202 protein-coding genes, 6 tRNA genes, 7 pseudogenes and 1 riboswitch (1 of these 216 only partly in view) are annotated in these 230,686 nt (G+C 49.4%); of the genes and pseudogenes, 50 read left to right on the forward strand and 165 right to left on the reverse strand.

Going from position 1 to position 230,686, the window contains the following annotated elements; genetic code table 11:
• The 6 genes and pseudogenes from N4599_RS04460 to N4599_RS04485 all read left to right on the forward strand — a co-directional run.
• A protein-coding gene (locus N4599_RS04460) for a hypothetical protein (RefSeq protein WP_062812466.1) crosses the window boundary here: on the forward strand, window positions 1-866 show its end. The gene continues 895 nt to the left of window position 1, outside the view; 866 of the gene's 1,761 nt are visible here — the last part of the coding sequence; its start codon lies off the left edge, out of view; it ends in the stop codon at window positions 864-866.
• A 141-nt stretch (window positions 867-1,007) separates the two neighbouring features.
• Window positions 1,008-1,799 (forward strand): annotated as a pseudogene (locus N4599_RS04465) (IS30 family transposase); the annotation flags it as partial.
• An 88-nt stretch (window positions 1,800-1,887) separates the two neighbouring features.
• Window positions 1,888-2,595, forward strand: coding sequence for an NUDIX hydrolase (locus N4599_RS04470; RefSeq protein ID WP_191363194.1), 708 nt, complete (start codon window positions 1,888-1,890; stop codon window positions 2,593-2,595).
• Window positions 2,596-2,712: 117 nt separating this feature from the next.
• Complete coding sequence (locus N4599_RS04475) at window positions 2,713-4,155, forward strand: nicotinate phosphoribosyltransferase (protein WP_062813014.1); 1,443 nt, start codon at window positions 2,713-2,715, stop codon at window positions 4,153-4,155.
• 1 nt (window position 4,156) lies between these two features.
• Window positions 4,157-4,705 (forward strand): cysteine hydrolase family protein, encoded by a 549-nt coding sequence (locus tag N4599_RS04480; protein ID WP_003674828.1) that lies wholly within the window; start codon window positions 4,157-4,159, stop codon window positions 4,703-4,705.
• A gap of 21 nt (window positions 4,706-4,726) precedes the next feature.
• Complete coding sequence (locus tag N4599_RS04485; protein ID WP_062813012.1) at window positions 4,727-5,557, forward strand: alpha/beta fold hydrolase; 831 nt, start codon at window positions 4,727-4,729, stop codon at window positions 5,555-5,557.
• Window positions 5,558-6,078: 521 nt separating this feature from the next.
• Here N4599_RS04485 and N4599_RS04490 read toward each other — a convergent pair.
• Genes N4599_RS04490 through N4599_RS04505 form a run of 4 tightly spaced genes read right to left on the reverse strand, consistent with a single transcriptional unit; the run spans window position 6,079 to window position 9,436 of the window.
• Complete coding sequence (locus N4599_RS04490) at window positions 6,079-6,714, reverse strand: Crp/Fnr family transcriptional regulator (protein WP_062813011.1); 636 nt, start codon at window positions 6,712-6,714, stop codon at window positions 6,079-6,081.
• Between the two features lie 19 nt (window positions 6,715-6,733).
• Window positions 6,734-7,279: a hypothetical protein gene (locus N4599_RS04495; RefSeq protein ID WP_062813010.1), complete on the reverse strand. Its 546-nt coding sequence runs from the start codon at window positions 7,277-7,279 to the stop codon at window positions 6,734-6,736.
• Window positions 7,279-7,509 carry a heavy-metal-associated domain-containing protein gene (locus N4599_RS04500; protein WP_062813009.1) on the reverse strand — a complete coding sequence of 77 codons (231 nt, stop codon included), beginning with the start codon at window positions 7,507-7,509 and terminating at the stop codon, window positions 7,279-7,281. The genes N4599_RS04495 and N4599_RS04500 overlap by 1 nt, the downstream gene beginning before the upstream one ends.
• A gap of 49 nt (window positions 7,510-7,558) precedes the next feature.
• Window positions 7,559-9,436, reverse strand: a complete 1,878-nt coding sequence (locus N4599_RS04505) for a heavy metal translocating P-type ATPase (protein ID WP_062813008.1) — start codon at window positions 9,434-9,436, stop codon at window positions 7,559-7,561.
• Between the two features lie 196 nt (window positions 9,437-9,632).
• On the opposite strand from N4599_RS04505, the gene N4599_RS04510 reads away from it, so the two are divergent.
• From N4599_RS04510 to N4599_RS04520, 3 genes are all read left to right on the forward strand, one after another.
• The gene (locus N4599_RS04510; protein ID WP_062813007.1) at window positions 9,633-10,556 is read left to right on the forward strand and encodes an IS30 family transposase; all 924 of its coding nucleotides are present in this window, start codon (window positions 9,633-9,635) and stop codon (window positions 10,554-10,556) included.
• 253 nt (window positions 10,557-10,809) lie between these two features.
• Window positions 10,810-12,036 carry a DUF389 domain-containing protein gene (locus N4599_RS04515; RefSeq protein ID WP_062813006.1) on the forward strand — a complete coding sequence of 409 codons (1,227 nt, stop codon included), beginning with the start codon at window positions 10,810-10,812 and terminating at the stop codon, window positions 12,034-12,036.
• A gap of 348 nt (window positions 12,037-12,384) precedes the next feature.
• Window positions 12,385-13,119: a recombinase zinc ribbon domain-containing protein gene (locus tag N4599_RS04520; RefSeq protein WP_260902263.1), complete on the forward strand. Its 735-nt coding sequence runs from the start codon at window positions 12,385-12,387 to the stop codon at window positions 13,117-13,119.
• Between the two features lie 22 nt (window positions 13,120-13,141).
• Here N4599_RS04520 and N4599_RS04525 read toward each other — a convergent pair whose 3' ends face one another.
• The 21 genes from N4599_RS04525 to N4599_RS04625 form a co-directional block, all read right to left on the reverse strand.
• Window positions 13,142-13,552 (reverse strand): hypothetical protein, encoded by a 411-nt coding sequence (locus tag N4599_RS04525; protein WP_062813005.1) that lies wholly within the window; start codon window positions 13,550-13,552, stop codon window positions 13,142-13,144.
• A gap of 16 nt (window positions 13,553-13,568) precedes the next feature.
• Window positions 13,569-14,456, reverse strand: a complete 888-nt coding sequence (locus N4599_RS04530) for a restriction endonuclease (protein WP_062813004.1) — start codon at window positions 14,454-14,456, stop codon at window positions 13,569-13,571.
• A 364-nt stretch (window positions 14,457-14,820) separates the two neighbouring features.
• Window positions 14,821-16,197 carry a 23S rRNA (uracil(1939)-C(5))-methyltransferase RlmD gene (gene rlmD / locus N4599_RS04535; protein WP_260902267.1) on the reverse strand — a complete coding sequence of 459 codons (1,377 nt, stop codon included), beginning with the start codon at window positions 16,195-16,197 and terminating at the stop codon, window positions 14,821-14,823.
• A 271-nt stretch (window positions 16,198-16,468) separates the two neighbouring features.
• Window positions 16,469-17,473: a diacylglycerol kinase gene (locus N4599_RS04540; protein WP_062813002.1), complete on the reverse strand. Its 1,005-nt coding sequence runs from the start codon at window positions 17,471-17,473 to the stop codon at window positions 16,469-16,471.
• Between the two features lie 10 nt (window positions 17,474-17,483).
• Window positions 17,484-18,908 (reverse strand): Asp-tRNA(Asn)/Glu-tRNA(Gln) amidotransferase subunit GatB, encoded by a 1,425-nt coding sequence (gatB, locus tag N4599_RS04545; protein ID WP_062813001.1) that lies wholly within the window; start codon window positions 18,906-18,908, stop codon window positions 17,484-17,486.
• Between the two features lies 1 nt (window position 18,909).
• Window positions 18,910-20,382: an Asp-tRNA(Asn)/Glu-tRNA(Gln) amidotransferase subunit GatA gene (gene gatA, locus N4599_RS04550; RefSeq protein WP_062813000.1), complete on the reverse strand. Its 1,473-nt coding sequence runs from the start codon at window positions 20,380-20,382 to the stop codon at window positions 18,910-18,912.
• Window positions 20,382-20,699 carry an Asp-tRNA(Asn)/Glu-tRNA(Gln) amidotransferase subunit GatC gene (gene gatC, locus N4599_RS04555; RefSeq protein WP_056983893.1) on the reverse strand — a complete coding sequence of 106 codons (318 nt, stop codon included), beginning with the start codon at window positions 20,697-20,699 and terminating at the stop codon, window positions 20,382-20,384. The genes gatA and gatC overlap by 1 nt, the downstream gene beginning before the upstream one ends.
• Window positions 20,700-20,920: 221 nt before the next feature.
• A complete protein-coding gene (locus N4599_RS04560; protein WP_260902270.1) occupies window positions 20,921-21,784 on the reverse strand; it encodes an IS3 family transposase in 864 nt (287 codons plus the stop codon).
• A 17-nt stretch (window positions 21,785-21,801) separates the two neighbouring features.
• Window positions 21,802-22,497, reverse strand: a complete 696-nt coding sequence (locus N4599_RS04565) for a helix-turn-helix domain-containing protein (RefSeq protein ID WP_062812850.1) — start codon at window positions 22,495-22,497, stop codon at window positions 21,802-21,804.
• Window positions 22,498-22,594: 97 nt separating this feature from the next.
• The gene (locus tag N4599_RS04570) at window positions 22,595-23,704 is read right to left on the reverse strand and encodes a CamS family sex pheromone protein (RefSeq protein ID WP_003714498.1); all 1,110 of its coding nucleotides are present in this window, start codon (window positions 23,702-23,704) and stop codon (window positions 22,595-22,597) included.
• A gap of 3 nt (window positions 23,705-23,707) precedes the next feature.
• A complete protein-coding gene (gene ligA / locus N4599_RS04575; protein WP_062812999.1) occupies window positions 23,708-25,747 on the reverse strand; it encodes an NAD-dependent DNA ligase LigA in 2,040 nt (679 codons plus the stop codon).
• A gap of 22 nt (window positions 25,748-25,769) precedes the next feature.
• Window positions 25,770-28,058 (reverse strand): DNA helicase PcrA, encoded by a 2,289-nt coding sequence (gene pcrA / locus N4599_RS04580; RefSeq protein WP_062812998.1) that lies wholly within the window; start codon window positions 28,056-28,058, stop codon window positions 25,770-25,772.
• 122 nt (window positions 28,059-28,180) lie between these two features.
• Window positions 28,181-29,359: an ATP-grasp domain-containing protein gene (locus N4599_RS04585; RefSeq protein WP_062812997.1), complete on the reverse strand. Its 1,179-nt coding sequence runs from the start codon at window positions 29,357-29,359 to the stop codon at window positions 28,181-28,183.
• Window positions 29,360-29,371: 12 nt separating this feature from the next.
• Window positions 29,372-29,947 carry a xanthine phosphoribosyltransferase gene (locus N4599_RS04590; RefSeq protein ID WP_062812996.1) on the reverse strand — a complete coding sequence of 192 codons (576 nt, stop codon included), beginning with the start codon at window positions 29,945-29,947 and terminating at the stop codon, window positions 29,372-29,374.
• Window positions 29,948-29,968: 21 nt separating this feature from the next.
• Window positions 29,969-30,601 (reverse strand): glycoside hydrolase family 73 protein, encoded by a 633-nt coding sequence (locus tag N4599_RS04595; protein WP_003714467.1) that lies wholly within the window; start codon window positions 30,599-30,601, stop codon window positions 29,969-29,971.
• Between the two features lie 280 nt (window positions 30,602-30,881).
• A complete protein-coding gene (gene rpsI, locus N4599_RS04600; protein WP_003714520.1) occupies window positions 30,882-31,283 on the reverse strand; it encodes a 30S ribosomal protein S9 in 402 nt (133 codons plus the stop codon).
• 7 nt (window positions 31,284-31,290) lie between these two features.
• Entirely contained in the window at window positions 31,291-31,734 is a 444-nt protein-coding gene (gene rplM, locus N4599_RS04605) for a 50S ribosomal protein L13 (protein WP_003714513.1), read from the reverse strand.
• A gap of 104 nt (window positions 31,735-31,838) precedes the next feature.
• Window positions 31,839-32,609, reverse strand: coding sequence for a tRNA pseudouridine(38-40) synthase TruA (gene truA / locus N4599_RS04610; RefSeq protein ID WP_260902276.1), 771 nt, complete (start codon window positions 32,607-32,609; stop codon window positions 31,839-31,841).
• A 20-nt stretch (window positions 32,610-32,629) separates the two neighbouring features.
• A complete protein-coding gene (locus tag N4599_RS04615; protein WP_260902278.1) occupies window positions 32,630-33,433 on the reverse strand; it encodes an energy-coupling factor transporter transmembrane component T family protein in 804 nt (267 codons plus the stop codon).
• Window positions 33,433-34,284 carry an energy-coupling factor transporter ATPase gene (locus tag N4599_RS04620; RefSeq protein ID WP_062812994.1) on the reverse strand — a complete coding sequence of 284 codons (852 nt, stop codon included), beginning with the start codon at window positions 34,282-34,284 and terminating at the stop codon, window positions 33,433-33,435. Before N4599_RS04620 ends, N4599_RS04615 begins: the two co-directional genes overlap by 1 nt.
• A complete protein-coding gene (locus N4599_RS04625) occupies window positions 34,266-35,093 on the reverse strand; it encodes an energy-coupling factor transporter ATPase (RefSeq protein ID WP_191363991.1) in 828 nt (275 codons plus the stop codon). Before N4599_RS04625 ends, N4599_RS04620 begins: the two co-directional genes overlap by 19 nt.
• 414 nt (window positions 35,094-35,507) lie before the next feature.
• Here N4599_RS04625 and gadC point away from each other — a divergent pair.
• A pseudogene (gene gadC / locus N4599_RS04630) lies at window positions 35,508-37,073 on the forward strand (glutamate/gamma-aminobutyrate antiporter).
• Between the two features lie 14 nt (window positions 37,074-37,087).
• Window positions 37,088-38,492: pseudogene (gad, locus tag N4599_RS04635) on the forward strand (glutamate decarboxylase).
• A 388-nt stretch (window positions 38,493-38,880) separates the two neighbouring features.
• Here the strand turns inward: gad and rplQ are convergent.
• The 35 genes from rplQ to rpsL all read right to left on the reverse strand — a co-directional run bounded on the left by rplQ (window position 38,881) and on the right by rpsL (window position 60,360).
• Complete coding sequence (gene rplQ, locus N4599_RS04640; RefSeq protein WP_003714475.1) at window positions 38,881-39,264, reverse strand: 50S ribosomal protein L17; 384 nt, start codon at window positions 39,262-39,264, stop codon at window positions 38,881-38,883.
• A gap of 32 nt (window positions 39,265-39,296) precedes the next feature.
• Window positions 39,297-40,241, reverse strand: a complete 945-nt coding sequence (locus N4599_RS04645; RefSeq protein ID WP_062812455.1) for a DNA-directed RNA polymerase subunit alpha — start codon at window positions 40,239-40,241, stop codon at window positions 39,297-39,299.
• 84 nt (window positions 40,242-40,325) lie between these two features.
• Complete coding sequence (gene rpsK / locus N4599_RS04650; RefSeq protein ID WP_003664532.1) at window positions 40,326-40,715, reverse strand: 30S ribosomal protein S11; 390 nt, start codon at window positions 40,713-40,715, stop codon at window positions 40,326-40,328.
• A gap of 34 nt (window positions 40,716-40,749) precedes the next feature.
• Complete coding sequence (gene rpsM / locus N4599_RS04655; RefSeq protein ID WP_003714460.1) at window positions 40,750-41,115, reverse strand: 30S ribosomal protein S13; 366 nt, start codon at window positions 41,113-41,115, stop codon at window positions 40,750-40,752.
• A gap of 30 nt (window positions 41,116-41,145) precedes the next feature.
• The gene (rpmJ, locus tag N4599_RS04660) at window positions 41,146-41,265 is read right to left on the reverse strand and encodes a 50S ribosomal protein L36 (protein ID WP_191363990.1); all 120 of its coding nucleotides are present in this window, start codon (window positions 41,263-41,265) and stop codon (window positions 41,146-41,148) included.
• Between the two features lie 39 nt (window positions 41,266-41,304).
• Entirely contained in the window at window positions 41,305-41,523 is a 219-nt protein-coding gene (gene infA, locus N4599_RS04665; protein WP_003664537.1) for a translation initiation factor IF-1, read from the reverse strand.
• Between the two features lie 132 nt (window positions 41,524-41,655).
• The gene (locus N4599_RS04670; protein WP_003716083.1) at window positions 41,656-42,312 is read right to left on the reverse strand and encodes an adenylate kinase; all 657 of its coding nucleotides are present in this window, start codon (window positions 42,310-42,312) and stop codon (window positions 41,656-41,658) included.
• Window positions 42,309-43,628: a preprotein translocase subunit SecY gene (gene secY, locus N4599_RS04675; RefSeq protein WP_191363989.1), complete on the reverse strand. Its 1,320-nt coding sequence runs from the start codon at window positions 43,626-43,628 to the stop codon at window positions 42,309-42,311. Before secY ends, N4599_RS04670 begins: the two co-directional genes overlap by 4 nt.
• A 1-nt stretch (window position 43,629) precedes the next feature.
• Window positions 43,630-44,064: a 50S ribosomal protein L15 gene (gene rplO, locus N4599_RS04680; protein ID WP_003714516.1), complete on the reverse strand. Its 435-nt coding sequence runs from the start codon at window positions 44,062-44,064 to the stop codon at window positions 43,630-43,632.
• 32 nt (window positions 44,065-44,096) lie between these two features.
• Window positions 44,097-44,279, reverse strand: a complete 183-nt coding sequence (rpmD, locus tag N4599_RS04685) for a 50S ribosomal protein L30 (protein WP_003714480.1) — start codon at window positions 44,277-44,279, stop codon at window positions 44,097-44,099.
• Between the two features lie 14 nt (window positions 44,280-44,293).
• Window positions 44,294-44,797 (reverse strand): 30S ribosomal protein S5, encoded by a 504-nt coding sequence (rpsE, locus tag N4599_RS04690; RefSeq protein WP_003714463.1) that lies wholly within the window; start codon window positions 44,795-44,797, stop codon window positions 44,294-44,296.
• A gap of 22 nt (window positions 44,798-44,819) precedes the next feature.
• Window positions 44,820-45,176, reverse strand: a complete 357-nt coding sequence (rplR, locus tag N4599_RS04695) for a 50S ribosomal protein L18 (RefSeq protein WP_003714504.1) — start codon at window positions 45,174-45,176, stop codon at window positions 44,820-44,822.
• Between the two features lie 62 nt (window positions 45,177-45,238).
• Entirely contained in the window at window positions 45,239-45,775 is a 537-nt protein-coding gene (gene rplF / locus N4599_RS04700; protein WP_003714509.1) for a 50S ribosomal protein L6, read from the reverse strand.
• A 29-nt stretch (window positions 45,776-45,804) separates the two neighbouring features.
• Window positions 45,805-46,203, reverse strand: coding sequence for a 30S ribosomal protein S8 (rpsH, locus tag N4599_RS04705; protein WP_191363988.1), 399 nt, complete (start codon window positions 46,201-46,203; stop codon window positions 45,805-45,807).
• A gap of 31 nt (window positions 46,204-46,234) precedes the next feature.
• Complete coding sequence (locus tag N4599_RS04710) at window positions 46,235-46,420, reverse strand: type Z 30S ribosomal protein S14 (protein WP_003664547.1); 186 nt, start codon at window positions 46,418-46,420, stop codon at window positions 46,235-46,237.
• A 14-nt stretch (window positions 46,421-46,434) separates the two neighbouring features.
• On the reverse strand, window positions 46,435-46,977 hold the full coding sequence (rplE, locus tag N4599_RS04715) for a 50S ribosomal protein L5 (protein ID WP_191363987.1): 543 nt from the start codon (window positions 46,975-46,977) through the stop codon (window positions 46,435-46,437).
• A 25-nt stretch (window positions 46,978-47,002) separates the two neighbouring features.
• The gene (gene rplX / locus N4599_RS04720) at window positions 47,003-47,311 is read right to left on the reverse strand and encodes a 50S ribosomal protein L24 (protein WP_003714494.1); all 309 of its coding nucleotides are present in this window, start codon (window positions 47,309-47,311) and stop codon (window positions 47,003-47,005) included.
• 33 nt (window positions 47,312-47,344) lie between these two features.
• Window positions 47,345-47,713, reverse strand: coding sequence for a 50S ribosomal protein L14 (gene rplN, locus N4599_RS04725; protein WP_003714461.1), 369 nt, complete (start codon window positions 47,711-47,713; stop codon window positions 47,345-47,347).
• A 64-nt stretch (window positions 47,714-47,777) separates the two neighbouring features.
• Window positions 47,778-48,044 (reverse strand): 30S ribosomal protein S17, encoded by a 267-nt coding sequence (rpsQ, locus tag N4599_RS04730; protein ID WP_003714501.1) that lies wholly within the window; start codon window positions 48,042-48,044, stop codon window positions 47,778-47,780.
• Window positions 48,045-48,068: 24 nt separating this feature from the next.
• On the reverse strand, window positions 48,069-48,275 hold the full coding sequence (gene rpmC / locus N4599_RS04735) for a 50S ribosomal protein L29 (protein ID WP_003714473.1): 207 nt from the start codon (window positions 48,273-48,275) through the stop codon (window positions 48,069-48,071).
• The gene (rplP, locus tag N4599_RS04740) at window positions 48,265-48,699 is read right to left on the reverse strand and encodes a 50S ribosomal protein L16 (RefSeq protein WP_003664555.1); all 435 of its coding nucleotides are present in this window, start codon (window positions 48,697-48,699) and stop codon (window positions 48,265-48,267) included. Before rplP ends, rpmC begins: the two co-directional genes overlap by 11 nt.
• Window positions 48,700-48,702: 3 nt before the next feature.
• On the reverse strand, window positions 48,703-49,368 hold the full coding sequence (gene rpsC / locus N4599_RS04745; RefSeq protein WP_003714496.1) for a 30S ribosomal protein S3: 666 nt from the start codon (window positions 49,366-49,368) through the stop codon (window positions 48,703-48,705).
• Window positions 49,369-49,380: 12 nt separating this feature from the next.
• The gene (gene rplV / locus N4599_RS04750; RefSeq protein ID WP_003714490.1) at window positions 49,381-49,728 is read right to left on the reverse strand and encodes a 50S ribosomal protein L22; all 348 of its coding nucleotides are present in this window, start codon (window positions 49,726-49,728) and stop codon (window positions 49,381-49,383) included.
• Window positions 49,729-49,746: 18 nt separating this feature from the next.
• The gene (gene rpsS / locus N4599_RS04755) at window positions 49,747-50,025 is read right to left on the reverse strand and encodes a 30S ribosomal protein S19 (RefSeq protein WP_191363986.1); all 279 of its coding nucleotides are present in this window, start codon (window positions 50,023-50,025) and stop codon (window positions 49,747-49,749) included.
• 36 nt (window positions 50,026-50,061) lie between these two features.
• Entirely contained in the window at window positions 50,062-50,907 is an 846-nt protein-coding gene (rplB, locus tag N4599_RS04760; protein ID WP_003714468.1) for a 50S ribosomal protein L2, read from the reverse strand.
• 25 nt (window positions 50,908-50,932) lie between these two features.
• Window positions 50,933-51,229 (reverse strand): 50S ribosomal protein L23, encoded by a 297-nt coding sequence (gene rplW / locus N4599_RS04765; RefSeq protein WP_003714478.1) that lies wholly within the window; start codon window positions 51,227-51,229, stop codon window positions 50,933-50,935.
• Window positions 51,229-51,852 carry a 50S ribosomal protein L4 gene (gene rplD, locus N4599_RS04770; RefSeq protein WP_191363985.1) on the reverse strand — a complete coding sequence of 208 codons (624 nt, stop codon included), beginning with the start codon at window positions 51,850-51,852 and terminating at the stop codon, window positions 51,229-51,231. Before rplD ends, rplW begins: the two co-directional genes overlap by 1 nt.
• Window positions 51,853-51,873: 21 nt before the next feature.
• Window positions 51,874-52,536: a 50S ribosomal protein L3 gene (rplC, locus tag N4599_RS04775; protein ID WP_003714508.1), complete on the reverse strand. Its 663-nt coding sequence runs from the start codon at window positions 52,534-52,536 to the stop codon at window positions 51,874-51,876.
• 45 nt (window positions 52,537-52,581) lie between these two features.
• Window positions 52,582-52,890 carry a 30S ribosomal protein S10 gene (gene rpsJ / locus N4599_RS04780; protein ID WP_003714487.1) on the reverse strand — a complete coding sequence of 103 codons (309 nt, stop codon included), beginning with the start codon at window positions 52,888-52,890 and terminating at the stop codon, window positions 52,582-52,584.
• A 323-nt stretch (window positions 52,891-53,213) separates the two neighbouring features.
• Window positions 53,214-53,924 (reverse strand): class A beta-lactamase-related serine hydrolase, encoded by a 711-nt coding sequence (locus N4599_RS04785; protein ID WP_260902326.1) that lies wholly within the window; start codon window positions 53,922-53,924, stop codon window positions 53,214-53,216.
• Between the two features lie 32 nt (window positions 53,925-53,956).
• A complete protein-coding gene (locus N4599_RS04790) occupies window positions 53,957-55,456 on the reverse strand; it encodes a peptide MFS transporter (RefSeq protein WP_260902329.1) in 1,500 nt (499 codons plus the stop codon).
• A gap of 285 nt (window positions 55,457-55,741) precedes the next feature.
• Window positions 55,742-57,067, reverse strand: a complete 1,326-nt coding sequence (locus N4599_RS04795) for a uracil-xanthine permease family protein (protein ID WP_191363983.1) — start codon at window positions 57,065-57,067, stop codon at window positions 55,742-55,744.
• A 163-nt stretch (window positions 57,068-57,230) separates the two neighbouring features.
• Window positions 57,231-59,315, reverse strand: coding sequence for an elongation factor G (gene fusA / locus N4599_RS04800; protein WP_191363982.1), 2,085 nt, complete (start codon window positions 59,313-59,315; stop codon window positions 57,231-57,233).
• Between the two features lie 137 nt (window positions 59,316-59,452).
• Window positions 59,453-59,923: a 30S ribosomal protein S7 gene (gene rpsG, locus N4599_RS04805; RefSeq protein WP_003711602.1), complete on the reverse strand. Its 471-nt coding sequence runs from the start codon at window positions 59,921-59,923 to the stop codon at window positions 59,453-59,455.
• A 20-nt stretch (window positions 59,924-59,943) separates the two neighbouring features.
• Window positions 59,944-60,360: a 30S ribosomal protein S12 gene (rpsL, locus tag N4599_RS04810; RefSeq protein WP_003711584.1), complete on the reverse strand. Its 417-nt coding sequence runs from the start codon at window positions 60,358-60,360 to the stop codon at window positions 59,944-59,946.
• A 238-nt stretch (window positions 60,361-60,598) separates the two neighbouring features.
• Here rpsL and N4599_RS09940 point away from each other — a divergent pair.
• Together N4599_RS09940 and N4599_RS04815 are read left to right on the forward strand one after the other, a co-directional pair.
• A pseudogene (locus tag N4599_RS09940) lies at window positions 60,599-60,805 on the forward strand (prepilin peptidase); the annotation flags it as partial.
• Window positions 60,806-61,285, forward strand: coding sequence for a prepilin peptidase (locus N4599_RS04815; protein WP_336604907.1), 480 nt, complete (start codon window positions 60,806-60,808; stop codon window positions 61,283-61,285). It begins immediately after the preceding pseudogene.
• Between the two features lie 45 nt (window positions 61,286-61,330).
• Here N4599_RS04815 and N4599_RS04820 read toward each other — a convergent pair whose 3' ends face one another.
• From N4599_RS04820 to N4599_RS04885, 14 genes are all read right to left on the reverse strand, one after another.
• Entirely contained in the window at window positions 61,331-62,512 is a 1,182-nt protein-coding gene (locus N4599_RS04820) for a DUF998 domain-containing protein (protein WP_260902340.1), read from the reverse strand.
• 183 nt (window positions 62,513-62,695) lie between these two features.
• The gene (gene rpoC / locus N4599_RS04825; RefSeq protein ID WP_191363979.1) at window positions 62,696-66,331 is read right to left on the reverse strand and encodes a DNA-directed RNA polymerase subunit beta'; all 3,636 of its coding nucleotides are present in this window, start codon (window positions 66,329-66,331) and stop codon (window positions 62,696-62,698) included.
• 53 nt (window positions 66,332-66,384) lie between these two features.
• Entirely contained in the window at window positions 66,385-69,978 is a 3,594-nt protein-coding gene (rpoB, locus tag N4599_RS04830) for a DNA-directed RNA polymerase subunit beta (RefSeq protein ID WP_062812948.1), read from the reverse strand.
• A gap of 219 nt (window positions 69,979-70,197) precedes the next feature.
• The gene (locus N4599_RS04835) at window positions 70,198-70,794 is read right to left on the reverse strand and encodes a TetR/AcrR family transcriptional regulator (RefSeq protein ID WP_062812947.1); all 597 of its coding nucleotides are present in this window, start codon (window positions 70,792-70,794) and stop codon (window positions 70,198-70,200) included.
• Between the two features lie 132 nt (window positions 70,795-70,926).
• Complete coding sequence (locus tag N4599_RS04840; RefSeq protein WP_191363978.1) at window positions 70,927-73,410, reverse strand: ATP-dependent Clp protease ATP-binding subunit; 2,484 nt, start codon at window positions 73,408-73,410, stop codon at window positions 70,927-70,929.
• Window positions 73,411-73,425: 15 nt separating this feature from the next.
• Window positions 73,426-73,893, reverse strand: coding sequence for a CtsR family transcriptional regulator (locus N4599_RS04845; protein WP_034537907.1), 468 nt, complete (start codon window positions 73,891-73,893; stop codon window positions 73,426-73,428).
• A 142-nt stretch (window positions 73,894-74,035) separates the two neighbouring features.
• A complete protein-coding gene (gene adhP / locus N4599_RS04850) occupies window positions 74,036-75,058 on the reverse strand; it encodes an alcohol dehydrogenase AdhP (protein WP_003711599.1) in 1,023 nt (340 codons plus the stop codon).
• 294 nt (window positions 75,059-75,352) lie between these two features.
• On the reverse strand, window positions 75,353-76,051 hold the full coding sequence (locus tag N4599_RS04855; protein ID WP_260902351.1) for a matrixin family metalloprotease: 699 nt from the start codon (window positions 76,049-76,051) through the stop codon (window positions 75,353-75,355).
• A 510-nt stretch (window positions 76,052-76,561) separates the two neighbouring features.
• Window positions 76,562-77,317, reverse strand: coding sequence for a lipocalin/fatty acid-binding family protein (locus N4599_RS04860; protein WP_191363976.1), 756 nt, complete (start codon window positions 77,315-77,317; stop codon window positions 76,562-76,564).
• A gap of 15 nt (window positions 77,318-77,332) precedes the next feature.
• Complete coding sequence (locus tag N4599_RS04865; protein ID WP_260902354.1) at window positions 77,333-80,290, reverse strand: KxYKxGKxW signal peptide domain-containing protein; 2,958 nt, start codon at window positions 80,288-80,290, stop codon at window positions 77,333-77,335.
• A gap of 142 nt (window positions 80,291-80,432) precedes the next feature.
• Complete coding sequence (locus N4599_RS04870) at window positions 80,433-81,185, reverse strand: hypothetical protein (RefSeq protein WP_260902357.1); 753 nt, start codon at window positions 81,183-81,185, stop codon at window positions 80,433-80,435.
• 38 nt (window positions 81,186-81,223) lie between these two features.
• Window positions 81,224-81,631, reverse strand: coding sequence for a hypothetical protein (locus N4599_RS04875; RefSeq protein WP_260902360.1), 408 nt, complete (start codon window positions 81,629-81,631; stop codon window positions 81,224-81,226).
• 21 nt (window positions 81,632-81,652) lie between these two features.
• The gene (locus tag N4599_RS04880; RefSeq protein ID WP_260902363.1) at window positions 81,653-82,510 is read right to left on the reverse strand and encodes a hypothetical protein; all 858 of its coding nucleotides are present in this window, start codon (window positions 82,508-82,510) and stop codon (window positions 81,653-81,655) included.
• Between the two features lie 50 nt (window positions 82,511-82,560).
• Window positions 82,561-83,304: a hypothetical protein gene (locus tag N4599_RS04885; protein WP_260902365.1), complete on the reverse strand. Its 744-nt coding sequence runs from the start codon at window positions 83,302-83,304 to the stop codon at window positions 82,561-82,563.
• Window positions 83,305-83,554: 250 nt separating this feature from the next.
• Between N4599_RS04885 and N4599_RS04890 the strand changes: the two genes are divergently transcribed.
• Window positions 83,555-84,295 (forward strand): response regulator transcription factor, encoded by a 741-nt coding sequence (locus N4599_RS04890; protein WP_191363970.1) that lies wholly within the window; start codon window positions 83,555-83,557, stop codon window positions 84,293-84,295.
• A gap of 13 nt (window positions 84,296-84,308) precedes the next feature.
• On the opposite strand, the gene N4599_RS04895 is transcribed toward N4599_RS04890, so the two are convergent.
• Entirely contained in the window at window positions 84,309-84,788 is a 480-nt protein-coding gene (locus N4599_RS04895; protein WP_260902366.1) for a hypothetical protein, read from the reverse strand.
• 121 nt (window positions 84,789-84,909) lie between these two features.
• Here N4599_RS04895 and N4599_RS04900 point away from each other — a divergent pair, with 121 nt between their 5' ends.
• Window positions 84,910-86,283 (forward strand): GHKL domain-containing protein, encoded by a 1,374-nt coding sequence (locus tag N4599_RS04900; RefSeq protein ID WP_191363968.1) that lies wholly within the window; start codon window positions 84,910-84,912, stop codon window positions 86,281-86,283.
• 422 nt (window positions 86,284-86,705) lie between these two features.
• On the opposite strand, the gene N4599_RS04905 is transcribed toward N4599_RS04900, so the two are convergent.
• The 13 genes from N4599_RS04905 to N4599_RS04965 all read right to left on the reverse strand — a co-directional run bounded on the left by N4599_RS04905 (window position 86,706) and on the right by N4599_RS04965 (window position 97,022).
• Window positions 86,706-87,461 (reverse strand): biotin--[acetyl-CoA-carboxylase] ligase, encoded by a 756-nt coding sequence (locus tag N4599_RS04905; protein ID WP_260902367.1) that lies wholly within the window; start codon window positions 87,459-87,461, stop codon window positions 86,706-86,708.
• A 9-nt stretch (window positions 87,462-87,470) separates the two neighbouring features.
• Window positions 87,471-90,902 (reverse strand): pyruvate carboxylase, encoded by a 3,432-nt coding sequence (locus tag N4599_RS04910; protein WP_260902368.1) that lies wholly within the window; start codon window positions 90,900-90,902, stop codon window positions 87,471-87,473.
• A gap of 707 nt (window positions 90,903-91,609) precedes the next feature.
• A tRNA-Pro gene (locus tag N4599_RS04915) sits at window positions 91,610-91,683 on the reverse strand.
• A gap of 50 nt (window positions 91,684-91,733) precedes the next feature.
• Window positions 91,734-91,807, reverse strand: a tRNA-Arg gene (locus tag N4599_RS04920).
• 6 nt (window positions 91,808-91,813) lie between these two features.
• A tRNA-Gly gene (locus tag N4599_RS04925) sits at window positions 91,814-91,885 on the reverse strand.
• Between the two features lie 89 nt (window positions 91,886-91,974).
• A tRNA-Leu gene (locus N4599_RS04930) sits at window positions 91,975-92,057 on the reverse strand.
• A 3-nt stretch (window positions 92,058-92,060) separates the two neighbouring features.
• Window positions 92,061-92,133: transfer RNA gene (locus N4599_RS04935), tRNA-Val, on the reverse strand.
• A gap of 65 nt (window positions 92,134-92,198) precedes the next feature.
• Window positions 92,199-92,840, reverse strand: coding sequence for a deoxynucleoside kinase (locus N4599_RS04940; RefSeq protein ID WP_191364167.1), 642 nt, complete (start codon window positions 92,838-92,840; stop codon window positions 92,199-92,201).
• 102 nt (window positions 92,841-92,942) lie between these two features.
• The gene (locus N4599_RS04945) at window positions 92,943-94,415 is read right to left on the reverse strand and encodes an amino acid permease (RefSeq protein ID WP_062812859.1); all 1,473 of its coding nucleotides are present in this window, start codon (window positions 94,413-94,415) and stop codon (window positions 92,943-92,945) included.
• A 100-nt stretch (window positions 94,416-94,515) separates the two neighbouring features.
• Window positions 94,516-94,688: riboswitch (Lysine riboswitch) on the reverse strand.
• A gap of 16 nt (window positions 94,689-94,704) precedes the next feature.
• The gene (locus N4599_RS04950; RefSeq protein ID WP_260902369.1) at window positions 94,705-95,154 is read right to left on the reverse strand and encodes a GNAT family N-acetyltransferase; all 450 of its coding nucleotides are present in this window, start codon (window positions 95,152-95,154) and stop codon (window positions 94,705-94,707) included.
• Window positions 95,155-95,227: 73 nt separating this feature from the next.
• Window positions 95,228-95,902, reverse strand: a complete 675-nt coding sequence (locus N4599_RS04955) for a phosphatase PAP2 family protein (protein ID WP_260902370.1) — start codon at window positions 95,900-95,902, stop codon at window positions 95,228-95,230.
• Between the two features lie 128 nt (window positions 95,903-96,030).
• Window positions 96,031-96,231 (reverse strand): cold-shock protein, encoded by a 201-nt coding sequence (locus tag N4599_RS04960; RefSeq protein ID WP_003714608.1) that lies wholly within the window; start codon window positions 96,229-96,231, stop codon window positions 96,031-96,033.
• 143 nt (window positions 96,232-96,374) lie between these two features.
• Window positions 96,375-97,022: a metal-dependent transcriptional regulator gene (locus N4599_RS04965; protein WP_003714610.1), complete on the reverse strand. Its 648-nt coding sequence runs from the start codon at window positions 97,020-97,022 to the stop codon at window positions 96,375-96,377.
• Window positions 97,023-97,208: 186 nt separating this feature from the next.
• Between N4599_RS04965 and N4599_RS04970 the strand changes: the two genes are divergently transcribed.
• Entirely contained in the window at window positions 97,209-98,129 is a 921-nt protein-coding gene (locus tag N4599_RS04970) for a cation diffusion facilitator family transporter (protein ID WP_191364168.1), read from the forward strand.
• A 67-nt stretch (window positions 98,130-98,196) separates the two neighbouring features.
• On the opposite strand, the gene N4599_RS04975 is transcribed toward N4599_RS04970, so the two are convergent.
• From N4599_RS04975 to N4599_RS04985, 3 genes are all read right to left on the reverse strand, one after another.
• The gene (locus N4599_RS04975; RefSeq protein WP_260902484.1) at window positions 98,197-98,853 is read right to left on the reverse strand and encodes a VIT1/CCC1 transporter family protein; all 657 of its coding nucleotides are present in this window, start codon (window positions 98,851-98,853) and stop codon (window positions 98,197-98,199) included.
• A gap of 42 nt (window positions 98,854-98,895) precedes the next feature.
• Entirely contained in the window at window positions 98,896-99,579 is a 684-nt protein-coding gene (locus N4599_RS04980; protein WP_003714736.1) for a VIT1/CCC1 transporter family protein, read from the reverse strand.
• Between the two features lie 180 nt (window positions 99,580-99,759).
• Window positions 99,760-100,236, reverse strand: a complete 477-nt coding sequence (locus N4599_RS04985; RefSeq protein WP_003714739.1) for a universal stress protein — start codon at window positions 100,234-100,236, stop codon at window positions 99,760-99,762.
• A gap of 248 nt (window positions 100,237-100,484) precedes the next feature.
• Here N4599_RS04985 and N4599_RS04990 point away from each other — a divergent pair, with 248 nt between their 5' ends.
• Window positions 100,485-101,936 carry a C69 family dipeptidase gene (locus tag N4599_RS04990; RefSeq protein ID WP_191364170.1) on the forward strand — a complete coding sequence of 484 codons (1,452 nt, stop codon included), beginning with the start codon at window positions 100,485-100,487 and terminating at the stop codon, window positions 101,934-101,936.
• Window positions 101,937-102,120: 184 nt separating this feature from the next.
• Here the strand turns inward: N4599_RS04990 and N4599_RS04995 are convergent, their stop codons facing one another.
• The 8 genes from N4599_RS04995 to N4599_RS05030 all read right to left on the reverse strand — a co-directional run bounded on the left by N4599_RS04995 (window position 102,121) and on the right by N4599_RS05030 (window position 110,044).
• The gene (locus N4599_RS04995; protein WP_191364171.1) at window positions 102,121-103,002 is read right to left on the reverse strand and encodes a sulfite exporter TauE/SafE family protein; all 882 of its coding nucleotides are present in this window, start codon (window positions 103,000-103,002) and stop codon (window positions 102,121-102,123) included.
• 11 nt (window positions 103,003-103,013) lie between these two features.
• A complete protein-coding gene (gene pepI, locus N4599_RS05000; protein WP_191364172.1) occupies window positions 103,014-103,919 on the reverse strand; it encodes a proline iminopeptidase in 906 nt (301 codons plus the stop codon).
• Between the two features lie 12 nt (window positions 103,920-103,931).
• Window positions 103,932-105,122, reverse strand: a complete 1,191-nt coding sequence (locus N4599_RS05005) for a CPBP family intramembrane glutamic endopeptidase (protein ID WP_062812852.1) — start codon at window positions 105,120-105,122, stop codon at window positions 103,932-103,934.
• A gap of 156 nt (window positions 105,123-105,278) precedes the next feature.
• Window positions 105,279-107,114, reverse strand: a complete 1,836-nt coding sequence (gene rnjA / locus N4599_RS05010) for a ribonuclease J1 (protein ID WP_062812851.1) — start codon at window positions 107,112-107,114, stop codon at window positions 105,279-105,281.
• A 309-nt stretch (window positions 107,115-107,423) separates the two neighbouring features.
• Window positions 107,424-108,287, reverse strand: coding sequence for an IS3 family transposase (locus tag N4599_RS05015; protein WP_260902233.1), 864 nt, complete (start codon window positions 108,285-108,287; stop codon window positions 107,424-107,426).
• A 46-nt stretch (window positions 108,288-108,333) separates the two neighbouring features.
• On the reverse strand, window positions 108,334-108,999 hold the full coding sequence (locus tag N4599_RS05020; protein WP_260902375.1) for a helix-turn-helix domain-containing protein: 666 nt from the start codon (window positions 108,997-108,999) through the stop codon (window positions 108,334-108,336).
• Window positions 109,000-109,191: 192 nt separating this feature from the next.
• Window positions 109,192-109,539: a hypothetical protein gene (locus tag N4599_RS05025; protein ID WP_062812849.1), complete on the reverse strand. Its 348-nt coding sequence runs from the start codon at window positions 109,537-109,539 to the stop codon at window positions 109,192-109,194.
• Between the two features lie 58 nt (window positions 109,540-109,597).
• A complete protein-coding gene (locus N4599_RS05030) occupies window positions 109,598-110,044 on the reverse strand; it encodes a MerR family transcriptional regulator (RefSeq protein ID WP_062812848.1) in 447 nt (148 codons plus the stop codon).
• Between the two features lie 198 nt (window positions 110,045-110,242).
• Here N4599_RS05030 and N4599_RS05035 point away from each other — a divergent pair, with 198 nt between their 5' ends.
• Complete coding sequence (locus N4599_RS05035; protein WP_260902486.1) at window positions 110,243-111,685, forward strand: MDR family MFS transporter; 1,443 nt, start codon at window positions 110,243-110,245, stop codon at window positions 111,683-111,685.
• A complete protein-coding gene (locus N4599_RS05040) occupies window positions 111,682-112,410 on the forward strand; it encodes a DUF4811 domain-containing protein (protein ID WP_260902378.1) in 729 nt (242 codons plus the stop codon). The genes N4599_RS05035 and N4599_RS05040 overlap by 4 nt, the downstream gene beginning before the upstream one ends.
• Before the next feature lie 68 nt (window positions 112,411-112,478).
• Here N4599_RS05040 and N4599_RS05045 read toward each other — a convergent pair whose 3' ends face one another.
• Both N4599_RS05045 and N4599_RS05050 read right to left on the reverse strand, forming a co-directional pair.
• Window positions 112,479-113,348, reverse strand: coding sequence for an RluA family pseudouridine synthase (locus tag N4599_RS05045; protein WP_260902381.1), 870 nt, complete (start codon window positions 113,346-113,348; stop codon window positions 112,479-112,481).
• Between the two features lie 64 nt (window positions 113,349-113,412).
• A tRNA-Asp gene (locus N4599_RS05050) sits at window positions 113,413-113,487 on the reverse strand.
• 134 nt (window positions 113,488-113,621) lie between these two features.
• Here N4599_RS05050 and mprF point away from each other — a divergent pair.
• A complete protein-coding gene (gene mprF, locus N4599_RS05055) occupies window positions 113,622-116,204 on the forward strand; it encodes a bifunctional lysylphosphatidylglycerol flippase/synthetase MprF (protein ID WP_062812844.1) in 2,583 nt (860 codons plus the stop codon).
• A 207-nt stretch (window positions 116,205-116,411) separates the two neighbouring features.
• Here mprF and N4599_RS05060 read toward each other — a convergent pair whose 3' ends face one another.
• The 3 genes from N4599_RS05060 to N4599_RS05070 all read right to left on the reverse strand — a co-directional run bounded on the left by N4599_RS05060 (window position 116,412) and on the right by N4599_RS05070 (window position 119,106).
• On the reverse strand, window positions 116,412-117,389 hold the full coding sequence (locus N4599_RS05060; protein ID WP_062812843.1) for a linear amide C-N hydrolase: 978 nt from the start codon (window positions 117,387-117,389) through the stop codon (window positions 116,412-116,414).
• Between the two features lie 139 nt (window positions 117,390-117,528).
• Window positions 117,529-118,101, reverse strand: coding sequence for a DJ-1 family glyoxalase III (locus N4599_RS05065; RefSeq protein ID WP_062812842.1), 573 nt, complete (start codon window positions 118,099-118,101; stop codon window positions 117,529-117,531).
• A gap of 18 nt (window positions 118,102-118,119) precedes the next feature.
• Window positions 118,120-119,106, reverse strand: a complete 987-nt coding sequence (locus tag N4599_RS05070; RefSeq protein WP_191363939.1) for an alpha/beta hydrolase fold domain-containing protein — start codon at window positions 119,104-119,106, stop codon at window positions 118,120-118,122.
• 105 nt (window positions 119,107-119,211) lie between these two features.
• Here N4599_RS05070 and N4599_RS05075 point away from each other — a divergent pair, with 105 nt between their 5' ends.
• A complete protein-coding gene (locus N4599_RS05075) occupies window positions 119,212-120,540 on the forward strand; it encodes a replication-associated recombination protein A (RefSeq protein ID WP_260902386.1) in 1,329 nt (442 codons plus the stop codon).
• A gap of 215 nt (window positions 120,541-120,755) precedes the next feature.
• On the opposite strand, the gene N4599_RS05080 is transcribed toward N4599_RS05075, so the two are convergent.
• The 4 genes from N4599_RS05080 to N4599_RS05095 all read right to left on the reverse strand — a co-directional run bounded on the left by N4599_RS05080 (window position 120,756) and on the right by N4599_RS05095 (window position 125,317).
• Window positions 120,756-122,174 carry an MFS transporter gene (locus N4599_RS05080; protein WP_419719952.1) on the reverse strand — a complete coding sequence of 473 codons (1,419 nt, stop codon included), beginning with the start codon at window positions 122,172-122,174 and terminating at the stop codon, window positions 120,756-120,758.
• A 128-nt stretch (window positions 122,175-122,302) separates the two neighbouring features.
• Window positions 122,303-122,962, reverse strand: coding sequence for a uracil-DNA glycosylase (locus tag N4599_RS05085; protein ID WP_191363937.1), 660 nt, complete (start codon window positions 122,960-122,962; stop codon window positions 122,303-122,305).
• 24 nt (window positions 122,963-122,986) lie between these two features.
• Complete coding sequence (locus tag N4599_RS05090) at window positions 122,987-124,354, reverse strand: threonine/serine exporter family protein (RefSeq protein ID WP_003713691.1); 1,368 nt, start codon at window positions 124,352-124,354, stop codon at window positions 122,987-122,989.
• 84 nt (window positions 124,355-124,438) lie between these two features.
• The gene (locus N4599_RS05095; RefSeq protein WP_056984488.1) at window positions 124,439-125,317 is read right to left on the reverse strand and encodes a LysR family transcriptional regulator; all 879 of its coding nucleotides are present in this window, start codon (window positions 125,315-125,317) and stop codon (window positions 124,439-124,441) included.
• A 123-nt stretch (window positions 125,318-125,440) separates the two neighbouring features.
• Here N4599_RS05095 and N4599_RS05100 point away from each other — a divergent pair, with 123 nt between their 5' ends.
• From N4599_RS05100 to ttdB, 3 genes are all read left to right on the forward strand, one after another.
• Window positions 125,441-126,439, forward strand: a complete 999-nt coding sequence (locus N4599_RS05100) for a helix-turn-helix transcriptional regulator (RefSeq protein WP_260902390.1) — start codon at window positions 125,441-125,443, stop codon at window positions 126,437-126,439.
• Window positions 126,440-126,664: 225 nt separating this feature from the next.
• Entirely contained in the window at window positions 126,665-127,585 is a 921-nt protein-coding gene (gene ttdA / locus N4599_RS05105) for a L(+)-tartrate dehydratase subunit alpha (protein WP_194176049.1), read from the forward strand.
• A gap of 1 nt (window position 127,586) precedes the next feature.
• Window positions 127,587-128,198 carry a L(+)-tartrate dehydratase subunit beta gene (ttdB, locus tag N4599_RS05110; RefSeq protein ID WP_260902392.1) on the forward strand — a complete coding sequence of 204 codons (612 nt, stop codon included), beginning with the start codon at window positions 127,587-127,589 and terminating at the stop codon, window positions 128,196-128,198.
• A gap of 69 nt (window positions 128,199-128,267) precedes the next feature.
• On the opposite strand, the gene N4599_RS05115 is transcribed toward ttdB, so the two are convergent.
• The 7 genes from N4599_RS05115 to N4599_RS05145 form a co-directional block, all read right to left on the reverse strand.
• Window positions 128,268-129,056: an alpha/beta fold hydrolase gene (locus N4599_RS05115; protein ID WP_191363934.1), complete on the reverse strand. Its 789-nt coding sequence runs from the start codon at window positions 129,054-129,056 to the stop codon at window positions 128,268-128,270.
• The gene (gene citG, locus N4599_RS05120) at window positions 129,037-130,464 is read right to left on the reverse strand and encodes a triphosphoribosyl-dephospho-CoA synthase CitG (RefSeq protein ID WP_260902395.1); all 1,428 of its coding nucleotides are present in this window, start codon (window positions 130,462-130,464) and stop codon (window positions 129,037-129,039) included. The genes N4599_RS05115 and citG overlap by 20 nt, the downstream gene beginning before the upstream one ends.
• 93 nt (window positions 130,465-130,557) lie before the next feature.
• Entirely contained in the window at window positions 130,558-132,096 is a 1,539-nt protein-coding gene (citF, locus tag N4599_RS05125; RefSeq protein WP_191363932.1) for a citrate lyase subunit alpha, read from the reverse strand.
• Window positions 132,086-132,991, reverse strand: coding sequence for a citrate (pro-3S)-lyase subunit beta (gene citE, locus N4599_RS05130; protein ID WP_003713714.1), 906 nt, complete (start codon window positions 132,989-132,991; stop codon window positions 132,086-132,088). Before citE ends, citF begins: the two co-directional genes overlap by 11 nt.
• Window positions 132,992-132,993: 2 nt before the next feature.
• The gene (gene citD, locus N4599_RS05135) at window positions 132,994-133,287 is read right to left on the reverse strand and encodes a citrate lyase acyl carrier protein (RefSeq protein WP_003713681.1); all 294 of its coding nucleotides are present in this window, start codon (window positions 133,285-133,287) and stop codon (window positions 132,994-132,996) included.
• Complete coding sequence (gene citC / locus N4599_RS05140; RefSeq protein ID WP_191363931.1) at window positions 133,287-134,330, reverse strand: [citrate (pro-3S)-lyase] ligase; 1,044 nt, start codon at window positions 134,328-134,330, stop codon at window positions 133,287-133,289. The genes citD and citC overlap by 1 nt, the downstream gene beginning before the upstream one ends.
• 17 nt (window positions 134,331-134,347) lie before the next feature.
• Window positions 134,348-135,499 carry an NAD(P)-dependent malic enzyme gene (locus tag N4599_RS05145; RefSeq protein WP_191363942.1) on the reverse strand — a complete coding sequence of 384 codons (1,152 nt, stop codon included), beginning with the start codon at window positions 135,497-135,499 and terminating at the stop codon, window positions 134,348-134,350.
• A gap of 154 nt (window positions 135,500-135,653) precedes the next feature.
• Here N4599_RS05145 and N4599_RS05150 point away from each other — a divergent pair, with 154 nt between their 5' ends.
• The gene (locus N4599_RS05150) at window positions 135,654-136,601 is read left to right on the forward strand and encodes a sugar-binding transcriptional regulator (protein ID WP_003713672.1); all 948 of its coding nucleotides are present in this window, start codon (window positions 135,654-135,656) and stop codon (window positions 136,599-136,601) included.
• 122 nt (window positions 136,602-136,723) lie between these two features.
• Here the strand turns inward: N4599_RS05150 and N4599_RS05155 are convergent, their stop codons facing one another.
• From N4599_RS05155 to N4599_RS05175, 5 genes are all read right to left on the reverse strand, one after another.
• Window positions 136,724-138,145 carry a DASS family sodium-coupled anion symporter gene (locus N4599_RS05155; protein WP_191363930.1) on the reverse strand — a complete coding sequence of 474 codons (1,422 nt, stop codon included), beginning with the start codon at window positions 138,143-138,145 and terminating at the stop codon, window positions 136,724-136,726.
• Window positions 138,146-138,187: 42 nt separating this feature from the next.
• Window positions 138,188-139,123 carry an L-lactate dehydrogenase gene (locus N4599_RS05160; RefSeq protein WP_191363929.1) on the reverse strand — a complete coding sequence of 312 codons (936 nt, stop codon included), beginning with the start codon at window positions 139,121-139,123 and terminating at the stop codon, window positions 138,188-138,190.
• An 80-nt stretch (window positions 139,124-139,203) separates the two neighbouring features.
• The gene (locus N4599_RS05165) at window positions 139,204-140,601 is read right to left on the reverse strand and encodes a flavocytochrome c (RefSeq protein WP_260902421.1); all 1,398 of its coding nucleotides are present in this window, start codon (window positions 140,599-140,601) and stop codon (window positions 139,204-139,206) included.
• Window positions 140,602-140,623: 22 nt separating this feature from the next.
• Entirely contained in the window at window positions 140,624-142,012 is a 1,389-nt protein-coding gene (locus N4599_RS05170; protein ID WP_003713717.1) for a class II fumarate hydratase, read from the reverse strand.
• A gap of 323 nt (window positions 142,013-142,335) precedes the next feature.
• Complete coding sequence (locus N4599_RS05175; protein ID WP_260902424.1) at window positions 142,336-143,964, reverse strand: malolactic enzyme; 1,629 nt, start codon at window positions 143,962-143,964, stop codon at window positions 142,336-142,338.
• Between the two features lie 147 nt (window positions 143,965-144,111).
• Between N4599_RS05175 and N4599_RS05180 the strand changes: the two genes are divergently transcribed.
• Window positions 144,112-144,993, forward strand: a complete 882-nt coding sequence (locus N4599_RS05180; protein WP_191363926.1) for a LysR substrate-binding domain-containing protein — start codon at window positions 144,112-144,114, stop codon at window positions 144,991-144,993.
• Window positions 144,994-145,294: 301 nt separating this feature from the next.
• On the opposite strand, the gene N4599_RS05185 is transcribed toward N4599_RS05180, so the two are convergent.
• From N4599_RS05185 to N4599_RS05195, 3 genes are all read right to left on the reverse strand, one after another.
• Window positions 145,295-145,882: a peptidylprolyl isomerase gene (locus N4599_RS05185; protein WP_191363925.1), complete on the reverse strand. Its 588-nt coding sequence runs from the start codon at window positions 145,880-145,882 to the stop codon at window positions 145,295-145,297.
• Between the two features lie 49 nt (window positions 145,883-145,931).
• Window positions 145,932-146,978 carry a zinc-dependent alcohol dehydrogenase family protein gene (locus N4599_RS05190; protein ID WP_260898252.1) on the reverse strand — a complete coding sequence of 349 codons (1,047 nt, stop codon included), beginning with the start codon at window positions 146,976-146,978 and terminating at the stop codon, window positions 145,932-145,934.
• Window positions 146,979-147,050: 72 nt separating this feature from the next.
• Window positions 147,051-148,604, reverse strand: coding sequence for a plasmid pRiA4b ORF-3 family protein (locus N4599_RS05195; protein WP_260898255.1), 1,554 nt, complete (start codon window positions 148,602-148,604; stop codon window positions 147,051-147,053).
• Between the two features lie 135 nt (window positions 148,605-148,739).
• On the opposite strand from N4599_RS05195, the gene N4599_RS05200 reads away from it, so the two are divergent.
• The gene (locus tag N4599_RS05200; RefSeq protein WP_260898258.1) at window positions 148,740-150,137 is read left to right on the forward strand and encodes a DUF2252 domain-containing protein; all 1,398 of its coding nucleotides are present in this window, start codon (window positions 148,740-148,742) and stop codon (window positions 150,135-150,137) included.
• Window positions 150,138-150,481: 344 nt separating this feature from the next.
• Here N4599_RS05200 and N4599_RS05205 read toward each other — a convergent pair whose 3' ends face one another.
• The gene (locus N4599_RS05205; protein WP_191363921.1) at window positions 150,482-150,658 is read right to left on the reverse strand and encodes a hypothetical protein; all 177 of its coding nucleotides are present in this window, start codon (window positions 150,656-150,658) and stop codon (window positions 150,482-150,484) included.
• 110 nt (window positions 150,659-150,768) lie between these two features.
• Between N4599_RS05205 and N4599_RS05210 the strand changes: the two genes are divergently transcribed.
• Window positions 150,769-151,806 carry an aldose epimerase family protein gene (locus N4599_RS05210; protein WP_260898260.1) on the forward strand — a complete coding sequence of 346 codons (1,038 nt, stop codon included), beginning with the start codon at window positions 150,769-150,771 and terminating at the stop codon, window positions 151,804-151,806.
• Between the two features lie 66 nt (window positions 151,807-151,872).
• On the opposite strand, the gene N4599_RS05215 is transcribed toward N4599_RS05210, so the two are convergent.
• Entirely contained in the window at window positions 151,873-153,111 is a 1,239-nt protein-coding gene (locus tag N4599_RS05215) for a D-alanyl-D-alanine carboxypeptidase family protein (protein ID WP_260898262.1), read from the reverse strand.
• A 186-nt stretch (window positions 153,112-153,297) separates the two neighbouring features.
• On the opposite strand from N4599_RS05215, the gene N4599_RS05220 reads away from it, so the two are divergent.
• The 4 genes from N4599_RS05220 to gtfA all read left to right on the forward strand — a co-directional run bounded on the left by N4599_RS05220 (window position 153,298) and on the right by gtfA (window position 158,008).
• Entirely contained in the window at window positions 153,298-154,086 is a 789-nt protein-coding gene (locus N4599_RS05220) for a serine hydrolase (RefSeq protein WP_191363918.1), read from the forward strand.
• 92 nt (window positions 154,087-154,178) lie between these two features.
• Window positions 154,179-155,021: an aldo/keto reductase gene (locus tag N4599_RS05225; RefSeq protein WP_260898266.1), complete on the forward strand. Its 843-nt coding sequence runs from the start codon at window positions 154,179-154,181 to the stop codon at window positions 155,019-155,021.
• Window positions 155,022-155,308: 287 nt separating this feature from the next.
• Window positions 155,309-156,532 (forward strand): MFS transporter, encoded by a 1,224-nt coding sequence (locus tag N4599_RS05230; RefSeq protein WP_062812609.1) that lies wholly within the window; start codon window positions 155,309-155,311, stop codon window positions 156,530-156,532.
• A gap of 18 nt (window positions 156,533-156,550) precedes the next feature.
• The gene (gene gtfA, locus N4599_RS05235) at window positions 156,551-158,008 is read left to right on the forward strand and encodes a sucrose phosphorylase (protein WP_194176029.1); all 1,458 of its coding nucleotides are present in this window, start codon (window positions 156,551-156,553) and stop codon (window positions 158,006-158,008) included.
• A 77-nt stretch (window positions 158,009-158,085) separates the two neighbouring features.
• On the opposite strand, the gene N4599_RS05240 is transcribed toward gtfA, so the two are convergent.
• Window positions 158,086-158,745 carry a putative quinol monooxygenase gene (locus N4599_RS05240; RefSeq protein WP_062812611.1) on the reverse strand — a complete coding sequence of 220 codons (660 nt, stop codon included), beginning with the start codon at window positions 158,743-158,745 and terminating at the stop codon, window positions 158,086-158,088.
• Window positions 158,746-158,909: 164 nt separating this feature from the next.
• Between N4599_RS05240 and N4599_RS05245 the strand changes: the two genes are divergently transcribed.
• Window positions 158,910-159,857 (forward strand): Dyp-type peroxidase, encoded by a 948-nt coding sequence (locus N4599_RS05245; RefSeq protein ID WP_062812612.1) that lies wholly within the window; start codon window positions 158,910-158,912, stop codon window positions 159,855-159,857.
• A gap of 257 nt (window positions 159,858-160,114) precedes the next feature.
• Window positions 160,115-161,599, forward strand: coding sequence for a ribosomal protection-like ABC-F family protein (abc-f, locus tag N4599_RS05250; protein WP_260898274.1), 1,485 nt, complete (start codon window positions 160,115-160,117; stop codon window positions 161,597-161,599).
• Window positions 161,600-161,765: 166 nt separating this feature from the next.
• Here abc-f and N4599_RS05255 read toward each other — a convergent pair whose 3' ends face one another.
• The gene (locus N4599_RS05255; protein WP_419719941.1) at window positions 161,766-162,410 is read right to left on the reverse strand and encodes an alpha/beta hydrolase; all 645 of its coding nucleotides are present in this window, start codon (window positions 162,408-162,410) and stop codon (window positions 161,766-161,768) included.
• 250 nt (window positions 162,411-162,660) lie between these two features.
• Here N4599_RS05255 and N4599_RS05260 point away from each other — a divergent pair, with 250 nt between their 5' ends.
• Window positions 162,661-163,689, forward strand: a complete 1,029-nt coding sequence (locus tag N4599_RS05260; protein WP_062812615.1) for a YeiH family protein — start codon at window positions 162,661-162,663, stop codon at window positions 163,687-163,689.
• Between the two features lie 80 nt (window positions 163,690-163,769).
• Here N4599_RS05260 and recQ read toward each other — a convergent pair whose 3' ends face one another.
• From recQ to N4599_RS05285, 5 genes are all read right to left on the reverse strand, one after another.
• Window positions 163,770-165,563 (reverse strand): DNA helicase RecQ, encoded by a 1,794-nt coding sequence (gene recQ / locus N4599_RS05265; protein ID WP_191363917.1) that lies wholly within the window; start codon window positions 165,561-165,563, stop codon window positions 163,770-163,772.
• A 27-nt stretch (window positions 165,564-165,590) separates the two neighbouring features.
• Window positions 165,591-166,271 (reverse strand): class I SAM-dependent methyltransferase, encoded by a 681-nt coding sequence (locus N4599_RS05270; RefSeq protein WP_260898277.1) that lies wholly within the window; start codon window positions 166,269-166,271, stop codon window positions 165,591-165,593.
• A 13-nt stretch (window positions 166,272-166,284) separates the two neighbouring features.
• Window positions 166,285-166,962, reverse strand: a complete 678-nt coding sequence (locus N4599_RS05275; protein WP_003712203.1) for a potassium channel family protein — start codon at window positions 166,960-166,962, stop codon at window positions 166,285-166,287.
• The gene (locus tag N4599_RS05280) at window positions 166,955-168,298 is read right to left on the reverse strand and encodes a TrkH family potassium uptake protein (protein WP_260898280.1); all 1,344 of its coding nucleotides are present in this window, start codon (window positions 168,296-168,298) and stop codon (window positions 166,955-166,957) included. Before N4599_RS05280 ends, N4599_RS05275 begins: the two co-directional genes overlap by 8 nt.
• Before the next feature lie 489 nt (window positions 168,299-168,787).
• Window positions 168,788-169,945 (reverse strand): ATP-binding protein, encoded by a 1,158-nt coding sequence (locus N4599_RS05285; RefSeq protein WP_260898282.1) that lies wholly within the window; start codon window positions 169,943-169,945, stop codon window positions 168,788-168,790.
• Window positions 169,946-170,078: 133 nt separating this feature from the next.
• Between N4599_RS05285 and N4599_RS05290 the strand changes: the two genes are divergently transcribed.
• Complete coding sequence (locus N4599_RS05290; RefSeq protein ID WP_260898283.1) at window positions 170,079-170,609, forward strand: GNAT family N-acetyltransferase; 531 nt, start codon at window positions 170,079-170,081, stop codon at window positions 170,607-170,609.
• Window positions 170,610-171,011: 402 nt separating this feature from the next.
• Window positions 171,012-172,517 carry an ABC transporter substrate-binding protein/permease gene (locus tag N4599_RS05295; RefSeq protein ID WP_062812618.1) on the forward strand — a complete coding sequence of 502 codons (1,506 nt, stop codon included), beginning with the start codon at window positions 171,012-171,014 and terminating at the stop codon, window positions 172,515-172,517.
• Window positions 172,518-175,422: 2,905 nt separating this feature from the next.
• On the opposite strand, the gene N4599_RS05300 is transcribed toward N4599_RS05295, so the two are convergent.
• The 6 genes from N4599_RS05300 to N4599_RS05325 form a co-directional block, all read right to left on the reverse strand.
• Window positions 175,423-176,484, reverse strand: a complete 1,062-nt coding sequence (locus tag N4599_RS05300) for a hypothetical protein (protein WP_191363913.1) — start codon at window positions 176,482-176,484, stop codon at window positions 175,423-175,425.
• A gap of 153 nt (window positions 176,485-176,637) precedes the next feature.
• Window positions 176,638-177,195 (reverse strand): elongation factor P, encoded by a 558-nt coding sequence (gene efp, locus N4599_RS05305; protein WP_003712238.1) that lies wholly within the window; start codon window positions 177,193-177,195, stop codon window positions 176,638-176,640.
• Window positions 177,196-177,372: 177 nt separating this feature from the next.
• On the reverse strand, window positions 177,373-177,696 hold the full coding sequence (locus tag N4599_RS05310) for a DUF3278 domain-containing protein (protein WP_224758007.1): 324 nt from the start codon (window positions 177,694-177,696) through the stop codon (window positions 177,373-177,375).
• A gap of 60 nt (window positions 177,697-177,756) precedes the next feature.
• Window positions 177,757-177,951: a helix-turn-helix transcriptional regulator gene (locus tag N4599_RS05315; protein WP_062812620.1), complete on the reverse strand. Its 195-nt coding sequence runs from the start codon at window positions 177,949-177,951 to the stop codon at window positions 177,757-177,759.
• 114 nt (window positions 177,952-178,065) lie between these two features.
• Window positions 178,066-179,106 (reverse strand): alcohol dehydrogenase catalytic domain-containing protein, encoded by a 1,041-nt coding sequence (locus N4599_RS05320; RefSeq protein ID WP_062812621.1) that lies wholly within the window; start codon window positions 179,104-179,106, stop codon window positions 178,066-178,068.
• A 96-nt stretch (window positions 179,107-179,202) separates the two neighbouring features.
• The gene (locus tag N4599_RS05325) at window positions 179,203-180,288 is read right to left on the reverse strand and encodes an Ldh family oxidoreductase (protein ID WP_062812622.1); all 1,086 of its coding nucleotides are present in this window, start codon (window positions 180,286-180,288) and stop codon (window positions 179,203-179,205) included.
• Window positions 180,289-180,772: 484 nt separating this feature from the next.
• Between N4599_RS05325 and N4599_RS05330 the strand changes: the two genes are divergently transcribed.
• Entirely contained in the window at window positions 180,773-182,188 is a 1,416-nt protein-coding gene (locus tag N4599_RS05330; protein ID WP_062812623.1) for a glycoside-pentoside-hexuronide (GPH):cation symporter, read from the forward strand.
• 65 nt (window positions 182,189-182,253) lie between these two features.
• On the opposite strand, the gene N4599_RS05335 is transcribed toward N4599_RS05330, so the two are convergent.
• A complete protein-coding gene (locus N4599_RS05335; protein ID WP_260898289.1) occupies window positions 182,254-183,372 on the reverse strand; it encodes an ROK family transcriptional regulator in 1,119 nt (372 codons plus the stop codon).
• 214 nt (window positions 183,373-183,586) lie between these two features.
• Between N4599_RS05335 and N4599_RS05340 the strand changes: the two genes are divergently transcribed.
• Window positions 183,587-184,363, forward strand: coding sequence for an SDR family oxidoreductase (locus N4599_RS05340; protein WP_062812625.1), 777 nt, complete (start codon window positions 183,587-183,589; stop codon window positions 184,361-184,363).
• 32 nt (window positions 184,364-184,395) lie between these two features.
• The gene (locus tag N4599_RS05345; protein WP_062812626.1) at window positions 184,396-185,931 is read left to right on the forward strand and encodes an FGGY-family carbohydrate kinase; all 1,536 of its coding nucleotides are present in this window, start codon (window positions 184,396-184,398) and stop codon (window positions 185,929-185,931) included.
• A 149-nt stretch (window positions 185,932-186,080) separates the two neighbouring features.
• Here N4599_RS05345 and N4599_RS05350 read toward each other — a convergent pair whose 3' ends face one another.
• The gene (locus N4599_RS05350) at window positions 186,081-186,932 is read right to left on the reverse strand and encodes a GRP family sugar transporter (RefSeq protein WP_224758006.1); all 852 of its coding nucleotides are present in this window, start codon (window positions 186,930-186,932) and stop codon (window positions 186,081-186,083) included.
• A gap of 566 nt (window positions 186,933-187,498) precedes the next feature.
• Between N4599_RS05350 and N4599_RS05355 the strand changes: the two are divergent.
• Window positions 187,499-187,732: pseudogene (locus tag N4599_RS05355) on the forward strand (transposase); the annotation flags it as partial.
• Window positions 187,733-187,777: 45 nt separating this feature from the next.
• Here the strand turns inward: N4599_RS05355 and N4599_RS05360 are convergent.
• From N4599_RS05360 to N4599_RS05380, 6 genes are all read right to left on the reverse strand, one after another.
• Entirely contained in the window at window positions 187,778-191,170 is a 3,393-nt protein-coding gene (locus tag N4599_RS05360) for an SEC10/PgrA surface exclusion domain-containing protein (protein WP_260898293.1), read from the reverse strand.
• Window positions 191,171-191,199: 29 nt separating this feature from the next.
• On the reverse strand, window positions 191,200-194,553 hold the full coding sequence (locus N4599_RS05365) for an SEC10/PgrA surface exclusion domain-containing protein (RefSeq protein WP_260898296.1): 3,354 nt from the start codon (window positions 194,551-194,553) through the stop codon (window positions 191,200-191,202).
• Between the two features lie 257 nt (window positions 194,554-194,810).
• Window positions 194,811-197,813: a Rib/alpha-like domain-containing protein gene (locus N4599_RS05370; RefSeq protein WP_260898299.1), complete on the reverse strand. Its 3,003-nt coding sequence runs from the start codon at window positions 197,811-197,813 to the stop codon at window positions 194,811-194,813.
• Window positions 197,814-197,902: 89 nt separating this feature from the next.
• Window positions 197,903-198,220 carry a hypothetical protein gene (locus N4599_RS05375; RefSeq protein WP_260898300.1) on the reverse strand — a complete coding sequence of 106 codons (318 nt, stop codon included), beginning with the start codon at window positions 198,218-198,220 and terminating at the stop codon, window positions 197,903-197,905.
• 29 nt (window positions 198,221-198,249) lie between these two features.
• Window positions 198,250-198,588, reverse strand: coding sequence for an LPXTG cell wall anchor domain-containing protein (locus N4599_RS09960; RefSeq protein WP_419719953.1), 339 nt, complete (start codon window positions 198,586-198,588; stop codon window positions 198,250-198,252).
• A complete protein-coding gene (locus N4599_RS05380) occupies window positions 198,536-198,946 on the reverse strand; it encodes a hypothetical protein (protein ID WP_260898302.1) in 411 nt (136 codons plus the stop codon). Before N4599_RS05380 ends, N4599_RS09960 begins: the two co-directional genes overlap by 53 nt.
• Before the next feature lie 263 nt (window positions 198,947-199,209).
• Here N4599_RS05380 and N4599_RS05385 point away from each other — a divergent pair, with 263 nt between their 5' ends.
• On the forward strand, window positions 199,210-199,581 hold the full coding sequence (locus N4599_RS05385) for a helix-turn-helix domain-containing protein (protein WP_224758038.1): 372 nt from the start codon (window positions 199,210-199,212) through the stop codon (window positions 199,579-199,581).
• 257 nt (window positions 199,582-199,838) lie between these two features.
• On the opposite strand, the gene N4599_RS05390 is transcribed toward N4599_RS05385, so the two are convergent.
• The 4 genes from N4599_RS05390 to N4599_RS05405 all read right to left on the reverse strand — a co-directional run bounded on the left by N4599_RS05390 (window position 199,839) and on the right by N4599_RS05405 (window position 202,951).
• Entirely contained in the window at window positions 199,839-200,459 is a 621-nt protein-coding gene (locus N4599_RS05390) for an IS66 family transposase zinc-finger binding domain-containing protein (protein WP_260898305.1), read from the reverse strand.
• A gap of 71 nt (window positions 200,460-200,530) precedes the next feature.
• Window positions 200,531-200,887: an IS66 family insertion sequence element accessory protein TnpB gene (tnpB, locus tag N4599_RS05395; protein ID WP_260898307.1), complete on the reverse strand. Its 357-nt coding sequence runs from the start codon at window positions 200,885-200,887 to the stop codon at window positions 200,531-200,533.
• The gene (locus tag N4599_RS05400) at window positions 200,877-201,065 is read right to left on the reverse strand and encodes a hypothetical protein (RefSeq protein ID WP_035161508.1); all 189 of its coding nucleotides are present in this window, start codon (window positions 201,063-201,065) and stop codon (window positions 200,877-200,879) included. The genes tnpB and N4599_RS05400 overlap by 11 nt, the downstream gene beginning before the upstream one ends.
• Before the next feature lie 347 nt (window positions 201,066-201,412).
• The gene (locus tag N4599_RS05405) at window positions 201,413-202,951 is read right to left on the reverse strand and encodes a multicopper oxidase family protein (protein ID WP_260898316.1); all 1,539 of its coding nucleotides are present in this window, start codon (window positions 202,949-202,951) and stop codon (window positions 201,413-201,415) included.
• Window positions 202,952-203,430: 479 nt separating this feature from the next.
• On the opposite strand from N4599_RS05405, the pseudogene N4599_RS05410 reads away from it, so the two are divergent.
• Window positions 203,431-204,567 (forward strand): annotated as a pseudogene (locus N4599_RS05410) (IS30 family transposase).
• A gap of 253 nt (window positions 204,568-204,820) precedes the next feature.
• On the opposite strand, the gene guaA reads toward N4599_RS05410, so the two are convergent.
• From guaA to fsa, 4 genes are all read right to left on the reverse strand, one after another.
• A complete protein-coding gene (gene guaA, locus N4599_RS05415) occupies window positions 204,821-206,374 on the reverse strand; it encodes a glutamine-hydrolyzing GMP synthase (protein ID WP_062814063.1) in 1,554 nt (517 codons plus the stop codon).
• A gap of 292 nt (window positions 206,375-206,666) precedes the next feature.
• Window positions 206,667-208,685, reverse strand: a complete 2,019-nt coding sequence (gene tkt / locus N4599_RS05420) for a transketolase (protein ID WP_260898320.1) — start codon at window positions 208,683-208,685, stop codon at window positions 206,667-206,669.
• A 12-nt stretch (window positions 208,686-208,697) separates the two neighbouring features.
• Window positions 208,698-209,222, reverse strand: coding sequence for a triose-phosphate isomerase (locus N4599_RS05425; RefSeq protein ID WP_062814065.1), 525 nt, complete (start codon window positions 209,220-209,222; stop codon window positions 208,698-208,700).
• A gap of 15 nt (window positions 209,223-209,237) precedes the next feature.
• On the reverse strand, window positions 209,238-209,894 hold the full coding sequence (gene fsa, locus N4599_RS05430; protein WP_003715054.1) for a fructose-6-phosphate aldolase: 657 nt from the start codon (window positions 209,892-209,894) through the stop codon (window positions 209,238-209,240).
• Window positions 209,895-210,171: 277 nt separating this feature from the next.
• Here fsa and N4599_RS05435 point away from each other — a divergent pair, with 277 nt between their 5' ends.
• On the forward strand, window positions 210,172-211,350 hold the full coding sequence (locus N4599_RS05435) for an ATP-binding protein (RefSeq protein WP_260898323.1): 1,179 nt from the start codon (window positions 210,172-210,174) through the stop codon (window positions 211,348-211,350).
• A 110-nt stretch (window positions 211,351-211,460) separates the two neighbouring features.
• Here the strand turns inward: N4599_RS05435 and coaA are convergent, their stop codons facing one another.
• Entirely contained in the window at window positions 211,461-212,384 is a 924-nt protein-coding gene (coaA, locus tag N4599_RS05440; protein WP_191364190.1) for a type I pantothenate kinase, read from the reverse strand.
• Window positions 212,385-212,582: 198 nt separating this feature from the next.
• On the opposite strand from coaA, the gene N4599_RS05445 reads away from it, so the two are divergent.
• Window positions 212,583-213,230: a thiaminase II/PqqC family protein gene (locus tag N4599_RS05445; RefSeq protein WP_260898328.1), complete on the forward strand. Its 648-nt coding sequence runs from the start codon at window positions 212,583-212,585 to the stop codon at window positions 213,228-213,230.
• A 71-nt stretch (window positions 213,231-213,301) separates the two neighbouring features.
• On the opposite strand, the gene N4599_RS05450 is transcribed toward N4599_RS05445, so the two are convergent.
• The 7 genes and pseudogenes from N4599_RS05450 to N4599_RS05480 all read right to left on the reverse strand — a co-directional run bounded on the left by N4599_RS05450 (window position 213,302) and on the right by N4599_RS05480 (window position 221,586).
• The gene (locus N4599_RS05450) at window positions 213,302-214,447 is read right to left on the reverse strand and encodes a glycerate kinase family protein (RefSeq protein WP_260902489.1); all 1,146 of its coding nucleotides are present in this window, start codon (window positions 214,445-214,447) and stop codon (window positions 213,302-213,304) included.
• 22 nt (window positions 214,448-214,469) lie between these two features.
• Window positions 214,470-215,744, reverse strand: a pseudogene (locus N4599_RS05455) (GntP family permease).
• A gap of 410 nt (window positions 215,745-216,154) precedes the next feature.
• Window positions 216,155-218,092: a copper-translocating P-type ATPase gene (locus tag N4599_RS05460; protein WP_260902490.1), complete on the reverse strand. Its 1,938-nt coding sequence runs from the start codon at window positions 218,090-218,092 to the stop codon at window positions 216,155-216,157.
• Window positions 218,092-218,379, reverse strand: coding sequence for a cupredoxin domain-containing protein (locus N4599_RS05465; RefSeq protein WP_260898330.1), 288 nt, complete (start codon window positions 218,377-218,379; stop codon window positions 218,092-218,094). The genes N4599_RS05460 and N4599_RS05465 overlap by 1 nt, the downstream gene beginning before the upstream one ends.
• Window positions 218,379-218,756: a cupredoxin domain-containing protein gene (locus N4599_RS05470; RefSeq protein ID WP_194176881.1), complete on the reverse strand. Its 378-nt coding sequence runs from the start codon at window positions 218,754-218,756 to the stop codon at window positions 218,379-218,381. Before N4599_RS05470 ends, N4599_RS05465 begins: the two co-directional genes overlap by 1 nt.
• A gap of 12 nt (window positions 218,757-218,768) precedes the next feature.
• Window positions 218,769-219,209 carry a CopY/TcrY family copper transport repressor gene (locus tag N4599_RS05475; RefSeq protein ID WP_260898334.1) on the reverse strand — a complete coding sequence of 147 codons (441 nt, stop codon included), beginning with the start codon at window positions 219,207-219,209 and terminating at the stop codon, window positions 218,769-218,771.
• A gap of 280 nt (window positions 219,210-219,489) precedes the next feature.
• The gene (locus N4599_RS05480; RefSeq protein WP_260898336.1) at window positions 219,490-221,586 is read right to left on the reverse strand and encodes an LTA synthase family protein; all 2,097 of its coding nucleotides are present in this window, start codon (window positions 221,584-221,586) and stop codon (window positions 219,490-219,492) included.
• 230 nt (window positions 221,587-221,816) lie between these two features.
• Between N4599_RS05480 and N4599_RS05485 the strand changes: the two genes are divergently transcribed.
• Window positions 221,817-222,689: a DMT family transporter gene (locus N4599_RS05485; RefSeq protein WP_062814157.1), complete on the forward strand. Its 873-nt coding sequence runs from the start codon at window positions 221,817-221,819 to the stop codon at window positions 222,687-222,689.
• A 42-nt stretch (window positions 222,690-222,731) separates the two neighbouring features.
• On the opposite strand, the gene helD is transcribed toward N4599_RS05485, so the two are convergent.
• Window positions 222,732-225,032 (reverse strand): RNA polymerase recycling motor HelD, encoded by a 2,301-nt coding sequence (helD, locus tag N4599_RS05490; RefSeq protein WP_260898337.1) that lies wholly within the window; start codon window positions 225,030-225,032, stop codon window positions 222,732-222,734.
• A 192-nt stretch (window positions 225,033-225,224) separates the two neighbouring features.
• On the opposite strand from helD, the gene N4599_RS05495 reads away from it, so the two are divergent.
• The 3 genes from N4599_RS05495 (at window position 225,225) to hflX (ending at window position 227,913) form a co-directional block, all read left to right on the forward strand.
• Complete coding sequence (locus tag N4599_RS05495; protein WP_003712967.1) at window positions 225,225-225,875, forward strand: DedA family protein; 651 nt, start codon at window positions 225,225-225,227, stop codon at window positions 225,873-225,875.
• 79 nt (window positions 225,876-225,954) lie between these two features.
• A complete protein-coding gene (locus tag N4599_RS05500) occupies window positions 225,955-226,605 on the forward strand; it encodes a histidine phosphatase family protein (protein WP_191364184.1) in 651 nt (216 codons plus the stop codon).
• Window positions 226,606-226,638: 33 nt separating this feature from the next.
• On the forward strand, window positions 226,639-227,913 hold the full coding sequence (hflX, locus tag N4599_RS05505) for a GTPase HflX (protein WP_191364183.1): 1,275 nt from the start codon (window positions 226,639-226,641) through the stop codon (window positions 227,911-227,913).
• Between the two features lie 50 nt (window positions 227,914-227,963).
• Here the strand turns inward: hflX and N4599_RS05510 are convergent, their stop codons facing one another.
• A complete protein-coding gene (locus tag N4599_RS05510) occupies window positions 227,964-229,376 on the reverse strand; it encodes an o-succinylbenzoate--CoA ligase (protein ID WP_260898340.1) in 1,413 nt (470 codons plus the stop codon).
• A gap of 11 nt (window positions 229,377-229,387) precedes the next feature.
• Complete coding sequence (gene menB, locus N4599_RS05515; RefSeq protein ID WP_260898341.1) at window positions 229,388-230,209, reverse strand: 1,4-dihydroxy-2-naphthoyl-CoA synthase; 822 nt, start codon at window positions 230,207-230,209, stop codon at window positions 229,388-229,390.
• 35 nt (window positions 230,210-230,244) lie between these two features.
• Between menB and N4599_RS05520 the strand changes: the two genes are divergently transcribed.
• Window positions 230,245-230,616, forward strand: coding sequence for a PaaI family thioesterase (locus N4599_RS05520; protein WP_191364180.1), 372 nt, complete (start codon window positions 230,245-230,247; stop codon window positions 230,614-230,616).
• Window positions 230,617-230,686: the final 70 nt, after the last annotated feature.

Consider the following 230,686-nt stretch of genomic DNA (forward strand, 5'->3'; position numbering starts at 1 on the left):
GCCGGTCACTCGTCAACACCACGGTTACTATCATGGGGGCCGTAATCCTCTTTATCAGCTCGGTCTGGTTCCCCTGGTCAATGGTCCAGCACGCGCTGCCAGGCTTACAGACTACCCTGCAGTTTCCCAACCGCCTGACGGTAATCGCCTATCCCCTGCTACTGACGGGAGTCGCATGCAGCTGCCAGCAGCTCGTGATGGCGCCTAAAGCTGATAAACTCCGGCTCCGGGTCATCACGGGGCTGCTCCTCTTCGCCCTCTTCCAAGTGGCAATCCCCACCACCACCAGCGTTTTCCAACGCACCGCCATTTATGAGTCGGACGAAGTCTTGAATACTTCATCCGCCCTTGCCTGGGTAACGCCAAACGCAAAGAGCATTCGGCGTGCGGTTCATAATGACTATCCCGGGCAGCTCCTCCTCCGGGTGGAAAAGCGGGCCCCAGACTACCTGCCGATTCCAGAAAAATACCTGCATAAAAAATACGTGCGGTCTTACGCCTACCAGGACCAGATTATCGACCATTCGAAGGAGTTCAAGCACACGGTCCTGCCGGGCGGCCGACTCCAACTGACTTGGCGGGCCAACCATGCTGGACCCGTACGCTTGCCAATCGTGACCTACCAGGAATCCCGTTTAGTAGTCAACGGGCACCAGTTGCGCCACTACTCACGCTCTTGCGTCGGGGCACCGACCGTTGACCAGCGAAAAGGACGCAACACGGCAGTGCTCAGTTTCTATCAGGCGGGATGGTTTACCGTCCTCCTGGTCGTTTCCCTGACCGGCTTAACCGCCCTGAGTTTCTACGGCCTGTACAAACTGATTCGCTGGGTACCGCAAAAGTACCAGGAAATTATTAACCAGTAGCTAAACAGTAAAGGGGCTGTGACATAAATCCTATTACTTTAGGTAGATTGTAAAATTTAAGTTGAACATTTAAGTGGACAGAAAAACCCATAAAGGTCTTTAATGGTGTTACCACAACATTCCATTGAAAGAAGGACCTTTATGGGCACCACTATGTTATCATTTTCAGACCGCGTTGTCATCGAAACACTTCATAACGAAAAACGTTCCTTGCAGTATATCGCTAACTACTTAGGCTTTAGTAAGACCACTATCTTCAATGAGTTCCATCGTTTAGATGTTGCTTATCAGGCTCGCTTAGCCCAAGCTGACTTCGAAAAGAAGGTCACCCAACGAGGACGCAAATCTTCTCTAACTACTAATCTCAAACAACTGATTGAAGAGAAAATTAAGGTCCAGAAATGGTCAGCTGAACAGGTCGTGCATGTGTTTGGAATTGCCTATAAGTCAATCTACAATTGGATTGACCAAGGATTGCTTGACCTCCAGCTCAAGGACTTACCAGATCACGGTATCCGTAGACATCGGGCCAAAGAAAAGCGCGGTACCTTTAGCCACGGGCGCTCCGTAGAAGAACGGCCTGCTAGTGTTGACACCCGTCAGGAATTTGGCCATTTTGAAGCTGATACTGTTCTCTCTGGTAAGCGTAAGGGCCAAGCAGTCGCCACTTTCGTAGAACGAAAGAGTCGTCTTACCATCGTTAAACGCCTTAATGGTCGTGATAGTCAATCAATGAAGCAGGCAATTGTCGAGCTAGCTCATCAACTTAATGGCAAGCTTAAAACGCTGACCGTTGATCATGGAAAAGAATTTGCGGACTTTCACACAATCGAGGAATTAACCGGTACACCGGTGTGTTTTGCCCACGCCTACTCACCACATGAACGCGGTAGTAACGAAAACCGTAATCGGGTCCTACGACGTTTTATACCCAATTGAGAAATGACATCGCATCATTACAGCACAAAAGGTAAATGCTAAAATAGAAGTAAGTTAATTATCTGGAAAGGAGGAGTCCAGATTGGATAGTAAGATTGTTGCCCGCCCCTTAGTCACCATCACGAATGTCATTTGGAGCTTTAATACAGAATTGCACCGGCCGCAATTATTGTTAATTAAACGGGCCGATGAACCATTAAAGGGCAAGTGGGCCTTGCCAGAAACTCTGTTGCGTAGTCATGAAAGTGCTGATGCAGCGTGTATTCGCTTGATTGACGATAAGATTGGCCTCCAGGTGCCGATGAGTTCAACTGAACAATTGGCTACTTTTACTGATCCCAACCGGGTTACTGGTAGCCGGGCCTTATCATTAGCCTACATGACTTATCTGCCTTCGACGCCCAAGCTGCATCCGGGCTATGGGGCAACGGACGCTCAATGGTTTACCTTGAGTGCTGATCAACGCAAGTATGTAATTAGTCACGATCGGCAGCAATTCATCCTAACGACACCTTCTGACCTTGCGTTTGACCATGTTCAAATTATCAACACCGCCATTAATCGGATCAAAAATAAGCTCGATTACCAACCAGGTATTCTCCACATTCTCGGCGATTCCTTTACCCTGCGTCAGGCCCGGGAAGTCTTTGCGGCGTTCTTAGGAACGACCCTGGATAAAATTGATAATTCCAATTTTAAGAAAACTCATAACCACCTGTTTAAGGAAGTCGGCACCGCCTCATTACAACACTCAGGTCGGCCGCCAAAGTTGTTTAAGCTAAATTGTTAATTTTATAAACTTGCATTTTCAAAAAGAGTATCTATACTAGAAGTAAATAAAAGTCAAAGATACTTTTATTTTTACGATAATTAAAGTACTTTTTACTCAAAAGAAAGTGTGGGTAATATGGATTTACAAATGTTAACCGACCTTTATGAATTCTCAATGGCAAATGGCTATTACGCCATCCTGCCCCATGATCGTCAGGCCCGGTTCGACGTTTTCTACCGGCGGGTTCCTGATAACGGCAGCTTTGTTATTGCGGCCGGTCTCCAACAAGTAGTTGAACAAGTTGCTAACTGGCATTTTTCTAAGGAAAACATTGAATACCTGAAATTATTAAAAGAGTTCAGTCCTAATTTTCTGGACTACCTCAGCAAAATTAAAAACGGCTGCACTATTCAAGCGCTCCCTGAAGGTACTCCAGTATTCCCACGAGAACCAATTATCTCCATTAGTGGTCCATTAATTGAGGCCCAACTCTTAGAAACTTTCGTCCTCAATATTATTAACCACCAGTCACTAATTGCCACTAAGTCATGGCAGATTAACCATGCCGCGCAAGGACTGCCAATAATGGAATTTGGTGCCCGGCGTGCGCAAGGACCCGACGCAGCCACTTATGGTGCACGGGCAGCTGTGATTGGCGGTTGCACCAGTACCTCAAACTTGCAAGCAGCTAGTCAATTCCACATCCCCGCAGCGGGAACAATGGCCCACGCCTGGGTAGAAAGCTTCCCTGACGAACTCAGCGCCTTTCAAGCATGGGCAAAAGTTTATCCAAATAAAATTTCCCTACTGGTTGATACGTATGATGTCCTTAAATCAGGGGTTCCAAACGCTATTCGGGTCTTTAAGCAAGCTCGGGCCAATGGTCATGAACCAGTTGGCATTCGGATTGATTCCGGGGATATTTCTCAACTTGCCATTAAAGCACGCCAGATGCTTGATGAAGCGGGCTTCCTAAAGGCTAAGATCACTGCTTCTAATGCGCTTGATGCCCACGTTGTGAAATCACTGCTGGACGAGGGTGCACCAATTGATAACTTTGGGATTGGTGAAAGCTTGATTACTAGTTCTTCTAGTCCGGTCTTAAGCGGCGTTTATAAATTAGCGGAAGAAAAAGTCAATGGTAAATGGATTCCAACGATTAAGGTTAGTGATAGCCGGGAAAAGGTTACTATTCCAGGTAACAAGCAGGTTTATCGGATCTACAGTAATGACCTGCCAAATAAGGCCATTGCCGATGTCATTGCCCTGGCTGATGAACCCATCACTGCACCGCTCAAGGTTGTTAACTCCAACCCTACCGCAACTAATGCCAGTCAAGTCTTAGCCAACTTTACTGCTAAGCCGCTATTAAAAACCTACTTAACAGCAGGCCAGCCGGTAAAGGTGGAAACGGATGTCTTTAAGATTCAACAAACTTCCCGGCAATTGCTCGCTCAATTACCAGAAGCAAGTAAGCGGCTAGTCAACCCTGATCGCTACCCGGTTTACTTAACCGCTAAGTTAGCTGACCTTCAAGAACAATTGATTACCAAAGCCCAGTTTGCTGAGGAGAATTAAAATGGCAAAAGCATTATTAATTATTGACTACACAAATGACTTTGTCGCTGATAATGGATCCCTAACCGTCGGTAAACCAGCCCAGGCGTTAGAGCAACCCATCATTAGTTTAGCTAACCAGTTTCTTAAAAATAAGGATTACGTGATTCTGCCGACTGATGGTCACTTGAAAGATGATCATTTTAATCCCGAACATCGCCTATACCCACCCCACAATATTATTGGGACTAAGGGACAAAAATTATATGGCAAGGTTGGTCAATGGTTCCAACAAAATCAGACTGATCCCCACGTCTATAAATTTAATAAAAACCGCTATTCCGCTTTCCAGAATACTAATCTAGACAATTATTTACGGGAACGGCGGATTAACGATGTCTGGATCTGTGGAGTATGTACCGATATCTGTGTATTACACACGGCAATTAGTGCATATAACCGTGATTATCAAATTGTCATCCCGCAAAAGGCAGTCGCTACTTTCTCCGAACTGGGAGCAAAGTGGGCAATGGGACACTTCAAGAATGTTCTTGGAACAACGATTCGTTAACGTAAAAGGAAGCATCTAACAATGAGTTTTTATGGCAACCAAACTGAAAGGATGGTTGAATCAGCCACTCCGGGTATTCATTTGCACACAATCACGAACTTAGCTGAAACTCCACAGGTAAATATAATTATCGTTCATGGGTTATCATCATATGCTAAAAGTTATGACCCCTTCGCTAGTTTTCTTGTTAAGCATGATTGCAACGTTTTTCGCTACGATCAGCCTGGTCATGGAAAGTCAGAGGGACCCCGGGGATATATGGATTCTTTAGCTGACCTGTATGAAAATTTACATGTAATGGTTAGAAGGACTAAAACGGCTTATCCAAACCTTCCCCTATTTGTCATTGGTCATAGCATGGGTGGCGAAACAGTCCTCTTATATGGTATAAAGTACCCGCAAACGGTTGATGGATTCGTGGTGGCTGATCCAGTTTCCATTGTTAAAGCACCAAATTCATGGAGTAAGGGTTTAACAGGCGACCCTAAGAAACAATTACCTAACGTGTTAAGTACAGGGCTTAACAGTGATCCACGAGTAGTTCATAGAATTCAAAATGATCCTGCTAATCTGCATCACTTGACAGTTGGAATTTTGCAGAATGAAATTAAGGGAGCTTACTTCCTTCGGGAACACTTAACTGGCTTTAAGGATCCACTATTGTTTTTACAAGGTCAAAAAGACGGTTTGATTGATTATCATGATTCATTAGAAGCTTACGCAATGATTGCTTCTAATGACAAAGAGCTTCACGTCTACTCTTCTCTAATGCACAATATTTTTGACGAGCCCCAACGAAAATGGGATATCTACTCAGAAGTCGTCCAGTGGATTAATCGTCATCGATATTGACACTGAGTTGCAGCTATTAAACCACTTTGAAATTATAAAAGAGACGCAACGAATGACACTTTCGTCACTGTTACGTCTCTTTTTCATATGGTTAATGATCCTAATGAACAATGGCCTTCTTTAACAGGTATCCACATTGCCCTGCACTAACCACTGTTAAGCCGCTAATAAGTCCCAGGTTGTTATCCCGCAAAACAAATGCAACAATGATTCCAGAAATTAAAGTCGCCCCTAATCACAATTAATTGCTGGTATTTAAACTTCCTGAAAAATTCCGTTATTCTTGATTCTTATCAATGCGGTTGATTGTTAATGGGTATTTCTTATCGAGTTTAGGAGTAACAAATTTAATAGTTAATCCCTTTTTCAACGGTCCCATTAGTATCCAAGCGCTAATCCATAACATCCCCACTATCGATGACCAAATATCACTACCTTGAATTAGTGGAAACATGCATCCCCAAATTAACATAATGATATAACGTGTATATTATCAACTAAGCAATAATTGCCTAACTAAACTAATTTTCGAATAATTCAATTCGACGTAATTGACGTTTCAGTTGACCTTGCTTTTCTAATAAAGCAAATTTACGAGACAGGGTCTCAGGTGTTGTTCCAAGATATAAGGCTAAGTCCTTCATTTTTAAGGGTAAGGTAAAATTATTTTTACCAATTTCATCTGTATATGTTTGTAAATACTTTAATAACCGGTCTTCAACCTTCGGCAAAGCCAACAAGTGAACTTGTTTTTGCATTTCCGAAACTTTAACAATATTTAGTTCCAATAATCGAATACTTAATTCTGGCTGTTTATGCATCAACTTCAATAAATCCTGCCGTTTTAATAAACAAATTTCACTGTGTTCCGTAGTCTCGACGTAATTATTGATATTCTTTTGACCAAAAAGCCAATCCTCACCAATATAATCACCAGTATGCAAGATTTGCAAAACATTCTCATAGCCGTCTTCATCTAAGGTGTACTGCTTAGCGTTACCATCAGCGACAATTACTAAATTATCATCTATCGTTGGATCAATTATCACTTCACCCTTTTGATAGTTCTTATGCTGAACTAATTTTTCGATTTGCATCTTCTCATCCTGAGGTAAAGCATTAAATAGTGGTACTAAGTTAACACATAAATCAGCCATTAAATTCATCGTCCTTTAATTAAAAGTCATCATCGTCATCTTCGACATACAATCCTTCTTTTAGTTCATGACCTAAGAAGTCTTGAGTTACCCGAATTTGCTCCTTAATCCAAGCCATTAAATTAGTTAAATTAGCAGATAATTCTGGCCAACTTTCATTGTTAGCTAAAGCAATTGCCTTAGTAATGAAGAGCGTTTGCGTATCAAAATCTTTTACCAAGGCAAATATTTGATTATCACCTGCTAAATATTTACTACTGCCATCTTCTTCTAGCATAGAATATTCCTTAAATTGAGCTGTAATTGTTGGAATACTTTCACCATTATTAACCAATAAGTGATTCAATTGGTCAAATTCCTGAAGTTCATAAGCAATCCAACCAGCAGCTTTTTCGGCTAAAAAAAGACTAGCAGATCCTTTAGCAAATAAGTTAGCTTGGTTAATCTTTAAAGAATGGATTAACAAGTTAGAAATAATGTGACCAGTCATGGCAGCTGCAGTTGGCTGATGGTGATCAAGGTCGCTTTGCTTCAATTCCGCCTGGTATTTTTCTTCTGCATTCATCAGTTAAGCTCCTTTTCCTTAATTCCTTGTACTTCATAACCCATTTTTTCAATAGCTGTCTTGACGTCAACAGTTGTAGTCTTATCAGGATCCAACGTAAATTTTAGCTTTCCTGCATTGAATAAAACTTTGATTTGGTCGGTTCCATCCAAACTACCAACCGCCCTTTCAATTTTACTTAAGCATGAAGGACAGGTCATACCAGATAATTTCATCATTACTTTTTCCATGATTAAATTCCCCTTCCTTATTAATTTACATATCTAATGATACTTTGTTTTATTGATTATAGACTTGATGATCGTCAATTTTTTGTTGAAATTTGATTAATCTCATCCCGTTCAAGATAACAATTAAGATGCTAAATTCATGAATAAACATCCCACTTGCCATTTCAACATAACCCGCAAACAAACCGATGAACAACAATAAGACTGTCAGTAAAGCCATCACGATATTTTCATTCATGTTCAAAATTGTCTTCTTGGATAATCCAAGGGCATAAGCGATCTTTCGCAAGTCATTTTTAACTAAAACTATGTCTGAAACTTCAATGGCAACATCCGCTCCACTACCAACGGCAATTGCAACATTAGCATTAGCTAAGGCCGGACTATCATTGATCCCATCACCAATAAAAGCAATATGGTGTCCCTTAGCTCTTTCTTTTTTAACAAAAGCAGCCTTGTCTTGTGGCAGCATTTGACCATGAACTTCATCGATTGGCAACTTCGCCGCAATTCGTTCAGCAGTTTCTTGATTGTCTCCAGAAAGCATCACTAGCTTCTTAACCCCTAATTCTTTTAAGTGGGTTAAAGCATCATTAGCTTCTGGGCGCAATTGGTCTTTAATGCCAAAAACAGCTAATTGACTTTGGTCCTCATTGGCAAAAGTGACAATTGAATTACCTAATTGACTCAAATGATCAATTGTTTCACCCAATTTTGCATTGGCACGAGTATTTTCAGCAATTAATTTTTGGTTACCTAAATAATATTTTTGATTATTTAAAGTGGCAATGATTCCCTTACCCTTAACAGTTTCCACTTTAATTGAAGCTGGCTTTTGTTTATTTAATTTGGCAATTGCCTGAGCTAAGGGGTGGTTACTTTGACGCTCAATTTGAGCAGCTAATTTAATAATTTCATCTTTGGGCCCATTTAATACCTCAATTGCACTAACTTCTGGATGTCCAACAGTCAAAGTGCCGGTTTTATCAAAAGCAATTTCATCAATCCGATGAGTTTGGTCCATCACTTGCGACCCTTTAAACATAATGCCATTTTTAGCACCATTACCGATACCAGCAACTGTAGATACTGGCACACCAATAACTAAAGCACCTGGGCAACCCAGCACCATAACTGTAATAGCCAGCCTAAGGTCTTTAGTAATTAAACCTACAACGATTGCAATTATAAGTACGGCGGGAGTGTAATATTTGGAAAACCGGTTAATTAACTTTTCTGTATGTGACTTTGTGTCTTGTGCTTCTTCAACTATTTCGATAATTTTACCGAAAGTCGTATCTTCACCGACTGCGGTAGTTTCGACAGTCAATGTACCGTTTTCAAGGATAGTTCCTGCATATACTTCATTACCGGCTTTTTTATTAACTAATTTAGATTCACCGTTAACACTGGCTTCATTAAGATAACCAGAACCTGAAACAACCTTGCCATCGACTGGAACCTGATCACCAGTTTTAACTAAAATCTTCTCACCAGGATCAATGAAATCGACGTCTTTTTTCTCAGTTGAGCCATCATCTTGAACAACTAACGCAGTCTGTGGTGCCATTTTGGTTAAATCAGCGACAGCTGACCGCGTTTTCTTTAGGGTTAATTCTTCCAGTACATCTCCTAATATGAATAGCCAAGTAACAATGGCTGCTTCATTAAATTCACCAATAATGAAGGCACCGATTACCGCCAGCGATACTAAAACATCAATAGAAATTAATTTAACCCTTAAAGATGAAATAGCCGTCAAAACAATTGGAAGCACTCCAACAATCCCCACTATAAGCATTAAAGCCTGGTATGGTAAATTCATGTGCAATAGCCATTTAGATCCTTCAGCAAGCAACAGCAGAATAGTATTAACAAGCAAAAGCTGCTTTTTGTACCTCATAAAAAATTGTTGTAACTTAATCATTTTTCACCACTTCCTTTCTTGACACTACATATTATAGGTAAAAAACAATTTAGGTAACTTGACTGTTATCAAGATACTAGTGTCTTTTTATATTTGGCAGATTGTAAAATTTAAGTTGAACATTTAAGTGGACAGAAAAGCCCATCAAGGTCTTTAATGGTGTTACCTCAACATTCCATTAGAAAGAAGGACCTTGATGAGCACCACTATTTTATCATTCCAGCACCGCGTTGTCATTGAAACGCTTCATAATGAAGGACGTTCCTTGCGATACATCGCTAACTACTTAGGCTTTAGTAAGGCCACCATCTTTAACGAACTTCACCGGCTAAATAGTGAGTACCAGGCTGAGCTAGCGCAAACTGACTTTGAACAAAAGGTTAGTCAACGGGGGCGGAAGCCTTCGCTCACTAAAAACCTTAAACACTTGGTCGAGGAAAAGATTCAAGTCCAGAAGTGGTCCCCTGAACAAGTTGCCCATGTGGTTGGGATTGCCTACAAGACGGTTTATAACTGGATTGATCAAAAATGGCTTGATGTGCAGTTATCTGATTTGCCTGATCATGGAATACGTCGCCATCACGCTAAAGAAAAGCGTGGTACATTCAGTCACGGCCGCTCAATTGAGGAGCGTCCTCATAAAATCGAAACTCGCCAGGAATTTGGCCACTTTGAAGCTGACACCGTGCTTTCTGGCAAGCGTAAAGGTCAAGCTGTGGCTACTTTTGTGGAGCGTAAGAGTCGCCTGACAATGGTTAAACGGCTCCATGGTCGCGACAGTCAGTCCATGACTCAAGCCGTACTTGAACTAGCTAGTCAACTTCAAGACAAACTCAAGACGCTGACCGTAGATCATGGTAAAGAGTTCGCTAACTACCAGGCAATTGAACAGCGAACTGGTACTCCGGTTTATTTTGCCCATGCTTATTCACCACATGAACGCGGTAGTAATGAGAACCGTAACCGAGTTTTACGGCGCTTTATTCCTAAAGGCCAAGCCATTGAAGAACTAAGTGAGCACCAACTGGTTCAAATTAATTGGTATTTGAATTCACGGCCACTTAAATATCTTAACTGGCATACACCAATCGAGATCTTCCTGCTTAATTTACGTCATTAAATTCGTTCAAGTTATTTCTTGCAATCTGCCTTTTAGAATAGTTTTGATTAATTATCGTAATCTTTATCTTCTCCTTTCTTCGATCAACTTAATAAAACGCAATGGGCAAAAAATAAGTACCATATGTTAAAATTTCTAGATAGTTGGCTATACATAACTAACAAGTCTTAATACATCTCGCTATTTTTTAATGGCGGGACCTTATTATCAGTTAGTCAATAAGTAATTAAAATTACAAGGAGGCAGGACCATTATGTTAACCAATACTTTTATCAAAAAGCTTACGAATGACAGTAAACTAAATATTGAGAATCTTGTAATCCTAACATGTGCAATATTCATTGCTAGTATTGGATTGAACATGAACTCAACAGCAACGATTATCGGGGCAATGTTGATTTCACCACTTATGTCTCCTTTATTAGCTATTGGTACTGGACTGGCTATTTACGACATAAAATTAATTAAAAACGGTAGTACGACAATCCTCGTAGAAATCATTATTAGTCTTTTAGCTTCAACCAGTTATTTCTTTTTTTCACCGCTTTCTTATGCAAGTAAAGAAATTATCGCTCGAACTAGCCCAACTATTTGGGACGTAATGATTGCATTCTTCGGAGGAGTAGCAGGAATTATTGGTGCTAGCAAAAAAGAAGCTACTAACATTGTACCAGGCGTTGCTATCGCTACGGCATTAATGCCTCCGCTTTGTACAGTCGGCTATGGAATTGCTTCGCATAATTTAACATTCTTTCTAGGTGCCTCTTATCTCTTTTTAATTAATGCAGTATTTATCATTTTAACTGCATTTTTAGGAGTTAAGACTATGCGGTATTTAAGCCATGCTAATAATTATTCTACTAGCTTTTTTCGTTTGCCTACTAGAAAAGAGTTTTTCTTTATAATTGCCATATTATCATTGACTATTCCAAGTATATTTTCTGCAAAACAAATGGTACAACAATCAATTATTGAAAATAATGTCCATAAATTAGTTGCGTCCGAATTTGCTGATTCACTAGTTATTAAAGAAGATATTGATAACCAAAATAAAACTATTAACCTGACAATCTCTGGCTCCAAAGAAAATTCTCAAAAAATTAAACGTATCAAAAAAAGATTAACCAATTATAACCTTAAAGACTATTCATTAAATGTTATCCAGGTAGCGCAGCTTAATGCAGCAACTGAGACGCAGCTAAATAATCAGGTAACAAGTATCATTAACCGACAAAGACAAACAGAAGATGAGAAGAATAAAAGGCGTTTAATCAAGCAAAATAAACAAAACAAGAAAATTGCTAAGTTATCACATAATATTAATTCTGTCACTTCAGTTAGTGACACTAACAACAATCATTCCATCATTGTGGAACTTCACAAGAAAATAAATCGTGAACAGAAGGAACAATTGACGATAAAAATAAAAAAGAACTTTCCTCATATTGATAAAATTGAATATGTATTAGAGGATTCCTAAAAAAGCTACTATTAACAAAGATTATTGCTTAATATCTGTCATAAAGCGTAATGAAACACAAAATAGTAATTCAATTACTATGTCGATCTCTTTGTGATTTCTAAAGACTTGCTTCGCTTCGACGGAGGGTTCCCTACAGGCTAGCTTCGTGTCGAAAAACGAACTAGCAAGCTAGTTCTGTCTCCTTTTTCAGTCTGTGATATTTAACTTGAAAGCGATTCGATGCGGATCTGTTTTATAATCATATCGAAAATTCGCAGGAGAGTTGTATACTCGACGTATATGACAAAAATATTCGGCTTTATGGTTAGAATCTTTATTTTACAAAAAGTGAAGAATGAAGGCATTATGCCACAATACTACGTGGAGAATGATCACCCGGCGATTATTCCCAAGTCTGTTTTCATGCAAGTCCAGCAGATCATCAAGCAGCGACATAACAGAATTACCACTAAAAATGGCAAGCACAGGCGACTTAATGGTAAATATTGCTTCTCTCAAAAATTATTCTGCGGTAAATGCGGTGATATCTTGCAACGGAACATGTGGTATCGACCGGAAAAAGTGGTAGTCCGGCGATGTGCAAGCCGCGTAAGACGCAGTAAGACTGGCCGGCGATGCATGATTCGAAACGTCAAAGAACCATTGCTGAAGGAAGCCACCGTTGAAGCATTCAATCAGCTCATTGAAGGGCATGAGTTGGCCAGTAAACAAATTAAAGCTAACATCATGAAGGTCATTAAGAACTCTAAAGGCCCAACACTTGATCAAATCGACCAACAGTTGGAAGAGGTGCAGATGAAGCTTATCCAGGCTGCTAACCAGCACCAGGACTGTGATGCCCTTACACAACAAATCATGGACCTGCGGAAGCAAAAGGAAAAAGTCCAAAGTCGTGAAACTGATCAACAAGCCAAACTACACAGCCTTGATGAAATCAAGGAATTAGTCGAATTGCACAAGTATGGCTTAGTGGATTTTGATGAACAACTGGTTCGTCGTTTGGTAGAAAAAATCACCATCTTCCAACGCTACATGGAGTTCACGTTTAAAGATGGTGAAGTAATTAGGGTTAATATGTGAAAATAATCTGGCAATACAGCACTCAGCTATTTTGGCTGGGTGTTATTTTAATAGGCCAGTTTTTAAATGGATCTAGTTCAGGATCTATTTTTACTGGTTTAGGAAACTCAAACTTGTTAGTCGGTCCCGTACCCCAGCGTGGATTACTATGTAAAATTGCTTCAAGTTTAGTAATTCTGCTTGTCGGGACAAAAGTTACTATGCTATTGAAGCTTCTTAATTTAGAAGTTTCTTCATCCAAATCATACTGACTAATTTCGACTGTTTGAACTTTTCCTTGCCCAAGAAAAGTATCCCAAAATCCAACACATATTTTACCGTCGTCCATTGTTACTCTAACTTTTTCGCCAATTGGATTAGCCTTTAGCTGATCAAAGTCACAAGAATATTGCTCAACAGCTTTTCCAGCTAAATTGTACTGAATAAATTTCATGATTTTCCTCATTAATTTAATCCTTATCCAGGTAAAAATCTTTCAATCGGTAAGTAGTTACCGGGTTAACATAATAGTTGTATTTTGCTACCAAGTCACAAACTTGATCGCCATTAATCAATGTGATGATGCGAGTTCCTTCTCGAGCCGTCCTGACTGCTTCTCTTGTGAAGTCGGAATTAGTAATAAAAATACCAAATTCAGCATTAAACTTGTCCATTGCACCGCGAAATTTATCGATCTCCGGTGCTGATACTTTACCCTGCCAACGCTTAGCCTGAAGCGCTACCCGCGTAGTCCGATAATCATCAGAACGAACATATCCGAATCCGTCGATTCCTCCATCAGCCACGTATTGAACACCCTTTTCATCGTCGACATCTATTCCCATTTTGGTAAGTAACCCACGACAAAAGAGTTCAAATTTTTTAGGATTCATCTTCATTAATGCATCCAATAACTGTTGACGCCAAGGGGCTTCTATTTCATCCGAATCGTTACTATCTTCAATATTGGTTTTCTCAGGGACGGATGCCTTATTTTGTTTTTGTTTTGAAATCATCTTTTCTACTACTGGTCGAACATCACGATCACCATCAAAAGACGACAAATCAACATTACGGCCCTTCTCTGATAACTCAAGTAGTCGTCCATCTTGTATAAGATACCCAGTCATAATCAGATACTTAACGGCATAATTAAGCGTCCACGCAAACGGACTGTATTTATTCCCCGTCTTTTTAGAAACCTTAATTTTATCTACTTCATCCTCTGAAATAGCATTTGAGTTATCGTGAATGTCCTGACGTATTTCTTTCCTAGTAACCTGCCCGCCTAACCGATGCATTGATTTCAGTATTTCGTTCATCGTTAGATTTTCAATATTGATTTGTCTATTTGCCATCCTGTTTACCGCCTTAATAATCTTTCAATATTAATATTATACGTCAAGTACACAACTGTCCTGCAAATTTTCTAATTTTCAATCAAAATACAATATTGCTTCCATCTACTCAACCCTCAGCACCAAATTCACCCTTTTTTACACCAGTTATATTTACCTTCATATCAACGCTCACCTCTACTTTCACTATCCTAATCAGCACGACCTGCCAAACTGGACATTCACCTACTCGACTATCGAAATAGGACATTGAACACTCGACCCGCCAGCTCCAAATAGAAAAAGTGTACTAATCCCGCTCGTCAAAATCAGAATTAGTACACTTTCAATCAGCTATAAATGCCGTCATACCGGCGTTTATCGGCTATTTTTCTGTACGTTCAATGACAGTAACGCTCTCAACATGCGTCGTCTGCGGGAACTGGTCGACGGGCTGGATGGGCTTCGTGACGTGGTAGCCAACTTCCGCAAAGCGTTGAATGTCCCGCACCAGGGTCGCTGGATTGCAAGACACGTAGATCACTTTTTGCGGTGCCATCTTGCCGGTGGCCTCAATCAGTGACTCCGCCAAGCCCTTGCGCGGTGGGTCGACGATCACCACGTCCGGTTTCAAGCCTGCCGCCTGCCACTTGGCAAACTGCTCTTCGGCCTTACCGACCACGAATTCAGCGTTCTTAATCCCGTTTCGCTTGGCATTGTGCTTGGCGTCCGCAATCGCGGCGGGCACGATTTCGACCCCATAGACCTGCTTGGCGTGCTTAGCCACCGCCAGCGAAATCGTCCCGATCCCGCAGTAGGCGTCAATCACCGTCTGGCTGCCATCCAGGCCCGCATTGTCAATCGCCGTCTGGTACAGCCGCTCCGTCTGCTGGGGATTCACCTGGTAGAAGGACAGCGGCGAAATCGCAAAGTCAATGCCGAGCAACTGATCGTGGATTTCGTCCTTGCCCCACAGCGTCTTATTGGTATCGCCCAACAGCTTATTTGTCCGCTTATCGTTGATGTTCTGCACAATGCTCTTTACTTCCGGCACCCCGGCCACGATGCCGTCGACAATCTGCTCCGCCATCGGCAGGCGCTTCGTGTTCGTGACCAAAACGACCATCACTTCATGGCTGTAATAGCCCCGCCGCACCATCACCGTCCGGATAACGCCCTTGCCGGTCCGTTCATCATACGGCGTCACGTGGTACTTTCGCAATAAATCGCGGACGACGACAATTGCCTCGTCAATCTTGGGATCCTGGATGTAAAAGTCCTCGATTGGTACCAGGGTGTGGCTGCCCCGCTTATAAAAGCCGGTTTCCAGTTTGCCCCGGACCAGCTTGACGGGTACCTGGGCCTTATTCCGGTAGTGGTAAGGCCGCTCCATCCCCATTGTCGGCGCCACCTTAATCCCATCCAAGTGGGCCTTCGCCAATAATTCTTCAATCTGGTGCTGCTTAAAACGCAACTGTGCCGGGTACTTCAAGTGACCCAGTGGGGCGATTCCAGTCTGGATGTACTTCTTATCCTTCACGTCCACCCGGTCGGCGCTCTTCGTCTGCCAAGCCATCACCCGGCCCCAGGCAAAGTGGCGGGTCACCTTGGTTATCCGCACCGTCACTTCTTCTCCGGGCAGGGCGTTGGACACAAAGACTGGGAAGTCATCAATCTTGACGACCCCGTTACCCTCATATGTCAAATCAATTACCTGAGCCTGGTATTCTTCGTTTTTATGTACCGGAACGTTTACTTTCACGATTCTGCCTCCATTAACGCTTATTCGATATGACTATTATTACAAAATCCGCCCACTGCTTCAAGCAAAGGCGCACCCAGACAAAAAGCCGAGAGAAAACAGCATTTCTCTCGGCTTCGTTATTATATTGTTGATTCGACTTTCATCAAGATAACGTGCTTCGCCAGCACAGGATCGTGCCCTAGGTGTGAATACTCGCTCGGCCTGTTGCCATGCCAAGCAATGTTCTAGCTAGTCGTACGCTCTGTCGAGGAACTGGCTCCGTACTTCTTTACTTATCTTCATCACTAATCTTGCCGACACCTTCCACGAAGTCCTTTTCGACCCGTTGGAAGTCGGCTGAATCAGTAATCGCGTCATCTGGAATCTCATCCAGGTTTGCGACCACCTCAATGTGCTTTTTCAAGTCGTGGAACTTCATCGGTGCGTCCCCACCGTATTCACCATCAAGGTTGATCATCAACCGGTCTTCCTTGCTCAATGGGGTTACATCCACATCGGTCGCCTTGGCATAGATAATCCGCGGGTCGTCGAGGTGCTTTCCCTGCAAGGCCTTCGCCATCAGCGCCAGCATGTCGGCCAGACTACTCTTCTTGACGATAATCATGGTGAACTTACCGTCATCCAGCGACGCGTCCGGCACAATCTGTTCAAAGCCACCGACCGAATTAGTCAGCGCCAGCAAGATCATCGACGCCGTACCCCGGTATTCCTGGTCATCGTACTTGATTGAAACGTCCACCGGCTTGATTTGCGGCAGCAGTTCGGCCCCCTTTGCCAGGTAAGCCGCGTAGCCAAAGAGGGACTTCATCGATGACGGCACGTCATAGGTCAGCTCGGTCAGGGTTCCCCCCGCCGCAATGTTCATAAAGTAGTTGTCACCGGCCTTGCCGATATCGATTTTGAACTTCTTGTTCTTCTTCAAAATCAGCTTAGCGGCAGCAATCGGGTCATCACGGGGAATCCGCAGCGCCCGGGCGTAGTCATTAGTAGTCCCAGCCGGAATGATTGCCATCGTTGGCCGGTGTTCCAGACCGGCGATCCCATTGATGACCTCATTCAAGGTCCCGTCACCACCGGCGGCCACAATCAGGTCAAACCCTTCCTTGGCCGCCCGCGTCGCCTCGTTCTTTGCCGAATTCGGCGCAGGGGTTGTCGCAAAGGCACTGGTCTCGTAACCGGCCTTTTCGTAGATATCCAAAATATCGACCAGGTCTTTGCGGAGCGCCTCACGACCAGCAGTCGGGTTATAAATAATCCGTGCTCGTTTACGCATCGTTAGCCTCCTACATTGCCTTTAGCGATTTCATCAACAGCTGGGTAACAATCTTCGGGTTGGCCTTTCCGTGAGTCTGCTTCATAATCTGCCCCATCAGGTAGCCAACAGCCCGGTCCTTACCATTCTTGTAGTCGTCAACTGATTGCTGGTTATTAGCCAGAACGTCGTCAACGATTGGCTGCAGCTGAGCAGGATCAGACAATTGTACCAGACCGTGCTCCTTGGCGTAGGCCTGCGGTTCTTCCCCATTCAGAATTCCCTTGAAGACCTTCTTCGCCATCTTAGAAGAAATCGTTCCGTCGTCGATCAGCTTAACCATTCCGGCCAGGTTGGCTGGCGTCAGCTTAGTGTCCTGGAGGTCAACGTGCTGGTCATTCAGGTAGGAGTTGACATCGTTCATTAGGTAGTTGGCCACCCGCTTTGGATCGCCGCCATCCTTGATTGCTTCCTCAAAGAAGTCGGACATTTCCTTAGTCTGGGTCAGTACCATGGCGTCGTAGTCGGATAGGCCAAGGTCGTCAACGTAGTGCTTCCGCCGTTCACCCGGCATTACCGGCATTTCGTCCTCGATTTCCTTAATCCAGTCTTCGCTAACTTCCACTGGCGGCAGGTCCGGTTCTGGGAAGTAACGGTAGTCATCGGCCCCTTCCTTAGACCGCATCGAAATCGTTGTTCCGGTTGGTTCGTCGTAACGCCGCGTTTCCTGGGCAATCTGCCCACCTGACATTATGACATTCTGGTGCCGCTTCTCTTCAAAGGCCAGGGCCTTACGAACGTAGTTGAAGGAGTTGATGTTCTTCATTTCGGTCTTGGTTCCAAACTTATCAGAGCCGATTGGCCGGATCGAGATGTTGGTGTCAACCCGCATTGACCCCTCTTCCATTTTCACGTCGGAAATCCCGGTGAATTGGATTCGTTGCCGGAGTGCTTCCAAGTAGGCCACCGCTTCTTCTGGCGAAGCGATGTCCGGCTTAGAAACAATTTCGATCAGTGGCGTCCCCTGCCGGTTCAAGTCGACGTAGGAATACTTGCTGGTGTGGGTGTTCTTACCGGCATCTTCTTCGATGTGCATCTCTTCGATCCCGATTTTCTTCTTTTTACCGTCGACCTCGATTTCAATCCAGCCGTCGTGGGCGATTGGCGTCGCGGACTGGGTAATTTGGTAGGCCTTTGGGTTATCCGGGTAGAAGTAGTTCTTCCGGTCAAAGTGCATCCGCCGTGCGATTTGGGCGTGGAGGGCCAGGCCGGCCATAATTCCATCACGGACAACGCCCTTGTTCAACGTCGGCAGTACCCCGGGGTACCCCCAGTCAATAACGTTGGTATTAGCGTTCGGCTGGTCACCATATTCGACCGGTGAAGGACTGTAAATCTTGGAATTCGTCTTTAATTCCACGTGGACTTCAAGCCCAATGGTTGTTTGAAAGTTCATCTTAGTTCTGTCCTCCTAACTGTGGAGTCTTCTTGTGGAAGTCCGTCGTCTGTTCAAAGACGTAACCGGTGTTGTAGATCGTCTGTTCATCAAACGGCTTCCCGATTAATTGGAGACCAACTGGCATCCCGTCTTCAGCGGAGAAGCCGGCAGGCAGTGACATTGCTGGCAACCCGGCCATGTTCACCGGCACGGTCAGCACATCGTTCATGTACATCGTCTTCGGGTCGTCGATCTCGGCGCCAATCTTGAAGGCCGTGGAAGCCCCGGTAGCACCGACAATCAGGTCGTAATCCTTGAAGACCTTCGTGAAATCGTCACTAATCAGGCGACGAACCTTCGCGGCCTTGTTGAAGTAGGCATCGTAGAAACCGGCCGACAGGGAGAAGGTCCCCAGCATGATCCGACGCTTAACTTCATCCCCGAATCCTTGGGAACGGGACTTAACGTAAACTTCTTCCAGGTTCTTCGCTTCTGGAGCACGGTAGCCGTAACGAATCCCATCATACCGTTGCAAATTCGATGAGGCTTCGGATGAGGCCAGGATGTAGTAAGCCGGAACACCATCGTGAGTGTGAGGCAGGCTCACTTCGTCCACGGTCGCGCCCAAGGACTCTAAATGGTCCAGGGCGGCCTTAATAACTTCCTTCACGTCAGCACGCAGACCATCATAGTATTCCTTTGGCACGGCAATCTTGAGGCCCTTGATACTCGTGGAGTCATTCAGCTGGGCAGCCCAGTCTGGAACCGCCTTGAGTGAGGAGGTCGTGTCGTGCTCATCGTTGCCGGCAATCAAAGCGGTCAAGTAGGCGTTGTCCTTAACGGACCGGGTCAGCCAGCCAACCTGGTCAAAACTGGACCCAAAGGCGATGATTCCCCAACGAGAAACCCGCCCGTAAGTTGGCTTCATGCCGACAATCCCGTTGAAGGAAGCGGGCATCCGGATGGAACCACCGGTATCAGTACCAAGCGCACCAAGAACGTCACCAGCGGCAACGGCAGCCGCAGAACCACCTGAAGAACCACCTGGTACCCGGGTCAGGTCCCATGGATTATGGGTGGTGAAGAAGGCAGAGTTTTCCGTAGAAGAACCCATGGCAAATTCGTCCAGGTTGGTCTTCCCAACGTTAACGTAGCCCGCCTGCTTCAACTTTTCAACGACCGTAGCATCGTAAACGGGATTGAAGTTTTCCAGTATCTTGGAAGCCGCAGTCGTCCGCAGGCCCTTGGTCAGAATGTTATCCTTAACCGCCAGCGGAATCCCGGCAACCAGCTGGTCAGCGCTAATCCCGGCTTCATCAACTGCCTGGGCCTGCTTCATGGCCCCTTCTTCGTCCAGGGTCAGGAAGGCCTTGACCTGGTCGTCATTGGCCTTGATGTGGTCAAAAGTTTCCTTGGTCAGTTCCGTGGCGCTGATCTTCTTGTTCACCAGGTCATCGTGGAGCTGGCTGAGGTCAGTTTCGTAAAAGTCCATTATTCGCCATCCTCACTTTCATCAATGATTACTGGAACCCGGATGTAACCGTCATCTGCGTCCGGAGCGTTCTTCAGCAAGGCAGCAGTTTCTTCCTTGCTGGCCTTGACTGCCTTGTCCTCGCGCAGGGCGTTGACCCGGTCAGTGGCGTTCGTCATTGGCTCGACACCGTCCGTATCTTCGTTTGCAATTTCCTCAAACATATCGATAATACTTCCCAGCTGAGTCGTGAATTGTTCAAGCTCATCCTGGGGGAATTCCAGCTTAGCAAGTTCTGCAACGTGCTTTACTTCCTGCTCAGTGATTTTACTGGCCATCATTTCGACCTCTTTTCTCAAAATTAAGTATATATACAATTAACAATTCTAGCACAGAATGGGCAATTTTTTTATTGATTTATGTGCTGGAATAGCAAAGGGGCTGTGACATAAGCCCGATTACTTTAATAAAAGGCGAATAGCGCAGTACACAAATGGGCTCCAGTGCTCGGCAAATGAACTGCACCCTGTCAAGTAGACAGGTAATTATACAATGAATGTTAGGCAGCTTGATGCCGGTATTCTACCGGGGTCAGGCTGTTTAATTTTACTTGATAACGTTGATGATTGTAGAAGTAGATATATTGATCAATTGAAGTGACTAGTTCTTCATAGCTTCGGAAGATTTGTCCATAGTAGGCCTCGTCCTTATAGTGGCTCCAAAAACTTTCCATCGGGGCATTATCAATGCACTTCCCGACGCGGGACATACTGCGACTAATACCATGTTCGGCCGTCAAACGAGCAAACTCCTTGGAAGTGTATTGGAAACCGCGATCACTATGAAGTAATGGTTTGGCAGTCGGATAGAGTTTTAAAGCCTGTTCAAGCGTCTTCATTACCAATGGGTTGTCATTGCGCTGGCTAACGACATAACTAATAATCTCGCCGTTGTATAAGTCCTTAACAGCACTGAGATAGGCTTTTTGACCATTACCATAAGTCAGATATGTTACATCAGTTACCCACTTTTCATTTAACCGTTTAGCTGTGAAATCGCGGTTAAGGAGGTTCGGCTCATAGCTTTGTCCACGAGCGATTGTGCAGCTGTGACGAGGACGACAAATCACCGCCCGCAGGTTCATTTCAACGAGAAGTCGCCGAATGCGCTTGTGGTTGTAGTGGCAGTTATAGCGGCGATTAATGAGCATCGTTAGTCTGCGGTAGCCCCAGGTACCCTTCATTTCCCAATAGGCCTGTCTGAGCCGCGCTTTTAGTTGCTTATTGACTGCTTCTTTAGTAGGAAGTGGTCGGGAAAGCCAGCGATAGTAAGCTGATCGTGAGACCTGGGCAAGAGCACAAAGTCGCTTGACTAATTGCCCTGGAAAAGCCTGACAAGTAGCCTGAATGGCCTGATATCGCATCAGATGACTACGATTATTTACTTCTTGTCTTCGTCCTCCAGGGCACTTAATTTTTTTAGGAAGAAGTTTTCCGCGGCGAGGTCTTGATTGCGGGCTTCTAGTTCCTTAATCCGCCGTTCCAATTGTTCTTCTTTACTTAACTTAGCCAAAGCCGGTTTTTGCATTTGATGTCCGCGATGATCAACGAGTGCTTTTCGACCGTCACGTTCATATTTCCGAACCCAGCTATAAACCTGGCTGTAAGAAACACCATACTTCCTCACCGCTGTTTGGTAGTCCTTATCATTGGCAAGCGTGAAGTGGACAATTTCCAGCCGTTGATCGTAAGTAGTTTTCCGCGGTGTTTTCATCTTGGTAGAACCTCCCGTAATCTTCTTCAAGGTTTTACCGTTAGTATACTGGTTCACCCAACGCATGAGAAGACTACGACTGGAGATATTATACTTACGACAGCACTCTAGTTGCGAGTAATGATTGTCCAGATAATCCAGGACCGCCGCTCGCTTGAGGTCAGTAGGATAACGGCGACAAGTGTGTGACTCCTTTAAGCCCGCCACCCCATTATTCTGGTAGTTAACGATCCACCTTCTTAAAGTTGTCCTGGCAATTCCCAGTTCTCGGGCCACCCCGCTTAAAGAGTGCTTTCTCTCCAGAACCTTTACCACGGCTACTAGCCGCTGATTTAGAGTATGATTACTAGTTCGATTGGACATAAAAACTCCCCCTAGAGTTAGATACAGAATTTTGTACAATTCCGTGTCTACTCTAAGGGGAGCATATCAAAAGCCGAACTCTGAAGCCCTATTAAGATTAGTATGAATCCAAAATGTGGGTCCGGAAGGTATCAGAACCGGCATCCCGGTAAACGATTGCCTGCATTTCAGAATCCGACTGAATCCGGATATCAATCGGAATCCCGCTCGGCAGGTAACGTTTAGCAGCCCGGGCAATGTACTGGGTAAAGCTGGTAATTTCCGTCTGACTGTAAAACTGCGTCGTTACCGTAATGTGCATCCCCGAAAGGTTGCCGTTGTGGTACTGAGCCTGGGCGGTCACCCCACTCAGGTTCGGGAAGAAGTTCTGAATCTGGCTCTTAAAGTTAGCGAAGTTGTCGTTATCGGTTGAGTCCGCACTATTTTGCGCATTCGTGGCGGACGCCTTTGGCAGCACCATCGTCTTGTAATCAAGCTTCGTCCAGCCGCTAACCTTGTTGCCATTGTTCTTGCTGTAAGCAAAGAAGCTCCCGCCGACTAGGCTGTCATCTGGAGCCTGCTTGTAGAGGGCAATCACGATTGGCACGTTCTTCAGGGCCTTCTTCTGCCGCAGCCGGGTCAAAATTTTCTGGGCAGCAATCTTGCCCTGGCGTTCCATCTCGTCCTGGCTAATCTTCTTCGTATAGGACGGCCCGTCCGTCTTCTTTTGGTAATTGTACTCGGAGTTGATCCCGACCCCGATTACCACTCCCTTGAGCTTCATCGACCGGCCATTATCCGTCATGTAGTCCTGCTCTTCAATCTGCTGGACGTACTCAGGATTCGGGTCACTCTTCTTCCCCTGGGCCGGGTTGAGTCCCTCAGGATTCTTAGCGGACTTGCGTGCTAGCCAGCTTTGCAGGGTACTGGTATCCAAGTATTGCCCTTCCTGGAAAATATAGTTCTTCGGTGAAAAGACCCGCTTGGAAACCTGGGTCAGGCCGCTTTCAAAGCTCTTCTGGTTAAGCTGGTTATCGTTTTGGGCCACGTTAATTCCGCGGGCCTTGCTAGTCTTGTAACGGCCGTTTTGAATGACCCCTTGGTAGTTGCCATTGCCCGACCCGGTAGTGCTGTAATTCTTCGACGAATTTTTCCCACATGAGGCCAGCACGACCATGCTCACCAGCAACGCCGTGGCGGTTGCAATTTTCTTGATAGTTAGCTTCACGATTTATTGTTCCTCCTTCATTGCTTGGGCAAATCGGGCTTCGTCCCAGACCGTGATTCCCAGGTCCTGTGCCCTGGTCAGCTTGTTGCCGGCCGCCGTCCCCGCAATGACAATGTCAGTTTTCTTTGATACGCTCCCGGTTACCTTAGCACCGTGTGCTTCCAACCAGTGCTTGGCATCCGCCCGGGTCAGCTCTTCCAGTTTGCCCGTCAAGACAACCCGGCGGCCGTTCCACTCGCTATCGGTGGCTGCCGGCACTACCGAACCATGGTAGTCAAAGTTGACCCCCACGGCCCGCAGCTCGTCGACGAGCTTCTTTACCTGCTCGTTAGCAAAGTAAGTCTGGACACTGTCGCCGATTGTCGGACCAATGCCGTCGACAGCCGCGACCTCGTCGGCACTAGCCGTCAGCAAGCGGTCTAAGTTCTGGAAGTGCTCCATAATCAACCGCGCTGCCTTGGCACCGACATGACGAATCCCCAAGCCAAATAATAAGCGCTCGACAGAATTATTACGACTATTCGCAATTGATGTCAATAGGTTGGCTGCCGATTTGTCGCCAAATTTATCTAAAGTTAATAATTGGTCGTGGGTCAGGCTGTACAGGTCGGTCACATCATGGACCAGTTCCTTATCCCAGAGCTGTTGGATAATCTTTGGACCGAGGCCATCAATATTCATCGCGTTCCGGGAAGCAAAGTGAGCGAGCCCCTCCTTGATTTGGGCCGGACACATCGGGTTGACGCAGCGCAGCGCCACTTCATCATCTAGGTGAACGAGGTCCGAACCGCAGACCGGGCAGGTCGTTGGTACCTGGTAAGGCTGACTATCCGCCGGCCGATTCTTTAAGTCAACCCGGGAAATTTCAGGAATAATGTCACCAGCCTTATGGAGGTAAACGGTATCGCCAAGCCGGATGTCCTTTTCACGGAGGTAGTCAGGATTATGCAGTGAAGCCCGACTGACCGTGGTCCCCGCTAATTGAACCGGGTCCATGACCGCGGTCGGGGTCACGTTTCCGGTCCGGCCGACCGTCCAGACAATGTCGCGGACGACCGTTGCCTGCTCCTCCGGTGGGAACTTGTAGGCAATCTCCCACCGCGGTACCTTAACAGTATTTCCCAGGGCATTCTCAGTGTCGAGGTCATTGACCTTTTCCACGATTCCGTCAATCCCGTAGGAGAGCTGGTCCCGCTGAGCGGTGTACTCTTCGATATAGTCGGTAATCTCTTGCCGGTTGTGCACCACCCGGTTATGGGGGTTCACGCTAAAGCCCAGTTCCCGCATCCGGTCAAGGGCCGCCGCCTGGGTCCGCACGCCGAGTTTCTGGTACTCTGGCACGTAGTACATAAAGGTTGCCAAGTCCCGGCGGGCGGTTACCTGGGGATCAAGCTGGCGGAGACTTCCCGCCGCTGCGTTCCGCGGGTTAGCAAAGACCGACAGGCCCGCCGCTTCGCGTTCCTGGTTGAGTTTGACGAAAGACTCCTTCGGCATGTAGCATTCGCCACGGAATTCCAAGCTCAACGGTTCCGGGAGCTGGTGGGGAATCGATTTGATCGTCATGACGTTAGCCGTGACGTCTTCACCGATATTCCCGTTTCCCCGGGTCGATCCCTGGACTAGCCGACCATTTTCGTAAACCAGCGAGAGGGACAGGCCATCAATTTTGAGTTCCAAATTATACTCGGGGGTCACGCTAACGTCACCGTTATCCTGCTGGCGCTGGTTGAAGTCCATCAGTTCATCGATGGAGAACACATCCCCCATCGATAGCATTGGAATTTCGTGGGTCACCTTGGTCAGTTCGCTCGTCGGTCCCCCACCAACGTGCTGGGTCGGGGAGTCGCTAGTTTTAAGTTCTGGGAACCGCTGCTCTAGCTCAACCAGCCGTTGGTAGGCCCGGTCATAGACATAATCCTCGACTGAGGGGTTATCCTGCTCATAGTATTCCCGCCCCCACTTGATCAGCTGCTCCCTGAGCGGGGCAATTTCCTGTTTGGCCGCCGCCAGCGTCAACTGGTCGACTGGTATTCGTTTATCCATTCTTTAGGCCTCACTTCTCTAATTAATCCGTCACCTTTTTAATCGGGGCAAAACTGGCAAGGAGGCGTTTAACCCCCTGGTTAGGAAAGGCGATATCCAATTCCATGTCGTTACCGGTGCCGCTAATCTTAACAACCGTTCCCTGGCCCCACTTCTTGTGCGTGACCTTATCGCCGGCCTTCCAGCTCAGCTTATCCGCGCCGGTTCCAGTGTTGGTAACGGGGGCCACCCGCTTGCCGGCATCGCGGTAGTGGTGTTTGGACTGCTGACTACGGTAGGTCGGCTTGAGGGCTGCCCGCTTGTCAAACGGCAGGCTGCTGCCAAAGCTATTCATCCCGCCGCCCTCTTCTTCGAGCAATTCGGGGCTAATTTCCTCCACAAAGCGGGACGGCTGGTTACGCTGTACCCGCCCGTACAAGAGACGGGAAACGGCATTAGTTAGGTAGAGCTTCTTTTTGGCCCGGGTAATCCCCACGTAGGCCAGGCGGCGCTCTTCTTCTAGCTCGTCATCCTCCAGCAGGGCCCGGGACAACGGGAAAATCCCCTCTTCCATCCCGACCAGGAAGACGACTGGGAACTCCAGCCCCTTGGCCGCGTGCAGGGTCATCAGGGTCACTGCCGGCGCCTGTTCGTCAACATCGTCCTGGTCGGACACCAGGGCCAGGTCGGCGAGGAAGTTCACCAGCTTCTGGCGGTTATCAACGTCATCGTCGGCGTGCTGCTTGTCGTATTCCTGGGTCACTGACTTGAATTCGTCCAGGTTCTCCTGCCGGGCCTGGGCCTCCAGACTATTGTCCTTTTGCAGCATCTTATTATAGCCCGACCGTTCCAGAATTTGGTCGGTTAATTCGGTAATGCTGAGAAATTCTGCCTGCTTATCCAGGTCCTTGATCAGTTGACCGAAGTCCGTCAGCTTGTTCCGGGTCCGGGCGGTAATCGTGTTGGCAATATCAACGTTTTGACTGGCTTCTAGCAGGGACCAGTGGTTGTCGTTGGCAAATTCACGCAGGTGTTCCACGCTGGTCAGACCAATCCCCCGCTTTGGTGTGTTGACGACCCGGCTAAAACTCATCGAATCCTGGTGGTTGACGATCAGGGTCAGGTAGGCCAGAATGTCGCGGATTTCCTTCCGGTCATAGAACTTGTGACCGCCAACCATCGTGTAGGGCACGCTCGACTTCATAAATGTTTCTTCGATCACCCGTGACTGAGCATTGGTTCGGTAGAGGATGGCAAAGTCATTATAATGATAGCCGTGCTTATCATGCTCCTCCTGAATTTTGGAGACGATGTACTGGGCCTCGTCGTGCTCGTTTTGGGCCTGGTAGTAACTAATCTTGTCTCCCTGCCCGTTTTCGGTCCAAAGGTTCTTATCCTTCCGCCCGTTGTTATTCTTAATGACCTCGTTGGCGGCATCCAGAATATTCTGCGTGGACCGGTAGTTCTGCTCCAGCATTACCGTGTGGGCGCCGGGGTAGTCGCGTTCAAAGTTCAGGATGTTTTCAATGTTAGCACCCCGCCAGCCGTAGATACTCTGGTCGGCATCCCCGACGACGCAGATGTTTTCATACTTGTCCGCCAGCATGTGGACCAGCTTGTACTGGGCGTCGTTGGTGTCCTGGTACTCGTCGACGTGGATGTAGTGGAAGCGGTCCTGGTAGAATTCCAGTGTTTCCGGGTCCTGCTCAAACAGCTCGATGGTTTTCATAATCAGGTCGTCAAAGTCGAGGGCCTGGTTGGCCTCTAATTGCTCCTGGTAGAGCTTATAGGCCCGGGCCACGACCTGACTGTACATGCTGTGGGGATTATTGTCACTGCCGGCCTTGGCGGCGTAGTCCTTAGGCGTCAGCAGAGCATTTTTAGCGTTGGAAATGGTACTGAGAATGCTCCGCGGGTCAAACTTCTTCGGGTCAATGTTGAGTTCCGCACAGACCTGCTTCATCAGCGTCCGCTGTTCGCTCGTGTCGGCAATCGTAAAGGCCCGGTTATAACCAAGCTTTTCAATGTCGCGCCGCAAAATCCGGACACACAGAGAGTGGAAGGTTGACACCCAGATGTCATGGGCACCTTCACCAAGGAGCTTGCCGACCCGTTCCTGCATTTCCTTGGCAGCCTTGTTGGTAAAGGTAATTGCCAGGATATTCCACGGCAAAACACCCTTTTCCTCAATCAGGTAAGCAACCCGGTGCGTTAACACCCGGGTTTTCCCTGAACCGGCTCCAGCCATGACCAGCAGTGGCCCCTCCGTCGTCAGAACCGCCTCGGCCTGCTTATCGTTCATTCCCTCTAATAATGCTTGACTATTGCTCACGCCGTTCCATCCTCTCTTCAAATTCAATCGGCTAATATTATAACAAAAAAGCCGCGAGAAAAATAACCAAGGGCCTCGCGACTAGCTAGCCGTCCGGCCCTTTTTGACAGGTTATTCAGATCTTATAAAATTTCATCATCATCGTTATTCTGCGGGGCGTCATTCGGGGCAATCGGCTCGTCCCAGACCTCCGTGTCGTCGACCTGGTCTTCCAGCTCGTCCAGGCTGCTGCTGCCAGTCACCCAGACAAAGCCAATCAGACTATCGTCATCAACCGCGGGCAGGTCGAACAAGCGGAACTGCCAGTTATCCTTGAGCAGCCATTGCCGTTGGATTGCGGCCTCCTGTTTCTTCCGAATCACCATCAGGAGGGCCGGCTGCAACGACCGCACAATATGCAATGGCATGCCGACCGCGGCCCGGAGCTGTTCCTCGTACTGGGTCACGTTAGCGGAGCTGTCGTAGACGTTGGCAATGGAAGTCATCCCCAGCTCAATGTTCTTCACGTACAGAGAGCCATTAGCCGTGACGTAGAAGTTCAGTGAGAACACCCCGTGGTATTCCAACGAACTGGCAACGCTCTTCACGATCCGCTGCATTTCCGTTAAGAGGTCATCGTCAACCACGGCGGGAGCGGCAACGGCAATCAGCTGCCGGTCCGCGGAAAATTGCAGCTTCGCTAGGGGATAGATTTCCACCTGGTCCCCATCCGTAGCCGCCGTCATTGTATACTCCGCGGTGTGGTCGATCCACGACTCCAAGAGGTAGGTCCCCGTACTAATGAAGTCCGCCGCCCGGGCAATATCCGACTGGCGAGAAATCATCATCGATTGTTCCCCAATTCCCCGCTGAATCGGCTTTAGGAGGGCCGGGTAGCCGATAGAGTCAATGGACTGGTAGACGTCGTCAAGACTAACCACCGTCACGTACGGAGCGATATTAATGTTGATCTGGTCCAGGAAGGCCCGTTCCATCAGCCGGTCCTGAACGATTTCCAGGCCATTGATCCCCTGGGGAACCGCTGCAAATTGGCTCAGAAAACGGATTACCCGGGAATCGATATTCGGCGTTTGGTAAATCACCGCATCGCTATTTTCGCCAAATTCCGTCAACTTATCCTTATCGTTGTAGGCGCCAACGAGTGTAAAGTCGGCCATCTTGGTAATTGCCGGCTGAGCGTGGTCGACGTATACTCCCACGTTAAAGCCCGCCTTTTTAGCCGCGGCAATCAGCGCCCCGCCGTTCCGGTTGATTCCAATAATGCCAAGCGTACTTCCTGGATACAGTGCATCCCCACTCATTTAATAACCCCCTTAGTCTTCTTCAAACTCAATCCGGTTATCAGCCAATGACTTGATCCGGGCTAACGATTCTACCCGTACTCCCCGGTCCCGCAGTTCCTGGCCGCCGGGTTGGAAGCTCTTCTCAATCACGATTCCGGCTCCAGCAACCTGGATGCCGGCCTGGTCGGCAATTTCCAGCATTCCTTCAACGGCCTGACCATTCGCCAGGAAATCATCAATCATTAGGACCTTATCATCAGGAGCAACGTACTTCTTTGAAATCGAAATGCGGTTAGTCGTCTTTTTGGTATAGGAGTAGACGTCCGCCACGTACATGTTATTGTTGAGCGTCAGGCTCTTGTGCTTCCGGGCAAAAATCACGGGGAGCTTCATCTCCAAACCAGTCATCACCGCCGGGGCGATTCCTGATGATTCGACCGTCCAGATTTTAGTAATCCCCTCACCAGCAAAACGCCGGGCAAATTCCTGGCCAACATGCAACATTAACTCCGGATCCACCTGGTGGTTTAAAAAGGCGTCGACTTTCAAGACGTTGCCCGGAAGGACCGTCCCAAACTGCTTAATTTTTTCGTTTAATTCTTGCATGAAGAAGTGCTCCTTTAACTTTTACTTATCATAATTATATAACTTATAGGTCTGGATGACCGAAATTAACTTTTGCGCGTAGTTCGGGTCGGTCGCATAGCCAGCCTTCTGCAGTTCTCGGGCCGCCTGCTGGTAGCTGGTAGCCTGGACCACGGCTTGGTAGTTTTCCTTATTCGTGTCGGTTCCGTTTAACATCAGCTTGGTATGGTCTTTGATAGAGTCGCTCCAGCTGTCATAGACCTTAAACCGCCCCTTGGTAACGATCCAGTGGCCGTTGATGTACTCCTTAGTAGTCAACACCCGGGAAGTGTTCGGGTCAGTCCCCTTGATACCAAAGAGATTGTGGTATTGGGAAGCGAGCTGGCTAGTCCCCCACTGCGACTCGAGAATTGCTTGAGCAATCGTGACGGACGCGTACACGTGGTAAGAGTTTTGCATGGCCTGGGCTTCGGGGGCCACCTGCTTAATGAACGCCTGCTTAGCCTGCTGGTCCTGGCGCTGCAGCTGCTTTTCAATCCGCTGCTGGTTCCAGATCCGGTAATAGTGATGGGCCGCATAAACGCCCAAGAAGAGCGCGATAATGACGAGGATCCAGATAAGGACCTTGAGTCCCGAATTATTCTTCCGTGATTTTCTTCTCTTCCGCTTTGCCAATGGTAGTGTCCTCCCTGAGTAATCGTTCGTTCAATCATAATTTAAAAATAACCACTGTTGATTATAGCATTTTTCCCGGGGGAACTGGTTTACGATTTAAAAACAAAAGGGAGTGGGGCAGAAGTCGTGAGCGACTTCGTTTCCCCACCCCCGCAAGGATGGCTACGTCGCGCAGCAAGCCTATTTGGGGTAGCTACTGTGCTGCTTTCTTTGTTATCTGTGATAACAAAAAAGCCGGGAACAAAATCCCAGCTTTTTTGTTTGAAACGCCAATCGAATATTAACGCTTACTGAATTGAGCAGCCTTACGAGCCTTCTTCAGACCTGGCTTACGACGTTCCTTCATCCGAGGGTCACGAGTCAACAGACCGGCCTTCTTCAAAGCGTCACGGAAGTCAGGGTCAACGGTGAGCAGGGCACGGGCGATACCGTGACGAACTGCACCGGCTTGACCAGAGAAGCCACCACCGTTGATGTTAGCGATAACGTCATATTGACCGTTAGTCTTAGTAACATCAAATGGTTGGTTAACAATAGCACGTAAGTTGGCAAATGGAATGTAGTCTTCGATTGCCTTGCCGTTCATAGTAATCTGACCAGAACCTGGTACTAAGCGAACACGTGCGGTAGCGTCCTTACGACGACCAGTACCTCTGTATTGTACAGTTTGAGCCAATTCCATTCCCTCCTTAGATTAAGTTTGTAATGTCCAATGCTTCAGGCTTTTGTGCGGCGTGCTTGTGGTCTTCACCAGCGTAAACATGCAGCTTTAAGCCCATCTTGTGACCAAGGGAGTTGTGTGGAAGCATACCCTTAATAGCAGTTTCCAATAACTTCTCTGGTTCCTTAGCAAGGAAGTCACCGGCAGTCCGTTGCTTCAAACCACCAGGGTAGTTTGAGTGACGGTAGTACATCTTTTGGGATGCCTTCTTACCAGTTAACTTAACTTGAGCAGCGTTGATAACGATAACGTTGTCACCAGTATCAACGTGGGGAGTAAATGTTGGCTTGTTCTTACCACGCAGGATAGATGCGACGACGGTGGCCAGACGACCCATTGGGACATCCTTAGCATCGACAACGTACCACTTGCGATCAACTTCACCAGGTTTAGCGATGTATGTCGTTCTCACGATTAGTTCCTCCAATTTTGTTTTCTTTTACATATAATAGTGTACCGAGTTATTAGATGGAAAAGAAATACCAAGTGTTAGTATACCTTCTTCTCGATTGTTCGTCAATTGTTTTTGCCGTCAGGGCCGTAATCAACGCTGACCAGGTACAAGCCGCTCGCGGGGGCGGTCATCCGGGCCTGGGTTCGGTCCTTCGCCGCTAACACCCGTTGAACATCGCTAACCGGGCGCTGGCCGCTGCCCACCTCCAGGAGGAAGGCGACCATAATCCGGATCTGGTTGTACAAGAAGCCATTACCGGTAAATTCAAACACGACCTCGTTTTGCGCTGGATCACGGTCAACGGTAATCTTTTCCACCGTCCGAACATTGCTCTTTGCCTGGCTCCCCGAGGCCACAAAGCTCGTAAAGTCATGTTCACCAATAAAGTCCTTAGCGGCCAAGCGCATCTTATCAATATCGACCGGCACCTTATAGTGCGCCGTGTAGTTACGCTTGAAGGGGTCAACAAAGTCCCCCTGGTCGACCCGGTACCGGTAAGTTTTTCGGTGGGCGCTATACCGGGCGTGAAAACTTTCGTCGACCCGCTCGGCCTTTTTTACCAGAATATCTAAGGGTAGCAGACTGTTAAGGGCCTTCCGCATCGACTCGTCGCTCAGCTGGTAAGGAAGGTCAAAATGGGCGACCTGGTTAAGGGCGTGGACCCCAGCATCAGTCCTCCCGGAACCAATCACACTGATCGGCGGGTCAGGATACTTGGCGATTTTATTAACCGCGTTTTTCAGGACCTGCTCTACCGTTCGCTTGTGGGGCTGGATTTGAAAGCCCGAGAAGTTCGCCCCGTCGTAGGCAAAGGTAATTTTATAACGATACATTTGCTTTTCCTTTCTAACAGTCAAATTACGAAACGGAGGATCAGTACCGCTACTGCCAGGGCCAACAGCAGCAACAGACTGACCGTGTCCCGCCGGTACCAGTGCAGCTGCCGGTAATGCGTCCGCGGAGCCGCTGGATCATACCCCCGGGCCTCCATTGCCGTTGCCAGCTCCTCCGCCCGTTTAAAGGAATCCACGAATAACGGGATAAGGATTGGTACCATCCGGGTCAGACGCCGGATCAGTCCCCCCTCGTCAAGGTTCATCCCCCGGGACCGCTGAGCATTGGCGATTTTGACCGCCTCATCCATAATGGTCGGAATAAACCGCAGGGCAATCGAAATCATCAGGGTAATCTGGTTCACGGGAACCTTAATGGCCTTCAGCGGCTGCATCAACCAGGAGAGGGCGTCCGCAATCCGCAGGGTCGGCGTGGTCGCGGTCAAGACCGTCGAGGCAGTAACGATCACCATGAAGCGGAAGAAAATAATGAGTGAATTGACTAATCCATCCCGGGTCACGGTAAATAGCCACCAGCGCCAGTAAACCGGTCCCCCGGTGCTAAACAGGACTTGAAAAGCCACCGTTAACAGAATGATCCATGCCAGGGGGAGAAGCCCCCGCCAGTAAAGCCGAAAACTGACCCTGCTCATCACCATGGTCACCAGCAGCGCAGCTACCAGTAACAGACAGGTTGCCCAGCTATTGGCAAAGAAAACGAGGATAACATAGGCGATACATAGCAGCAGCTTTGCCCGGGGGTCAAGGCGATGAAGACGTGAATCACCGGGAACGTAGGAACCAAAAACAATCGCGTTAGTCATCAGTCCGTTCCCCCTTTCAGCCGGGGTGCCAGGACCTTCGCTAGCTGGTCAAGGGTCAGCACTGCCGGCAAGTCGACGCCCCGCTTCCGCAGCTGATGAGCAATCTGAACCGCGGCCGGCCGGTTCAGCTGGTTAGCCGCCATGAGCTGGCTATCAGCAAACAGTTGCTCCGGGGTAGTCGCGGTCACCAGCTGTCCGTGGTTCATTACGACCACCTGGTCGGCATAGCGCGCCACCTGTTCCATCTGGTGGGTAATCAAGATAATCGTCCGGCCTTCCTGGTGGAACGTGGCAATTAAGTTCAATAACTGCTCCGTTGACTGGGCATCTAATCCCGCCGTCGGTTCGTCCAGGATCAGGACCTCCGGCTGCATTGCCAGAACCCCGGCAATCGCTACCCGCCGCATCTGGCCTCCGGAGAGCATAAACGGTGACCGTTCCGCCAGGTCCGCGGGCAGGCCAACCGCGTTCAGCGCTTCCTGAACGGCTGTAGCCACCTGTTCCTGATCCCAGCCAAGGTTTTCTGGACCAAAGGCGATATCCTTAGCGACAGTTTCTGCAAATAATTGCTGCTCCGGGAACTGAAAGACGAAGCCCACGTGCTGGCGAAGTTTAGCCAGGTCCTGGCGCCGAGCGCTTGCATCAACAGTCTGTTTCCCTACCGTGATCTGCCCCGCCGTCGGTTTCAGTAGGCCGTCAATCAAGGACACGAGTGTTGATTTACCGCTACCAGTATGACCTACCAAGGCGGTATAGCTCCCTGCCGGAATTGTCAGGTTAACTTCCGTCAAAGCACGCTGCTTACTATTGGAATACTCAAAGGCGACGTTATTTAGCTTAATTTCCGGCATAACCATTCCACCATTTCGTTTGTTGTTAAGTACCCCGCTGGAACAGCGACTCCCAGGGCAGCCAGCCGTTCGCTCAGGTCTTGAGCCACGGGAATACCGACTCCCAGACGGTGCAGCAAATCGGCTTGGCAGAGAATCTCGCCGGCCGGGCCTTCATCAGCAATTCCCTGCTGGTCAACCACCACGATTTTATCGGCCATCGTCATTTCCACCGGATCATGGGTAATTGTAATAATAGTCAGTGACTCCTCCTGCCGCAACTGGGCCAGGAGATTTAGCACGGTCTGCCGGCCAGCCGGGTCGAGCATTGAAGTGGCCTCGTCCAGGATAATCACCTGGGGTTCTAAGGCGAGAATCCCGGCAATCGCCACTCGCTGTTTCTGTCCCCCAGAGAGGAGGCTCGGTTCGGTATCCGCTAGCTGACTCATCCCTACCCGGGCCAGGGCCTTGTCAATCCGTCTGGTCATCTCGTCCCGTGGCAGTTGCTGGTTTTCAAGCCCAAAGGCAATGTCATCGGCGACCGTCGCCCCAACAAACTGGTTATCGGGATTTTGAAAAACGATCCCCACTTGACGGTGGAGCGTCGTTAAGTGGTCTTCGGTCACAGTCAGGCCGTTGACGACGACCTGCCCCTCATCAGCCACCAGCAGCCCATCGATCAGCCGGGCAATGGTACTCTTCCCGCTCCCGTTTTTACCAATCAGGGTCGTCCATTGCCCCCGGGGAAGCTGGAGGTTGAGCTTTTTGAGCACCGGTTGGCTTGCCCCCGGATATGTATACGTAATGTTTTCTAACTTGATCCCGTCCACGCCGTCGGTTCCTTTCCAAATTAATCCTCTTTATTCTAACAAAGACCGCGCTAAGTTACAGGAATTTTGCTGGAAAAGTTAGTAAATTGGGAAATCTTTCCAAAACACCACCCGTATATTTCACTTCTCTGCCTGCTTTTAGCAATTATTTGGGAACGATTTCTTATATATTTTCCATTCGTTATCAGGCGAAAGCAAAATCCCGTAATTAATTCTCAGCTCATATCAGGTTATTATTTGGCATTTCGCTCAATACCGGATATACCATAATCAAGGTAAACACCCCTATGTTTGGGGTTTTAGTTTAATAATCTTTGTGATTAAACTAAAAGTATTATTTTGATTGTAATTGATTTTATAATAATAAAACGTGGGTAAAGTGTTTATCAAATCATAAACAGAAAGGAGAAGCTCATGGATAGTAATGGCAAACAAGTCGCCCGAAACCTAACTTTATTTGGTTTCTTTTCACTCACCGCATCAATGGTCTTGACGGTGTATGAGTACCCAACTTTTGCTACCGCCAAGCTGCACCTGGTATCCTTCCTGGTCCTTGGGGGAATCTTCTGGTTCCTGCCAGTTGCACTCTGTGCCGCCGAAATGGCAACCGTTAATGGTTGGAACCAGAATGGTGGCGGAATTTTCAACTGGGTTAAGCACACCCTTGGCGAGCGGTGGGGATTTGCGGCTATCTTCTTTCAATGGTTTCAAATCACGGTCGGTTTTATCACGATGATTTACTTCATCTTGGGGGCATTATCATTCGTCTTCAACTGGCCGGCTCTTAACCAGGTTCCCGTCATTAAATTCTTTGGGGTCCTGATTATCTTCTGGCTCCTGACCTTTTCACAATTCGCGGGAACCAAGTACACTGCACGAATCGCCAAGTAGGGCTTTTCACTTGGGATCTTAATTCCTTCAGTAATTCTCTTTGTTTTAGCAATCTGGTACATCATCAAGGGAGGTCCCTTGCAGCTCAGCTTTTCAGCCCGGGCCTTTGTCCCTGACTTCGCTCATCTCAATACCCTGGTAGTCTTTATTTCATTTGTCTTAGCCTACATGGGGGTCGAAGCCTCAGCTTCGCACATTAACGAATTAAAGCGGCCCAAACGGAATTATCCTTTGGCAATGTTCATCCTGGTAATCCTCGCAATCTGTCTGGATACCTTTGGTGGCTTTACTGTCGCCGCGGTTGTCCCAGCCAAGGAAATTTCACTTAGTGCGGGGGTTGTCCAGGCCTTTAACTACCTGCTGCTCTATATCAATCCCCAACTCGGCTGGCTGGTCAAGCTGATTGCGTTGATGATTGCCGCTGGGGTCATGGCCGAGATTAGTTCCTGGGTCATTGGTCCTTCCCGGGGGATGTTCGCAACCGCCCAGCAGGGAATTCTTCCCCGGTGGTTCCGGAAGACCAACAAGTCGGGAGTACCAATCCCGCTAATCGTGGTCCAAGGGATCATCGTTTCAATCTGGGACGCGGTCCTGACCTTCGGGGGTGGCAGCGATAACGTTTCGTTCTTCGCCGCCATGTCGCTGACCGTGGTTATCTACCTGGTCGGCTACCTGCTCTTCTTCATTGGCTACCTCGTCTTGATTTTCAAGATGAAGCAGCTGAAACGTACCTATAAAATCCCTGGTGGGACCTTTGGTAAGGCCGTTGTTTCAATTTGTGGATTATTAGTATCCCTCTTTGCCTTCGGTATCTCGTTCGTTCCGCCGAGCACGCTGCCAAGATCATCCGATTCCGCTTATCTGGGTGTCTTAATCATTAGCTTTATTATTGCGCTGATACTGCCATTCATCATCTACGCCTTCCACCACAAGTGGGGGCACCACCATCACAATGATAATCCCCAGCACCTCAGTGCCCAGGATGTCATTCCAGCAGTACCACCAATTGCTCGTGGTGAGCATCACATTGTCTCAGAAGCTGTTTCAGATGAAAACGAGACAGCAAGTAAACCTGCACATCAAAATTAGGAGGTTATTTATTTATGGCTGGATTATATGGTAAAACAGTAAAGAAAATCGTAACTTTCTCGATCCCATTTTTGGTTCCTATTCTTCGGATCACCCTCTTCCAAAGTATCAGCTGAACGAAAAGCCGGTGGAACCGCGGATTACCTACCGGATCGTTAAGGAGCACTTCTGGATGAAGGAAACGCCCGTGAAAACCTGGCAACCTTCTGTCAGACTTATATGGAACCAAATGCAACGAAAATCATGGCCGAAACAATGGATAAAAACGCCATTGATAAGTCAGAATACCAACGGACAGCTGAACTAGAAAACCGCTGTGTTAACATTATTGCTAACCTTTGGCACGCTCAACCCGCTGAGAACTACATGGGGACTTCCACGGTCGGTTCTTCTGAGGCATGTATGCTTGGTGGCCTGGCAATGAAGTTTGCCTGGCGGGAACGGGCCAAGAAGCTGGGCCTGGACATTCACGCCCACAAGCCAAACCTGGTTATTTCTTCCGGCTACCAAGTTTGCTGGGAAAAATTTGCCACCTACTTTGACATTGAACTGCGGACCGTCGCAATGGATGAACAGCACCAGTCGCTTAACATGGAAAAGGTAATGGACTATGTTGACGAATATACGATTGGGACCGTTGGTATCATGGGGATTACCTACACAGGCCGTTATGATAACATTGCTAAGCTAAACGACCTGGTCGAAGCCTATAATAAGACAACCCCTTACAAGGTTTACATCCACGTTGATGCCGCCTCAGCTGGTTTCTACGCACCGTTCATGGAGCCAGATATCAAGTGGGACTTCCAGCTGAAGAACGTTGTTTCCATTAATTCGTCAGGTCACAAGTACGGCCTGGTATACCCAGGGATTGGTTGGGTTCTCTGGCGCGACAAGCAGTTCTTGCCAGACAAACTGATCTTTAAGGTCAGCTATCTTGGTGGTGAACTGCCGACCATGGCAATCAACTTCTCACGGAGTGCCTCGCAAATCATCGGTCAATACTACAACTTTGTCCGCTTCGGCTTTAATGGCTACAAGGAAATCCAAAAGCGGACCCATGACGTTGCCGTCTACCTGTCCAGTGAAATTGCCAAATTAGGCCACTTTGAAATCGTCAATGACGGTTCCGAACTGCCAATTGTCTGCTACAAGCACAAGATTAACGATGGCGTTGACTGGACCCTCTACGACCTGGCTGACCGTCTCCGGATGAAGGATTGGCAAGTACCAGCCTACCCACTGCCGGAAAACCTCGACAACATCGAAGTTCAACGGATCGTCTGCCGGGCTGACCTGGGAATGAACATGGCCCACGACTTCATCGAAGATATGAAGCGGGCAATTGACGAGTTAAATAACTCGCACATTGTCAGCCACCAACGGACTGAGCTCAAGAAGTACGGCTTTACCCACTAGTATTGAGCTGTGCCTAGCCTGATAATTTAATTCCACCTACTCCCCCAAGTGACCTGATTAGTTGCTTGGGGGAGCTTTTTGTGTGGGGAAGAAAGTTGGTCAAATGTTGCTTCGTCAGCTGCTGCACCATCGCCTTATTATCTTTGAAATAGCTAAAGGACCGGGGCTTCACTCCCAACTGCTGCCTGCCAACCAAAGGTCTCCTCGACTAGCAGCACGTCCGAACCCATCGCTAGTGGCCGCCAAAAAACGTTTAAAATAAAAAATCACTTACCATTGCGGCGCACGGGGTTTCCGCATTCGAGCTAGACTAGGGTTACCCCACCATCGTAACGCTCTATGCCATCAATGATAGTGATTCTTTATTACGTATTTAGTTTGTCAGTAATTAGTCGACGAATTCCAAGATAACCATTGGAGCGCCGTCACCACGACGAGGCATGGTCTTCAAAATCCGCGTGTAACCACCGTTCCGATCTGCGTACTTTGGTGCAAGTTCTTCAAACAAGTGTTGAAGTGCAGATTGGATCCGAATGTCATCGCCGTCTTCCTTAACATCCGCAACAACATTACGGATAAAGGCAGCAGCCTTCCGGCGAGAAGCAAGGTCACCGTGCTTAGCAAGTGTAACCATCTTGTCAGCGGTCTTGCGAACTTCCTTTGCACGTGCTTCAGTAGTGGTAATCTGACCATTAACGATCAAATCAGTAGTTAAATCACGTAATAAAGCTTTACGTTGTGAACTTGTACGTCCTAATTTACGGTAACTCATGAACTGGTTCCCTCCTTTGCAATTGGTATCAATTAATCATCCTGGCGGAATGAAACGCCAAGGTCATTTAATTTGAGCTTAATTTCTTCTAATGACTTCTGTCCTAAGTTCCGAACCTTCATCATGTCAGAAACGGTCCGATCAGTCAGTTCCTTAACGGTGTTAATTCCCGCACGCTTGAGACAGTTGTATGAACGAACAGACAAGTCCAGTTCCTCAATCGTCATTTCAAGCGTCTTTTCCTTGTGGGTTTCTTCCTTTTCAACCATCACTTGGACATTTTGCGCCGTTTCAGTCAGGTTAACAAACATTGCCAAGTGTTCAGTCAAAATCTTAGCACCCAAACTAACCGCTTCGGTTGGTGTAATTGAACCATCAGTCCAAACATCCAGGGTCAACTTGTCGAAATCACTCCGTTGACCAACCCGCGCATTTTCCACGGTGTAGTTTACACGTTCGATTGGAGTATAAATGGAATCAATTGGCAGTACACCGATGGCCAAATCTTCCATCCGGGCCTTATTATCATTAGCTGAAAGGTAACCACGACCTTTATCAGCTGTCATCTTAATGTGTAATTCTGCACCATCAGCGACAGTTGCAATATGCAAATCAGGGTTCAAGACAGATACTTCGCTATCACCTTGAATATCACCGGCGGTTACTTCAGCAGGTCCCTTGACGTCTAATTCCAAGTCCTTTTGGTCTTCAGAATTGATTTTCAGCGAAACCTTTTTAAGGTTTAAGATAATCTGGGTAACATCTTCAGTAACACCCTTCACCGTGCTGAATTCGTGCAAAACACCATCAATTTGCATGGTAGTAATTGCTGAACCTGGCAATGAAGCAATGAGAACCCGTCTCAGTGAGTTACCAAGAGTCGTCCCATAACCGCGCTCAAGTGGTTCTACAACAAACTTGCCGTAGTTATCCGTTTCTTCAACTTTATGAATGTTTGGCTTTTCAAATTCGATCATTCTATCCCTGTACCCCTTTCAAACGTGGTGCGCATTTTTAACAAAAGACAAATTGTGGAAAACAGGTTCTCCACCAAATGTCCATTAAACACGACGACGCTTTGGAGGACGAGAACCATTGTGTGGGACTGGAGTTACATCGCGGATTGCGGTAACTTCCAAACCAGTTGCTTGCAGAGCACGGATTGCAGCTTCACGCCCAGAACCTGGACCCTTAACTTCAACTTCAACAGTCTTCATACCGTGTTCCATAGCTTGCTTGGCAGCAGCTTCTGAAGCCATTTGGGCAGCAAATGGAGTTGACTTCCGTGAACCCTTGAAGCCCAAGACACCAGCTGATGACCAAGCAACGGCGTTACCTTGAACGTCAGTAATCATGATCAAAGTGTTGTTAAATGTTGAGTGAATGTGCGCAACACCAGTTTCAACATTCTTCTTTGCACGACGCTTACGCGTACCTTTTTTGGTTGCCATATCTAGTACTAACCTCCTTTTTTATAAAATTAAATTACTTCTTCTTGTTAGCGATGGTTACCGCCTTACCCTTACGAGTACGAGCGTTGTTCTTCGTGTGTTGACCACGAACTGGTAAACCACGACGGTGACGCATACCACGGTATGAACCAATTTCTTGCAGACGCTTGATGTTCATTGAAACTTCCCGGCGTAAGTCACCTTCCACTTGGATGTTTTCAACTTGACCACGGATCTTTTCTTCTTGGTCCGGAGTTAAATCACGAACACGAACATCTTCAGAAACACCGGCAGCTTCCAAAATCTTCTTAGCAGTGGAATCACCGATACCGTAAATATAAGTTAAGCCGATTACGATTCGCTTGTCACGAGGTAAATCGACACCTGCAATACGAGCCATTTAGTGCACCTCCATTCCTATATAATAAAATTACTTACCTTGACGTTGCTTGTGCTTTGGGTTAGCAGAGCAAATCACCATAATACGTCCATGACGCTTAATGATCTTGCAGTGCTCGCACATCCGCTTGACTGATGGTCTTACTTTCATCCTTAAAAATCCTCCTAAGAGTTCCTAGATCAACAATTATTACTTAAACCGGAACGTGATCCGACCCTTGGTAAGGTCATATGGAGACATTTCAACCTTTACTCGGTCCCCAGGCAGAATCTTGATGTAGTGCATCCGAATCTTTCCTGAGACATGAGCAAGAATCTCCGCCCCATTTTCCAGTTCAACTTTAAACATCGCGTTAGGCAGGGTTTCAGTAACCTTACCCTCAACTTCAATCACATCGGCTTTTGCCACGAAACGGTTCCTCCTTGCTTAATCAAGAAATTACGTAAAAACGGTGGAAAGCGCACTACTCCCCACTGTCAGCTAGATAAACCTTGCCTAGTTTAGCATAAGTAGCTGTCTAGCGCAAGTTATCAAGCATCTTTAGAGACTATTAAGCACTTTCTTGACGTCTGCATAAACCTTATCGATGTCCTGTTGACCATCGATCGTGTGCAAAACACCTTGCTTTTGGTAGTAATCTACCAGTGGGGTGTTCAACTTAATGTTGACATCCAAACGATTCTTGACCGTTTCTGGCTTATCGTCATCACGTTGGTAGAATTCGTGGCCGCCACAAACGTCACACGTTCCTTCTACCTTTGGCGCATTGTAAATCTTATGATACGTTGCACCACAATTGCGACAAATAAACCGACCACTTAACCGTTCTACCAGCACATCTGGTTCGACGTGAATATTGATGACAGCATCTAATTGCCGGTTACTCTCAGCTAACATCTTATCCAAAGCCGCAGCCTGGTTAAGATTGCGAGGAAAGCCATCAAGCATGAAGCCCTTGGCAGTATCATCCTGGGCAAGTCGTTCCTTAACAATGCCGTTCGTCACTTCATCCGGAACTAATTCACCTTTATCGATGTACTTCTTAGCTTCAACTCCCATTGGAGTTTCGTTTTTAATTGCCGCACGGAAGATGTCCCCAGTTGAAATATGAGGAATATCGAAATCTTCCACAATCTTTTGCGCTTGGGTACCCTTACCGGCACCAGGCAACCCCATTAAAACAAGGTTCATACTCATTTGCCATTTCCTCCTTCTGGTTCACGAATAAATCCAATATATTCACGCTTCATCGTTAACCCGTTTAACTGACGGATAACATCCAGGGCAATCTGGACGATGATTAATAAGCTGGTCCCACCCAAGCCGATTGACTGGCTAAGGTTCCAGACGTTGCTGGCAATCAGTGGGATTAAGGAAATCAATCCCAAGAAGAGCGAACCAACCGTACTTAAACGCATTAACAGAGCTGAAACAAAAGTTTGCGTTCCTTTTCCCGGCCGAACACCAGAAATGTAGGAACCCTGCTTTTGCAAGTTTTCTGCGAGCTTTTCCGGATTAACCTGAACAAAGGCGTAGAAAAAGGTAAATACAACAATCAACAACGTATACAAAGCGATCCCCGGACCGGATTGCATATTAAAAATCGTTGTCAGTACTTGATACCAAGTGTCACCACCATGGTTTTGCTGGAAAGCCATCAAGATTGTTTGCGGGGTTGAAATAAAGGAACCAGCGAAGATGACTGGAATAACCCCAGAAACGTTAATCTTTAACGGGAGGTAACTGCTTGATGGTGAAGTAGTTGTCCGACGAGTATACTGAATCGGTAACCGACGTTCAGCTTGTTGGACCCAAGTTACGAACGCCACAATGATTAATAATGCTACAACAACTAACGCAATGAAGCCGATTCCTGACCATAAGGCCGCACCGGATTCTCCTGCAATTTGATCGTCCCAGAGTTGCCGCATCGCACCGGGCATTTGTGCAACAATCCCGGCAAAAATCAGCATTGAAACACCATTACCGATACCACGTTCGGTAATCATGTCCCCCATCCAGGTAGCAAACATCGTCCCCGCCGTCAGAATCAAACCAATCGTTAGGTAAGTCTGCGGATTGGGGTGGTTAACCAATTTAATCGTGCTTAACGCATTGAATCCGGCGGTAATTCCGATTGATTGGATAAATCCAAGGACAATCGTTAACCACCTGGTTGCCTGGTTAAGTTTTCGCCGACCAACTTCCCCTTGCTTACTCCATTCAACAAACCGCGGAACAATATCCATCTGCAGCAGTTGAACAACAATCTGGGCGGTGATGTATGGGGAAACTCCCATTGCAAACAACGAGTAGTTTTCCAAGCCACCACCACTAAAGGTATTGAGGATCGATGCTAACCCGGTCGAGGAAATTTCCTGCAAAGCTGCAGCGTTAACTCCAGGAACAGTGATAGCCGCCCCAATTCGGTAAACAATCAACACGAATAAGGTAAAGAGAATCTTCTTCCGAATCTCCTTAACCTTTAACGTGTTTATGACGGCTTTGAACAAATTACATCACCTCAGTTTTACCGCCAGCAGCTTCAATTGCTGAAACCGCTGAAGCAGAAAACTTGTTAGCCTTAACAGTTAACTTCTTTTCCAGCTTACCGCTACCAAGAACCTTAACACCGCTCTTCAAGTTCTTAACGATTCCGTTTTCTACCAGAACTTCTGGAGTAACTTCAGCACCGTCATCGAACTTGTTCAGGGCAGTCAAGTTAACAATAGCGTATTCCTTGCGGTTGATGTTGGTAAAACCACGCTTAGGAATTTGCCGGTAGAGTGGCATTTGACCCCCTTCAAAACCAAGACGAGTCTTGCCGTGAGCCTTTTGACCCTTAGTACCACGTCCTGAAGTGAAACCGTGACCTGATGAAAGACCACGACCCTTACGAAGACGCTTTGAACGAGAACCTTCAGCAGGCTTCAATTCATTTAACTTCATTTGGTAGGCACCTCCTTATTATTTAGTTTTAATTACTTAACTTCTTCGATGGAAACTAAGTGTGCAACTTTGAAAATTTGACCACGTGTTGCGGCATTGTCTGGCAGAATGTTTGAACTGCCGATCTTGCCTAAGCCCAAGGCCTGAACGGTCTTCCGTTGGGTTGGTTCACGGTGGGCAACACTGTGGATTAAGGTAACTTTAACTTTAGCCATAATTAGTGCCCTCCTTATTCAGCCAAGTGATCTACTGAAACACCACGAAGCTTAGCAACTTCGTCAGCGCTCTTCAATTGCTTCAGACCTTCGAAAGTAGCCCGAACCACGCTGATTGGCGTGTTGGAGCCCAGACGCTTGGAAGTAACATCGGCAACCCCGGCCAGGTCCATAACGTTACGAACCGCACCACCGGCAGCAACCCCGGAACCTTCAACGGCGGGCTTCAACATGATCTTACCACCGCCGTAAGTACCGATAACTTCGTGCGGAATAGTAGTACCAACGATTGGAACAGTAATCAGGTTCTTTTCAGCAGCAGCTTGAGCCTTGCGGATAGCTTCTGGAACTTCTTGAGCCTTACCAGTACCAAAACCAACGTGACCCTTACGATCGCCGACGATAACAAGGGCAGCAAACCGCATCCGACGACCACCCTTAACAACCTTGGTAATCCGGTTGATAGCAACAACTTGATCGTCTAAGTCCAACTTTGCTGGATCAATGTATTCTGACATTGCAGGTTATTCCTCCTTTTCCTTAGAATTTAAGTCCGTTTTCACGAGCAGCTTCAGCCAAAGCTTGAACACGACCATGGTACAGGTACCCACCACGGTCAAATACAACGTTCGTGATGTTTTGGTCAGCAGCACGCTTGGCAATCAATGCACCAACGCCGCTAGCTTGTTCAGTCTTCGTCTTACCACTAACTTCGCTGTCGTTTGTGGAGGCACTTGCGAGCGTCACACCCTTTACGTCATCAATTAATTGAGCGTAAATGTTTTTGTTTGAACGGTAAACACTTAAGCGTGGGCGCTCCGCAGTACCAGAGATCTTGCCGCGAACGCGCATGTGACGGCGTTGACGGATCTTGTTCTTATCTGGTTTAGAAATCACAACAGTCACCTCTTATTAAATAGTATAGTTTAATTCGTAGACGGTAGATTAACCTCTCAAGGTTACTTACCAGTCTTACCTTCCTTACGGATGATGTGTTCGTTTTCGTAACGAATACCCTTACCCTTGTATGGCTCAGGTGAACGAACGGCACGAACTTGGGCAGCAAAATCACCAAGGTGTTCCTTGTTGATGGAGCTTAATTCGATAGTAGTGTTGTCAGGAACCTTAATATCAATATCTTCCGGCTTGTCCATTTCAACTGGGTTGGAGTAACCAACAGTCAAAATCAGCTTGTTGCCCTTGAATTGAGCACGGTAACCAACACCGACTAACTTCAGGACCTTCTTGTAACCATCAACAACACCTTCAACCATGTTGTTAACGTTTGCCCGGGTAGTACCGTGAATCATCTTCATCTTGTTGGAATCATCATCACGGTCAAACTTAATCACGTTGTCAGCAACCGTCATCTTAATCAAAGGTGAGATTTCACGTGACAAAGTTCCCTTAGGACCCTTAACAGTTACGACGTTGCCTTCCTGGGATACTTCTACGCCTTGTGGCAAGTCAATTTCCTTGTAACCAATACGACTCATGCGTGCACCTCCTAACTTTATATAATATCTTACCAAATGTAAGCGATAACTTCGCCACCGATTTTCTTGGCGCGAGCTACCTTATCGGTTACAACACCCTCAGATGTTGAAATAATAGCAATACCTAATCCGTTAAGAACCTTTGGCACAGCATCAGCCTTAACATAAGACCGCAGACCAGGCTTTGAAATCCGCTTCAAGCCAGAAATAACGCGTTGACCGTCGTTGCCATATTTCAAGAACACACGGATGATGCCTTGCTTGTTATCGTCAACATATTCAACATCGCGAACGAAACCTTCATTCTTCAAGATTTCGGCGATGTCCTTCTTCATCTTAGATGCAGGAACCTCAACTGATTCGTGTTGTGCCATGTTAGCATTACGAATCCGCGTTAAGAAATCTGCAATTGGATCGCTCATAGACATCGATGTTTTCCTCCTTTTGTCGGTGATTTGTTTACCAGCTAGCCTTCTTTAAACCAGGAATTTGTCCCTTGTGGGCAAGTTCACGTAAGCAAATCCGGCATAGGTGGAATTTACGGTAAACTGAGTGCGGACGTCCACAACGTGCACAACGCGTGTATTCACGACTTGAGAACTTCGCTGGACGGTTGCACTTAGCAATCATTGATTTTTTAGCCAATTTGTGGAACCTCCTTATTTAGCAAATGGCATGCCGAGTTGGGCAAGTAATTCATGTGATTCTTCATCACTTTCAGCAGTAGTAACAATGACTACGTCCAAGCCCCGAACCCGGTTAACCTTATCGTAATCAATTTCAGGGAAAATTAATTGTTCATGGATACCAAGAGTGTAGTTACCACGACCATCAAAGGCCTTGTTGCTTACACCGTGGAAGTCACGAACCCGTGGCAATGCTACGTTGACTAACTTGTCCAAGAAATCATACATCCGTTCACCACGTAAGGTTACCTTAGCACCAATTGGCATTCCTTCACGAAGACGGAAGCCGGCGATGGACTTCTTAGCCTTAGTGATCAATGGCTTTTGACCAGCAATCAAGCCCAATTCTTCAACGGCTTCGTCCAAGTTCTTGGAGTTAGTAGTGGCATCACCAACACCCATGTTCAAGACGATCTTGTCGACCTTTGGCGCTTGCATCGTTGAAGTGTAGTTGAACTTTTCAATCAATGCAGGACGGATTTCGCTTTCGTACTTAGCTTTTAAACGGTTTTCCATTAGTAATTATTCCTCCTTTCCTCGATTAGTCGATGGTCTTGCCAGATTTCTTGGCAACCCGAACCTTCTTGCCATCAACGAACTTGTAACCAACACGGGTTGGTTCGTTGGTAGAAGGATCAATCAGCATTACGTTTGAAGCATTGATAGCAGCTTCAGTTTCAATAACGCCACCGTTAGGATTTGCGTTGCTTGGCTTTTGGTGTTTCTTAACCATGTTAATGCCTTCAACGATTACACGGTTTTGGGCAGCGAAGATTTGCTTAACGTTACCTTCCTTACCCTTGTCTTTACCGGCGATAACGCGAACTTTGTCACCTGTTTTAATGAGCATGTTGATTGTGCACCTCCTTATTTTTGGTTAATCTTACAGAACTTCTGGAGCCAGAGAAACGATCTTCATGAAGTCATCGCCACGAAGTTCACGAGCGATTGGCCCAAAAATACGGGTACCCTTAGGGCTCTTATCGTTGTTGATCAAAACAGCGGCGTTTTCATCAAACTTGATGTAAGAACCATCCTTACGGTGCAGACCATGCTTAGTCCGTACAACGACAGCCTTAACAACGTCACCTTTCTTGACAACGCCACCTGGTGTTGCCTGCTTTACAGTAGCAACAATAATGTCACCGATGTTACCAGTCTTAACTCGGGAACCACCCAAGATCTTGATGACAAGGATTTCACGAGCACCGGAATTATCAGCGACCTTCAACCGACTTTCCTGTTGAATCACGGTTAATGTCCTCCTTCCATTTACAAATAAGAATTAGAATACGAATTTAAGAGTTATCTGCTAATTAAAGGGTAGCAGCCTTTTCGACAACTTTTACAAGACGGAAACGCTTCTTAGCTGATAATGGCCGAGTTTCCATGATTTGTACAGTGTCGCCGGTCTTTGCTTCGTTGTTTTCATCGTGTGCGTAGAACTTCTTTGAGTACTTAACACGCTTGCCGTAAATTGGGGCACTCTTGTAAGTGTCGATTACGACAGTGATGGTCTTGTCCATCTTGTCAGAAACAACGCGGCCTTGATAAACCTTGCGTGCATTACGTTCTTCACTCATGCGCTAATCCTCCTTTTCGTATTCTTATTTGTTTAATTCTTGTTGACGAAGAACTGTCTTAACCCGTGCAATGTCCTTACGTACTTTTTTAAGGCTTGCAGTGTTTTCCAATTGACCAGTAGCTAATTGGAAACGCAAGTTAAACAATTGTTCCTTCAATTCCTTTTCACGGTCAAGTAGCTTGTCAGTGGTTAATCCATTCAGTTCTTGTACGTAATCTTTACTTTTCATTAGATTGTCCACCTACTTCCTCACGTTGTACGATCTTAGTGCGAACTGGCAACTTGTGACCGGCAAGACGTAAAGCTTCACGAGCGACTTCTTCAGAAACGCCCCCTACTTCGAACATTACCTTGCCGCGCTTAACTGGAGCAACCCATCCTTCAGGAGCACCTTTACCGTTACCCATCCGGACACCAACACCTTTACTGGTGTAGGAAAGTTGAGGGAAGATCTTAATCCAAACCTTCCCACCACGCTTCATGTAACGAGTCATCGCAATACGAGCGGCTTCGATTTGCCGGTTGCTGATCCAGTGGGAATCAAGTGCTTGCAAACCAAATTCACCAAAGGTAACCGTCTTGCCACCCTTAGCTTCGCCACGCATGTGACCACGTTGAACCTTACGGTGCTTTACTCGCTTTGGTACTAGCATGTTTTACTTCCCTCCTTGTTCATCATCATTTTCATTCTTCTTGGTAGGAAGAACTTCACCACGGTAGATCCAAGTCTTAACACCCAGGACACCATAAGTAGTGTTTGCTTCATCCCAAGAGTAATCAATGTCGGCACGGAGAGTGTGCAATGGAACAGTACCGTCAGAGTATGATTCAACCCGTGACATATCAGCACCGTTCAAACGACCAGCAACTTGAGTCTTAATGCCCTTAGCGCCGGCACGCATAGCCCGTTGCATTGCTCCACGCATTGCACGACGGAAAGCAATCCGCGCTTCGAGTTGCCGTGCGATGCTTTCACCAACCAGGTGTGCATCCAAGTCTGGCTTCTTGATTTCCACAATGTTGATGTGGACACGCTTGCCAGTTAACTTGTTTAATTCCTTACGAAGTGCTTCAACTTCTGAACCACCCTTACCAATAACCATTCCTGGCTTGGCAGTGTGAATTGAAACGTTGACGCGGTTTGCGGCACGTTCAATTTCAACGGTTGATACAGAGGCATCAGCAAGTCGCTTTTCAATGTACTTACGGATCCGAAGGTCTTCGTTCAGGTAGTTAGCAAAGTCTTTATCAGCGTACCACTTTGCAGTCCAATCGCGAATGACTCCGACACGAAAACCATTAGGATTGATCTTTTGACCCACTATTTATTCCTCCTATCGTTCTGTAACAACCACTGTGATGTGACTAGTCCGCTTGTTAATTGGTGAAGCAGAACCCTTTGCACGAGGACGGAACCGCTTTAAGGTTGGTCCTTCGTTTGCGTAGGCTTCGCTGACAACCAATGAAGCACGATCTAAATCAAAGTTGTTTTCAGCGTTTGCAACAGCAGAATTTAAGACTTTTTGAACATCTGAAGCGGCACCACGGCTGGTGAACTTCAGAATAGCGAATGCTTCAGCAACGCTCTTGCCGCGAATTGCGTCTAAAACAAGGCGAACCTTACGGGCAGGAACACGGACCATCTTGGCAGTTGCCTTAGCGGAAGTGATGTTTTCAGCCATTTCTTAATTCACCCTCCTTTACTTGCCTGTCTTCTTGTCATCATTTGCGTGACCGTGGAAAGTACGAGTTGGCACGAATTCGCCCAACTTGTGACCTACCATGTCTTCTTGTACGTAAACTGGTACGTGCTTCCGACCATCATAAACAGCAAATGTGTAACCAATGAAGCTTGGGAAAATGGTAGAACGACGTGACCAGGTCTTGATGACCGTCTTCTTTTCAGAACCTTCCTGCTCCTTAACCTTCTTCAGTAATGAAGCATCAGCGAAAGGTCCCTTCTTCAAACTACGACCCATTTAGTGTACCTCCTCTCGGGTAATAAACGTAATATATTAACGAGTGTGTGGACCGCGCTTCCGACCACGAACAATGAACTTGTTTGAACGAGCCTTGTGTGAACGGGTCTTCTTACCAACGGTCTTCTTACCCCATGGAGACAGAGGAGATGGTAAACCAACTGGTTGCTTACCTTCACCACCACCATGTGGGTGATCATTAGGGTTCATAACAGAACCACGGACGTGTGGACGTTGACCAGCGTAACGGGTCCGACCAGCCTTACCCTTGATTAAAAGGGCGTGTTCGTCGTTACCAACAGTACCGATAGTGGCACGGCAGGTAGCAAGAACCATCCGTACTTCACCAGATGAAAGACGTACCAAGACGTACTTCTCATCCTTACCAAGTAATTGAGCAGAAGCACCTGCTGAACGAGCAAGCTGACCACCCTTGCCTGGCTTTAATTCAATGTTGTGAATAACAGTACCAACTGGAATGTTCTTCAATGGAAGAGCGTTACCAACCTTGATATCTGCATCTGGACCAGATTGAACAGTCATGCCAACCTTCAGACCCTTAGGAGCGATGATGTATGACTTGGTACCATCAGCGTAACCCAAGAGTGCGATGTTAGCAGTACGGTTTGGATCGTATTCGATGGCCTTAACAGTTGCAGGAACATCATCCTTAATCCGCTTAAAGTCAATGATCCGGTATTGACGCTTAACACCACCACCACGGTGACGAACAGTAATGTGACCATAGCTGTTCCGGCCGGCAGTGTGTTTTAATGGAGCCAACAATGACTTTTCAGGCGTCGTCTTCGTGATTTCAGCGAAGTCGTAACCGTTCATGTTCCGGCGACCGTTAGTAGTAGGTTTGTACTTACGAATTCCCACTATGTTTTCCTCCTTTTTTTAATGATTAGTTTTCACTGTTGTCGTTGAACAGCTTAATTTCATCTGAATCAGCAGAAAGAGTAACGATTGCCTTACGACGACGCTTAGTGTAGCCGACGTAACGACCTTGACGCTTCTTCTTGCCCTTAACATTCATGATGTTAACCTTAACAACCTTCACACCGAAAATTTCTTCAATGGCGTTCTTGACCTGAGTCTTAGTTGCCCGTAAATCAACATCAAAAGTGTAACGCTTGTCGTCCATCCCAGCCATTGAGGCTTCAGTAACAACTGGACGTAAAATAATATCGCGTGCTTCCATTATGCGAGCACCTCCTCTACTTGAGAAAGAGCTGACTTAGTAATGATTACCTTTTGGGCGTCAGCAACGTTTAAGATGTTAACCCCGGCAGGAGTAACAACAGTTGCGTTTGCCAGGTTGCGTGCTGATAATGCAGCGTTCTTGTCGTCGTCAGTAACAACGATCAAGGCCTTTTCAGCAACGTTCAGGTTGTTCATTACCCCAGCAAATTCCTTGGTCTTTGGTGCATCAAAGTTCAATGCATCAACAACAACTAATGCATTGTCGAGAACCTTTTGGGAAAGTGCTGACTTGATAGCAAGTTGACGAACCTTACGAGGAAGGTTGTACTTGTATGAGCGTGGAGTAGGTCCGAAGACGATACCACCGCCACGGAACTGTGGTGCCCGGATAGAACCTTGACGAGCACGACCAGTACCCTTTTGACGCCATGGCTTCTTTCCACCACCGCTAACAGCTGAACGGTTCTTAACGGCGTGGGTGCCTTGGCGCAAAGAAGCACGTTGACGCAGGATAGCATCAAATTCAGCGTTTTGGTTTGGTTCAATTCCAAACACAGCGGCGTTCAATTCGATAGTGCCGTTTTGGCTACCATCTTGCTTGTACAAATTAACGCTAGTCATTGTTAACTTCCTCCTTTCTGATTATTTGTTGTGTTGCTTGCTCAGGCTCTTCTTAGTGTTAGCCTTCACAGAGTTCTTAATCGTAACGTATGACTTGTTAGCGCCAGGAACGTTACCCTTGATGAGCAAGACGTTGTTATCCAGGTCAACCTTAACAACTTGTAAGTGTTGCATCGTAACAGTCTTGTTACCCATCCGGCCTGGGAGCTTCATGCCCTTGAAGACACGGTTAATGATGGCACCCAGCGAACCTGGACGACGGTGGTAACGAGAACCGTGAGCCATTGGTCCACGGGACTGGTTATCCTTGTGAATGTTACCTTGGTAACCATGACCCTTGGTAACACCCGTAACGTCGACAGTTTCACCTTCAGCGAAGACGTCAGCCTTAACTTCGTCTCCTACCTTGATGTCATCCCCTAATTCAGCGTCACGGATTTCACCGATGAAGCGCTTAGGGGTCGTATTTGCTTTTGCTGCATGACCTTGTTCAGGCTTGTTGCTCAAGATTTCGCGCTTGTCATCGAAGCCCAGTTGAACAGCGTTGTAACCGTCATTTTCAACGGTCTTGATCTGCATAACAACGTTTGGCGTTACGTCGATAACAGTAACTGGAACTAATTCACCATTGTCAGTGAATACTTGAGTCATTCCAACCTTTTTACCTAAGATTCCTTTGGCCATGAGTACACCTCCAATTTAATTGTTTTAATAAATAAGTAGAAATAATTACAACTTGATTTCGATGTCAACACCACTTGGCAGGTCGAGCTTCATTAATGCGTCAACAGTCTTTGGTGTTGGGTCAATGATATCGATCAGACGCTTGTGAGTCCGCATTTCGAATTGTTCCCGAGACTTCTTGAACTTGTGTGGTGAACGGATAACAGTGTAGATAGTCCGTTCAGTTGGTAACGGGATTGGACCTGAAATCTGAGCACCTGTCCGCTTAGCGGTATCCACAATCTTGTCTGCTGATTGGTCAAGGATACGGTGTTCATAAGCCTTTAACCGAATACGAATCTTTTGATTTGCCATTATGTTCCCTCCTTCGTCAGATTTAAAATTTGACTAGCTCCGCGGAAATTACCGCCACATCCTGTGGCAAAGCGGCCGGGTGTGTCGCAACCTTCCGCATCAACGCTTCGCAGCTTAAACCAGTATGGGGGCAGGGCAAAACTACCCGCCAATGCTCAAGCACTTATCCATAATACTAAAGAATCCCCGTCATATCAAGTGTTTAAATCAATTTATTTCCTTTGAAATGATTTTGTAAAAATAAAAAAACAGGTAAGCGGAAACTATTTTATCCGCAAACCCGCATAATTTAAAATTATTTGCTGTTTTGTAGCAAATTCTTCCTAGCGCAGGAGGACCTCCTTCGTCGAGCGGGCTAGTTCCTCAATCAGGCTGACACCGGATGCATAGTCCCGGTTATTCCGGGTGTAAATCGCAATGATGAAACTCTGTTCGCCCGCTGGGAGGTAGCCCATGCTATGAACCTCCCACTTCCCGTTATCGCTTGCGGGCCGCCAGCCATTCTTTAAGTAGTAGTCGTCGCTCCCTGCGGACATCCCCCACTGCTGGTCAAAGGAAACGGTGTGCATCAGCATCTTCACGTAATCCTTCGACCGTTGGTTAAGGTAGCCATCATGGTGGTCGTAGTAAATCATTTGGAGGAGCTTCAGCTGGTCAGTCGGCACGGTCAATGTCTTCCCCCACCAATCGTCAGCCCTGGTCTCCATCATCCCTAGTTCATCATAGAGCGACTGGAGGGCCAGCATCCCACCGAGGTAGTCGGTCACAATTGCAGTCGTCGCATCATTGTCGCTATACCGGATCATCTGCTTAGTCAGGGTCTCTTGGCGGTCATCCAACTCCCCACCCGTGATGTGGAGGAGCATGGTTAGGACCGCCACCTTAACCGTGCTGGCCGTCTCATAGCGAAGGCCGGGCGCATTGGTCGTCGCATATTTTGCCCCACCGTTTTCCATCTTCACCGCAATTGAGGCCGGGTTCCCGTAGCTGGCCATCACCTCCTGCCAGCTTTCCGTTAGCACTTGGTCAATCATATTATGTCATCTTCTTTCTTATTAAATAGTAACTATTCTGTATCAGCTATTGCCTGAATCTTCTTAGAGAAAATTACGAGGACTAAGCCGACGATGACACCCAGCGCCCCGATAATCAGGAAGTACTGGACTTCGGTTGCGCTAGAGTAAAACTTAACGATTTGGGCGTTGACCGCTTGCCCGGCAGCGTTAGCCAGGAAGTACATACTCATCATCTGTGACTTAAATGCTTTCGGTGCAAACCCAGCCGTAATCGAAAGGCCAACTGGGGAGAGGGTCACTTCCCCCAGTTCAACCAGGAACCAGGAGCCGACCAACCAGAACGGGGAAACCCGGCCAGCAGTCGTCCCGTGAATTAAGCCCGGCAATGCCATGAAGGCGTAGGACAAGCCGGCAAAGACCAGGGCAGCGGCAAACATGTGCGCCGCGGATGGGTGGTGCTTAATCCGGTCCCAGAGGTAAGCAAAGAGTGGCGTCAGCATCATCATAAAAATCGGGTTCAGGGTCTGGAAGTTTGCGGCGGCAAAGTGCCAGGCCCCCAGGTGGAGGATTGTCCGCTCTTCAGCAAACAGGGCCAGGACGACGGAACCAGACTCCTGGATGATCCAGAAGATAACGGCAGACAGGAAAAGCGGAATGTAGGCGGCAACCCGCTTCTTTTCAACCTTCGTAACCTTCTTGGACTTGAGCATTAAGACGAAGTAGTAGACAGGCAGTCCAATGGCAATAATTGTAATAATGGTAATAACATTATTGATTGTCAGTTGGTCAAAGGCCGCCATGATCAAGAGGATAATTGCAAAACCAGCTACAACTGCCAGGGTCCGGAAGATTACCGGCCGTAACTGCTCGTGGCTAATCGGGTCGTCCGGGGTCAGGCCATCCTTGGAAAGGAACTTCCGCCCGTCAATCGAGTACTGAACCAGTCCGAAGAACATCCCGAAAGCAGCCAGGGCAAACCCGACGTGGAAGTTCATCTGCCCGTGGAAGAGATTCAGGCCAAAACCACTAGCAGCCCATGGCACGGCCCACGGTGCAATCGCAGCCCCCAGGTTAATCCCGAAGAGGTAAATACTGAACCCCGCATCCCGCCGGCGGTCATTTTCACTATACAAGTTCCCCACCATCGAGGACACGTTTGGCTTCAGGAGCCCTGTCCCGATGACGATTAAGGCAATTGATACCAGCAGGGCTTGCTTGCCAAACGGTAGTGACAGGGCAATGTGCCCAAACATGATTAGGACCCCGCCGTAGAAAACAGTCTTCCTGGAACCCCAAATCCGGTCAGCCAGCCAGCCGCCGACCACCCCGGAGAGGTAAACGAGGGCCCCATAGATTGACATGATCGACGCGGCGGTAACCTGGTCCATCCCCAGGCCACCCTTAGTAACGGCAAAGTACATGTAGAATAGTAAGATTGCCCGCATCCCGTAGTAACTGAACCGTTCCCACGTCTCCGTGAAGAACAGGGTCGATAAGCCCCGCGGGTGTCCAAAGAACGCGGTATCTAAACTCTTTTGATTATTTGCCACGATAACCCACCTCCGTACGCTTTAGTTTTCAAGTAACACAATTTCTTGGCATATTCCGCGCCTCTTTCGATAGCGTTTTCATACCAATTTCATTATAGTGGACCCTTCCAAACGTCCACAATCCCATAACGAACATTTAGTATTAAGATGCAACAAATCAATATTTTTGTTCATATAGTTACTTAATAATATTAACTTTTGCGTAATCAATAGTTTGTTTAGTTAAGTGTGCCTAGCAAACAAAAACCCCACCCGAGAAATCCCGAGCAGGGTTCTAGCAAATTCCTATAAGTGCTGGCGCCGGGGCATCAGAAGATTGAGGATGATTGCTGTGATGGCTGCAATTGCGATTGGTGATCCCAACAGGTATTGCAACATCTGCGGTGCCGCGTTTAGGACGTGCTTAGGCAGCAGAACCAGGGCAATCGTCAGGATAATTGGCAGGCCGATAACGTAAATGTCGCTTTCGCCCGTATCTAAATTACGAATGACGTTCAAACCATTCAGCATGATCGTCACGGTAATGATGGCAAATACTCCCCCGATAACCGGTGCCGGGATCGCTGCTAGAAACGCTGATAACTTAGTAAAGAAGCCGAGGAGAATGAACCAGCAGCCGGCAGAAATAAAGGCCCGCTTGCTGGCAACTCCAGTAATCGAGATAATTCCGGCATTAGTGGAGTAACCCGTTACGGGGGTTGTCCCGGCAAAGGCAGCAATCAGACAGCTTAGCCCCTCGCCGACGATTCCGTGATTCCATTGCTTCTTTGTAATCGTGTGGTTGGTGACGGCGCCCATGGCAAACCAGGTCCCGGTCGTCTCAGTCGTCAAAATCGCGTAGATAATAATAAAGGTAAAAATCGCCGTAAGGTCAAAATGGATTCCCCAGTGGAGAATCATTCGTTGGGGCAGGCTAAACCAGGGGGCGGTCGCAACAGAGTGCCATTCAAAGCGGCCCATGCTTGCACTGAGCGCGGTTCCAACTAATAGGGCAATGACAATCGAACCGGCCTTAAAGAGCTTTTGGACTCTTGGAAAGCGAATACTAATGCCGACACAAATTAGCAGAGTCAGCGCGGTCACCGCTGCCAGCTCCATATTCTGGTAGACGTTGCCGGCCGCCTCAAAGATATTATCATTCAGAGCAGACGGGATTAGTGATAGGCCCACACAGGTGATAATGGTTCCCCCGACCACCGCCGGTACTAGGTAGTTAATAATCTTTTGAAATACTCCGCTCAGTCCGAGAAGGATTAGCAGGACGGCCCCGACGACCAAGGCGCCTAATAAGGTCGCCATTCCAGCTCCTTTGAGTCCCCCGCTGGCCATCACGACACCAGCAGCGGCACTCAGCGGAACAAATGACGGTCCCTGCGACACCGGCATTTTCATAAAGAGTGCCGTTTGCAAAATCGTGCCGATTCCCGCTGCCAAAAAGGTTGCCTGTAGGAGACCGGTTGAATCAGCGGCCCCCATTGCCAACATCCCGGCGAGAATAATCGGCGGCACGTAAACGTCCATTGCCAAGACATGCTGTAGCCCTAGCAGGGTCGCTTCCGTTACCGAAATTTTTTCGTCCGGTCCAACTAATAGTTGTGCTTTTTCTTCCATTTCCTAATTACCTCTCATCAATTCTCAATACCTAATAAGTTAACACGAACTATAACAGCTTTCAATAAGTAAATCGTTCATTAAAACGTTTAACTAATTTAAAAATAAAAACAGCCGCTGATTTTCATCAACGACTGTCTATCTATCTCATTTAAGAGAAGAATTAGTTGTTACCGTTCTTCTTGATAATGTCTTCTTGGATAGCCTTTGGCACAGCTGAGTAGTGGTCAAAGGTCATCGTGAAGGTACCACGACCCTGCGTAGCTGAACGTAAGGCAGTAGCGTAACCGAACATTTCTGACAATGGAACGAATGAGTGAACCAGTTGAGCGTTCCCCCGTTCTTCCATGCCGTCGATAGTACCACGACGAGCAGTAACTTGACCCATAACGTCACCCATGTTTTCTTCAGGGACAACGATGTCAACCTTCATGATTGGTTCAAGGATAACTGGGTCAGCCTTCTTCGCAGCATTCTTCAGAGCAAGGGATGCGGCAACCTTGAAGGCCGCTTCACTAGAGTCGACTTCGTGGTAACTACCATCGTAGAGCTTAGCGTGCATGTCAACAAGTGGGTAACCAGCAAGAACACCGTTTTGCATAGCTTCCTTCAAACCTTGTTCAACGGCTGGGATAAATTCACGCGGAACAACCCCACCGACAATGGCATCTTCGAATTCGAAGCCCTTACCTTCTTCAAGTGGCGTAAATTCAATCCATACATCACCGTATTGACCCTTACCACCAGATTGACGAACGAACTTACCTTGAGCACTTGCTGGCTTAGTAAATGCTTCACGGTAGGAAACTTGTGGCTTACCAACAGTAACTTCGGCGTGGAATTCACGGCGGAGACGTTCAACAATGATGTCCAAGTGCAATTCACCCATCCCGGCAATCAGAGTTTCACCAGTTTCAGGGTTAGTTTCAGCCTTGAAGGTTGGATCTTCTTCAGCCAGCTTTTGCAGACCCTTGTCCATCTTATCTTGGTCAGCCTTGGACTTTGGTTCAACAGAAACCTGGATAACTGGTTCTGGGAAGTCCATGGATTCAAGTTGCAGTGGGTGGTCTGGGTCGGTCAGGGAGTCACCAGTAGTGGTGTTCTTCAGACCGATAGCAGCGGCGATATCACCAGAGAATACTTCTGGGATTTCGTGTTGTTGGTTAGAGTGCATTTGCAGCAACCGACCAATCCGTTCACGCTTGTCCTTGCTAGCGTTCAGCACGTAAGAACCGGATTGCAGTGAACCAGTGTAAACACGCAGGAAAGTCAGACGACCAACGAATGGGTCGGTAGCAATCTTGAAGGCCAAGGCAGCGAATGGCTTGTCGTCACCGGCAGTCAGTTCAACTTCGTTCCCATCAGCATCGTGGGCAACGAATGGCTTAACGTCCAGTGGTGATGGCAGGTAGTCGATAACGGCGTCCAGCATCATCTGGATACCCTTATCCTTGTAAGCTGAACCAGCTAATACAGGGAAGAGTTGTTGTTCCAAAGTACCCTTACGGATAGCAGCCTTGATTTCGTCAACGGAAATCTCGTCACCTTCAAGGTACTTTTCCATGATGTTGTCATCAATGTCGGCCAGCGTTTCGATCATTGCATCGTGACGCTTTTGTGCTTCTTCCTTGAGGTCGTCTGGAATATCAACAGTATCCCAGTTCGTACCCAGCTTATCTTCATCGTAAACGTAAGCGACCATCTTAACCAGGTCAACGACACCGGAGAAAGTATCTTCGGCACCGATTGGCAGTTGGATTGGCAGCGGAGTAACGTTCAGACGGTCCTTGATGGTTTGAACAGAGTAGTCGAAGTTCGCACCAACCTTGTCCATCTTGTTAGCAAAGACAATCCGCGGAACGTTGAACTGGTCAGCTTGACGCCAAACAGTTTCAGTCTGCGGTTCAACCCCGGCCTGGGCATCCAGAACAGTTACGGCACCATCAAGCACCCGGAGCGCACGTTCAACTTCGACAGTGAAGTCCACGTGTCCTGGGGTATCGATGATGTTGATCCGGTAGTCCTTCCAAACGGCGGTCGTAGCAGCGGACGTGATAGTGATACCACGTTCCTTTTCTTCGTCCATCCAGTCCATTTGGGAAGCACCATCGTGGGTTTCACCAATCTTGTGAATCTTACCAGTGTAGTAAAGAATCCGCTCAGTAGCAGTCGTCTTACCGGCATCGATGTGGGCCATGATACCAATGTTACGAGTCTTAGCGAGTGGGTATTCACGTTTATTAGCCATTTTAAGAGTGTATCTCCTTCCAAAATATGGTTATAAAGTTAATCGTCATTTTTAGAAAAAGGGATGACGGTCTTTATTCAAAACTACGTCACCCCTTTATTGAAACCAGTTAAGCAACTGGCTTCAATTGACAGTGATTACCAGCGGTAGTGTGCGAAGGCACGGTTGGCTTCTGCCATCCGGTGCGTATCTTCACGCTTCTTAACTGAAGCACCTGTGTTGTTAGAAGCATCGATAATTTCACGAGCTAACCGTTCAACCATCGTGTGTTCCCCACGCAGACGTGCGTATTGAACAATCCAACGAAGGCCTAAGGTAGTCCGCCGGTCTGGACGAACTTCGATCGGCACTTGGTAGTTAGAACCACCAACACGCCGTGCCTTAACTTCCAGAACCGGCATAACGTTGTCCATTGCTTCTTGGAATACTTCAACTGGGTCGTTACCAGTTTCTTCCTTAATTTGATCGAAAGCTGCGTACAAAATCTTCGTAGCAGTCCCGCGCTTACCATCGATCATCAAGTGGTCAATCAAGCTCGTAACCAGCTTTGAGTTGTACATTGGATCTGGTAAGATTTCACGCTTTTGTACATGTCCTTTACGTGGCATTACTGAACTCCTCCTTTAAATTACTTCTTCTTAGGCTTCTTAGTACCGTACTTGGACCGTGATTGCATCCGGCCTTCAACACCAGCAGTATCGAGAGTACCACGGATAACGTGGTAACGAACCCCTGGCAAGTCCTTAACACGACCACCACGAATTAATACAACGGAGTGTTCTTGGAGGTTGTGACCGATACCTGGAATGTAAGCAGTAACTTCGATCAGGTTGGACAGACGCACACGGGCGTACTTCCGCAAAGCTGAGTTAGGCTTCTTAGGAGTCATCGTACCGACACGGGTAGCAACCCCACGCTTTTGTGGAGATGGCGTCTTAACTTCTTCTTTCTTGAAAGTGTTGTAAACATAACCAAGAGCTGGTGACTTTGACTTGCCCTTGTGGCTCTTACGGCCCTTACGTACCAATTGGTTAATGGTTGGCATAATTTTTCCCCTTCCTTATTTTAAGTCCACACATCCAGGTGGTTCTTTTTGAAGAATAAAAAAACTGCTGGATGATATTAGATTGTTGTGCCTTCGTTGACGCATTCGTCTGCCCAACGACAGACACTCGTTGCTAAAAAAGCACCTTAAATAGGGTATCACGCCCCCTAAAGAATGTCAACGAACACAGATAGTTATTTTCTTTTTTTACGTTTATCTATATTAGGAGGTTTTACCCATGCTTAAACTCTACTTTTTCCTTCTTGGCACGATCCTGGCCTCGTTCGCTGGGCTCGTCGCTTTCCGTCTGGGAGCTGGTCAGTCTCCGTGGTCGCCGGGACGTTCCTATTGCGACCACTGTCAGCATCGGCTCGCGCCCTGGCAGCTCATCCCCATCTGCGGCTACCTGCTCCAGGGCGGTCGCTGCCGTTACTGTCAGACCCCCTTGCCTATCTTTTACCCCCTCAGCGAACTCCTGACCGGTGGAGCCGCGCTGGTACTCTGCCACACCCTCTCCCCTTATTCCGCCGGCATTTTATTGGTGTTGACCAGTCTCGTCTTCCTTGCCAGTACCGACCACTTCTACCAGTTTATCTACCCGGCGGCACTAAGCGGGCTTTTCCCGTTAGGACTTCTTTTTCGGGCGGCGTGCCCTGGAGGTTGGTGGCCGGCACTGGTATTGTTTGCTATTTTGCTGCTCTTTGTCCTCCTCTTCCGCTCACTTGGCTGGGGAGACTTAGAGTTCCTCACCGTCCTCCTCTTGGCCCTGGGCTGGTACCCAACTGCTCTGGTCCTGCTCACCGCCTGTCTCCTGACCATCATCGTTAATTTCCATGCTCCGCCTCCCCGGCACGGCCGCGTCCCCTTCATGCCAGAGTTAGCCTTCGCCACCGGCATAATTATGCTTGTCATGTCACCAGCATAAAAAAGCCCTACCATCTGAAAACACCAAATAGTAGAGCCATATCAATTATTTTTCTGCCAGGGCCGAGTCTTCTTCCACGACTTTCACTAGAAAGAGGTTATGTCCAAAGCGCGACAGGTTTTCAATATTTTGCAAGAGCAGGAGCAGCCAGGAAAAGGCCAAACCAAATTCCAGCAGTTCAAAGGCCGTCAACGATAGATAATCAGTCAGTTTGAAAATGATGTACTCGATTCCCATCAAAGTCCCCACCGTGTACGACAGAATCAAGAACTGCCGCGTTATCCCGGGCAGCAGCCACTTAATTGCGGTAATTAAAATCAGAATAATGTAGACCAGCCACATCGAAATCCGGTCATGAAGAATGTGGTACTGGGGATCATTAGGGAACAGGCCAATCGACGCAATGCAGGCGGACAGGCCATACAGAAGCCACCGCAACACTAGGAGCTGCTTGCCGTGGAAACGACGCTGGAGGTTAACGAATAAGTAGTCCACCAGCGTTAACATCAATAGTCCCGAGAAAATCAACGTAATATTAAATTGGAAATTGGCCGAGTTTTGTGCTGTTCCCAGAAAGCTGAAGTTATGCCGCCACCAATCCCGGCTGGAATTAGTCAGCATGGCGAACACCATCCCCCCAATGATCATAATGGTCAGCAGGTTAGTAATCACTGCCGGCGTTAAGGTCATTGCAAGGTTGATCATTACGTAATTTACTACCGCGAGGACCATGAACACCATGACCGATGAGGTATAGATGTCAAAACTGGCGTCCATAAACATTCGTTCTAACAGCCAGAAGGCCGCCGAAAACGAAAAGACTAGGATTAGGCCGGCCGCCACTACAATCGTTGGCAAATTTCGCCAATATAGTTCCTTGGTCGGTCCGGTTTTATGCAGCTTCGTCCAAATTGCCGTGATGATGAAAATTATCATCCCGCTAATCGTTCCCAACAAGGTAGCAGCGTTGGCAATCGAATAATCCTGCCCATTTAAGGCAATTTGGTGAATAGCCTGACTCTTGGTATAGACAAAAAAGATGACCATCATCAAGAATGCCGGAACCGTATACAGCCAGATGTTAATTTGCGGCAGCTGTTCCGCCACACCGGTCGGCCGCATATTCAGCTGTTTATGCTCCACACTCAAAGCTAACTCTTCTCCCGCGTGAATTTCCGTCTCCCGCAAGGCGTCGGCCGGGATTTCAATTTTATACTTAGTAGCCACTTTTCCCCTTCTTTCTATAAAAAAAGGAGTGGGACAGAACTAGCTTGCCTAGTTCGTTGTCCCACTCCCACAAAGATGGCTAGGTTAGTCAAAGACTGATTCCTCAGCATTTGGCCTGCCAACCACTGCTGCACAGCAGTTGAGCAGCTGACTTAATTTCCAGCCCCTTTTAATTAATCACCATTAGTTTTGCTTGTCTTCTTCCTTCATCTTGGCCTCAAGGTCCTTGATGGAGTAAGCAGCAACACTGACTTCTTTAGGCTTAATGTTCCGGTAAGTGCCCATCCCAGTACCAGCTGGAATAATCTTACCAATGATAACATTTTCCTTCAAACCAACTAATGGGTCGTTCTTGCCCCGAATAGCGGCATCCGTCAATACCCGCGTCGTTTCCTGGAAGGATGCGGCAGACAGGAAACTGTTAGTTTCAAGCGCTGCCTTCGTGATTCCGAGGATAACCGGCCGAGCAGTAGCTGGAATACCACCAGCATACAGGGTGGACTTGTTAGCGTCACGGAACTGGCTGATGTCCATCAGTTCACCTGGCAGGAGGTCAGTATCACCTGGATCCATGACCCGAACCTTCCGCATCATCTGGCGAATCATGATTTCAACGTGCTTATCCAGCAAGTCAATCCCCTGCATCCGGTAAACACCCTGAACTTGTGCCAGCAGGTAGGTTTCGGTGGACAGAACATCACGAACTTGGATCAATTCCTTTGGATCGATGGACCCTTCGTTCAGTGCCGTTCCCCGGTGGATGAAGTCGCCTTCCGCAACCCGCATCCGGGCTGTAATTGGCAGGGTGTAAGTCCGCGTGTCAGTTTCACCCTTAACAGTAACGTCCTTAGTCCGTTCTGCCGGGTTTTCTTCGATGGAAACCACTTCACCAGTTACTTCAGTAATGGTTGCACGTCCCTTAGGGTTACGTGCTTCCACAATTTCTTGCACACGAGGAAGCCCCTGGGTAATATCTTCGTTTCCAGCAACACCACCAGTGTGGAAGTTCCGTAGAGTCAGCTGGGTACCTGGTTCACCGATAGATTGAGCGGCCACAGTACCAACAGCTTCACCGGCTTCTACCCGGTCACCAGTAGCGGCGTTCCGGCCGTAGCAGCGTTCGCAGACACCATGTTCAGTGTTGCAAGTAAAGGCTGAGCGAATAGTAACCTTCTTCACACCGGCATCAACGATCTTTTGAGCCATTGCTTCGTCAATCAGGACATTCTTGCCCACAATCTTCTCACCAGTTTGGGGATCAAAGACAGACTTCATTGTGTAACGACCCATAATCCGGTCGTACAGTGGTTCAATCATTTCGTTACCGTTGGTGATTGCCGTTACTTCCAGGCCACGGTCAGTACCACAGTCCTTTTCACGCACAACTACGTCCTGGGCAACGTCGACCAGCCGCCGGGTCAGGTAACCTGAGTTGGCGGTCTTCAGGGCGGTATCAGTCATCCCCTTACGAGCACCGTGGGAGGACAGGAACATTTCCAGCACGGAAAGTCCTTCGTAGAAGTTAGACAGAACTGGCAATTCCATAATCTTACCGTTTGGTGAAGCCATCAAACCACGCATCCCGGCCAGCTGGGTAAAGTTAGAAATGTTACCACGCGCACCGGAATCGGACATCATGTTGATTGGGTTATGAATGTCCATGTGTTCGATCAGCTTGTCCTGCACTTCATCCTTAGCGTCGTTCCAGGCGCCAATTACCCGTTCGTACCGTTCGTCATCAGTAATCAGCCCCCGACGGAACTGCTTGCTGATCAAGGCAACCTGTTTCCGGGCCTTCTGAATGATTTCCGGCTTTTCCGGTAAGTCGTGGATATCGGACATCGCGGTCGTCAGACCAGAGATCGTTGATTCGTAGTAACCGAGGTCCTTGATCCGGTCCAGGAATTCAGAAGTCTTTGTAACCTTGTATTGCTTGTAAACTTCCGCAATTAGGTCAGACAGGAAGCCCTTCTTGAATGGTGGAACCAATGGCGCATTTTCTAGGTATTCATGAATGTCTTGACCAGGTTCCAAGAAGAAGCGTTCGTCAACACCATCGTGAATGTTGGCGTCTGTTGGTTCGTTAATGTAGGCAAAATCCTTTGGCATGATCCGGTTGAAGAGGAGCTTACCAACGGAGGTTACCATAATCTTCTTGCGTTGTTCATCGGTAAACGGCTTGTCAGGGAATGATGATGCTTGGACACCGACCCGAGTCTGCAGGGAAACATAACCATTCTTGTAGGCCATTTCGGCTTCATCGGTGTCGTTGAAGATCATCCCTTCACCTTCACGCCCCTTATCTTCAGTCGTCATGTAGTAGTTACCGATAACCATATCCTGAGATGGGGAAACGATTGGTTCACCGTCACGAGGACTCAGAATGTGGGAAGCAGCCAGCATCAGCAGACGGGCTTCCGCCTGAGCTTCATTAGACAACGGAACGTGGATAGCCATCTGGTCACCATCAAAGTCGGCGTTGTAAGCGGTACATACCAATGGGTGGAGCCGCATGGACTTACCAGAAACCAGAATTGGTTCGAAGGCTTGGATCCCCAACCGGTGCAGGGTAGGTGCCCGGTTCAGCAATACTGGGTGTTCCTTAATGACATCTTCCAATACATCAAAGACGTCGTCGTCCCGGCGGTCAATCTTCCGCTTGGCAGCCTTCACGTTGGCTGACAGGCCCCGCTTAACCAGTTCGTGCATGATGAAAGGCTTAAACAATTCCAAAGCCATTGGAACTGGCAGCCCCATTTGGTTCATCTTGAGGGATGGACCAACATCAATAACGGAACGGCCAGAGTAGTCAACCCGCTTACCAAGCAGGTTCTGACGGAACCGTCCCTGCTTACCCTTGAGCAGGTGTGACAGGGACTTCAACGGACGGTTACCAGGACCAGCTACTGGACGACCCCGCCGACCGTTATCGATCAAGGCATCAACAGCTTCCTGCAACATCCGCTTTTCGTTTTGCACGATGATTCCAGGTGCCTGCAGCTTCAAGAGCCGCTTCAACCGGTTGTTACGGTTAATTACCCGCCGGTACAAATCGTTCAGATCGGAAGTGGCAAACCGGCCACCTTCAAGCTGAACCATTGGCCGCAAGTCCGGTGGCATTACCGGAATAACGTCCATGACCATCCACTCAGGCTTATTGCCGGACTTGAGGAAGGCTTCCAAAATGTCCAAGCGCCGGATAGCCCGCGTCCGCTTTTGACCGGTAGCTTCTTTCAGCTCTTCCTTTAGTTCAGCAGCTTCCTTTTGCAGGTCTACGTCTGCCAAGAGTTTCTTAATGGCAGCAGCACCCATTTCAGCAGTGAAGCGGTCGCCAAATTCAGCCTTCTTGTCCCGGTATTCTGCTTCGGACAACAGTTGCTTCTTTTCCAACGGCGTGTCGCCTGAGTCAAGAACAACGTAGGACGCGAAGTAAATGACTTCTTCCAGGGAACGAGGACTCATATCGAGGACCAAGCCCATCCGACTAGGAATCCCCTTGAAGTACCAGATGTGGGAAACTGGTGCGGCTAATTCGATATGGCCCATCCGTTCACGACGAACCTTAGAACTGGTGACTTCAACACCACAGCGGTCACAAACTCGGCCCTTGTAGCGAACCCGCTTGTACTTACCACAAGCACACTCGTAGTCCTTAGTTGGGCCAAAGATTCGCTCATCAAACAGACCCTGCTTTTCTGGCTTCAGTGTCCGGTAGTTGATGGTTTCCGGCTTCTTTACTTCACCGTATGACCAGCTCCGGATCTTATCTGGGGAAGCCAGACCGATCTGCATGCTTTCAAATTTATTGACATCAATCAAAGGATGTTCCTCCTTATTTCTTAGTACATGAGTGAAGAACTATATCTTAAATCCTACTTAGCATTATCTTCGGTGGAAGATGACGAAGCGGTCTTACCCTTGCCATCCGCACTGTGCTGTTCAGCATACTTAGCAAGAGCGTCAACGCTAACAACTTCGGCGTCATCCTCATCCATGTTCTTCAATTGAACTTCCTTTTGGTTGCCATCGAGAACCTTCATGTCCAGGCCAAGTGCTTGTAATTCCTTGACTAGAACCCGGAATGATTCTGGAACACCTGGCTTTGGAATTGATTCACCGTTGATGATGGCATCGTAAGTCCGAACACGACCAACGGTATCATCGGACTTGTAAGTCAGGATTTCTTGAAGGGTGTAGGCAGCACCATATGCTTCAAGAGCCCAAACTTCCATTTCACCGAACCGCTGACCACCGAATTGGGCCTTCCCACCAAGTGGTTGTTGGGTAACCAGTGAGTAAGGACCAGTGGACCGAGCGTGAATCTTATCATCGACCATGTGTGCCAGCTTCAGGTAGTGCATGGAACCAACGGCAATCCGGTTTTCAAATGGTTCACCAGTTCGACCATCGTAGAGGATTGTCTTCCCGTCTTCTGGAAAGCCAGCTTCCCGCACGGCATCCCAAACATCCTTGTCGGTTGCCCCATCAAAGACTGGAGTAGCCATGTGGATGCCTAAGCGCTTAGCAGCCATCCCCAGGTGCAATTCCAGCAGCTGACCAATATTCATACGACTTGGCACACCCATTGGGCTCAGCATGATGTCGATTGGTGTTCCGTCTGGCATGTATGGCATATCTTCTTCAGGGATAACGATAGAAACGGTCCCCTTGTTACCGTGCCGACCAGACATCTTGTCACCGACCTGGATCTTCCGCTTTTGAGCGATGTAAACCCGAACCATGGTGTTCACACCTGGTGACAATTCATCCCCGTTTTCTCGGGTAAAGATCTTAACGTCCTGGACAATTCCGCCGCCACCGTGAGGAACACGGAGGGAAGTGTCACGAACTTCACGGGACTTTTCACCAAAGATGGCGTGCAGCAGCCGTTCTTCGGCTGACAGTTCCGTCATTCCCTTTGGCGTAACCTTACCAACCAGGATATCACCATCGTGAACTTCGGCCCCAACGCGGACAATCCCGTCCTCGTCCAAGTCCTTCAATGCGTCATCCCCGACGTTTGGAATTTCACGGGTCATTTCTTCAGGCCCCAGCTTCGTCTCACGAGCTTCTGACTCGTAAGATTCGATGTGGATAGACGTGTAAACGTCATCCTTAACCAGCCGTTCGTTGATGGCAATGGCATCTTCGAAGTTGTAACCCTGCCAAGTCATGAAGGCAATCAGTGGGTTTTGACCTAATGCCAATTCCCCTTCTTCCATGGATGGACCATCAGCGAGGACGTCATCGCCATCCACGTGTTCGCCAATCTTAACGATCGGACGCTGGTTGTAGTTCTTACCACCGTTAGAACGACGGAACTTCATCAGCCTGTAAGTGTCTAATGAACCATCGTCTTCACGAACACGAACTTCACGTGCGTCAACATATTCAACGGTACCAGGCTTCTTAGCAATCAAGGCCACCCCAGAGTCGTGAGCTGCTTTGTAGTCAATACCGGTACTTACCAGTGGTGCGTGTGGGTTGATCAACGGAACAGCTTGCCGCTGCATGTTGGCACCCATCAGCGCACGGTTAGAGTCATCGTTTTCAAGGAATGGAATACATGCGGAAGCAACGGAAACAACTTGTTTTGGTGAAACGTCCATGTAGTCGACGTTTTCAACACTGGTTTCAATGTAGTCATCCTTGTCACGAGCCATAACCTCATCATCAACAAAGGAGCCATCGTCATTCAACGGTGAGTTTGCCTGGGCGATGATGAAGTTATCTTCTTCGTCGGCCGTCAGGTAGTCGATCTTGTCGGTTACCTTGTGGTCCTTCCAGGATACACGACGGTATGGCGTTTCAATAAAACCATACTTGTTAACACGAGCGTATGAGGAAAGACTGTTGATCAGACCGATGTTTGGCCCTTCAGGCGTTTCAATCGGGCACATCCGGCCATAGTGGGTATAGTGCACGTCGCGAACTTCGTAGCCAGCCCGGTCACGGGTCAAACCACCAGGACCAAGGGCTGACAGACGACGCTTGTGGGTCAATTCACCCAGTGGGTTGGTTTGGTCCATGAACTGGGACAGTTGGGAGGAACCAAAGAATTCCTTGATGGAAGCAACCACTGGCCGAATGTTGATCAATTGTTGCGGTGTTACCGTGTCAGGATCCTGAATGGACATCCGTTCACGAACGACCCGTTCCATCCGGGCAAGCCCGATCCGGAACTGGTTTTGCAGCAATTCACCCACGGAACGAATCCGCCGGTTACCCAGGTGGTCGATATCATCGGTGTTGCCGATTCCTTCTTGCAGGTTGAAGAAGTAGTTCAGGGAAGCAAGAATATCAGCTGGTTCGATGTGCTTGTACTCCAATGGAATGTGACCATTACCAATAATCGGCACAACCCGGTCTGGGTCATTCTTGGAGTAAACCAAAATCTTTTGCAGTTTTACTGGTTCCGTTACTACCGCTTCGTCGGATGGCGTGTAGGTAACCATCTTGAAGTCATCACGGTCCAGGTATGGTTCCAGCTTCTTCAGGGTTTCCTTATCAACGGTATCACCCTTTTGTGCCAACACTTCACCAGTATCTGGGTCAGCTAACGTTTCCGCCAGGGTCTGACCAAGTAGCCGGTACTTCAGCATCAGCTTCTTGTTAGTCTTGTAACGACCAACTGGAGCCATGTCGTAGCGCTTCGGATCAAAGAACCGTGCCGTCAGCAGGTTCCGCGCTGAATCAGCGGTCTTTGGTTCACCTGGACGCAGCCGTTCGTAGATGTCCTTCAACGCCTCCTCAACCCGGGAGTCTTCGGCGTTCTTGTGAACGTCCTTATCCAGGGTCAGGGACAGGGTTTCACTGTCGCCACCAAACATATCAATGATTTCATCGTCGGAGCCGAAACCAAGGGCCCGAACTAATTCAGTCATTGGCAGCTTCCGAGTCCGGTCAATCCGGACGTACGAAATGTTCTTGGCGTCAGTTTCGTATTCCAGCCAAGCACCACGGTTAGGAATAAAGGTAGCGCCATAGCTTGGCCGACCATTCTTATCGGCTTCTTCATTGTAGTAGACACCTGGTGAACGAACTAATTGGGAAACAATTACCCGTTCGGCACCATTAATAATGAAGGTTCCCTGGTCAGTCATCAGTGGAAAGTCACCGAAGAAGACGTCCTGGGACTTGATTTCCCCAGTTTCGTGGTTGGTTAACCGTAACGTAACGTGAAGTGGTGCTGAGTAGTTCGCATCATGCTCACGTGCTTCATCAACAGTGTACTTCGGTTCTAAAAGTTGATAGTCCACGAATTCCAAAGAGAGCTTTCCTTGGAAATCGTCAATCGGCATAATATCATCAAACATTTCCCGCAAACCTTTGTCCATAAACCAATTGTAAGAATCGGTCTGGATTTCAATCAGGTTTGGCAACTCGAGAACTTCTTTAATTCGGGAGTAGCTACGACGGGTACGGTGCTTACCGTATTTTACTAAATGTCCGGCCAAACTGTTCACCTCTCTAATTTGTTGGGTGGGTTCATTTAAATGTTACATTTTGATTACAATTTAACCAAAACCCGCATTTTGGGCAAAAAAAATCCAAAAACAGTATTGGGACTGTCTTTGGTTTTATTGCAGAACCCGATGGACAATAGATCACCAGGTTCAAATGAACTCACAATTACATACTTTATTAGTATAGTTGAAGCAATTGCGAATGTCAATAATTAAGTTTTACTTTCCCCGCTTTGCCAGGCCATTAATGATGCAGTCAAGAATCAGCTGGTCACGCTCGTCGTCAGAAATGGAGTGTCCACCGATGAGCTGGTAGGTCCCAAAAAGTGGCGACAGGCTCGCCAAGAACAATTCCGCCGCTTCCTTAGGCAACAAATCTGGACGCAGCTTCACGGACGGTTGCTTAAAGTAATCGCTGATTGGTTCCAAGTAGTCCATGGTGAAAATAATGTTGAGCTTTTGCTGTGAACTCTTTGAAAGGAGGAGCATCGTCTGCCGGTACTGGTCGTAAATACTCAGTGGGTGGTGCTTCTTGAGAATCTTAACGATTTCTAACAACTGTTCTTCCGACGCTAGGTCGTGCTTCCGTATCACTTTGTTGATTTCCTGGCGAATCTTTCCTGATAGCTTGTTCATCACGTCCAGGTATAAGACTTCCTTGTCGCTAAAGTGGTGGTATAGCGCCGGCTGGGTGATTCCAATCTGCTTGGCGATATCCCGGGTTGAGGTTTCACCAAATCCTTTTTGCAAGAATAACTTTGTAGCCGTCTTGATAATCGCCTGACGAGTTTTTTCTAATTGTTCTGCTCGTTTCATTAACTAACTTCCTCCTCAAATTGGCTAACCTCTATTATAGGACTAATATTTATCACAAGACAACCGCTGAATAGGCCAAAATAGCGCTAAATTCGTTTTTCTATTGTCGAATTCAGCGCTATCTGCTAGACATTATTGGTTGGCTTTGACTAATTTCTTTGCAGCTGGGGTCTTCACTTTCACCGTAATTTCGCCATGGTGGGCACCAACGGTCACGGTATCACCCGGCTTAATTTCACCATCAATCAGGTCCGTGCTCAGGCGGTCTTCAATTTTATCCTGAATTGCCCGCCGGAGCGGCCGAGCCCCGTATTCAGGGTCGTAGCCTACCGCAGCGATCAGGTCGACTGCCGCAGGCGTGACTTTCAGACTAATCTCCTGTTCAGCAACCCGGTCACGCAGTTCGTTAGTCATCAACTTCACGATCTGGTGGAGTTCCTGCTTATTTAATGAATGGAAGATGATGGTTTCATCAATCCGGTTCAGAAATTCCGGCCGAAAGTGCAATTTCAGCTGCTGACGAATAGCCCCCGCCATCGCGTTGTAATCCTGGCTCATGTCCCGGGCCCCGAACCCGACTTCCTTTTCATCCTGGAGCTGGGTCGCACCGAGGTTGGACGTCATAATAATAATCGTGTTCCGGAAGTCGACCCGGCGGCCCTTGGAATCGGTCAGGTAACCATCATCCAAGACCTGAAGCAGGAGGTTAAAGACGTCAGGGTGGGCCTTCTCGGCTTCATCCAGCAAGACGACGGAATACGGGTGCTGACGAACCTTTTCCGTCAGCTGGCCTCCTTCATCGTAACCCACATAACCGGGCGCGGCCCCAATCAGCCGGCTGGTGCTGAACTTTTCCATGTACTCGGACATGTCGATCCGAATCATGTTGTCCTCGGAGCCGAACATCGCCTCGGCCAATGCCTTGGCTAACTCTGTTTTACCAACCCCGGTTGGTCCTAAAAACATAAAGGAACCAATCGGCCGGTTCGGGTTCTTCAAGCCGCTCCGGGCCCGGCGAATTGCCTTAGCAACCGCGTCAACGGCTTCGTCCTGGCCAATCACCCGCTTATGGAGGACCTTTTCTAAGTTGATCAGCCGGTCGCTTTCACTCCGCTTCAACTGGGTTAGCGGCACACCAGTCCACTCGGCAACGACCTTGGCAACGTCTTCGCCGGTCACTTTGAGACGGTAGTGCTGCTCTGCCTGCCGTTCACTGACCCGGTCAGCCTGCTGCTCCTGCTTAGCCCGCAGCGATAATTCCTGTTCCCGCAGGTCTGCTGCCCGGTCAAAGTCCTGCTGCTCAATTGCTGCTTCCTTAGCAGATTGCAGTTCGGCGATTTGCTCGTCTAATGATGGCTTGCGGGTCTTCTTCTCCTCAGCATTGATTCGGACCATAGCTGCCGCTTCATCCATCAAGTCAATTGCCTTGTCCGGGAGGAAGCGGTCAGAGATGTAGCGGTCGGAGAGCTTAACAGCCTGTTCCAGCGCCTCATCAGTAATCTTGGCATGGTGGTGGGCCTCATAGCGTGGCCGTAATCCCTTCAGGATAGCCAGACTTTCTTCTGGGGTTGGCTCGTCGACCTGAACTGTTGCAAACCGCCGTTCCAGAGCTGCGTCAGATTCAATGTACTTTTGGTACTCGTCAAGGGTAGTCGCCCCGATTGTTTGCAGTTCTCCCCGGGCTAAAGCCGGCTTCAAGATGTTGGAGGCGTCAATGGCCCCCTCAGCACCCCCGGCTCCAATCAGCGTATGCAGCTCGTCAATAAAGAGGATGACGTGCCCGTCCGCCTGGATTTCGTCAATCACCTTTTTGAGACGGTTTTCGAATTCGCCCCGGTACTTAGTGCCCGCGACCAACGAACCCATATCGAGGACCATCAGCCGCTTATTAGCCAGCTCAGCTGGAACCGTTCCGGCCACCATCTCTTGGGCTAGGCCTTCAGCAATAGCGGTCTTCCCTACTCCCGGCTCACCAATCAGCACCGGGTTATTCTTGGTCCGGCGACTGAGGATCTGAATCGTCCGCCGAATTTCAGCATCACGCCCGACGACAGGATCCAGCTGCTGGTTCCGCGCCATCTGGGTCATGTCCCGAGCCAGCTTATCAAGGGTCGGTGTACCACTCTTGCGGTTGTTTCCCTGACGGTTGGTTTGACGCCGGAGCTGGCTTTCCGCTACTCCTAACCGCCGCAGGGTCACCTTCCGAACCTGACGGGGCAAAACATCTAGGCTAAAGAGAATCCGCGAAGACAGGACACTCTCATCCGCAATCAGCGCCAGCAGCAGGTGTTCAGTCCCAATTTTGAGGGAGTGCATCTGCTGGGCCTCCTGACCAGCCAGGGCCAAGACCTGCTTAGCTTTCGGTGAATATGGCAGGTAGTCAGCTGGGCCGAGCTGGTCAAGCGTTCCGTAACCAATTAGCCGTTCAATCTCTTCACGAATATCATCACTGGTAATTGAAAACTGCTCAAAAATCTTGTTGGCAATCCCATCCTTATCCATTGCCAACGCGAGCAAGAGGTGTTCAGTCCCCACTGCTTGGTGTTTAAAGTATTTAGCTTGTTCATGGGCAATCATTAAGACATGCTTAGCACTAGGAGTAAACATGTTATCCATTAGCAATCATCCCTTCTAACTTTCATACCGTAATCGATTCAGTAGCGAAATCAACACGCGTGCTCTTAACCGGGCTTCAATATCGGTATCGCCAACGTCCAGTGTCTGCTTAGCAAGTGCCACAAGCATCAAGTCACCCTCGCGCTGGGTGATGACCTTTTCATCGTAAAGGGTCTGAACGATGGCAAACGCATCACGTTCTCGAATTGAGTCGCCAATTGTTTGGATTAATGAGTTTAACACGTCAATGTTATCAAGTAAATTAACACGCTCAATCCGGATATAACCACCGCCGCCACGCTTGCTCTTGACGAGGTAACCATTTTGAATGGTAAACCGGGTCTTGATGACATAGTTGATCTGGGACGGAACCACGTCAAAGTGGTTTGCAATCTCGGAACGGCGAATCTCAATCTGAGCAGAGTCGCCCAGAATTTCTTTCAAGTAAGCTTCAATAATATCTGAGATACTCTTATTCTCCATCATTCACCCTCCGTTATCTGACTAATACTGACCATTATTTTATCATAATTTGTATTTTTTGCCCATCCAAAGTGCTCGTATAAGAAAACAGGACTGCAGCCTCGCTACAATCCTGTTTTCTGATTAACCTAATTAACTGTAATTACTTTTCGAGGGAGAAGTCAACAACGTTCCGACCAACAACCTTGTTGTCCTTTAATTCTTGGATCATGTCATTGATTTCGGAAAGTTTCCGGGTCTTAACGATTGGGTGAACCTTGCCTTCAGCACCGAATTGGAAGCACTCAGCTAGGTCTTGACGAGTACCAACCAGAGAACCGGCAACGATGATGCCGTCCAGAACAGTCTTGGCAATGTTCAGCTTCATGTCACCTTGTGGAAGGGCAACGGCAACTAACTTGCCATCTGGGCGCAGGGAGTTAACTGCTTGGTCAAAGGCTGCGGTCGTAACGGCAGTAACAACTGCAGCGTGAACCCCGCCAACCTTTTCTTGAATCTGTTCGTCAACATTGTCATCGTGACGGTTGATGCAGATTTCAGCACCGTTTTCCTTAGCAGCCTTCAGCTTGTCTTCGTTACCATCAACGGCGATAACGTGGGCACCAAAGACGTTGTGGGCAAATTGAATCCCCAGGTTACCCAGACCACCGGCACCAACGATTGATACCCATTGACCAGGCTTGATGTCAGCAACCTTCAAAGCCTTGTACATCGTAACCCCGGCACAAGTTAAGGAAGTAGCTTCAACTGGGTCCAAGCCTTCTGGAACCTTAACGGCGTAGTCAGCTGGAACGATACATTGTTCAGCCATAGCACCATCAGCAGTGTAACCAGCGTTCAGAACGTTCCGGCAAAGAGTTTCACGGCCAGTCAGACAGTATTCACAGTGACCACAGCCCTTGAAGAACCAAGCGATTGATACCCGGTCGCCAACCTTTAAGCTGGTAACACCAGGAGCAACCTTTGATACCCGGCCGACACCTTCGTGACCAATAATCCGGCCCGGCTTCTTACCAAAGTCACCAGCAGCACAGTGAAGGTCAGTGTGGCAAAGACCACAGTATTCCATGTCAACCAGTGCTTCACCCGGCTTCAAATCACGAAGCTGAACATCCTTAACAGTAACGTATCCATCGACTGGATCATTGATAACAGCAGCTTTCATATGCTAAGATCTCCTTCTCAAAAGACATGTTATTTTTTTCACAATTATTATGATACCAGAGACCCCCGTTTTTTTAAAGCCTTCTTTCGGATATTTTTCAAATAAATGTCAAACCGCTGTCGCTAAGATAGCACGCTTTTCGCCACTAATACACGGCTAAGGATACTCAAACCAATTCCAGAATTTACTAAAGTTTTCTTTTGAAATTTACTAACTAAAAATAACAAGATTGCATATCATCTCACAATCAGTCTTTTTGACCATGAACCTCCGTCAGTAATAGTCGTTCTTCCATTAATTACTAGTGCCGTACAGCAACCGAATAGTCTGGCGGTCAGCCTTCGTAATCCCGGTCCGAACATTATTCGGGATCATTACGCTATAACTGCCCTGTGGCGCGTGGGCCAAGCCGAGGGCATGCCCTAGCTCATGCTGGGCCACTTCGCTACGGAAAATCCGACTGGTGTATTCCAAGTGCGGTGCGTCGAGGGTTGAATGTGCTCGGATCAAGGCGTGGGTATCGGGATTATACTCAGAACGGGTGGAGCCCAGCTGGGTGGTAACGTACCCGACCGCGGGCGACGGTTGCCCATTAGAAAGGTCGCCAGCCTCAGCGATAATGTCGGCCTGACCGCGGTGCCGGGTCCAGGTCAGATGAACGACGCTTGTGCTATTCCACGCTTTGACCGCATCTCGGAAGGCGGCTACGAGTGGGCGATTACGGGTCGCCAGGTAAATTTTCAAGCGGGTAGTGGGCCAGCGGTAACCCTCCAGCGGAACCGGGGTCTTATTCGGTATGTACAGCTGGTGCTTAGCGGCGCGGATGGCTTGGGGAGAGTCGTCACTGGCAGACTGGTCGGTCGCGGAGTTTGCATTCACGCTGAACGCCGGGACCGGGCTGACTGTTGGCTGGTCTGCTGCCCATGCCATCGCTGGCAGAGCCAGAGCCAGCACCAGCGTTGCGTTGACAATCAGCGATTTAATCATTGCCATCATCCCCTTCCTAGTTACGTGCTCTTTTCTGATAATGTTCTCATTTAATAGTAGAAAAGACAAGCCATGCCACCACTTGAGATTATCGGCAGAATTATTAAGGAGAAGAGTGCGGCACGATGAATAAAACGGCACTTCATACTGCGCTCTTCTTCGGGGCTTGCCGCGTTAATCAGCTTATCATGCTCGCCAGCCTGCTGCTACGCCGTAACACTATCAGCTTTAAAACAGCAAAAAGGCTGGAACATAAGTACTTTTACCAAGTTCAAATACGAACAGCGCGGTACACAAAAATGGGTTCCAGTGTCCGGTATAATCGAACTCTGGAACCCTATTTGCGCTCCCTTTTGCTTTAAACGAGAATATGATCGATGAACCGGATTCCCAGAATGATTACCGCCCAGTGAATTTTACCGCCTGCTGAAACGCTTCTTGTAGGCCTAGCAGACTTGAAACCGAACGCTGAGCCCTTGCTTATCCGCCTGAGTACCGGTCGCTTTTCTCTAAATCCTAATGAACATTTTGCATCATACCATCAATTTGTGCGGCGTCGGTCTGTGATTGCAACGTGCCAATGCTAATCGTCTTTTGGTCGGCAGAGCCGCCGACACTGTACCTGACTGTGTCGCCCTTGACCTTGAAGGTAATACCACTAGCAGAATCATTGCCTTCGCTAAAAGTATAGCTGTCACCGTTTTGGGTGCAGGTAAAGGTTTCACGCCCCGGCATCCCCTGGTAGGTGTACTGGAAAAGCATTGCCCCCACCCGACGCGGGTCAGCAGAGGAATTGCTCTGGCTAGAACTGCTTTCGTTGCCGCTGTCGTGCTTCTTAGCCAGGAACTGGTCAAGGTTCAGCTGACGCGTGGTTTTGGTCAACGTGTCGGTCGCCCAGTTGCTATCACCGGTCAGGGTCAGTTGGTTGCCAGATAGCCGTGCCGTAATCGGGCTGGTGACGTCGCTATCAGCGAAGTTCAGCGTGTATTCGTTGTTGCCGGTCTTCTTCCATGTCAGCTGGTCATTAGTGTCGCTGTTGACTGGGTCGGCGTAAACGTAGCGGCCAGTGCCGTTGGAGTTCAGCTGGACCGCGGACCCTTTACTGCTGTTTTGGTAAGTACCGACAACTAAAGCGGCCGCTTGCTTTGTTGAGGTGGCAGAAGAGCTCTGCTTACCGCTAGCGTTGTTCTGACTATTATTGTCGCCACAGCCAGCTAAGGACAGCAAGGCGAGCACTGTTAGTGTAGTTCCTATAATTTTCGTTGCTTTCATTAATATCCCTTTCTTTTAGCCTACAACGTAACTATTTCCGTTAGCATCAAATGAGTAAATCTTACTGTACATATCATCATAGTTAGTATTATCAGACTGTGGATCGTGGGAAAAGCGGAAAATAATCTGGTAGCGAGCGTTGCGGTCAAATTCGGCATCCTGAATATTGAATTCAAAACCGCTGTACTTGCTATCCCAAATATTAGGATAGGCTGCTTCTATATCTGGCCGTTCATTCAAATCGGCCCACATTTCTTGAGGTGGAATACAGTTCAGTGTTGTCCGCGAATACTCCTGGCCATTTTTCAAAATAATTAATTCTGCAGCCCGCAAGTTAGCCCAGTCAGGCTGAGCACTGCGTTGAGCATACCAGTCCTTGTACTGACGGTTAGCAAAAGCGTTGCTGACCATCCATCCCTTTAGATACAAGTGCGGGTCCTCATTTGGCCCAGCGATATACCTGAACACCTCAAGATTCGATGCCTTTTGCACGTTTTGGTTCACGTCACTCGGCCGACTAGCAACCACCCGTGGGGCAAACCAGTAGTCGGTCCCATTACCGGCGGGGTCATTTGTCCACCGGCTGACTACCTGCAGTTGATCGCCACGAATATCCACACTAGGGGTAATTGTAACATTAAAGCCAGAATTATCAGCGTTGCTTACTCCCCGAAAGGCGTTCGCAACGTCTGGCCGGTAGCTGCCACTTTCAACTAGCTGACGGCCAACTTCATAGCCCCGGGTCTGGTCAAAGAGGATAATGTAATGATATTGCTTGCCAAAAGCCTGGTTGCTGGCGTGCCAACCACCCATCTGTACCTGGCGGCCAGTCCAGCTTATGCCATCCAAATTGGCGTAGTTGCCCTGGTCAGCCAGCAGCTGAACCGGCGCAAACCAGTAGTCCACGTAGTTGCTGTTAGCGTCACGACTAGCGCTCCACCGGCTGATTACTTGGACCGGATCAGTCGCCATCGCCGAATCAAAGGCAATTGTCGTGTTAAAACCAGACTGGTCCGCGTTCATCACTCCAGGAAAGGCTTTGGCAACATCTGGCCGGCTGCCGGAGTAGATTGTCTGCCGACCGAGTTCATGACCGTTCCGCGCGTCCAACACGATAATCGTGTGATAGTTCCGCCCCAACGCGGCATTCGTAGCGTGCCAGCCTGCCACTTGCAATCCCTGCTCTGTCAGGTGGTAACCGTCTAAATTGGCACGGTTAGCATTGTCACTTAACAGGCGCTGGGGAGCGAACCAGTAGTCGACACAATTTCCGTTTCCAGCCCAGTCATCGGTGTAGCGGCTGATGAACTGGATTTGGTCGTTGGCATAGCGGGGGTCGTTAAGGTCAAAACTAGCACTAAAGCCGGACTGGTCCGCGTTGATGACAGTTGGAAAGGCCCGGCCAACATCAGCCCGGCTAACGTTGTCAACCTGCTGACGGGTAATTTCTTGACCGCGGGTCGCATCCCAAACGATGACGTAGTGGTACTTCCGCCCCAAGGCAGCATTTGTGGCGTGCCAGCCGTTAACGACCACCTTGCCACCTGTCAGCTTAATCCCATCAACGTGGGCATTATTATCCATATTAATGTTAATCCGTTGCCCTAGCCAGAGGTCGGTGTGGTGACCTTCACCGCCATTAGCGTCATCAGAATAACGAGCAATGATCGTCAGCTGGTGGCCCAGTACTCCATTCGGCAGGCTAATCCGCTCATTAAAGCCAGATTGACTGCTGTTAGCCACGTTACGATACTGGGCTGCCACGTCAGGACGGGCGACTGGGTTAATCCGCTGCCGCTTAATTTCGGTCCCAGTCGTGTTATCAAACACAATCAGCCAACCGTTCTGCAAGTCGGCACTGGTCGAAGCAGCGTGCCAGCCGGCCACATGGAGAAGCGGGTTGCCATTGTCATCCTGCTCTAATTGGTAGCCATCGAGGTAGCCGGCATTCACGTTGGCTTGCGGATTATTATAGCCGTCGCCAACCCAGTAGTAAGATTCGGTGTAGGTAAACTCAGCATTGAGCCCTGCCGGTGCCATCATGTAAAGGTTCCGTGCCGATCCTGGCGCAGTCGAGCTGTTGCCACTCATCTGGTAGCCGCCAAGCGGGCCTGTGGTGTAGTTAATGTCATACCCGGAAAAGAGCTTCATACCATTTTGCGGCCGGATTACTTCCAACCATTGCGGCCGCCCCTGGGCATCTCGAATAATGTAGTAGAAGGCGTTCCCGTTTTTATATGGCGCCGCCGTATCATAGACACTAACGTCGCCATTAACCGCCCAGTATGGCTTAATCGTCAGTCCCCACACGCCGGGCTGCACCGCGCCACTATCGGTGTTAACCCGAATCGTATTGGTGACGGTATTCCCGTTGACGGTCGCTTCTTTAGTTAGATATGAAACATTGTGCGGATCAGATGTATGGGTCATTTGCGCGTCATTTTCATGGCGCATCGTGATCTGGTGGTCATTAATCGAGCCACTGACCCCTAGGTAATTCGCTTCGACGCTGTTCCGGAAGGTGCCAGCATAGCCAATCGTGCTGCTGTTGGTCGAGTCAAACTCAGCCCCGTTCGTTCCATAATTAACGCCATCGCTGAAGTAATAATCGACATTAACGCTTTCATCGTTTCTCAGCGAATGACCATTAGTCGTCACGTTATAAGAAAAGCCAGGCGTTGTTTGGTTGAGCCCCGTGTCTTCTCCCGTTGTCTGCACATTAACGTTAGCATCCAGGACAGCCGAGTCGATGTTCGCGGGGTCATTAGACGTCACACCCGGATACTGGGACGTGTCAATACCGCTCCAGGTAACCGTGGGCCGTGAATTGTAGCCAAATTGGCTGAATTGGGCCGCGGATGAGTTCCAATTGGTATCAGCGCTGGCAGTGGTTGCCCCGCCCACTAATAACAGTGTACCGGCGGCTAAGCCGATAACCCAGTTTTTCTTTGCTTTGTATAACTTTTTCCGCATTGTATAATCTCCCCCAGAATTAAATTTTATACAACCGTGATTATAAGTGCTTTCTAAACGGATGTGGGCACATTTCAGGAATCGGGATATTCTTTCAGGCTGCGCTAAAAAAGCCCGCCCCGAAATGGAGCGAGCTTAGATATTAACGCCAACTATCTGGATCATGAGTTGGTTGAATGTAGTCTGGGTCATCCGGCGGCAGGTTGATTCGCCGTTTGAATTCCGGATCAATGTTCGGGTCGGCATTCATTGCCGCCCGGGCCTTATCCTGCGGTCCCATTGAGCTAGCTGTTGCCGCATTGTTATTAGAAGCAGTATTTTCCTGCTGATTGTTGACGTTAGTTCCGTCAGTTCGGAGGTCGTTGAGGCTGGCATTCTCCGCTAATTGGCAGAGTGCATCGCCCGCATTATTGTCGTTGGCTACCTTGACCATCTCAGCAGTCGTTGCACTCTTTTTCCGAAAGCCGCCATGACCATCCGAGATGTAAGTTTGGTCTCCTACTAATGTGTAATACGTAGAGCCAGCACTAGCTAGTTTGGCCTCATAAACCACCTCTGCGCCAGCTGGCAATTTACCACTGACCCCAGCCTTTTTCGCGTCACCAGGGCTATACAAGTCGATAGTCAGCTGTTGACCGCTCTTGTTCATTTGCTGAACATAGCGCTGGTGGTTCTTTAATCCCGCATAAAACATCACCACGGCCGCATTTTGCTTGGGCGTTAGGTTGGCCGGATCGAGTTTAGCCGAAGAAGAAGCAAGCTGATAACTAGGCTGGCTGCTCGTTGAAGAACTAGCCGTACTCTTACTGCTATCATGTTGGTTGCCACACGCTGTTAGTCCAATCCCTAATGCCACTACTATGAATAATGCTGATACTACTTTCCATTTTTTCATGATTTCAAACTTTCCTCCCAAAATCTCACAATTAGATATTATTCGGCCTGCTTTTCAATCCGGCCATCCTGATAAACGTAGTAGACATCCCCGTTGTCGTTGCGAACTGAATTATACGGAACGTAACTGCCATCGGTTGGTGCACCATGGGCCCCGCCATAGGTTCCGCCATCAATCGTCCAGCCCTGGTCACCCATTTTCTGGGTAATGTAGTCGACTGAGCTCTGCCCGCCGGTGAGGTGAACCGCCGCCGATGACGAAGAAGCAGCCGCCGAGCTGCTCGACTGGCTGACCGAGCTAGAACCGCTCTTTTGTGACGACGAGCGGACCGTCTTACTGGTGGCCGAAAAACTGTCTGCACCCTTACTGCTATGATGTTGGTTGCCACACGCGGCTAACGTCAGTCCGGCTAAACAAGTGGTGGCGATTAGTGCTAATTTTTTCATAATGTACTCCTTAAATAAAATTTATTCAGTTACATCTGCTGAGGTTGGTCCATAACTGCTTTGGTCGTCAAAGGCAGTAAAATTACCACCATCTAGCGTTCCATATACCGCTTCAATATGGTATTTATGGTCACCCTTCTTGGTGATTGTGAACTTATCCTGCCCCTTTGCTCCAGGATAGGTTACCATGACGTACCCGCCATCGCTGGTTGCGTGACTGCCTTCATGGAAATCCTTGGCACTATCATAATTAAAGTCGCTGAAGCCGCCCTTTTGAATCAGCGCGGCCGCCTGATCAAAAGTCATCTCTGAAGAATTGCTAGAATCAGCACCAGCACTATTGGAATTCGTAGAATCATTGTCCGGCTTTGTGTAGCCATTTTCTTGAATTTTCTTTTGATCAGACATTGCTGCCCGTTCAAACATACTTTGGAAGTCCGAAGCTGTCATTGTGGTTTCCCGAGTCCATGAATCAGCGTCCCACTCATACTCACCGTGATGATTATCCAAAGTTCGGAAGTGGTTTTTATCCTCTTTTATAGCCGTGACGGTATAGTAATTCTTATCATAGACATCGTGAAGCTTTAGCTGAAACTTCTGACCACTTAGGTGGCGGCAAGTTCCACGCATCACGCTACCATATTCACCATGGTTAGCGTCCCCCGTTTCCGGTTCCACTTCTTGAACCTTGCCGTCCTTAGTTAGTCGCAAATAATCGGTCTGCACATTGCCATCATTATCCTTGTCCCGATATTTAGCGTCAATTTGGTAAATCCCAGTTAACTTTGGTACTGTTTTTTTCGTTGTCTGTTTTCCACAGCCCGTGATGATTAGCAATAATCCAAGTACGGCAAGTGCTAATGCTATTGTTCTTTTCATACTATCTCCTTATTTTCTATCCCTAATCTCCGTTTACCAATAAATTTTGCTTAGTTTCGGCGAAGCAACCACCAAATTCCTATTCCCCCAAGGATTAGTAACAGAAAGTTATCTGATATCCAAGAAATAGTCCCGTTTATTATGGCAAAGCCTACATTAGCATCAACCAGCTGCTTTTCCCGATCATACGCTTGCTGTTTTTGGTTAACAATTTGTTGCTTCTTAGCTACTAACCGCTCATTTTCAGCAATAATTTGCGGTTGGGCATTTATCAGCTTTTGGGTTTCTTGTTTTTGCTTGTAGATGCTCTGCACCCGTTCTCGTAATTCAGATGACGTATCATTGCCAATATAGTTTTGCAGATTATTAAGCGCATCAGCATATAACTTTCCATGCTCATCAGTAGCCTGTTGGTCCACTGCTTCTGACTTATCCAGACCAGCCGAAAGTGCATTAACCTCTTTATTATTTTCTACTGCTACCTCGTGCATCTGCTGCTTGATTGCATCAGCCTTAGGCTTATTTAGATTACCACTAATAATTTTAATCGCTGGCTCAACTGATGGGGATTGTTCCTTACCACTTAGTGTATTAGCTGAATTGGTCCCTTGCGCGGCTTCAGCACTCTCACTGCCCTGTACGGCCACATTATTCTGCGCGCTCACAGTCTGTTGTTGACCCGCGGCTGTTTGATCAGCGTGCCCAACCTGACCGTTTAATAAAAAGCTGGCTCCCAAGGCAGCAGTGAATAAGGCTGTCTGCCGCCACGTTAGTTTGGTTTTACTGTTATCCATTTACTATTTTCTCCCCCAAAGTATCATTTACACATCTCCGATTATAAAAAAATCCCCTTAATAATTGAGGAAGTTTCACGAATATGCTCTTTTTTTCATTCATCGTAATGGCGATTAGTAATAAAGTGCGGATTATTTCAGTAAAACGCCATAAGTTTAATTTGGCCTTGCCAGATCTCTAGTTTTTACCTGCCACTTTTCTTATCATTAGTGTATAAATGTTACTTTATTTCTGGGAGAAAAATGATCCATGAATATTTATATTCTCGAAGACCAGTGGGCTCAGCAAGCCCACCTCGAAAAGACACTGCACGAGATTGAAGAAGAACAACAGCTGGCCCCCTTACACATCAATCTCTTTTCCAACGTTACTGATTTCTTAAAGGGCCTCCCCTCACCGAGTGTGGAAAACCTCTTTTTACTGGATGTCGAAATTAACGACGACTTGCAGGCCGGCCTTAAAATCAGCCAGCGCATCCGCCAAACTGACTTGTTCTCCTCAATTATCTTCATCACGGTACATAATGAGCTCTTGCCGACTACCTACCATTACGAATCAGAAGCCCTGGATTTTATTGCCAAAGATCAGGACAACGTTAAACAAAAACTCACTAAAGACCTGCTTCACGTTGCCAGTAAATCCAAGCATTTTCCCGCACCGACACTCTTGCTTAAGGTTACCAACGGTTTTCTTCGTGTCAGCTTGGACGATATCGTGTATTTTGAACCCAGTCCAACTAATACCCACCAGTCATTAATGCACACCGTTAATAACCAAATCACAACCATCAACGCTAATCTCAACCAGTTGTTAGACCGTTCACCGCTCTTCTTTCGGACGCACAAGCACTGCCTGGTTAACTTGAATAAGGTCAGCAAGATTGATACCCACAATCATCTGGTAACACTTAGTGGTGCGCAAGCTCCCCAGCCCTTGTCACGGCTAAAAAATAAAGCCCTGCTCAGTAAACTGGCAGAACTCAATAACTAACGCTACTTTCTCATCAATTCCCACTATCTAATTTAGTCATCCGAAAGGTTTTAATTTCAGGATGATCACTAACCCGACAATGACCATAATCATTGAACTTCCCCCGCCGGCTACTATAATAAAAAGTTAACCGGGGATGGCTATCAACCACAAACATCATTTTATCACGGCTGTCGACATAGGCGGCCTTTTCTTTTTTACCTTTGAGGTGATTAGAAACGTAGAGTGTCCCGCGCGCGTAACCATAGTGGCGCCGTGAAATCCCGCCACGCAAGTATTTAACCATCACAACCTGGTGGTGACGGTTATAAAAATCTACCCGAAACGGAGTTACCGTCATTGAAGAGGTCCGTAATACCGGTTGGTTTTGCTTAATAACTAATGCCAGCAAAATAATAGCGAAAAAGCAAATTACTCCGCCTAGTGCCCATCGCTGGTATCGTTTAAGCTGGCGTTTCATTACTAACCGGCCAGGCTGATTACTAATTGGCAAAGGCTGGCCACAATTGATACAATTACTAGCAGTTCGGGGATTCAGTTTCCCACAATGCGGACACGTAATACTCATTTTTTTATTCATAATCATCAATCCTTATGTTTGGAGTGTATTTTTCATGACGTTTGTTAATGTTAACAACCCATTTGTCCAAGCAGCCTCACCGACCTACCTGTTCCTATTCTTGATTAAGGTATGCCTATTCTACCCGCTACTATTTTGGGGATGTTACCGCCATGTCGCCCGGCAAAGGATCCCCGTCAGCTTTTACGTTGTATTAGGAGCCATTTTTATTTTTTGGCAACCAAACTTATTTCTCAACGACCTGGTTACCATTTGCCTAGCCATAATGGCAGTTTTCTACCTAGCCAACCCATTTGGCGACCGCCTGACGACCATTGTCAGCCAATTTGGCTATAGTATATTAGTTTACTACTTTGCCTCAACAGTATGTATGCTACTGTCGCGAATTATCCTCGTCAAGTATCCCCAATTTGGTTCTTTACTGTACTTATTTTTAGTACCAATTATTTACGGATTAGCCTTACTGGTAATTCGAATTGTCCGCCCCATCAGCAACCGCTACCTAGCCCGGGTTAACAACCGGCACCCCATCGCAGAATGGTGTCTTAGTCTTCTTTTTATTCCACTAAGTCTCTTTTTCTTTTTTGTCCAATATAATCAACCAGCATTTAACCAGCTCCTAGGCGTTAATAGCCTAACTGGGAACTCCGCAGCCCTGCTCATCGCACTTAGCTACTTTGTCCTAGCTATTTTGATAATGAACCATATCGGCAAGGACCTTTACCAGCGTGACCTCGCCACTTTTGCTACCCAACAATTGAATAGTTTTGCTAATTACACGAGTGAACTAGAAGTGATGTATGATGACTTACGTCGCTTCCGTCACGACTATAAGAACATTTTAATTAGCCTAAATAGCGCTCTCGATGATAACAATATTGAGGATGCAAAGCAGTCGCTTCACCAGCTGACTCAATCTTCTAATCGAATTATTGACCTACCGACCGGTGTCTTGGGCGCTCTCCAAAATATCACCAATTCAGGAATTAAATCAATCGTCTACCAAAAGATCAGCGTCGCTATTAAAGCTCACTTGCATCCTCGTTTAGAGGTTGTGCGACCGATTGACCTGACAAAAACGCTTCAATCCCTGGATGCCATCCGGATCATCGCTATTCTACTAGACAATGCCATCGCTGCTGCTAAAAACTCCACACAAAAGGAAATCAGCTTGAGTTTGTTTGAAAACGACAATGCGCAATTCATCATCGTTGGCAATTCGACTAAGGAATCACGAGTGGACCTTGAATTACTAGCTAAGATTGAACACTCAGTCAGTATTAATAGCAGCCACCACCTGGGCCTGCGTAACCTAAAGATTATCCTTGGCCACTATCCTAATGCTGTTAACGACCGGAGCAGCGACCACCACTGGTTAGAACAAAAGATCGTCTTACCCAAAAATTGATTAGTAAAAGGGCAACCCACCCTGCCAGCGTTCCGGTTAAATCCTCGGCACAGGGCTAAAAGGCACGCTCCTTTCCTGGCTTGCAGATAAGAAAAGCACTCCAATTGGTTCTACAATTTTAAGTACTGATGGACTTAACATCAGTGCTTATTTTGATTTAAATTTAATCTAATTAAATTATCTTTCATCTTAGCGTTCCAACTAATCAATGTCAATTTTGTGGCAATTATGGCCAGTGTTAAGGGTGATCCTCACTTAATAATGTTAAGGAAAAACAACTAACAACATTATAAAAATTAGGAATCCGGCACTTCCACATTTCATCCAAAGTTAAAATAATTTAATCAGTGCTTTTAAACAGAAACCCCGGTCCTAAACAAAATCAACCAGTTTTGCTTAGGACCGGGATTCAAAATACCGGCTCATTCCCGTACCCGGACAGTCCCCGCCGAGAAAACCCGGTGCCCACACGCTGTTCGAATGCAGAGAAAGCCTTCGTCCGTAATTTGTTCAAATTGACCGCTAATCCGCTCTGCTCCCGTATCAACAACCAGCCGTTTCCCACTTAGATATTGGTGGTTCCGGTAGACGGTTAAAACGGCTGGCCACGGTTGCGCTAAGAGGTCGAGGAAACGGGCCGCCACCTCATCAATCACCGCCAGGCGCTCTCGTTGGCTTACTGGCTGATTGCTTAACGCGGTAACCTGTTTTGCAATCTCGGCTGGCCACTGGTCAGCGGGCTGGAAAAGGTTGATCCCCCAACCGATTGCCACGCCAGCCGGCCGATTGTTATTATCGAACACCATTTCGGCTAGAATTCCCACCGCCTTACGGTTGCCAACATACAAGTCGTTGACCCACTTGATAGTAATGGGCTGGTGAAAATGTTCATGCAGGACTGTTGCGGCGGCGACCGCGGCTGTAACAGTTAACCGGGCCGCCGGCTGCTTCCCGCTGGCAAACGGTAAGCCCAGGGTAAAATAGGCCCCGCTACCAGCCGGCGAGAAGAAGGTTCGGCCGGGCTTCCCCCGACCAGCTCGCTGCGAAGCGGCAGTAATCAGGAAAAGTTGTGAAGCGCCGGTTGCCAGCCGCTGCTTGGTAAGGTCGTTGGTTGAAGTGACCTGGTCAAAGCTTTGGACCGTGACCCCGGCAGCGGATAAACGCGGAAAGTCATTCATCACCCTCACCTACTTTTCCAGCGTCAGCAACAGGTCCTGACTCTTCAGGGCATCGCCAACCTTGACGTTAACCTGCTTGACCGTTCCGCTAAACGGCGCCTTGACCGCTGATTCCATCTTCATGGCTTCGGTAGTGAGGAGCACTTCGCTAACCTTGACCTGGTCGCCGGCCTTGACGTTGACCTTCACAACATTCCCGTTCAGCGGCATCCCGACCTGCCCAGGATCATCCGGATCGGCCTTCGGAACGCTCGCGGTCTGCGTTTTCACACTGCGGTCCTTGACCTTCATCTGAAAGGCCCGGCCATCCAGCTCGTAAAAAAGTGTCCGCTGGCCATCCTGATCCGTTGGTGAAACGAAGTCCAGCTTCAAGATCATCTCCTTACCGGTGCCGATCTTGATCCGCAAAGTTTCACCCGGCCGCATTCCTTGGTAATAGGTTGTTGTATCGAGGTCCATCACTGCCCCGTATTTCTGGTGGTTGTTGAAGTAGTCAACGAAGACCTTTGGATACATGATGTAGCCGAGCAGGTCGTCCTCCGTTGGCTGGCGGTGAATTTTCTTGGTAAGCTCGGCCTTCACTGCTACAAAGTCAACCGGTTTAGCCAGGCTACCCGGCCGAACTGTGATCGCCGGGTGATCCTTCAAGACAATCTTTTGCAGCTTCTTCGGGAAACCGCCATATGGCTGTCCCAGGTCACCCGCAAAAAAGTTTACGACCGAATCGGGGAAGTCGACGTGCTGGCCCTTGGTAAAGATGTTGTCCTTATCAAGGTGGTTCTGAATCATGAAGATTGCCATGTCGCCAACCACTTTCGAGCTGGGCGTCACCTTGATAATATCGCCAAGCAGCTGGTTAACTTCCCGGTACTTCTTTTCAACTAAGCTGAAATCATTGATTCCCAACGATTTAGCCTGTTGCTTCAGGTTAGAGTACTGACCACCAGGCATTTCAGTCTGGTAAAGGTCCGGCTGCGGGGCGTTGACCCCGTTGCTAAAGTCATGGTAGAGGGGCCGAACGTGGGCCCAGTAGTTGTTAAGCACGCTGACGTTATGCATGTTCAAGGCCGGCTGGCGGTCATCGCCTTCCAAAGCGTAGTAGAAGGTACCGAGGCTTGGCTGACTAGTAGTACCGGCCATTGTCGCCATAGCAACGTCGACGATATCGACACCGGCCTTAGCAGCGGCGACATAGGTTGCCACCCCGTTCCCCGTCGTATCGTGGGTATGCAGGTGAACCGGAACATCAAACTTGGCCTTCAGGCTGCTGACCAGCTCATAGGCCGCTTGGGGTTTAAGCAAGCCCGCCATGTCCTTAATGCCAATGATTTGTGCACCAGCGTCGACCAGGCCCTGGGCCATCTTCATGTAGTAATCAAGGGTGTATTTATGCTCATTGGCACTCAGAAAGTCACCAGTAAAGCACATTGCCCCTTCGGCAATCTTACCGGTTTCCCGAACATATTCAATGCTGCGCTGCATCTGTTCAAGCCAGTTAAGAGAGTCAAAGATTCGGAAGACATCGACCCCGGTCTTAGCACTATGGTCGATAAAGCGTTTCAAAACGTTGTCGGGATAGTTCCGGTAGCCAACCGAGTTGGACGCCCGCAGCAGCATCTGCTGGAGGGTGTGGGGCATATACTTCTTCAACAGCCGCAGCCGGGTCCACGGGTCTTCTCCCAGGAACCGGTAGCAGACGTCGAAGGTCGCTCCACCCCAGCTCTCAACTGAGAAGAGGTTCGGCATAGCGCGGTCATAAACCTTCATCGCTGGTAGCATATCATGCGTCCGCAGCCGAGTAGCAAACAGACTCTGGTGGGCATCCCGCATCGTCGTGTCCGTCAACATGACCCGCGGCTGTTTTTTGACAAAGGCCATCGCCGCCGCAGCCCCCTGTTCATCGAGGATGTCCTTGACCGTCTTGCCAGTCGGCGACTTCACTTCAATCTGGTCAGGCCGGGGTGCTTGCATTGCCGGCGTGGTCAATTCAGCTTGCCTGCTGACTCCTGCAAAGCCGTTAACGGTAACGTTACTGATGTAGTCGACCAGCTGCTTGGGCGTGTCTGGGTGATTGGCAAAGTCAAACAGGGCCGGTGTCTCATCGATGAAGGTCGTTGAGCAGTCGCCCTTGATAAAGGTCGGGTGCTCCAGGACATTCTCCATAAAGGGAATGTTAGTCTTGACGCCCCGGATATGAAACTCATCCAGGGCCCGCAGCATCTTGATCCGTGCTTCGTTAAAGTCCTCCCCTTTCGTACAGCACTTGACAAGCAGGGAGTCAAAGTAAGGGGTGACCTGGTAACCAGGATAGACGTTGCCATCGAGCCGAACCCCGGTACCACCAGGCGCGTTATAGGTCATTACCCGCCCGGTATCCGGCATGAAGTGATTCTGAGGGTCTTCCGTCGTAATCCGGCACTGAATGGCGGCACCGTGAAACTTCAGGTCCGCCTGCTTCGGTAGGTGGATATCCGCATGCAAATCCTCACCGGCCGCAACCCGAATCTGGGTCTTAACAATGTCAATTCCCGTAATCAACTCGGTGACCGTGTGTTCAACCTGAACCCGGGGATTGACCTCAATGAAGTAGAACTGGTCCGGGGTTTCCAAAAATTCAATCGTGGCAGCGTTTTGGTAGTGGACGCTCTTCATCAATTTAACCGCCATGTTGCAGACTTCCGCCCGCCGTTCCGGGCTCAGGACCACACTGGGGGCAAATTCAATTACCTTTTGATGACGGCGTTGAACGGAGCAGTCCCGTTCAAAGAGGTGCATGACGTGCCCGTGTTCATCGGCGATCACCTGCACCTCGATGTGTTTGGGCTCCTGGACATCCTTTTCGACGTACATCTCACTGGAGCCAAACGACTTGAGGGCTTCGTCACGGGCCTGGTCAAATTCATCAGTCAGCTCCTGGTCATCATTGATAATTCGCATTCCACGGCCGCCACCACCATTAGCAGCCTTAACCATAATCGGGTAGCCATACTGGTGGGCAAAGGTCCGCACCTGCTCGACATCCTTGATGTCACCGGAAAGGCCCGGAATGGGCTTAAGACCCGCTTCAACCGCAACCTTCTTTGCCTCCAGCTTGTTGCCAAACATCCGCAGGTGTTCCGGCTTCGGGCCGATAAATTTCAGACCGTTATCGGCACAGGCTTGGGCCAGGTCGGCGTTTTCTGCTAGGAAGCCATATCCGGGGTGAACAGCTTCCGCACCGGATTCCTTGGCCACTCGAATGATTTCATCAATGTCTAGGTAGGCATCAATTGGCTTTTCGCCTTGGCCAATCAAGTATGCCTCATCCGCAGCAAAGCGGTGGGCAGAGTACTCATCTTCCTTAGGGTAGACAGCCACGGTCTTGACGCCCAGCTCATGACAGGCCCAGGTAATCCGGGTGGCAATCTCGCCACGATTAGCTACTAAAATTTTCTTAAACATCTAAAGCAACCTCCCAACCAAAAATGCTGCCATCAATTTTTCTCTGTACTTAATACTCCCTCAAATTCGGAGTGAAGCCTGCAGAATTGATACTCAGAATCCAAATATTACCATTATCACTGTCTGTCATGGCCATCACCTCCTTAAATACGCTTTGCCTAATCCGTGGTTGGACTGGACAGGCGGCCTTTTATTAATTGTTCATTAAAATTTGATTAAACTATACTCACAACATCGCAATTTGTCAACCATTGGCAGGATTAAAAGCGGGCTGGTACGGCAAGCTCACTGAATGGCGTCCGCATGGATCGGTCAACAGCTGCTGGAATAACCGGAGTAAATGACCAGGCCAGGCTCAAACTGACGGGACAAGGAGAAAAAAGCTCCCCAAACCTGCTATACAGCTGATTTGGGAAGCTTGTCTTTTGCCGCGAAGCAAGCCTATTGGGGGTTGGTCAAACGCTGCTAAATCAGCGCTTGAACTGCCAGCCAGCTACTGCGCTATTGCATTTTTAAATAATAGTAAAGAAACTGAGTTAATTCCCAGCCTCTGCCAGCTACTGCGCTGAGACATCATTATTTTAAAATAGCAAAGAGAGTGAATTACTTCTCAGCCCTTTGTTAATTCTCATTTTAGCCAAGACACTGTTCAGCCGAAATAAAAAAGCCCATTGCAGTAAAGACTACTACAATGAGCTGATAACTAGTCGGGAATACAAGATTTGAACTTGCGACCTCTGCGTCCCGAACGCAGCGCTCTACCAAACTGAGCTAATTCCCGAAAAAAGAAGCGCCACACCTACTGAATAGTAACTGTCACGCTTAAGGCGATGCACCCAGAAGGAGTCGAACCTTCAACCTTCTGATTCGTAGTCAGACACTCTATCCAATTGCGCTATGGGTGCAAGAAAAGCGGAAGACGGGATTCGAACCCGCGACCCCCACCATGGCAAGGTGATGTTCTACCACTGAACTACTTCCGCATATCTTTAGCTATTTAATTGCTATCAACAATTATTAATATTACCTGATTCAGTATCAAATGTCAACACTTTTTTTCAAATAATATTAATGCGGATGAAGGGACTTGAACCCTTACATCATAAAGATACAAGATCCTAAATCTTGCGCGTCTGCCAATTCCGCCACATCCGCATATGGAGGATACAGGGCTCGAACCTGTGACCCTCTGCTTGTAAGGCAGATGCTCTCCCAACTGAGCTAATCCTCCGAATGAACTAACTTAAATAAGCCAGCTCAAATAATATATCATCTAACCATGAAAATGTCAAATCCCTATTTCAAATTTAACTCTGCCAACTTCCGGTCAACCATCTTCAGCACCTCTTGGGCGGCCGTCGGGTCTTCCACAAAGTCGTACTTATCCCCGTCAATCAGCATCTTCGGGCTTTCATCATACTGCGCATACCAGTCCCGGTAACGGTTATTAAGGTTCTGGTAGTAGCTGTACAGTGACGAGTCGTTGGCAATCTGCTCGTAGGACCGGCCCCGCTTTTCAATCCGCTTGAGCATCGTTTCGAAGGACACCCGGATGGTGATCAAGAGATCTGGTGCCTTTTGGTGGGGCTGCTCCGGCAACTCTTCCATCATGTTTGCCAACAGTGAGCTGTAAATATCCGACTCTGTTTGCGTGGCCCGTCCCATATCCGCGTTGAGTTTGAACAAAAGGGCGTCTTCAAAGATGGACCGGTCGAGAACATTCAAGTCGTTATCATAGGAGTCCTTGATTTCATCAATCCGCTTATTCAAAAAGTAGATTTGCAGCAAGAAACCATACTTCTTTGGATTTTTGTAAAACAATGGGAGGATTTTATTGTCGTCAACTGACTCGTAAAAGGCCTTACTGTTAAGGTGGTCAGCTAGTAACTGTGTCAGGCTGGTCTTCCCAGCACCAATTGTTCCCGCTATAGCAATCATAATTTATACCCTTTCCTTTTCGAACTAAAAAGTCACGGTTACTATTCTAACATTTAAACGATAAATGGCCACTCACAAAAGTGACCATTCTAATAAATTCATTTAGCCGTCGTACTTTTCACCCTTGGTACTCTTGCTCAAATCCACCTGTTTGAGCGGAATCATGTGTGTCCGGTACCGAATCTTGTAATAGAAGAACAATACTAAGAAGAGCGGCACACTCATGTAAGTGATCAGAATATTCGACCAGTCCATCTTGGCAAACGCCTCCACGTTCTGTCCACAGATAACTATAATACAAAGGACAAAGGCAAAGATAGGCCCAAACGGGAACAGGGTCGCGTGGTACTTCAGTTCGTTCACGGAGTGGCCCTGAGCAACGAACGCCTTCCGGAAGCGGAAGTGGGAAACGGCAATTCCCAGCCAGGCAATGAAGCCGCATAGCCCGGAAGCGTCAGTCAGGTACATGTAAGCCTGAGGAACCACAAACTGGGTTGCGAACGCCAAAGTTGAGATAATCATCGTAAAAATCAATGCGTAAATTGGGATCCCCCGCCGGTTAACATAGCAGAGAAAGCGCCATGCATAACCCTCCCGCGCCTGGGAGTACAGCATCCGGGTAGAAGCGTATAGACCGGAGTTGGCCGCGGAAATCACCGCCGTCAAAATAACGGCATTCATGATACTGGCGGCCACCGCCAAGCCAGCCCGCTTAAAGATAATCGTAAACGGACTCATCGTAATGTTTTGCACATCCGCGTTCATCAAGTTTTTGTTGGTGTACGGCAGGATGCAGGCAATTACAAAGATTGCAAAAATATAGAACAGCAAAATCCGCCAGAAAGTAGAATGAATTGCCTTTGAAATTGACTTTTCCGGGGTAGCGGCTTCCCCAGCGGTGATTCCAACCAGTTCTGTTCCCTGGAAGGAGAAACCGGCAACCAGGAAGACACTAATGACGGCGGGCGCACCACCGACAAACGGCGCTTGCTTGTAGTGGAAGTTACTAAAGCCCACCGGCTTGCCGCCCATGATTCCGAGGATGATTGCCACCCCGACGACCAGGAAGACGATGACGGTAACTACCTTTACGAGGGCCAGCCAGTACTCCGTTTCACCATAGGAGCGAACAGAGAGGTAGTTGATTAGGAAAATCAGGACTAGGACCACCGTGCTGAAAACCCAGCTCGGTACATGGGGCAGCCAAAAGTTCATCACGATGCCGGCACTGGTGACGTCGACCGGGATCGTAATCGCCCAGTTGAACCAATAGTTCCAACCCATCGCAAATCCTAGGGCCGGGTCAACGAACTTCGTCGAGTAGGCCGAAAACGAACCGGTCAGTGGCATGTAGGTCGCCATTTCCCCCAAACTAGTCATCAGGAAGAAGACCATGATCCCCATGATAACGTAAGCGGTCAGGGCTCCTCCAGGTCCGGCGGTGGAAATCGCGGACCCTGACGTGATAAAGAGCCCGGTCCCGATGGTTCCCCCGAGGGCAATCATCGTCAGGTGCCGGGTTTCAAGAGTCCGTTTGATATGCCCTTCCTGTTGCCCTTGTGTACTTTCTGCCATATAACAATCCTCCAAATATTTTTTTGAAGAGGAAAATAAAAAGTCTCCCAACGGTGACCCCGTCAGAAGACTCCATTAACTTCTTAAATTAACGAATCAATCTTTAGGAAGCGCTCCGCAGTTGTGCGACAGTCCATGACCTCTTAGATCATGGCCCAACGGCTGGCAGGAATAAGACTACCGCCGTTTCGGCACCTTCCCCTTTCACAACTGGTCCAGCGCTTATTCGCCTCACAGCCGTTACTGATGAAAAGTGCAACCTCTTCATTTCATCAATATTATACACTCTTCACTCGTGACTGCAAGGAACTTTTTTCCACAGGACCTGGTCAGCCTCCTGCTTTACTAGCTGAAAGCCAGCCCGGCGCAGGACCCGCTGCGAAGCTAAATTATCCTTATCTGTCAAGGCAACGGTCAATTGCGTTGACTGAGCAGTTAGCCCCCTGACGGCCTCTGTCATAATCCCCCGACCACGGCAGGCTGGCGCGAGGAAGTAGCCAAGTTCAACCGCCCCCTCCCCGGCCAACTCACTCAGCTGGGTAAAGAGCAGGCCGGCTATTTTCCCTGGACAGCGTTGCTCGTAGATGGCGTAAAAATGCCCAGTCTGCAGGAGGAAGTCAACTTCAAAGCTGCTCGGCTGGGGGCCAGAAAAAAGAAGGTGCGCCCCCTGTTGAATCGTTGGATTGGCTAATAACTTTGCTAGTTGGCCGTCACCATCGTGGTTAATCCTTTTAATCATTAAACGTTCTGTTGTAATCATAATTATTTCCCGGGAAATTAAAAAGGCCAGGTAATTTCCCAGCCTCTCATTACTAGATATTCGAACTTGATAAAAACGATACCCGTTTCAATCGTGGTGCCCAGGCCACGTACAGCCATTCGGCTACTTGGAGCCAGGCATAGGCCAACAGCATCGCGCTGATGGTATCAAATGGCCAGTGAGCGTACAGGTAAACCCGAGAAATTGCCACGAAGAAAATGATAAATACAATCAGGATTTGGCAAATTGTCCGCACTGACCGCCGTTGAACCAGCGGCAGGACTACCAGTAAAATAATTGCCGCTACCAGGAAGATTCCCAGAGTGTGTCCACTTGGAAAACTGTAACCATCGTCAGCCGCAAGGTGTTGCGCTGGCCGGGCCCGTTTCACAATGTGCTTAACGATCGTTCCCAGGACGTCACCACCGATGATGGTCCCAATCACCCACAGGGCCGGAATCTGGCAACGATGAAGCCACAAGAAGACGGCGATAATCAGAACCCACAGCAGGTCGAGCTTCGGGCTAGCCAAGAATGACAGCACGGTCATCAACGCGTGGAACCATCCCATCGTCTCTAAACGTTGGCTGGTAAACAGCGACTGTAAGACGGCATCCATCATTGTGACGACCGACGAATTATACTTGATCAGCAGCAACAGTGCCAAGAAAAAGCCACCGCTAAGCAAGAAGCGCCGCCACCGATGACTATCACGTTCAATAAACATATTCATACTCCTATTTTAAAATAATCTAACAACGGTTTGAGTATACCACAAGGCCCCGTCTGTTTGCAGGCCCCCAAATAGAATAAGGCCCGGGGCAGCAACTAGCAATCCCCAGGCCTTATTATTTACTAATCTTTAACAACGTTGACCGCTTGCAAGCCCCGGTCGCCTTCTTCAACGTCGAAGCTAACCTTTTGACCCTCGTCCAGACTCTTGAAGCCTTCCCCTTGAATCGCGGAGAAGTGAACGAAAACATCGTCGCCACTTTCCCTGGAAATAAAGCCGTAGCCCTTATCGTTGTTAAACCATTTAACAGTTCCTTGTTCCATTATTAGAACTCTCCTCTGCGTTTACACGCCTAAATTTGTAATTAATTTAGTGAAAATTGGATCCGGTTCTCATAATGAAACAAACCAACCGCACTTCAAAAACTACAATGGTCAGTATACCATAAAAGCTGTGATTAACCTAACTACTGGATAAAGATGTTATGAGCAGCCTTGTAGGAAACGTTAATCTCGCGTTCATCCCCGTCTTTCGTAATTACAATCGGGCCCTCAAACGGTTCGTGGCGGATTACCTGCACCTTCTCCTGGGGACGCAGTTGCAGTTCTTCCAGGTAGGTCAACAGTTCGTGATTATCCAAAAAACGTTCTAAAACGACCGTTTCGCCATCTGCTGCTTCGGCGAGCAAGCGGTGGCTTACGTCCGGAAACTTACCGTTAGCAGATGGGATTACACCACCGTGGGGGCAGTGATCCGGGTGCTGGAGAAAGTCATCCAGCGCTTCAGCAAGCCTGTCGCTGGTTTGGTGCTCCAGCACTTCTGCCTCCGAGTGAACGTCTGCGAAGTTGTAATGCAGCTTATCCACCAGGAAGGTTTCCCAGAGGCGGTGCTTACGAACTAACTCGGCCGCGTACTTTTGCCCTTTAGCGGTGAGAGAAATCCCCGCGTAGGGTTCGTGCACCACCAGCCCCTCGTCAGCAAGTTTAGAAATCATTTCCGTCACCGAGCCGGCTGCGATCCCTAGCCCTAATGAAATTTCCTTATTAGAAACTTTTTTATGACTGCCGCCAAGCTCAAAAATAATCTTCAAGTAGTCTTCTTTCATCGGAGTCAATTTAATTCACCTCATGTTAAATTTGGCCTACGTGCGGTCATCAATGTAATTCTCTGTATTGAACATATTACGATTATAGCATAATATTAAACTGTCTAGTTCGGAGCGCCTAACTTTTTCGTTAGCTTTAAACACTAATTTTAATATACTAGTAGCAAGCAATTTTATTTTGAGGAGTAAACTACAATGAAAAGTAAAATTACTGGGCAGCGGTTCCTCGCCGTCACCCTGCTAAATGTTTTGATTACCGTTGTTGAAATCATCGGGGGCCTGCTGTCAGGCAGTTTGGCCCTCCTCTCAGATGCTTTTCACAACATGGGCGATTCATTTTCTATCATCCTCGGCTATGTCGCCCAGCAGCTCAGCGGCAAGTCCGAAAACCGGAGGCAGACGTATGGCTACCGGCGGGCAGAAATCCTCTCAGCCCTCACCAACAGTCTCCTGCTATTGGTAATTGCCATCTTCCTGATTGGGGAAGCCATCCAGCGGCTCGGCCATCCCGAGCATATCAATGGCCGGCTGATGTTAATCGTCGCCGTCATCGGGCTGCTCGCCAATTTTGCTTCCGCCTTCCTCCTGCATTCTGGCAGTTATGATAGTCTGAACGTTAAGGCCACCTACCTGCATGTCCTCAGCGACGCTCTGTCGTCCGTGGCAGTGATTATCGGGGGAATTATCCTCAGTTTTGTTAACGTTTCCTGGCTGGATCCGTTGCTGACAATTGGGGTTGCCATCTACATCGGCTTTGAAGCCCTGCCAATCATTAGCCAAACAATTAAGATCCTGATGCAGTCCTCACCCGACTTGGATTATGACAAGATTACCACGGACCTCAAGGCTGTCGCGGGGGTCAATGACGTTCACCACGTCCATGCCTGGATGATTGATGAAAATCATATCATCTTTTCCGCACACCTCAACTGCGACGACCTTCGTTTGAGTGAAGTGGAAGAAATTTATTCGCAGGTTGAAAAGATTCTTCGGGAAAAGTACCATATTTGCCACATTACCATCCAGGCCGAGTGCAGCCGCGGGCGAGATGAAAACCTCTTCAACACCCCCGTCGATGAGCAGCACATGATCAATGACAAGAACACTACTAAGTAAATTGGAAACGCCGCCGACCGTTTAAAATGGTCAGCGGCGTTTGTATATCGTAAATAAGTGCTTAATCTTAGAAGAGTTTCCCGACTCCGTAGTGGATTGTGATGGTAATCAGACCAATGATAATGTTCCGAATAACTGCCACCTTAACCAGACCGTTACCGAGCTTAGAACTGATGTACCCGGTCAGGGCCGAGGTGAAGGCCACGGCGAGAATGACGGCGTACCACTTGAATGCTTCAGGTGCTAGTGTCATTGCCATTAGCGGGAAGAGCCCTCCCGCAGCCGCGGAAAAGAGGGAGGAAAATGCCGCGTCCCACGGGTTCAGGTAGTGGCCAAGTTCGATGTCGTATTTGACCCGCACGACCGTTGCTAGGGGTTTCTTCTTTAATAGGTCGGCCGCGATGGCAGCAGAGGTTTCCTTGGAAACTCCCTTATTGACGTAGTAGTCAGTAACGGCCTGCAATTCACCTGCAAAGTCAGTCTTGAGCAGTCGTTCTTCCCGGACAACTGCCGATTTTTCGGTATCCTTTTGGGTAGAAACTGAGGCGTATTCACCCGACGCCATGGAAAAGGCACAGGCCAACAAATCTGACAGACCAGCAATAAAAATTGTAAACCGGTCAGTAGTCGCCGCAGCCACTGATACCAAGACACCAACGACTGTTAAAATACCATCGTTAGAACCCAGTACCCCGGCCCGAAGAGTGTTCAGCTTTTCTTCCATCGTCTTCTTTTGCTGTTTAATCTTTACCACTAATCTCACCCCTTACCGTGCAAATAGCTGACCAATCAAGAACGTAACCCCCATCGTCAGCAAGCCTGCCGCGGCGTTCCGCAGCATTGACTTGATCCGGTTTGACTTGCCAAGAACTGCTGCCAAGTACCCGGTCACCAGGAGGGCAATCAGGACAGCGACCATGGTTGCCCAGATCCGGTCAGCTGCAGGCGCCATCGTCACCGCAACCATCGGTAGGATTGAGCCGGTCGGAAAGGAGATAAACGAGGCAATTGCAGCAGCGTACGGGCTGGTAAAGTCTTGGGGATTAAAGCCGTATCGTTCTTGCACAACTGCACCGAGCGGATCCTTTTTCATCAGCTCGGCGGTCGCCTGGTGCGCTAGCTGGGGATCGATATCCTGTTCCTCATACTTACGTTGAACATAATCGAACTCGTGTTGGTACTGTTCACTCAGTCGTTGCTGTTCATTAATAATCGCCATCTTTTGGGAATCCTTTTGAGTAGATACCGAAACGTATTCTCCCATACACATTGAAATCATCCCCGCTAGACTACCAGAAAGCCCAGAAATCAAAATTGAGTACGCATTACTGGTGGCAGCAGCAACCCCAATGACAATTCCGGCAACCGAAATTATCCCATCATTTGCGCCCATGACACTAGCACGGAGGACATTGACCTTTTGAGCTAGTGACATTTTCTTTTTCGCCATGATGGTTCCTCCCTTCGCTTTATTTAGAATCATTTTAACATTCCAAATAATTACATTCAAGTGTTTTTAGCTTAGTTATGGGTTTAATTAGAATGATTAAAATTAATTGATTCAGTTAAAAAGCGATAACCGTTACTCGGCTATCGCTTTTTAATGGCTGTTAAACACTATTCCTAATTTTTATTCATATGTTTGAACCGCAGTCGTTCGGATTACGAAAACGGATGTCCCGGAATGACGGGTCATGTAGGAAGCCTGGGAACCAACGGCCTTCCGGTTACCCCACTTTCCGATAGAACCAATGATCAACAGGTCTGGTTGGAAAGCTGGAATAACATGATTGCAAATCCGTTCAGCAGGACGTTCACCGCGATCGACAATTCCGGTGATTTTCTTTGGGTCGACACCGTAATCGATAGCGGCTTGAACGTATTCATTAACACGTTTCCTTAATTCGTCCTCAGTACTGTGAACGTAATCCTTATCAAGGATTTGGTAAACATTAATATTACCAGTTTCTAAGATAGAAACAATTCCTAATTCGGAGCCGTCACGCTTTGCCTTATCTACGGCATAGGAAAAAGCAGCCCGGGCGTCCGGTGCATCGTCAACACCAACGAGGATCTTTTTGAACTTCTTTGGCTTAATTTCAAACATTAATATTCCCCTCTCTAGGTTAGACTAACGGTAGCTTCACCGTTAACGTTCCACTAACTATGTTACTACTAATCTGTAATTTGTAAATAAAATTTTTGGTTATCCTAAAAGAAAAGTCAGTTAAAATACATTCTACTTTTTGTGTTTACTTATATCAATCCATTATTAAAGATCGTATATGACTACTGATGAGTGGTATTATTATAATAATATAGTTATTGTTTGATCTTGAGAGGAAGGCTTATTACATGGAAAAGAAAGCGACCAGCTGTACAGCTATTTTAGTCGGTAAAAATGCCTCTATCGATGGTTCCACCATCATTGCCCGTGACGAAGATGGGTATGACGGTATTAATCCCATTACTTTTAGGGTATTTCCGGCTAAAGATTATACCGGTGAACACTACGTTTCTTCATATAACGGTTTAGCAGTCGACCTTTCTGGAAAGGGTTGCCGCTTCACTGCTACACCAGCAGGCGTTGATAAAAAGGATGGTACTTTAGAAAGCGGCCGGTGGGATGAACAAGGTATCAACGAGTACAATGTTGCAATGAGCTCAACCGAAACGGAAACAACCAATCCACGGGTTTTAGGACATGATCCATTAGTAAAAAATGGCGTTAATGAAGATTCTATGCTCTACCTTGTCCTTCCATTTATCAAGTCCGCCCGGGAAGGTGTGCAACGTCTCGGCAGCCTGATTGAAAAATATGGAACTGGTGAAACCAACGGGATTGCCTTTAGCGACAAAGACGAGGTTTGGTACTTGGAAACAGCCGGTGGTCACCAGTGGGTAGCACAACGGATTCCTGACGACGCCTATGCGATTGCTCCTAATAATATGTGTATTCAGGAAATCGACTTTGACGATTCAGATAACTTTATGTACGCTCCGGGAATTCAGGAATTTGTTGAAAAGTATCACCTCAATCCTTACCCGGGCAAGTTCAACTTCCGGAAGATTTTTGCCACTGAAGATGAAGCTGACGCTTACTACAACACGCCACGGACCTGGTACGGTCAAAAACTATTCAACCCATCAATTGAGCAGGAACCAACCAGTCAAGACATGCCATTTATTCGCCGGCCGGAAAAGAAAATTGCGGTTGAAGATGTGGAATTCTTCCTGTCTTCCCACTATAACCAAACTCCTTATGACCCTATGGGAACTTATTCTTCCGGTACCCCAGATGAAATGAAGCGATTCCGTTCAATTGCCCTTGACCGGAATCAAAGTTCATGCATCCTTCAAATTCGCAATGACGTCCCTGCTGAATACGCAGCAATCCAGTGGATTAATTTTGGCTTCCATAGTTATAGTCCGTACGTCCCATTCTTTACTAACGTCAATGACACTCCTGCTAATTATGCTTATGCACCAGAAGAGGCGGAACCAGAAAAAAGTGCCTACTGGATGTACAAACTTCTCGAGGTAATAGTGGAACCCCGCTATCATGAGTTTATCAACGAAGTTAACACCTTCCGTGACCAATGCCAAAGCTACGCAGTTAGTCGAGTCGATGCAATTACTGCTGGTGCAGCACATAAATCAGGTCAGGAATTAATCAACTTCCTGACAGCAGAAAACGAAATCTCCGCTAACCATACGACTACCTCAGCCAGGAAACTCTTGAATAGCTTGATCCATCAAGCGCTACTAAACTCAAAGTTCCAATTTGAACGTGGCGATAACCTGTAATACTGTAATAATCAAAGCGGGAGAGCGGGACAGAACGTGACCCCATCTCCGTCAACGCACAGCAAGCCTACTCGGGGGGGCGGTCAAATGCTGCTTTATCAGCGTCTGACCTGCCAGCTACTGCGTTGAGGCATTACTAACTTTAAAATATTAAAGAGGTTGAGTTAATTCCCAACCTCTTTTTTTACATTCTAAACTTCTTACTTCCCTCAATCAGCATCAGCACGGAAGTATATATCATTACTGCAATGACAAGCCACATCAATACCGTCAGATTAAGCGACTTAACAAACGTTACGGCAATTACAACACCAACACAACCAAAAAGGGTAATGGCAATTGAAGGCATCCGAGCATATTCATTCTTCTTAATAAATTCAGCTGCAGCGATTGGCATAGTCGAAGCACATGAAGACATCATGATTGGGAACGCAACAATTGGATTCATTCCTAGAAGATAAACTAAGGCCATACATGGCGCATATAGTCCAATTCCTGCCGACATTAATGCACCCAAAATACAGTTAACAACACAAGCTACTACCAATTTCCAGCCATGAAAGCCAGTAGCAACGTTATTAGCACCTAGTTTAGTGATTACCCCCGTGGCAGACAAAATCATCAGTACCGCAGTTACTGCTAAGGCAATTCCAACAATAATTTCAATCTTTTTTTCATCCAAACGTGAAACAATCTTAGCACCTGCGAACGAGCCAATCATAGCAGCAATCACCATTGACAATAGCGTCGTACCATCAACCTTAAAGTTGCCAATATATAAAAATGCTTCGGTCATTACCGGTAGTGCACACGCAACATTTAGTGTCCCCGGAAGGAGCTTATCGTTTTTTAACGACTTGGTTAATTTTAATAGCATTGTCGTCGGTGCATAAGAACCAATTCCTAAAGAATCACAAAAATTAGTGAAAAAACCGATGACCCCAGTTACCAAGAAATTGCCGTCCTTGATTTGATTCCTATTAACAATCAAATCATGACCAAAAATAACGATCTGATAAACCGTTAGTATCCCTAATATGAGGATAGTTATTAATTCCGCATTCATCTTCCTCTCTCCTAACTAACATTTTTCTTATCATGCATATCCAGCCAAGAAGCCAAAACATGTAAATACTGCTCACGTTTTTCAACAAACGACATATGCCGACAGCCTTCAAAAAGCTCCCACTTTGCATTGGGTAAACAATCATACATCGTTTTAGCTACATAGGGTGTACAAAGATCATCTGTCCCACTGGTAATCAACATCGGAATTTTAATTTCATGCAGCTGTTCAAGATAATCAAAGGATTGTAAATTACCAATTGGCGTATACTCATTTGGCCCCCAAGCTGTCAAATACGCTTGCTTTCCCCCACGCTTGGGACGCAGAAGCGGTTCGGGATCCGTTGATGATAGTGGTGCATTACAATGCATTGCCATGAAATGGTGATTGGCACTTTGATAATCACCATTTGTGAAGTCTTTTGTCTTTTCAGCCCGCTTAATTGCAGCCTGTTCATTATCAGGCATAAACTTGATCAACCGGTGAAGTTCCTTGCTCCACAACCAAGAAGCAGGAAGCGTACTTGCCAAGATTCCCGACAGCACTCCTCGTGGGTGGAGATCACATAAATACATAATTTCTAACATTCCACCCCAGGACTGACCAAGAAGGTGAATCCTGTCTAATTGCAGGAAACGCCGTAACGCAACTAACTCCTCCAACCATATTTGGGCCCGATAAATTTCCGCCGCATGATTATCAGGACAGGATGATTGACCACAGCCAATCTGGTCATACATAATTAACTGACGCTGATTAGTTTCCGCCAATTCATCTAATACTTCAAAATAATTATGCGTTGAGCCTGGCCCGCCATGGATTAACACTAACGGTGCTTTCGTGGTGGCCTCGCCAACGATTCGATAGTATGTTTGATACTTTCCAAAGGGCATATAACCCGTTTGCACTTTTACCATACTTTTTCCTTCTTAATATCGAATCTGAAAGCCAAACCGCTGCTTATCCCCGGTTAACCGGGCAACGTGGCGTTCCATTACGCGACGACGCTGCCCAAACATCATCAAGGCGGTCACCAGGATAAAGATGACCAGTTCGCCGGCAACAAACGACCAGTCAGCTAGGGTAACTTGACTCCCCTTCATAGTTGTGACCCCCGTTGCCATAAAACTCAGCAGGTCAAAAAGGCCATGCATTACCATCGTTAACCACAACTGTCCAGTGTAGACATAAACAACTGCGAAAAAGAGTCCTAATCCTCCGGCAGCAACCGCTTGAAAGACGGTCACACTCCAGGCTTGTTCAGCCACATTTGCCAAGTGTGCCAAGCCAAACAAAACACTACTGGTAGCCAACGCAAGCGGAAGGCGGTGTTGGTAATGACGCCAGGCGTAAAATAGAATCCCCAGAATTGCAAAGCGAAAAAGAGTTTCCTCGGCAACAGCAGCCCTAAAGGCCATAAGAAGAACCGACCAGTTGAGGCGGCGCAAGGACGGCATTCCGCCAGCATTTACCATCGTTATGAATAAGTCAAGCACTACTAGGCCAAGGAACAGCCACCAATTAAAGTCACCGCTCCAATGAGGCTTTAAACCCGGCCAGGATAGGTGCCAGGCCCGCATTGCCGTCATTATCAAAATAAAGTAGGCTCCCGCGCCCACCGCCCCCGTCGACAGTGTTTGCAATAAGAAATGATTATTGATTAAGTCAGTCGGCAAAGCAATCAGCGGAATTAAGACAACCTGAAAGGTCAGTAACGCGAAAACAAAACGTTCTATGCTCAATTTCAGCTGCCCACCAATAACACTGGCAAAGGGCGCAAACATTAGCAGGTAGTAGATAATCATTAAGGAGACAACACCGCGCGACGGCAACCGCAGCAGGGTAATTATTTCCCGGGTAATAACATCCCAGGCAATCACTAAAATGAAGGGCTGCAGGATCCCTTGCAACCAGGCGTTCCCCCGTTGAACCACTGCCGGCAGCTGCGGGATCAATTCTACTAACAGGCCAATCAAAAGGATGATGACCAACAGGAACAATCCACTCGCAACTCGCTGTCGGCCCATTTCAAAATTACGGACCATCATCATGGCCAACACCAATAGGGTTGTGCCAATCTGCACCCGATACCAGATCCTCAAATAATCTCTTCCGGTCATATAGGTTTCTTCCTTTCAGCTTAGATCTCGAAAATAATTGCTAGTATTGATGATAACAGAGTTTTTAACCGGTTTTAAGCAGAAATTAATAAAAGCACCATCCCTAACCATAAAAAAACTTCCAGCGCCATATTGACCCTGGAAGTTTTTTATAATTTAAGCCTTAATAGCTTCTTCTTTTCGTTGCTGACCGTTCCCCTTGCCTTCATGCTTGGAATTGTTTGCTGGCTGCTTTTCATTTTCCTTCCCATGACGATTGTGGTTGGGATGGCGGTAATGATGGTTCTCAGAACGATTATTACCGTTCAGGATCGTTACCATTGGGATAATCACGGGCCGACGACCAGTCCGCTCAAAGAGTAGCTTCTGCAAGCGGCTGACAATCGTCCGGTTTAATGCCCGCTGATCCACGTGCTTGTGGTTCTTAAAGGTATTCAGAATTGCCCAGAAGACTTCGTGGTTAGCAGCCTTAATCAGCTCTTGCGACTCGTGCATGTAGACAAAGCCTCGCGAAACAATATCAGGACCGGCAACGATTTGGTAGTCCTTGAGGTCAACCACCGCAATGGCTGTCACAACCCCTTCTTCGGACAGCAGACGCCGTTCACGAATTTCTGGGTTACCAACCGTATCGCCAGCATCCCGACCATCAATGTACACATCACTGACGCTGTCAATGTGGTCGGCAATCCGGCAACTATCCTTGGTCAGGGCCAAAACATCCCCGTTAGCTAGGATAAAGCTGTTCTCCCGCGGCACCCCGGTTAATTCAGCCAGTTTGGTGTGAATCTTTTGCATCCGGTATTCCCCGTGGACTGGCGCAAAGAACTTTGGCTTCATCAAACGAAGCATGAACTCTTCATCAATCTGGCCACCGTGTCCAGAGGTGTGGATATTGTTAACATAACCGTGGATGACATTAGCGCTACTTTCTTCCAGTTTGTTAATCAAAGCGTTGACGCTGGTGGTATTCCCTGGAATTGGGTTACTGGAGAAGACCACCGTATCGTCCGGCTGGATGGTAATCTGCCGGTGGGTCCCGTTGGCAATCCGGCTCAGTGCGGCCATCGGTTCACCCTGGGAGCCGGTACACATAATCAGGACTTTCTCCGGTGGGTAGTTGTTAATTTCATTCTGGTCGATCAGGGCATCCTCCGGAATATTAAGGTAGCCCAGTTCCTGCCCCGCGGCAATCGCGTTTTCCATGCTCCGGCCAAAGACCGCGATCTTCCGACCCTGAGCAATTGCGGCATCTGAGGCTTCCCGAAGCCGGTAAACATTGGAAGCGAAGGAAGCGAAAATAATCCGGCCCTTAATTCGTTCAAAAATTCGCCGAATGTGAATATCAACCCAGCGCTCGGACTTGGTAAACTGCGGTCGTTCCGCGTTCGTACTATCAGACGTCAAAAGCAGGACGCCTTCATCACCAAGCTTAGCCATCTGTTGCAGGTTAGGACCCGGTAGGCCACCAACCGGCGTCAGGTCAAACTTGAAGTCCCCGGTCTGGATGATGGTACCCTGTGGGGTGTGAACAGCAACCCCCAAGGTGTCGGGAATTGAGTGGGTCGTCCGGAAGAAGCTGACCCAGAGCTTCTTGAAGTGCACTTCGTCAAATTCGTTAATTTCGTGCAACTCCGCATTCCGCAAGAGGTGCTTTTCTTCCAACTTCCCCTTGATCAAGGACATTGCAAACGGCCCCGCGTAGATTGGTGCATTGACCTTCTGCAAGAAGAACGGCAGGCCCCCGATATGGTCTTCGTGACCGTGGGTGATAAAAATTCCCTTGATCTTGTCCTTGTTTTCAATCAGGTAGTCGTAATTCTGGATAACGTAGTCGACCCCGAGCAGTTCGTCCTCTGGGAAGAGGACCCCGCAGTCAATGATGATGATTTCATCCTGAAACTGCACACAGTACATGTTCTTACCAATTTCACCTAGGCCCCCCATTGCATAAAAGGCCACTTCATTATTCTTAATCTTTAATTTTGCCATAGTACCTTTCTTTCCTTTATCGATTTTATTAACGTTACTGTCATAACGGAAAAATCAGTAAGCTAAAAGAGCCGCTTTGTCTGCACAAGGTCGGCAACGAGTATTCATTTAGCTAATTACTATCATTTAAAATCCGTACGTAAAACTAAGATTATTTTAACACATCTCTGGGGTTAGGGGTAGTAAAAGAGCAAGTGCCGAAAATCCCCTTAGCTAGATAACCGTGAGCAATGCAAAATGCAAACGGGCTCCAGTGCCCGGCAAATGGACTGCACCCTGTCAAGTAGACAGGTAATTATACAATGAATGTTAGGCAGCTTGATGCCGGTATTCTACCGGGGTCAGGCTGTTTAATTTTACTTGATAACGGTGATGATTGTAGAAGTAGATATATTGATCAATTGAAGTGACTAGTTCCTCATAGCTTCGGAAGATTTGTCCATAGTAGGCCTCGTCCTTATAGTGGCTCCAGAAACTTTCCATCGGGGCATTATCAATGCACTTCCCGACGCGGGACATACTGCGACTGATACCATGCTCGGCCGTCAAACGAGCAAACTCCTTGGAAGTGTATTGGAAACCACGATCACTATGAAGTAATGGTTTGGCAGTCGGATAGAGTTTTAAAGCCTGTTCAAGCGTCTTCATTACCAATGGGTTGTCATTGCGCTGGCTAACGACATAACTAATAATCTCGCCGTTGTATAAGTCCTTAACAGCACTGAGATAGGCTTTTTGACCATTACCATAAGTCAGATATGTTACATCAGTTACCCACTTTTCATTTAACCGTTTAGCTGTGAAATCGCGGTTAAGGAGGTTCGGCTCATAGCTTTGTCCACGAGCGATTGTGCAGCTGTGACGAGGACGACGAATCACCGCCCGCAGGTTCATTTCAACGAGAAGTCGCCGAATGCGCTTGTGGTTGTAGTGGCAGTTATAGCGGCGATTAATGAGCATCGTTAGTCTGCGGTAGCCCCAGGTACCCTTCATTTCCCAATAGGCCTGTCTGAGCCGCGCTTTTAGTTGCTTATTGACTGCTTCTTTAGTAGGAAGTGGTCGGGAAAGCCAGCGATAGTAAGCTGATCGTGAGACCTGGGCAAGAGCACAAAGTCGCTTGACTAATTGCCCTGGAAAAGCCTGACAAGTAGCCTGAATGGCCTGATATCGCATCAGATGACTACGATTATTTACTTCTTGTCTTCGTCCTCCAGGGCACTTAATTTTTTAGGAAGAAGTTTTCCGCGGCGAGGTCTTGATTGCGGGCTTCTAGTTCCTTGATCCGCCGTTCCAGTTGTTCTTCTTTACTTAACTTAGCCAAAGCCGGTTTTTGCATTTGATGTCCGCGATGATCAACGAGTGCTTCTCGACCGTCACGTTCATATTTCCGAACCCAGCTATAAACCTGGCTGTAGGAAACACCATACTTCCTCACCGCTGTTTGGTAGTCCTTATCATTGGCAAGCGTGAAGTGGACAATTTCCAGCCGTTGATCGTAAGTAGTTTTCCGCGGTGTTTTCATCTTGGTAGAACCTCCCGTAATCTTCTTCAAGGTTTTACCGTTAGTATACTGGTTCACCCAACGCATGAGAAGACTACGACTGGAGATATTATACTTACGACAGCACTCTAGTTGCGAGTAATGATTGTCCAGATAATCCAGGACCGCCGCTCGCTTGAGGTCAGTAGGATAACGGCGACAAGTGTGTGGCTCCTTTAAGCCCGCCACCCCATTATTCTGGTAGTTAACGATCCACCTTCTTAAAGTTGTCCTGGCAATTCCCAGTTCTCGGGCCACCCCGCTTAAAGAGTGCTTTCTCTCCAGAACCTTTACCACGGCTACTAGCCGCTGATTTAGAGTATGATTACTAGTTCGATTGGACATAAAAACTCCCCCTAGAGTTAGATGCAGAATTTTGTATAATTCCGCGTCTACTCTAAGGGGAGCATATCAAAAGGCCGAACCCTGAAGCCCTACTTATATTTCCTATTCGTACCGTCGCGAGTATCGCCAAATCGCTGGCTTTCGGGTGGAGTGAGATGGTACCGTCCCCCCATTCCGTCTTCAGCCTTAAAATCAGTCTTCCGTCGGCAATTCTTCTTCCTGACTTTCCCAAGCTGTTTGCCAGTCCTCGACCGGCTCACCGTCATCAGTAAACTTAATTGCCGACAGCTTGGCTAGTATTTCTTCATAGTACGGCTTAGAAAGGCGCAGGCTCTCCGCTGCCAACTTTCCCCGGCCCATAAAACTGTTCTGGTCAAGAATCTCGTTAATGGAACTGATGAGGCCGTTATCGACTTCGGACCCGAGGATTTCCAAGCTCTCCCGCTTGTACTGGTCCACGTAAAAGGCAACAAATGACTTTAAGGCCGTTGCTTGGGCGTCCGCGCTTAAATCCTGATAACTCTTTCCTTCTGTACTCACAAATACCGCTTCCCTTTCTTGATTTTACCTCTACCATACCACAAACAACGGATCTTGGTTAGCCGCGGTCCTTACTTACTGGCCGACTGTAAAGTCTGGTTCCGTCTTGATCGACAATTGCGTAAACTTCCTTCTCAGGGTCGTTTGCCAAGGTCCCCAGGGCAACTTCTCCCGTCTTCGGCCCCAGCTGCGTAATCGCCTTGACCTGGTCGGCAATAAAAGTTCGAAAAATCTTCCCCAGCTCCTGACGCTCCCGTTCCTTTTTCACAGCGGTTGCCAGGGTAAAGCCCTGATCAAGAAAATATTTGATCGTTGCCACCCGAAAAAGAGTCAGAAAACTAAAATAGTGGTTCTTATTCTTATCACTCTGCTTTGATGAAATATAGCCCTTTCGTTCCCAGTAACGAATCTGGCTCGTCGAGACCCCCGTCACGTGGGCTAGTTCGGTCATGCTAATCCGCAAATGATCATTAGTAATCAACTGTCGAAACTGTTTCCCCAGCACTTTGTCTCCTCCAATACAGTAATAATTCATTTTCTTATTTTAATGATTATCGGCCATTCTTGTCAAATTATTTGACAAAGATACTAAATAGTCTTATTATTCATACTCGTTAACTTTCCTGGAAAAGAGGTTTTATCCGTGAATGACGCTGAACAAGCTACCCTTGACATCAACGGCCGTCCCTATAACCGGCAGCTGATGGTCATCGTCCTCCTCATCGGTGCTTTCTGTACAATTCTTAACCAGACCATTCTCTCAACTGCCTTTCCGGCACTGATGGATGCTTTTGACATCAGTACGTCGACCGTTCAATGGCTGACGACTGGCTTTTTGATGGTCAACGGAATCATGATTCCCATCTCCGCCTTTCTAAGCAGCCGTTTCAACACCAAGGGACTCTTTGTGATTGCAATGGTTATCTTTGAAGTCGGAACGGTGATGGCCTGGTTGGCACCATCCTTCCCCGTCTTGCTGGCAGCCCGCTTGGTCCAGGCCGTCGGGGTCGGGATCAACATGCCGCTGATGCAAAACATCATGCTGACCATTTACCCACCGGAGAAGCGGGGGGCCGCAATGGGAATCAACGGGCTGGTCATCGGTCTGGCCCCCGCGATCGGGCCTACTCTCTCTGGATGGGTCATTGATAACTTCAGCTGGCGCTGGCTCTTCGGGATGATTGTTCCAATTGCCGGAGTCGTTATCGTTGCCAGCTTCTTTTTGGTAAAGAACGTCATTCCGAACAATAAGCCGCACCTGGACTGGCTGTCAGTGATTCTATCCACCGCCAGCTTCGGCAGTATGCTCTACGGCTTTTCTAGTGTCGGTGATAAGGGCTGGACAGACCCGGTCGTCCTCGCTTCCATTATCATCGGGGCTATCTTAGTCATCTTCCTGGTATTGCGGCAGAATAAGCTCGACGAACCCTTCCTGGAATTCAAGGTTTTCGCCAGTGGTGAATTTACCCTCGCCACCATTTTAAGTTCCATCGTCATGATGGCCATGGTGGGGGTCGAACTTGTTATCCCACTCTACCTGCAGATTATTCACGGTATGTCAGCCTTCCATTCTGGGTTAACCCTCCTGTTTGGGGCCCTGCTGATGGGGATTATGAGCCCGATTACCGGGAACCTCTTTGACCGCCACGGGGCCAAGCGGTTGGCAGTTACCGGGATGTTCATCCTAACCGTTGGGACCCTGCCGTTCGCATTTATTACCCGGGAAACACCGACTATCTATATCATCTTCCTATACGCCGTCCGGATGTTTGGGATTTCAATGGTCATGATGCCGGTTACTACCGCCGGGATGAACTCCCTGCCGTTTAACCTGATTTCCCACGGGACCGCCGTCAACAACACGATCCGCCAAGTTGCCACTTCAGTCGGCACAGCGATTATGATTTCCGTTTTGACCAACGTTACCAACAACAGTAAGCCGGCGCACACCCTGCTCGAACAATCACCACTGCAATACAAGTCACAGATGTTTGACGCGACCCTGCAGGGCTACCACGCCGCTTTCTGGTTTGCAATCGGGTTTGCACTAGTCGGTCTTGCCCTGACCTTCCTGGTAACGAGCGGTAACGGAATTCACCTTGAGCTGGACTCTAAAGACATTAAGGAAGGGGCTGATAAGCAATGATCATTATCATCATGTTTAGCGCAGCAATCGCAATGTTTGCCAGCATCATGTTCATCGAACGCCGGGTCCCCCAGCTAATCTTAGCCACGCTCTGTGGACTGCTCTTTGTCGGCTCAACCCTCGTAATGACCCTCAATTACAGCCACCACTTTGGAATGCATCAGGTGACGACCACGACCCGCAAGCCGATTTACTCGGCTTCTAACTCTACTATGCCGTTAGCCCTCTACCAGCCAGTTGGTAGCAGTGGTCGCGACGACGTGTATATTTACAACGTTCAGGAACGGCAAAAGACAGCTAACCACACCCAGGCCAACGAGTTCACGACAAGTAAAATCAAGCGGACAGACCGGGCAACCCCCGAGCTGGTAACCACGGAAACCCGCTGGCGCTATAACAATAAATTCTTCGCCGCTCTCTACATGTGGTCCGGGATGGACGGGACCCTGGTCAAACGGACGAATACCTTGGAATACCCCCGCCCCTACGTTAAGCTGACAGTTAAACAGGCGAACCGACTGAAGAAGCTCGCCCAGTCACCAGCCGCCAAGCAGGCTCAGGCAAGGGCGCAACAGCAGGGCAAGGCCGCGGTTGCCGGTGCCGTCCAAGCGGCGTTAGCAAAGAACCCACACATGACTGCCCAGCAGATTCAACAGGTTTCACAACAAGCCGAACAGCGGCTGCAGGGCCAGATGGTCAAAGAGATGCTGAAAAGCACTAAGTAAACCTAGCAACAGTAAAACCACCCTATGATTGCTCAAATTTATTCTGAGTAATCATAGGGTGGTTGCTTTTAAAATCCATTGAATTCTTCTGGCAGCGATGACGTAAAGGTTAGCTGCTTTTGACTAAAGGGATCCAGGAAGGAAATCTTGCTGGCGTGTAGGAGTTGGTGATCAGCCCTGGTCATGTCGCCACCGTATAAGTGGTCACCAATCAATGGGTGGCCTGCCGAAGCCAGGTGGACGCGAATCTGGTGGGTCCGGCCGGTGTGCAGTTGCAGGCGGAGGCGGGCCCAGTCAACGCCTTGGTCCTCAACCCAGTATTCGGTGACGGCCCGCTGTCCATCCGGCGCAATCACCCGGGCGACTTGGCCCCCCCGCCGGGCAATCGGCTGATCGATAACTCCATGGTTATCCGCGAACCGCCCACTGACCACCGCTGTGTATTCCTTGAGCATCTGGTGCTGTTGGACCTGCTGGCTGATCATACTCGACGCCACGTGGTGCTTGGCGACCAGGAGCAGGCCGCTGGTGAACCGGTCCAAACGGGTAATCAGGTGGGGCCGCAAATCCTCGCTCCCCTGCTCCTCCAAATAACCCTTGACCCGGTTTAAAATCGTCCCGTTGCTGGTGGTTGGCCCTGGAATTGAGGACACCCCCGCCGGCTTATCGACCACCAGCCAGTTATCATCCTCATAAGCTAGCTTCAGCGGCTCATGACTCACCGCTACCGTGGGATCAGCCGGTTCGGGGGCCACCTGGATGGTTAGGGGCTGGTTCGGCAAGATCTGGGTTGTCGGCCGCACCACCCGGTGGTCAACCAGGAATTGCCCCTGCCCCTTCTTAATTTCATTGAAAAGCCGGTGTCCCATTCCCAACGACTGCAAAAACTTCTTGATCTTGACTGGTTCCTGACCGGTATACTGCCACGTTGCTTCCATTATTTCCCTCCTGATAATTAAAAAAAGAGGCAGGGCAATCACCCAACCTCTCACATATCATATACGGTCCGTACGAGACTCGAACTCGTGATCTCATCCGTGACAGGGATGCGTCCTAAACCAACTAGACCAACGGACCATTTGACAACAAATAAAAGTATACGAAATTTTCTTGCACCCGTCAACTAAAAATCAGTAAATTCCCCATAATTAATTTCAGAATAGCTTATAATGATAATACTGTACTAAAACATTAAGGGGGAGTAATTAACTATGCAAACACTTGGTAAGCACCTGGTTACCTGGTGGGAAAAATATTCTCGAATAATCAAACTCCTATTCATCACTTCAGTCCTCATCTTTGTCATCCACGCCCTTGGCAACTTCTTTAAGACCGTTAAGTGGCAGCAAGTCGGCACGGGCCTGGCGAACCTCTCCTGGGCGAACATTGTCCTCCTCTTCGTCGCCGGCTGTGTCGCCGTGGTTCCAATGCTCGGGTATGACTTTGCAATCCTTCACTTTCTGCCAGGCAAGTTTAACAAGTCCTACGTTATCCGCTGCGGCTGGATTACCAACACCCTAACTAACATCGCCGGTTTCGGGGGAATCCTCGGGGCCACGCTGCGGGCCTACTTTTACCGCAAAAACGCTAGTAAAAAGGAAATCCTGCTGGCAATCTCTAAAATTGCGGTCTTCCTCCTCTCCGGCCTGTCAATTCTCTGCTGGATTGCCTTAATCATCATGTTTGGCTTTCATGACGGCGGGCACTTCAACCAGTACTCAATCTGGCTCATCGGTGGCGGCCTCTACTTCCCAGTCGTCTTCTATTTTACGGTCGTCAATAACAATAAACTCTTCAAGGAAGTTACCCCCAAGCTAGAAGCATTCATCGTCGGCAGCTCGACCCTGGAATGGCTCTTTGTGGCCCTCTTCTTCCTCCTGGTCGGCTGGTGCCTCGGGGTCCGGGAAAACCTCATTAACGTCCTGCCCCTTTACGCGGTCGCCCAGGTGCTGGGGGTCTTGTCAATGATTCCTGGTGCCCTGGGATCCTTTGATGTCATGATGATTTTTGAGCTCTCCTTATTAGGGGTACCGCGGACCACCATTGTCATCTGGCTCCTGCTTTTCCGGATTTTCTACTACATCGTTCCGTTGTTACTGGCCGGCCTGATGTTCGTCCATAACCTAGCCCGCCAGGTCAACGATTTCTTTGACGGGCTGCCGCTAATGCTGCTGCGCAAGGCGGCCTATTACCTAATTACCGCCTTCATGTACCTGTCCGGAATCCTGATGCTTTTGACCGCTTCCATTCCCGACCTCACCGCGGAAAATAAAATTGTCCAAAAGCTGTACCCCTACACTTTCTTCTTTATCCACCAGCTGACTACGGTTCTTTTTGCCATCGCCATGCTGGCCTGCGCACGGGGATTACAATCCAAGGTGCGGCGGGCCTACCTGCCGACTTTGCTGCTCCTCCTGATTGGGATTGCTAATACCATTTGGAACCTCGGAACCCTCCGGCTGACCATCTACCTGGCAATCGTCTTCCTGCTAGTCCTGATGTCCCGTCACGTTTTGTACCGGAAGAAATTACAGTACTCCATCGGTAAGTTTGCCATTGACGGCCTGATTTTCGCCGGCAGTTTCATCCTGTACGTCCTCGTCGGCGTGATCAACGCTCCCCAGTACATGAGCAAGCACCACATTCCGAGCTTCCTCTTCTTCCCCGGTGAAAAGGTCTGGTTATCCGGACTATTGGGGCTCGGTTTAGGACTGCTCCTGATGTTCATCATTATCCGCTACTTTATTGCTGGCTTTGACCCCTTCAACCACGTGCGGAGTTTCAACGCCGACCGGGTCCGGACCGTCATCGACCAGTTTGGCGGGAGTGAAACCAGTCACCTGGCCTTCTTACGTGATAAAAACATCTACTTCTACCAGCAGGACGGCCAAGACCAGCTGTTCATCATGTACCGGCGAAAATACGACCGGCTAGTGGTCATGGGCGACCCGGTTGGTAACCAGGCTGTCCTCCGCGACGCCATCCGGAAATTTGTCCGCACTGCCGATGAGTATGATTATGAGATTGTCTTTTACGAAGTTTCAAGTGACCTTACCCTGCTGCTGCACGAATTTGGCTTTGACTTTATCAAGATTGGGGAAAGCGGTCTGGTTACCTTGGCTGACTTCACCCTGGCTGGTAAGAAGCAGCGCTCGCAGCGGGCTCTGATGCACAAGTTTGACCGGGAAGGCTACCAGTTTAGCGTCGTCCAGCCGCCGTTTGATGACCAGCTAATGCAAGAGCTCAAACGGGTTTCCGACAGCTGGCTGGGCGAGCAGGTCGAAAAGGGCTTCTCGCTGGGCTTCTTTGACCCTTACTACATCAGCCAGGCCCCCGTCGGCTTGGTCCGGGATAAGGACGGTAAGCTGGTTGCCTTTGCCACCTTCATGCCAACGGGTGGCAAGGAGGTCCTGACCATCGACCTGATGCGGCACAGCAAGGACGCCCCGTCAGGAATCATGGACAAGATCTTCATCAGTATGTACCAGTACGGTCAAGAAAATGGCTATACCTACTTTGACCTCGGGATGGCGCCCCTTTCCAACGTTGGTGAATACCAATTCAGCTTCATTGAAGAAAAGGTCGCCCACTTCATCTACGAGTATGGCTACCACCTCTACGGCTTCCAAGGTTTGCGCCGCTACAAGGATAAGTACGCATCCATCTGGTCGCCCCGCTACATTGCCTACCGCAAGAAGAATTCACTGGTAGCAAATATGCTGATTGTCGTTAGCGTCGTCAACCAACGGATCGACCAGCAGAAGCGCCACCTCTGGATGTGGTGGTTGAAGTAGACACTGGAGAGTGGGACAGAACTAGCTTGTCTAGTTCGTCATCCCACCTCCGCAAGGATGGCTACGACGCGCAGCTAGCCTATTTGGGGTTGGTCAAATGCTGATTTATCAGCGTTTGAACTGCCAGCCAGCTACTGCGCTGAGGCATTACTAACTTTAAAATATTGAAGAGGCTGAGTTAATTCCCAGCCCCTATTTACATCCTCGTTATTTAATTTCCCGCACCGTCAAGCGGTCGGGCAGGTGGTAGACCTTGGGCCGGGTCCACGCCAGCATCTCGTCCGTTAACTGCAACTTGGTAGTATCACCCCGGTGGTAGGACTGGAAGTAATACTCCCGGCTTTCCGCCACCGTCACGGACCGGTACACCGAATAAGTCGGCTGGTGACGGCGGTTTTGGGGAACGGTGACGCTGTCTAACAGGTGAAACTCACTGGTCACTCCCGCCAGCTTGTCAGTCGGCACGTCTGCCCGTTCACGGAGGTAAGCAGCCCGGATAAAACGGGCACTTGGTGAATAATAGCCAGGCGGATTGGCCTTGCCGGAGAGCCGGCCGGTTGTCACCCGGGTCGTATTCAACGGCACTTTCCCTGCCCGGAAGGCTGGCGTAAAATCAACGTACTTCTCCATCTGACGGAGCTGGCGCTCATAGTCAGGACTATTAGTCACCACGCCGAGGGGATTTTCAATCACCCGCATCGGTTGCCGGGTTGGTTCCACCACCACTACTCGGCCAGTCGGGTCAGCGAGGGCGAAGTGCATCTCAGACTTGCCAAACTTTATATCGTTGTGCACGTCACTCATTAACTCAATCTCCGCCAGGTGGTCGACCAAGTCCGCCACCGACTTGAAATTGCCCAGCAGGTAGAGGACAAATTCATAGGCCGCCAGCTGGACCTTAGCGGGATTCGGCTCGTCAACCAGGCGGGCCCCGTTATCGAAAGTCAGTTTCTGAGCCATCAAACCATACTCATTGACGCCATCAGAAAGGTCAGCCCGACTTGCGGACAGACTCCCGCCACCGACCAGGGCATACTTATTTTCATAAACCCGATGGTGGTAAACCGACGCCCATTTAAAGTGCTGGGGTAAGAATAGCGGTGAGACGGCTAGCACCGGCCAGTCCATCGTCCGAGCCAGTAAGTGGGTTCGGTCCAAAGTAACCTGGTAAATACTCGTACACATTGCGTTCCCTCCTTTCACTTAATTATTATAAGGAGTTTTGGGGAGGTGCCAATTAATATGTCCCGGGAAATAATTAAGGGTCCCGTGGGAAATTGGAGGCAAACCACCTCAGTTCTCGCAGGACCCTTTAGTCTCACTTTTATTTTTGCTCCATCAAATAATCATACAGCATCTCGTGCTTGATCTGCTTAGTATCCAGGCCGAGCACTTCGGCAATCCGGAAGGCGAACGCCATGGCCGTTGCTGGCCCCCGGCTGGTAACAACCTTGCCGCCTTCGTCAACGACCGTAATGTCTTCCTTGAAGTGGGCATCGGTTGCCAGCTGAGCAATTTTCTTCTCAAAGCCTGGGAAGCAGGTGTAGTCGCAGTGATCCAGCAGGCCATACGTAGCCAGGGCGGTCGGGGCCGCGCACATTGCCGCGTTCCACTTGCCCGCTACGTTCCGCTGCCGCATCAAGTCTGCCAGCTGCTTATTGGCGCTCAACTTTTGGGCACCACCGCGGCCACCCGGAAAGGCGACCAGGTCGTAGTCCAGCAAGTGGTCATCCAGGACCGTATCACAGGTCAATTCAATCTGGTGGGCACCCGGGACTACTTGGCCCTCTAAGCCAACCATTGTGACTTCGACCCCCATTCGCCGCAGAACATCCACAATCGTTAGTCCCTCGACTTCTTCACAACCAGGTGCAAACACAACTGCTACTTTTGTCAAGATAATCACCTCATCAAGCTACTTGTTCACTACTTTAACAACCATTTCCATTACCGCGTCCGCTTCTGGAATCTGATAGAGCGGGTAAATGTGAAACAGGCGCCGGCCGACATGGTAGTCCACCGGTATCTGAGCATCCCGTAGCTTTTGAACGAGCGCGTTAACATCAGGGTACATTATTTCCCGGGTTCCTGCAACTAAATGGATGTCACGGACCTGGTCCAGGTTGCCATAAAGCGGGCTTAGGCGGTAGTCACGGTGATTGACATCCCCAGCCCATAACTGGCCGATTTGCCGAAGACCCCAGCTGGCCAGGGTGACATCGGCTTCTTCATACTTTGCTACCAACGGGTTTTGCAGGTCCAGGTCCAGCCACGGGGAAAAGAGAATTAAGTGCCCCGGCTGCGGCAGCCCCCGTTGGCCAAGGTATTCACTAAAGCCCAGTGCCAGCCCCCCGCCAGCCGAATCGCCCATCAGGGTAATATCACTTGCAGGCAGGTTCTCATACAGGCTGATATACAGCTCAGCCAGCTGCTGGTAGGCCGCCCGAAAGTTGTTATTAGGCGCCAGGGGGTAGAGTGGCACAATCACGCGGGCCCGAGTGCGCTGGGCCAGCCGGTTCAAGTACTCCCAATGGGTCTTGTCGGGCTGTTGGAGGTAGGCCCCACCTGCTAAATAAACGATTGTCCGCTGTCCGGCCCCCTGCTCATTCAAGGTATAGATTGGCATCCCATCCTGTAAGGCCTGATGGAGCCGTACCGTAAACTGCACGTCCGGCATCACGTAAGCCTGGCTGTTAGCCTGCCGGGACGCAGCAACCAGCTGAGCAAAAGCCTGGGGGTCCGCTAAGGCGTGTTTGAAGCCGCTCAGTTGGATTCCCATTTCCACAAAGGTCGACTTGTTAGAACGGTTGTGACCACAGCGACGCAGCTCCTTCATGCTTGATTCAAAGTTGTCGGCAACCCGGCCGGCAATTCCCGACCGCCATAATTTCAATCGTTCCATCACCCTGTCGCTCCTTTTTCCTGTTCTTTACTTACAATCGTAACACGCTTACTTATTCAATTTTGTTAAGATTTAATTTAGAATAGGGGCAAAGGAAGTGCTAGTATGCATCAAGAATCATTATTTGCCCAGAGTAATTCAGGAGCGACGCCACTCGCTAACCGGGTCCGCCCCAGCACCCTCGCTGAATTTGTCGGCCAGCAGCACCTGATTGGTCCCCACCGGGTTCTCCGGGAGCTAATCGAAAACGACCAGCTCTCCTCGTTAATCTTCTGGGGACCACCCGGTGTCGGCAAAACCACCCTGGCAGAAATCATCGCCCAGCAGACCAAGGCCCACTTCGTCACCTTCTCCGCGGTTACGAGCAGCATTAAAGATATTCGTAAGCTCATGCAGGAAGCCGAGCAGAACCGGGAATATGGTGAGCGCACCATCTGCTTCATTGACGAAATCCACCGTTTCAACAAGGCCCAGCAGGATGCTTTTTTACCCTTCGTCGAGCGGGGCAGTATCATCCTGATCGGCGCCACGACCGAAAACCCGTCCTTTGAGATCAACTCCGCCCTGCTCAGCCGGTGTAAGGTCTTCGTCCTCAAATCCCTGACTACCGCCGACCTAGAGGAGGTCATCAAACGGGCCTTGGCTCACCCCGCGGCCTTTCCCAAGCTGGAAGTGGACTGTCAGCCCGACGCCATCCACCTGATTGCCCAGTTCGCCAACGGGGACGCCCGGGTTGCCCTGAACACCCTCGAGATGGCAGTCCTCAATGGCAAACGCGAGGGCAAAAAGGTCACCATCACCGAACAAGACCTCAGTCAGCTCATCAACACCAAGTCCCTGCGCTACGACAAGCACGACGAGGAACACTATAACATCATCTCTGCCCTCCACAAGTCGATGCGCAACAGTGACGTCGATGCGGCGGTCTACTGGTGTTCCCGAATGCTGGACGGCGGCGAAGACCCGCTCTACATTGCCCGGCGGCTAGTTCGCTTTGCCAGTGAGGACATCGGTCTGGCCGATACCAACGCCCTGAACGTCGCTATCAACGCTTTTCAGGCCTGCCAATTTCTGGGGATGCCCGAATGTGACGTCCACCTGACGGAGTGCGTGATTTACCTTGCCTGTGCGCCCAAGTCAAACGCCGTTTACGTCGCCCGTCAGCGGGCCAAACGGATCATCAAGAAAACGGGCAACCTTCCCGTTCCCCTGCAAATCCGTAATGCTCCCACCAAGCTGATGGCTGACCTGGGTTACGGCAAGGGCTACCAATATGCCCATGACAGCAAGGATAAGCTGACCACCATGACAACGATTCCCCCGGAAATTAAAAATGAGCGTTTCTACCAGCCAACCGCTTCTGGGCGGGAAGCCCGCTTCCAGGCCCGCCTGGCCCAGATCAAGCAGTGGCACGACCAGCATCCAGATAAATAAAGAAAGTGAGAAAAAACGCCTAAAATCGGCTATCGCTGATTTTAGGCGTTTGTCTTTCGCCGCGCAGCTAGCCTCTGGGAACCTCCGCAAGGATGGCTAAGTAGGTCAAATGCTGATTTATCAGCGTTTGACCTACCAGCCAGCTACTGCGCTGAGGCATTACTAACTTTAAAACATTAAAGAGGTTGAGTTAATTCCCAGCCCCGTCTTATTTACTATTTAGCTTTTTTCGGATGACTCCGCAACGCTAATGGTACAACGATAAGTAACGATAGCACTATCAGGACCACCGCCGCGATGACGATGTTCCGGTAACCGCTGTACAGGATCTGCCGCATCGTTGGCACCAGAGCGTGGGGCAGCTGGTTAGCCGTCTCCGCGTTGGAGAGCTTGTTTAGCATCCGCATCGTAATGTCACCGTGGTACTGCTGGACGCCCCGGAAGAGCTCCTGGTTTAAAATCACCCCGTAGACCGCTGCCATTAGGGTCTGGCTTAGGATTCGCAAGAGGTAGCCCAGCGAGGTTGCAATCGGGACATCGCGGAGTTCCGCGTCGGTCTGGACGCTGATTTGCAAAATGTTGAAGACCAGTCCGACGCCGAAGCCTTCAAAGGCCCCCATCAGCAAAAGGAGCCAGAACGGCGCCCGCTGGCCACCCAACAGGATGCCGACAAAGGCGATGAAGATTGTTGACGCCCCGCAGGTGACCAGCCAGTACTTGCCCCAGCGGTCCTGGAGCAAAGGAACCAGCTCAGAGCCAATGAAGTTGGTCACGGCCCCGGGAATCTGGGTCATCCCCCCGAGGAGAGCGCTCAGGCCTAGTAGTCCCTGCGCCCACATCGGAATGTAGGTCACGAAGGCGATAAAGGACCCCCAGATAATCACGAAGAGCAGGAAGTCGATTACCAGTTCACGATTTTTAAACAGGCGGCTCGGCACGATCGGGTCGGCAGCCTGACTATCGACCCGCACCATCCAAACCAGGAGGAGCAGGCCAATGACAAGGAGCAGGGTGACCAGCCAGCCGCTTGCACTGCCAATCAGCTGGACGGCCACTAGAATTGTCACCAGGCTCACCACCAGCAGACAGGCACCGAGGTAGTCAACCGGCTTCCCCGCCGCCTGCCGCTTGGGACTCTGGTAGAAAATCGCCACTAGGGTAATCGCTAGCAAAGCAATCGGGACGTTGACGTAGAAAACCCAGTGCCAGCTCAGGGTATCCACAATCCAGCCACCAAGCAGGGGACCAATAATCGAGGCCGTTCCGAAACAGGCGCTGGAAATTCCGAGTACCGCGGCCCGTTTCCGCAGGTTCTGGTAAATCTCCGCATAGACAATAAAGGGGATGGTGTTCATCCCCCCGGCCCCAATCCCCATCACGGTCCGGGCGATGATGAACCAGGTAATGTTCGGTGCCAGCCCCTGAAAGATGGCCCCGATGACAAACAGGACGGTAGCGGTGATGTAAGCCCGCTTATTACCCTGGTGCTCCCCCATCTTACTCCACAGCGGGGTTGCTACCGCCATTCCTAGCAGGAAGGTGGCAACGATCCAGCCCATGTACTGTAAACCGTGCAGGTCACTGGTGATGGCCGGCAGAGCCGTATTGACAATCGTCGCGTCCATCCCCGCCATGATGTTTGAAAGGAGGAGCGCCCCCGTAACTAATAATCTTCGTCGGTGATTTTCCAAACTGTTACCTCCTTAAATTCTTACTCTCTACAAAAAAGAAGGGTTCCTAACACAAGGCCCCTTCTGCTTAATTATTCTTTCTTCACCTCGGCAGTCACCACTTGGCCCAGTTTCTGCCAGTCTGCCTGCACGGTTGGCAGGAGCCGTCGGGCATACAGAATTGCGGCCGGGTGGTACATCGGCACTAGGGTGTAATCGTCAGTCGACCACTGGTAGCCCTTGCCGTCCGAAGCCGCCTGCTGAATCGGCCGCATCAGCTTTTGCCCGTGCAATCCACCGATGTTGGCGGTCGGTCCCAGCAAGCGTTGCAGGGCCGTATTACCAAGCGGCACGATAATCCGCGGCGCAACCGTTGCCAGCTCCCAGTCAAACAGCGGTGCAAATGCCAGCACCTCTTTTTTCGTCGGTGTCCGGTTCGGCCGCTTCTCAACCAGCTCGCCGGTTTTCTTGTCCCGCACCTGTTTAATGGAGTACGGTCGCTGGCGGACAACACTGGTGATGTAGGTATTCTCCCGCGAATAGCCGATCGAGTTGAGGAGCTTCATCAGTTTCTGCCCCGAGGCACCAGAGAACGGAATATTAACCTGTTCCTCATGCCGGCCCGGCGCTTCACCGACCAGCATTATGTCTGGGTGCAGCGGTCCCTGCCCAGGGGTAAAACCCGCCAGATGACGGCCAGCAGTCCGTTCCCGAACCTGTTTCAGTAGCTCTTGGGGGTATTTAATTATCACTCTAGCTCACCTTGTTTCACCATTCTAGCCATTATGCCGCCATTTCGTATCCGTGATAATTCGGGCGGTGATTAGCCCCAGCGGAAGGAAAATCACGATCAGCAGTGCCTTAGTCAGCCAGAGGGCCCCCACGCTAATGGAGGTTAGGCCGATATTATACATCGCCCGGTACATGTACAGCCCCGGCACCATGATGACAATCGACGGTACGGTAATCGAAATCTGCGGGTAGCGGACCTTACGTTTAACAATCCAGGCTAACAGCCCCGCAATCATCGCCCCGACAAAGGCCGCTGGTCCCGCCGGAATCTGGGCTAGGTCGACCAGCTCTAGGCGGGTCGTGTTGGCCACCGCGCCAATCAAACCGGCTAGGGCCGCCATCTTGGGGGTACTGTTAAACATAATTGAGAAACCGAAGACCCCGCAAAAGCTGGCCGGCAAGCGCAACAGCATGTAGACCAGCGGGGTCAGCGCCAGGTGGGGAAAGTTCTCTGGCCGGAGGTTTACCGCCATCGCCACTACCCAGCCGACCAGGGTTGCCACGACAACAATCAACGCGGCGTATGCCAACCGTTCAAGGCCCGACCGCATATCGAGCTTAGACAGGTCCAGGCCGCTGGTAATGAAGGGAAAGCCGGGGATGACGAAGAGCATCGCCCCAATATAGCCGGCCTCATGGCGGGAACTAACGTGGAAACCGAATTGCAAGACTGTCAGCGCCAGCAAGTAGCTCAGGCAGGCCACCGCGACCGCGACCCCGATTCCAGCAAACATGGTGATGTGCCGGTCGCTCATCTTCCGCCGGACGTAATTTCCCAGGCCGGCCCCGATAAAGCTGCAAATCATCTCGACCGGGCCGCCACCGAGGAGAAAAACGAAGGCGCTGCAAGCCAGTGCCGCCGCTAATCCCACCTGGTAGGGAGCATATTTCCCCCGCGAATGGGTAATATTTTCCAGCCGGGCATGAATATCACCAATGGTCATCGTGTCGCCGTGTTCATCGAAGTCCTGAACAAACTGTTCCATATATGACAGCTTCGTCGTGTTAACCCCGGTCGTCGGCAACGACAGAGCCTGCGTGTAACTATGATGGGCGTCCATGCAGGTATACTCCAGGGACACCAGACCAATATCGACCGAACAGGTCATCTTTAATTTGCGGGCAATAATGTTCATTGAATCACGAACTCGCCAGGCTCCGGTCCCGTACGACAGCATCATCAAGCCAATCCGACCCACAATGGCAGCCCGTTCGACCAGGTTGGCCTCGCTTGCCGGGGTAAAATTATCGTTGGTAAAGAAATCGTGCCAAGGAATGGCCATATGGTGCTTGTTGGATAAGTGGGGTGTTGGTTGAAATTCGTCTGACAGCAACTCGTCTTCCTTGCTCATAAAAAGCGTTCCCTCCGCTAATGTAATTGTCCTCTATCATTCACAATTATCATTATACGTCCCTTGTCAACTTTGCTTAGAAAATCACTTGAGTTCTTTGAGACGGTCAACGAGGGTTTCCTCTTCTGGACTGAGGACGTACCCCTCCCGAACCGCCACGGAAATCGTAAAGCTGACTGGGATCGGGTCCTGGATGTCAAGGGCAACGATCCCTGGTTCGTTTTGAATGGCGTTTTTAACCATCAGGCTGATGCCAAAGTCTTGGCGGACCAGCTCCTTGATCCAGGAAATGTCCGGCATCCGGTAGGCAACCATCTGGGGCTTGATCCCGGCATAGGTACAGTAGGCCTGCAAGGCGGCGTAGTGGACGTACTGGTGGTCAAAGTTGACAAAGCGTTCGTCCGCCAGCTCCTTAAAGGAAACCGCCCCGCGTTTAGCCAGGGGATGGTGGTCACTAACAATAATGTTAAACGGCAGGCTCGTCACCAGGTGGGCATAAATCCCCGGTTCATCAATTAGGTTGTTAGAACCGAGTACCGCAATGTCGATTTTACCGTCTTGAAGTTGTTTAAGGAGGTCGTGGGAGCCAACCGAAACGATTTTTAACCGCTGCAGCAGGTCATCGGGCAGACTCTCCACCAGTTGGGAAATTGCCATTTTCCCGATGATTGGCGGCAGGCCAAAGCGAATCTGCCGCTTATTGGCCCGGCTAATTTCCTGGTGGGCCAGGTCAATTTTCTTGTTAATCAGCTTGGCATTTTCGAAAAGCATCATCCCGCTGCGGGTGACCATCTCGTCCCGGTGAACCCGGTCCTTTCGAATCAGCTGGGTATTGAATTCACGTTCCAGCCGTTGGATCGACTGGGTGATCGTCGGTTGGGAAACTTTAAACAGCTTGGCCACCTGGGTATAGTTTTTATATTTAACCAGTGCCACAAAGTACTGGAGATCACGGGTATTCATTGTTCTCATCCCCTTTACGCTAACAATCTTACGCCAAAAGCGCTGGAAAAGAAAAGGAAAAATCATAATTCGCCGTTAGGGGGTGGAGTGGCTTATAATTAAGGTGAAAGGAGGTCCGCGGGTATGGCCCTATCCCAACCAATTTCTGACTACTTCGACCAGCTGATCTATGCGATCGGTAACTATCACTACAACTGGCATCCCAGCTGCGAACTGTTGATGGTAATCCAGGGGCGGTTAACTATCAACGTCGAGGGTTACCAGTTCCAACTGGCGCCCCATGATTTGATCCTGGTAAACGCCAACCAGGGGCACGCTACTCTGGCGGCAGTTCCCGACACGGTGGCAATCCGCACCCACATTGACCCCCGCTTTTACCAGGAGCAGGGAGTCCAGCTAAATCAGGGCGAATTCCGCCTGAACTCCGCGCTAGTGCCCCACCATCCCCTTTATTCGCGGCTACGGCAGGCGATCGCCCGGATGGATCTGGCAGCCAACCCTTTTGAGAAAAACAGTGCCGCGTTCGCGCTCACCAGCTTATTGTATGACAACTTTTTTGTTCCAGCTGCCCACGATCGCCTACCCCACCAGCAGCGCAGCGCCCAGTTTACCCAGTTAGCGAAGGAAATCCAGCTCCACTACCAAGAACCCCTTAGCCTTGGCCAGCTCGCTGACCAAGTTGGCTACTCCAAGCCTTACTTTTCCAAGAGTTTCAAGCAACACTTCGGGATCGGCTTCTATGAATATCTGACCCGCGAACGGCTCCAGCACGCCCTCAGTGAACTAAACACTTCTTCGGCTAAGATCAGCACGATTGCCCTCGCCAACGGCTTTACCGAGATCAAGTCCTTCAACCTCGCCTTCAAAAAGCACTTTGGAATTACCCCCTCTGCCTACCAGGCCAAGTTTTCGCCCCAGCTTAAAACGGTCGACGTCCGCTTCCAGCAGGCCCTTTCCGCGGAGCAAACCGCGGCTGCTAAGCAGGAACTCCGCCAGCTTTTGGCTCCCAGCCCCAGAGAAGCAGCTGTTCCGGCCTGTGACGATTGCACCTTCAAGCAGGATGGTCTGCGCTATCACCAGCTCAAGGCCGAATTGCAAAAGCTGCTCGATGATAAAAAATGACTTACCAAGTTATTGACCCGTTCAATTAACAATTAAATCTCCCCGGCCTAGCGGTTGACCGATTCACGGTCAGGCTGCTAGGCCTTTTTTATCCTCCGGGTTCGCCAAGACGGCCCTAGTTTCCCGCCTGTCCGCATTTGTACCGCCCCAAATTCATTAACGACCGCATAGCTAGTTTGTGGCGGCTGGCACATAATGGGAGCTGAAATTAAGGAGGGAATTCTTATGCAGTATACCTATACCGAACCAATGCTAAGCAAGAAGGGCGCCCAGCTGCGCAATCTGCTGGTTAAATACCTTGACATCTTTAGCCACCGGCTCCCCGATGACGTTACCAAAAAATTAGTCGAGTATTCTAAGATTGAGGTCGATCCACTGCAAAAGATCGTTTACGACACGATGATGGAGAACCAGCGGCTAGCGGCCGAAGCGGACGTGCCGAGTTGCCAGGATACCGGGACCCTGCAATTCTTCGTCAAGGTCGGCACCAAGTTTCCACTGATTGACGAACTGAACGAAATCCTAGTTGACGCGACCTACCAGGCAACCAAAATTGCCCCACTGCGGACCAACGCCGTTCAGACCTTTGACGAATACAACACCAACATCAACATTGGGGATGGAATCCCAGGGATTTTCACCCAATTGGTTCCCCACAGTTCCGACATTGAGATTTACCCTTACATGGCCGGTGGGGGCTGTACCCTGCCCGGGGTCGCTAAGGTCTTAATGCCCGGCGAAGGCTACGAAGGGGTCACCCGCTTTGTCATGGACCGGATGACAACCTACGGGGTTAATGCCTGCCCGCCACTGCTCGTTGGGGTCGGAATCGGGACCTCCGTTGAAACCGCCGCGATGAACTCCAAGCTGGCCCTGCTCCGACGGGTTGACTCATACAGCACCAATAAGCGGGCTGCCAAGATGGAACACCTGCTGGAAGACGGGATTAATGCGATTGGCCTGGGTCCCCAGGGCTTCGGCGGCAAGAAATCCGTTATGGGCGTCAACATCATTAATACTGCCCGCCACCCATCGGTAATTGGGGTTGGGGTCAGCACCGGTTGCTGGTCTCACCGGCGGGGCTTGATCAAGCTCGACCAAGATTTAAACTACGAACTACCAATGAACAAGGGAGTTGAACTATAAAATGAAGACCTATCATTTAACCACACCAATTTCCGCTGACGATATTAAGGACATTCGGATTGGCGACATTGTCTACCTTACCGGGACAATGGTTACCTGCCGGGATGACGGTCACCGGCGGGTCGTCAAGGAGGGCCTGGAGATGCCCGTGGACGTCAAAGACAAGGCAATCCTCCACGCCGGACCGATCATCAAATACCTGCCTAACAACCATTACAAGATGGTTGCCGTTGGACCCACGACCTCTATGCGGATGGAAATGTTTGAAGAAGAGTTCGTTCACAAGACCGGCGTCCGCCTAATCATTGGTAAGGGTAGCATGGGTCCGGGAACCGCACGGGCCTGCAAGAATGACAAGGCCCTCCAGCTAGTTTACCCAGCCGGAAACGCCGTCTACGCTGCCAAGCACGTGGAAAAAATTGTTGACGCCAAGTGGACTGACCTGGGGATGCCAGAAACGCTCTGGGTATGCAAGGTCAAAGACTTCGGTCCCCTGATCGTCACGATTGACACGAATGGCGACAACTTCTTTGACGCCAAGAAGGCCGAGTTTAACCGGCGCAAGGAAGAACAGATCAAGAAAATTAGTGAACAGGTCCAATTTATTAAGTAGGAAGTGTGAACCAGCTCCTGGGTAAAAAGTATAAAAGGCACAAACTCGCAACCGAATCTGTGCCTTTTATTAGTGTTCCTTCAAAAATTCCATCATCAGCTTATTAAAGGTCCCCGACTGCTCCGCCATCACCACGTGACCAGACTGGTCAACCGCCTGGTGGCTGACGTACTTCGGATTAGCCGCCGCCATCACCTCGGCAAAGCGACCGTCAAAGTAAGGACTCTGATTAGCCGTCACCAGGAGAAGCGGAGTCGAGGCAGCTTCAACCGCCGTCCGCCAATCCTTCTTCGCGTGGTCGTATAGCAAGGGCAAGTTGTCAGCCCGCACAAAGGGAAACATTTCCTTTTCTGGAGCCAGTTGGTTCAAGACCTGCTTAGGTACCCCGTTCAACGTTTCCCGGACATTACCATGCTCCTTGAGCTTGAGCCGGTAGGATGCCCGGGTGATGTCCATGTAGCCATAGGGCCATTTGGCTGTATTTAGCATCTTGGGCGACTGGTCAATCGCGATTGCCCCCCGGACCGGAAAATCCGGATAATGCTGAAGAAAGCCGTATATTTCTGCCGCCCCCATCGAGTGCCCAATCAAAAACGGCCGTTCGATGTTCAAGCCAACTAGCAATTCATGGAGGTCATCAATCAACCTGTCCACCGAAGCCAGGCCAGCGGTGTGTCCTGACGCGCCGTGGTTGCGTTGGTCATAACTCACCACCTGGTAACCGTTCGCCAGCAACTCGGGTACCTGGAGACACCAAATTTGCTGGTAGCCACCGAAACCATGGATGAGGACGACTGGCTGCCCCTGGCCCTGAATCCGATAATTTAACCGAACACCATCACTCGTTTGAAAGTCCATCGGCCAGTTCCTCCTTTACTAAGGTCAAAAAGATCGTCACAATCAACAGGTCGGCGGTTCCGCCAAGGCTCAGGTGCTTAGCAGTAAACTCCTGCTCCAGCTGGGCCAACTTTCCCCGGCCCGCCGCGGTCGTGATCCCGCCCGCCGCCAGACATGCGTCCACCTGGGTGTTTTTCCATTCCAAAATGGCTGGGTCACCGGCCCGTTTCACCAGGGTGGAGTCCTCGGTGTAGCGGGCAAGGGCGAGCATCGTCTGGATAATCCGCCGGTTCCACTCGCCAGCGGTAGCAAGCATCGTCGGTAAGCCATGGTCAAATACCGTTGGGTAGCCGGCCTGGGCCTCGCCCCGAATTCCGGTCAAACCATACTGATGGTACTGGAGTTCCCCGGCCGTCTGCTGGTTCGTTGCCGCTTGTTTTTGCAAGTCATCCTGAACCAAGCCAACGAGGAGCTGTTTGACCGTTGCTTGGATATCTGCCAGGTCGACGCGACCATTCCGCCGCCAGCTATCTGCCACCGCCAAGGTTATAATGCCAAGGGAGAAGACGGCGCCCTTATGGGTATTCACGCCGTTTGTCGCCGCAAACATTGCCCGTTCGGCCCGCTTGCCAAGTTCACGGAGTTCCTTAAACATCAGCGGATAGTCGGCTGGGTGTTCGCTCAGGCCCAGTTCCGCAGCCTGTTCCAGGTAGCGGCGAAAACTCAGGGAGCTGTTGATGAATATAAAGACGCTCATGTCAGGATGAGCGCCGTGTTCCACCGGATCCACCAAGCCCGGCTTGGGCCATGCCACTACTTCGTACAAAAGTGATTGCTGGGCAAAGGCCACTAGGCGGTCACGCACCCGGCGCCGCTGCTCGGCCACCAGCGCCGCGCTAATCAAGCTGCTTACCGCCGCCTGCAATTCCGCCACCGTATGCCGCCGGGACCGCCCGCATTCTTTTGCCGGCCGACCGCAGACAAAGCACCGCCGCGCCGGCTGGCCACTGTCCGCCCGTGAAAGTGGGACAACCTGCCCAGCCCGCTGCACCAGAACATCCAAGTCAAAGAGGCGGTGGCTTGCTTGCCCCTCCTCAAAGCGGGTCGTCTGTGCCTTCACGTCCTGGGGAACTGCTTTGACCAGGTAGAAGCGTTCGGGACCGGTCCCGGCGTCCAGCCACTCCGTATCCTGGTAAAAGAGCTGACCAGCGGTGAGCCAATCCCGTTCCAAGGCCAGCAGTTCCGTTGTGAAGAAGCGCTGAATGGCCCGGTTATTTTTGATGGGTCCCGGAATATTGAGTTTGGCCGCCACCACCGTCATACCGGGGTGGGCCGCTACCAGCCGTTGTTGAAGGGCTGCTCGCCGATCCTTATTTGCCAACACCGCTGGAATATCCTGGGGCTGGCCCGTTGCAAAAATGTTTGTCATTGTAGGCTCCTTTCACGTTTGTGTATTCTACTATATGTATTATAAAACGGGTGGGATTCCGTGTAACCTCACCCGTTTTATCAATTCTTAAAATTAGTCTTTAATCTGCTTTACTTCGTCAATCAAAGTTCCGTCACGGTATTCAACCAGGGCCACGGTTCGGTCAGTGTATTCGATTGGCTTTGGCTTGCCAACGATTCCTTCGGCCCTCTTTTGCAGTTCTTCGATTGAAACCAGCGGAATGCTTGGGGCCTTCTTGAAGGCTTCAATGAGGTCCTTCCGTGCTGGGTTAACGGCTACCCCAACTTCAGTAACCAGGACGTCAATGGATGAGCCTGGCGTAGTGATGGAGTTAACAGCGGGAACAACGGTGGCAATCCGGCCCCGGGTCAGTGGAGCAGAGATGATCGTCATCTTAGCGGTACCAGCGTCCTGGTGACCACCAACGGCACCCCGGATAACCCCGTTGGAACCAGTCAGCACGTTAACGTTGAACTTGGTGTCAATTTCCAGTGCAGACAGGATGGCAACATCCAGTTGGTCAACCATCGCACCCTTGTTGTCAGGGTCGGCGTACCAGGAACCGTCAATTTCGATTTGGCCAGGGTTGGACTTCATGCTGGAAGCGGCACCCTTGTCAAAGTCCTGGACGTCCATAACCTTCTTAACCAGGCCTTCTTCAAGCAGCTTGACGATTGGTGAAGTCGTTCCCCCACAAGTGAAGGCAGCCGTAACGTCGTTGTCCAGCATGGATTGACGCAGGTAACGGGTAACGGCCAGTGAAGCACCACCAGTACCAGTCTGGAAGGAGAAACCGTTCTTGAAGTAAGGTGAGTTAACGATGACGTCGTTAACCATCTTGGCAATCTTCAATTCCTTCGGGTCCTTAGTGAACCGGGTAGCCCCACTACCGATCCGGTCAGGGTCCCCAACCTTGTCAACCTTAACTACGTAGTCGACCTGGGTCTGCTTGATGGAAGCAGGCGTGTTCGGGTAGTCGGCAATGGTGTCAGTCAGGAGAACCACCTTGTTAGCGTATTGGGCATCCACCAGGGCGTAACCAAGGGACCCAAGGGCGGAGTCACCTTCCATCCCGTTAGCGTTCCCCATCCGGTCAGAGTTTGGAACACCCAGGAAGGCCACGTCAATCTTGATGTTGCCGTTTTCGATGGAACGCGCACGGTTACCGTGGGAACGGAAGATAACTGGGTTCTTCAACAAACCGTGGGAAACGGCTTCACCCAGGCTACCCCGCATTCCGGAGCTGGTAATGTTAGTGATGGTGCCGGCCTTGATGGCTTCAACCACCTTATCGTTCATTACACCGGTCAAAGAAGATGGTGCCAGGGTCAGGTCCTTGTAGCCCATCTGGATGATCTTGTCCATGACCATGTTGAAGACATAGTCACCGTTCCGGAAGTGATGGTGGAATGAAATCGTCATTCCGTCCTTCAGGTTGTCCTTGATGACTTGGTCTAAGGAGTCGACCAGCTTGTCATCACCCTTGGTTACGCGAACATCATGGCCCGTGTAGTGAACCGTTGGGTGGCCAATTTCGGTAGTTTCAAATGGCTTGTAGTTAGTTGAGTTTAAGATTTCGTCTGAGATTTCACGACCGACACTATTTTTCAATGTATTCACCCTCCTCATTGATCAGGTTGGAAGCCTTAGCTAAGCGAATTACCCGTTGTGCACGCAGGACAACTGGGCGGTCAACCATTTGACCGTTCATGGAAATAACACCGGAACCCTTCTGGTGGGCTTCTTCAATGGCTGCTTCCACGTCCAACGCGTTTTCGATTTCCTTCTTGGTTGGCTCGTAAACCTTGTTGACCCAGTCAATTTGCCGTGGGTTAACAAGGGACTTGCCGTCAAAGCCAAGTTCGTGGATGTGTTCAGTTTCCCGCTGGAAGCCTTCCACGTCGTTCATGTTGGTGAAGACGGTATCGAAGGCGGCAATTCCAGCAGCCCGGGCGGCGTGGAGAATCATGTTCCGCGCAAATTCTAGTTCGGCGCCGTCTGGGTAACGGTGGGTCTTCATGTCAGTCGTATAGTCTTCGGCAGACAGGGCCAGACCAATCATCCGGTCGGTACTTGCGGCGATTTCTGGGGCGTTTAGAACCCCCTTCGCGCTTTCAATGGCAGCCATGACGTGGGTCGAGCCAGGTTCGCGGCCAAACTTCTTTTCGGCTTCTTCCACTACCTTGACCAGGTCGAGCATCATTTGGGCGGATTCTACCTTTGGCAACCGCACAACTTCGATGCCGGCCTTAACCATGGCGTAAACATCATTCTTGAAGTATGGCGTGTCAATCCCGTTGACCCGGACAACCAACTCAGAGTCGCCGTAGTCTTGGGTTTGTAATGCTTCGTAAACCAGCATCCGGGCAGCATCCTTTTCCGACATGGAAACAGAGTCTTCCAGGTCGAACATAATGGAGTCCGCACCGTAAATACCAGCATCCTTAACCATTCCGGCATTGTTCCCCGGAACAAACATCATGGTCCGACGTAAACGTTCTTCCATTATTAAAATACCTCCCAGTCTGGTTGATCCGTAGTTTCCAGAGCCCGTTGTGCGGCTGCCATGGCCCGTGCCTTCACAACACAGTCCAGGGCTCCTTTGTCAACGGCCTTGACATTCGCGTTGTCAATTCCGTAGGCGTTCAAAGTCTCAGTGATGACCTTGCGAATTTGGTCGCCGTACAGCTCCTCCACTGAGGAATCCAGGTCGATATTGATTCCGTTGTCGCCCTTGCTCAGGGTGATTTGGATATCGGATGATTCCAAAGTTCCTGCAAGTGCAGTCTTCTTAATATCCATTATTCTAAACTTCCTTCCTTAATGCGTGCTCTGAGATCAGACCAGTGATTTTGAATAAATGAGAGCGTCGTTTGTGGAACGTAATCTTGCACCACCGCTAATTCATCGTTAGCAATCGCTGCTCGTACCTTCGTGGCTGAAATCACGTCCTGACTAGCATTAGCAGCCCGATCCAGGATTTTGACCTCAACCTCAGGTGGTAGAACCCTAGTTAATTCTTGGTTATAAATATCAGTTGTCGGCGAGAACGGCTCGCTGCCAACGTAACGCCGCGTAATGTTTAATGGCGCGGCAATTTGCTCCTTAAAAAGGGTGGCGTCCAAAGCGGCCTGAAAGTGGGCCACGTTTTGGTCGTCTTTAAGGAAATAGGCCGGGAACGTGGCGTAGGAAACCATGTAGTCCCCGCCAGGAACCACCGTCACGTTGTCCAGGTCGGCGCATCCCGCTTGGACTAGCTGGTAGCGCTCCGCAGCGGTAAAGAGCGAGGCCTCCTGGCTGACCACGAAGACGTAGACGTGGTCATTTGCTTTGCTAGCCTGCTCCACCAGGTAGCGGTGGCCGTTGGTAAAGGGGTTGGCGTTCATCACAATGCCCGCGATTTGGCTATCGTCCTGGTCGGCAAAGTGCGGCAAATCATGGATGTAGTCGTGGACGTCCGGGGTTCCATTCTCCATGATGGCCCCGTCGTCAACCACCGCTAGGGCGTGAAAACCAACGTAGCCGAAGCTCTGGACGTATTGAGGCTTGGTAAAGACGAAGAGGTGGAAGCGGCCCATTGTTGCCGCCTCGTTGACAAGCTTGCTGACCAGCTCATTAAAGGTTTCCCCATGGCCCTTGACCTTGGAACAGACGGCGATGTATTTCAGGACGTTGCCGGCAATCGAGCCGGTCGCCATGATCTCACCGTCCTCCTCCCAGACGAAGGTTCGCTCAACCTGCTGGGTTTCCTTTGGTGAAAACTCCGTGATTCCCGTCTTTTTTAAGAACGCCTGCCACTTGGCAAAGTTCCGCTTGATGTGAATGTTGATTTCACGAACCTGCATGGTCGCTCCTCCTCTAGTTACTTCTTGCTCGTCGCGTAATCCTTGACCGCTTGGGCCACCGTATCCACAACCCCGTCATCAAAGACGCCAGGGACGAAACGGTCGGCCGTCGGTTCGGGTACTAGGCTGGCAATTCCGTGGGCAATCGCCTTCTCCAGGCCAAAGTCCACCTTGTTCAGGTCGGTTGCCAACAGGCCCTTGTAGAGCCCTGGGAAGACCAGGATATTGTTAACCTGGTTCGGGTACTGGCTCGAACCGGTTGCCATCACCTGAACCCCCGCCTCGTGGGCCACGGCCGGGTCAATTTCCGGCTTCGGGTTAGCCAAGGCAAAGATAATCGGGTTATCTGCCATCTTCTTAACCTGGTCGGCACTCAAGCCGTCGGCGTCGGACAGGCCAATAAAGACGTCCCGGTCACGAACGGCTTCGTCCAGGTCAGCATAAGCAGTTTGGTCACTGCTCTGCTTAACCAGGTCCGTCTGGTAGTGGTTGTAGTTCTTGCTATCAGCGTGAACTGGGCCATCAATGTCGACGAAGGTGATGTTCTTGATACCAGCTGCGAAGAGAAGACGGGCAGTCGCAACGCCTGAGGCCCCCACCCCGTTGATGACGACCTTCAAGTCGGTCAGCTGCTTGCCAACTACCTTGGCAGCGTTGATTAAGCCGGCCAGAACTACGATGGCCGTCCCCTCTTGATCATCGTGGTAGACGGGAATATTAACTTCCTTCGTCAATTTTTCCTCAATTTCAAAGCAGCGGGGGGCCGCAATGTCTTCGAGGTGGAAGCCAGCAAAGGATTCCTGCATATTCTTCAAGGTACTAACCACTTCATCTGGGGAAACTTGCTCAACGGTCAGTGGCAAAGCATTCACTCCGGACAAGGCCTTGTATAAGAGGGCCTTTCCTTCCACGATTGGCAAACCGCCGGCCGGGCCGATGTTTCCCAGGCCGAGTACCGCGGAACCATCTGTGACCAAGGCGACCAGCTTGCCGCTCATCGTGTACTTATCCTTTAACTCCGGGTAGCGTTCAATCAGCTTAGAAATAATCGCCACGCCCGGTGTATAAGCCTCGCCCAGTTCCTGCTTATTGTGGACCGCAAACTCCGGTGAGATAGCAAGCACACCGTGGTGTTTTGCATGAAGCGATAATACTTCTTCGTCTTTCATCATTAACATCCTCCAATCACTAGGCCCTAGTTTACTATCTTTTTTAAATATTGTAAATATAAGCGAATATTTTTAAATATTTAAAAAGAACCCGAGCGAAATTAAATGCTATAATCAACTGTAATAGACTTTCCACAAAGCAGGTGAAAGATTCATGGACGCAGAACACAACCAGCTCCTGGCAACCTTAGCACAGGACTACTACCTCAGTAAGATGGCTATCAGTGACATCTCCAAAAAGTACCACCTCAGCCGCTACCTCATTATGAAATACCTGGATGAAGCGCTGGCCTCGGGGATCGTCAGCATCAACATCCACACGGACTACGACCGCAACGCCAAACTAGAACGCACCCTCCAGCAGCACTTCAAGATTAAAAACCTCATCGTCATCAAGGACCCGACGAATCCCCAAGACCGCGACCAGATCATCGCGACCTTTGCGGCCAACCAAGTCCAGTCACTGATTAGGGACTGTCACACGGTCGGGCTGACCTGGGGAGAGACCATCTACGCTATGCTCGACCACTTCAACAAGCAGACCGCCAGCCAGCTGACCTTTACCCAGTTTATGGGCGAAAACATGCGCTACCACTCCTCGGCAGCGTCGATGCGGATGGTCCAAAAGGCCGCGGCCAAGTACGATGTTCCCTACCAGACGATTCCCGGCCCGCTGTACATCATCAATGACCAGGCACGGACGGCCCTTTACCAGGAGCCGGCGTTCACCGCGGCGTTTACGGCGGCCCGTCGGATGGATATTATCATTTGTGGGCTTGGCACCCGCCAGTCCATCAACAGTATTCCCGCCTGGGCGGAGAACACTGACCGGATTTTTCCCGGAGTCGACCTGGGCAAGATTGCCGGTGTCGCTTTTGGGCGGCCCTATGACCTTCACGGCCGGTTCCTGGTGTCGCCGGAAAATGACAAAACCCTTTCCATCCCCCTCGACCAAATCATGCGGGTGCCCCGACGACTTGCCATCGTCCAGCGAAAATCAAAGTTCCAAGCGGCCCGCGGTGCTTTGGAGGGGAAGCTCTTTACCGACATGATTCTGACCGAGTCAGTTGCCTTGCGGATTACCGACGCTCTCGGAATTTAGGATTTAAAAAAGTGGCTTAGCAATTTGGTTTTGCTAAGTCACTTTTTTGATTACTAGTGAATGATTCAAAAAGGCAACTTACCAATCCAACTCTTTCAGTAGCAAACTATTCAATTAACTTATTACCAGAGGCCAATAACCTTCATCCATAGGGTACCGATAATTCCGTATACCAGGAGGTAGAAGATCCCCATGATGAAGTTCATCTTCCACCATTCGGACTGGGTAACGTAACCTGATGATGACAGCACGGAAGCTGGCCCGTTAGCGTAGTGAGTAGTAGAACTCATGAATGCAGAAGTGAAGGCCAACAGCATTGCCGCTAACATTGCAGGAGCACCGGCGGCAACCGCAACGGATACGAAGGCTGCGTACATCGCAGTAACGTGGGCAGTGGCACTAGCAAAGAAGTAGTGAGCGTAGAAGTAAACGATCATTAAGACTGCCAGGACCCAAACCCAGCTGATGCCGTGAAGGGCAGAACCGATAGAACTAGAGAACCACTTGATGAAGCCTAATTCTGACAGTTGACCAGCCATGTAGACCAGGACAGACAGCCAGATCAGAACGTTCCAAGCACCAGTTTCGTGCAGTAGGTCCTTTGTGTCCAGGACACCGGTAATCAGCAGCAGGGAAATTGCCAAGAAGGCGACGAAGGTGGCTTCAATTGCTGGGATGAAACTAGTTAACATCCAGAGAACCAGGGTCAGGATGAAAATCAAGCCCATCAGCTTTTCAGAAATCTTCATCTTGCCCATCTTGTCTAATTCTTCGTTAGCCCATTCCTTCGCGTTAGGCGTTTCCTTAACCTCAGGCGGGTACATCTTGTAGATAATGTATGGAGTAGCAAGCAGACAGATAACACTTGGAACAACACCGGCAACGAACCAGCCCAACCATGTAATGTTGATGTGCAGGGTCTTTGCCAGGGCCACGATAACCAGGTTTGGCGCCATGGCAGTCATGAACGTTGCAGAAGTAATCAGGTTACTGTGGAATTCAGAGAAGACCAGGAATGAACCAATCTTCTTCCGGGTCCCCTTCTTGGGGTCAGATCCGTAAGTTTCCGCCAGTGACTTCACGATTGGATAAACAACCCCACCGGCACGCGCCGTGTTAGATGGGATGGCTGGTGAAGTAACCAGGTCGATTCCCATGATGGAGTAAGCCAACCCTAAACTCCGGTGACCGAAGCTCCGGACGAATACCAGGGCAATCCGGCGTCCCAGGCCGGTCTTGATGAAGCCCCGGGAGAGCATAAAGGCCATTGCAATCAGCCAAGCAGATGAGTTGCTGAAGGCGGTCAGGGCCCCCTTCATTGGTGCCAGACCTACCAGCACCATCACCGTGAAACCGACTAGGGTCGTCCCGGCAATTGGCAGCGGCTGGGTGATACAGCCGACGATTGTGGCAACGAAAATGGCAAACATATGCCAAGCAGCTAATGAAACGCCATCCGGCCGAATTGGACCACAGGACCACAGGATTAAACCAATGGCGAGCGTCCAAGCCCAGGCTTTAGTTTTGAACTTTGATAATTCCATCTTTCAATTCCCCTTTAATATTAAGTCTTTCCTCTAATCAAGTTACAGCTCTACGCCGTCAAGAACTTCCTTCATCTTGGCAGCCGAATGAGCCATCTTCTTACTCTCTTCTTCTGAAAGGTCATGTTCGATAACCTTCACGATTCCGCTAGTGTTAATGACCGCTGGAACACCCAGGTAGAGGTCAGAAACACCGTATTCACCATTTAAGGGTGCGGAGATTGGCAGGGTCACGTTGCGGTTTTCCAAGATAGCCTTCACGATGTAGGCCAGGCACTTAGCGACGCCGTAGAAGGTGGCACCCTTGCGTGCGATAATCTTACCGCCCCGTTCCTTCACCATTTCCTCGATTCCAGCGTAATTAGTTGCGGTGAAATTGGCAACTTCTTTAAGCGGCTGGCCGTTGACCGTAGCTTCATCAAAGGCTGCAAAGGATGTATCCCCGTGCTCGCCCATGATATGGGCGTCAATCTCGCTTACCGGCACGTTCAGTTTTTCTGCCAAAATCACGTTTAAGCGGGCACTGTCCAGTGACGTTCCCGTCCCGATGACCCGGTTCTTAGGGAACCCAGACATCCGCTGAGTCAGGGTCGTCAAAATATCAACCGGGTTGCTGGAAACCACGAAAATGCCGTGGAAACCGCTGTCGACGATTGGCTGAACAATTGTCGACAAGATTTTGGCATTCTTGTTAACCAGGTCCAACCGAGTTTCGCCCGGCTTCCGGGGTACCCCAGCGGTAATTACGGCCACGTCCGCGTCGGCAGCGTCAGCGTATTCGCCGGAACGAATAATCGTTGGTGCCTCCAAAGGGGTAATGTCTTGCAGGTCCATGGCATCCCCGTCCGCCTTGTCACGGTTCAGGTCAACAATCACCAATTCATCAACTTCCTGCGTCGTTTGCAGTAACGAGTATGCAAATGACGAACCAACCGCACCATCACCGACTAGGAGAACCTTGTGGCGACGTTTAATCATATTAAATTCCTCCCTGAATAAGGTTAAAATAATTGCTCATTGCCAGCGCCCAATTCGGCACTGGCTAAATAATTTGGGTCCTACTTTTTAAGGCTGCGTGCATACAGAGTTACTTGCTGTCCAGCCTGGCGGCCAAAGACAATCGTTTCGGCGATAGAGTTACCACCAACCCGGTTGTTACCGTGCAGGCCACCAGCAACTTCACCCGCGGCAAAGAGCCCCTGGATGACATCCCCGTTGCCATCGAGAACCTGAGTCTTCGGCGTAACGTGGATTCCACCCATCGTGTAGTGGATAGCTGGGGCAATGTGGATGGCGAAGAAGCCCGGTTTGGTGATGCCCCGGTCCATCCCGGTCGTCCGGTGGAATTCGGCGTCATCGTGGCTTTCCACAGCCTGGTTCCAGGTCGTAACCGTCTGCTTCAAGGTTGCCGGATCCATGTTCAGCTTCTCAGCCAAATCCTCAACCGTATCACCATGAACAACTAAGCCCACTTTATCGTAGAACTCAATAGCTTTAGCCCGGTCACGGATGCCCTGGTCGAAAATCAGGTAAGCACTGTGTTCCGGCAGGGCCGTGATGGCGTTGGAAACGATCTTCCGGGTATTCAGTTCGTTCACGAACCGCTGCCCGTCAGCGTTAACCAGGATCGCCCCTTCGCCCCGAACGGCTTCCCCAATCAGGTAGACGTGCGGGTTGTCCTGCTGAACGGTTGGGTGAACCTGAACCAGGTTCATCTGCATCAGTTCGGCGCCGACGTTTTCTGCCAGCTTCAGCCCGTCACCAGTTGCTCCCGGTTGGTTGGTCGTCTTGTAATCCTTAAGGTCGGGGCGGAAGCGTTCGATGTATTCCTTAGAAGCACCGAAGCCACCGGTTGCCAGAATCACCGCCTTAGCACTGACCTGCTTCGTAAGGTCGCCGGACTTAACCTCGACCCCGTTGATCCGGCCGTCCGCGTCCTGCAAGAGCTTAATAACCTTGGTGCGGTTAAAGACCGGAATGTTTTCCTTGGCGACTACACCGAGGAGGCTGTTGACCAGGAAGCCACCAATCGGCGCCATACTTGCCGGTCGGTGGGTCCGCTTCTTGGACATCCCCCCGGTGACGGTGATGTCATCCAGCTTGATGTCGTGGTCAGCTAACCAGTCGATTGCCGGCGCGGTGTGGTAGACGAAGTAGCCCAGCATGTCCTTATCATTGAGCCGGCCACCATCCTTGTAGGTTTCACGGTAGAAGTCACCGACGTTGTCAATCACACCGTGGTGTAGCTGAACGTTGGTTTCGGCGGCGTTCATACCGGAAGAGGCCCGGTTGGTATTCCCACCCAGTTCCTCCTCCTTTTCCAGCACGGCCACCTTCATGCCCAGCTCGTGGGCCTGAATAGCAGCGGCCAGCCCGGTTCCACCAGAACCGATGATGACAGCATCATAGCTGTCATCCAGCTTGCTAACTGATAATGGTTGAAACTTTTCTGCCATTATTAATTGATCTCCTTTTTAATTAGTCTTCACGATCAACGTTAGTCATCTTCAGCATATCCATCCATTCGTCGTACTGTTCTTCAGTCACCTTGCCGGACTTCAGGGCTGCTTCCTTCAACGTGCTGCCAGCCTTGTCAGCGGCTTGGGCAATCTTGGCGCTGTCGTGGTAACCAATGTGTGGTGACAGTGCGGTAACCGTCATCAGCGAATTGTCAACCAGTTCGGCCATCCGCTTTTCGTTGACGGTCATGCCAGCAACACAGCGGTCAGCAAAGCCAGTGATAGTTCCGGCCAAGAGGTCCGCCGATTCCAGGAAGGCGTCGATCAGGACGGGCTTGTAAACGTTCATTTCAAAGTTACCTTGGGATGAAGCCATCGTAACCACGGTATCGTTACCGAAGACCCGAATAGCTGCCATCGTAACGGCTTCCGCCTGGGTTGGGTTAACCTTCCCTGGCATGATGGATGAGCCTGGTTCGTTAGCTGGAATGTTTAATTCATCGTAACCAGCCCGGGGACCAGAAGCCAAGAAACGAATATCCTGAGCAATCTTGAACATGTCAGCGGCTAAAGTCTTCAAAGCACCGTGGACTACATCCAGTCCAGAGTGGTTAGCTAAGCCGTAGAACTTATTGCTCTTGGCAGTCAGCTTCAAGCCGTAAACTTCAGACAGCTTTTCAGCAATCTTTTCCGGCATCCCTTCGGCGGCATTCAAGCCAGTACCAACGGCAGTTCCACCAATTGCTAATTCGTTCAGGGTTGGTTCCAAAGTCTTGATGTAGTCCAAGTCGTGTTCCAGTGCGGAAACGTAGCCAGAAACTTCTTGACCGAACGTCAACGGCACGGCATCTTGCAGGTGGGTCCGGCCAACCTTAACCGTCTTCCAGTACTTGTCCTGTTTGATCTTCAATTCGTCAATCAGGTGTTGAACCGCTGGCTTCAGGTTGTCTAAGGCTTCCAAAGCCACCACGTTCATCGCGGTTGGGAAAGTATCGTTTGAACTCTGCCCCTTGTTGACATCATCGTTTGGTAAAATTTCGATGTCCGGGTTGATTTCGTGAGCCTTGTGGGCCACGACTTCATTAGTGTTCATGTTGGTTTGCGTCCCAGAACCAGTCTGGTAAACCTTCAATGGGAAGTCCTTGCGCAGGTCTTCATCACTTAACGCGAGCAATTCATCGATTGCTTTCACGATTAAGTTACCCTTGTCAGCAGAAATTGCATTGGTTTCCATGTTCGCCTGGGCCGCTGCCTTCTTAATGTTCAGTAAAGCACGAATAATTGCTAACGGCATGTACTGACCAGTTGGGAAATTATTGCGGCTCCGTTCCGTTTGCGGTCCCCATAATGCACTTGCGGGGATTTTAACTGGGCCTAAAGTATCTTCTTCTGTTCGGTAATCAGACATAATAAAAACCTCCAATGGATTATCATGCAATAACAACTTGTGAAATGTTACACATCATTACGCCATTATCCTAACTCATCGCCACTGCAATAGTCAAACCTTTAACATTTTATAAATTTCACTTATGGAATTAGGCGTCTATCCCGGTGTGATAGCCTTTTCATTTAGGCGGTGTGATTTTTTCACAAGGTTTTAAAAACAAAAAATGCCCCTTAACTTCAAAAAGTTGCTGGAGCATTTTCACAATTAAGCTCATTTTCACAAGCTAGATTAACAGTTTGCTTGCAAGTGCTTATTAAATAGCTAATCAGGTGACGGCATATTTAATACTTGGCTTCCCAGGTCATTTTTTCCACGGCCGTTTGGGCGTCTGTGATTCCCTCGCCGGCCAAGTCCTGGTCGATTGCCGACTGGGCAACCGTGATGGCAACCCGCTTCGAGAAGTCCGCTAGCTTCTCCACCGGCGGAAGGACGGCGGCCCCCGGCTGGTCAGGGTCGACAATGCCACTCAGGGCGTGCGCGGCGGCTGCAATCATCTCATCATTCAACAGCTTGGCTTGGGCGGCCAGGGCCCCAAAGCCAACTCCCGGGTAAATCAGGGCGTTATTGGCCTGACCAATGTGGTAATCCACGCCGTCATAATTAATCGTTCCTGCCGGAATTCCGGTGGCAACTAGAGCCCGGCCAGCAGTCCACTTTAGCAGGTCAGCCGCCTTGGCTTCGGCCAGCTTAGTAGGGTTGGATAGTGGGAAAATTACTGGTCTCTTAGTGTGGGCCGCCATTTCCTTGACGACTGCTTCACTGAAGGCTCCCGGCTGGGTCGAGGTCCCGATCATGACGGTTGGGTGCACCGCCTTGACTACGGAAAGCAGGTCAGTCAGCTCACCCGCATTTGCAAATTCGGTCCGCTGACGGGTAAACAGTTTTTGCTTTGGGGTCAAACCCGGTGTGTCTTCGAAGAGGAGCCCTTGTTTATCAACCAGGTAGAAGCGCTTCTTCGCTTCCGCGGGTTCCATCCCCTGCCGAATCAGTTCCTCATACAGCATCTTAGCGATTCCCATACCGGCAGTTCCGGCACCAAAGGTCAGGAAGGTCTGGTCGGTCAGCTTTTCCTTGGAGATGTTCATGGCACCCAGGACCCCGGCGAGGGAAATGATCCCGGTACCCTGAATATCATCATTAAAGGTTAAAATCTGGTCCTGGTACTTATCGAGGATCCGGGCCGCGGTGCCCCGACCGAAATCTTCGAAGTGGAGCAGGCTCTTGGGGAAGAGTTTCTCAACTTTTTCGACGAAGCGGTCGATAAAGGCAAAGTACCGGTCGCCACGAACCCGGTGCTGGCGGTTGCCAAGGTAGTTGGGATCATCCAGCAGCTGCTGGTTGTCGGTCCCGGCGTCAATCGATACCGGCAGGACCTGGGCCGGGTCAATGCCAGCGGCTGCGGTGTAGACCATCAGCTTTCCGACCGAAATATCGACCCCGTTGACACCCCAGTCACCAATTCCCAGGATTCCCTCCGCATCGGTGACCACGATCAGGCGAATATCACGACCGTCCGCGGCATCGGCCAGCTCCGTGGCAATGTCCTCCGGATGGTTGACATCCAGGTAGGCGGCATCCTGAGGCCGCAAGTAACGCTCATCGTACTGTTCGATGGACTCGGCAATTACTGGATCATAAACAATCGGCATGAATTCGGTAATGTGCTGCTTCATCAGGTAGAAAAACAAGGTCCGGTTGGTATTGAAAATTTCCATCAGCAGGTGGCGCTTTTCAATTCCCGACGTCTTGGACTGGTACAAAGCGTAGATTTCTGCCGCCTGTTCTTCGATTGTTCGCACGTGGGTTGGCAGCAAGCCCAGCAGCCCCAGCTCACGTCGTTCCGCCACCGTAAACGCCGTTCCCTTATTCTTAAAGGGGTCATTCAAGATTTGCATTCCCTTACGCATCATAGTGTCACTATCCCTCTCTAATCTTTCTTCTTATGCAATTAACGATTCTCATCATAAGAGGGCCACTAATTTATAGTCAAACTTATGTTACACTATCAATAAAGTTGATATACCAGGCTTCGATTACTGATCTAGGGGGATTTATTTATGAAGATCAAGGATCTTGAATACTACCAAAAATTAGTCGAATACCAAAATTTTTCTCAGGTTGCTGCTCACTTCCAGGTCAGCCAGCCGACAATCACGATGGCCATTCAGCGCTTAGAAAAGGACTTTGGCAGTGCCTTTTTCATCCGGGACCACGTTCATAAGCAGCTGCACATCACACCAGCGGGCCAGCAGTTTGCCAACCACGTTACGGTCATCCTTAACGAACTCCGGGTGGCCCGGGAAGAAATTGCACGGACCCAGTCGACCCGGATTCGCTTTGGCCTACCGCCAATTATCGGCAACTACTACTTTCCCCCGCTCACCCCGATGCTGATGCGGGCCAAGCTGATGTCCCACCTCGATACCTATGAACACGGCTCCAAGGAGCTGTTGCGGATGCTGGAACAGGGCCAGCTGGACATTGCCCTCCTCGGCTCTCTAGAAGCCCTCCGCCAGGCCCGCCTGCACACCCAGGAATTTGCCCGCTATCCTTTTAAGGTCATCGTCGGCAAGAACCACCCGCTGGCCCGTCAGAAGAAGGTCTCTTTTGCTGCTCTTAAAAATGAACGTTTCATCGTTCCAGGAAGCGAATTTTTCCACGAACAGGCTTTCAAGCAGATGTGCCATAACGCCCATTTTCGCCCGAAGGTTCTTTTCCGCACACCCGACATCCACGTAATTAAGGCGATGGTGGCCGAAAATCTGGGGATTTCATTTCTGACCCAGCTGGCAATTGTCCCAAGTGACGATGTTGTTGTCCTCGCAATCACCGACGACGACCAGCCGACTTTCAGACTTTCACTGGCGACTCGGGAAACCGAGGTTCTCTCGGCCGACCAGCAAAAACTCTGGCAGCTATTGACGGAACAGGCGAAATAAACCCGTAATGACTAATAAGAGCCGTTAATCATATAGCAAGTTTTTTCGGTGAATAACATCTCAGGCTTAGTAGGGACACTGGTTTTGTCGTCACGAAAACAATCTCCAGTGTAATGACGTCTTGGTAAAAGTAACGACTGGGGGTAGAAATATCATTCACCAGGGTATCCCCAGGAAGCGCAGCAGCAGCAAACCAATCAGATGAACAAGATATTCCCGGGGCGGCAAGCCAATCTCCCGGGTAACAGCAAACCTGACCGTAAAAAGGAGGTGCATAACTAGTTATGCACCTCCCTTTTAACTATTCTTCAATTGTAATTTCGTTCATCATAACGTCTTTCTTTGGCTTATCCATGCCATCCCGGTCGACCTTGCTAATTTTTTCAACAATCTCCATCCCGGAAATCACCTGGCCAAAGACGGTGTGCCGGTGGTCCAGCCATGGCGTGCCGCCCGTTTCCTTGTAGTGATCAATTATCTCCTGCGGGTAACCAACCATCTTCATCTGCTCCAGCATATTTGCGGGCACCCGGCTAGCGGACACGATGAAGAATTGACTGCCGTTCGTGTTCGGGCCGGCGTTAGCCATGGACAAGGCACCATTAAAGTTGAAAAGCTGGTCGCTGAACTCGTCTTCGAAGGCCTCGCCATAGATGCTTTCACCACCGCGGCCGGTACCAGTAGGATCCCCGCCCTGGATCATAAAGTCGGGAATCACCCGGTGAAAAAGCACCCCGTTGTAGTAGCCCTTCTTGGCAAGCTCGACAAAGTTCTTAACGGTCTTCGGTGCCAGCTTAGCAAAGAGCTGCACTTTGACCTCCCCTAAGCTAGTCTTGATCGTTGCCTGGGGCCCCTCCGCCTTGGTTAAATCAAGTTGTGGATAATCCATGTCTATTCCTCATTTCTCTTATTAATAATCACTATCTTAGCAAACATCGTTATTCTTTGCTAACCCGGAGCACGCAGGCACCCTTGATGTTGCCACCCTTAACGTGGCGGAGGGCCTGGTCCGCCTGCTCAAACGGGTACTTCGTCACGGCTGGTTCAATGTCGAGCCGGTCCGCCAGGGTCAAGAATTCCTCTCCGTCCCGCCGCGTGTTGCTTTCCACACTGGTCAGCGTCTTTTCGTGAAAAAGGTAGTCCTGGTAATTCAGCGTTGGTACATCCGACATGTGGATACCGGCAAGAGCCAGGGTTCCCCCGGGAACAAGGCTCGCTAACGCCGGCAGGACCATTCCGCCAACGGGGGCAAACATAATTGCGGAATCCAGTGGCACTGGTGACGGGTCATAGGCCCCCTGCGCCGAGGCACAGCCTAGCTCAAGGGCAAACTTCTGGGCATCCTTGCCACGGGTAAAGACGTGGACTTCAATCCCCTGAGCCAGGGCAATTTGGGCCGTAATGTGTGCGGATCCGCCAAAGCCGTACAGGCCCAAGTGCCCACCGGCAGGAACGTTCGCCCGTTCGAAGGCCCGGTAGCCAATGATGCCCGCGCACAATAGCGGCGCCGCGGTTAAGGAATCGAAACGTTCCGGAATCCGGTAGGCAAAGCCTTCTGGAACAGTTACGTACTCGGCATAGCCGCCGTCATGATCCCAGCCGGTGTAAACGGAGTGGGGGCACAGGTTTTCGTGACCAGACCGGCAGAACTTGCAGACCCCACAGGCATGCCGAAACCACGGAATCCCAATCCGTTCACCAAGGGCAAAGCGTTGGGTTTCCGGTCCCTGGGCAACGACCCGCCCAACGATTTCATGCCCTGGTGTCACGTGTTCACGGTGAACTGGCAGGTCCCCCTCCGTGACGTGGAGGTCGGTATGACAAACCCCACAGGTCAAGACCTTAACCAGCACTTCTCCACGGCCAGGCGTCGGGACGGGTTTCTCCACCAGTTTAAGCGGTGCCCGGTCGCCGTCGACCGGCCCCGGAGTGGTGACCGCCCACGCCCGCATCGTTTCCGGAATCGTTTCGTTTTGTTCTGTCATCTGCAACGCTCTCTTTCATCATTGAATTAAGTTCATTGTACCCCACTGACGCGTCGTGTTAAGTTTCTTTTCCTATTCGTAGTGCCGCTGCAAGCTGGTAATTGCCGCTCCCCAGTGTTCCTGAACCGCGGCAATATCGAGGGGCTGGTTGAGTGTCAAATCATCCTTAGCAGCCTGTGTCAAACCAGTCGGGCCGCCAATATCCTCAATGATTCCCCGGCCAAACCCCGCCAGAAGTTTTGCCCGGTCACCATTAGAACGGCGGGGTACGCCAGAGGTTGCCACCAGCCGGATGATAAATTTCCAGGAATCACCAAAGTCGTAGTTAAGGGTCAGCTGGTCACCCGCCTTAAATTCGCCAAGCCAGTGCTTTGTCAGGCTGGCCGTCTCTTCATAGCCGCTGTCCAAAAGCGGCAGCTGGTAGCCAGTTGTCCCCGCCCAGAGGTCAAAGAGGTGGTTGCCCCGGACGTTAAAGAGCGTAAGGACCTGAAAACACAACTTGTCGAGGCGGGTATCCCCGCTAACCTCAAATTCCCGCCACATCTGCGGGGAATAATCGGCTAGTTCGACCCGCACGCGGAAGTTTTGCCGGGCCACATCAAGGGGCCGCCGCACGTTCTGCCGCTGCCGGTCAAATTGCAGTTGAATCCGTCGCAGCAACTGCTGCAAGTGGTAGGTCCGCTGCTGAGAATGGAGGGCGTCCCAGCCCTGAGCCACCGCCTGGTTAAACTGGCTGAAGTCATCGTCACTAAACAGCTGCTGCGCCCGCATAAAACGAGCAAACTCACGCAAGCCGGTCGCAATACCCTTCAAGGCCGTGTCAGAAATGTTTTCATCTTGTCGTTCATCATAGTGGAGGAGGTAATAATACGGTAAGGCCAAGTCATCCAGGGGCGAGATCCCGTTCGCCTCACAAAATGAACAGTAGTCCGCGGCCACGTCAACATCCCTGTCAATAATCTGGTCACTTTTGCCATGACGATCGAGCAAGCGGCGGTAGTCCGTCAAGAACTGCTGGTTGACTGCCACCGCGTTCATAATATCGTTTAAGGATGAGGAGCGGTAGAGGTAGGTGCGGTTATGCTCGTTAAAGTCGGGATGGGCTGGCAAGTGAAAGTTCATCATCGCGTAGTCTTCAAAGAAGTCCATGATTGGCAGCTTTTCTCCTGATACCGGATCCTTCTTCCAGGTCTCCTCCGCCAGCTGTAAAGCGAGTTCGGCATTGCTAGGCTGCTTGCTCCAGTCGATTGTCCCCTGATGGTCGTTTAACAGGTCAGCGTAATTCTGGAGGTAGCGGGCCGCCGCCGTGTTGACTCCCCTTTCAAAGCTCACGGTGGCAAACTGAGCGTTGCGAATCAGGCTGATTTTCGCGTGCGGAATCGGTGAAAGCTCCAGCAGGGCGAGAAATTGGCGCTTAAACGCCGCCATGAACGACCGGGAATCATTAAAGCGCTGGGGGTGGCGCACGATTACAGGCAGGGCTAGTTGGTTATTCATAACAATCATGAAGTCACCCGTCACCCGAACCGACCAGTTTTGTGCATTACCCAGCTGGCCCTTGAACCGTGCCCGCGTGTTAACGTGCAGGTGTTGGGCGAGCAAATCGTCTACTGCAATAATCACCATTACCAGCTCCTTTTCCATAGTTACTCTTATTGTGGCAGATAACCATTATCAAAACAAATATTGTTTACCAACTTAACGAAAATGCTAAAATGGGAATTACTAGCACCAACGCAAGCGCGGAAAGGAAGTCTACCCATGACTAATCCTAATTTAGATATCTTTGACTTAAAACGGTTGCAGCTACACCAGAGTAAGCAGGAACTGGAACGCACCGGCCGCAACATCCAGCAAAAGGTGACCAGCCAGGACCTGAGTACCTTCGTCCCCGTCGACCGGGACCCCGTGGCAGCCATCCAGATGACCGAATCTAAAATGATTCCCGAACTGCTACCCCTGCGTCACCAACGGATGCTGGCAAGCCAATTTGCCTTTTTTCGGGGTACCGCGGAATTGATGGAACGCGATTTAAAAGAGCAGCACCAGAGCAATATCCCCATCGTCATCAGTGGGGACGCCCACGTCAATAACTTTGGCTTCTATGCCTCACCGGAACGACAACTGCTCTTTGGCCTCAACGACTTTGACGAATCCCGAATCGGCAACTGGGAGAGTGACCTGAAACGCCTCCTGGTCAGCGCCGAACTGGTCGGGGAAGAAAACGGCTTTAACCGCGACGCCCTCAAGGAACTTCTCAAGCTAACGACCAGGACCTACCGGCACGCTATTAAACGGGCCAACTGGATGACCCTCTCCGAAATTTTTTATTCTTCCTTTGAAATCAACGACATAGTCACTACCATCAACGCCCTCGGTGATGGCAACGCGGAAATGAATTACCGGCTCGAGAAAATTATGAAGAAGAGCCAGCACAGCAACTCCGAAGAAATCGTCCAAAAGATGGGGACCACCAACGAACTCGGCCAGCTGGTCTTCAAGGATAACCCGCCGCGGGCCAAGCATCTCGGCCCCCTCCTCTACCAGCAGGTGGTAGCAGGCTACAACTTCTACCGGCAAAACGCCCGCGAAGACGTCCGAGTCCTGCTCGCCAACTTCCATATTTCCGATATTATCCGTTACAGTGTCGGAGTTGGCAGCTTTGGGACTCGTTGCTACCTAATCATGCTGACCGGGCTGGACGGCAGCCACATCGTCCTTCAAGTCAAGGAGGCCCTTCCCCTTCGTTACAACCTCCTCAGCTTGCAGGTTCAAGAAGCAATTCACAATGGAATCCGGGCTGGGCGCCGAATCGTCACCGCCCAGCGGGTCCTGCAATCAAGTTCGGATCCCTTCCTGGCAAGTACCCGTTTTGGCGGCCGCAGCTATTACGTTCGCCAATTCCGTGACATGAAGGAATCAATCAACGTCAGCAAGCTGGACCTGGATAGTTTCCAGCTCTACTGTCAGGTCTGCGCCCTCCTGCTCGCCATGGCCCATTCCCAAAGTCCGACCTCGCCGATGATCCGCGGCTACCTCAAGCACCAAAAAGTTCTTGATGAAGGGCTGGCCAACTGGTCATTGCAGTATGTTAAACAAGTCATCATGGACTACCAGGCTTTCAAACAGGCTGTTCAGAAAGACAAACAGCAACGTTAAACTAAACGGGAGTGGGAAATGGGGCTGTGACATAAGCCCGATTACTTTAATAAAAAGCGAACAGCGCAGTTAGCCTATTGGTTTTCCACGTTATCTTTATAATAGTTAAGAACTAGCAAGAGGCTGGGAATTAACTCAACCTCTTTAATATTTTAAAGTTAGTAATGCCTCAGCGCAGTAGCCGGCTGGCAGTTCAAACGCTGATAAATCAGCGTTTGACCAACCTAGCCATCCTTGCGGAGGTTTGAAGACAAACGCCCCAAATCGGCTAGCAAGCTGATTTGGGGCGTTTGTCTGGCGCTTAGCAAGTCAGTAAGGATGGCTAGGTTGGTCCCACTCCGGCCTTAATTGGGGTCATTTTTCTTCCCGTCATCCTTGCCGTAGCGTTCCTGTTCGCTAATCATGCTGCTCTTGCGCTTATGTTTATTGATAAACTCATCCTCCGCCGCAAAAATCTTTAGAAAGTCCATAAAGTTGCGGTGAAAGCTAGCCTTGAAACAGGGCCACCAGTTTGTTTTCATCTTCCAACCTCCTCCCATTCATTTTAGCGCACTAGCAATTATCCTAGGAAAAATGTGGTAAAATGTTAAGTAAATGTTAAAACGCTTACTTACAAGGAGGACAATTTCAGATGGAAATCGTAAAAGTACCTTTTGGCAAGTTTAACGGCCAGCCCGTTACCAAGTTTGTTTTGGTCAATGACCACGGCGTCCAAGCCGGGATCCTCGACTTTGCCGGCCTGCTGCAATCGTTTAAGGTGCCAACCAAGGACGGCGGATTAGCTGACATGGTCTTAACTTCAGAAAACCTGGACGAGTTTACCGGCAACGGCTTTTGTACCAACCGGCTGATTGGCCGGGTTGCGGGCCGGATTGCCGACGGTAAATTCCAAATTGACGGCCAGGAATACCAAGTAGAACAAAACGAGGGCAAAAACACCCTTCACGGTGGCAAAAACGGCTTCTACAATCACATCTGGCACGTCGACGGCACGAAGCTAACTGACGACGCCGTTTCAGTGACACTCAGCTTGACCCTGACCGAAGAAATGGATACTTTCCCGGGGAAGATGCATGTTGTTGCTACCTACACCTTGGATAACGACGACAACCTGAGCCTGCAATTTAGTGCCACTAGCGACGCCAATACGCTCTTCAACCCAACTAACCACACCTACTGGAACCTTTCCAAGGCCGCAACGCCAACAATTGATGACCTAACACTCTACGTTAACTCCAGCCACCACCTGGCGGTCGACGACGGCAAGATTCCAACCGGTGAAAAGGTCGCCAACGCCGGTACCCCATTTGACTTCAGCAAGCCGACTAAGCTGGCGGAGGCCCTCCAGCCAATGGCCGCGACCAAGGAAAATGGTTTTGACGACATCTGGGAAGTAGAACCAAGTCTGGAGAAACCAGTAGCCGTCCTGGCCGATCCGGAAAGCGGCCGCAAGATGAGCCTCTACTCCGACCGGAACGGGCTGGTAATGTACACGATGAACTCCAACGACCCGACGGTTTACAACCATGGTGAGGTTCAACCCCACAGTGGGATCGCCATGGAAGCCCAAACCCTATCGGACACGCCGCACCACCCAGAGTTCGGCAACGTTGATCTCCACCCAGGTGAAGAAAAGACCTACACCATTAAGTGGCACGTTGAATACTAAGCACGTTTTAAGCATAAGCAAAAGCTCCGCATCCCAATCCCTGGTTTGCGGAGCTTTTGCTTTCCCCTAAAAGAATGTTTTTTTAATCGTCTTCGTAACCTGAACTGGCACCTTTGCCTCTGGCATTCTTGCCGGCTGCAGCTTAATCCAACCGACTTGTTCCCCCTTCGTCAGGGGTGCTTCAAGCTGGCCAGTCATTGATTGGTGCTTCTTAGCCAGCTGCAGCTGCGGACTGGTTTGTGCCCAAGAAGTATTTTTTGGCAGCCAGATAGCCGTCTTCTTAGTCAGGGCCAAGCCCGTCGAATGCTGCTTCTTGGCGTGAACGATATGGCGCTGTTGCAGCTTCTTGGGAAAGGCCTTGATACTATTGAGGACCACCGGCTGGTAGCCGTTGGACAGGGCTTCATAAAATTCCTTTTGCATCTTGGACTGGTCATTCCAGTCACCATCCGTATGCAGAGCCACCACGATGACCCGCCGGCCCGCGTAGGTTCCGGTTGAAACGATACACTTACCGGCCTCATCGGTATTTCCGGTTTTCAGTCCGTCGATCTGCCAGTCCTTCGGTGCGGCCCCGTTCTGCGGAAGCAAGGAGTTAATATTGGTCATGTGCTCCTTGTGGTCGGCACTGACGTCGAAATCGGCAAACTTGGTCGAGGTAATCCGCAGCGTTTCCGGATACTTTTCAATCAGGTACTTGGAAATCAGGGCGATATCCTTAGCTGAAAAGAGGTTTTCCGCGTCCTTGTCGACCCCTTTGAGGGCGTGCGCACCCATGTAGCTGTTCGGCAGACCAACCATGTTATAAATCTTAGCGTCATCCACGCCCGCCTTATGTGCCACCGCCTGCATCTTCTTATTAAAAACGGCGGTGCTGCCGGCATCTGCGAGGGCCAACGCCTCGGTGCTGCCATCCGCTGAAACAAGCATCATCGATTCAACCAGCTGTTTCACGGTATACTTTTCACCGGCGTTCAGCTGAACGTTCGAACAGCGGGGGTCATTCGCCATCTGGGCCACGGCCGGACTAGCGGTAATTTTTTGGTTCCAGTTCAGCTTGTGGGCACGGATATCCTGTTCAATCACGGCCAGGGTCAGAATTTTGGTAACCGAGGCGACCGGGTAAGTCTTCTGAGCATTCTTTTCGTACAATACCTGACCCGATTCCGCGTCAATTGCATAGGCGGACCGGGCCTTCATTTGATAAAAGCTGCCAGCGTCCGCCTTCACTAGCCCACCGAGACTGAGTAGACTGAGGTTAAGGCTAAGTATTACGAGCAGACACTTAATAATCAATTTTTTCATTGTTTGTCAAAATTACTCCTTATTGTCCATATTCAACTATGATAGCCGAAAATCGGCAGTATGAATGTAACGATTTCCTAACAAATCGCAAAATCTTGGTTAAGTTTTTAAGGGGGCGCTTTATTTTTCTCCTATTCCATGTATTATGGTAATTATGCGGATTTTTATTAAAAGGAGCGTTAGTAAATGCAGCCACGGACTAAACGGCGCAAACGCACAATTTGGGCAATAATAATTATTATCCTGCTTGCGGTTTGGGGAATTCACCGTTACGGCTCCCTCAATAGTCGCTTACAGAATGCTTGGAACAAAGTCATCTATACTTCAAATGATAACGTGGGAATCGCGGTGTATTCGCCAAAGACCCACCGGATCTATACGGGGTCAAACGTCCCCGGCCACCGTTTCCACATGGCTAGCACCGTCAAGGTTGCGATCCTCGCCGGGATGCTGGTTAAACAGCCCAACGGCCTCAGCGACCACCAAACTAGCCTGGCCAAGGAAATGATTGAGCAGAGTGACAATGACGCCACCACGGAACTGTTCAGCGACCTCGGGGGACGCCAGGGACTGCAAGCCACGTTTAACCGCTTCGGGATGAACGATTCGACGGCCAACAGCAACTGGGGCTTATCAACGACAACGCCCCGTGACCAGATTAAACTGCTCAACAATATTTTTTACAAGTCCAGCCTCTTAACCGAACAGGACCAGGAATTGATTGCAAAGCTAATGCGCAATGTTGAGGCAGACCAGAACTGGGGAATCTCGGCCGACAGCAGCAACTTCGCCATCAAGAACGGGTGGCTGAGCTATGGCAAATCCAAGTGGATGGTTAACAGTATCGGTTACGTTAAAAATGACAATGGCACGGATTACACCATCGCCGTTTACACCGATAAAAACACCACCATGCAGGTCGGGCAGCAGGCAGTCGAGCAGTTAGCCCGGGTAACGAAGAGTCTGATGAACTAAAAATTTTAATACAACGAGCGTTGAAATCATTCAGTTTCAGCGCTCTTTTTACACTCGTGGTAAACTAAACAGTAAAGAAAGAGGGTAATCTAATGAATATTCAAGATAACTACCTGACCCTAGCAGACGGTCAGCAAATGCCCCAAGAAGGCTTCGGCCTCTACAAGGTCGATGGTAAAGACACAATGACGGCGGCCATCCAGCACGCCTTTGAAGATGGCTACCGCCTTTTTGACACCGCCCAGCTCTACGGAAATGAAGCGGAGGTCGGGACAGCACTAAAGCAGCTTGCCCTGCCCCGCGATGAAATTTTCGTTACGACCAAGGTGGCCGAAGAAAACCAGGGCTACAACCGGGCCATTACCTCCGTCAAGGAATCGTTGCAAAAGCTCCAGTTAGACTACGTTGACCTGCTCCTGGTCCACTGGCCAATTGAACGGTCTTTCTTCGAAACCTGGCGGGCCTTTGAGGACATGAAGAAGGAGGGCCTCACCAAGTCGATCGGGGTCAGCAACTTTGAAATGATCCACCTTCAGTATCTGGCAACTCAGGCCCACGAGATGCCGGTCGTCGATCAAATCGAGCTCCACCCCCTGCTGACCCAAAAGCCCCTGCTCAAGTTCAACCAGGACCACCAGATTATTACCCAGGCGTGGAGTCCCCTCAGCCGGGGCGCGGTCCTCGACCAGGACGTCCTCAAGCAGATTGCGGCCCGGCACCAAAAGTCGCCAGCCCAGGTGATTCTCCGTTGGCACCTGCAAAACGGTGTTTCCTTTATTCCTAAGTCAGTCCACGAAGCCCGAATTGCCCAGAACGCTGATATCTATGACTTTACGCTGACCCCAGCGGAAATGGCCCAGATCGACGCCCTCAACAACTACCAGCGGACCGGGCGAGAACCTGAGTTAGTGTACGAGTACAACCGCCAATATTAATTAAATACTTGCAATGTGAATGGGACGAGCAGCCAGCTAAACTAGCTCCGTCCCATTTTTTCATTACCAATAATTGCTCACCTCTGTTCAATCTCGGCAAGGTTCCATCAAGTCGCACAGCAGCAAGTTTTCATTCTCATTTTCATTTAACCCAAGTCCAGCAACAATGAAAGTGATTGCAATTTTTATTGATAAACGTTTGACATTTAAAAAACACGGTTGTATATTATAGTCACAAGCAAATGATAATCGTTTATCAAAATTATCAAGAAAGCGATAACAGAACTATGAATAATAAACATTCAATTATTACTAAGCTCGCGTTTCTATCGGTTTCACTGATGGTTACCAGTGCTTACGCTATTCAGGGGTCGCTTCCGCAGTTGAAATCCGCCCTGCACATCAGTCAGACCCAGTCTGAGTACCTGGTGACGACACCATCCTTTGCCGTAATGATTTTCGTGGTCCTCTCGCCACTCATCCAGGAATGGTTCCACATTTCGGATAAGAAGATCATCATGGCCGGGGTTACCATTGTCGGCTTAGCCGGGATTGTGCCAATGTTCGTTGACAACTACATGACAATCTTGATTTCCCGGTTGATTCTGGGTGCTGGTTATGGGTTATACAACTCCCAGGCCATTTCCATGATTTCCGTCTGGTACGATGGTTCTGAACGGGCTCAAATGCTCGGTTGGCGGGCTGCGGCGGAACAAATCGGTCAAGCCTGCACGCTGACCATTGCCGGACTCTTCCTGAGTTTCGCCGGTTGGCACGGCTCCTTCGCCGTCTACTTCTTTGCCTTCCTCGTCCTGCTCTTCTTCGCAATGCGGGTTCCCGACGACAGCAAGGCTCAGGATGATCACGTGGACGAAGACAGCCTGGCCGAAGAGCTGACTGAAAGCGACCAGAAAGAAATCACCAAGATCAGTCCGGTCGTTTACCTGCTGGTTCTGTTTGCCTTCCTGCTGGTCGTTGACTACGTGGGAATGGAAAACCGGTTCCCTGGTCTCTCCGTTGCGATTAACGGTAGCCACTACACCGGTTCCTCAATGTTCCTATCACTGATGCTGATTGGAGCCACTCTTGGTGGTATCTTCTACGGGGCAATTCAAAAGCGCCTCGGCTTCGGGACCGTTTACCTCGGTTTGGGACTGATGGCCCTGTCCAACTTCCTGTTTGGTTTTGCCGGTCACAACTTCGCCCTGATGGTTATCGGGCTGCTCTTGATCGGCTTCCCACTCCAGTTAGTTTCACCGTTGATTTTCAACCTGTTGCCTGACTTAGCACCCGCCAACCGGCAACCGCTCGTTACTTCACTGTGCCTGATTGGTTTCAACTTTGGTTCCTTCTTCTCACCATCAATTGCAGAATGGACGAACCACCTGCTTGGTCAACCAACCAGTGGGATGGGCTTAGCCGCACCGTTCCCGGTCTACGGCGTGGCCCTGATCATCATCGCCCTGATTATTTTCTTTGCAACCCGTCACAACGCTAAACAAGCGCAATAGATCTTGGAGGTTTACACTATGCCAATTCAAAACAAAGCAATGCTGATTACTTATTCTGACTCAATGGCAAAGAACATTAAGGAAACCCACGAAGTCCTCAAGGAATACATCGGTGACGCCATCGGTGGTGTCCACCTGCTGCCATTCTTCCCATCAACTGGTGACCGTGGCTTTGCCCCTTACCGTTACGACGTTGTCGACTCCGCCTTTGGTAACTGGGACGACGTGGAAGCCCTTGGTGAAGACTACTACCTGATGTTTGACTTCATGATCAACCACATCTCCCGGAAGTCCGAAATGTACCAAGACTTCAAGAAGAACCACGACGATTCCAAGTACAGCGACTTCTTCATCCGCTGGGAAAAGTTCTGGGAAGCTGCTGGTAAGGGCCGCCCAACCCAAAAGGACATTGACCTGATTTACAAGCGGAAAGACAAGGCCCCAGAACAAGAAATCGAATTCGACGACGGCAGCAAGGAACACCTCTGGAACACCTTTGGCGAAGAGCAAATCGACATCAACGTCAAGAGCAAGGTTGCCCAAGAATTCTTCAAGCAAACCCTGATTGACATGGTTAAGCACGGTGCCGACTTAATCCGGCTGGACGCCTTTGCCTACGCCGTTAAGAAGGTCGACACGAACGACTTCTTCGTGGAACCAGAAATTTGGGACCTCTTAAACGAAGTTCGGGAAATCCTGGCCCCTTACCAAGCCGAAATTCTGCCAGAAATCCACGAGCACTACACGATTCCAGAAAAGATTTCTAAGCACGGCTACTTCACTTACGACTTTGCTCTGCCAATGACCACCCTGTACACCCTGTACTCTGGTAAGACGAACCGTCTGGCTAACTGGCTGAAGATGTCACCAATGAAGCAGTTCACTACCCTGGACACCCACGACGGAATCGGGGTTGTCGACGCCAAGGACATCCTGAGTGACGACGAAATCGAATACTCCTCCAACGAACTGTACAAGGTCGGTGCTAACGTTAAGCGGAAGTACTCCAGTGCTGAATACCACAACCTGGACATCTACCAGATCAATTCCACTTACTACTCCGCCCTTGGTGACGACGACAAGGCCTACCTGTTAGCCCGGGCCTTCCAAGTATTCGCCCCTGGGATCCCAATGATCTACTACGTTGGTCTGCTGGCTGGCTCCAACGACCTGGACCTGCTCGAAAAGACCAAGGAAGGTCGGAACATCAACCGTCACTACTACACGAAGGACGAAGTAGCCAAGGAAGTGCAACGCCCAGTTGTTAAGAACCTCCTCGACCTGCTCTCCTGGCGGAACAAGTTCGCTGCCTTCGACCTCGATGGTTCAATCGATGTTCAGACGCCAAGCGAAACTACGATTACGATTACGCGGAAGGACAAGGACGGTGCTAACGTTGCCGTTCTGGAAGCCGACGCCGCTAACAAGACTTTTACCATCACCGCCAACGGCGAAAAGGTAATGGAACAAAAATAATCTCCCTATTATAAATTTCTCCATGATATAACCTATAAAAAAGGCAAGCATCTCAAATGGTGCTTGCCTTTTTATTACTAATTATTGCCGGTATTAACCAACACATCGCCAATCGTCTGGTCGACCTGCTTATTTTGAACCCAATCCTTGCTAGCAGCCACGTACTTCTGGTGGTCCGGGTTGGCGATGTGGTTACGGTAGTTTTCCTCAGACTGAAATACTTCGTAAATTACCCAGTCATCTGGCCGTCCCTGCTTGGTCCCGGCGTAAATTGCCAAAATCCCGGGATCAATCTTCAGGGCGTTTTCCAACTGTGCTGTCACCACCCGCTGGTAGTCAGCTAGGTGCTCCGGCTTGACGGTAATCTGAACAATGTTGATCCAGAGGCCATTCGGGGTGCTGATGTTTAACGCCACATCCTGGTGCCCCATAAATTGCGGTTCCAAGTCAACTACCTGGTCGTTGACGATGACCCCAGCCATCTCCTGCTTAAACTGCTGGTACTGGTCAGCAGCAACGTGTTCATCATAGGCTGCCTGGTTATTGTAAACTTCAAAAGTATAGTTCTTAGTGAGGTCCTCCGAGCGGTGGGAGGCATACATTCCGAACGTCCCGTCTTCAATCGCTACCGCGGTGATCATTTGACCACGCCGGGCATTTAAGTATTCATCATGTGCTTCGGGAGCCGTTTCGACCAGGTGCATCTTAAAAACAACTTCCTTGTTCATATTCGTCATGGTTTGAATCCTCTTATTATAATTCTTGATGGTTATATCATATGCCAAAAGCCGCAGGAAAGTAAACCCAAATCTATTCGCCGGTTTGAAAACGTTTCGGCAACGGTCGCTGAAATGATATAATGAAACCGTAATCGGAATTTCTTTGAAGGGAGTCTTTTATCATGCCGATGAATCCATCTAAAGCACAAGATGTCTGGAAAGACGCTGGTGAACACGTTCAATTCACTGTATTGGAACTTAACCGCCAGGATCAGGAAAAAGAACAGGAAGCCATCCAGGAATTTGTGGACCGCTACCAGGCCATCATCCGTTCACTGCGAATCCGTGACAACAAGGGGAACCTCAAGGCCTCACTGGGCTTTAGCAGTGCTGCTTGGGACTACCTCTTCCCGGACGCACCAAAGCCAAAGGAACTGGAACCCTACGAAACGCTGGCCAGCGAAGAATACTCAATGCCCGCTACTAAGGGGGATATTTTCCTCCACATCCGGGCTAACGACGAGGCCGTTGTCTACGAGCTGATCAGCCAGTGTATGCTCTTCTTGCGGGACTTCACGACGGTCGTAGATGAGACCAAAGGCTTCCGCTACTTCGAAGGTCGGGCAATCATCGGCTTTATTGATGGTACCGAGGCACCACAGGTGGAAGACGCCGCTGACTACGCCATTGTCGGTGACGAGGATCCCTTCTTTGAAAATGGTTCCTACGCCTTTGCCCAAAAGTGGCGCCACCACATGGACATCTGGAACAAGCTGACGACCGAAACCCAGGAAAAGGCGGTCGGCCGCAAGAAGTTCAGTGACCTGGAATTGGACGAAAAGGAAAAGTTTAAGAACGCCCACAACGTCGCTTCCCAGGCGGAAATTGACGGGGTCGAACAAAAGATCGTGCGGATGAACGTGCCGTACTCCGACCCCGCTACCGGCAACACCGGGACCTACTTTATCGGCTACTCCCGCTACTGGAAAGTCACGAAGCTGATGCTGGAAAACATGTTAAAGAACGGCGACTACCTGCTCACCTTCTCCGACATCCTGTCCGGCCAGCTCTTCTTCATCCCGTCCCGGCCGCTGCTTGACAAGATTGCCGACGGTGAACTGAACAAGTAATCAAGTTGACAAGCAGAGCAAAACTTGTTAGGCTACCACTATTCAACTAAACGGAGGGATCAACCATTGAAGTTTTAATTCTACACATCGTTATGCAGCCACTTCGACTATGCACGCGAATTGGCGGCTCCGAGTAGGATTATTATTTCAATCATTGATCACTAATAAGGACTGGTAAACTGCCAGCTTTTTAAAGGTCTGTCCTACCCGGGGCGGGCCTTTTTGCGTGCCAAAACGAAAGGAACGTGATTAAGCTGATGCAAACAATTACCATCCGTAACTTAAACTTCGCCTACCCTGGACAGCCCGCGCTATTTACCGACTGTAATTTAGACTTCAACAGCAACTGGCGGCTTGGGCTGGTGGGCCGCAACGGCCGGGGGAAGACCACCCTCCTGCAGATTCTCCAAGGACGGTGGGACTACCGGGGACGGGTAACTAGCAAACTGAACTTTGCCTACTTTCCGCTAAAGATCACTGACCAAACGCTTCTTAGCGGTGATGCCCTCCTCGCGGCCTGTCCCAACCAGGCTCTGGAACAGTGGCAGATTGAACGGGAATTAGGACTGCTAGGTGTCGACCCGGCACTGTTATGGCAGCCATACCAAACTCTCAGCGGGGGTGAGCGCACTAAAGTCCAACTCGCCACCCTCTTCGCCCAGGACAACTCCTTTTTCCTCCTCGACGAGCCGACAAACCACCTCGACCTGCCGGGACGGCGCCAGGTCGCCGCTTACCTTGCCCATAAGCAGAGCGGCTTCATTATTACCAGCCATGACCAGGACTTTCTCGACCAGGTCATTGACCACACCCTCGTAATCGAGCCGCACCAGCTCGTTCTCAGCCAAGGTAACTATTCCGCCTACCGCCGCCACAAGGAGCAGCGGGACCAGCATGCCCAGGCGACTAACCACCAGCTCAAGGCCGAAATCAAGAAATTAACAGCCGCCCGCCAGCAACGACTCCAGTGGGCGCAGCGGGCGGAAGGTGAAAAGAAGGGCAACGCCCACGCTGACAAGGGATTCATCGGGGCTAAGGCGGCTAAAATGATGAAAAAGACCATTGCGACCGCTAACCGCCTCGACCAAGCCATCACCGAGCGGCAGGGACTCCTAGAAAACGTGGAAGAAGTAGTCCCCTTGACGCTCAACTACCAGCCAGCTCACCAGCAAACACTCCTTAGCCTTGACCAGGTCAGCCTGGCGCTCGCTGGTCGGCAGCTTTTCCGCCCCCTCACCTGCACTGTTCACCGTCAGGAACAGCTTGCCCTCATCGGTCCGAACGGCGTTGGCAAAAGCAGTCTTATCAAGGCCATTGCCGGCCGCTTCACGGGCGAGCTGAGCGGGAAAATCAGCCGGCCTACCGGGATTACGGTATCCTACGTTCGCCAGGACTACGCCACTAACACCGGTTCCCTCCGGCAGTTTGCGGACCGCTATTCCTTACCCTACGACCAGTTTCTCAGCCTCTTACGCAAGCTAGGCATGGACCGGGCCACCTTTACCGTCCCAATCGAGCAGATGAGCATGGGCCAGCAAAAGAAGGTTGAACTCGCCCGGTCACTACTGACGCCCGCCCAGCTGTATGTCTGGGACGAACCATTAAACTACCTGGACACCTACAACCAGCAGCAGTTAATCCAGCTGGTTAAAGAATACCGGCCCCCGTTGCTATTCGTGGAGCACGACCAGCATTTCATTAACGCGGTGGCTAGCCAACAGGTCCCCGTCGCCCCGCTTTAACCTAAAAGGGAGCGTGACAGAAGTCATTTATGACTTCGTCTTCACGCCCCCGCAAGCACAAAGAGGGCTTCAGAGTTCGGCTTTGCCGAGCACTGAAGCCCCTTTGTGTACTGCGCTGTTCGTCTTTTATCTAAGTAATAGTACTTATGTCACAGCCTCTTATTAATTAACCCGCCAGCTGTTGCAGCCACTCCAAAAAGAGCGGCAGCCACCGGGCCATGTGCTCATCGGTCCGGTCGCCGTTCACGATTCCAGTGTAGTAGTTAGCCAGGGCCAATCCGTGCCCGCCAGTGCTAAACTCATGCAGTTCGAAGGGAACCTGGTTAGCAGCTAATGCCTGCACATAGGGAGCAATGTGGTCCAGGTAGGGAGTCAGGTCGTCCTTGATTGAACCCCAAATAAAGGTCGGCGGCGTCTGGGGAGTGACCAGCTTAGTCACATCCTCGGTCGTCACTCCCATCCGTTGGTCAATCAGTGGCCGGATCACCGGGTAGCCTAGTCCAGCGAACTTCACTTTAGTATCTGGCTGGTTACTGTATGCCGCCGCCAATTGGCCCCCAGCGGAAAAACCCAGAATTCCTAAACGCTCCGGGTCCAAGCCAAGTTCCGCGGCATGGGTGGTCAGGTAGTCACCTGCCTGGGCCAGTGCCCGCTTAGCAGCCTGGTAATCCTTATGTTCAACTACCGGGTAACGGACCACAAAGGCCTGAAAGGCGTGTGCGGCCAAGGTTATCGCTACCCGCTCCGAATCGCGCTCCATAATTTGGTTGTAGCTGCCCCCGGGCACGATCATTACGCCAGGAAGCGGCACGGTCGTTTTGCTCTGGTAAACATCAATCGACGAATAGGGCTCCGCCAGTGAAATATTCTTAATTTTGATAAGATCACCCGCTTATTGTAAGATTTGGCAACTCCTTGAATTGCCTCTTTTCTGGCAACCATTCTACACTCTTCAATTGTCCCTGACAAAAGAAAGCACCGTGGTCAAATTTCCCCTTGCTTCTCAGATGGGGTCTGGTAAAGTGGTACGAAGAGAAATTGATTGGGAGGATTGTACCACCATGCAAATCTTTGTTAAGAGGTCATTCTGGCTTGCGGCCGGAATGACTTTGACCTGTTCAGTAGCGGGAGTGCTCCTGGCGAAACTCCCCTATATCAACCTGATTGGGGCGCTTGTGATTGCCCTCTTGCTAGGAATTGCCATGCAGCTGACGCCAGCCGGCCTCCGGCAAGTAGCCAGCCCAGGAACTGCCTTTATTTCCAATAAGTTTCTCCGCCTGGGAATAATCCTGCTCGGCTTTCGCTTGAACCTGGCGAAACTGGCCGCTGCGGGTATCAAGACAATTTTTGTGGCGGCCTGTGCCGTTACCCTGACCATCATCCTCACCTACTGGCTGAGCCGGAAATTTGGCGCCGAGGATGAACTAGCCATTCTAACTGCCTGCGGTTGCGGTATCTGCGGGGCCGCCGCCGTCATGGGAGTCTCACCGCAGATTGAAACCGCGGATGAGGAACGGAAACGGGAAAATGAAGTTCTCGCCGTCGCCGTTGTTTGTGTAATGGGGACCGTCTTCACCCTCTTAGAGATTGGTCTGAAGCCCCTCCTCCACCTAACGACGCCCCAGTTTGGGATCGTTGCGGGAGCTTCCCTCCACGAAATCGCCCACGCGGTCGCCGCTGGCGGGGCCTTTGGCGAGGCTAGCCTTGATAACGCTTTGATTATGAAACTGTCCCGGGTCCTCCTACTGGCTCCCGTTGCCCTAATCGTCGGCTACTGGTACCAGCACCGCTTGGTTAAGGAGAGTGCGGCGGGTGAAGCCCCAGTCCCGAAGAAATTACCAATTCCATGGTTCCTGGGTGGCTTCATTCTGACAAGCATTCTGGGCACCTTCCTGCCTTTTTCCCAGAGTGCCCTGGATATTCTTGTCCAGGCCGCCTATATCTTCCTGGGCATGGCAATGGCCGCGCTGGGATTATCGGTTAATTTCAAAGTTATTTTTAAGCGGGGCGGCGCCGTCTTTGGCGCAGCCATCATCAGCTCGACTTGTCTCCTGACCTTCGCGGTTCTCATGAGTAAGTGGCTATTCTAAATTTAATGAAACGAACGAGGGCGTGTCGGAAGTCTTCAGCGACTTCCGGCACGCTCTCGTTTTGCTTGCAATTCATACCTTTAATTTTCGCCAGCCAGGTATTCACCAATCACATCCATCATCAGCTGACCATACCGGGCGAGTTTCTGCTGGCCGACACCGTTGACTTCGAGAAAGTCCCGCGACGTTTGCGGTTTGACTTGGGCCATATCGTGGAGGGTTTTGTCCGAGAAGACCATGAATGGCGGCACCCCCTGTTTATCCGCCAATTCCCGCCGCTTTTGCCTGAGCAGTTCAAAGAGCGCCGCAGTATCCGGTGATTCCGCTAACTGCGTCCGGAGGCGGGCTGGCCGTTCCTCCTGCCGGCGCGTCACCTGCTGTTCACCCTTTAGGACTGCCCAGCCATCCTGAGCAATCTGGATAACTGGATACTGGCTGCCAACCGTCTGCAAAATCCCTACCGCGACCAAGTAGTCAATCAAACTGGCAGCCTCCTGCTTGGAAAAATTGCGCAATGCGCCAAAACTCGGCAGCTGTGGTGCACCGATTTCATTCATCCGCTGGCTATGCGACCCCGTCAGCGCTTGGGCAACGACCCCCTTACCGAAATGGCCGTGCAGCTCTTGGACCATCGCCAAGACCTGCTTGCTCTCGGCGGTAATGTCCTGAACGTTCCGCTGGTCAGTACAGTTGCTGCAATGACCACAGGGCGGGCAGTCCTGCCCAAAGTAGCGCACAATATACTGCTGCAAGCACTCCGGGGTACTAGCATAGTTAGCGACCGCCTGGAGTTTCTGGTATTGCAGGTCACGGTAGTCGTCGTCCGCGGTCGACTGGTCAATAAACCAGCGGTACTGCCGCAGGTCGTTCGGGTGGTAAATCAGGACCGCTTCACTCGGCAGGCCATCTCGGCCCGCCCGGCCTGCTTCCTGGTAGTAGGACTCAATGTTTTGCGCAGCGGTCGCGTGAATTACAAAGCGGACGTTGCTCTTGTCAATTCCCATCCCAAAGGCACTCGTAGCTACAATCGTGTTGACCCTGTCAAATTGAAAATCGTCCTGAACCCGGGCCCGGGTCGCCGCATCCATTCCGGCATGGTAACCCACGACCGCGAAGTGGTGTTCCAGCAGGTAGGTTGTCAGTTCATCCACTCCCCGGCGGGTATTGACGTAAATAATCCCGGCTTCCTGAGCATGGGCTTTCAGGTATTCCCGAATGTAACGACGGGTACTTTTTTCCGGGTGCACCACCCGAAAACTAATATTGGGCCGGGCAAAGCTGGTGATAATAAAATTGTCCTTCTCAATTGCCAATTGCTGCCCAATGTCTTCCTGCACCGCCGGGGTTGCCGTCGCGGTCAGTGCCAGGATGTTGGGTCGCGACTTGAGCTGGCCGATTGCTTCCTTTAGTTGGCGGTAGGCGGGCCGAAAATCGTGTCCCCACTGGGAAATACAGTGGGCTTCGTCAATTGCAACCAGGTCGATTGGCAGAAAATTCAACTGATAGCGGAAGTATTCCATGTTCAGGCGTTCCGGCGTAACGTAAATTAACTTGACCTGCCCCTCATATGCCTGGCGCAGGATGGGGTTGACCTCCTCCTGGGGAATAGTACTGTTGATGGCCGCGGCAGCAATCCCGTTTTGGCGGAGTGCGTCCACCTGGTCCTTCATCAAAGAAATCAGGGGCGAAACAACCAGTGTGACCCCTGGCTTAACTAGGGCCGGAATCTGGTAGCAGAGTGACTTGCCGCCACCAGTCGGCATGACGGCTAGGACATTTTCACCGTTAATTACCCGGGAAATAACTTCTTTTTGTCCGCTCCGAAATGTCTTAAAGCCAAAATTATCTTTTAAAACCTGCTCTGGTGTTGCCACTGACGCCCCTCCTATTCATCCGCCGACTTACGACCGCTTTGCCAGCAAAATTTTAGTGCTGATCCACGGGCCGCCCCACCAGCCGTCAAAGCCGGTCTTGCTGACCTGCACATCATCAATTCCCATGTTATTTAGAACCTGCCGGTATTCAGCCATGTACTTCGTGTCAATAATGAGCAGCGTTCCGTCAGCTTTGAGGACCCGTGCGGCTTCCTGAAGGGCCCGGCCACGCTGGATTGCTGGTGTAATGTTATGCAGGGCAGCATCAATGATTACGTAGTCGAAAAGCTGGTTTGCAAAGGGAAGGTTCGTCATGCCGCCGTCCACCAGTTTGACTCGGTCTGCAATCTTGGCCGCCGCCAACTGCTGCTTAACGACCGGCAGGGTTTGCCCCCACGCCGCCACGCTGGTCACCTTGCCCGGCGCCTGCAACCGTTCTGCCGTCAGCTTGAGGTCCGCGGGCCGGCCTGCATTAAAGGCTAGGACCTGGGCATCCGCTGGCAGGTCAAGGCGGTCCAACAGCTGCCGCAGAATCTTTTCGTGCCCGCTCGAAATCGTGTGGAAGAAGATTCCCGCCCAGATAATAATCAGGGCGACCCAAATCAAGTTCCAGTATTCGTGGCTGGCAAAGGCGGCGAAGAGGCCGCTGATTACAGCCAGCAGGGCGATTATACTAATGGTAACAACGGTAATTGCACGGTTTCTCACTTTAACTTTCTCCTTATTTCTGCTTTTGAACAATTTCATTGAGGTGCTGGATATCATTAATGTTGCCCACTACGGTAATTTTATCGTGGGGCTGGATGATGTCATTGGCCTGGGGCACCTGGTTGATCTGGTCATCCTGGCTAACGATAATGATCACGTTCACCCGGTAGCGGTTGCGGAAGTCCAGTTCATCGAGGGACTTGCCGAAAAATTTCGGGTTATTGATACTCAACTCGGCCAGGGTGGTTTCCTTGCTCAGGGTAACGTAATCGACCAGGCTCGGGTTAAGTTGCTGAAAAATCAGCCGCTTTGCCAGGTCATGCTCGGGCCGCACTACCAGGTCAGCGCCGATTCGCTCCAGGACCCGGGCGTGGTTAACGTTTTCAGCCCGGCAAATAACATCGGCCGCTCCTAATTCCTTGGCAATCAGGGTTGCCATGATACTAGCCTCAACGTTTTTACCAATTGAAATGTAGACGTGGTCAAAATTGCCAATATCAAGTTCCCTGAGGGCGTCTTCATCCTGCGCGTCCGCAACGATTGCCCGCATCACAGTCCCCGCTAGTTCGTTTACCACCTCGGGATTAATATCGATTGCTAACACTTCCTGACCAGCCTCAACGAGGGAATCGCAAATGGACGCCCCAAACTGGCCGATTCCAATAACGGCATAGCTTTCCTTATTAGCCAATTAACACACTCTCCTCTGGATAACGATAACTCTTCACCTTTGGCTGCGAATTAAAAATCGAGAACATCACCGTGTAGATACCAACCCGGCCAATGAACATCAGAACCATAATAACCAGCTGGCCAAAGAGGTTCAGGCTCTGGGTGATTCCCAGCGAAATCCCGGTCGTCCCGAAAGCTGCCAGGACCTCAAAGGTAACGTACGCCAGTGAGTCATGAGCCGGCAGCTGCTGGGTAAGTACCAGTAGCAGGATTGCCAGGAGAACGATAAAAAGCGCGACAAAAAAGAGGGTCAGCGCCCGGTTAATGTTTTCCTGCGTAAACCGCCGGTGGGCAAAGTTGGTATCCCGCTGTCCCCGTAAGGTCGCGATACTCTGCGTTGCCAGCAGGCCGATAGTGGTGGTTTTCACCCCACCAGCCGTCGAGCCCGGGGTACCACCGATAAACATCAAAATAATGGTCACACTAATCCCCGCCGCGCTGAGTTTGGTGTACGGGAAGGTAATCAGCCCCGCCGTCCGGGGAGTAATCGCCATAAAGACGGTGTTCAGCAACCGCTGGGGCCCGCTAATCTGGCCGCTCAGCTGGGCGAGATTCCGCTCCGTCAGCAAATACACCAAAAATGAGATTAGAAAAATAACTGCCCCCGTCCGCAACGCCAACTGGGTGTGCAGGGACAGGTGGTGGTACTTATGATAATTAAGAAGGTCTTTCCAGACCAGGAAGCCCATTGACCCAGCCACGATCAGGACCGCCAAAACACAGATCATGTAGGGATCGTTGAGGTAGTTCTCCATGCTATTGCCAAAGAGGTCAAAACCGGCATTGCAGAAGGCCGAAATAGCATGAAAGATACTCAACCACAGACCCCGGCCAAACCCGTAACGGGGATAAAAATCAAAGAAGAGGAACACGCTGCCGACCAGCTGAATCAACAGCGAGAGCTTAATAATCAGGTAAACGACGCTCAACTGGGAAAGGTGGTCCAGGTTGAGTGCTTCCTGGGTCAGCAACCGGGTCGACATCCGCACCCGGCGCCGAATCATCAGCGACATCATGACGGCAAAGGTCATAAAACCCAGCCCTCCAACCTCCATCAAGAGAGCGATCACCGCCTGCCCGAAGCCGGTCCAGTGGGTCGCCGTGTTGACTAAGGTCAATCCGGTCACGCACGTCGCGCTCGTCGACGTAAAGAACGCCGTCATAAAGCTCGTCCGTTCACCGCTGACCGTTGCGCAAGGCAAAAGCAGCAATAGTGTCCCGCTGACAATGACCAGCAGGAACCCCAGGGTTAGGATTTTGGGAAATGAGTATTTCCGCTTGTTGATTTCAATCACGTTATAGTCCTCCCATTCATCTCACCAGTCAATTATAATCGTTTTCCCTCTCCGGCGGGAGTCCATTTCCCCGATTCTGTCCCAAAAGCGGCTGCGCTCCCTGCCTAAGCACGGCAACTTATTTTCAGACTTAATACACAAATGACCCCCAAAGTCCGGTCGAACCGAAGATTGGGGGTCATGCAGGCAAGAAGTCACCACAGATTTTGATTGTACTCTCTTGCTGATTGCCGTTTTAGCAACCCTACTAAATTATGATGTTTGGATGTTAATTGGATGAAAGGAATAACTTCGTGGTTACTAAACGCTCATTATCAAATTGGAAAGGCAAATATCACATTTGCTTTTTCTATTATAGCAAACATTCTTGTGAAGTAAAGCACTAATATCAAAAAGATAACGTTTATCAAAACTCCATTCCTACTAAACACATTGATATAACAGCGTTCTTTCATTCGCTAATTTGTGATTTTTAATACATAGTGTTGCTCAGAGCCAGTCCGGCTTTTGCACCCGCACCACTTGGCTCGGCGCTCCTACCGCCAACAGCAGCGCCTCACCTACCGCTAACGTCCCCGTTGTGTTTAACTCAGTTGCAACCGGTAAGGCCGCTAGCTCACCCTGGTTGCTCAGCCGGTGGACGACGGCCTGGGCAAACTGCGAACGCAAGCGGGCAGGCAGGTCCAATGGCGACTGGGTGGTTAGAATCAGTTGCAGGTTAACTTTCCGGCCCTCCCGTAACAGCTGGAAGATGCCGTTACGGCTCAATTCTTGCTCCGTCGTCGGCAGGTAACGGTGGGCTTCGTCAATCACAATTTTAACGGCTCGCTGGGACTGGTCGCACTGTTCCAAGCGGTCAGTCAGGACCTGCTTGAGGAGGTAGGAAATCAAGGCCCCCTGCTGACGTTCATACCGCCGTAAGAGGGAAAGGTCAATCACCAGGGTCCGGTGACTGCTCCGGTGCCGCAAAAACATTTTAAGGACAAAGCCCAGCTCAGTTTTTGCCACTCCAGGGTGACTCTGCGTGTCAAAGAGCTCCCGAAAAGCCGGACCGGCAAGTCGGTTACGCAGCTCCGTCAGCAATCCCCAGTCACGGTTAATTTGCTCACGGTCGTATACTTGCCCGCACAGCGAATAGTCCGCCCGGTCGTCAGCAAACGGAATGGCGGCCTCCTCAACCAGCTGCTGGGGTAAGAGGGTGACATCATAGTCCCGGGCCCAAGGGCTGAGTTGGTTCAGCAGGGTCTGGTATTGTGCTAGTGGCCGGTTAATTTTCTTCAAAGGACCGGCCTGTTGAAGCAGGTTGCGCTGAATCCGGAGGGCGTTGATGGCCCGGGATAGTTGGTGGTCCAGTCGTGGCGGCAGGGCGAGTCCCAGAACCTCCTGGAGTTCCCCCGCGTCGAGCCGCCCCGCTTCTAAGTAGGCGTTAGCCCCTAAGCGGTAGGTAACCGCGTTGGGCAACTGGGCGTATTCCCCCGTCGGGTCAAGGATAATCGCCGTCTGGTCAGTCTGCTGCAACTCGTTGAGCAGCGCGAGGGTGGTCGTCGTCTTCCCGCTGCCAGTCTGACCAACAACCAGGAGGTGGCGAGCAGTGAGCGGCCGGCGAACAGGTTGGCCAGTCTGTTGGTTCACCATTGCTACTGGCATCTTCCTCATTCCTTTACATCTAAAGTCAAAGTCATTTGCATTATAGCATTAATTTTTTCTAAACCACTGCTGATTAGTTGGCGGAAACGAGCCTTATCTGCTAAAATGTTGACTATCAAGGAGTGATTTATTTTTGGATTTAGACATACAACCCGTGAGGTTGAGTTTAAGCAACTATCAAGACGTTAAGCAGCTCTATTACCGGGCTTTCCCCAAGTATGAGCGGGAGCCCTGGCACTGGATGATTTTGAAAAGCAAGTTCCGGCAGGCGGACTTCATGGCCTTCTATGACCAGGGGCAGTTTGTCGGCTTTGCCTACGTCATCCACAGTCACGGTTTCCACTACATCCTCTTTCTAGCCGTTAACGACCAGTTGCGGTCACGGGGGTACGGTAGCCGGATCATTAGCGAACTACGGGCATTATACCCAAGTGATTCGCTGGTATTAGACATCGAGCAGCCCGACCCGGCCGCGGCTAACAACCGCCAACGGTTACGCCGCTTAGCCTTTTACAAACAGAACGGTTTTTACTTAACGCCTAAGAAATTGGAAGAGGACCAGGTTACCTACCAGGTGTTGGCAACTAAAAAGCACATCAACCAGCAAAAGGTCGATGGCATCTTCGAGTGGTTTTCATGGCCGCTCGGCTGGTTTATCCAATAAGAAGATTAATTTTGAAAGAGAGTGAGAAAAAACGGCTAAAATCGGCTGACAAGCTGATTTTAGCCGTTTGTCTTTCGACGCAAAGCTAGCCTCTGGGAACCTCCGCAAGGATGGCTAGGTTGGTCAAATGCTGATTTATCAGCGTTTGAATTACCAGCCAGCTACTGCGCTGAGGCATTACTAACTTTAAAATATTAAAGAGGTTGAGTTAATTCTCAGTCTCTTTATTGTTTTAAAGGTAAAAATGCTCCGATGCAGCAGCGAAGGACTTGAGTTAAGCCCCCATTTTTATAACCCTATATGTATATTTATCGAATATTTAAATTATATATTGCATAATTAGTCATTTAAGTGTATATTAATTGGCAATTACTAATTACTTACGCAAAGGAGAAAATGACTATGAAGCAGCTCAAGCACTATTTAATGCTCTTAACCGTTCTCGCTTCAATCGTCCTCGCCCCGCTTACCGCCTTCGCAAATAGCGCGGCCAGCTCGAACCCCGCTAATTCTACCAGCACGGCTACCCCGGCGACGGATGATTCCCTGCAAAAAATCAAGCAAAAGGGCGTGCTCGTCGTCGGCACCAGCGCTGGCTACCCGCCCTTTGAATTCACAACCAAGAAGGATGGCAAAACGGAGTACGTCGGTTTTGAAATGTCTTTGGCCCGGCAACTTGCAAAGGACCTGGGTGTCAAACTAGAAATCAAGAACATGGATTTCGACTCCCTGCTGGTGGCGTTGGAGTCGCACAAAATCGACGTGGCAATTGCCGGGATCAATATCACCCCTGAGCGTGAAAAGAGCGTCGACTTTTCCAAAACCTACCACAAGGGAACCAAGTACTTCCTGATCCACAAGCAGGACAAGGATAAGTACAAGGACTACATGGACTTTAAAGGCAAGACCGTCGGAACAGAAAACGGCGCTATGGAATACGCCATGATCAAGAAATACATCCCCGACGTCCATGAAAAGGGGCTCGCCAAGTGGTCCTCACTCGTGATTGCCCTACAGGCCCACAAGCTGGACGGGGTCTTGATGGACTCCGCCACCGCAAAGGCGTTCGCTCAAAATAACTCCGACCTCTACGCTTTCAATTCCCACATGAAGGTAACCAGTGACGGGGTCGCGGTGGCCCTGCCAAAGGGTGCTAACAGTCTGAAGGCCGCGGTCAATAAGACGGTTGATAAGGTTAACCAGGAGGACCTGATTAACAAGAAGTGGCTCCCCGAAGCGGCCAAGTATATGCAGACATCCCAAAAGACCAATACCGTAGCTAGCTACTGGACATTCTTTATCAAAGGGGTTAAGTACACCCTGCTGATCACGGTCCTCGCGGTCATTGTCGGCTTCCTCATCGGGATTCTCTTCGCCCTAATGCGGCTTTCCGACAACAAGCTCCTCCACTCGCTTGCCATCTGCTACATTGAGTTTATCCGGGGAACACCAATGCTAGTTCAGATTATGTTCGTCTACTTCGGAATTGGGGCCATCATCCAATCCATGCCAGCCCTGGTTGCCGGGATCATCGCCGTGGCAATCAACTCCGGGGCCTACGTCGCCGAAATCATCCGGTCCGGAATCCAGTCGTTGCCGCTGGGGCAAACGGAAGCCGCCCGGAGCCTGGGAATGACCAAGCAGCAAACCTTCCGCTACATCATTATGCCCCAGGCCCTCAAGAACATCTGGCCGGCCCTTGGCAACGAGTTTATCACCCTGCTCAAGGACAGCTCCTTGGTTTCGACCATCGGGGTAACCGAGCTGATGTACCAGACCCAGCTGGTCCAGGCCGACACCTACAAGGGAGTCCTGCCACTCTTTATTACGATGATGATTTACTTCTTCCTAACCTTTACCCTCACCAGGATCCTCAACCACTTTGAAAAGAAGTTTAAGCACGCTTAATTAACACAGGCTCGGGTTCGCCAACGACGAACTCGGGCCTTTCTATATCTGCAGAAATAAAAAAAGCCGGCCACACGCTCTTCTCAAACGTATGGCCGGCAGCAGCTAGTTAATCCTTTCTTCCCCACTCCTTAGAGCTCGTCTAAGCAGCGAACCAAGCGCGGTATTCCGACTTGCTTACTAATAATGATTTGTTTTTCCGGAGAGGCATAAACCTGACCAACTAATGAACGAATTTAATTCAAATGGTGACTCGAGTCAGTGACCACCGCACCGTCTTAACACGACCGGTAGATTGCTCGAGAAACTAGCGTCCGATATCTAAGCTGGCAAACCAGCAAAGGGTTCGCCAGGAATGGTTATCTGGGGATTCATCGTTAAAACGCTGGCGTTTAACCAGCTCCTGCTCCCCGCCGGATAAGTGATACGGTACCCGGTCAACGGAGCCGCTCAATCCAAAGTAAACGCAAACGATCAGTTCCCCGGCGTTGCACCACTTGATCTGAGGGGCCAAGCTGCCGGGAGCCGAAAGCCGCTTTGTCCGTCACGCTAGTATTTAGAAATTGAATATCACTATCTTGAAAGACCAGGCTTAGCTACATGGGCCGACCCTAGCGGAATTTCCGGGAGTTAACGGTTGCCATTGGACGATTAAATTGAGCCGTACCCTTACCAGCACGCCCAAGCCCACAATCGCCGTTAGCACCGCCGATCCCACAATCCATTCGGTCCTATGCACAAACGGCCGGGTCTTTTTCAATTATCAGATTTACGTTATTAAAGTCAGTCCGCCGAGCAGAGCTGGAGCTGCCGTCGACGCTTAACCGTGCAATCACTTCTTGTGTTAATCGTCGAAATACTGCTTGCCACATATAGCAGTACCGTTTGAACAGAAATAATTGTCTGACAGCTGTCGGTCATTTTTCTCGCAAGGCCTAATCGCTCCGGCCAATAACTTCCCATCCCCTTGCGGCAGGAACCTCATCATTCGTAATTTGACTCTTCCTAATAATTCATGTACATAGATGCCAAGGGTGTATTCATGTAATATTAAGTGTAAGCACAATTTTGATTAGAAAGATTCAGCGATTCACGACCCTGGACAATTCGAAGCCGCAAAACAATGCTGAAATTTATGGAGATGTTTAGCGTTATCAGAGGTAACCCGTCCCAAAAGCGGGAGGAATTGTCCAGAAAGAACCGCTCCGGTAAAGGACAATTTAGTGAAAGTGCTAATAGTTGATTAGTTTCTTGCCAATTGTGATAACTGCATTTCTAGGTAAATGAATTAGATGGGTAAGCAGTAATTTTAAGATCAGCTAGAGGAAAGTTAGTTTCACTGATCCCACAATGAGGACAGGTGCTCAATCGGCTCAATTATCCGTAATTGCGAAGAGTTCTTTGCGACATCGATTGGGCTGTCCACTGTCAAAAAACAACCAAGATAGCTCCCGTACTGATGAATCGGTACACGGTTCTTTTCCACGACGGTTCTTGCTGGTAAAGTCAGTCCGCCGGGTCATTGTCTGCTCGTCTTTTTATTTTCTGACCAGGTAACTGCTAAGGCTGAAAAATCACCACTTTGCCATTCTAAAGCGACCAATATCAGTCATCATTGCTGGGATTAGGCAACGAACTAGGAATGCTAATTCTGCCCTCCCGGTTGACGACCGCTGCACCGGGAAGCTCGCCGCTTGGTACCCCACTGCCAGGAACTACCCGCTGACAATGAGGCCCGGATAATTTTTCCCCAGTCCAGCTTGGAAGCACGCTCGGCTGGGACGGAAGGTGGTTACCGTAATTGGGCGGTGAAATCGTACCCGTGCATTTTTGCTGTCAGTAAGCCTAGCGGAGAAAGAATTACTATGCCAACCACTAGGTAAAACCAGGATGTTAGTTTCCTAGGTGGTTTGTGACCGTTGATGACCCGTTCCCATAAAAACCATTCGGTCCTCCCCGTAACCAATCCAGATGCAACGTAGGTGAAAACGCGCTAATCCAACCAACAACTACGCGACGTGTTATCACGCCAGCGAGATTGTGATAGCGAGTGGAGATTGGTTGTTTAAGGGCGCCGCTAACCGGCCAGGCAACTACGGCTGGTGCTGAGTGCACCTTCGGCAGTAAGGGGCTACCGAATTGCTTCTCCATGATGGAGGCCAACTGCGATTCCTGGCGGAAGATGGTGATGGCTGCGAAGAGGTTGTTCAGCTAGTCTTCAACGGACGGTTTTCTAACCGCCATCCTCAGGAGCCTAGTTCCTAGTGCCACCCCTCTGCGACCATCTGCAAGAACGTTTAACTAGTCAGCGCAACGGTGAAGATGATAGATAATCCCCCCTTTCAAGGGTAAAGTTCTCATAACGGTAGTTACCCCGTCGTGCGAACTTTCAAGGAGGCAACCCGTTATTTGTGGTTTCAGAATACTGTTTTTTTAAGTGGGTTGTTAATGATTATTATTTATATAAATATAATAATTTGATATGTTTATATTTTTTGTGTTAATCTTTTCTTGGTCTTGTGTATTTCTTACTCAGGACCTTTTTTAGTTAGCGGAGCTTTGCTGGTAAGCGGTTTCTCTTATCTAGGGATAACGAAACTAGCTCTGCCGATAATTAATAAAAAACTTTTTTATTTTTATTCATATGAACAATTAATCATTTGAAGTATATTCCACCAATTAGCAAACTGATTCAAAAGATTGCGGGCTGGCCTTGTGACCGTGATTGGTCCTGTCCAGTGGCCGGCCGGATCTGTCTAATAAATTGACCTTAGCAGACACTAATTTTAATGTTCACCTGACAAGTGACAACCAGCCTTTCGGAATTTAAAATAAAGTGCGGGACCGCGACGGAAGTTTATCATCACTTCTGCCGTGGTCCCGCACTGTCGTTTTTAGTTAGCGGTCACTGCATATAATTAAGGTCATCGTACTTGGTACCAGCTTGCTGCTTAGCCATGCTCTGGCTCTGGTAGTACACCGCGTCAACATGCATATCCGCCCCACCGGCTTCCACCAGCACTTTGACCTGCTGGCCGTTGATGGTTTCGGTGTGAACAGCGTAGTAGGCACCATCACCGGCGGTCTGCACCCAACCACGCAGGTTCAGCCAGTGCATTCCATGAACATTGCCAAAGGTCCCCCGCATCCAGTTCTTAGTAGCTTTCATTATCGCCTGGTTGGTGATGTTGCTATCATTATTTAAGAAAGCTGGGTCCTGCTTATAAATCGTCATCTGTTCGCCATCGTTATCGCCACCAGTATACTTAAAGGTGTGAGCACCAAAGGTCACGGAGCCTGGTTCGTCATTATCAGCCGTGTACCAGGTTCCCTGCAGTTCACTCGGAACGGCGACCGGGCCCTCATTCCCGTACTGGCCGGTGCTTGTGGAAGACTTGCCAGTTTGGGAGCCATTATTAGCGGGGGTGGTCAGGCCGCCGTTGGTCTTATCCACCACCTTGGCGCCCGTTGCCAGGTTATTGACGAGCTGGCCCTGGCCGTTGTCGTTAAGGTACTGAACCATGTCTGCCCGGCTCACAGTGGTCAGCTTCTTTGCCTGGCCGGACTGGGCATTCTCGTAAATCGTAACGTTATTGCCACTAACGGTATAAACCAGGCCGGTATCCTTGCCATTAGCCGTAACGTTATAGGCCACCCCCTGGCCGTTGTCGCTCAACTGGTACTTATTCGTTCGGTAGAGGTTCACCTGCAAGCCGTTCTGTTGGCCGGACTTAGCAGTCGTTGCCCAATCGTTGCCGTATTTGTTGCCAGCGTAGGCCGTAATCACGGCAACCGTTTGCTGGGGAGTCAAGTTTCCCTGACTAATCTTGCTGTTGGTTTTCGGTGCCAGAAGGCTGGAGGACGAAGCTGATGAGGCGTCCTTGCTAGTGCTCGTCTGATTCCCGCAACCGGCCAGGAGCAATGCTAGTCCAGTCACGAGAGTAATTCCCAATTTCTTACTATTCATAATGTACTCTCCTTGTTCAATAAGATTATTTTCCTTTAATTATACGCTAAACGACTATCATGACCAGTTAGGATTGTTTTTTCATTTTTATAGCAAAACGAAAAAGCCACCGACTGGTTAAACCCAATCAGTGACCTTTTTACAATCTTTTAATTAAGCACGGGACTTGTAGCTGCCATCAGTGGTGTTGATGATCAGCTTGTCACCGGTCTTGATGAAGGCTGGGACGTTAACAACCAGGCCAGTGTTCATCGTAGCAGGCTTACCACCACCATCGATAGTGGCACCCTTGATCATTGGTTCAGTTTCAGCAACCGTCATTTCAACAGTCACTGGCAGTTCAACCCCAATGATGTCGCCGTTAACAAAGTTCAGCGTGATGTTCATGTTTTCAACCAGGTAGTTACGGTCGTCACCCAGTTGTTCGTGGGAGAGGCTGTATTGTTCGTAAGTTTCCAAGTCCATGAAGACAGCGGAATCACCTTCGTCGTAGAGGTATTGCGCGTTCCGCTTGTCAACGTTGACCTGTTCCACCTTTTCGGATGGCCGCATCGTGGTGTGGACGATTGAACCAGTCCGCACGTCTTGGATGTCCATCTGCATCAGGGTGTTACCCTTACCTGGCTTGTGGTGGTTGATTTGGAGAACCTTGAGCAGCTTGCCGCCCCGTTCAAAAACCATGCCCTTTTTCAAATCGATTGTTTGAATCATACTAAAACACCTTCACTAATTTGAGATTTTGTCCGGTCAAACTGCGGCGAGACAGCTACCAGAACGATTTTACGGCCTGACGATTTCAAGCCATAGTACAGTTACCATTGTAACACATTCGTCCCCGTTGCTATACGCTTAAAGTGCAAAAATCAGCGAAGTCCTACTCACCCTTCTTTAAGTTCCGCCAGTATATCCAGCCCCAGCCGCAACCAGGCCGATGATAATCCCCCGCTTGACTACCCACCTTTTGGTCTTCTTTAATTCCTTGGTCGGTAGTTCGTTGATCAGCACCCGCTCCTTGCCCATAACGAGGTAGAAATACCAGGTAACCACGATAAACAGGGTTAGGATGCTTATAAAGGCGAATAAAAAGGCGATTTTGTAGGTAGTGGTCAGTGCCAACACCATGGCAACCAGCAGGAGCGGTGTAAACAGGGTCAGCAACAGGTAGCCGGAATTGCCCAGGTGGTCAAGGCGCTGCCGTTGGTACTTACTCATCCAGTTCGCCGCTAATTCCGTAGGATAATTTCAGCAAGCCGTCACGTAGTTTTTCTTTAGTCATTCGCTTTCCTCCCAAAATAATGAGTTGAGGTCCGTTCGCAGGGCCAGCGCGAGCTTGCGGCACAGGTCCAACGAGGGGTTGTACTTATCATTTTCAATCAAGTTGATCGTCTGCCGCGCCACCCCAATTTTCTGGGCCAACGCGAACTGTGATAATTGCTGCTTCTTACGGTACTCTTTTACCCGGTTCAACTAATCACCCGCTTTTGATGTCAAATATATATGACATTTTAAGCAGAAAAAAGCTCCGGTAGCTTGGCACGATTGCCTTTCACCGGAGCTTCGTTCACTATGATTATTTATTTGCTAGTCAAATACTAAGTAGGACTTGATTGCCTGCCGTTGGTCCATCGCCTCGTAAGCAGCCTGAATGTCGTCCAGGCTGAAGGACTTCGTGAAGACCTTCCCCGGGTTGATTTCACCATCCAGAACGGCCTTGAGCAGCACTTCCTTGTCGTAAGTCGTCACGGAAGCCGGCCCCCCAGCAACAATGGCGTTCTTGTAGAAGAGGGAGGTCATGTCCTGCTTTGGCGTGTGTGGCAGGCCGACCCGGCCGATGATGGCACCCGGACGACCAACGGCCAGTGCAGTGTTCGTGGATTGTTCAGTCCCGACACATTCGAGGACAGCATCGGCACCAGCACTGTTAGTCAGGTCCATGATGGCCTGAACTGCCTCGTCACCCCGGACGGCCACGTTATCGGTCGCGCCGAATTCCTTTGCCAGGGCTTGCCGGTCTGCGTGACGGCTAGTGGAGATAATCTTCTTAGCGCCACGCATCTTAGCAGCGATGATGGCACACAGACCAACCGCACCGTCTCCCATTACGACGACGGTATCGCCAGCGCTAACGTTGGCAACCCGGGCCGCGTGGTAACCAGTCGCCATCACATCTGCCAGGGTCAGCAGGGACTTCTTCATGCCCTCACTGTAATCGGCTAGCTGACCAGGAATCTTGACCAGTGCCCATTGACCGTGCTGGAAGCGAACGTATTCAGCCTGCACCCCAGACGAGAAGTTGTCAGCGTGACTTTGGCAAGAACCATCAAAGCCGGCCCGACAAGCAGGACAGTGTCCACAACCGTGGGTAAATGGCGCAATCACTAAATCGCCCGGCTTAACGGTCGTGATCTCGTCACCGACTTCTTCAACGACCCCCAGCGCTTCGTGACCAGAGTTTTCCGCTTCTGCTTCGACCGGGTTGATACCCCGGAAGTTCCACAGGTCAGACCCGCAGACGCAGGAGCGCAATACCTTAATAATGACGTCATCAGGTTTTTGGATCGTTGGCTTATCAACGTCCTTTAATTCCATTTGTCCTTTACTTGCGAAAAATGCTTTTTTCATCGTTCAAGACCCCTTTCTGTCTACCCTAATTGTAACCAAAAGGAGCCGCAAATGATAATACTTTAATTCTATCGCCCTTGATACCTAAAACACATACTAAACTTCTGCCGGAACCGGAACCCCGAGTTCCTCGCCAATCGCCGTGATTTCCTCGTAAGTCTTGTCGTCAATCGCCACGCCAGCCTGCTGGTTTTCCTTTAAGTACCGGTACTCACGGTCGCCTGGAACCCAAATCGTCTTGCCGGCAACGTGCTCGAGGCCGCGAATCCGGTCCAGCATTGCGGTGGCGTCCTGCTTGAGGGTTTCGGGATCACCGAAGAAGGCCGGGTCAAAGGCAAAGAGGAACTGACTGAAGTCGTGTTTGCCCCGGACAGTGTCGGCCGAAATCGACCCCTGGGCCAGGATCCCGGTCAGCAGTTCGACCACGATGGAGTTCCCCATCCCCTTGTAGTTGGCGTTGACTTCCTGGTTACCACCCAGGGTGACCAGGCCGCCGCCCTTTTGTTCACCCTCGCTAAAGGCCGCCGTTGCCAGAATGTCTTCCGCCTCTTTCGGGTCCGTAACTACCTGCCGGTCCTTGTCGACCACCCATTCGCCAGGCAGTTCAGTTCCCTTCTTGTCGGCTACCTGGATTTTACCGCCGGCCACGGCAGAGGTCGCCCCGTCGAACATGAACGGGTGGGGACTAGCAGGGAAGCCAAAGGCAAAGGCGTTTGACCCGAGGAAGGCCTGGGTAGCGTTGGTCGGTACCACCAGCGGCCGGGTGTTGGTCAGGGCAATCCCCACTAGGCCAGCGTCTAAGGCTTTGCGAGCATAGTAGCCGGCAATGCCAAAGTGGTTAGAGTTCCGCACCACGGCAATGCCGACGCCGACCTTCTTGGCTTTCTCAATCACCTTGTCCATCGCCAGGTTGGCCGCAATCTGCCCCATGTTTTGGTTGGCGTCGACCAGAACGGTCCCGGGCAGCTCCCGGACCACCTTGGGCTGCTTAGTGGGAACAATCGTACCATCCTTGATCATCCGCCGGTACCAGGCTAACCGTTGAATCCCGTGGGAAGAGATTCCCCGTAAGTCGGCGTCAACCAGGGTATCTGCCAGGAGTTTGCCATCCTGTTCACTAAAACCTAACTTGTCAAATACGTTTTCCAAATACTGTCGTTCATCGTTTGCTTTTACACGCATCGTGTCCACACCTTTCCTAATAAAAAAGTCCCCGTGCAAACTGCACAAGGACGCTGACCGTGGTACCACCTATCTTCACTATGAAAACATAGCCTCTAACGATGGATAACGGCCATCGCCCGGGATTGTAGCTTGCACCCAACCCACTGCGATGAGTTCATTTCACGAGCTAGCTAATATGCCCTTCCACCCGGCGGCACTCGCTTTAATTAGAATCACTCGCTACTATTCTCATCTGTTTTTAATTATTATCATTCATTTTAAGCGGTCGGACTAAAAAGTCAAGGGGAGATTTTGAACCATGTTTACTTCCGTGAATAAAGGCCCCTATTGAAAAGCACAGGATATAATCGTTTGCCAAATCAATTGTGAAATAAATAATTAACTGATTTTTGCTTGTTTTAGGAAACGCTTTCATATACAATGCAAATGTAAAATAGTTTTGTAAAATGATTTTATCAAATTGGAGAAAGGTCGGTTTGTAGTGAAAAAGTATTTTGCATATGCTCTAGGTACCTTTGGCCATGATGCTTTTTATAATACTTTGAGCATTTACTTTATGATGTTTATTACCAGTCAACTCTTTACAAATTCTAGTGATTCCAAGATGGTCGGTATCGTCACTTCCATCATCGTCATTATTCGGGTTGGTGAAATCATGTTTGATCCGATGATTGGTGGGGTGGTTGACAACACAAATACCCGGTGGGGGAAATTTCGCCCGTGGATTTTAATCGGCTCATTAGTCGCTTCAATTGGCTTAATTTTTCTCTTTTCGGACTATTTTGGACTTGCTTGGAGCAATCCGCTGCTTTACTTAATTCTACTCGCAATCAGCTTTTTAATCATTGATGTTTTCTACTCGTTTAGTGATATTGCTATTTGGTCAATGTTACCAGCAGTAAGTATCGACAATAAGGTCCGTACCAACTTCGGAACAGCCTCTCGTCTAGGTTCGACCCTCGGCGCACAAATCGTAATCGTGATTATCACCCCTGCAATTATGCTGTTTTCGCACATCTTTTCAAAAGTACCGTTCGGCCAACAAACCCGGGCTGGATGGATGGGCTACGTCATTATCGTGGCAATCCTGTGTACCGGTGGTGCCCTTATTACCTGTCTTAATATCAAGGAACAAAAGAATCTTATTCGCTCCAACACTAAGCATACAACGTTAAAAGACATCTTTCGGGCAATCGGCCATAATAGCCAGCTCCTATGGATTGCGGCATCCTACTTCCTATTTGCCTTCAGCTACGTTGTTACAAATTCGCTCTTAATGTACTACTTCACCTACCGCCTCGGCAACGCTGCTGCCTATACATGGGTCGGGGTAATTACTTGTATCCTGGGCGTTTTCTCGGTCTCACTGTATCCATTCCTGGAAAATTTGATCAAACGCAAGGCCATTTATGTTGGCGGAATCGGCTTCATGCTCATCGGCTACGTTATTTTCCTGCTTGCTGGTCAAAACTTGCATTGGGTACTGACCGCCGTCGCCTTCTATTTTGTCCCCTACCCGTTAATTTTCTTAGCAACCTTGATGACCATTACCGATAGTGTGGAGTACGGCCAGCTCGTCAATGGGACCCGGAATGAATCTGTTACCCTTTCGGTTCGCCCCTTAATTGATAAACTAGCTGGGGCGGCCTCTAACGGAATTGTTGGAATTGTTGCCGTTGCGGCTGGGATGACGGGAAATGCTAAGCCTAGTGATATTTCTGCCCACGGGATTATGGAATTCAACACCTTCATGTTCTACATTCCAATTTTCTTGCTAATTATCGCAGCCCTGATTTTCTACTTTAAGGTAACCTTGACTGAAGAACAGCACGCAAAGATTGTTGCGGCCCTTGAGAAGAAGCTGAATACTAACCAAACCACAGCTGAGAACGCATAGCAGATTAAAACTATCAAGCACAGGCCCCCAGAGCCAGTAATAATGACTCTGGGGGCCTGTCCACTTTAAATTGATTTAAGTTTGTCGTCAATAAATGGGATTGCTGCGCCAATTGCTACCGCATTGTCAGCAACATGACCTACTTTGACATACTGTTCACTCTCAGGAAACACGGAGATCGATTTTAGGCGTCCACGTAAGTCTTCAAGAATTGAGGTAGTAATAAATTTGCTCAATCGTCCACCAATTATGATTGGCACATCAATAAACATGTGAAGATTATAAATTGACTCTGCAAGATAGTCCAAATATTCAGAAAACCGTTGTTCTACTGCCGGGTTATGCTGTTTGAGGTTCGTAAAAAAGCTATTAAGCGTTTCTGTTGGCTGTAGTAATGACGAAAGTGAACAATAGGTTTCAATACATCCCCGTCGACCACAGTAGCACGGACGACCATTGTGCGGGTTAATGGAAATATGCTCCATTGTCCCGTCCCGCCCCTTAGTGCTGCGCAAAATTTTGCCATCAGTGATAATGGCGCTCCCAAAGTGTTCACCAATTGACAGCACGATTTCGTCATTTGGTTCGACAGCGTATTCAGCAGCAGCAACACAATCAGCATCATGGTAAAAACGAACTGGGAACGGTAAAAACTGACTGAAGAGGTCTGCTCGCATTCCAGTACAACCTAAAATTTTCCCCCATAAAACCGTAGTTCCGGCACCATCAATCAAGCCCTGAATACCTATTCCAGCGCCCAGGATACTCTTTTCATTATAGCCGTTGTTTTGCAAGAGCCAGCGAACCTGGTCAGCTAATGCCGTTGCATATTGCTCATTATTTGCAAAGGGAATATTAACCGTATGAATTGCTAATACTTCGTGTTTAAGGTTAATCACTGTAATTGTGGCGTATTTTTGGAAAACTTCAATTCCAATACTTAAAAAAGCGTTGGGATTCACTGAATAGGCGGTAGCACGCCGCCCAATTTTTGATTCCAGTTGACCATTTTTCATTATCAGTTCCTGGTCAATCAACTGGTTCAAGTTACCGGTAACCGTCGGCAGGCTCAAACCGAGTTCATCAGCAACCATCTGCTTAGACAGCTTATCATTACTCATCAGCAAGTGATAAATATTAGAATAATTAGACCGCTGAATCGACTGCATCGTTTTCGTTTTCATAGTGTCCTCCCAGCTTTAAACTATTAGACTAAGTGTATCATAAAACGATTTGCGATAATTAATTTTTAGTTTTTTGAAATCGGTTCCAAAAATTCCTTGACTTTCACTATCAAAGGCCCTATCCTTAAAAATGAATTAAGTAAAGTCATTTTATAAAATTAAATCATCAAATTGGAATGGCTCTTAATCCAATAGTTTTGAGGAGGAATTACTCATGGGAATTTTAGATCGGATGCGCCTCGACGGTAAGAGTATTTACGTTACAGGTGGTGCCCAGGGATTGGGTAAGGCAATGGCTACTGGGCTTGCGGAGGCCGGTGCCGATGTCGCAATCGTCGATATTAACGAAGAGAAAGCCAAGGCAACTGCTGCTGAAATCGCTCAAGCCACTGGTCAAAAGGTAATTGCGGTTAAAACCGACGTCACCGATCCAGAAGAAGTTGAAGCCATGGTCAAAACCGTTGTTGACCAACTAGGGGGGCTTGACGCCGCCTTCAATAATGCCGGAATGTGCCTAAATGTCCCCGCTGAAGAAATGTCGTACGAAGATTGGCTAAAAGTTGTTAACCTGAACTTGAATTCCGTCTTCCTGTGCTCTACTGCTGCTGGCCGGTACATGTTAAAGCAGGGTCACGGTTCTATCGTCAACACCGCTTCAATGTCCGCCCACATCGTTAACCGGCCGCAGCCACAATGTTCTTACAACGCGACAAAGAATGGTGTAATCCAACTTTCAAAGTCCTTAGCGATTGAATGGGCCAAGCGTGGTGTGCGGGTTAACACAATGAGTCCCGGCTACATGGGTACTGATTTGACTTTGAGTTCTCCTGACCTGAAGCCATTGATCAAGACCTGGAACGACTGGGCACCGTTAGGACGACTGGGTAAGCCGGAAGAACTGCAAGGAATGGCAGTTTACCTGGCAAGTGACACTAGCAGCTTCTCTACTGGTGAAGATTACCTGATCGATGGGGCCTTCACCGCTTGGTAAAATAACCTTCCATTGCAAAGGAGCACAATCGTATGGACTACTTAATTGGAACAGATATTGGGACTTCAGGGACCAAAAGCATTCTGATGAATACTAAAGGAGAATTGATCGCCCAGGACTTAGAAGAGTACGATGTTTTAACTCCCCATCCCCTGTGGGCTGAACAATGGCCGGACGTTTGGCTGAAGGCCGTCAAAGATTCAATTCGAAAGACCGTTGCTAAAAGCAAGGTCAACCCCACGGATATTAAAGGAATCGGCATCAGCGGACTTTACGGTGGTTCTGGCATTCCCGTTGACGAAAAAATGGAGCCGGTTCGGCCAGCCTTAATTTGGATGGACCGCCGGGCTGCCGAAGAAACAGAATGGGTTAAGCAGAACGTCAACACTAACCGTCTTCGTGAAATCACCGGGAATGACGTCGTTGACCCCTATTACGGCTACACCAAGGTCCTCTGGATTAAGAACCATGAACCAGAGAACTGGCAACGAACCAAGCTATTCCTGCCACCAAACAACTATGTTATCTATAAGCTAACCGGCAAGGTCTCAATTGACTACTCTGCTGCTGGTAATATTGGCGGCTTTTATGACATTAATAAGGGAACCTGGTCGAAAGAAATGATGGACGCGATGGGTGTGCCGGTTGACAAAATGCCTGAGAAATTCGTCGACGCAACTGAAATTGCCGGTCTCATCACTAAGGAAGCGGCTCAGGAATTAGGGGTCCCTGCTGGCACTCCCGTTATTGCTGGCGGAATTGACGTCGGTGCCGCTAACATCGGGATGGGCGTCTTCCAACCAGGTCGATACGTCGCCGCAATTGGTTCTTCGATGAATGCAGCCCTCGTCAGTGAAGAGCCAATTAAGGGAAAGGGCCTGATTGTCTGGCCGTATCCTTATAAATCACGACAATTAGTTTATAACTTTAGCGGTTCGGCAACTGCTGGAGCAATCACCAAGTGGTTCCGTGATAACTTTGGCTTGCTAGAAAAGGGCGTCCAGGAAAGTGGCGGTGATAACGCCTACGTCACTCTCGGCAAAGAAGCTCATAATGTTCCCGCTGGGAGCCGCGGACTGGTTGTCCTCCCTTACTTCATGGGTGAGCGGGCGCCGGTCTGGAATTCCAATGCCAAGGGATTAATCTTCGGTCTATCGCTCGTCCACACGAAGGCCGATATTTTCCATGCCTTTCAAGAAGCAGTTTGCTACGCCCTCCGCCATAGTATTGAAAGTACCGGCCGCAACCTTGGCGATTACATCGTCATTGCCGGCGGGGTAACAAACTCACCTGATTGGGTGCAGATGTTTGCTGACGTTACTGGTTACGCTGTTCGCACACCAATCGACGACGCAGAAGCCAATCTCGGTGATGTGATGTTAGCGGGACTTGCCACAGGAACCCTGACAGTTGATGAAGTTCAGAAGTGGCAAGTTCTGGGCAAGAAAGTTGAACCACGGCGTGCGCAGCATGAAGTCTACAACCGTTATTACCAGCTTTATCGGAACCTATACAATGACTTGGGGGATGATATGAAAGAACTTTCTGAGCTAACTAACATCCAATAGTTATTAAATCCTGTAATTAACAACCGTTTTCCATTCTTAACATTATATAGTTACTCCTAAAATGTAAGTTTAACAAAAAGGCCAACGTAGATTCATTCACCCCATCTACATTGGCCTTTTTAAGCATATCAAGTTCTGCTGTTTAAGTACTATTTCGTGACCCCAATCATAATTCCACCGGCGACTACCAGAATCACCCCGGCGATAATCATTTTGACTTCCTTCGGTGTCTTGGACTCGTGCAGGATCCAGAGGCCACCCAAGGTCGAGATAATCACGTTCAGCTGGGAAATGGTGTAGCCGACCGCCACCCCGTTGATTTCGTTGGAGAAGATAATCCCCAGGTTGGCAATCGCGAAGCAGACCCCGGTGGCCATGTTCTGCCAGGTCTTGACGGCAAACAGCTGCGGCTGTTTCTCAAACGAGCACAGGATAATCATCGCGACAAAGATCGCCACGGCCTGCGGGAAGACCATGTCCCAACCACCCAGGTGAAAGGCGGTCGGGAAGGAGGCGTAGGCCACGAAGCCCAGTGAGGAAACCAGGAGGTAGAGCATCCCTTTCTTGACGTTGCTCCCCTGGTCACGCCGTTCCTGGTAGGCGGTCATCGCAATCCCGATGACGATTAAAATGAGGGCCCCGACCCCCAGCAGCCACTGGCTGACCGTCGTCCACTCGTGGAAGCACAGTGCCCCGACTAAGGCGGTTCCGACTAGCTGCTCACCGACCGAAATCGGCATGGTCATCGAAACCCCGACCAGGGAGAAACTCTTGACCTGCAAAATAATTCCGATACAAAAACCGATCCCACTGAGGGCCGCGCCCAGCCAAAGTACCGGTGTTAGTACTGGCTGCTTAACGAAGTAAACGCCGATTCCGACCAGCAGGGTCACGATTGCCATCCCCATGACCTTGTTGGTGTACTTACCACCAATCAGCTGCATACAGATGACCTGAAAGCCGAGGCCCAGTGCCGGTACCAGGGCTATTAAAATATCCATTACTGACATGCTAAATCCCGTCCCCTTTTCACAAAAAAGAGGCGACTGTTTTTCTACAATTCCAGTCGCCTCTTAGCAGTCTTCCAATACCGTGCAACGCTCTCCACGGGCCGTCCCGCGAATCACGCCGCATACCGATGGAACGCTTAATTTTCTTTCTTAGCGTTTTCCATAGCCTTCATAATTGAAGGGTTCTTGGAGTGACAATCCTTAATCATTTGAATATCTTCTTCACTGAGTTCAACGATGTACTTAGCCATAGTTAATCCCTCGCTTTCTGAAATTAACTATACTATATCACTTTTAGGATCGCAGATTAACCGTTTTTCGGGCCAATTTGGCAAATATTGTGAAAAAATTATTAATTTAGCAAAGCCGCGAACAAAAGCTGAAAGGGAGTGGACGAGAGAGTGAGAAAAAACGCCTAAAATCGGGCAAGCTGATTTTAGGCGTTTGTCTTTCGACGCGAAGCTAGCCTCTGTCACGCTCCCTTTTCAATAAGGCTAGTTCCGTTCTTCTTTTCTCTTCGTCAGTCCTACCAAGCCGAAGAGCCCCGCCAAACTGGTCAGGAGCAGGCCAGGATTCCCCTCTACTTTGCGCATGCTTATTCTCCACATGAACGGGGCAGTAATGAGAATCGCAACCGAGTACTACGACGCTTTATCCCCAAAGATCAACCGATTGAGGAAATCACTGATGATGAGTTAATTCAAATTAAATGGTATTTGAACTCCAGGCCACTCAAATGTTTAAACTGGCGCACACCAATTGAGATCTTTTTGCGTAATCTGCGTCACTAACTTTGTTCAAGTTATTTCTTGCAATCAGCCATTTAATTAAGTGTATTAATTTTCTCTGCACTGGGTACTAATAAGACCAAACATAGCCATCATGCTTGCTACTCCTAATCCAATCAGTCCGGCTTCACTGTGGTTACCGGTTTGTGGTAACTTCCCGTTGTTAAGGTCAGAGCGCTTTAGAGTATTGTTGTTGCCAACTTCATTAGCAACTAACTTTACGTTATTGTTTGTAACCGCAGTTTGAGAACCATTTTCGCTAGGTGCAACGGTGACGTTGTGATCAGCCTTAGTTTGACCTTGGTTACCACTTGGCTGAGTGGATGGCTGTTGGTCGCTAGGCTTTGCCGTTGGCGTGTCAGTGTGCGTACCAGGTTGCTGTTCTTCGTGACTTGGTGTCGTTGAAGGTTCAGTTGATGGCTTGCTTGCAGGCTTAGTTGTGTCACCCGGCTTGACGTTGTGGCCTGGTTGGTCCGTAGGATCAGTCGGCGTGGTTGTTTGGTCATGACCAGGGTTGACAACTGGCGTGTCAGGCTGAGATGGCTTGACCGTTGCCAAGACGTGTAAGTTCATCTTAACGGTGGTAGTTGAACCATCTGGGAACGTTACCAGAACGTCTTCGCTGTGGTCACCAACGGTGTTGGCGTCATGATTGAGCGTGTTGAGGTCGCTCCATGAAGCCGTCGTTCCAGTAGGGATCGTGTCGAGCTTTGAAGTGGCCATTTGTAAGAAGGCACCCATGACAAGATTTTGAGTTGGGTCCGTAGCCATTGGGTTGGCAATTTCTGGATCAACGATCTTGTTAATTTCGCCGGCGTGAATGGTTTGGTCCTTGATGGCAACGGAGTCACCGTAGACCTTGTTGTCAGTGATGAGTCCTGCCTTTGCCTTGGCGAGAGCGTCCTTAGTCTTGTCAGCCTTGGCTTGAGCGTCCTTTAGTGCGTTAGCAGCCTTGGTAGCTTCGTCCTTGGCGTTTTCGAGCTTGGTTTGGGCCTGCTTTAATTCGTTTTGGGCCTTGGTTAAGTTGTCTTGGGCTGTTTCGTGATTGGACTTAGCAACCTGTAACTTTTGGTTGGCAGCGTTGAGTTTGTCCTTGGCATCGGCAACAGCTTGATCGTCGTTGGTTAATGCGTCAACTTTCTCTTGGGCAGACTTAGCCTTGGCTTGAGCGTCAGCAAGGGCCTTTTGTGCTGCTTGAGATTCTTGCTTAGCACTAGCAAGGGCACTGTCAGATTGGCTCTTCATAGTCTGAGCCTTTTGAGCGGCTTTCTTGGCATCGGCAAGGTTGACTTGCTTTTGAGTCAGTACCGCCTTGGCATTCTTTAGTGCTTCCTGGGCGTCAGCAAGTGACACGCTAGAGCTGCTATCATGAGCTAACTTGTCTTGAGCAGCCTTCAGATCGTTGGCAGCTGTCTTAGCGTCAGCCTTAGCATTAGCCAGGTCAGCACTTGCTTGGCTGGCTTCTTGCTTAGCCGTTTCGAGCTTAGCCTGAGCGTCTTGTAGAGCCTGCTTGGCGTTGGCGAGTTGGGCTGCGTGATCATCAGTCTTGGAACTGTCAGATGTCTTAGTAAAGTAAACTTGATCGAGCTTGTTTTGAGCTTGGTCGATGGCATCAAGATATGGCTTGAGCGCTGCTTGCTGCTTGTTGTATTGGTCAACAGTAGCCTTATAAGTAGGAGCCCAGGCACCATTTGGATCAGCATCATACTTAGCTTTGTTGTTTTGGTAGTCTTGTTGACTAACAATGTGAGCTAAGTCTAAATCACTACTTTGGTTGTTCTTGATGAAGTTGTCGTAGTTAGCTTGTGCTTGGTTTAGGGTGTTTCCAGCTTTGTCAACAGCTTCTTGTTGTGATGGATCAATAGCAATGTATTGAGCGTCCTTTGGTGCGTCAGTGTTGCTTAAGAAGTGTAAGACACCTGCACCGTGAAAGTTTAATCGATCGAACAGTCCACCTTGATTTGAATTGGGTTCAAAGTTAAGTTGAACTCCAGCAGTTGTACCGGCAAATTGCCCGTAAGCGTTGGCTACGATCATAGCGTGCTTCCAGTCGCCTTGTGGGTTGAAAAGCATGTTTGTGACTTGGTCAAAGATGGCCTTGTGTAGGTCATTCATTGTCAATGGGCCATTGTTAATGTTGATGTAATTTTCACCCATCGCTTCACTCATTCGAGTTGATTTAAGAGCGTTGTCGTCATGACCGTTTTCGATAACGATCCAATTATCAGCAATGTATTGGTTAACAACTTTAGTGGCATCTTTGAGGCTTTGAGATGTGATCTTTTGTTGTGGAGTTCCTAATGCTTCTTGGATTTGGTTTACTAATGTTAAGTAGTAACGTGTTGCATCAAGTTCTTGACTAGCGCTTAGTCGTCCATTTTCAAGCTTTAACGGAATGGCTTGAAGAGCTGGATCGTTTGTGTAGTGGTTAAGTTTGTTAGCACCTGGAATGTTTGTTCCGAATGCTTTCTTTAATGCATCAGTTTCGAAGTCTAATGATGTTTGAGCATTGGTGTTTTGCTTTAATGCGTCTTGATAAGCACCCTTGACGGTATTGATCCATTGTTGTGACATGTTTAGGTGTGTGTTTCCACTAAGATCGGCATTGGTGTCCTTACTTAACTGATCAACCGTCTTTTGAGCGTTACTTTGTGCTTCGATCTTTTCGTCGTTAACCTTTTGGGCGTCATTGACCTTTGCGTCGGCCGCCTGTTTGGCGTCAGTCTTAGCTTGTACGTTATTTTGGTCTTGTGCGACTACTTGATCATGATTTTGCGCTGTCTGAACATCGTTTTCAGCGTTCTTGACGCTGGCTTGTGCGTCGTTGACGGCACCTTGTGCCTTTTGAACTTGGGTATTGGTATTTTCGACATTTTGGTTAGCTGTGTTGGCGTTAGTTTGCGCTTGTGCTTGTTTTGCGTCAGCTTGATCGGCAGCCTTTTGGGCTTCGCTAACGGCTTGGTTGGCCGTCTTGAGGTCACTTTGTGCTTGATGTACAGCTTGATCGGTTTGGGCTTGTTGCTTTACAGCGTTGTCATAGTCATTTTGTGCCTTTTTTGCTTCAGTCTGGGCTTGAGTGACTTCAGCTTGTGTGTTTTGTTCGGCAGTAGTTGCTGATTGAACCTTTTGAGTAGCTGTGTCAACGTCAGTTTGAGCAGAATCAACGTTGCCTTGAGCGGTAGTATTCTTAGCACTAGCTTGAGCAAGGTTACTTTGAGCATCAGTATTCGCCTTGTTAGCGTCAGCATAAGCTTGTCGGCTGGCGTCTTGCTGAGTCTTTAAGTCACTGGCTTGTGGATTTTGAGTCTGATTTTGGGTATTATCTTGAGTATTAACGGTATCAGCATGAACATTGTCTGTTACTGCCATTGTTCCACCGGTAACGGCAGCAGCGGCTGCGGCCAAAGCAACGGCCTTTTTATTTGAATGTAATGTGGTCATGATTCGTAATCTCCTCCTATAGCAACGTACTAATCTTTACGACGATCATAAGCTAAACCAAACATACCAATTAATGTTGCGATTCCTAAAGCAATTGAGCTCTTAGCATTACCAGTTTGTGGTAACTTTCCGTTGTTAAGGTCAGAACGCTTTGCGGTGTTGGTGTTTTCAACTTCATTAGCAACTGGCTTTACAGTAACATTGTTGTTACCATTTGTTGCGACAGTCTGAGCACTATCAGTCTTATGGTCTGCGTTTGGTGCAACAGTAACATTACTGTCATTGTTTGAAGTTTCCTTGTGGTCAGGAGTGGTCGTTTGACTTTGACCTTCGTCACCACTTGGTTGAGTGGATGGCTGTTGGTCGCTAGGCTTTGCAGTCGGCGTGTCAGTGTGCGTACCAGGCTGCTGTTTTTCGTGACTTGGTGTCGTTGAAGGTTCAGTTGATGGGGTCGAAGGCTTGCTTGATGGCTTGTTGTCGTCACCTGGCTTGACGTCGTGACCTGGTTGGTCCTTAGGAGCACCAGGGGTGGTTGGCTTTTGATCGTCACCTGGCTTTGTTTCATGACCAGGGTTGATAGCTGGTGTGTGAGGCTGAGATGGCTTGGCCACTGCCAAGACGTGTAAGCCCATCTTAATGGTAGTAGTTGAACCATCTGGGAACGTTACCAGAACGTCTTCGCTGTGATCGCCGACTAAGTTAGCGTCACGGCTGACGTTTTGTGGTTGGTTCCACTTGGCTGTCGTTCCAGTAGGGATCGTGTCGAGCTTTGAAGCAGCCATTTGTAAGAAAGCACCCATAACAAGACTTTGGGTAGGATCCTTGGCCATTGGGTTGGCAATTTCGGGATTAACGATCTTGTTAATTTCACCGGCGTGAATGGTCTGATCCTTGATGGCAACGGAGTCACCGTAGACCTTGTTGTCGGTGATGAGGTTGTCCTTGGCCAACTTAAGAGCAGCTTGTGTATCTTGTTCGTGAGCTTGAGCCTTCTTGACGGCGTCTTGAGCACTCTTTAAGTTTTGTGCGGCAGTCTGTGCGTTGGCTTGGGCCTTCTTTAAAGCGTCTTGCTTGTTCTTCAAGGTAGCTTGTGCTTTGGCTAAGGCCTTGTCAGCTTCATCCTTCTTGCTTTGGGCAACTTGGAGATCTTGCTTAGTTTGATTGAGCTTAGCTTCGGCATCGCTAAGTTCCTTGCTGTTGTTGTCAGCAGCAATCTTGGCCTTGATAGCGTCAACCTTAGCGTTAGCATCTTTGGCCTTAGCTTGGGCAGTTTGTACGGCGTCTTGAGCGTCCTTAACGTCAGCATTGGCCTTTTCAAGGGCACTGTCAGATTGGCTCTTCATGGTGTTGGCATTTTGTAAGTTCTTCTTGGCATCGGCAAGGTTAGCTTGCTTTTGAGCCAGTACAGCTTTGGCATTCTTGAGCTTAGCTTGGGCGTCAGCAAGTGACATGCTGGAACCGCTATCGTGAGCTAACTTGTCTTGGGCAGCCTTTAGTTCGTCAGCAGCGTGTTGTGCTTCAGCCTTGGCATTAGTCAAGTCAGTACTTGCTTGGCTGGCTTCAGTAGTGGCTGTCTTGAGCTTAGCTTGTGCGTCTTGCAATGCTTGCTTGGCGCTGGCAAGTTGGGCTGCATGGTTGTCAGTCTTTGGAATAGCAACGTTCTTTTGCCATTCAGTTTGGAAGAACTTGCCGTTTGGATTGGTGTTGCTGCTGTTAAATTCGGAGTTGAAGTGGAATCCACCAGCGTTCTTGTTCTTTTGACCGGCAAAGTTAGTTACGTGATCAGAAGTGTCGTATTCGTAAGATACACCGAATTCGACTGGCTTGTTGGCGTTTGTTTCACGAATACCTAAAATGTCGGTAGCGTGACCGAAGCTTTCGCCCATGTCATCAAAGAGCATGGCCTTAATAGCGTCGTAGATACCACGTTGTAGGTCATTACGAGTAAGACCGTTATATTCACTTACCCAAGTACCGCTGGTAGCTAGAATGTCGTCTGGGTTGTCAGCAACGAATTTTTGGTGAGCGAATGAGATATCACCGCTCCATGATTCGTTAATGCCGACGCCCCATTGGTTGCCGACAGCTTCAATTCCGGCATTGTCGTGGCCCTTTTCCCATTGGTTCCATTGGTCATTGCTGTATCGATCAGCAACATCTTGTGCAATCTTGAGTGAACCATTAGTGATCTTATAAACTGGAGAACCAGCCTTTTGACGTAATGGGTTTAGTAATTGAGCTGCATATTGACTAGCAAACTTAGCATCTTCGTCGGATAAAGTGCCGTTGCTGTTCATGTGAACTGGAATAGCTTCGGCAGCTGGATCGTCTTGGTATTGGTTACTTTGATTGAGCTTCTTACTTTCACTAACTAGTTGTTGGTAATCACTATCAGACATGTTCTTCGGCTTTAAGTTTTGATCGATAAAGCCCATGCCGCCGCGTTCCTTGTTGATTTGGTTGAGGTAAGCGTCACTGGCGTTAATGGTGTTAACAACTTGAACACCTTGGCTTAATTGATCAACTGTCTTTTGAGCGTCATTAACGGCAGTTTGTGCGTTACTTTGTGCTCCGCTCTTTTCGTCATTAACCTTTTGAGCGTCATTGACCTTTGCGTCGGCCGCCTGCTTGGCGTCAGTCTTGGCTTGTACGTCATTGTGGTCTTGTGCGACTACTTGATCATGATTTTGTGCTGTTTGAACGTCGTTTTCAGCGTTCTTGACGTTGCTTTCGGCTTGACTGACGGCAGATTGATCATTGTTTACTCGATCAGTAGCGTCCTTGACGTTTTGGGTGGCGGTGTCAGCATTGGATTGTGCTTGACTTTGCTTGCTAGTAGCATCGGCTAACTTGCTTTGAGCATCTGTGGCGGCACCTTCGGCGGTCTTTGCGTCGGCTTGTGCTTGGTCTAAGGCGGCTTGTTCGTCGGCAGAAGTTGTACTTTGCTTTACGGCATTGTCGTAGTCATTTTGAGCTTGTGTTTGGGCATCTTGTGCGTTTTCAACGTCGGTTTGTGCTTGATTGGCCTTGTTGGTAGCAGTGGTGACGTCATTAGAAGCTTGGTTGACAGCACTTTGTGCGTTATCAACAGCGCCTTGTGCTTCGGTGCTCTTAGATGTAGCATGAACTAAGTTGTCTTGTGCATTTTGAGTGGCTTGGTGCGCATCAGCATTCGCCTTATTAGCGTCAGCATAAGCTTGGCGGCTGGCGTCTTGCTGAGTCTTTAAGTCACTAACTTGTGGATTTTGAGTCTGAGTTTGGGTATTAGCTTGGGTATTAACGGTATCAGCATGAACATTGCCTGTCACTGCCATTGTTCCACCGGTAACGGCGGCTGCAGCGGCAGCCATGGCTAATGTCTTCTTAGTATTCTTCTTTGTCATAATGTGTAATCTCCTTTGTATAAAAATTAGTACATTGAGAATTGGTAAATGAATGTAATCTCCAAACGATGAACCTTGAGGTAACTAAGTGTTACCAAATACAGTCAGCCGGAGTCGAACCGGAGAAGTCACCAATTGACCTGACTGTACTAACTGGTAATCAACCAGCTAGCTTAATCCTATGTTCAAAATGTTAAATCTTAACAATAAACCAATAACGCATGCTGTGCATGCGTTATTTATTTGACGGTTAAATCTTAGTTATGACGACGACGTTTAGTCATCCCAAGAGCACCAATCAATCCAGCTACACCGAGACCAATTAGTCCAGCTTCGTTGTGGTCACCTGTTTGAGGTAACTTACCATTGTTTAGGTCACTGCGCTTGAGCGTGGTGTTTTCACTTGAAATGGCGTTAGAAGCTTTGGTTAGCTGAGCGGCAGTTGTTGTCTTAACGATGTGACCGTTAATGACTTGGTATTCAGGCATGATTTGACCATTAGCATTAACAACTTGGCTGTTAATGACGTGAGTACCAGCTGGCAGACCTGGAACATTGGTAATGTCAGTTTGGGTCTGGTGCATTGCTGGGTTGTACTTAACGGTCAACTCAACTTGTTTGGTGATGGTTGAACCATCTGGGAAGGTGATTAGAACATTTTCGGTGTAGTCACCGGCATGTTGAGCGTCGTTGTTAGCCTTGGTTGGGTTTGCCCAGCTGATCTTGGTGCCTTCTGGTAAGACGTCACCAGGCATGGCAGCTAAGTTCATGAACATATTAGTGATGGCACTGTTTTCACGGTGTGGTGCGAATTGGTTGTCAAGACTTAGACTTGGCAATTGATCGCCTTCGTTGATTGTGAAGTGATCCTGAGTGAGCTTGACTTGTGATCCGTATTGTTGAGCGTCACTGATTAAATGGGCAGCAGCGTCATCATAAGCATTCTTCTTGGCTTGGAAGTTAGCTTTAGCCTTGTCGAGTTGGTCGTGAGCCGCATTGGCGTTAGCCTTAGCTGTGTCAAGCTTAGTTTGGGCACTGTTAAGAACATCTTTAGCTTGCTTGAGCTGATCAGTCTTTTGGCTGAGCAAGTCGTCAGCAGCCTTGGCATTGTCCTGTGCCTGCTTGAGTAATGTCTGTGCGTTTTGTAAGTCATTAAGCTTTTGAGTCAACTTTTGAACGCTATCTTGCTTGGCCTTTAGATCAGTTTGGGCTTGCTTGAGGGCTGATTGGGCTTGGTCAAGTCGGTCTTGACTGTCCTTAACGGCTTGGTTAGCGGTGTCTAGCTTTTGTTGGTCTTGCGCTAATTTGTTCTGGGCGTCGTGAAGCGCTTGTTCCTTGACAGTCCGGTTTTGGCTGGCTTCTTGAGCCACCTTTTGGGCTTGGGTCAACTTTTGAGTGGCAGTTTGAACGTTATTTTGAGCTGTTTGGTAAGCCGATTGAGCGTTCTTTAATTCGTTCTTAGCGTTAGCTAACTTGTCTTGAGCAGCCTTTTCAGCTTTTTGAGTCTTTGTTAAGACCGCCTTAGCAGCGTTCAAGTTTTGAACAGTCGTGTCATGAGCGGACTTAGCATTATTTAATGCAGTCTTAGCCTGATCAAGGGCCGTTTGCGCTTGGCTGGTAGCTGTTTCTAAGTCAGTGAGATCTTGTGATGGTGTGGATGGGGTGTCAACTGTGTTGATGAATGATAGTCCGCCACCGCCAGTAGTGCTTCCGGTTCCAACAAAGATTGTGTGATCTGTTTGGTCGGTTCCTAGAGTTAACGGATATGATGCGAAGTGGAGGTCTTTTCCTTGAATGACACCTTGTGCGTTGAATGGATCACCTGTTAACACAAGTGCGAGGTGGTATTCTTTAAAGTCACTTAGTCGTAAAGCGTGTGGTGTTCCGTTTCCGACAAGAGTGGTTTTGTATGGTTGGGATCCTACAAGGATGTCGTTGTTGTATCGACTGTATGTGTTGTTGAAGTCCATTGATAGTGTGTTCTTCATGGCTTCGATTCCAGCTAAATCAGTAGCAGCAATCCGACTCTTAAAGCCGAGAGCTTGGTGGACTGCATTCATCGCAGCGGCAATCAATTGGCTGGTTTCAGTGCCGATCCATTGCTGGTTAGTTACTGATTCGGTGGCAGCTTGTGCCATTGATTTGGCAACGTTTGTTTCGTTACTGAGAATGGTGCTGTTATCGCGAGCAGTTGGGCGGTAGTAAATCGTGATACCGTTCTTCATTGCGTTGAGATTGGCGTCACTGTGGTCACCGTTGCGCCATGCTTGGGCCGCTGTCTTGGCTGCGTTGGTAGCGGTAACGGTAATGCCTAATGATGCTGGGTCTGGCATATTTGCACTTTCATTAGCTTGTTTAGCAGCATTTAATTTATTTTGCGCATTAGTTAATGCCGTTTGCTTAGCGTTAACGTCGTTTTGTGCTTGGTCTAATGCCGTCTTGGCATTTTGTTCGCTTTCAGCCTTGCTGTTAACGTCAGCTTGGGCAGTCTTGACACTGTCTTGGGCTTGATTGACTTCACTTTGGGCTGTTTGAACGTCATCGTTCTTTTGACTGACGGCATCTTGAGCCGTCTTTTCGGCGTTTTGGGCCTTGGTTAAATCAGCTTGGGCTTGGGCGACATCATTTTGAGCACCTTGTTGGTCCAGGCTGCGCTCAGCCTGTGATACGGCCTGCTGATCGTTTTCGACGGTTTGTTGAGCTTGCTTAGCTTGGGCTTGGCTCTGGCTTAGATCAGCCTGAGCGCTCTTTACGTCACCCTGCTTGTCTTGCACTGCATTCCCAGCTGCTTTTTCAGCTGTTTGGGCGGTTTGTACATCAGCTTGGGCTTGACTGATCGCTTCAGGTGTAGCAGCCTGCGCATTGGTTTGTGCTTGGCTGAGGGCTTGCTGAGCACGTTCTGATGCTTGTTGAGCGTTGTTAACTGCTGTTTGAGCCGTTTGAACAGCTTGACGATCAGTGTTAACTTGAGCAGTTGCCTGGTTAACTTGACTGTCAGTTTGATCAGCCTTGCTTTGGGCGTCATTCATTGCACTTTGAGCGTCTTTCATGGCGTTGCCGGCAGCTTGTGCCTTGTCTTGTGCTTGTTCTTGTGCAGTCTTAACGACTTCTGATTGGTTGTTAGTCGTTGTTTGGCTGTCACTTGCTGAGTTAATCGTATCGGCATGTGCAGTGTTAGTGGCAGCTAGTGCTCCACCAGTAACGGCAGCAGCGGCTGCGGCTAAAGCAACGGCCTTTTTATTTGAATGTAATGTGGTCATGATTTGTAATTCTCCCCCATTTCGTTATTATCAAATTAAATTATATTAGTCTTTAGAAAGTAAATGTCCGAATTTCAGAAATCTGATAATTATTTCAAGTTACTACTTGAGCGCTTTATCCGCGTTACTTTTACATGACCGTTAATATCATCACGTCGTAGTACTAATTCTCCCTTAAGGTTGAATGCAAATGAAACATCATCCTTATGATTTTCTGAGTTAAGGAAAGTAAAAATATCGCCTTTAATACTGGTATTCATCGCGGTTTCACTGAACTTTTGCCAAGGTCCCATTCTAAGTACAACAGGAGCAGAATTGAGATTAGTAATCAACTCTAATGTTTCTTTTCTTATACGCTGTTGAAGTTCACCTCGGGTTAACTGCTTATTTGGTTTATGTTTACTCATTAACGTGTCCTCTTATATTGAATAGATACCTAATTCTTTCGACGTACACTGACTAAACCAAACATACCTAACATAGTAGCTAGGCCAAGAGCAATGAAACCATTACTGTTATTGCTTCCGGTTTGTGGTAATTTCCCGTTGTTAAGGTCAGAGCGCTTTGGAGTATTGTTGTTGCCAACTTCATTAGCAACTGACTTTACGTTATTGTTTGTAACCGCAGTTTGAGAACCATTTTCGCTAGGTGCAACGGTGACGTTGTGATCAGCCTTAGTTTGACCTTGATTACCACTTGGTTGAGTGGATGGCTGTTGGTCGTTAGGCTTTATTGTCGGCGTTAGTTTGCGCTTGTGCTTGCTGTACAGCTTGATCGGTTTGGGCTTGTTGCTTTACCGCGTTGTCATAGTCGTTCTGTGCCTTGCTTGCTTCAGCTTGGGATTGAGTAACTTCAGCTTGTGTGTTTTGTTCGGCAGTAGTTGCTGATTGGACCTTTTGAGAAGCAGCAGCAACGTCAGCTTGAGCAGAATCAACGTTGCCCTGTGCGGTAGTGTTCTTAGCACTAGCTTGAGCAAGATTGCTTTGTGCTTCAGTATTAGTCTTTTGGGCATTAGCGAGAGCTTCCCGGCTGGCGTCTTGCTGACTCTTTAGGTTACTAACTTGTGAATCTTGAGTTTGATTAGTAGTATCAGTTTGGGTATTAACGGTATCAGCATGAATATTGCCTGTCACTGCCATTGTTCCACCGGTAACGCCGGCTGCAGCGAGTGTAGAAAGTGTAAGTTTAGTTTTGAAGGTTATTTTTTATTGTCTTTTTTGGATTTGGTTGCTTGCATGGTAATATATCCCCCAATTCATCATATTTAATAGCATATTTATAATCAGTTTTATGATACCGCAAACTATACGGATACGTATAGCTAAGATTATACGTATACGCTCTTAAAACGAATATCAAGGTTTCATACGATTAAGTAAAAAAAGGTCGTATGAAAATGATTGATATTAAAGCCGTTGGTGCCAACATTGCCGACATCAGGCGTAAAAATAACCTAACACAAGAACAGCTAGCAGAGTTGGCAGGCCTTTCAACCAACTATATTGCACGTGTTGAGCGTGGCGAAATACAGAATTTTAGTGCCATCAATATGTTGAGGATTGCAGCAGCTTTGGATGTTAGTATTGACGAACTAGCTGAAGGCGCTCATGAAAAAGAAAAACTAAAGTCCAAGCCACACCGCAAAGAATTAAATAAGTTGTTAGATCAGATGGGACACGAAACTAGCGAATTGCTATCGCAATCATTCATTAAGACAATTCACTTAATCCAGGATAATAATTCAAAGCATGAAAAAAGCGGCAAGTAGCATTCAAAACTACTTGCCGCTATATTAATTACACAGTTGGATAAGATTGGGGCATTCCCCAATAAGAACGTTTTTTAATCATCCTCACGTTCCGCTTATAATCAGCGATTTCAAGGGTCTACTTTTTACGCAGTTATTAAATTGTGCGTAAAAATTTGAACTATTCGTATTCAATTGAAGATGGCCCTTTATCATCCCTATAATATCGGCATTTCTAGAGTCATTCCCTATTTTTGGTAGGGTTTTGGTAGGGTCAGTTATTTCGTTGAGTGCAGATGTTGATTGCCATTAAAAGCCAACCTATTCTCCTTGGCTTTTTTGAAGACGATATTACCTTCCATTTTATCAGCAATGCTTTCATCATTACGCGGCCACAAATGTGAAATGATGATATCTTTACCATCTTCGTCACAGTCATTACACTTATAGCTTTCTTGGTATAAATTCACACAATATAACTCGGCTGGCTTCAGCCGGACTTCACGGCTATACAAATGATTACCAATCTTTTTCATCTGTTCATGGCACTTTGGACAATCCTCATTAGTTAAATGAATCGTCTTATCTACTTGAGGTAACCTATCCAAAAAAGCGGTCCGCTGACCAGAAACCTTGGCTTTCCGATGACGCACCACTTGTTTTTTCTGCTTTTCAATCACTTCCGTGATTGAAACATTAGAATCTTGCAGCTGAGCTAGTTCATCATCACTAAACAGTGATTGCTGACCATCAACTACGGACTCAATTACTTCAGTTTTTTTCCCAAACATTTGGTTTTGTTGAAGCTTAATAATCGCTGTCAACTTATTAACCTGGTCCTTTAAAGCCTTGATTTGCTGCTTAAGCTCTCGATTCTCCTCTACTAAACTCTTACTCATAGTACGTCACCTCCCTTTAAATTATTCTTCGGTAATTATATCAAAGAACAACGATTTTAAACAGAGGTAATTCAATAAAAGGTACCTGGTTGGGCTGCTTTGATCCGACGAACTGGCAACGGGTTTAATCCTTTCAATAACCAATCCAATTGCCTAGCTAATAACTCTTTAGCTTCACTACTATGTCTTGGCCAGCTCAAATGACCATTCTCAAAACGCTTATAGAGTAAAATAAAGCCTTCACCGTCCCAAAGTAACCCTTTGAACCGATCATTACGTGACCCACAAAAGAGGAACAGAGAATTATCGTATAACTCTAGTCCATAGTTTTCCGCGATAACCATCGCCAGCCCATCAATTCCTTTACGTAAATCAGTTTTCCCGCAAACTAGATAAACATGGTCTGGATCGTGCCAGTTAATGAGCATAATGCACCACAGCCTTTACAATCTCGGCCGCAAGGCTGGGATTGGTGCCTTTGAAAATTGTTAATTGGATATTTCCAGCTTTCATTTTAACGACTGGCCGCGATGAAATTTTGGCCTTACTAACCGGCTTACCTTTGGCTTTGAAAACGGGTGCCACAATATCATGCTTCTCTTCCATAAAGAAATCCTCCTGTACTGAATCTTATGTCTTCAGTATAGGGGGATTGGTCGACCGCGCCTAGACGTATCGTTATTGACTGCTTACACATAACCACTTCGTATGGGCTAGACTATTTAGTTTATTAGCCATATTTATAAAACCTCTTTTCCCTTATTCGATTTTGGCTTGAACACCTACATCTTAAGACAAAAGAGGTCTTATTTATATAATTTTTATCGCCCACCCGCATAGCAGGTGGTTTTTTGTTTCGTGCACTCGCTTCGCTCACGCACTCAACTAGGTCTAAAGACATTAATCAAATCTGTTTGCTGAAAGCAAACAGTCTAGGCAATGACAACTAAGAATTACATTTCCATCCCCATTTTTTTATAGGATTCCATTCCACCAAGCCAAAGGTCGTCCATCGTTACGCCTCGTTCCTCGGCAAAGGCCATCATTAAGGTCATATGATCCATTAACTGGTATTTCTTATCTAGATTTGCTGGATCGACAACCTTAATTTGGGCCATCATTCCGCCATCTTCGTGTTCAATAATGTGGCAGTGGTACATGAAGACTCCTGGAACATGGTACCAAACCTTGATTACGACATGTTCTCCCGGATTAATGGCAACCGTATCCTTTAAACCAAGCTCGTTTGGGTGAGGAGTTTGACCATCACGGGAAATAACCGTAAAGGCCGTACCGTGCATATGATAAGGGTGGATCATTCCTGGAGCGTCATCAGTATTGGTAATATCCCACAACTGAACTTGACCTAGTCGCATTTGATAGTCAATCCGATCCATCTTGAACTTCTTACCATTCATTGCCACTTCCTCATCCATCCCATCTAAGGTAACCTTGTGAACCGGCAGTCCTGGGGTTACTGCTGGGTCCGGAGTAGTAAAGAGCGTAGTCGGTAATTCTCGGTTATCCGGAGTAAAGGACTGGACCCGGAAGCGAACCAAAGGTACATCATCGGAGTAAAGAGTTACCACATCGCCCGGTTTATAGTTACCAAAATCAACTATGATTTCCATTCGTTCAGCACAGGTAATTAAGACCCGGTTCATCTTAACTGGATGAGGAAGTAAACTTAAATCACCTGCAACCTGAGTGAATGACAGATCGTCGCTAAAGTGGAGCCGGAATTCCCGTCGGTTAGCACCGTTCAACAGGCGAAGACGAACTCGTTGAGTAGTAACGTTAAAATAAGGATTAATTGTCCCGTTAATCATTGGAGTTGGTCCTGCGACCCCATCTGGATCATAGTCTGCCCGGTAATCCCATTGGTTATTTTCGTGAAAGCGCCGATCTTGCAGGATAATTGGAAGGTCATCAACACCGTAGTTCCGTGGGAGTGGCAATTGGGCTTCTTGATCGTCTTGAATAATCGCTGCCGCCGCTAATCCGTGCCAAACCTGTTCGGCAGTTGACGGACATGGATGGGCATGAAGCCAAGTTAAGGCCGCTGGTTGATCAACCTTAAAGCTAATGTCCCGACTCTGACCAGGGTAAACCGGAGCGTGACAGCCCCCATCCTCAAGCGGGCCAGGAATTGCTAACCCGTGCCAGTGGAAAGTTGTTAATTCTGGTAGTTTATTAACTAAGTGGATGTGGGCTGTTTGTCCCTTTTTAAACACCACTGTTTTCCCTAATAAACTAGTGTTATAACCCCAGGTTTTGGTTTTAGCTCCGGGTAATAGCTGAGTTTCCCCCTCCTGGGCAACAATCGTGTAATAGACATCGTCAGTGGTTTCCTTGTCCGGCGTTAGCAATTCTGGAATCCGTAGTGGTTGTTGCGAAACAGCCGGTTCTACTAACGGGATGTAACCTCCATCATGATAGTCATACGCCGCTTCATCATAATAGTAATGATCAACTAATTTTTCCGTTGCCATAATTAGTCCTCCTCGTCCTTACTAAGTCCGATTGTGTTACTTTTTAATACTACTCGCCAACTCTTTAAGCGAGCAGAGGAACATTCCAATAGCCATCAGGTACATAGCAAGCATCATCTTATTCATAAAGGTTAGAATCAATACAACAATCCAGAAAAGGGGTAATCCCCCTGTGATAACTCTATTCATTTTTAATTTTCACTCCTTCAATAAAAAATTACCATATTTGGCAGTGATTCACAATGATTTTTAGGTTATATAAACTTTTTATTTTGCACTACCATCAATTACTGCTACGGACTATTTTGATTGAATCTAAATTATTTTATTTACTTATCACTTGTCTCCCAAAAAATTTTCTTGGTGGATTATAGAATGAAGTTAGCCACCTAATTGGTGGTAAATGCAAAAACGCCATCCGGCGTGACATCAGGTATCATATTAAGTGAATCAAACCTATATGAAAGGATGTCCGTCAAATGACGCACTTAAATGATACCATGCCCACTAACCTTTTGGCCACTCATCGCAAATATGCACACCTTACTAAAGAAGAGCGAGTGATGATTGCGACTTTAAAGTCGCAAGGACTTTCCAATCGCGCAATCGGTCGTCAATTAGGAGTGAACCACCAAACCATTAATAATGAGCTTAAACGTGGTACAGTTCGCCAAATTCGTCGTCAAAAATTCAATGGTAAGACTTACGATTACCCTTATTACATCTACAGTTATGAAGCTGGTCAGAATATTTATCTTAAATGCCACCAACGGTCCGGTCGTCCTCGTTTATATTACCGCTCAAAGCGTTTTTTACAATTGGCCGACCAATTAATGCTTGGTGAATTTGATGAGCATCGTTACTCTCCTCAAGCAGCTATTTATAAGGCACGTGATTTGATGAGTGATGATTCACTGATCCCTAAGTCTGTTGTGACTTTGTATCAGTGGATTAATGATGGTGTATTCCGTACGTCTAACTTGGACCTTTTTGAGAAAACTAAACGTAAACACCATCAATCTCATCCACAAGCCAAAAAGTGCTTAGGACCTAACATTGCTCAACGTCCACAGGTTGCGGACCAACGGTCCGAAATTGGTCATTGGGAACTAGACACTATTCAAGGTCATAAAGATGGCAAGAATAGCGTTCTTCTAGTAATGACTGATCGTTTTTCACGGGTTAATATTACGAGAAAAATTACCAGTAAAACTGCATATGCAGTGAATCATTTTTTGTTGAGTTGCGTCAGAAGCTTGGCAAGAATGCTTACTATCGCATTTTTAAAACAATTACTTCTGATAATGGTTCTGAATTTAGTGAGTTAACGCGAGTTCATGACCATGTTTTTTTACACTGTCCCATATTCTCCTTGGGAACGCGGATCCAATAAAATCAATAATCGTTTTCTCCGCAAGGAGATTACCAAAGGCCAAGCTATTAATGATTATAGTAGTGCCCAGATTATAGCGACCAATAACTGGATGAATCACTATCCACGAGCCATATTTAATGGACGTTCTGCAATGGATATTTACTGTAAAGCATTCTATCAAGAGATATCACGTTCTCATCAACCAATAATTAATTGGTCAGTGCTATTTATTTCAGCTTAGTGGCTAACTTATTCTTGAAATTTAGATACCTGTTATTTTTCGTCTATATGTTAACTAAGATGAAGTTCAAAATGAAAAAGCAATCAAACACTTACTATCAATTGTAAATGCTGATTGCTTTTTTCACGCTCAATATTATAAGTTTTGGTAGGGTTTTGGTAGGGAACAATGTTGCTTTTTATAGATTTGAATTGATTTTGCACCATTCAAATGCCGTTAAATTAGGATTCCGCTATCAAGTTAATAAGCAACATCATTCGTATTCGATTGTCGAAGGCGGCTTACTCGTGACGTCGTACAAGATTCGGTTAACGTGGTCGACTTCATTGACGATCCGAACGGAAATCTTTTGCAAGACGTCCCACGGAATCTTGGCGAAGTCCGCGGTCATCCCGTCAATCGACGTCACAGCCCGGATGGCAACGGCGTAGTCATATGTCCGACCATCACCCATGACCCCAACGGAACGAATGCCCGGCAGGACGGTGAAGTATTGCCAAATTTTCTCATCCAGGCCGGCCTTCTTGATTTCTTCTCGCAGGATGGCATCTGATTCCCGAACAATTTCCAACTTCTCTGGCGTGATTTCACCAATCACCCGGATTCCCAAACCAGGACCAGGAAACGGTTGTCGCCAAACCAGTTCGTGCGGAATCCCCAATTTTTCACCCAGCTCACGGGTCTCATCCTTGAAGAGCTTGCGCAGCGGTTCGATCAGCTTAAAGCCGAGCTTCTTCGGCAGGCCCCCAACATTGTGGTGGGACTTGATTGTCTGGGCCGTGTCCGTCCCGGATTCAATGACGTCAGTATACAGGGTTCCCTGAGCCAGGAAGTCCGCGTCCGGAATCTTCTTAGCTTCTTCATTGAAGACCTCAATAAATTCCTTGCCGATAATCTTCCGCTTTTGTTCGGGATCGGTCACCCCTGCCAGCTTACCCAGGAAGCGGTCAGCAGCGTCTACCTTGACGATGTTCACACCGAGGTCCTTGTTCAATGCCTTCATGACCTGGTCTGCTTCGTTCTTCCGCAACAGACCGTGGTCAACGAAGATACACGTCAGCTGGTCACCAATCGCCTTATGGATTAACACGGCCGTCACGCTGGAGTCGACCCCACCAGACAGGCCGAGGATAACCTTCTTGTCGCCGACTTCCTTGCGAATGTGTTCCACCTGCAAGTTAATGAAATCGTCCATCGTCCAGTTATCCTTCGCACCACAGACATCAAAGGCAAAGCGGCGCAGGATGTCCAACCCGTACTCGGAGTTGCGCACTTCGGCGTGGAATTGGATTCCGTAGAATTTCCGTTCATTATCCGCGATGGCTGAAATCGGGCAGTTCTTACTCGTTGCCGTTACCGTAAATCCAGCCGGTGCTTGAGTTACCAGGTCACCGTGGCTCATCCAAACATACTGTTTCTTCGGCAGGCCCTTAAACACGACGGCGTCATCATCGACCACCTCAATGTCCGCCCGACCGTATTCAGAATTATTGGCATTTTCGACCTTGCCACCTAAATCATAGGCCATCAGCTGCATCCCGTAACAGATACCAAGAATCGGAATCCCCAGTTTGAAGATCTCTGGATCAACCTTAAAGGCTCCTTCGTCGTATACACTGTTAGGGCCACCGGAGAAAATGATTCCCTTAGGGTTGATCTGCTTGATTTCGTCCGCTGTAATCTTGTGTGACAGGAGTTCGGAATAGACCCCAAAATCACGCAGGCGGCGGGTAATCAGCTGGTTGTACTGACTACCGAAGTCCAGGACGATAATCTTGTCAAAAGCATCTAAATTGATGTTTGCCACGTTGCCACTTCCTTCATCAAAGTTTCTTAACCATTATTAGGATAAGTTTACAGGCATAAAGCCGGACGGTCAACTCCCCTGAGCGATTAATCGTTTCTTTTTTCCTAAAAAAGGTGGGGTCAAAAGCAACGAACACCTTTTGGCCCCACCTACTCAGATGGAATATTTAATTCAGAATGGAATGTGATTAATAGTTAGCTATTTAGTGCCGCCGTTAACAGGGCTAATTCTTCATTGACGGCTTGCTGGTCCAGTTGGGTTAATTCCTCATTCACTCGCACAATCATTCTCATCACCCCTTTCTAAGGATCGTCATGAACTGGTCCACCACGTTTTCAACGGTAAAGCCATACTTTGCGCTGATGGCTGCTCCGTTACCGCTCATGCCGAAACCATCGACCCCAATCGTTGCTCCATCGAGGCCCACGTACTGGCCCCATGGCTGTGGACTAGCCATCTCAACAGCCAGGCGCGTCCGAACGGCATTAGGCAAAATTGCCTCCTTGTAGGTTGCCGGTTGTTCATTGAAGAGCTCCATGCTTGGGACAGAAACGACCCGGACATCGACCTGGTAGTTCTCTGCCAGGGACTTTTTAGCGGCCAGTGCCAGGGATAGTTCGGAACCACTAGCCATTAGAATCCCATCAGGAGTTCCCGCGGCATCGGCAGCCACATAGGCACCCCGTTGAACCGCCGCATTGATTGTTTCCGCCAGGACCGGTAAGTTCTGCCGGGAAGCCACAATTACACTTGGCCGGTCATCAGTTTGACCAATTACCCGCCAGGCCGCGACCACTTCGTTCGCGTCAGCAGGCCGGAACACCTGTACGTTTGGAATCGTCCGCAGCATTGCGAGCTGCTCAACCGGTTCGTGAGTAGGGCCATCCTCACCAACTGCTAACGAATCGTGGGTGAAGATAAAGACGGATGGCAAGTGTTGGAGCGCTGCGAGCCGGATGGCCGACTTGAGGTAGTCGCTAAAGACCATAAAGGTACTGCAATAGGCAGTGCTGCCGCCATGGAGGTTGATTCCATTTATGGCCGCCGCCATTGCAAACTCACGGACACCAAAGTAGATATTACGCCCACCGTAGTTGGCCGGACGGAAAATTTGATCATCCTTGAGAGCGGTCTTGTTAGATGAGAAGAGGTCCGCGGACCCGCCCCATAGCTGAGGGTTGGCAGCAGCCAGGTCCTGCATCGTTTCAGCGTTTGCAACCCGGGTCGATACCTCTTCGCCGACCTGGTGGTGACTGCACAGGTTAGCGGTGTCCATCCCCTGCCGTGTTAGTTGCTGGGCCGCCGTCGGGTATTCCTTCTGGTATTCAGCGAACATTTCCTGCCATTCCTGGTAGTTACGCACTTTATCCTCGATGTACTGGGCAAATTGCTGGTAAACCGCGGTTGGGTACTCAAACGGCTCATAAGGCCAGCCATAGTTTTCCCGCGTAATCGCCACATTCTGTTTCCCCAGCGGGCAACCGTGAACCTTATTCGTGCCCTCGTCAGGCGTGTTGTAGCCGATAATCGTCTTAACTTCGATCAGCGATGGTCGGCTAGTTTGTTGCGCGTTGCGGATTGCCTGGGCAATCGCGTTCAGGTCAGTACCATCCTCAACCAGCTGGTAATCCCAATGGGCAGCCTTAAAGCGGGCGGCAGCACTTTCGTTCGTACTCAGGCTCAGCGGCCCATCGAGGGTCACATCGTTTGAGTCGTAAAGAACGATCAGGTGACCAAGACGGTTCTTCCCAGCCAGGTTAATTGCTTCTTCGGCAACACCTTCCATCAGGTCACCGTCACCAACGATCGAGTAAGTGTAGTGGTCGACCAGCGGGTAACCAGGCCGGTTATACTGCACCGCCAAATGACGCTCCGCCATTGCCATCCCCACAGCCATGCCAAAGCCTTGCCCCAGCGGGCCGGTGGAAGCATCAACCCCTGGAGTCAGCTGGTACTCCGGGTGGCCTGGGGTTTTAGAGCCTAACTGCCGGAAGTTTTTGATGTCGGCCAGGCTAACTTCGAAGCCGTTAAAGTGGAGCAGGCTGTACAGCAAGGCTGAACAGTGCCCACCGGATAAGACGAAGCGGTCCCGGTTGAGCCACTTATCGTCCTGGGGATTAAAATTAAGGAACTTTTCCCAGAGAACGTAGGCCATTGGTGCCATACCGATTGGGGAACCTGGGTGGCCGCTCTTTGCCGCTTCAATCATGTCAATACTCATAAAACGCAGGGCATTGACAGCCAGCTGGTCGCTAATCGTAAAATCTTGTTGGCGCGCCCGGGTCACCGTTGTATTTAAACTACTAATCATACTTATCTAACCTCACTTATTTATTAAGACGCCGTCCACGTTGCTGTCACATAGCACGTCGGCTAATTCTTCTTCAAAAACGAAACCGCCATAAATGATTTGAACCTGCCCGGCAGTTTCTTGGTCATAAATAATCCGCAACGAGTCGCGAATTTGTCGGTGAGCAATCCTGATTCGCTGTGCGTCAGCTGGCAGGCGGCATTCGCCAGCCCAGCTCGGTGAATAAACAATCACCAGCCGCGCGACCGCTGCACGGCTCACCCCGGCTAGAACATTGGCCAGTCGCCGGCTCAGCAGGTAGGCAAAGTCAACGGGTGTCAGTCGAAGGTCTCCCTCATCAAGTTTCAAAACCGGTTGTTGGCTCCCCTGGAGCGTTGTCCGCAGCTGGTAGTTGAGCTCTCGTGACGAGTGGTCAAGCAGTGTCAGAACCCGGCAGTTACTGATAAGTTCCGGCGCGTCCATTCCAGCCCGCTGAATACGCAATTCACGGCTTGTCGTCCGCATTGTTTCAGGTACCACGTTACGTTTCGTTAGCATCTCGCTCACCCCTGCTTATTTCTTCTGCAGTTGTTCAAATTCGGCCCAATCCTTCTTAAACGTTGCTAGTCCCTTATCCGTCAACGGGTGTTCCCACAATTTTGGAATAAGGTGACCAGGAATGGTGGCGATGTCACAACCAGCCAGAGCGACCTGTTCAACGTGTTGGCAGTGGCGAATGGAAGCGGCGATGATTTCCGTCTGGTAGCCATAGATGTCAAAAATCTGCCGTAGCTTTTCAACTAATTCCAGCCCGCTCGCCCCGATGTCATCAAGCCGCCCCAGGAAGGGACTGACGTAGGTCGCCCCCGCCTTTGCAGCCAGCAATCCTTGTGCTGCGGAGAAGACCAGGGTAACGTTTGTCTTAATCCCTTCTTTTGACAGAATGTTGACGGCCTTTAAGCCCGCCTCGGTCATCGGAATCTTAACGACAATGTTGTCCGCCCACTTGCTGAGCTCCCGAGCCTGGGTCACCATCCCGTCAGTATCGTCAGCCGTTACTTCAGCACTGACCGGGCCATCGACAATCGCGCAAATCTCCTTTTCGACGGTTTCCCAGTCCTTACCTTCCCGGGCAATGATGGTTGGGTTAGTCGTCACCCCGTCTAGTAAGCCAAGGTCGTTGATCCGCTTAATTTCGTCGATGTTAGCAGTGTCCGCAAAAATCTTCATAGTGATAATCTCCTTCAAAGTTAGTTTCGCTGGTTAATCAGTATGCCTAAGTTCTTAATCGGTATTATTTAGCTTGTCAAGACAAGTAGACCAATTTATTTTTGTGCAACCAGTTGCATCTCCCAGCCAGCAGTAACTGTTTTTACTAAATTTTACTTTTTTACTAATTGTTTAGGCGGAAAATCGTTGATATATTTGGATTCTTTTCCAAATTTGCCGAGGTCGACAGATTTTGTTAAGATTTGTTTATTCAAGGAATTTTACTGGAGATGACTGGATGTTTGTACGTTCAAAGCAACTAGACCAATTAAAAAATTCAATAAGTGATTCGACAATTAAAGTGGTTTATGGTGTCCGCCGCGGGGGTAAAACAACCCTGCTGGAACAGCTTCGTTCCTATCTGAAACGGCAGGGGGTCCCGAGCGCACGGATTCTGATCTACGACTTTGATCACCCCGCTAACGCTCAGCAGGATCCTACGCAGCTTTTTCAGCAAATTAAAAAAAGGCTCACCAGGGACCAGGTTACCTACCTGTTCTTCGATGAGCTTGAAACGGTGCCCAACTATCAATTATTGGTGCAAAAGTTAGTTCACTTGCCGCGGGTCGACCTGTACATCACCAGCTCGGCGGTTAGCATCCAACGGCTAGCCAGTCAGTTTCCCTGCCGGATGGTCTACCTAGGTCCCTTACGCTTTCAGGAGTTTCTCACCTACCACCAGCTTTCCGCCAATTTAAGTTCGCTCTACCACTACCTCAACACCGGTGGTTTCCCCTTCGCGCAGGAAATCCGGAATTTTACGGCAGCACGCAACTATTTTGAGGGGGTGATCAATACAATCATTCTCAACGGCTTTTCCCAGCGCAACACCCTGTGCAACGCGGGCCTCGTCCAGCAGCTGGCCCTCTTCTTAGCCAACCATGCTGGGGAATTGACCAACGTTTCCCGGGTAGTTGCCAGCTTGCAGGACGGCAGCGTGAATGTTTCCAACAAGACCCTTGCCGCCTACCTCGATTTCCTTCAACAGGGCTTCCTCTTTTCCCCCTGCCAGGAGCTCAACCTGAAAACAGGCATGGCCAAGCCGACCAACGCTCAGTATTTTCCAATTGATCCATCCCTGCGGTCGATTTTGGCGAACAAGCAAAACGCCCTGTCAGAACGAAATTTGGCAATCGTTGTGTTCAACGAGTTACGCAGCCGTGGCTACCAGGTCTTTACCAGCTGTAAGGGGCATCCCGTAACCTTTGTCGGCATCCAAAACCAGCAGCGGCACTACTTCCAGTTCAACTTTTCCCTACTCACCGACGCGGCTTACCAAAAAACGGTGGCGGACCTGCACCGCCTCCCTGACGATGGTCCCCGGACGTTGATCCTTGCTAAGCAGGGCGATCACCAGCTCCCCGGCGATGACCAGGTCCAAACAGTGAGCCTGGTTGACTGGCTGATGACGGAATAGGCAAAGAGGGAATACCCCGGCTTCGCCTCCGGTGTCTCGTTCAGCCTAAAAATGAAAGGCGGCAGCACTTGATAAAAACCAAGTACTGACGCCTTTCATATTTTATTCTCTTACCCCCGCCGCAAGTAGAGGCGGTCAACCACATGACCATGGGTCTTGTGCAAAATCAAGTTGGCCCTAGTCTTCGTTGGCAGGATAAAGTCGATCAGGTTGGGCAGGTCGACCCGCCGCCACACATCTTTAGCCATCGCGAAGGCTTCCTCCTGGTTTCCCTGTGAGTACGGATAGTAGTAGTTAGACGGGTCCGTGAAGGCCGTTTTTAAGAGCAGGCCAAAACGCTGCAAGTACCAACACTCAATTAAATCTGGGTCGGCATCGACGTAGATCGACCAGTCGAAATAGTCGCTGACATACAGGCGCTGGTTGCTTGGCAACTGTAAGGTATTGATTCCCTCAACAATCAAGATGTCTGGACGGTCAATTACCAGGGGCTTGTCTGGCTGAACATCGTAAACCTGGTGAGAATAGGTTGGCGCCGTGACTACTGGTTCGCCCGCCTTAACATCGTTGAGGAACTTGAGGAGCTTCTCCATGTCGTAGGACTCTGGAAAACCTTTCCGATCCATAATCCCCCGCCGTTTCAACTCCGCGTTCGGGTACAGGAAACCATCCGTGGTCATCAATTCGACCCGCTTATCCGGCAGTAGTTTGTTTAGCAAAATACTGAGAAGCCGGGCAATTGTACTCTTCCCGACCGCCACCGATCCGGCAATGCCAATGATATAGGGGACCCGTCGTACTGGCTGCTGCAAAAAGTTGGCCTTTTGCATCTGCCATTCCAAAAAGTTTTGATAGTGTAATTGGAGCAGCTTAATCAGTGGCAGGTACACATCCTGAACGTCCGTCAACGAAATCCGGTCATTCAAGGACTTGATTTCGTCAAGGTTATCTTGGCTCAGACGGACAGAATCAGTTGGAAAAAAGCGGTGCCAGGTTTGCCGGTCAAATTGTTCGTAATTCATCCATTCATCCATTTTTAAAATCCCTTTGTCGTCTATTTGTAAGCGTTTACTATCAATCATAGCACATTTCGTCCAACATACCATTTTGTTCGAGCTTTCACTATTTTTAGCAAGCGCTAGACGCAATCTTTCACCAGTATAGCAAATTTAGGTTAACCTGCGGGGGATAATCTAGCTTATAATTAAGAAAAACCAACAAGGAGTATTGCCATGACTGTTTTTACCACTACTTTAACAGCGACAATTAACCAAACTACCGAAACGAGCGCTCGCGCCCCCTTCATTCTGCAGCTCAGCAGCGGCGACCTGCCTCTCACGACTTTCCGCTACTACCTAATTCAGGACAACCACTACCTGACGGCCTTTAACCGGCTCCACCAGGAAATTGCGACCCACTTGCCAGCAAACGAAGGCGCGATTTTAAGCCACCTCGGGGAAGGAGAAGACGCTGCCCGCCAACGGATGCACAGGGAAATCGGCCTGGGCACACAGGAACTGCAAGAAACTCCCGTCGCCCCTAACGCATACTCCTACATCACCCATATGTACTACCAGCTAGACCGTTACGGCGCCGCAGCTGCTATCGCCGGTCTCCTTCCCTGCTACTGGCTGTACAGTGAGCTGGCCCAGCGTTTAGCCGTCAAGCACAGCCCGGTTCACCTGTACCAGGAGTTCTTTGACAGCTACACCGCCGCAGATTTCACTACCAGCACGGAACAAATGAAGGCGATCGTCAACCAGCAAGCCGCGAGTGTCGACGAACTTGGCCGCCAGCAAATGACCCGGGCATTTCAAATTTCCTGCTACTACGAGGAGCAGTTTTGGCAAATGGCCTTTGACCAGCAGGAATGGCAGTAGGCTGAAAGAAAATAATAACGAACAAGGCCATAGTGCGCATCATCCCCTAATCCGCACTGTGGCCTTCGTTGTTAATTTTTCACTGTTTTGATGAGTCGAGCAACGTTTTCTGCCGTCAGTGCGATATCGTGCGGTCCATCTGCAATCGCCTGTTCCAACGGTTTTGCTCCCACGGGGGTCGCAAAAATTGCGTCCATTGCTTCTTGACCGTATAAGCTGTCAATCCCCTTGCCAACGTTGCCGGCCAGCACAATGACCGGTGCCTGCGGAGCCACCGTCTTCGTTGCCAGTGCGACCCCATATGGCGTCTTACCAAACTTGGTCTGGAAATCAATGCCACCTTCACCGGTAAAGACCAGGTCGGCATCCACCGCCCGTTCCTTGAGCTTGGTAAATTCAACAACCAGGTCAATTCCCCGGGCCATCTCGGAATTGGTAAAGGCTATTAGACCGGTTCCAAGGCCCCCAGCGGCGCCGGCCCCCGGCCGTTGTTCAAGGTCCAGGTGGAGGTCTCGTTTAATGATCTCCGCGTAGTGGTGCAAGTTTCGGTCCAGGATGCTAACCATTTCCGGAGTTGCGCCCTTCTGCGGTCCAAATACCGCGGAAGCCCCTTCCTTCCCGGTCAATGGGTTGGTAACGTCCGATGCAATCAATACCTGGGTGGTTTGGATTCGGGGATCTAAATCACGGACATCAATCCGGGCAAGTCGGTCGAGGGCGCCACCGCCGAGCGGGAGTTCATTACCACTCGCATCCAGCAAGTGAGCACCAAGTGCTTGGGCCATCCCCGCGCCGCCGTCGTTGGTAGCTGAGCCCCCAATCCCGAGAATAATCTTTCTGACGCCATGGTTCAGTGCGTCGAGCATTAATTCTCCGGTACCATAAGTCGTCGCAATCATTGGGTTATGCGTCTGGTCGTTAACATACTGAATGCCACTAGCCTGAGCCATTTCGATTACCGCCGTCCGGCCATCACCCAAGATGCCATAGTAGGCCTCGCTCAGTTCGTTCAGCGGGTTGTGAACCCTTTTCTTCATCAGGTGGCCCCGCGTAGCATCGACTAGCGATTGGACGGTTCCCTCCCCGCCATCAGCCATGGGGACCAGCTCATAATCTGCTTTCGGAAAGATCCGGGCGACACCGGTCCGAATCGCTTCAGCTACCTGCTTGGCAGTCAGCGAACCCTTAAATGAGTCCGGTGCAATCACAATCTTCATCATAATTCCTCCTTACCGGCTATTAAATCAAGTGCAGGAAACCATATAGAACCGTGGCGGTCAGACAAGCCGAGCCCCCACAAATCGCTTCGTATAAGATTCCCTGTGAGCGCTGCTTGATGTCCATGTTCATGGCGTTTGCGGTGACGTGGAAGTAGTTTCCCTGGGGCAGCTGGTCGATTACGATTGCCCCCGTGTGAACCATCGCTGCCGCTGCTAATGGCTGGACCCCAAAACCCAAAATTGCCTTGGAGAAGGAACCAGTAGCCAGGATAACACCGGTCGAAGTAGACGCCGCGGCACCAGCCATTAAAATACCAGAAAGTGGCGCTAGGAAGACCCCGGAAATGTGACTGACCTTGATTGCGGAAATCAGTAGCTGCGGCAGGCTCGATTCGGTAATCGTCGCCCCAATTGCCCCGGCACCAATCAAGATCATGACCACCGGCGTCATCTTCACCATCCCGGTCTGGGCATATTCACGAATCCGTTTCCCCTTGTGCATTGCTAATGCCCCGATAATCGCGGCAAATGGCAGGACGTAGGTCGCGTCTAAGTCAATCGTACTCATCCAGTGCACATGCAGGAGCTAGCCAATCGGGTTAATCAATAGCAAAACAACCGCGATGATTGGCGTAACTAACGAGGAGCCCAGGGATGGCAAATCTTCTTGCTCAATCCGGGGATTATCAGCCAGGTCAGCTGGCAAGACCGCGTCACCCTTATGTTTAATCAGTGAAGCAACGATCACCGTCACGATTAACGCCACAACCGCTGGAATGAAGTCAGCAATCATGACCTGACTGAGGTTGAGGCCAAAACCCTTCGCCGCCGCAATCGTGTTCGCGTTTGGTGAAATAATGTTGCCGGCCTTGCCACCACCAGAAAGGGCAACCAGCAGGGCGAGTTTTGAAATATGGCTCCGTTCGCCGACCTCCAGTGCAATCGGTGCCACAATTAGCACCGCGACCGGGATAAAAACGCCAACCGCGGTGATCACCATCGTGGCTAAGGCCAGGGCTAGGATCGCCATCCGGTCACCCATCTTGCCAACAATGGTCCGGGCAATCGTGTTGGCGGCCCCCGAATCCATCATCACGCCGGCTAACACTCCGGCGGCCAGGACCCGAACGACCGTCCCCATAACACTCTGGGAACCCTTCACCAGAATATTAACGGTCTGCAACAGACTGGCGCCACCAACCAGTGAGCCAATAATTGCACCAATAAGCAGCGAGTACACCGCATCGACTTTTCTTAAAATCAAAATAATTACAATGGCTAGGGAGTGGGACAGAACTAGTTTGTCTAGTTCGTTGTCCCACCCCCGCAAGGATGGCTAGGTTGGTCAAGCGCTGATAAATCAGCGTTTGAACTGCCAGCCAGCTACTGCGCTATTGCATTTTTATCTTTAAAACAGTAAAGAGACTGAGTTAATTTCCAGCCTCACCCCACCAAGAAACAAGCACAGCTTACCATCCCCTTTATCTATCAATAATAAACACAAATTAAGAATACGCCGATTAGATTGAGAATACAATAACAAGCTGTTTAGGGAGCAGAAACATTAGGTTAATCTTGCTTTCATGTTGCTTAGTCGGGACGGCTGCCAGACCTTATCGGCCCAGTTTGTTAAGTCACATACAATCTTAAATAGTGAAAACAAAAAGTGGACCGGTACCCAGCAGGCAACCAATCCACTTTTTATTATGCAGTTGCCGGATCATCACCGGCAATTTTGGTTTTATTGAGCAGCAGTGATGAAGTAACGACCGATACTGATGAAAATGCCATCGCCAAGGCCGCCAGCTCCGGACTGAGTTGGAAGCCGACCGCCATAAACAAGCCGGCGGCAATCGGGATCCCGACCGTGTTGTAAACCAGCGCCCAGAAGAGGTTCAGCTTAATCCGGTTAAAGGTCTTCTTGGAAATATCTAAAGCCCGTACGACCCCACGTAAATCATTTTGAACCAAGACAATGCCACCGGAATCAATTGCGATATCCGTTCCGGAACCCATGGCGATCCCAACGTCTGCCGTCGAGAGGGCTGGGGCATCATTGATTCCGTCACCGACAAAGGCCACCTTAGCACCCGCATTCTGGAGTTCCTTGATATGCTGGGCCTTTTCGTTTGGCAAGACGCCAGCAATCACCTGGTCGATGCCGACCTGGTCAGCAATTGCTTGAGCGACCGCCGCATTATCACCGGTCAGCATCACCGTTTTGAGTCCCCGGGCCCTCAACTCCTTAATTGCTTCTGGCGAACTAGCCTTCGGGACATCTTGAATGGCAATTAGGCCGATAATGTTCCACGCTAAGCCAACGTAGACTACCGTCTTGGCTTCACTTTGCAGTTTCTCCGCCGTCATTTTCATTTCCCGGGAAATATTAATTTCCTCGAGGAGGCGTTCACTGCCGACGAAGGCTTCCTGACCCTGGTACTCGGCCCGGACGCCTTTCCCTTCGATGGCCGCAAATTCACGGACCTGTTCAATGTTCAAGCCATCATCCGCGGCCCGCTTCATGATTGCCGTTGCCAGCGGGTGTTCGGAGGATTCTTCTAGGCTGGCGGCAACTTGCAGAACCTGCTTAGTATCCCCGATGATATCCGTTACCTGAGGCTTACCGACAGTAATCGTCCCGGTCTTATCAAAGACGACCGTGTCCAGATCACTGACTTCCTGGAGCACTTCCCCATTCTTGATGAGCACACCCATCTTGGCACTACGGGCGGTCCCCACCATCAGCGCCGTTGGGGTCGCCAAACCGAGCGCACATGGGCAGGCAATCACTACCACGGATACGGCAAACAGCATCGCTTGCACTGCCGTAGCGTCGAGGAAGGAATACCAGATGACAAAAGTTAAAATGGCGATTACAAGCACCGCAGGCACGAAGATGTTAGAAATCTTGTCGGTCAGGTTCTGGATCGGGGCGTGACTCGTCTGGGCTTTCTTTACCATGTCGACAATCTGGGCCAGCATGGTATCAGAGCCGATTTTAGTGGCCTTGAAGGTAATCGTCCCGTTACTGTTGATCGTAGAACCAACGACCATATCCCCGACCTTTTTTACTACTGGAATGCTTTCCCCGGTGACCATCGACTCGTCGATAGTGGAGGAACCCGCGGTGATTTGGCCGTCAACTGGGACCTTTTCACCCGGCTTAACCCGGATTAAGTCACCAACTTGGACCCGGTCCAGCGGTACCTTAACGAATTGGCCGTCCTTCAGCACCTCAGCATCCTTGGCCTGGAGTCCCATCAGCTTGCCAAGGGCATTGGAAGCGTTGTTGTGCATTTTCTCCTCCATTGCGTCACCAAGCAGGACGAAGACGGTCACAAAGGCCGCACTTTCAAAGTAAACCGGGCGGCCGGTTACCATCGCAAAAACACTATAAAAGTAGGCCACGGCAGTCCCGGCCGCTACCAGGGTGTTCATGTTGGCACTGTGCTTCTTAAAGGCCCCAATCGCGCTCTTCCAGTATGGGGCCGCCGAAATCAGCATGATAATGGTCGTCGTGACTAGGGCAATCCAGTTGTAGGCGGGCATCATCCAGTGAAAGGGCATCGCTAACATCTGGACGAGCATCGGGATTGCCAGGATAAAGGAAATCCAGAAACGCTGGATGTTAGTCAGCTTCATCACTTTACGACCACCTTTCCGTGGAACATATCCATGCCGCAAGCGTAGTTGTAGGTGCCGGGCTGGTCGGTCGGAATATTAACGGTAACCTCCTTTTGGCCATCGAGCTTCACGTCGACGTCGAGGTCCTTGAAGACGACTTCATTCATGCAGCCCATGTTGTCAGAAGGAATAAATTTCAACTGCGCCGGCTTGCCCTGCTTAAAGGTCACCACCTCCGGCTTATAGCCATGGTTAGCAGCATTGACGGCAAATTTTTTACTCTGTTCTTTTGAAAAAATACTCATTATTTTACAACGACCTTTCCGTGAAACATATCCATACCACAAGCAAAATTAAACGTTTCTTTCTTATCCGTCGGGATTTTAATCGACGTCACCTTTTGTTTCGTCAAGTCTTTATTGACCCCAAGTTGCTCAAAAACGACGTGCGACAGGCAGGCCGTCGAATCATGCATCTCAAAGTTAACCTCGGCTGGGACGCCTTTTTTCAGCACCACGGTCGCCGGGGAATAGCCGCCGTCGACCACGATGGTCGCGTTTTGGACGTCATCAACCACCGTTGACTGGCCGACCGCTTCCGTATGCTTGCCCAAGAACCACCACAGGATAAAGGCGATTGCTAACAGGCCCACAATCAGCACCAGGAGTTGACTAATATTCATTTTTTCACCTCATTAACAAAAATGTTCACCCTTATACAGGCAGTTACAAGGAACTGTTTCGGGCGCCGTCCGCGCCTTTTCATCGATCACCTTGCGCATGGTCGCCAGGTCCGTTTGCGAAACTGGAGAATCCTTCAGCAGCTGTAGCAAGATTTCACCCTTGTGCATATCACACAACTTATCAAGAAACTGCCGCGCCATTTGCGACATCATCGCTGTCTGACTGACAGTCGGAATATAGATAAAGCGCCGCCCGTCCGGCTCGGTCCGCAACAGGCCCTTTTTCACCAACCGGCGCAGCAGGGTTTTGATTGTTGATTCGGTCCAATCACACTCAGCCTGAAGTTCAGTAATCACCTTGTTGCTGTGGGCCTTACCCAGTGTCCAGATAATCCGCATGACTTCCCACTCGGCATCTGTAATTGCACTCTCTTGTTCTACCTCGTCTTTCATCTATTCGCCCCTCTTCCGTTTTAGTTTACAATTGTAACTATAAGCTTAGTGTTTACATTTGTAAACAATAAAGAATTAAAAAAAGAGGCTGGAAATTAACTCAACCTCTTTAATATTTTAAAGTTAGTAATGCATCAGCGCAGTAGCTGGCTGGCAGTTCAAACGCTGATAAATCAGCGTTTGAACAACCTAGCCATCCTTGCGGAGGTTCGAAGACAAACGCCCCAAATCAGCTTGCTAGCCGGTTTGGGGCGTTTTTTCTCACTCTCATTCTCTGTCATTATGGCTTCGGGAAGTTCAGCTTAGGATAATCCTTTAGCTCAGGTGCGTCCGTCGAATAGTCGTCAATCGTTGTCTGATTATTATTCTTCGTCTTCGCACTGGTTTTCTGCTTCTTTTGTGCGTCTTGCAGGTTGCGCAAGCTCTTCTTCAGGTTATAAGTGTAGTCCTTCTTATCAACCTTCTTAAAGCCTGGCAACTTGTAGAAGCGGAGCAGGTCACCGTTGACGACCCGGTCGGAGAGGCCAAGGTCCGTGGTAACGTACTTTTGAATCTTGCTAAATTCCTTCTTCTGCTTAGCTGTCGCCTTGGTAATCTGCTTACCGTTCTTGGTGTAGTAGTAGTCACCATTGTACTTAGTGTACTTTGGCGTTACCCAGTCACCATTCCGGAATGGCACAATCTGGTTCCGTCCTGGAGAAAGCAGGTCTTGACCAAACTGAATGTAGTTTTTAGAACTGATTCCCAGCAGGTCTTCGATGGTCGGCAGCACATCGATTTCACCACCGTAAGTGTGATCAATTCCACCCTTGAGGCCTGGCATATTAATCATAAATGGTACCTTTTGAAACATTGCCAGGTCGTAGTTGGTAACCTTCTTCTTGTGAAGGATCTGGGCAATCGCTGGCTGGTGGTTGTTGGAAATCCCGTAGTGGTCACCATACAGGATCAGAACGCTGTTTTGCCGCAGCCCGGACTTGTCCAGGTAGTCGAGGAATTCGCCGAGGGACTCATCAAGGTAGCGCGCCGTCTGTACGTACGGATCTACGGTGTCATCACCGGTGTTCCACGGCTGGATATCCTTATTTTGCTTATCCAAGATGTACGGGTAGTGGTTCGTCACCGTAATCAGCTTCGCGTAGAACGGCTGCGGGAGCTGCTCGATATAGTGAGCACTCTCCTTCATAAAAATCTTATCCTTCATCCCGTAGCCGGCATCGTAGTCCTTGGTCTTCGGGTAGTACTCCTTGCTAAAGAAGTACTGGTAGCCAAATGACTTGTAGGCATTGTCACGGTTCCAAAAACTCGGGACATCCCCGTGGAAGGAGGCCGTCGTATAACCAAGTTTCTGATGGAGGAGGGCCGGTGCGGACTGGAAGGTATTAGTCGTGCCGTCAGTAACCATCGCGGACCCTTCTGGCAAACCGTACAATGAGTTTTCCAGCATCATTTCCGCGTCGGCCGTCTTCCCCTGACCAACCTGGTGGAAGAAGTTATCAAAGGCCAGCGTGTCGCTCGCGTGGTAGAGCTTGTTCAGGTTTGGCATTACCTCCTGGCCATCCTGCTTATAGTCAATCATAAACTGTTGGAGACTCTCCAGGTGAATGACAAAGATATTTTTCCCCTTTGCCACCCCTTCATACTGGACGTTGGGCCCCGCGTAGTTGTGGTGGATGAAGTTCAGGACTGGTTTCAGCTGATCCTGGTCGGCCCGGGCCTTAACCACGCTATTATGGGTGGTCTTAACCCCGTCGTAAATCGTGTAAGCCTGCAAGCCGAGGTACTTCACAATGTAGTTATTATCAAAGGTCCGCGTCAGCAGCTGGGAACGGTCTGACTCCGCCATTCCCAAGTTCGCACCAAACAGGACGAAACCGAGGGCGGTCACCGTCATCGCATAGCGAATTTTAAAGCGCCGCATATCCACCCGGATCAAGTGGAAGAGCAATACCAGGGCAAGGATAATGACGTCCGCATAAACCAGGAAGTCCTCCGGGCGGATAATCCCCATCAAACTCTTTCCCAGGTTATTGGAAGCCGCTCCCGACCCCTTGATCACGTTAAAGGTGATAAAGTCGGAAAACTCCCGGTAGTATAAAATATTGGAGAACAGCCAGGTTGACAGTAATGCATTAATAATCAGCATTAGCCAATAGGACAGCCGTCCCCTAAAGTACAGCGCGATTCCCAGGAAGACCAAGGCCCCCGGGATCGTATTAAAGGCCAGTAGGAAGTGTTGCATACTCCCCTTCACGCCAAGGTTGAATTCATTCTGATATGCCCAGTAACTCTTAATACAGAATAAGAGCACGACGAGCAGAAAGAACCCGAGCTTAGTATTTAAGCCGCGGCGCAACTTCTGCAACGCTGTTTTCATTGATTAGTTCCTCCATAAAAAGTATCAGCATTAACAATAATACATTCTAAGCGTTAAAGGCAATTGACAAAAGCCTATTTTTCAAAAATTTTAAGATTACGGGCAACTTTTTCGCCGGCACCGCTTACAGCCACTTACGCTTCCCGCGTGAAGATGTTAAGATTGGTGGTTGTAATTTGTGGAAGGGGAAATCGGATACCATGTCAATTAACAAACGCCAAGCAGATTTAATGTTGTTTATCGTCGCCATCCTCTGGGGAAGCAGCTACGTCTTCGCCAAGCTCACCGTGGAGGCGGGGATGCACTCCGGCCTCATCAACGCCTGCCGGGGGACCATGTGTGCACTAGCCGGCGGCCTAATTTTCTTCAAGAAGATCCGGCACATGACCTGGGTTGACTTCCGCCTCGGCCTGGTCATCGGCACCATCAACTTCTTGGGCTACTACTTGCAGACCGATGCTCTCCGCTACACGACCCCAGCGAAGAACGCCTTCTTGACGACCATGTACATCGTCGTGGCGCCCTTCCTCCTCTGGCTCTTCTGGCGGGAACGTCCCCAGCGAAAGGCCTACCTTTCGATTAGCCTGTCAATCCTTGGAATGGCAATCCTGACCAACGTCTTTGCCGGACATTTCCACCTCCAGTACGGCGACTTTTTGACCCTCGTTTCCACCTTCTTCTGGGCCGGGCAAATTATTTTCTTCGCCAAGTATGCCCCACACGCGTCCAGTCCCTGGGTGATTATTTTCATGATTGGGCTGTGCCAGGGAACCTTCGGCTGGATTACCACCTTCCTCTTTGAGCGTCCTAGTTTGGGCAGTGTCCACTGGGTGCAAGCGCTGATTCCATTGGCAATTCTCACTATCGGGATCACGTTCTTAGCCCAGGGAATGCAGATTACCGGTCAAGCTCATACCGACGCCACTACGGCGGGGTTAATTTTAATGCTGGAATCCTTCTTTGCTAGTGTGATGTCCGTCATTATGGGCTACGACCCCCTAACTCCGCAACTGGTCATCGGCGGGGTTATCCTGCTAGTCGCCAACGCCATTATGGAAGTTGACCTGCGGAGCTTGGTGGTTTTGAAAAGAAAAATGTTTTAATAACAATAAACGGCTGTGGAACGCGTTCCACAGCCGTTTTGCTTATTTATTAATCAACTCATATTCGTCAGCCGGCACCTGGTCCAGCAACGGTGTCACCTTCCCGACTGCGGTCAGGGTCAGCTCGTGCATCGCCCGGGAACAAATCGTGTAAAGCAACTGGCGCTCATCATCCCCGTGGTACTGCTGGTCGTTGGCGTTCCAGACGATAACGGCGTCAAACTCCAGTCCCTTCGCCAGAAATGACGGGACAATAATCGTCCCCTTAACCAGCCGCTGGTTTTCCGTCCGAATCAGGGTCGTCTTGACGCCCCGCTGCTCAAGGGCCTTGCACAACTGCTCGCTGTCCTCAAGGGTCTTGCCAATGATGGCGACCTGGTCATGCTCCTGCTGGTACTTTTGCAGGGTTGCCTCCAGGGCGTCCACGCTGCCGTCAAAAGTCTTGCTTTCGACGACCTGCGGCAAGTCACCATCCCGGTCAAAGGCTTCAATCGCCTCCCCGTCTAGCAGGATGTGCTTGGTGAAGTCAGTAATCTGCTTAGTCGACCGGTAGGACTTCGTTAGCTGAACGACCTTGGTTTTCTCCGGATCAAACATCGTACTCAGCTGGCGGAGGAGACTCTTGCTATTTTCGTGGGTAAAGATGGCCTGGTTGAGGTCCCCCAGCAATGTAAACTTAGCCCGCGGAAAGCGGAACTTGAGGTAGGCCAGCTGGTAAGGGTCGTAATCCTGGACCTCGTCGACAAAGACGTAGCGAATGTCGCGTTGACCGTGCTTCCCCGTAATCAGGTCGTACAGGTAGAGGTAGATGGTAACCCCCGTTGCACTGATCTGCCGTTTCTTGAGACCCTCCTTGGTCTGGTCAACGAAGGCCTGCCACTGGTCGGGCGTCAAGCCGTAATCCGCCAAGTTAACCAGCTTAGGTGTCACCCGGAGGAGGTGGAGGTACTGGCCATTGATATTGAGCCACTGGTTATGGTTGATCGCCCGCTTGATTGGCTCAAAGGCTTGCATGACAATCTTCCGGGCCAGGAACTTAAACTCCTTATCATCACTCTCAAATTCCCGTGGTTCGTTCGCAAAGAGGGTGTCCAGCTCCTCCTTGCTCAGGCTCTGGACCCGCTCCTCAACCCACTTGCTCCGCATTTCCGTGCTGACCCGGTGGTTGAGGTACTTGATCAGCTCCTCCTTCGTGCCGTCTAAGCGGTTGCCGAGCTTGTAGTTGTTGTTAAAGGAATAGTAAATTTCCCGAATCTTGTCCTTGCTGATAAAGACCTTGCCGTTGAACATGATGTTCCGGAAGCGCATGTTGGCGTGACCTAAATGCTTGGCGTACCGGCCCGTTGCCTCAAAGTAGTGTAGACTGGTTAGCAGCCGCTGGGCATTCTTATTCGCCTCATCCTGGCTGGCTGCAAAGCGCTGGGTAAGCGTTTGGACATGGAGTCCTGGAACCCGCCGATTGGCAAACTGGAAGTAGGTCATCTGGACCATGTTATGTTCACCCAGCTCCGGCAAGACCTGGTCGATGTAGTCGTTGAAGAGCTGGTTGGGTGAAAAGAGGACTACCTGGGAGGAGGTCAGGTGCCCCCGGTAACGGTAGAGCAGCCAGGCAACCCGTTGCAGAACCGCCGCGGTTTTACCAGAGCCCGCCGCTCCCTGAACAAAGAGGAGGTCGTCCTTGGTATCTCGGATGATTTCGTTTTGCGTCCGTTGGATGGTCGTGACGATGCTCTTCATCTTGGTACTGGAGTGGTTGCCGAGGGCTTCCAGCAGCATCTGGTCACCAACCTGTTCGTCGGTGTCAAAGATGGTGACGATCGTGCCGTCCTTGATCTGGAACTGCCGTTTAAGGGTCAGGTCGACCTCTTGGGGACCCACCGGCGTTTCGTAGCTGACCTGGCCGAGCTTGCCCTCGTAGTAAACGGACGAAATCGGGGCCCGCCAGTCATAAACCAGGAAGTGGTCCGGCTGGTCGCTAAACGAGGCCAGGCCGATGTAGACTGACTCTGGCTTGTCAGCGCCCTTCTCCTTAAAGTCAATCCGCGCGAAGTAGGTTTTCTGCTCCAACCGCCGCAGCGTTGCCAAGTGGTCGGCAGCGTGCTGCCAGCTATTATGCCGCTCGTCCAGCATTTGCTGCTGGGCCCGAAAGGACATGGCGGTGTCCATCATTCCAGAGTAGGTGGTAGTGTTTAGATGGATATCATTGGTCTGCTGGTTAATATCCTCAATATCATTTTTGGCGGTCTTAATCCGTTCCTCTGCCCGGGTCTTTGCCTTTTTGATTTCAGTGAGTACGTGCTCAAGGTGCCGTTGTTCCTGTTCCTTTATTGCTTTTTCAGCCACTGACTATCCCTACCTTTCCGGTTTTTAAAATCGTTATATTATTATAGCATTCCTTGCCGTTTCTCCGATAGTAATTAGCCGGCTAGCAATTATTTAAGGGTGATTTAATTTTCGAGCGAACTGCTAGTCAAAACTGGCGCGGGCCCCTACAATTAATATACTAGGCTATAAATTACAGAAAGGAGTTGCCACATGGCCCATCTTTTTTACGTACTGACCCACATTGCAGAAGTACTCATCCCGATGTTCGAATGGCTGGGGCCGTGGAGCTATCTCATCCTCTTCGTGATTGTGTTCATGGAAACCGGCTTGGTGGTCTTCCCCTGGCTCCCGGGCGGTTCGCTGGTGTTTTTGACCAGCTCCTTTATCGCCGTCCACCCGATTTTGAAAATGCACATCGTCGTCCCCGTCTTTTTCCTGGCGGCCTTTATCGGCGACTCCGTCAATTACTGGATTGGTCACAGTCTCTCCCGCTGGCACTGGATTGAAAAACGGCTGGCGGGCCCCCGGATGTTGACCGCTAAAGAATATTTAAACCGCTACGGCTTCTGGGCCGTGGCGTTCGGTCGTTTTGTACCCCTAATTCGTTCCTTTATCCCCACCATCTCAGGCATGATGCACTACCCCTTCCGCCATTTCACCATCGGCAACTTTGTCGGCGTGGCCTTGTGGGTAGCTCTGGGCTGCGGCGTTGGTTACTTCTTCGGCTCGATTCCCCTGGTCAAAGAGCACTTCTCCCTCGTGATTTTGGCAATGGCCTCCTGTGCGGTTCTGGCCGGGGCCGGAATGTGGGGAATCAAAGTGCTCCGACAAAAAATTATTAAACGGAATCGAATGCTCTAGGGTTCTTTAGTGCGGTTTGCCAGCCATTCATGGTAAAATATGAATAGTATTTTTATGATTTAAAGGAGTTTTACCCAAAATGGCAATTACCGTTTATTTTGTTCGTCATGGTCAAACCTACCTTAACCGCTACCACCGTGTCCAAGGCTGGTCAGATGCTCCCCTAACCAGCCAGGGACAAACAGATGCCAAGCGAACTGGTAAGGTCCTGAGCGGGGTAGGCTTCGACTACCTATTTAGCAGCGACCTCGCCCGGACGATGGAAACCGCCCGCTTGCTGCTTGCTGCTAGCAACAATTCTCAAATCAAGGCACCGACTCCGACCCCGGCTTTCCGGGAAGAGTTTTTCGGTTTCTTTGAGGGGCTGGATTCTGCCATGCTGACTAATTTCTTAGGTGCCGAGACCGGGTTCGACAACTTTGCCGACATGTTTAGCAAACTCGGGCCGGACACGTTAAAGGACCGGGTAGCTGCGGCCGACCCTTACAAGGACGCGGAAAACCACGTTCAATTTTGGAACCGGGTCAGCAAGGGCATTGACCGCCTGCGCTCCCTGCCGGACGGCTCAACCGCGGTCGTGGTTTCCCATGGGGTAACGATTCGGTCAATCGCTGAACACTACGGTTACCACACCACCGAATCGGTCAAAAACGGGAGCCTGACCCGGTTGACACTGACTCCAACTGACACCCAGGTTGACTTTTACAACCAACTTGAATTACCAGAATAAATTTTATCCGCAAAGGGGGAACAATACTCTTAAATGGATACGACGATACAAAACGATGAACGCGTAATCATCACCGGACTGGACACCGGTCAGGATGATTATAATTATTCAATGACCGAACTGGCTGAACTCGCCCAGGCTAATCATATGGAAGTCGTTCAGCGGGTCGATCAGGTCATTGACCGGCCGAACCCAGCAACTTACTTCGGTAAAGGAAAGGTCGCGGAAATTGCCGAGCTAGCAGCCGCCAATGATGTGACAACCGTCATTACCAATGATGAACTTTCACCGAGTCAGCTCCGCAATCTCGAAGACGAAACTGGCAAACGTATTTTGGACCGGACGGCGCTGATTTTGGAAATCTTTGCCACCCGGGCCCAGACAAAGGAAGCTAAACTCCAAGTCCAGATTGCCGAGCTACAATACCGGCTGCCCCGTCTGCAAACGAGTGCCAGCCAGCGCCTCGACCAGCAGACCGGTGGCGGAAGCGGCTTTACCAACCGTGGTGCCGGTGAAACCAAGCTGGAAATGGATCGCCGGACGATTCAGCACCAAATCACCCACCTGCGGCATGAACTGGCAGCAATCGATAAATCTGAAGAGACGAAGCGCAAGCAGCGGGCCAAGAGCAACATTCCTACGGCCGCCCTCGTCGGTTACACCAATGCTGGCAAGTCGACCATCATGAACGGGCTGGTACGGCGCTACGGAACGGTGGAAGACAAGACTGTTTTTGAAAAGGACATGCTCTTTGCCACTCTGGACACCAGTGTCCGGCGGTTGACTCTTCCCGGCAAAAAGGATTTCCTGCTCAGCGATACGGTTGGTTTTGTCAGCAAGCTGCCAACCAACCTGGTGGAATCGTTCAAGTCCACCCTCGCCGAAGCAGCTAACGCCGACCTGCTGATCCAAGTGATTGACTACTCCGATCCCAACTACGAAGAGATGATGCAGACCACTAAGGAGACACTCAAGCAGATTGGAATCGACAACATCCCGATGGTCAACGTCTTCAACAAGGCTGATAAGACCGAGATTGAATTCCCGGTCCTGGAGGGGGACGACCAGGTCGTGATTTCCGCTAAGCAGGAGGAATCGCTAGACCTCTTGGTAGATGTTATCCGCAAACACCTCTTCAAGGACTATGTCGAAGCGAAACTGCTCCTGCCATTTTCGGCGGGGCAGCAAGTCTCCTACCTTAATGAACACACGAATATTCTCGATACCGAGTACCGCAATGACGGCACGCTCCTAACGGTGGAAATGTCACCCCAGGACGCCCAGCGCTTTGCCCAGTACCAGGTTTAAAACGCAAAAAAACGGTTGGCGAAGTTGAAGTTCGCCAACCGTTTTTTTACTTACAGTTGTTTCCTTAACAAGTAGCGCTGAATTTTACCACTAGCATTCGTTGGCAGTTTAGCCACCCGCAGGTACCGGCGCGGCACCTTATAGTGAGCCAGGTGCTGGTAGCCAAACGCCACGAGCTGAGCTTGATCCAAGGGCTGGTCGCTGACAACAAAGGCCACGGGTACTTCGCCCCATTCCGCGTCTGGCTGTCCAACTACCGCCACCTGACGGATGCCGGGATAACGCAGGTAAACCTGCTCGACTTCCTGGGGAAAGATGTTCTCTCCACCCGAGATCATCATCTCGTCAGCCCGGCCGTCAACGTAGAGGTATCCATCCTTGTCCAGATGCCCAATATCGCCAGTTCGGTACCAGCCGTCCACCATCTTGGCGGGAAGTTTGGCCGGCAAGTTGAGGTAGCCCGGCGTTAACGCCGGTGTCCTCAACAGGATTTCACCGTCTGTGGCGAGTTTCAGGCGGGTGGTAAAGAGCGGTTGCCCAACAGAGCCGATTTTGGCTAACGCGTCGCTGGCCCGCAGTGCTATCACCTGCGAACAGGTTTCCGTCATGCCGTAACATTGAACGACCGGGATTCCCAGCTGCTGGCACTGGTCCAAGGTTTCACAATCCAGGGTGCCACCGCCAAGGAGCATGCACCGAAAAGTGGGCTGGTATTTCTGCCCGCTTGCTTGGCGTTGATCGACTAATTTTTTCATCATAAACGGGACTACTGACATAATGGTGACCGGCTCCGAAGCGAGGATCCGCTCAACCGCGGCGGGACGAAACTTGTCCACCAAGCGCACGGTCATCCCATAAATCAGCCCCCGCATCATGATTGAAAAGCCGCTAATGTGAAAGATCGGGGCAACACACAGCCACTCATCCTGGCTGGTCAATCCCAGGTTAAGGGCTGAAGAAACCGCCGAATAGAAGTGGTTGCCAAAGGTTTGCAAAACGCCCTTCGGCTTTCCGGTCGTCCCAGAAGTATACATGATGCTGGCGATCCGGTCGCTGTCAAAGGTCGGGACAAGGTCGGCGGGTGCCGCCGTGATTTCCGCCAACTTTTGCAGGCGAATAAAGTCCGCGCCCATTTCCGGCCTCCACAGCTCATCAGCCACCAGGCAACAGTGCAGTTGGCTGTCCGCAATTTGCCGACTTAACTCTTCGTTAGCCAGGCGCCAGTTCAACCACACTACCGTCCGGCCACTGCAAATGATTGCCAAGGCCGCCAGGTACCCCGCCAGCCGGTTAGTCGTGAGTAAGCCGACCTTATCACCTGGCGCCAGCTGGTCTAACTGGCCGACAAGCTGGGTAACCCGGTCCCGAAGCTGGGCAAACGTCAGCTGGGTGGTGCCATCATCGACTGCCACCCGGTCAGGCTGGGTAGCCGCCTGTTTCAATAACCAATTTTGCGTCTGCATATTACCGAACCCTATGGGAACTTCGGGAACTGGTCAAAGTTCGGCTTGCGCTTCTCGTTAAAGGCATCCCGGCCTTCCTTCCCCTCATCAGTCGTGTAGAAGAGCATGGTGGCATCACCGCCAAGTTGTTGCAAACCGGCCAGGCCATCCGTATCAGCATTCATCGCCGCCTTGATAAAGCGCAGGGCGGTTGGGGACTTCTGGAGAATTTCGTTGCACCAGTCCAAGGTTACTGATTCAACCTGGTCCAGTGGTACCACCTTGTTAATCCAGTTCATCTGGTAGGCCTCTTCCGCCGTGTAGAAGTGGTTGAGGAACCAGACTTCCTTGGCACGCTTGTGGCCAATTACCCGGGCCAGGTAGCCGGAACCATAACCGGCGTCAAAACTGCCGACCTTCGGACCAGTTTGCCCAAACTTCGCATTATCCGCCGCAATCGTCAGGTCGCAGACCAGCTGGAGGATGTTGCCGCCGCCGACTGACCAGCCCTTGACCATGGCAATCACCGGCTTCGGGATGATCCGGATCAAGTGTTGGAGGTCCAGGACATTCAGGCGGGCAACCTTGTCGGGACCGACATAGCCGCCGTTGCCCCGGACTCCTTGGTCACCACCGGACGAAAAGGCCAAATCACCAGCGCCGGTTAGGATAATCACGCCAATTGTGCTATCATCACGACAAATGGTAAATGCGTCGATCATCTCTTGAATAGTGACCGGGGTAAACGCGTTGCGCCGTTCCGGACGGTTCATCGTGATTTTAGCAATCTTGCCAGCCCGTTCGAAGATAATTTCAGAATACTCTTTTACCGGTTGCCAATTAACTTCTGTCATTATTAATTTACTCCTTTACAAGTGAGGTCATTACAATGAATCTACTAGAAAACTTAGGCATTCAAATCCAATCAGTCACCGCCGACCAAGCCGTCATAACTGTCGCGGTCACCGACCAGCTCAAGCAGCCGTACGGGATCGTCCATGGCGGGATCAACGCCGTCCTGGCGGAAACTGCCGCGTCCCTCGGCGCTAACCAGTGGCTGCGGGACCACAATCAGGATCAGATAGCCATCGGTCTTAATATTAACACACAGCACTTGCGACCGGTGACCAGCGGCACGATTAAAACGGTTGCCACCCCCATTAAGTGCGGTCGGCGAACCCAAACCTGGCGAGCAGACGTATACAACCAGGACCGGCTCACCAGCACCAGTACCGTCGTGCTCGTTAACAGCGACCAGTAAAAATTGTGATGTTCTTTACCTTTAAAATAGCTAGAGAGAGTGAGAAAAAACGCCCCAAATCGGCTAGCGG

The sequence above is a fragment of the Limosilactobacillus oris genome (assembly GCF_025311495.1).
GTDB classification, from domain to species: Bacteria; Bacillota; Bacilli; order Lactobacillales; family Lactobacillaceae; genus Limosilactobacillus; species Limosilactobacillus oris_A.

What these genes read in the sequence shown, in the direction of transcription:
- N4599_RS04475 (WP_062813014.1), top strand. Translation starts at nt 2,713, where the DNA reads ATGGATTTACAAATGTTAACCGACCTTTATGAATTCTCAATGGCAAAT.
- N4599_RS04480 (WP_003674828.1), top strand. Translation starts at nt 4,157, where the DNA reads ATGGCAAAAGCATTATTAATTATTGACTACACAAATGACTTTGTCGCT.
- N4599_RS04485 (WP_062813012.1), top strand. Translation starts at nt 4,727, where the DNA reads ATGAGTTTTTATGGCAACCAAACTGAAAGGATGGTTGAATCAGCCACT.
- N4599_RS04490 (WP_062813011.1), bottom strand. Translation starts at nt 6,714, where the DNA reads ATGGCTGATTTATGTGTTAACTTAGTACCACTATTTAATGCTTTACCT.
- N4599_RS04495 (WP_062813010.1), bottom strand. Translation starts at nt 7,279, where the DNA reads ATGAATGCAGAAGAAAAATACCAGGCGGAATTGAAGCAAAGCGACCTT.
- N4599_RS04500 (WP_062813009.1), bottom strand. Translation starts at nt 7,509, where the DNA reads ATGGAAAAAGTAATGATGAAATTATCTGGTATGACCTGTCCTTCATGC.
- N4599_RS04505 (WP_062813008.1), bottom strand. Translation starts at nt 9,436, where the DNA reads ATGATTAAGTTACAACAATTTTTTATGAGGTACAAAAAGCAGCTTTTG.
- N4599_RS04510 (WP_062813007.1), top strand. Translation starts at nt 9,633, where the DNA reads ATGAGCACCACTATTTTATCATTCCAGCACCGCGTTGTCATTGAAACG.
- N4599_RS04515 (WP_062813006.1), top strand. Translation starts at nt 10,810, where the DNA reads ATGTTAACCAATACTTTTATCAAAAAGCTTACGAATGACAGTAAACTA.
- N4599_RS04520 (WP_260902263.1), top strand. Translation starts at nt 12,385, where the DNA reads ATGCCACAATACTACGTGGAGAATGATCACCCGGCGATTATTCCCAAG.
- N4599_RS04525 (WP_062813005.1), bottom strand. Translation starts at nt 13,552, where the DNA reads ATGAAATTTATTCAGTACAATTTAGCTGGAAAAGCTGTTGAGCAATAT.
- N4599_RS04530 (WP_062813004.1), bottom strand. Translation starts at nt 14,456, where the DNA reads ATGGCAAATAGACAAATCAATATTGAAAATCTAACGATGAACGAAATA.
- N4599_RS04540 (WP_062813002.1), bottom strand. Translation starts at nt 17,473, where the DNA reads ATGCGTAAACGAGCACGGATTATTTATAACCCGACTGCTGGTCGTGAG.
- gatB (WP_062813001.1), bottom strand. Translation starts at nt 18,908, where the DNA reads ATGAACTTTCAAACAACCATTGGGCTTGAAGTCCACGTGGAATTAAAG.
- gatA (WP_062813000.1), bottom strand. Translation starts at nt 20,382, where the DNA reads ATGGACTTTTACGAAACTGACCTCAGCCAGCTCCACGATGACCTGGTG.
- gatC (WP_056983893.1), bottom strand. Translation starts at nt 20,699, where the DNA reads ATGGCCAGTAAAATCACTGAGCAGGAAGTAAAGCACGTTGCAGAACTT.
- N4599_RS04560 (WP_260902270.1), bottom strand. Translation starts at nt 21,784, where the DNA reads ATGCGATATCAGGCCATTCAGGCTACTTGTCAGGCTTTTCCAGGGCAA.
- N4599_RS04565 (WP_062812850.1), bottom strand. Translation starts at nt 22,497, where the DNA reads ATGTCCAATCGAACTAGTAATCATACTCTAAATCAGCGGCTAGTAGCC.
- ligA (WP_062812999.1), bottom strand. Translation starts at nt 25,747, where the DNA reads ATGGATAAACGAATACCAGTCGACCAGTTGACGCTGGCGGCGGCCAAA.
- N4599_RS04585 (WP_062812997.1), bottom strand. Translation starts at nt 29,359, where the DNA reads ATGAGTGGGGATGCACTGTATCCAGGAAGTACGCTTGGCATTATTGGA.
- N4599_RS04590 (WP_062812996.1), bottom strand. Translation starts at nt 29,947, where the DNA reads ATGCAAGAATTAAACGAAAAAATTAAGCAGTTTGGGACGGTCCTTCCG.
- rpsI (WP_003714520.1), bottom strand. Translation starts at nt 31,283, where the DNA reads ATGGAATTGGCTCAAACTGTACAATACAGAGGTACTGGTCGTCGTAAG.
- truA (WP_260902276.1), bottom strand. Translation starts at nt 32,609, where the DNA reads ATGTATCGTTATAAAATTACCTTTGCCTACGACGGGGCGAACTTCTCG.
- N4599_RS04615 (WP_260902278.1), bottom strand. Translation starts at nt 33,433, where the DNA reads ATGACTAACGCGATTGTTTTTGGTTCCTACGTTCCCGGTGATTCACGT.
- N4599_RS04620 (WP_062812994.1), bottom strand. Translation starts at nt 34,284, where the DNA reads ATGCCGGAAATTAAGCTAAATAACGTCGCCTTTGAGTATTCCAATAGT.
- rplQ (WP_003714475.1), bottom strand. Translation starts at nt 39,264, where the DNA reads ATGAGTTACCGTAAATTAGGACGTACAAGTTCACAACGTAAAGCTTTA.
- N4599_RS04645 (WP_062812455.1), bottom strand. Translation starts at nt 40,241, where the DNA reads ATGATCGAATTTGAAAAGCCAAACATTCATAAAGTTGAAGAAACGGAT.
- rpsK (WP_003664532.1), bottom strand. Translation starts at nt 40,715, where the DNA reads ATGGCAACCAAAAAAGGTACGCGTAAGCGTCGTGCAAAGAAGAATGTT.
- rpsM (WP_003714460.1), bottom strand. Translation starts at nt 41,115, where the DNA reads ATGGCTCGTATTGCAGGTGTCGATTTACCTCGTGACAAGCGAATCGTA.
- rpmJ (WP_191363990.1), bottom strand. Translation starts at nt 41,265, where the DNA reads ATGAAAGTAAGACCATCAGTCAAGCGGATGTGCGAGCACTGCAAGATC.
- N4599_RS04670 (WP_003716083.1), bottom strand. Translation starts at nt 42,312, where the DNA reads ATGAGTATGAACCTTGTTTTAATGGGGTTGCCTGGTGCCGGTAAGGGT.
- rplO (WP_003714516.1), bottom strand. Translation starts at nt 44,064, where the DNA reads ATGAAGTTAAATGAATTGAAGCCTGCTGAAGGTTCTCGTTCAAAGCGT.
- rpmD (WP_003714480.1), bottom strand. Translation starts at nt 44,279, where the DNA reads ATGGCTAAAGTTAAAGTTACCTTAATCCACAGTGTTGCCCACCGTGAA.
- rpsE (WP_003714463.1), bottom strand. Translation starts at nt 44,797, where the DNA reads ATGTCAGAATACATTGATCCAGCAAAGTTGGACTTAGACGATCAAGTT.
- rplF (WP_003714509.1), bottom strand. Translation starts at nt 45,775, where the DNA reads ATGAGTCGTATTGGTTACAAGGAAATTGACTTGCCACAAGGCGTAGAA.
- rpsH (WP_191363988.1), bottom strand. Translation starts at nt 46,203, where the DNA reads ATGTCTATGAGCGATCCAATTGCAGATTTCTTAACGCGGATTCGTAAT.
- rplE (WP_191363987.1), bottom strand. Translation starts at nt 46,977, where the DNA reads ATGGAAAACCGTTTAAAAGCTAAGTACGAAAGCGAAATCCGTCCTGCA.
- rplX (WP_003714494.1), bottom strand. Translation starts at nt 47,311, where the DNA reads ATGCTCATTAAAACAGGTGACAAAGTTCGCGTTATCGCCGGTAAAGAC.
- rpsQ (WP_003714501.1), bottom strand. Translation starts at nt 48,044, where the DNA reads ATGAGTGAAGAACGTAATGCACGCAAGGTTTATCAAGGCCGCGTTGTT.
- rpmC (WP_003714473.1), bottom strand. Translation starts at nt 48,275, where the DNA reads ATGAAAAGTAAAGATTACGTACAAGAACTGAATGGATTAACCACTGAC.
- rplP (WP_003664555.1), bottom strand. Translation starts at nt 48,699, where the DNA reads ATGCTAGTACCAAAGCGAGTAAAGCACCGTAAGGTTCAACGTGGTCAC.
- rplV (WP_003714490.1), bottom strand. Translation starts at nt 49,728, where the DNA reads ATGGCTGAAAACATCACTTCCGCTAAGGCAACTGCCAAGATGGTCCGT.
- rpsS (WP_191363986.1), bottom strand. Translation starts at nt 50,025, where the DNA reads ATGGGTCGTAGTTTGAAGAAGGGACCTTTCGCTGATGCTTCATTACTG.
- rplW (WP_003714478.1), bottom strand. Translation starts at nt 51,229, where the DNA reads ATGGAAGCACGCGATATTATTTTACGTCCAGTTGTTACTGAAGCCTCA.
- rplD (WP_191363985.1), bottom strand. Translation starts at nt 51,852, where the DNA reads ATGACTAGCGTTAATTTGTACAAGCAAGATGGTAGCCAAAACGGCACT.
- rplC (WP_003714508.1), bottom strand. Translation starts at nt 52,536, where the DNA reads ATGGCCAAAGGAATCTTAGGTAAAAAGGTTGGAATGACTCAAGTATTC.
- rpsJ (WP_003714487.1), bottom strand. Translation starts at nt 52,890, where the DNA reads ATGGCAAATCAAAAGATTCGTATTCGGTTAAAGGCTTATGAACACCGT.
- N4599_RS04785 (WP_260902326.1), bottom strand. Translation starts at nt 53,924, where the DNA reads ATGATTGACCAAGTGCTAACGGAAAGCTGGCAGGAGGTGATGGCCAGC.
- N4599_RS04795 (WP_191363983.1), bottom strand. Translation starts at nt 57,067, where the DNA reads ATGGAAGAAAAAGCACAACTATTAGTTGGACCGGACGAAAAAATTTCG.
- fusA (WP_191363982.1), bottom strand. Translation starts at nt 59,315, where the DNA reads ATGGCTAATAAACGTGAATACCCACTCGCTAAGACTCGTAACATTGGT.
- rpsG (WP_003711602.1), bottom strand. Translation starts at nt 59,923, where the DNA reads ATGCCACGTAAAGGACATGTACAAAAGCGTGAAATCTTACCAGATCCA.
- rpsL (WP_003711584.1), bottom strand. Translation starts at nt 60,360, where the DNA reads ATGCCAACCATTAACCAATTGGTACGTAAGGGCCGTAAGAGCCACAAG.
- N4599_RS04835 (WP_062812947.1), bottom strand. Translation starts at nt 70,794, where the DNA reads ATGAAACGAGCAGAACAATTAGAAAAAACTCGTCAGGCGATTATCAAG.
- N4599_RS04840 (WP_191363978.1), bottom strand. Translation starts at nt 73,410, where the DNA reads ATGGATAACATGTTTACTCCTAGTGCTAAGCATGTCTTAATGATTGCC.
- N4599_RS04845 (WP_034537907.1), bottom strand. Translation starts at nt 73,893, where the DNA reads ATGGAGAATAAGAGTATCTCAGATATTATTGAAGCTTACTTGAAAGAA.
- adhP (WP_003711599.1), bottom strand. Translation starts at nt 75,058, where the DNA reads ATGAAAGCTGCTGTTATCAATGATCCAGTCGATGGATACGTTACTGTT.
- N4599_RS04855 (WP_260902351.1), bottom strand. Translation starts at nt 76,051, where the DNA reads ATGGCAATGATTAAATCGCTGATTGTCAACGCAACGCTGGTGCTGGCT.
- N4599_RS04860 (WP_191363976.1), bottom strand. Translation starts at nt 77,317, where the DNA reads ATGAAAGCAACGAAAATTATAGGAACTACACTAACAGTGCTCGCCTTG.
- N4599_RS04865 (WP_260902354.1), bottom strand. Translation starts at nt 80,290, where the DNA reads ATGCGGAAAAAGTTATACAAAGCAAAGAAAAACTGGGTTATCGGCTTA.
- N4599_RS04870 (WP_260902357.1), bottom strand. Translation starts at nt 81,185, where the DNA reads ATGAAAAAATGGAAAGTAGTATCAGCATTATTCATAGTAGTGGCATTA.
- N4599_RS04875 (WP_260902360.1), bottom strand. Translation starts at nt 81,631, where the DNA reads ATGAAAAAATTAGCACTAATCGCCACCACTTGTTTAGCCGGACTGACG.
- N4599_RS04880 (WP_260902363.1), bottom strand. Translation starts at nt 82,510, where the DNA reads ATGAAAAGAACAATAGCATTAGCACTTGCCGTACTTGGATTATTGCTA.
- N4599_RS04885 (WP_260902365.1), bottom strand. Translation starts at nt 83,304, where the DNA reads ATGGATAACAGTAAAACCAAACTAACGTGGCGGCAGACAGCCTTATTC.
- N4599_RS04890 (WP_191363970.1), top strand. Translation starts at nt 83,555, where the DNA reads ATGAATATTTATATTCTCGAAGACCAGTGGGCTCAGCAAGCCCACCTC.
- N4599_RS04900 (WP_191363968.1), top strand. Translation starts at nt 84,910, where the DNA reads ATGACGTTTGTTAATGTTAACAACCCATTTGTCCAAGCAGCCTCACCG.
- N4599_RS04905 (WP_260902367.1), bottom strand. Translation starts at nt 87,461, where the DNA reads ATGAATGACTTTCCGCGTTTATCCGCTGCCGGGGTCACGGTCCAAAGC.
- N4599_RS04910 (WP_260902368.1), bottom strand. Translation starts at nt 90,902, where the DNA reads ATGTTTAAGAAAATTTTAGTAGCTAATCGTGGCGAGATTGCCACCCGG.
- N4599_RS04940 (WP_191364167.1), bottom strand. Translation starts at nt 92,840, where the DNA reads ATGATTGCTATAGCGGGAACAATTGGTGCTGGGAAGACCAGCCTGACA.
- N4599_RS04945 (WP_062812859.1), bottom strand. Translation starts at nt 94,415, where the DNA reads ATGGCAGAAAGTACACAAGGGCAACAGGAAGGGCATATCAAACGGACT.
- N4599_RS04950 (WP_260902369.1), bottom strand. Translation starts at nt 95,154, where the DNA reads ATGATTAAAAGGATTAACCACGATGGTGACGGCCAACTAGCAAAGTTA.
- N4599_RS04955 (WP_260902370.1), bottom strand. Translation starts at nt 95,902, where the DNA reads ATGTTTATTGAACGTGATAGTCATCGGTGGCGGCGCTTCTTGCTTAGC.
- N4599_RS04960 (WP_003714608.1), bottom strand. Translation starts at nt 96,231, where the DNA reads ATGGAACAAGGAACTGTTAAATGGTTTAACAACGATAAGGGCTACGGC.
- N4599_RS04970 (WP_191364168.1), top strand. Translation starts at nt 97,209, where the DNA reads ATGAAAAGTAAAATTACTGGGCAGCGGTTCCTCGCCGTCACCCTGCTA.
- N4599_RS04975 (WP_260902484.1), bottom strand. Translation starts at nt 98,853, where the DNA reads ATGGAAGAAAAGCTGAACACTCTTCGGGCCGGGGTACTGGGTTCTAAC.
- N4599_RS04980 (WP_003714736.1), bottom strand. Translation starts at nt 99,579, where the DNA reads ATGGCGAAAAAGAAAATGTCACTAGCTCAAAAGGTCAATGTCCTCCGT.
- N4599_RS04985 (WP_003714739.1), bottom strand. Translation starts at nt 100,236, where the DNA reads ATGTTTGAAATTAAGCCAAAGAAGTTCAAAAAGATCCTCGTTGGTGTT.
- N4599_RS04990 (WP_191364170.1), top strand. Translation starts at nt 100,485, where the DNA reads ATGGAAAAGAAAGCGACCAGCTGTACAGCTATTTTAGTCGGTAAAAAT.
- N4599_RS04995 (WP_191364171.1), bottom strand. Translation starts at nt 103,002, where the DNA reads ATGAATGCGGAATTAATAACTATCCTCATATTAGGGATACTAACGGTT.
- pepI (WP_191364172.1), bottom strand. Translation starts at nt 103,919, where the DNA reads ATGGTAAAAGTGCAAACGGGTTATATGCCCTTTGGAAAGTATCAAACA.
- N4599_RS05005 (WP_062812852.1), bottom strand. Translation starts at nt 105,122, where the DNA reads ATGACCGGAAGAGATTATTTGAGGATCTGGTATCGGGTGCAGATTGGC.
- rnjA (WP_062812851.1), bottom strand. Translation starts at nt 107,114, where the DNA reads ATGGCAAAATTAAAGATTAAGAATAATGAAGTGGCCTTTTATGCAATG.
- N4599_RS05015 (WP_260902233.1), bottom strand. Translation starts at nt 108,287, where the DNA reads ATGCGATATCAGGCCATTCAGGCTACTTGTCAGGCTTTTCCAGGGCAA.
- N4599_RS05020 (WP_260902375.1), bottom strand. Translation starts at nt 108,999, where the DNA reads ATGTCCAATCGAACTAGTAATCATACTCTAAATCAGCGGCTAGTAGCC.
- N4599_RS05035 (WP_260902486.1), top strand. Translation starts at nt 110,243, where the DNA reads ATGGTCATCGTCCTCCTCATCGGTGCTTTCTGTACAATTCTTAACCAG.
- N4599_RS05040 (WP_260902378.1), top strand. Translation starts at nt 111,682, where the DNA reads ATGATCATTATCATCATGTTTAGCGCAGCAATCGCAATGTTTGCCAGC.
- N4599_RS05045 (WP_260902381.1), bottom strand. Translation starts at nt 113,348, where the DNA reads ATGGAAGCAACGTGGCAGTATACCGGTCAGGAACCAGTCAAGATCAAG.
- mprF (WP_062812844.1), top strand. Translation starts at nt 113,622, where the DNA reads ATGCAAACACTTGGTAAGCACCTGGTTACCTGGTGGGAAAAATATTCT.
- N4599_RS05060 (WP_062812843.1), bottom strand. Translation starts at nt 117,389, where the DNA reads ATGTGTACGAGTATTTACCAGGTTACTTTGGACCGAACCCACTTACTG.
- N4599_RS05070 (WP_191363939.1), bottom strand. Translation starts at nt 119,106, where the DNA reads ATGGAACGATTGAAATTATGGCGGTCGGGAATTGCCGGCCGGGTTGCC.
- N4599_RS05075 (WP_260902386.1), top strand. Translation starts at nt 119,212, where the DNA reads ATGCATCAAGAATCATTATTTGCCCAGAGTAATTCAGGAGCGACGCCA.
- N4599_RS05080 (WP_419719952.1), bottom strand. Translation starts at nt 122,174, where the DNA reads ATGGCGGGGATGGACGCGACGATTGTCAATACGGCTCTGCCGGCCATC.
- N4599_RS05090 (WP_003713691.1), bottom strand. Translation starts at nt 124,354, where the DNA reads ATGAGCAAGGAAGACGAGTTGCTGTCAGACGAATTTCAACCAACACCC.
- N4599_RS05095 (WP_056984488.1), bottom strand. Translation starts at nt 125,317, where the DNA reads ATGAATACCCGTGATCTCCAGTACTTTGTGGCACTGGTTAAATATAAA.
- N4599_RS05100 (WP_260902390.1), top strand. Translation starts at nt 125,441, where the DNA reads ATGGCCCTATCCCAACCAATTTCTGACTACTTCGACCAGCTGATCTAT.
- ttdA (WP_194176049.1), top strand. Translation starts at nt 126,665, where the DNA reads ATGCAGTATACCTATACCGAACCAATGCTAAGCAAGAAGGGCGCCCAG.
- ttdB (WP_260902392.1), top strand. Translation starts at nt 127,587, where the DNA reads ATGAAGACCTATCATTTAACCACACCAATTTCCGCTGACGATATTAAG.
- N4599_RS05115 (WP_191363934.1), bottom strand. Translation starts at nt 129,056, where the DNA reads ATGGACTTTCAAACGAGTGATGGTGTTCGGTTAAATTATCGGATTCAG.
- citG (WP_260902395.1), bottom strand. Translation starts at nt 130,464, where the DNA reads ATGACAAACATTTTTGCAACGGGCCAGCCCCAGGATATTCCAGCGGTG.
- citE (WP_003713714.1), bottom strand. Translation starts at nt 132,991, where the DNA reads ATGGAAGAACGTTTACGTCGGACCATGATGTTTGTTCCGGGGAACAAT.
- citD (WP_003713681.1), bottom strand. Translation starts at nt 133,287, where the DNA reads ATGGATATTAAGAAGACTGCACTTGCAGGAACTTTGGAATCATCCGAT.
- citC (WP_191363931.1), bottom strand. Translation starts at nt 134,330, where the DNA reads ATGCAGGTTCGTGAAATCAACATTCACATCAAGCGGAACTTTGCCAAG.
- N4599_RS05145 (WP_191363942.1), bottom strand. Translation starts at nt 135,499, where the DNA reads ATGAAAGACGAAGAAGTATTATCGCTTCATGCAAAACACCACGGTGTG.
- N4599_RS05150 (WP_003713672.1), top strand. Translation starts at nt 135,654, where the DNA reads ATGGACGCAGAACACAACCAGCTCCTGGCAACCTTAGCACAGGACTAC.
- N4599_RS05155 (WP_191363930.1), bottom strand. Translation starts at nt 138,145, where the DNA reads ATGGAATTATCAAAGTTCAAAACTAAAGCCTGGGCTTGGACGCTCGCC.
- N4599_RS05160 (WP_191363929.1), bottom strand. Translation starts at nt 139,123, where the DNA reads ATGATTAAACGTCGCCACAAGGTTCTCCTAGTCGGTGATGGTGCGGTT.
- N4599_RS05165 (WP_260902421.1), bottom strand. Translation starts at nt 140,601, where the DNA reads ATGGCAGAAAAGTTTCAACCATTATCAGTTAGCAAGCTGGATGACAGC.
- N4599_RS05170 (WP_003713717.1), bottom strand. Translation starts at nt 142,012, where the DNA reads ATGTCTGATTACCGAACAGAAGAAGATACTTTAGGCCCAGTTAAAATC.
- N4599_RS05175 (WP_260902424.1), bottom strand. Translation starts at nt 143,964, where the DNA reads ATGATGCGTAAGGGAATGCAAATCTTGAATGACCCCTTTAAGAATAAG.
- N4599_RS05180 (WP_191363926.1), top strand. Translation starts at nt 144,112, where the DNA reads ATGAAGATCAAGGATCTTGAATACTACCAAAAATTAGTCGAATACCAA.
- N4599_RS05185 (WP_191363925.1), bottom strand. Translation starts at nt 145,882, where the DNA reads ATGGATTATCCACAACTTGATTTAACCAAGGCGGAGGGGCCCCAGGCA.
- N4599_RS05190 (WP_260898252.1), bottom strand. Translation starts at nt 146,978, where the DNA reads ATGACAGAACAAAACGAAACGATTCCGGAAACGATGCGGGCGTGGGCG.
- N4599_RS05195 (WP_260898255.1), bottom strand. Translation starts at nt 148,604, where the DNA reads ATGGTGATTATTGCAGTAGACGATTTGCTCGCCCAACACCTGCACGTT.
- N4599_RS05200 (WP_260898258.1), top strand. Translation starts at nt 148,740, where the DNA reads ATGACTAATCCTAATTTAGATATCTTTGACTTAAAACGGTTGCAGCTA.
- N4599_RS05205 (WP_191363921.1), bottom strand. Translation starts at nt 150,658, where the DNA reads ATGAAAACAAACTGGTGGCCCTGTTTCAAGGCTAGCTTTCACCGCAAC.
- N4599_RS05210 (WP_260898260.1), top strand. Translation starts at nt 150,769, where the DNA reads ATGGAAATCGTAAAAGTACCTTTTGGCAAGTTTAACGGCCAGCCCGTT.
- N4599_RS05215 (WP_260898262.1), bottom strand. Translation starts at nt 153,111, where the DNA reads ATGAAAAAATTGATTATTAAGTGTCTGCTCGTAATACTTAGCCTTAAC.
- N4599_RS05220 (WP_191363918.1), top strand. Translation starts at nt 153,298, where the DNA reads ATGCAGCCACGGACTAAACGGCGCAAACGCACAATTTGGGCAATAATA.
- N4599_RS05225 (WP_260898266.1), top strand. Translation starts at nt 154,179, where the DNA reads ATGAATATTCAAGATAACTACCTGACCCTAGCAGACGGTCAGCAAATG.
- N4599_RS05230 (WP_062812609.1), top strand. Translation starts at nt 155,309, where the DNA reads ATGAATAATAAACATTCAATTATTACTAAGCTCGCGTTTCTATCGGTT.
- gtfA (WP_194176029.1), top strand. Translation starts at nt 156,551, where the DNA reads ATGCCAATTCAAAACAAAGCAATGCTGATTACTTATTCTGACTCAATG.
- N4599_RS05240 (WP_062812611.1), bottom strand. Translation starts at nt 158,745, where the DNA reads ATGACGAATATGAACAAGGAAGTTGTTTTTAAGATGCACCTGGTCGAA.
- N4599_RS05245 (WP_062812612.1), top strand. Translation starts at nt 158,910, where the DNA reads ATGCCGATGAATCCATCTAAAGCACAAGATGTCTGGAAAGACGCTGGT.
- abc-f (WP_260898274.1), top strand. Translation starts at nt 160,115, where the DNA reads ATGCAAACAATTACCATCCGTAACTTAAACTTCGCCTACCCTGGACAG.
- N4599_RS05260 (WP_062812615.1), top strand. Translation starts at nt 162,661, where the DNA reads ATGCAAATCTTTGTTAAGAGGTCATTCTGGCTTGCGGCCGGAATGACT.
- N4599_RS05285 (WP_260898282.1), bottom strand. Translation starts at nt 169,945, where the DNA reads ATGCCAGTAGCAATGGTGAACCAACAGACTGGCCAACCTGTTCGCCGG.
- N4599_RS05295 (WP_062812618.1), top strand. Translation starts at nt 171,012, where the DNA reads ATGAAGCAGCTCAAGCACTATTTAATGCTCTTAACCGTTCTCGCTTCA.
- N4599_RS05300 (WP_191363913.1), bottom strand. Translation starts at nt 176,484, where the DNA reads ATGAATAGTAAGAAATTGGGAATTACTCTCGTGACTGGACTAGCATTG.
- efp (WP_003712238.1), bottom strand. Translation starts at nt 177,195, where the DNA reads ATGATTCAAACAATCGATTTGAAAAAGGGCATGGTTTTTGAACGGGGC.
- N4599_RS05310 (WP_224758007.1), bottom strand. Translation starts at nt 177,696, where the DNA reads ATGAGTAAGTACCAACGGCAGCGCCTTGACCACCTGGGCAATTCCGGC.
- N4599_RS05320 (WP_062812621.1), bottom strand. Translation starts at nt 179,106, where the DNA reads ATGAAAAAAGCATTTTTCGCAAGTAAAGGACAAATGGAATTAAAGGAC.
- N4599_RS05325 (WP_062812622.1), bottom strand. Translation starts at nt 180,288, where the DNA reads ATGCGTGTAAAAGCAAACGATGAACGACAGTATTTGGAAAACGTATTT.
- N4599_RS05335 (WP_260898289.1), bottom strand. Translation starts at nt 183,372, where the DNA reads ATGAAAACGAAAACGATGCAGTCGATTCAGCGGTCTAATTATTCTAAT.
- N4599_RS05340 (WP_062812625.1), top strand. Translation starts at nt 183,587, where the DNA reads ATGGGAATTTTAGATCGGATGCGCCTCGACGGTAAGAGTATTTACGTT.
- N4599_RS05345 (WP_062812626.1), top strand. Translation starts at nt 184,396, where the DNA reads ATGGACTACTTAATTGGAACAGATATTGGGACTTCAGGGACCAAAAGC.
- N4599_RS05350 (WP_224758006.1), bottom strand. Translation starts at nt 186,932, where the DNA reads ATGGATATTTTAATAGCCCTGGTACCGGCACTGGGCCTCGGCTTTCAG.
- N4599_RS05360 (WP_260898293.1), bottom strand. Translation starts at nt 191,170, where the DNA reads ATGACCACATTACATTCAAATAAAAAGGCCGTTGCTTTGGCCGCAGCC.
- N4599_RS05365 (WP_260898296.1), bottom strand. Translation starts at nt 194,553, where the DNA reads ATGACAAAGAAGAATACTAAGAAGACATTAGCCATGGCTGCCGCTGCA.
- N4599_RS05370 (WP_260898299.1), bottom strand. Translation starts at nt 197,813, where the DNA reads ATGACCACATTACATTCAAATAAAAAGGCCGTTGCTTTAGCCGCAGCC.
- N4599_RS05375 (WP_260898300.1), bottom strand. Translation starts at nt 198,220, where the DNA reads ATGAGTAAACATAAACCAAATAAGCAGTTAACCCGAGGTGAACTTCAA.
- N4599_RS05385 (WP_224758038.1), top strand. Translation starts at nt 199,210, where the DNA reads ATGATTGATATTAAAGCCGTTGGTGCCAACATTGCCGACATCAGGCGT.
- N4599_RS05390 (WP_260898305.1), bottom strand. Translation starts at nt 200,459, where the DNA reads ATGAGTAAGAGTTTAGTAGAGGAGAATCGAGAGCTTAAGCAGCAAATC.
- tnpB (WP_260898307.1), bottom strand. Translation starts at nt 200,887, where the DNA reads ATGCTCATTAACTGGCACGATCCAGACCATGTTTATCTAGTTTGCGGG.
- N4599_RS05400 (WP_035161508.1), bottom strand. Translation starts at nt 201,065, where the DNA reads ATGGAAGAGAAGCATGATATTGTGGCACCCGTTTTCAAAGCCAAAGGT.
- N4599_RS05405 (WP_260898316.1), bottom strand. Translation starts at nt 202,951, where the DNA reads ATGGCAACGGAAAAATTAGTTGATCATTACTATTATGATGAAGCGGCG.
- tkt (WP_260898320.1), bottom strand. Translation starts at nt 208,685, where the DNA reads ATGATTAGTAGTTTAAATACAACGGTGACCCGGGCGCGCCAACAAGAT.
- N4599_RS05425 (WP_062814065.1), bottom strand. Translation starts at nt 209,222, where the DNA reads ATGCTAACGAAACGTAACGTGGTACCTGAAACAATGCGGACGACAAGC.
- fsa (WP_003715054.1), bottom strand. Translation starts at nt 209,894, where the DNA reads ATGAAGATTTTTGCGGACACTGCTAACATCGACGAAATTAAGCGGATC.
- N4599_RS05435 (WP_260898323.1), top strand. Translation starts at nt 210,172, where the DNA reads ATGTTTGTACGTTCAAAGCAACTAGACCAATTAAAAAATTCAATAAGT.
- coaA (WP_191364190.1), bottom strand. Translation starts at nt 212,384, where the DNA reads ATGGATGAATGGATGAATTACGAACAATTTGACCGGCAAACCTGGCAC.
- N4599_RS05445 (WP_260898328.1), top strand. Translation starts at nt 212,583, where the DNA reads ATGACTGTTTTTACCACTACTTTAACAGCGACAATTAACCAAACTACC.
- N4599_RS05450 (WP_260902489.1), bottom strand. Translation starts at nt 214,447, where the DNA reads ATGAAGATTGTGATTGCACCGGACTCATTTAAGGGTTCGCTGACTGCC.
- N4599_RS05460 (WP_260902490.1), bottom strand. Translation starts at nt 218,092, where the DNA reads ATGAAGCTGACTAACATCCAGCGTTTCTGGATTTCCTTTATCCTGGCA.
- N4599_RS05465 (WP_260898330.1), bottom strand. Translation starts at nt 218,379, where the DNA reads ATGAGTATTTTTTCAAAAGAACAGAGTAAAAAATTTGCCGTCAATGCT.
- N4599_RS05470 (WP_194176881.1), bottom strand. Translation starts at nt 218,756, where the DNA reads ATGAATATTAGTCAACTCCTGGTGCTGATTGTGGGCCTGTTAGCAATC.
- N4599_RS05475 (WP_260898334.1), bottom strand. Translation starts at nt 219,209, where the DNA reads ATGAAAGACGAGGTAGAACAAGAGAGTGCAATTACAGATGCCGAGTGG.
- N4599_RS05480 (WP_260898336.1), bottom strand. Translation starts at nt 221,586, where the DNA reads ATGAAAACAGCGTTGCAGAAGTTGCGCCGCGGCTTAAATACTAAGCTC.
- N4599_RS05485 (WP_062814157.1), top strand. Translation starts at nt 221,817, where the DNA reads ATGTTGTTTATCGTCGCCATCCTCTGGGGAAGCAGCTACGTCTTCGCC.
- N4599_RS05495 (WP_003712967.1), top strand. Translation starts at nt 225,225, where the DNA reads ATGGCCCATCTTTTTTACGTACTGACCCACATTGCAGAAGTACTCATC.
- N4599_RS05500 (WP_191364184.1), top strand. Translation starts at nt 225,955, where the DNA reads ATGGCAATTACCGTTTATTTTGTTCGTCATGGTCAAACCTACCTTAAC.
- hflX (WP_191364183.1), top strand. Translation starts at nt 226,639, where the DNA reads ATGGATACGACGATACAAAACGATGAACGCGTAATCATCACCGGACTG.
- N4599_RS05510 (WP_260898340.1), bottom strand. Translation starts at nt 229,376, where the DNA reads ATGCAGACGCAAAATTGGTTATTGAAACAGGCGGCTACCCAGCCTGAC.
- menB (WP_260898341.1), bottom strand. Translation starts at nt 230,209, where the DNA reads ATGACAGAAGTTAATTGGCAACCGGTAAAAGAGTATTCTGAAATTATC.
- N4599_RS05520 (WP_191364180.1), top strand. Translation starts at nt 230,245, where the DNA reads ATGAATCTACTAGAAAACTTAGGCATTCAAATCCAATCAGTCACCGCC.